Raw genomic sequence first — 225,971 nt, 5'->3', positions numbered from 1 at the left:
ACCCACCCCACCCCAAAACCAATCATTAAAATAATCTTAAAATATCACCAACCCCCCCCCCCCCCCCCGCCCCCGCCCCGCGCGGGGCCCCCCCCCCCCCCCCCCCCCCCCCCCCCCCCCCCCCCGCGCCGCGGCAAGCAGCGGCGCGCTGGCATTGTAGTCGAGATAGGCGCGTCTTCCGGCCATTTTCGTTTCGATCGGTCCCTTCAAGAGCCATTCCGCGAGGATAGCGCGTTATTTCCTTGAAATTGCAAGGCAAGCCGTCCTATTTACGCGACTTGCGGCGTGGATGGCCGAACCACGACGTTTTGGCCACCCAGTTTTGAACAATTCTAAACTAGCTTCTAAGAAGACGCTCGCCCTACGTCAAGGCCTGCGGAAGACTGGGGCCAGAGGAAGAGTTGTTCCGGGCGCCGCGCATTTATGCCATGTGGAGTATTTTATGCCTGAGGTCATTTTCACCGGTCCGGCCGGCCGCCTGGAGGGTCGCTACCAGCCTTCCAAGGAAAAGAGCGCGCCGATCGCCATCATCCTGCACCCGCACCCACAGTTCGGCGGCACGATGAACAACAAGATCGTCTACGACCTCTTCTACATGTTCCAGAAGCGGGATTTCACCACGCTGCGCTTCAATTTCCGCGGCATCGGCCGCAGCCAGGGCGAATTCGACCACGGCACCGGCGAATTGTCGGATGCGGCCGCGGCACTTGACTGGGTGCAGTCGCTGCATCCGGATTCCAAGAGCTGCTGGGTCGCCGGCTATTCGTTCGGCTCGTGGATCGGCATGCAGCTTCTGATGCGCCGGCCGGAGATCGAAGGCTTCATCTCGATCGCGCCGCAGCCCAACACCTATGATTTCTCGTTCCTGGCGCCCTGCCCGTCGTCCGGCCTCATCATCCATGGCGACGCCGACAAGGTCGCGCCGCCAAAGGACGTGCAGGGGCTGGTCGACAAGCTGCACACGCAAAAGGGCATCACCATCACCCAGAAGACCTTGCCCGGCGCCAACCATTTCTTCTCCAACGATGCGGACCTCTTGCTCCAGGAATGCGCGGACTATCTCGATCGCCGTCTGGCAGGCGAGTTGTCCGACCCGCGGCCGAAACGGTTGAGATAGGCCGAACAGCGAAGATATCTCCGGCATCTCGCGTCGGGCTCTGTCGCAGGATATGGCATTCGATTCGAAGCCGTGCGGCGCCGTTACAGCGGTCAGGTGGAAAAACCGGATTCCCCTTTTGCTGACCGCGCTTGGATGCTAAACGCCCGCGTTCACGCATGCCACGCCCGATCCGCTTCGGTTGGGCGCTTTCGGGAAAGAAAAAATGTCCGCCTTCAAATCCGATTTCCTGCGCGTAATGAGCGAGCGTGGTTTCATCCACCAGATTTCGGATGATGCCGGCCTCGACCAGCTTTTCGCCAGGGAAACGGTGACCGCCTATGTCGGCTACGATGCCACCGCGACCAGCCTGCATATCGGCAATCTGATTTCCGCAACCATGCTCTACTGGCTGCAGGAGACCGGCCACCGGCCGATCGCGCTCATGGGCGGCGGCACTTCGATGATCGGCGATCCTTCCTTCCGCGACGACCAGCGCAAGCTTTTGACGCCTGAGGCCATCGCCACCAACATCGAGGGCATCAAGCGCATCTTCGGCCGCATCCTGCGTTTCGGCGACGGTCCAAACGACGCGATCATGGTCAACAATGCCGACTGGCTGATGAAGCTCAACTATGTCGAGTTCCTGCGCGATGTCGGCCGGCATTTTTCGGTCAACCGCATGCTGACCTTCGACAGCGTCAAGCTGAGACTCGAGCGCGAGCAATCGCTCTCCTTCCTCGAATTCAACTACATGATCCTGCAAGGCTATGATTTCGTCGAGCTCAGCCGGCGCTATGGCTGCCGCCTGCAGATGGGCGGATCGGACCAGTGGGGCAATATCATCAACGGCGTCGATCTCGGACACCGCATGGGCACGCCGCAGCTTTATGCCCTGACCACACCGCTGCTGACGACGTCGTCAGGCGCCAAGATGGGCAAATCGGCCAACGGCGCGGTCTGGCTGAACGGCGACCTCTACTCGCCCTATGATTTCTGGCAGTACTGGCGCAACACCGAGGACGCCGACGTCACGCGCTTCCTCAAGATTTTCACCCGCCTGCCGCTCAGCGAGATCGCGCGGCTCGCCGCGCTTGGCGGCTCCGAGATCAACGAGGCCAAGAAGGTCCTGGCCACGGAAACGACGGCCATCGTGCACGGCCGCGAGGCGGCCGAGCAAGCCGAGGAAACCGCGCGCAAGACGTTTGAAGAAGGCGCGCTGGCCGAAACGCTGCCGACCGTCGAGGTCGGCAAGGCCGATCTGGAAAGCGGCGTCGGCATATTGTCGCTGTTCGTTGCCGCCGGGCTTGCCGCGTCCAACGGCGAGGCGCGGCGACACATCCAGGGCGGCGCGGTGCGCCTCAACGACCAGTCCGTGTCCGACGATCGCCGGTTGGTGACACTTGAGGATCTAGGTCCGGAACAAGTCGTAAAGCTGTCGCTCGGCAAGAAAAAACACGTTCTGGTGCGGCCGGTCTGACCAGCGCTTGATCGATCTCGATGGAATCGGGATGGGGCTTCATTAGTCCTTTCCCGAAACCGGTTTCACATCTTGCTGCGCCGACCTTCGGTTCGGGATCACGGCCCAGGTAAAACCTAATCAGGTAGGTACTGAGAAGGGCCGAGATGGGTGAATATTGCCATTCGTCTCATCAATCGGAGCGAGCAGGTAGCGCCATAAGCCGACACCTTGGATACCGTGATCCTCGACGACTTGTCTCACCTCGATAGCGGACGAGATCATTGTTGACGGCGGCGAGCCCGGATTACGACCGCGAAGCGGTCAGAAATCCAAATCCATATCGTTTTGATGATGCTCGTGACCGGGAAGCTCCGGCGGCGGCGGGCCAGGCACTTCGGCCACCATCGCCTCCGTCATGATGAGGAGGCCTGCCACCGAGGCTGCCCCCTGGAGCGCCGTTCGCACCACCTTGGCTGGGTCGATGATGCCCTTTGACACCAGATCCGCGTACACGCCCGATTGGGCATCGTAGCCATAGGCGTTGTCGTCGTTTTCGAGGATCCCGGCGATGACGACCGAGCCTTCCAGGCCGGCATTGATCGCGATTTGCCGAGCCGGCCAGGTGATCGCCTTCCTGACGATCGCGATGCCGACCTGCTGGTCCTCGTTGCTGCCCTTGAGCTTCTTGAGCGCCCTGCCGGCGCGCAGTAAGGCGACCCCACCGCCGGGGAGAATGCCCTCTGCAACCGCGGCTCTTGTCGCGTTCATCGCGTCATCGATGCGATCCTTCTTCTCCCTGACCTCGACTTCGGTTGCACCGCCGACCCGGATAACGGCGACGCCACCGGCGAGCCTGGCCAGCCGCTCCTGGAGGTTCTCGCGGTCGAAATCGGAGGTGGTTTCAGCAAGCTCGAGCTTGATCTCGGCGATGCGGGCCTCGATGCTTTCCCGCTCGCCGGCGCCGCCGACGATCGTGGTGTTTGCCTTGTCGATCATCACCTTCTTGGTGCGCCCGAGCATATCGAGGGAAGCATGTTCGAGCTTGATGCCCAAATCCTCGGAGATCACCGTTCCGCCGGTCATCAGCGCGAGATCCTGCAGCATCGCCTTGCGGCGGTTTCCGTAGGCCGGCGCCTTCACGGCTGCAACCTTGAGAGCGCCGCGCAACTTGTTGACCACCAGCGCCGCCATCACCTCACTCTCGACATCCTCGGCGATGATGAGCAGCGGCTTGCCGGCCTGCACCACCTTCTCCAGCAGCGGCAGTATTTCGCTCAGACTGGACAGTTTCTTCTCGCTGACGAGGACATAGGCATCCTGCATCTCGACCCGCATCTTTGCGCGATTGGTGATGAAATGGGGCGAGATATAGCCGCGGTCGAACTGCATGCCCTCGACGAATTCGAGTTCGGTTTCCAGCGACGTCCCATCCTCGACAGTGATCACGCCGTCATTGCCGACCCTCTTCATGGCGTCGGCGAGGCAGCGGCCGATCTCCCTGTCGCCGTTGGCCGAGATGGTCCCGACTTGCGCAATCTCGACGTTCGAGGTGACCTTCGTGGCGTTGTTTTTGAGTTCCGCGACGACGGCTTCGACCGCGAGATCGATGCCGCGTTTCAGGTCCATGGGATTCATGCCGGCCGCCACCGCCTTGGCGCCCTCCCGGGCGATCGCATGCGCGAGCACGACGGCGGTGGTCGTGCCGTCGCCGGCCTGATGGGAGGTTTTTGTTGCTATCTCGCGCACCATCTGGGCGCCCATGTTCTCGAACTTGTTGTCGAGTTCGATTTCCCTGGCGACGGTCACGCCGTCCTTCGTGACCCTTGGCGCGCCGTGCTCCCTGCCGATCGCGACGTTGCGCCCCCGCGGGCCAAGCGTGACGCTCACCGCATTCGCCAGGATGTCAATGCCGCGCAGCATTCTGTCGCGAGCTTCGAACGAGAACATGATTTCCTTGGCAGCCATTTCCTTGATCCTTAATACCAAATCTTCGGGGAACGGCGACGCCTCATTCGGCCGCTCAGGCGAGATTGTCCCGTGGCAGCCCGAGCCGATTCCAGACATCGAACAAAGCTGCCGCGAGCCGATCAATCATGATGTCCTCATGACAGGGTGTCGGCGTGATGCGCAGCCGCTCAGTTCCCTTCGCCACAGTCGGATAATTGATCGGCTGGATATAGATGTCGTGATCGCTCAGCAGCAGGTCGCTCGCCGCTTTGCAATGCGCCGGATCGCCGACTGCCACCGGAACGATATGGGTGTCGCTCAGGATGACCGGCAGCGCAGCGGCACCCAGCGCCGCCTTGACCCGCCGGACGCGATCCTGCTGGCGCTTGCGCTCCCAGTGCGAGGTTTTCAGATGCCGGATCGCCGCTGTGGCCGCGGCGCAGATCGCCGGCGGCAACGCGGTGGTGAAGATGAAACCCGGAGCATAGGAACGAACCGCATCGATCAGCACAGCACTTCCCGTGATATAGCCGCCGAGGCAGCCGAAGGCCTTGGCGAGCGTGCCTTCGATCACATCGATCCGGCTCATAGCGCCGTGGCGCGCGGCGATGCCGGCGCCGCGAGGGCCGTACATGCCCACAGCATGGACCTCGTCGAGATAGGTCATTGCGCCGTAACGATCGGCGATTTCGCAAATGCGATTGATTGGCGCGACGTCGCCGTCCATCGAATAGAGACTTTCGAAGACGATGAGTTTTGGCCGATCCGGACCCGCTGCCTTCAACAATTCCTCGAGATGATCGACGTCGTTGTGGCGGAAGATGCTCTTCTGCGTACCGGACTGACGGATGCCTTCGATCATCGAATTGTGGTTGAGCGCATCGGACAGGATCAGACAACCGGGGATCAGCTTGGCGATGGTCGAGATGCCAGTCTGGTTCGAAACATAGCCGGACGTAAAGACCAGTGCCGCCTCCTTGCCGTGGAGATCGGCAAGCTCGCTCTCGAGCTCTAGGAGCGGATGGCTGGTGCCGGAGATATTGCGCGTCCCGCCGGCCCCCGTTCCCAGGCGGGTAGCAGTCTCCACCATGGCGGCGACCACTTTTGGGTGTTGTCCCATCCCGAGATAGTCGTTGGAGCACCAGATCACGACGTCCTTCGGTCCATGCGGGGAATGCCACACGGCATTGGGAAAGCGTCCGGCGACGCGCTCAAGGTCCGCGAACACACGGTAGCGCCGTTCCTCCTGCAGACGCGCGATCGCATCTGCAAAGAAACCGTCATAACTCGTATTGCCTGGCACCAAGATACGGCCTTGCCCATCGGCCATATCGCCCGCATCTCCGGTCATCGGAGGTCCAAATCGCCGCGGCGCAAGGACGTTCTTTACGCCGCCAGGTTTGCCGGTGTGCAACGCTGTGGGTTCCGCCATCGCTCGATTCCCCTGCTTGCATACGAATTATGTCGAAGCGCGATGCGCGCCGATCCCGCTCGCATAGTTCCTCACGACCCGCGTTCAGGAAGGTCGAAATTGAGCTGCAACATTCGCGCGATGTTTATCAGAATTGTCTCGCAGACCTTATCTTGATTAGGATCCAGATATTTGACAGTCCAGTTTGCCCCGTTCTCCTTGGTTTCGAGCCGCTGAATCACAAAATCAGTGACGTGCTCGCATCCCGGCTCCTTATGAAGATCCGCGAGGATCAATGCCTTAAGCTCCGAAGCCTCCTTTGTATGTCTTTGCATGGTCGCTCTCCTTCCGGATGACAACTTTCTATGGATCGCTCAACTGCTTAATCGTGATGTCCGTCATCCCAGGGCTGGTGTCATCGCACCAGTTCACCCAACCTAGCGGCAATGCCGCTGCTTGGTGTGTCAGAGTCTAGCCCCTCCACGAATTGCCCCTGTGGGTTCATGATGTAGATGTGGGTGCCGTGATCCATTAGGTAGTCGTCACCGCCCGCCTCGCCCCGGCGCGCCACACCATAGGCGCCATATGCCTCCGAAACCGCAGCGATCTGTTGCGGGCTGCCGGTCAGTCCCACGATGCGCGGATCGAACGCTGCGGTAAAGCTTCCCATCACCTCAGGCGTGTCGCGTTCGGGATCGACAGTGATGAAGAGCGGTTGCAGTTTTGCGGCGTCGGGTCCGAGTTCCTCAATCGCCGCGGCGATTGATGACAGCGTCGTCGGACAGATGTCCGGACAAGAAGTATAGCCGAAGAAAACCAGCAGCCATTTGCCGCGATAAGTCTCATCGGTGACCGTCGTTCCGTCCGGCGCCGTAAGCGTGAATGGGCCACCGACCGTCACAGGCGCCGTGTCGGCCCGCACGAGCGGTTGGCAGATCGACAGGGCCGCTGCGAATATTATGCAGAAGAGGGTATGCGAACCGTAGGCCCAGGGGCTGAGGAGTCCATGCCGCCGCTTCATCAAGTACCTCCGGCACTTCGAGAATGACGCACCAACCCCCGCGTGTGTTTGTGATTAACAAACTCGCCTAAACTATCTCACTTTATCATGTTTTGTTGCTGAATGGCTAGACATGGTTCTGGTTTAGCTCTATTTTTAAAAGTTGCCCCTCATCTCGCTAGAAGGAGGAGGCTTTTATGACCATTCGCGAATTGATGAGCGGGCTGGCGGCGATCGCTTTCGTTGCGATGGTGTCCGCGCCTGCGCAAGCCTACGAAGTGGGTCCGGTCACGGGAGGCGGAACGATCGAGGGTACGATCGTCTACCGCGGCGACGTGCCGACAACAAAGATCATCCCCACCAAGGATATCGAGGTGTGCGGCGATCCCCGCGAGGAGCCGCTGATCGAAGTCGGCAGCGATCAGGCCGTGCTGAACGCGGCGGTGCAGCTGGTCGACGTGGCACAGGGAAAGGCCTGGCCGGAGCCCGGAAAGCCGCCTGAGCTCAACAACCTCAAATGTCGCTTTGAGCCCGCGGTTCAGATGATACCCGCCGGTTCGCTGGAGGTGGTCAACAGCGACCCAATGCTCCACAACACCCACGGGTATTATGGCAAGCGCACCGCCTTCAACCTGGCGCTGCCCAATAAGGGCCAGCGGATACCCGTCGAACTGAAGCGGGCCGGCACTGTCCGCGTCGACTGCGACGCGCATGGCTGGATGGAAGGCTGGGTCTATGTGGTAGACAATCCCTACTACGCTGTCACCGGCGCCGACGGCAAGTTCAGCATAACCGATGTTCCGCCTGGGGACTACAAGCTCGTGGCGATCCACCCCTTCACCGGGCCGATCGAGCAGACCGTAAAGGTAGAGGAGAATAAGGCCACCAGTCTGACGATTGAACTGAAAAAATAAGAAAATGGGCGACCCACTGATTCAATAGGGTCGCGCTCCTGCGAGAAGGCCGACGCTTTAAGAAACGGTCTGCACTGAGGAGGAACCCTGATGTCTGACGAGCTTGACCGCATTCGGCGCGAAATGCATGCGGTGCTGCAGCCGCCTGGAGTACGGCCCGACGACTCGCTCCAAATCACCCGCCGCACCTTCATTCACAGATCGCTGCTGTTCGGCGCTGCTTCCGTCGGCCAGACCTTCGCGTGGTGGCCGCTGCTCAACACCATCGACGTCGCTCACGCCGCCGAAGCGCCCTTCAAGTTTGCCTGGATTTCGGACACCCATCTCTATCCGCGATCGCTGAACACGCGCTTCGTCGACAAAGTGGTGCGCGCCGTGCGAGAGGTCCAGGCCATGGATCCGCCGGCCGACTTCCTGATCTTCGGCGGCGACCTGGCCCAGCTCGGAAAGATCGAGGAACTTGAGCTTGGCGTTGAGCTCCTCAAGGATCTGAAGATCAAGAAGTATTACATCCCGGGCGAGCATGACTGGTATCTGGATATGGGCAAGAAGTGGGGCGAGTTGTTCGGCCAACCCAACTGGACCTTCGATCACAAAGGCGTGCGCTTCATCGGGCTCGATACGGTCAGCCGGGGACCGGACTACTGGACAGCGAAGAAGATGACGCCAGAGGAGCGCATGGGCCACATGGCTACCCTTGACGGCACGGTTGCCGGCGCGTGGGCCGGCGTCGGCCGCGAGCAACTCGACTGGATGCAGAAGACACTCGCCGAGTGGGATAAGTCCAAGCCGATCGTCATCTTCAGCCACAATCCGCTGTACGAGTACTACCCGCCCTGGAATTTCTGGGTGCGCGACTGGCGCGAAGTGAATGACGTGCTGAAGCCTTATACCAAAGTCACCAACATCCACGGTCACGTGCACCAGGTGCTCTACAACGAGATCGGCAGCATGCGCTCGATCGGCATGCTGGCGACCTCCTGGCCGTGGCCGTATGCGCCGGAAGGCGTGCCCAAGCTGACCAAGCCGATGATCCGTGTCGATCCTGGCGATCCCTTCGACGGGGTCGGTTGGGAAACCGTGAGCGTCAACGCCGACGACAAGGTCGATGTCGAGTACATCATGTGGGGGCGCAAGGAGGTGCTCGTCCAGTCGCCGGAGGACCACGACAAGAGCATTGAGGAGGTCATACAGCCACGCATCGCCGACAGACAGTACCCGTGGGAAAATCCATAAAAGGGGGTGGCTATGATAAACACATCGACATTCCTCTGCATTCTGAGGCGTTCCACCGTCGCCGGAGCAGTCGTCGCAGCTGCCGTCGTCATCGGCCCGGCCAGTGCCAACAAGGACCCGGTGACGCCAAAGCAGCTGAAACTCTATCAAGAGGCGTTCATGGAGGAGGTCAGGAAGGGAGACCTCCTGTTCCACGGTGATGCGGCGATGGCGGAGCAGTTGGGCGTCAAGTTGTCGACCACCGGGTGGGCCTGCGCCATGTGCCATCCAATGGCCTCCGATACCCACCCGCATGCGTTCCCCAAGTTCCAGCAGTCGATGGCCAAATTCGCGACACTGCGCGACATGATCAACTGGTGCATCGAGAAACCGAACCAGGGTGAGAAGATTGATCCCGAATCGGAGGCGATGAAGGCGCTCGAGGCGTACATCACCTGGTCGAACACCGGTTCGGTGTTGGTGCCAGGCAAGTACTAGTCTCGTCGATAGCCGGGGCTCGGCTTCACGGGAGCGCGTCCGCCATCGGGGTGACACCTCGATGGCGGGGTTGGAGCAGTCGTGCGGCCCGGGAACCGCGCGGGGAGGTCTATGCGTTGGCAGAGACTGGGATGGAGCTGCGCGGCAAGTTCGCGAATGTGGACCTGGATGCGCTGGTCGACAACCGGGTCGTGCGGACCTGGCTTTATTTCGGCATGTTCTGGCTGATGGTGACGCCATCCGTCGGCGTCCTGATATCGAGCACCTTCAACTACCCCGACTATCTCGGATCGGGGAATCTCGAGCTCACCTTCGGCCGGCTGCGCCCGGTCCACGTCAACGGTGTCATCTTCGGCGCTTTCTCGACGCTTTTCATCGGCCTTTGCTACTATCTCGTGCCGCGTCTGTCGGGGGTGCGGGTAATATGGTCGGAGTGGTCGGTTCTTCTCGCATGGGTCTGGAACGTCGCAACGCTTGCCGGTTTGGTCGGCTTGCTGTTCGGCGACAGTGACGGTTTGGAAGCCGGAGAGTTTCCGCTCTATGCGAAGGTCGCATTCTTCATCGTAGTGGCTGTTGCTACCGCGCAATTCCTGATCACGATCAGTCGAAGGCTCGAGCCGGCGATCTATGTCGCGCTGTGGTACTTGATCGCCACTTTCGTGTGGACGACGATGAACTTCGTGCTTGGAAGCTTCATCCTGCCGTACACGATCTCGGGCATCAACAGCGCCGCCTTCCATGGCCTCTATCTCCACTACATCGTCGGGCTGTGGCTAACGCCCGCGGGCTACGTGATCATTTACTATTTCCTGCCGATCAGCGCGCGAAATCCGCTCTATGCCCATAAGCTCTCGCTGGTAGGCTTCTGGTCCCTGGCATTGTTCTACCCGTTCGTCGGCATCCACCATTACCTCTACAGCCCGATCGCGGACTGGGCCGAGACCTTGGCCGTCGTCACGTCGATGCTGCTGATCATTCCGGTGTGGACGGTGCTGGTGAACTTCTTCGGCACCATGATGGGCAAGTGGCATGAGTTCGGCAGGAACTTGCCGGCGAAGTTCCTGATCATGGGCTCGCTTATGTATCTCGTCGGCTGCTTCCAGGGCTCGACCGAGGCGCTGCGGCAGCTGCAGCAGCCGACCCATTTCACCGATTTCGTCATCTCGCATTCGCATCTCACCGTGTTCGGCACCTTCGTCGTCTGGGCGATGGGGGGCCTCGTCTATACTTGGCCGCGGCTGTTCGGGCGCGAACTCTGGTCCTTCAAGCTCGGCAACTGGTCGTTCTGGCTGATCACCGTCGGCATCACGACCATGGGCCTGGTTCTCACAGCGGGCGGGCTGCAGCAGGGTTATCAATGGATGAATGGTGTCGAATGGCTCGACTCGCTCGTCTGGGTGAAGCCCTACTGGCTGGCGCGGACCCTGGCAGGCATCAGCATGGATATCGGTATGTCGCTGCTGGTGGTGAATCTGATGCTGACCGCACTGACCAGCCCGGCGGCTGAGGCGCGACGCGTCCGCGCGCCGGTGGAGGCGCCTATCCCGGCCCCGGCGGGAGGGCCCGCGCAGTGAACGTTCGCTTCTTCGCGCTGTTCGCCGGCGTCTTTTGCATCACCCTTGCGGTGATCACGCAGGGCGTGCTGCCCTTCGTGGAGCCGTCCTCGCGAACTACGCGCGTGACCTCGGTGGTGCGCACGGATTTCGGCCAGCTGAAATGGACGGTTTCAGAGGCGACGGACTACACCGAGCAGCAGCGTCGCGGCCGCAACATTTACCTGCGCGAAGGCTGCTGGTACTGCCATTCGCAATTCGTGCGGCCGGTGACCGGCGAGATCCGCCGCTGGGGGCCGGTCAGCGAGGCAGGCGAATACGCCTATGACGTGCCGCACCTGTTAGGCACACGCCGGATCGGGCCGGACCTGACGCGCGTCGGCCTGAAATACAGCGACGAATGGCACCTGGCGCATTTCTACAATCCGCGGATGCTGGTGCCGGACTCGATAATGGCGCCGTATCGAGGCCTCTTCCACGAGCCCGATGCAGCCGTCCGTATCGTTGACGACGGCGCTGGCAGTCGGACCCTGGAAAGGACAGAGGTCACCGAAGGCCTTTTCGACTTTGACAGCCAGCAAGCGATCCAGCTGACGCCGAATGCGTACGGGTTGCTGTTCGTGCCGCTGAAGGCGCGCGAAAGAAAGCCGATCATCCTGACGCCGAACGAAGAATACACAGGAGAAACCGTCAGCATCGCGGCGGAGACGGAATCGCTGGCGGCGCTCGTTTCCTACGTCCAGAAGCTCGGCACGAACCGGGGTAAATGGCGCGATCTTTTCGAGCCGCAAAGCCTGGAGGTCATGGATGCGACCATGCCGCGCTCCGAGGAATGGATTGCCTATGGCAAGGAAGTCTATGAGCGCCGCTGCATCGGTTGCCACGGTGCCAAAGGCGACGGTAACGGGCCGGCCGCCACCTTTATGTTTAACCAGCGGCCCAGGGACTTCACGTCCGCAGTCTTCAAGTTCAGGTTGACAAAGGAGCCCCTGCCCACGGACGGCGACATGCTGCGCACCATTACTCGCGGTATCCGCGGCACGGCAATGCCCCCTTGGTACGAACTGCCGCTCAACGATCGGCTGGCGGTGATCCAATACATCAAATATGAGCTAGCGGTTGACCGTTCCGATCCCGCCAGTCCTTACGCTTTCTTCGTCGAGGAACCGCCTGGCCCACCGTTGTATATCGGGCGCCCGCCGACGCCGTCCCAGACGATGCTGGACCGAGGTAAGGAGGTTTGGCAGGTGGCGAAGTGCTGGGAGTGCCACGGCCAAGGCGGCAAGGGCGACGGCGAGAAGGCTGCCGGCCTCAAGGATGATCTCGGGTTCGCCACCGTGCCGGCCGACCTCACCAGCGGCCAGTTCAAGTCTGGCCCGGCTGTCGAAGACATCTTCCGAACGATAACTACCGGCCTCAGCGGCACGCCGATGCCGTCGTATCGGGATTCTTTTCCGGACGAGGACCGGTGGGCGCTTTCTTATTTCGTGGTGGCGCTTTCCGCCTATAAAGACCCGCTCTCGCTGCAGCCGCTGTCGATCAAGAAGGAGGCCCGCGCGGCGCTGAACGATCTGGAACTGGTCGCTGACAAGCCTGAGCGAGCCTATGTGCCCGATCCGTCGGTGCCGGCGTCCGGCCCGCCAGCGCCGCCTGGCGAGGAACAGGCACCCGTCGGAGGTTAGCGCATGCTCGGTTTTGAAGTCACCGGACCCTATGTCGGCGCCATGATGATGAGCCTGGCGGCCCTGTTCTTGTTCATCTGGGGCGTCCTATCCGGCGCGTTGAGCGGCACCGACAAAGCCGCCAACGGCTTTTTTGAAAGGGAGATGGAGAATGAGCGATCTGCAGAGCAGCGATCCGGAGAGCCCGAGGCACCCGGAACTGGATGTACGTCAAAGCTCGCACCCTGAACTAGAGGACTATGCCGGCGGCCTGATACAGGCGCGTGTGGGCTTCATTCCGCTATGGCTTCTCGTCGTCTACGTGCTGCTGTTCGCCTGGGGGCTGTATTACATGTATGTTTACTGGGGCGGGCTCGGCCCCGGCCGTCTGTTCTAAGAAGACTGTCGCAAGAGCTGGTAAGGCAGGAGTGATGGAGATGTTGGTAGCCAAAATTCTCCTTGGGGTCGCCGCATTGAACCTCCTTTTCCTGGCCTTCGAGGTGGCGGTAAACGTGCTTCGTCTTTATTTCGGCTGACATAGGAGCAGCGGATGCTACAGGACACGGTTTTCAAGCTCGCTGACGCCGGCTTGCCACAGATGCTCGGCTTCCTCATCTATGGCGGCTGCACCGTCGGCTTTATCATCTTTCTTGTCTATCTTGTGCGGCAATAGCGACGCGGACGCGGCGCTGCGAAAACGCCAATGATCTATTACCTTGTGATCTTCGCCGCTGGATTTGCAGGCAGCTTTCATTGCATCGGCATGTGCGGCGGCTTTGCCTGCGCGCTGGGCCGCGATCAGCGAGGCGGAGGCGCAACCATCCTTCGCCACCTGCTCTATAATACCGGCCGATTGACAACCTATTGCTTTCTGGGCGGGCTCGCGGGTGCGATCGGTCAGGTCATCTGCACCACGCAAGGTCTAACGGCGGCGCCGCTCTTGAACGGCTCCCTCGACACCGCCCAACGAATTCTCGCGATCGTCGCTGGCCTGCTCATGATTGCCATGGCGTTGCAGTTCTTCGGCTTGCTGCAGGTCTTCCATCGTCTTGCGATCGGATTTGGCGGCAGCACATTTGCATTGTCTCTGCGCGGTCTGTTGACCGCCCGGAGCAGCGCAGCACCGCTTGCCTTTGGCGTTTTCAACGGCTTCCTGCCATGTCCCCTGGTCTATGCCTTCGCCGCCCAGGCGGCGAGCACCGCCGGAGCGCTTCCCGGGCTTCTCGTCATGGCATGGTTCGGACTGGGAACCTTCCCCGCGATGTTGATGATGGGCGGCGTTGGCCGGATACTAGGGCCAGCCTGGCGGCGGCGCGGCGTGCGGCTGGCTGGCGGCTTTATTCTTTTGCTCGGTCTCATCACGCTCGGCCGTGGTCTCCTGCCTTCCGACGCGCATATCGGCCTTGCCTGGCTGGGCGGACATCCTGCATGACTGCGCATGGCGATATCCTCTGTAGCCATTGTTCGCTGCCCGTCGGCCTGCGCCCGATGGAGCGCAGGCTCAACGGTGAGGCTTGCGCATTCTGCTGCTACGGCTGTTGCATCGCCTTTCAGGTGAAGAGCGGCAGACACGAAGAGTGGGAAGCCGCCTGGCTTCTGATCCAGCTCGGCGTGGGAGGCTTTCTCTCCATGAATATCATGATGTTCAGCCTCCTCCTCTATTCGGACGCGTTCACCGGCGTCGATGCGGGCGTGCTGCCGTGGATCCACCTTTTGCTCTGGATCTTCGCGACGCCGGCGGTGGTGATTCTCGGCGGACCCTATCTGCGCGAAATGTGGCTCAATGGTATTCAGGGACGAGTGACGTCGTCGGCACTCATCGTGCTTGGCGTCGCTGCCGCTTACCTCTATTCGGCATTTGCCGTGTTCGAGGGCAGCACGCATGTCTATTTCGACACCGCCGTGATGGTGCTGATGCTGTTCACCGTTGGCCGCTATCTCGAGGCTGTTGGCCGCGCCAGGGCGGCGCGCGACCTCGAACCTCTTCTGGCCGCAGAAGGCGAGAGCGCGACCGTGATCGATGGCGCAGCAGAGATCCGCCGTCCGGTGCGGGAGGTGTCGGCCGGCATGCTGGTGCGGGTCCGGCCAGGCGAGCGCATTCCGGTTGACGGCGTGGTTGTCGAAGGGGAATCGAACACCGATGAAGCCGTGATTACCGGAGAAAGCCGGCAAGTGACCAAGGGCGCCGGCTCCAAGGTGATTGCCGGCAGTATCAATATCGACGGCCCGCTCCTGATCCAAAGCAGCGGTGACGGAACTGCAACCCGCTGGGCGCGGATTTGCCGGTCGGTGCGCGAAGCGCTGGGCCGTCGCAGTCCAACCCAGCGTCTTGCCGATCGCGTCGTTGGCGTGTCCGTGCCGCTCGTCCTCGCCCTCGGCGGGCTGACGATCGTTTACTGGGCGCAGTCATTGCCGTTCGATCGGGCGTTGCTGATTGGCCTCTCGGTACTGGTGGTTGCCTGTCCTTGTGCCGTCGGCCTCGCTGCTCCGATGGCGACATCACTCGGCATCGGCCGGTTGGCACGGCACGGCTGCCTTGTCCGCGACCCCGGCGTGCTTGAGACCCTCGCGCGTGTCCGGTTGCTCGCCTTCGACAAGACCGGCACTCTGACGGCGGGCAAAGCGCGTCTCGTCGGCGTCGACCGCCAGGAGGTCGGCATCGACGAAGTGCTGGCGCGCGCCGCCGGTCTGGAGCGACTTTCCGAGCATGGTCTGGCGCGGGCCATCGCGGCAGCCGCCGCTCAGCGCGGCATCACGCCGCTCGTCACCCGCGATGTCCGGACGGTTCCCGGCCGTGGCGTCCGCGGCAGCGCCGAAGGCCGGCCCGTAGCGGCAGGGAACGGCAGATTGATGAATGATCTGGGCTGGCCGCTTCCCCCGTCGCTGACTGAGCGTGCGCGGTCGCTGGAGGCGAGCGGTTATTCGGTGGTCTATGTCGGTTGGGGCGAGCAGGTTCACGCCGTGCTGTCGCTCGATGATTCGCCGCTCCCCGAGGCGCATGCCGCGATCGCGGCCCTGCGTGAGCGCGGGCTCGACGCCACGCTGTTGACCGGCGACTTGGCGCAAGCGGCGGAGCGGATCGCGGCTCTGGTCGGGATCAAGGACGTCCAAGCGGGCCTTTCGCCGGAGGCCAAACGGCTGGCCCTGGATCGGCTCCGCCATGACCACGGTTCGGTGGCGATGGTCGGCGATGGACTGAATGACGGGCCGGTCCTGGCCGCCGCAGATGTCGGTATTGCCGTCGGCTCCGCCACCGATCTCGCCCGAGAGACTGCAGCGCTCGTGCTGCCTGCGGACGGATTGTGGATGCTGCCCTGGATCGTCGACGTGGCCCGTGCGGTCCGCAGGACCATCTTGACCAACCTTATGTGGGCGTTCGGCTACAACCTCGTCGCCCTGACGTTCGCAACATTCGGACTTCTGCAGCCAATCCTTGCGGCGGCGGTCATGGCCGGCTCGAGCATTCTCGTGGTGGTGAATTCGCTGCGGCTGGAGCGGCTGCCCGATCCTGTTCCAGCGCTGATCCCGGAGCAACGATCCGGCACCAAGTCGCAGCGTACCCACGATGGCGCCGGCATTTCCGCAATGGCCGGCCCGGCCGTCGAGCGGAGTTGAGTTTCGTTTCAGCCAAACACGTCGTGCGTGAAGGCGTCATACCAGCCTTCCGCCGCGCGCGCAGCCTGCCGGCGGACCTCGGAGCTTTCCTCGACCTTGCTGACGAAGCTGATGACGCTCTTGAGCTTCCCGTCGACGGGCTTGAAGCTGATGGCGTTGCTGAACGCATCGTCGGGGGCGAGATAGGTGTAGCAGGTGTTGAACAAATGCGCCGGGAAACGCGCTGATCCAGTGAGATCGGCCGCGATGGCAAAGGCGCAGGCTTTGGCCTGGCTGTTGGCGCAGAAGGCGGATTTCGGCATATCCCCGCCGATGATCGCGTCACCGACCAGATGGACGCCGGGCTGCAGCGCCGATTCGAAGGTGACCGGATCGACCGGACACCAGCCCGACCGATTGGCGAGCCCCGCCTGCTGCGCCAAGCGCCCGGCCATTTGCGCCGGGATGACATTGGCCACCGCGGCCTTGAATGTAGCTCCCGCGGTGATCACCGACCGGGTCTTCGCGTCGATTGCCGTGACCCCGCCGGTGAACTGAGCCGGTAGCCATTCGATCATTCCCGGATAGTGGCGGTTCCAAGCGTCCTGGAACAGGTCCTGCGCGTTGAAGCTGTCTTTCGCATCGAGGATCAGAATTTTGGCCTTGGGTTTGCGGCGCTGGAAATAGGATGCGACGAGGGAAGCGCGCTCGTAGGGGGCGGGCGGGCAGCGAAACGGATTCGGCGGAGCAACGAGCACGAACAGCCCGCCGTCCTCCATGCTTTCCAGTTGCCGGCGCAGCAGCTTGCTTTGCGGTCCTGCATTCCAGGCGTGCGGCATGATCTCCATCGCCGCTTCGTCATAGCCCTTAAGCGCCCGATCCCTGAATGCGATGCCTGGCGCGACAACGAGACGGTCGTAGCTGAGCTTTGAACCGTTGTTGAGCGCAACGGTTTTCGCCGCCGGGTGAATCGCCGCGGCGGACTCATGAATGACGATGACACCATTTTGTTTTGCCAGCGCTTCATAACCATGGCTGAGCGATTCGAACGGGCGCAGCCCGGCGAGATAGAGATTGCTGAAGAAACAGGTCGCGTAGCTCTGCCGCGGTTCAACCAGTGTCACCTCGATAGCCGTGGCGCTGGCGGCGAGATATCTGGCGACCGTTGCGCCGCCGATGCCGCCGCCGATCACGACGACACGCGCCTTGGCCTGGCCCCGCGCCTTCGGCTGGTTGAGCGCCGTTAACAACGCTGCTCCGGTGAGGCGGCCGAACTCGCGACGAGTCCAGGATTTCATCGCGGGTTACTTCCCTGCGCTGCGACATAGCGCGCGACGCTCGCGATCTCCTCGTCGCTGAGCGACAGCGCGATAACGTGCATGATGTGATTTGGACTCTCGCTCGCCCGGTAGGCAAGCAGGGCGTTGGTAAGCCTCTCCTCACCAAGCCCGATGATGCTGGGAATGCCTGTGCCGCCGCCATCGAGACGATGGCAGGACGCACAGATTGCGGCGAGTTGAGCGCCTTGATCGGGCCCCGCCGCCGCGCCGGATTGGCTGAAGAGCAGCACGAGGCCCGTGGCAATCGCAGATCTCGCGACGGGGCGTATGCTGAATACCCTTCTGTTTCGCAGTTTTCCGGTCACGCTCCCACTCAACTTGTCACGCCGTAATTCGCGCAGCTCGATTGCGTCGATACCTCAACTGACCGTGAACTGGTGCGACAACATATAGACGCCACCCCCGTCTTCTTCCCAGACGAAATCGAGCCGACCGCTTTCCGTCGCGCACAAGGAAAATTCGAAAAACGGGTTGGCCGAAATCGCCTCGTGGAGATCGACACTGAACACCACGGTTTCGTTGTAGCGACAGACAAACTTGTTGATGATCTTGCGCGGGATTACATTGCCTTGATCATCATGGCGTAGCCCCGTTTCCATCTGATGGCTGATGATGGTCTTGACCTGAAAAATCTCCCCCTTCGCCGCAGCATTTGGCACGATCACGCGTGGTGTCGGGGTGGTCACTGTCTCTCTCCGATCTCAGGCACAGCCATCCGTAGCGACACGGACCCACGTCGTGGTCATCAGCATGATGCCGTCATTCATTTCAGCGACAGCGACGACGTGTTGCGGTTTGGCAAGCCGGATGCGCGTCGACACGCGGGGCAGACTGCGTTGCGGGACGAAGTGGAAACTGGCCACTTCGATGAGCGGGTTCCGCGGCGCGAACACGCGCATCTGCCTTACATGGTCGGCCTCGGTCATGGGGCTGTCGATGTAAAGACTCATGGGCACGGTGTAGCCGGTCGGGAAGTCCGTCGGCATTATCAGGTGAAGGCGATCCGACACCGTGGCCGTCCGTCCGGTGAGCTGCTCGATGAGATCCAACGCTTCATCGTTCGCACGCGCGCTCCGCGGCGAGAAGAGCGCGACCCCGGCAAACCCCACACTCCCGGCGATCAACACATCGCGGCGCGTCAAGCTCATCGTCCCGGTCTCCAAACCCTGCCACCTCTTTAGGCCACTCTAAGAACGCATCGGCGGCGGCAGGCGGCGCACTCGGACACATCAGTGCGGCAGCTTCTACCAAATTTAGCACCGACAACCGCTGGGAGCAATCTCGCGGAAGTGCCCATGGCCGCCCTTTAAACCAATGCATTCTGTTTTACCGGCCGTTGGGAGCACGCCGGCGGATTCTGCGACTACCCAACTTCGGTCGCCGGCCTGATCGCTGGAGGCGTTATTGCGGCACCGCCGTCGGGATAGATGGTCAAGGCATTGCGGGAAAGGACGCTCTTGGGTTGTCGGATCTCTGATCACACTCCTGGCCGGCTATCAGATGCTCGAATTAACTGGAGCGCTCGAACCGCGCCAGCGCAATGTCTGATTTACACGCCTGCGCGACATTCATGATAAGGCTGAAAAAGGACGGGTTAGGGTGGGAAGCGGTCGTTGGTCTCGTCCCAACGAGCAAGTAGCGCCCCTGAGCTGACCCATCCGGGCCGGACCCCGGGGCAGTCTCGCGTGCCGCCCGAGATAACTCGCGAGGCTAAGCCCAGAACGCATCCCAGGCGTAGAGGTCGTAGAAGTGCTCCCGGCCGTCAATCACCTTGCTATTCTTGATGTCGAAGACAATGCAACAGAGCACATCCAGCCGTTTGCCGTTGCGCTCCCCGGTATTGCGATGGACGCCGACCACGCGTCCGTCCTCGCTCGCCATCACGGGCTTGCCGCGTCCAACGGCGAGGCGCGGCGACACATCCAGGGCGGCGCCGTGCGGCTGAACGACCAGTCCGTGTCCGACGATCGCCGGTTGGTGACGCTTGAGGATCTAGGTCCGGAACGGGTCGTAAAGCTGTCGCTCGGCAAGAAAAAACACGTTCTGGTGCGGCCGGTCTGACCGGCCGGCTCGGACGCGCCATGTGTGGACGTTCCAGCGCGCGTATCGAACTCGCATCTTGCTACCGAAAGTTGCGCGGAACAAGCCCGCGCAACTTTGTTGCTTTCAGAATTCACACCGGCTGCGTCGCGACCGTGGGAGCAGCCTCCAATTCGTTAAACCGCCCGTGGACTTCGATATCATCAAGAAGTCCCATCCACAGCGACACACATAACCCAACCATCACGAGGAGGAACGGTGCGGCCGCGACAATGGATGCGGTCTGGAGTCCAGCCAAGCCACCCATCACCAGCAAGACACATGCAGAGGCTCCGGCCAAAATGCCCCACAGAACCACGATCCCGGACCTTGGGTGAAGAGTTCCGCGCGAAGAGAGCATTCCCATGACAACGGAAGCCGCGTCAGCTCCCGACACGAAGAATATTGCAACCAGGAACATCGCAAGGGTCGATGTCAGCGTGGTGGCCGGATATTGGGCGAGAAGCGCAAACAGCGATACTGGAGCGCCCTTTTCGTTGACGGCTTCGACAAGTCCGCCCAATCCCATCAGTTCCGAGTGAAGTGCAGTTCCGCCCATGACGGTGAACCAAAAGAAGGTAACAGCGCTGGGGATGAGCAGCACGCCAACGATAAACTCGCGGATCGTGCGGCCCCGAGAGATCCGAGCTATGAAGACGCCGACAAAGGGAGCCCAGGATATCCACCAGGCCCAATAGAAGATGGTCCAGCTGCCAAGCCACTTTCCGTCGCTGAATGCTGCCGTGCGGAACGACATCGAGACCAGGTCGCTGAGGTAGTAGCCAAGCGATTCGATTAGCGTGTCGAATATGAACACGGTCGGTCCAATGATCGCCAGAAAGAGCAGGAGCAGCAGAGCAATGACCATGTTCAGGTTGCTCAGGAATTGCACACCCTTGCCGACCCCGGAAACCGCCGACAGGATGAACAGAACGGTCAATGCCGCGATAATCGTCAGTGCAATCGTTGCGGACTCGCCGGTATTCCAGAGGAAATTCATCCCGCTGTTGATCTGCTGAGCGCCAAGTCCCAATGAAGTGGCCGTTCCAAACAGTGTCGCGATGATTGCGAGGATGTCGATCGCCCGGCCGATCGGGCCGTGGATGCGGTTACCGAGCAGAGGCTGGAAGGCACTCGACATCAAAGTCGGCAGGTTGCGCCTGTAGCTGAAGTACGCAAGCGCCAATCCAACAACCGCGTAGATCGCCCACGGGTGCAGCGCCCAATGGAAATAGGCGTATTGCATTGCCACGACCGCGGCCTCCCTTGACTGCGGCTCCGCCATTCCGTGCGGTGGCGCGCCAAAATGGAAGACCGGTTCGGCCACTCCCCAAAACATCAGGCCGATGCCCATCCCGACGCTGAACATCATGCAGACCCATGACACGGTCGAAAATTCAGGCTTTTCGTCATCTCGCCCGAGCTTGATCTTGCCGAACCTGCCAACCGCCAGGAAAACAGCGAACATCAGGAAGAACGCCGTCGAAACGACAAACATCCAGCCGAATGTCTTGATGATCGTATTCAAGGTCGCTGTCGCCACTGTGGCGAGACTGTCAGGAGCGAGGCCGCCCCAAAGCACAAAGCCGCCAGCTATGATGACAGCCGGCCAAAATACGCCGGAGTCTACACTCCGGGTGCCTGTTACGGACATCCGCTCACTCCCATTTTTTGCGTGGAACATCGTGCGCGGCCGGCTTTTCAAGCATTTTCTGGCTGGAACGACAGAGCGGTTCGCGTGGTAAAACTGATTGAATGACGCTGCGTTAGCTGGCTCAATCGCGACTTCGTTGCGACCCAGTTCCGACACATTCGAAAAGTTGTCAAAGGTGGTGCCGATGCGCGGGTCGCGCAGCACGCCATTGGCCCGCTTCAGATAGCCGGCGCCCTTGATCAGCCACATTCCCAAATTGCTGGATTTGGCAGCCCAGGAAGGATAGGCTTGGTTTTTGGTTCAGGCGATGGAACAGAGACTAGCCGCAATTCTGGCTGCCGATATGGCGGGCTACAGTCGGCTAATGGAGGCCGACGAATCCGGCACGCTCGCACGCCTTCGGACCCATCGCATAGAACTGGTCGATCCCGCCATCGCGAAGAACAAGGGCCGGATCATCAAGACCACCGGAGACGGCATGCTCGTTGAGTTCCAGAGCGTGACCGATGCCGTGAAATGCGCCGTGGAAATCCAACAGCGCATGAAACGGCGCAATTCGGATGTGCCGCAAGAACGGCGTATCGAATTCAGGATCGGCATAAATCTCGGCGACATCATTTTCGACGATGAGGACATTTTTGGCGACGGCGTCAATATTGCCTCGCGCATCGAGCAACTCGCCGACGTCGGCGGTATCTGCGTGACCGCAGCGGTGGCGACCCAAATTGCCGACCGTCTCGAAATTGCCATGGAGGATTTGGGCGAGAAGACGTTAAAGAACATCAGCCGCCCGGTTCGCCTCTATCGCGTTGGGTTTGACAGTCATGTCCTGCCAGAAGTCGAGGCAAAGCGATCCATCTCGAAACCTTCGATAGTGGTGCTGCCATTCAACAACATGAGCGGCGACCCCGAGCAGGAATTTTTCGCGGACGGACTGACCGAGGACATCATCACCGAACTGTCCCGCCATCATGAACTGTTCGTCATCTCGCGCAATTCCAGCTTCGTCTACAAGAACCGCGCCGTGAATGTGCGCGAGGTGGCCGAGAAACTCGACGTCCAATACCTGGTGGAGGGAAGCGTTCGCAAGATCGGCAACAGGGTGCGCGTGACGGTTCAGCTCATCGACACGGCGAATGACGCTCATATTTGGGCAGACAAATATGACCGGAAGCTGGACGACATATTCGCGATTCAGGATGAGGTAACCGCGGCGATCGCAGCCACGCTGCCCGGTCGTGTCGAGGCGGCTCAGCGGGACCAGCTCGCGCGGGCGAAACCTGCAAACATGGCCGCGTATGAATGTGTTCTTGCTGCCAAGGTGCTGCATCACCGAGGCACGATTGAGGATAATGAACGCGCGCAAACCTTGATAGGCAGGGCCGTCGCGCTCGACCCCGATTATGCCCATGCCCATGCCTGGCGGGCCTGCATTCTTGGCCAGGCCTGGGTCCATAACTGGTGCAAAGACCGGGATGCCGTCTGGAACGACATCATGGCAGCGCTGGACAGGGCGCTGGCGCTGGACGACAACGATGCCGATGTCCACCGCATCCTCGCCGCAGTGAACGTGAACAACAATGAGCTGACCACAGCGCGCTACCATCAAGAGCGCGCCCTCGCCCTCAATCCCAACTACGACCTCGTGGTGGTGCAGCAAGGCGAGTTGTTGACGTGGCTGGGAAGGCCGGAAGAGGGAATTGAATGGATCCGCAAGGCAATGCAGTTGAACCCGCACCACCCGGAGAGGTTCTGGAGCCATCTGGGAAAGGCGCATTTCGCCGCGCGCCAGTATGGCGAGGCGATCGAAGCTTTCATGCATCTGTCAACCATGGACTCGGTTCAGCACGCTTTCGCCGCTGCCTGCTACGGCTGGCTCGGCGACGAAATCGCGGCCGCGGCGCATCTGCGCAAGATCAAGACGCTCGATCCCCAGTTCGACCTCGATTCATTTATCGCCACCCTGCACTATGCCCAGAAGTCTGATGTGCAGCACGTCCGCGAGGGACTGCTGAAAGCCGGTATTGCCAACCTGTAGCCAGCCGGTGACTACGAACCGGATCCAATCGGGGACAGGCAAAAAGACCCCCCAACACCAGGGTCAAGATTCGGTCGCCCGAAGTGATTGGGTTTTGCCCTTACCGGTACTCGAAGATCGACCTGAAAATTCCGGGCGCGATCACCGACAGCGGATTGACGTCCAGTTTGGGCTTGTTGGCATTGCCCCTGAGCCGATAGGTCACGCCGATCAGGCCGCGATCGCGGCCATTGCCGAGCAGCGCGCCGAACAGCGGCAGTTCGCCAAAGATGCGGTTGATGCCGTAGACCGGCATGAAGGTGCCGGTCATGTCCATGTTGTTGTTCCGGTCATAGAGCGTGCCCTGGAAGGTGGTGCCGATGCGCGGGCCGCGCAGCACGCCATTAGCCAGCTTCAGATAGCCGGCGCCCTTTTCGATCTCGGAAAAGCCGCGCTCGAACTTCACTCTCGACGTGTCGATATTGGCTTTGACGGCTTCATTGAGGCTGCGGCTGTCACCGGCCGGCGTCGTCGATACGAGCGAGGCGAGTTTCGGCTCGTTGACCACGAAGAAATCATGCGAGTCGACCTGGCCCTTCATCGGCCCATCGCTTGCCCCGGCGAGCGCCAGGGTGATCGAGCCGCCCTCCATATGCTCATAGATGTTGAGGAACCGCAGGATGGCGCCGGCGTCGGCCGACCGCACGTTGAGGGCGCGCTTGCCGGCGCCGGTCGTATTGCTGATGCTGATGGCAGCACCCGAACTTGCCGTGGCGCTCACCTTGAGCCCATTCACCCTTGAGCCGGCGGCGCTGTAGTCGAGCTTCAGGTTCGACAGCGTCTCGTTGTGGAAGCCGGTCAGCGAATTGACGTCGGCGCTGACCGAAATCGCGTCGGAACCCGTGGCCTTGGTGGCGGTGTCGACATCCGACGTGAATTGCTTGATCAGCGAGCGCGCGTCCAGCGCGCTGCCGCTGATGTCGATCGCGTAGCCTTTGCCCGATCGTTTCACCGAAACGGCAACGTTGTCTCCCCGGTTCAACTTGACGTTGCTGAACCGCGCCGATGACAGGGCGCCGTTGACCAGCACCACGCCGCCATCGATCGAAAAAGTCTTTCCATTCAGGTCGAAGTCGGACAGCGTCGTGGTGTCGCCGGATTTGGCCATGGCAAATGTGACATTGGCTGGAATGCCGGGGCCCTTGCTCCAGCCTGCCCAGGGAATGTCCAGCCTGGCATTGGTCAGGTCCGCCGAGACAGTCTGGTTGCCCGTGCCGCTCTTGTCGATCTCAACCTTGACGGTTCCGGAAAGCAACTCCGACAGGCCAGGCATGGCGGCGGCGCGTATCTTGTCGTCGAGCGTCAGCGCCACTTTTCGGCTGCGTGGCGGTCCGCCATCCCTGAGCGGCTCAATCAGGTCGAGTTCGGCTGGAATGCCGTTGAGCAGCGCCTTGGCTGATATCACAGCCTTCTCGGGTTCGACCGTGATCGAACCGTCCGCGTCCGTCACCGTCTGGTCTTCGAACGGCTTGCCCAGCGACAGGTCTTTGTAATCGAGCGTCACCAGCCAATCGAGTTTCGAGCTGTCGACGCCGCGCTGCAGCGGAATATCCGCCTTGACGTGGCCGGTCACCGTGCCGGACAGGTCTTCCGGCAGCAGGCCGACACGGCGCATGCCGTTGATCGGTTCGTAGGAGGCGAGCTCGGCGATCGCGGACGCCTCCCCGGCAACATCGATATCGAGCGCGCCGATCACCGGCGGGCGGTTCGCCGCCTTGACCGTCATCGTGCCGTTGCTTGCCGCGACCGTGCGGCCGCTGGCCATATAGACGTTGCCCGAGGACAAGGCGATGTCGACGTCATTGGCGTGGAATTCGACGACGCCGACGGCATCGCGTATCGGCGGGATGTGACCGGCTGTATCGAAGCGCGATCCTTCGACCTGGAAACGGCCGAATACCTCATCTGAGGAAAGCGGGATACCGTTGCCAAGGCGCCCGGGCGCGACCTGGAACTGCAGGCTCGCGTCGACGACACGGCCGCCGAACAGGTTTTTCAGCACCCACAGGCGAGCGTTTCGCGCCGCAAACCAGGGCCACAACTGCTTGACATGCGAGACCGGCATGTCGTGGACGTTGAAGGCTACAGATATGCCCGGCACCTTTCCCCTGGCGAACTCGACCGAAGCCGTGCCCAGCGCCTCGCTGGCGGACCCGGATCTGATCCCGATCTGCTCGGCCACGAGCTTGCGGCTGCGGGTCTGGTAGATGCCGGCCACCCGGGCGATGAAATCGAGCGCAGGTTCGGAGGATTCCGAAGGCGCCAGCGTCGAGCCGTCGCTGGTCAGGTCGTAGCGATAGGACGGCTCCTCGCCCGCTGTTCCAGTCGCCGGCTTCGGCCCGATCGAACCGGCGAACTCGAATGTCGAGCGACCGGTCCTCACTTGCAGCCGGTCCACCTGGACCTTGTTGGCGCCGGCGACAAGCGTCGCTGCGAGATCGATGTCGGCTGGAAGCGAGCCACGCGTGCCAAGATCGAGCACGGCACCGGTGAACGACAGCGAGGCCGTCAGCCGCGACGCGTTCTCGCCGGATCCTTCCGATCCCGCCAGCTTCAAGGCAATCGCGCCAAGCGTCCCGCCCGGCGCTGCCGCAGCGTGGTCAAGCTGCGCTATCTCGACGCTGGCATCCAACGCCGTCACGCGCCGCGTCGTCGTATCACGGCTGGCTGAGGCGGCGATGGTGAGTGCCCTGCCGTCGACAGCCGCGTCGGATGAAAACTCCATGCCGCCCGGCCCCGACTGCGCAACGGTAGCATCCGCGATCCTGATCAGTTTGACCAACCCGGCCTCGGGCGGAACGAGGTCGACATTGCGCAGCTCGATCCGGCGCATCGAATCCTCGCGCACCGCATCGAGCGCGTGACCGATGCTGGCAAAGACCGTGCCGGCCAGCCTGTCCGGATCGATGAGGCCGTCGTCATTGCGCAGCGCCGCCGTCCAGTCGCCGCCCGACGGCAGCGCCGACATCACGATGCGCGCGTCGGAAATCCTGGCGCTGGTAAGCCGCACCTCGCCCGAAAGCAGCGGTATCAGCCTTACGCCGAAGCGGACACGCCCGGCATCGGCCATCGGTTTGCCGTCGGCGGTCTTGAGGCTGACGTCGCTGACCTGCAGCGCAATGAAGCTCGATCCGTCGAGCGTGAGACGGGTCGGCCCGACCGCAACGTCGAGGTCGACGCCGGCCAATTTCTCGATGGCCGTTTCCGCTTCGGCCCGCAGCCGCTCGGCGCCGAAGCCGGACATCCCGATCGCATAGACAGCGGCGGTGGCCAGCAGCACAAGGGCCAAAAAGCCGGCAAACAGCCGCGCAAGAATACCAACGCCGCGGACCTGGCCGAGCGGCGGTATGCGGCACGCGGACGGGAAGGCCCCCAGGTCGGTGATTTCATCACGCCTGAATCTGATCTTCTCGTGCTGCGGCTGCTCCTGATCCACACAATTTTCCGTTGAACGAACTCGACCGTGGACGACTCCCGGTGCGACAATATATCGATGAGGCCTCGCGCGTAACCACAAACAAGGGCACCGATATGGCTGATCTCGACGTCGGCGACGTTGCGCCGCAGTTCGACCTTCCCCGCGACGGCGGCGGATCGCTCAGCCTCGCGTCATTGCGGGGAAAGCCGGTCGTGCTTTACTTCTATCCGCAGGACGACACCACCGGCTGCACCAACGAGGCGATCGGCTTTTCGCAGTTGAAGCCGGAATTCGAAAAGCTCGGCGCTGTCGTGATCGGCGTTTCGCCGGACAGCGTCCGAAAACACGACAAATTCAAGTCGAAATACGATCTGACCGTCGACCTCGTCGCCGACGAGGAGCGCAAGGTGATCGAAGCCTATCATCTGTGGGTCGAGAAGCAGCTCTATGGCCGCCGCTATATCGGCGTCGAGCGCGCAACGTTCCTGATCGGCAGCGACGGACGGATCGCCCGGATCTGGCGAAACGTTCGCGTCAAAGGCCATGCCGAGGCGGTGCTGGAGGCCGTGCGCGCGCTTTGACATCAATTTCGGCTGTGGCCTGAACCCGTCTGAAGCACGGGGCGCCGAAGCAATCCGGCTTGCAACCCATGGGCTACAAGCTGGGCGCCAGCAACCGACCGTTAACCTTAATGATGTGTAATCGGGCTTGTCGTTGGTGTCGTAACGAAAGCTTGGTCCTGTGAACGTAGCCAGTCAGTCAACGGTCTTTGGCAGGCGCAATGAGCCCCACACGGTCATTATCGCCCGGGGCAACGAGATCAGGCATTTCACCATACGGCCATGGCTTGCCGCATTTTGCGGCTCGGCGCTGGCGGCGATGGCGATAGGCTATCTGCTGGCGACCTCCTATCTCGTGCTGCGCGACGACCTGATCGGCGCGACCACGGCACGGCAGGCGCGCATGCAGCAGGCCTATGAGGACCGCATCTCCGCATTGCGCGCCCAGGTCGACCGGATCACCAGCCGTCAGCTGCTCGACCAGCAGCTCATGGAAACCAAAGTTGGCGAGTTGCTGGAACGACAGACCCAGCTCAGCCTGCGCCATGGCCGCCTCGGCCCGCTCCTCGAACGCGCCGAGAGCGACGTCGGAACGCCGCCTGCCGCAGGCACTGCTGTGTCCGCAAAGTCGGGTAAACGCGCCGAGGTGACCGACGCCCAGCCGCCGGCCTATGCGGTTGCCAGCCTCGGCGCCAACCTTGGCGCTGGCGACACCAGGCCGTTCTCGCTATGGTCGACCCGCTCCGATCCGCTGCCGAGCGACACGGCGGCCGATCGTGCCGACAGGCTGTTCGTGTCGATCAATGCCGCGCTCAAGGCCATAGAGAGCCAGCAGCTCACCCGCATCGCCACGCTTGCCGACAATGCCTACAAAAACGCCGATGCGATTTCTCAGGCGCTCGAGGCGGCTGGCCTGCCGGTCGACGGCGATTTCGGCAAGAGCGATGCCGGCGGTCCGCTGATACCACTCGACAGTTCGATGACGTTCGACAGCAAGGTAAGGGAACTCGACGAGGCGCTGGACGCGCTCGACCGGCTGAAGACGGAGGCGCGACGGCTGCCGCTCGCCAATCCCGCGCCCGGTCGCTCGGTCACCAGCCCGTTCGGCGTGCGCACCGATCCGCTGCTCGGCACCGCCGCGCTGCATTCGGGGATGGATTTCAGGGCGCCGACCGGGATGCCTGCCAAGATCACGGCGCCCGGCGTTGTCGTCAAGGCCGGCTGGAACGGCGGCTACGGCCGCATGGTCGAGGTCGACCATGGCAATGGCTTTGCGACGCGCTATGGGCATCTCAGCAAAATCGACGTGACCGTCGGCAAGCGGCTCAACGCCGGCGACGTCATCGGCAAGACCGGCAGCAGCGGCCGCTCGACCGGCCCGCATCTGCATTACGAAATCCGCCACCATGGCGAGGCCATCGACCCGCTGCGCTTCCTGAGGGTCGGCAAGAAGGTCGCGCGGTATCTTTAGTCTCCGGCCTGCCGGCTGCGAGCTTCACGTCGGTGCAGGACGTTTGATGCTGGCGGGACAGCACCCCCCTCTGTCCTGCCGGACATCTCCCCCTCAAGGGGGGAGATTGGCAATTCAGGCGTTGCGGCTATTCCTGCAACAGTTGGTGGTTGGCGGAAAGCGGCAATGAGGGCCAATCTCCCCCCTTGAGGGGGAGATGTCCGGCAGGACAGAGGGGGGTGCTGTCCCGCCAGCCTGTCAACCAATAGCAGCCGCATTCTTGAATTGGCTTGGCATTCAGGCGGACTAACTCGAAAGTCGGCGATCCTTCCCCACCCCCTCTGGCCTGCCGGCCATCGGCGCGTTGCCCGCACTTCACACCAGTCATTTCTTTTTGAATTCCATTTGACTGAATAAATATTTGGTGCGAACCTCTTGTCTCCCAGGGATGCAAGACATGGGACTGCGGGGGACCAATCAGGAGTTTGGGCGGCCTTACAACAGGCGCATCGTCCTCGAATCCATCCGCCTTCACGGTCCGATCGCCCGCGGCGACATTGCCAAGCGGGTCGGGCTCACCGTTCAAACGGTCTCGACCATCGTTCGCGAGCTGGAAGAACACGGCTACGTCCTGTCGATGCGCGAAGAGCCGCGGGGGCGCGGGCTGCCTCCGGCGACCCTGCGGATCAACCCGGAGGGCGGCTATGCCGTCGGCATCCACGTCACTCCGCTGGGTATCAATGCCGCGCTGATCAATTTGAGCGGGGACGTGATCGAGAGCGCCTACCGCGAGGCCCCCAACGCGACGCCCGACCATGCCTTCGATCTGATCGGCGCGATGGTGCTTGAATTGACCGGACTGCGGCCGGGCGGTCGCGTTTTCGGCATCGGCATGGCGCTGCCCGGCCCTTTCGGCGTGGAGTCGATGAGCTTTGTCGGCCCGACGACGATGACCGGCTGGAAGGACGTGGCGCTTCGGGAACGGCTGGAGGCCTCGACCGGGCTGCCCGCGTTTTTCGAGACCGACATGGCGGCCGCGGCAATGGGCGAGCGCCTCTATGGCCTCGGGATCGGGTATTCCGAATACTACTATCTTTATTTCGGTGTCGGTCTTGGCGGCGTCATGGTCCATGACGGAAGCGCGCTACGCGGCGCCTGGGGAAATGCCGGCGAAATCGGACACATCCCTGTCGTGCCGGGTGGCGAGCCGTGCCCCTGCGGCAATCGCGGCTGTCTCGAAAGATACCTCTCGCTCGAGGCGCTGCAGCGCCGGAACATCAGCGACGCCAATTGGGTTGACGAAGTCGGGCCGATCTTCCGCAACGCCATCACCATCGTCGAAAACCTGTTCGATCCCGAAACCATCATCCTCGGCGGACTGGCGTCCACCGATCTGCTTGAGCGGCTGGCCGGTTCGGTTGCCAGGCTTGCCAACTCGATCTCGGCGCGAAGCGACCGCACGGCGCCGCGTGTCACCGTCGCACGCGGCGGCCAGCATGCGGTGCTGCGCGGGGCCGCCGCACTTGCCGTCTCAGGCGTGCTTTCGCCGCGCTTCGGCCAGATATTCACCGCCGAGCGCGAACGCGGGCGAGATATACTGCAAGGCAAGGGGATCGCGGCATGAGCGGAGCTCAGCCCGGCATGAGCGGAGCTCAGCCCGGCATGAGCGGAGCTCAGCCCGGCATGAGCGGAGCTCAGCCTGGCATGAGCCAACTCCTGCTGGTGCTCGACAATGTCACCAAGAATTTTGGCGCGATCGAAGCGCTCAAGGGCATCAGCTTCTCGATCGGCAAGGGTGAGGTGGTGGCGCTTCTGGGCGACAATGGCGCCGGCAAATCGACGCTGGTCAAGATCATCGCCGGCGGCCTGGAGCCGACCTCCGGCCGCATGCTGTTCGAGGGCAAGGAATTCCTCGCCAAATCTCCCGCCGAGGCCAAGGCGGCTGGGATCGAGACCGTCTACCAGGACCTCTCGCTTTGCACCAATGTCGACGTGGTGGCCAATTTCTTCATGGGCCGCGAGATCACCAGGAAATTCCTTGGCGTTCCCGTGCTCGACGAACCGGCCATGGAGCAGGTGGTCGAAAAGGCCTTGGCCAGCGCCGGCACCCGCATCCCTTCGCTCAGAACCAATGTCGAGCATCTCTCGGGCGGCCAGCGGCAGGCCATCGAACTCAATCGATTCGTGCATTTTGGCGGCAAGCTCGTGCTTCTCGACGAGCCGTTCGCAGCACTCGGTGTCGAGCAGACGCGGCGCGGCCTCGACATGATCCGCCAGGTGGCGAGGCAAGGCATCGGCGTCGTCATCATCACCCATATCATGCAGCAGGCCTTCCAGGTCGCCGACCGGATCGTGGTGATCCGGCAAGGCGTCGTGGCCGGCGATGTCGCGCGCAACAAGACAAGTCCCGACGCGGTGATCGACATGATCACCGGAGAGACGCTCGCCGGTGCCGGACCGGCAGGCTGAGGGACAAAATGAGGGGTCCGGCGCAAGAGGAGCGAACGACATGAAGAAAATACTTCTTTCCGTCTTCGGTATCCTGGCACTGGCCTTTGCCACGCTCACGCCGGCATTCGCCCAGTCCAAGGGCACCGTCTACTACCTGGTGCCGACATTGCTCGATGAATTCCAGACCGGCTCGGTGAGCGCTCTGGAGATGTTCCTGAAGCAGGTCGGCTACGAGATGAAGACGCTGAACGCCGACAACAAGACCGACGCTCAGCAATCGCAGATGAACGACGTGATTGCGCTCAAGCCGTCGGCGATCATTCTCGCCGCCGTCGATTTCAATGCGTTGAAGCCGTCTATCGAGGCCGCCCGCGCCGCCGGCATCCCGGTTGTCGAGTTCGATCGCCAGATCACCTCGACGCCATCCGATTTCACCTCGGTGGCGGGAACGGTCGAGATCGGCCAGATTGCCGCCGACCAGGCCGAAAAACTCTTGAAGGCGAAGCACGGATCGGTGAAAGGCAAGATCCTCCAGGTGCTCGGCGATCCTGGCGACCCCTACACGCTCGATATCCAGAAGGGTTTCGAGGAGAAGATGAAGGCGTTCCCAGACGTCAAGATCATCTCGGTGCCTGCCATGCAATGGGCGGCGGATGCAGCCGGAACCATCGTCAACGACCAGATGCTCGCCAACCCTGATATCGACCTGATCTTCAGCCACGCCGCCCATCTCTCGGTCGCTGCCGTCGCCTCGCTCGAGGCCGCCGGCAAGAAGCCGGGCGACGTCATGCTGATGAGCTCGAACGGTGCGCCGGTCGGCCTCGACCTGATCCGCAAGGGCTGGCTCAACGTCGAAGTCGAGCAGCCGCTCTACGCTCAGGCCGCCGCCGTCGCCATGTTCATGGACAAGGTCGTCAACAAGCAGGAGATCAAGCCGGGCGAGTACGATGTGCTCGGCCTGAAGTCGGCCGTGACGATTGAAGCCTGGGGACCGAACATCAAGATCCCCGGCGCTGCGATCACCAAGGAAAACGTCGACAACCCGGCCTTCTGGGGCAACATGAAGCCGCCCTCGGGCACCGTGAAGCCGGTCGAATAGCAAAGTCGCCCAAGGCTTCGGGCCGCGCTGGCCCGGAGCCCTGGGCGTTCGAACGGACGCGCAGAGCAAGCTGCAGCAATTTTTCCAATCCGCGCGTGATCCTTTCCGAGAATCGATGCGCCAGCCGGATCAGCACATGTCACCCCGCACGCGCCACGCCCTCGAATTCGTCCTCGACAACCTCGTCTGGTTCATGCTGGTCGTCGTGCTGGTGGTCTTCTCCATCTCCATTCCGAACTATTTCCAGCTCGGCATCTTCGCCAACATCATCGAGGCGTCGAGCGTGCTTGGCGTCATGTCGATCGGCCTGGCGCTGGTCATCATCACCGGTCACATGGACCTGTCGGTCGAATCCGTGGCGGCGCTCAGTGCCATGGCGGTCGGCATCCTGTTCTGCTCGGCAGGTATCGGCCTTGGCGTTCAATTGCACCCGGAATGGCTGATGGTCCCGGTTTCGCTGCTGATCGCCCTTGCTGTCGGCAGCATCATCGGCGCCATCAACGGCTACCTGGTCGTCAAGGTGAAGATGAGCGCCTTCATCATCACGCTGGCGTCCTACATCTGGGTGCGCGGCCTCGTGCTGGTCATTTCCGGCGGCCGCTCGGCACAAGACCTTGCGCCGGCAATCCGCTGGTTCGGCATTCAGCGCCTGCTTGGCCTGCCGCTCACCGCCTGGATCGCGATTGCGTGTTTCGTGGTCTTCTCGCTGATCATGGCCAAGACCCCCTTCGGCAGGCACCTGATCATGATCGGCGGCAACGAGACCGCAACCTTCCGCGCCGGCATCCGCGTCAACCGCAACCTCGTCATCGCCTTCGTTCTCGCCGGCGCCATCGCCGGCCTTGCCGGCTGGGTGCTGGCAATCCGCACCTCCGGCGCCACCGCCAACCTCGGCGTCGGCCTGCTGTTCAACGCCTTCGCCGCCGTCGTCATCGGCGGTGTCAGCCTGAAGGGCGGCGTCGGCACCCTGCCCGGCGTCTATGCCGGCGTGCTGTTGCTGTCGGCCATCAACACCGCAATCAACCTCATGGGCCTCCCGGCCAACTTCACCCAGGTGATCCACGGCCTGCTGGTGCTTGCCGCCGTGCTGCTCGACGCGTTCAAGCAAACCATCCGCCAAAGACTGGCATGAGAGGGGGCTGGCATGACCGGGCGTCCAGGGATCGGAAGACTTTCGGACAAGGTCGCGCTGATCGTCGGCGGCGCCCGCGGGATCGGCAAGGGCATCGCACAGCGCTTTGCCGAAGAAGGCGCCAAGCTGGTGCTGGCGGATACCGAGGTCGAGGCCGGGCAAGCGGCCGCGGACGAAGTCGGCGCTGCCTTCATCCGCACCGACATCTCGCAGATGGCCGAGGCCGATGCCGCCGTAGCACTGGCGCTCGACCATCACGGCCGTCTCGACATCATGGTCCAGAATGCCGGCGTCTATCCCTGGCAGTTGCTGGAAAACACCAGCCCGGAGGACTGGGACCGTGTCATGGCGGTCAATTTGCGCGGCAGCTTCAATGCCGCCCGTGCCGCGCTCGTTCCGATGAAGGCGCAGCACTCTGGCCGCATGCTGTTCACCTCCTCCATCACCGGTCCGCACGTCACCAGCCCGGGTCACGGCCACTATTCGGCGACCAAGGCCGGCATCAACGGCCTGATCCGTTCGGCCGCTCTCGAATTCTCGGGCTATGGCATCACCGTCAACGGCGTCGAGCCCGGCAACATCCTCACCGAAGCCATCCAGCTGCATCGCGGCGCCGCCTATATCAAGAACATGGAGGACTCCATCCCGCTCGGCCGCCTCGGCAGCCCGAGCGACGTGGCCAATGCCTTCCTGTTCCTGGCCTCGGACGACGCCAGCTACATCACCGGCACCACCATCATCGTCGATGGCGGGCAGCTGCTGCCCGAAGGCAAGGACTTCCGCCTGCTTCCGCCATGATCCGCGCCCGATAAACTCGATTCGCCGCCCAATACTTCAACATCGGTTTACCCGAAGCTGGTAACAGCAACGACGCTCGTTTTCATGATCAAGCAAAGGGTCTGCCTTGCCGCAGCGTTACAGCTCTCCTTTCGACCACCACCGGAGCGAGTGCAATTGTAGATTGCATAGCTGCGGGCAGTTGCCGTTCGCGGCGATGGCCAATGGGGAGCCGGGCCTTGCCATGGTCTGGAAACGCGGGGACTCCGGTGCCGGGAGCCGGGCTTGAGCGTCATTCGCGCCCTGGAAAGTGCCGATCTTCCGGCAGTCGCAGGCATGTTTCAACGCGTGCTGCGCAAGGAGCGGACCGAAGCGCCGGCCGCGCTCATCGACTATATGAGACGGTTTTATCTGGAGGCGCCCGGTTGCGGAGGCGATCTCCGCTCGCTTGTCCATGTCAACAACGCCGGCGACGTCTCCGGGTTCGTCGGCGTTCACGTGTTGCCGATGCAGTTCAACGGCCGGCAATTACGCGCCGCCATCTGCAGCTCGCTCATGGTCGAGGATCATGAGCGCGACCCGATGGCCGGCGCCCGCTTGTTGAAGGCTTATCTGGATGGCCCGCAGGATATCTCGTTCAGCGAGACCGCCAACGATATTTCCACAAAATTGTGGACCCGGTTGCGCGGCGTTGTCCTGCCGCAATACAGCCTCGACTGGGTGCGCGTGATGCGGCCGTCGAGCTTTGTGCTCAGCCTTTCCGCCAGTCGCATGAAATCTGTCCGAATGCTCAATCCGTTTGCGCATGCAATCGACCGGTTTTATTGCAGGCGAATGAAGTCCAGCGAACGACGCTGGTCCGGTGTGGCGGCGGACGGGGCAGGTCATGGGGCTTTTCGGACATCCCAAATCGACAGCGACGCATTTGCCAGGCTCGTCGAACCGTTGACCGCCCAGTTCGCCCTGCGCCCGGCGTGGGCGGAAGGCCAGCTTGCTCACATCCTGACCGATGCGGCACAAAGGCCGGATCTGGGCGAGCTTGTCTACGTTTCCGTGGCATCGCCGGTCGGCACCAGTGTCGGCGCATTCGCCTATCACGCGCGGGCGGGTGAAATCGGCCGCGTGCTGCAGATCCTCGCCCTCCCCGGCCAGGCGGGTTCCGTCATCGACTGCCTGATCGATGATGCCGCCGTACGCGGCGTCAGCGGCCTGCGCGGACGCATTCAACCCGCACTTCTGGAAGCAATGCTTGGGCGACGCATCGCTTTCCTGACCGTTGCCTCGACCGTGGTGCATTCACGCGATCCAGAGCTTCTGGATGCCATGAAGAACTCGCAAGCTTTCCTGAACGGGCTTGCGGGCGAGCAGTGGAGCCGGCTGGGTCACTTCACCTGACGCGCTTCGCGTGACCTGGATCGAGAGCCAGCTCAGGCACTGACTTCCTCGACCTCATCAACGAGTTGCGGGCGCAGGTGCAGGTAGCGCGTTGCCTTGCGTTTGGCGGCGATGTCGGCCCAGACGCGTTCCACCTGCGAGGCGTCCAGTCCTGCCGCCTGCCCCACCACTTCGGCCGCCACGCCGTTGTTGAGGCCGCAAAGGCAAAGATCCATGCGGTCATAGGAAAGCGAGAAGTAGAACTCCTCCTGCGTCTGCGCCAGCGAGTAGGTATCGGTGGTCGGCGGCCGATTGCGGATTTCCTCGGGCACGCCGAGATAGGCCGCGAGCGCATAGACCTGCGTTTTATAGAGGTGCGCGATCGGCTTGACGTCCGCCGCGCCGTCACCGTTCTTGACGAAGAAGCCCTGATCGTATTCCAGCCGGTTGGGCGTTCCGAGAACGGCGAAGTTCAGGCGGTCGGCATGAAAATATTCGATCTGCTTGCGGGTGCGCTGCTTCATGTTGGTGGCAGCGACGATGCCGAGATAGACCGGCAGCGGCATTCTCAGTTTGGTCTGCTTGCCCCCGGAGTCCTGCACCACCAGCGACGAAATATTGTAGCCGTCATGCTCGAGGGCGTTCGCAATCACGATCTTCGAGGCCCAGCCTTCGCCGTAGTCCGGGACCAATTCGCGGATGAAGGCGTCGCGACGCTGATAGCAGCCCATGGCGCGCAGGATCGGCCCGATATCCTCCACAATAGAATCGAGACCGAAAGTGCCGGCGACAAGCCGGCCGAGCCGCAGACTTTCCGGATCGGAATCGTTTTCCGGCATGAACAGGCACAGTACATTCTGAGGCCCGACGGCTCGCGCCGCCAACGCCACCGAAACGCTGGAATCGATCCCGCCGGAAAGACCGAGCACGAGGCCGCGCTTGCGAATGCCGCGCAACTGCTGGCGCAAGGCGGTCACGATCCTGTCCGTTTCGGCGCCGGGGTCGATCGCCAGGGCCTGCGCCAGAATGGTCGGCGCGTCATCGCCGGGGCGAACGCTCATTGCGCGGCCTCCATCATCTCCGACGCAAGCCGGCGGCTGACCTTGCCCGTATCCGTCTTCGGCAATTCCAGGCGGAACTCTATGATTTTGGGCACCATGAAATCCTCGAGATGACGGGCGCAGTGGCGCATGACATCCTTTTCGCTGAGCTTCGGGTCCGAGCGTATGACGAGCGCGCCGATCGCATGCCCGAGCAGCGGATCCGGCACACCGACGACAACGGCCTCGGCGATGCCCGGATGGCCGTGAAGCACGGCTTCCACTTCCTTCGGCGCCACCTTCTCTCCCCGCGTCTTTATGATGTCGTCCTTGCGGCCGACGAAATAGAGAAAGCCGTCCTCATCGGTCCTGAACAGGTCACCGGTGTAGAGAACCTTCTCCCAACGGTTCGGGCCCGGTCGCAGCGCTCGTTCGGTCGCAGCTTCGTTGCGCCAATAACCCTGCATGACGTGCGGTCCGCGAATGACCAGCTCACCCGCCACACCTGGTGGCACGCGTTGCCCGTTGTCGTCGACGACAAACACTTCGGTGTTCGGAATGGCTATGCCGACTGATCCCGGCCGGCGGTCGAGTTCCTCGGGCGGCAGATAGGTGCAGCGCTTGCATTCGGTCTGGCCATACATCGAATACAGCCTGACACCGGGGAAAAGGCAGCGCAGGCGTTCAATATGGGCCGGCGGCAAGGCCGCCGCCGTGTTGGAAATATAGCGAACGCTGGGCAGGAAGCCCGGCTCCAGGTCACGCATCTGCAGGATCATCGCTGCCATCGTCGGCACCAGCGGAAGACCGGTGACGCCCTCCTCGCGGATACGCTCAAAGATCGCCTGAGGAAAGGCGAAGGACTTTTCGAGCACGAGCGTGGCGCCGAGCCTGACGGCCATCAGCAACTGATAAAGGCCATAGTCGAAGGCGAGCGGAAGCACATTCAAAATGATGTCGTCGGACGTGTTGCGCAGATAGGTGGTGATGGAGTCCGAGGCCGCGTCGCAATTGCGGTGCGTTATCATCACGCCCTTGGGCCGGCCGGTCGAGCCCGACGTGTAGATCAACATCGCCAGATCGACGTCGATGCCGCGGTGGTCGATCTCTCCGGCTTCAAGCGTCAGGCAGTCGGCCAGGGATGTGGCCCCCACCGGGCATTGACCATCGGCACCGACGGTCGAAGCCACGAAGATGCCGGTGTTGCCGCCGCAGGCTTCAGTGACCACGGGCATCAGTTTTGCCTGGGTGAGGATCGCAGCAGCGTCGCAATCGGCAAGGATGTAGGCAAGCTTTTCGGCCTTGGTCGATGGGTTGACCGGGATGAAGGTCGCCCCTGCCTTGAGCACGGCGAAAATCGAAACCGCGATCTCCCAGCAATTGTCCATGAAAACGACGACCCGGTCGTTGCGCCTGACGCCGTTCGCGAAAAGCGCAGCGGCAAGGCGGCTCGAGAGATCGTAAAATTCTTCGTAGCTCAGCCTTTTATGCCCGGTGATCAATGCCGTCTTGGCAGGTTGGGCAGCGGCATTCGCGGCCAGAAAATGTTCGATCCGCACGGACGCTCCTCGCCGATCGCGCCTAGACTGCCGGCGCTTTCGCCTTGATGAAGGACGAAATACGGTCAATCGAATCCAGATTAGCCGGCACGATGTCGGAATCGACCATCGCAATGCCGAAGGTATCCTCGATGAACGCCACGAGTTCGACCACGGCGGTCGAGTCGATGATGTCGTTCTCGATCAGCGAGGCTGTATCTGCAAGTTCGTAAGACGTGTCGCCGAACAAGAAATTGTCGACGATAAAGGCTCTGACCTTGTCCTTGATTGTTATCATCATTTTTTCCCTTCCCTGGATTCCTCAAGCTGCTCTTGCTGCACTGGCTTCTTGGCCGGTGAAATTCTTCTGCCACAGCTGCGTCGACAGGATGCCGACGAAGGCAGCGTTGTCGCGGAATCCCGACGCTGGCTGCGTGCGGCATTTCTCATGAAGGCTGACCACCGCCTTGGCGTTGAACAGTCCGCCGGCAGCGATGTTCGCTTCACTTAAGCAATCACGCACATAGTCCAGTTCGCCGGCTCCAACGAAGGAGCGGGCTTCCGGCGCCCGGTAGGGCTGCTTGGCACGCTCCCCGATCGCGCTGGGAAGCAGATGCCCCGCCGCTTTGCGCAATATGTGCTTTTCGACCAGCCCCTTCAGCTTCATGTCAGGCGGAAGTCTTGCGGCAAACTCCACCAGGCGATGGTCGAGATAGGGAAACCGTCCTTCGATCCCATGCGCCATGGCCATCCGATCGCCTTGGCTGGACAGGATATAGCCCGGCAGCAGGAAGCGGCTTTCGAGATATTGCGCCTGATGCAGCGGGTGCCATAGCGAAAAAGCCTGGGGCAACCGGCTGACCAGTTCCTCGGCCGCATCATAGCCCTTCAACGTCGCGCGCAGGTCAGCGGAAAAGAAAATCTTCGCCGCCGCCGTGGTCTTGAAGCGCGGCCGATGCGAGAACAGCGGATCGTCGAGCGCAGCGTTGCCGGCGCCGAAGAACGCCGCCAAATACTCTACGGACTGCTGCTGCAGACCCGGCAGATAGGGATAAAGTTTGCGGAACAGCTGTGGCCTGATGCGCGATGCCGGCTGCCGTGCGCAGAACCGACGCACACGCGCTTCCCTAAAAATATCGTAGCCGGCAAAAACCTCGTCGGCGCCCTCGCCGGTCAGCACCACTTTCAGGCCAGCCTCGCGAACGAGGCCGGACAACTGGTAGAGCGGGGCTGGGGCGGTGCGGATGATCGGCCGCTCGGCAAAGCGGATGACTTCGGGGAAGACGCCGGCGATATCGCCGGCCTGGCAGGCAACGGTTCGATGCCGGGCGCCAAGGGCTGAAGCCATCTCGGTCTGGAAGGCGCTTTCGTCGTGCTCGGCGCTGTCGAACGTCACCGAAAATGTCTGCAGCTGGAGAGGAGTCATGCCGGCGGCAAGCGCCGAAACCAGGGATGAATCGAGCCCGCCCGAAAGATACGAACCGACCGGCACGTCGGCGCGCATGCGAAGCCTCACCGCATCGCTCAACAGCGCCTGCAGTTCCTCGGCCGCATCGTCCTCGTTGGTGAGCTTCGACGGCGCGTCCCGATGCGGATAGTCGAGGTGCCAATAGCGCTTGATCGTGACTTGCCCCGGTGTCGCGATCATCACGCTTGCCGGCTCCAGCTCGTGGATATTGCGGAAAGCCGTGCGGGGAGCAATCGGCGCCCACAGCGTAAAGACCTGGTCGAGTGCGATCGGATCGATCTCGGCCGAGACGCCAGGAACCTTCAGGAGCGCCTTGATCTCCGACGCGAAGTACAGCACGCCGTCCCTGTTCGTGTAGAACAGCGGCCGGACACCCATCCGGTCTCGGGCAAGCACCATGCGTCGGCGCCTGTTATCCCATATCGCGAAGGCGAAATCGCCGTTCAGAAGCGACAGGCAGTCTTCGCCCATCTCGTCATACAGGTGCAGGATGACCTCGGTGTCGCTCGACGTGCGAAAGCGCCGGCCCTTGGCGATCAGCCCTTCGCGCAGTTCCAGGTAGTTGAAAATCTCGCCGTTGAACGCAATCGTCAAATTGCCTGAGACGTCGGACATCGGCTGCTGGCCATCACCGATGCCGATCACCGACAGCCGCGCATGGCCTAGCCCAGCGTCGGCTGTCATAAATTTCCCTTGCTCATCCGGCCCACGATGGGCGATCGCAGCTGTCATCCGCGCAAGCAAAGCTTCCGCATCCCGGATCGAACCGAAATAGCCCCCGAATCCGCACATTGCTATGACTCATATATCGGTGAGGTATGGAACATAGCCTTGATAGCTGGCTCAAGCGTTAACCGGATAATTTCGGCCAACACATGGTTAACAACAATTAAAAGACAAGGTACTTTTTTGTTCTATTATCTCTTCCCGGATAGAGAAGTATATTTCAACGCTAAACGCAATTTTTGTTCGAGCAACGGCGGCGCGATAGCGTTGCCCCGCCTGACCGACTCGCGCAGCGACTCCAGTCCTCATCGGAGGTAGCTGATAGCACAGTAAAGGCCGATGACTGGAGAACAGGTGTGAGGCAGCCCAATGCGGCCTTCGCGATCAGTCTGGCCAAAGCTCCCGCTTGCGTTCTTCAAAGCCGAGCACGCGTTTGCTATCGGTCCACCGCGCGACCTCGCCCTCCATTCCATCCGGGTCCTTGAAGGTCACAAGACGGACAGCGCCGAAATCTGTAATGGTCCCATCCGAAGCGCCGGCCTTCACCAGACGTCGCCTGACTTCCTGCAAGCCCTCTTCATCGTGTACCTTCAGCGCAAGATGATCTATGTGACCTCTCTTGCCCATCTGCATCGACCCATCTTCATACCCCGTTGGTTCCGGCATTTGGAACGGATGAAGGGCAAAGCCACCTCCAAAGTCGATAAGTGAGTGACGAAGAGTGCCGCCACCGGGACCGGGTTCGGACAGATCGAACTTCGTTTCCGCGTCGAAGATTTCTTCATAAAAGCGAATGAAACGGTCCATGTCGTGTGTGAACAGCGTCAGATGGTGCGCACCAACCGTTACAGGCATGCCGAACCTCCCTTGCCGATAATATGACGAGCATACCATCTCGCGTTGAACCGGGCGACCTGGAGCGCGGTACATCACTGAACGCGAACGGGCCGATTCGGTCCGCAAAGCCTCTGTTCGATACGGGTTTCGTGGCGGCTGCTGAACCGGAAAACCTCAAACCCTTGAGAAAACATGGTGGGCGATGACGGGCTCGAACCGCCGACATCTTCGGTGTAAACAATGCTCCCGCCCTTGCAGACCAGCATAAGAGCCGGCTTTACAACGTTACAGACGGGGCCGTGACGGCAGTCGGGACTGCGGGCTACGCCAGCAATGGCGCTGGCATTACCGTTACAAGCATAGGTGCGTGTCCCGTCGTGGCTCGAAAAGCTTATAGGGTGGAACACCGTTGCCACCAGCACCTGAGGAACGGACGGTTTGGGTGCGGCGGCAGGCTATTCCGAGATTGAAATTTATACCCGCGTCGAATTTTGGCGAAGAGACTGACTGTAGGTCTCCTAGACAAGCTATTCCCGCCTCATCAGCATACAAAAGCCGGCAGATGTGCTGTTCGTCTCATTCCAATATTTCTTACGGTCCCAAACCGCTAGGATACTGGATGGCGAAAAGTCGTGCCTGATCTCTTTCATGTCCTCAAAAAGAAAGCGCATCCCGGAAGGGGTGGCCCGCCAATGGTCGCCAAAATACGGGCCTTCATGAACAGGGTAGAACCAGGGCATAGCGATGAAAAGGTGGCCGCCCGGCCGAACGAGGCCGGTTATGTTTGGAGCGGCAACCCACGGCCTGTCGATGTGTTCGATGACCGAGTTCGCGATTACCAAATCGTAGGTTCCGGCATCTGCCGGAAGATTCATTAAGTCCCCGTGGATATGGCGGGGGTCATCATGCGGGGCCAAGTCCAAGGTTCTGAAATCCGCGCCGGGGAAATAGTCTTCGTAAGCTCGGCCTTCCTTGTCTCTGTGGTTTGGCTTCGCGCCGACATTGAGAACCGTTTTTGCCCCCAGCGGTGAGCAAAAGTCCTTCAGGCACCGATTAACGTGCTTGCGCAATACTGTCGTCCGGCCACGTCCGAAAATCCAAATCCGATTAAGCATCTGGCTTCGATAGCACTCAACAATGTGAGCGCGCAAGCCAGCGTTATTCCTAGAATTCGGATTGGCGCATCGGGCTGTCTAGCCTTCGACAATACGGCAAAGGTTTACTGACATGCGCCGCTGGAAACTCTCGGCGGCTGCCGTTCTCTTTTCCATGTCGGCAGGCCTTGCGACCATCCACGCCGCCGGCCGCGACCCCTATGTCGGCGAGTACAGCATGGAGTGCCCGCAAGCCCAGTGCTGGCTTGAGATCGAGAAGGGGGAAAGGGAAGACCTACAACGTCCGCTTCATTACCGCCGACCGCGTGGATGCCTCCAAAGTCCTCTGTCGGGCGGATATCCCGATGGAAGGGGACCTTTGAGTTTCACCGCGACGGAACAGTATGAGGACGGTCTGTCCGGCTCTTAACGAAATGTCGCCAGCGCGCCGCCCATTGCCAGGAGGTATTCCGTACGCGTCAGGGAGGCCTGCCACTTGTGGTAGGCCTCTTTTTCAGCTTCTCCGTATGCCCTGTCTGCCCGCCAGCCCATGCCCAGTTACCTGTAGCGTCCCGGATGCAAGATCACGGCTAGCGGGTTGCCAGTCAAGTACGCTGGACCATCGCCACCATTTCAAGGCTTATATCGGTGGCGGTTGCCGAGGTCACCGGGAACTGGAAGCTGGTACCTATGTGAATTTCCTTAAGAAATTTGGTGGGCGATGACGGGCTCGAACCGCCGACATCTTCGGTGTAAACGAAGCGCTCTACCAACTGAGCTAATCGCCCGCTCCGGGGCGGACCTTTAAGCAGTTAGGACGGGGTTCGCAAGGCCAAATGAGCGCGCAACGGCCTCGCCGCTGGTCGTTTTCGGCGGCAAAATCCGGCTTGTCAAAAAACCTTCTGCTGTTTGCTGTTATGCTGTCGCGCTCCGCTTGACACCCGGTGGCTTACGCCTTATCCACCGCCCCAACGACGAACACGGCTGACCGTGCTCGTCTTGCGCGGGTGTAGCTCAGTTGGTTAGAGTGCCGGCCTGTCACGCCGGAGGTCGCGGGTTCGAGCCCCGTCACTCGCGCCATTTTCAATCACTTAGCTGATTGGAAATGAAAAAAACTCTGAATGCCGGACCGGCAATTCAGATATTCGGGTCGACCCTGGCACCCGATAAATCTAGCGTTTGGTCTGATTTTCAGAAACCTGTTCGATCTGGCTCATCACCGCTTGCGGATCGACGTTCTGAGCTATCGGGGCAGTTCGTCATCTGCCGGCGTCGGAACTTTCAAACGCTCCGTCAGGGCGGTTTCGACCAGCCGCGTGGTCTCATGCTCGTTGAGCAGGCTGATCTGCAGATCCAGCTCGGCGCGGCGCTCGCGGCTTTCATAAGAGCATTTTCTCAACGCTCCGTGAGCCGATGCTCGGCACGTTCGCCGACCAAGCTCGGACTGGCTTCCGTGCAGAATTCGGGGACTCCGGGCTTCGGTGATCGGGATCGCCTATTTTTGCCGCGGGTCTTCCAGGCCGATGCCGATCTGACGGAAACGGCCCGCCCGACGTTCGACGACGGCTTCGGCGAGCGAGCGGGCGGCGTTGCGAACTTCTTCCTGGATTGTCTCGTCGGCATCGAGTTCATCATGGCTTGTAGCGTACGGCTTCCAGTAACCGATGTAGCGATCGAGCTCGGCGCTGGGGCCGGCCGGCGACAACTTCATGAAGCGCAGCCAGTCGGCGATGGAATGCCGCACATTCTCCGCACCTTCGACATCGCCGTGCACGATCACAGAAAACAGCCTGCCTGCCAGATGACGCGGATAGTCCCACCCGGCCAGTTCGACCTGCTTTGCCTTTGCCGCATCCTTGCCTTGTGTCAGCGAGGGGTCTGGATTGCCACCGTCAGCGCAGACAAGCCTGTCCATCATCAGTTTGACAGGCGAGGAAACCTGATACCAATTCACCGGCGAGATGATCATGACGCCATGGGCGGCGACCCACATCGGGTAGATTTCGTTCATCCAGTCCTGAACTTGCCCAAGCGAATGGTTGGGATAGCAGGAACAGGGCCAATGGCAGAGCGGAGCGGCCGTCGAAAAGCACGCCTTGCACGGATGGATGTTCCTCCCGTATTCGGAAGCAAGCCGCGACAGATCGAGAATTTCGACTGCAAGTTTCGTTTCCTTGTCGATGGTCTCACGGGCGATTTCGGCGAGCCGGAAACTCTTCGACATCTCGCCGGGACAGGTGTGCTCGCTGCGCGACGACCCGTTGATGATCAACAGACGCGGCGGCACCGTTAGATCCTCGTACCGACGCTGCGCCTGCAGCACGGCTTCGTGCGCCGCAATCCAATCGACGGACAGATCGTAGTCGGGGTCGCTGAACGCAGGACCGGCTTTCCTCGTGATCGGGCTCTTGCGGGAATCCGCATAAGCCTGCCAGGCGATCGAAGCGATTTGCTCAATCGACTGGGCGAGCGGTTCGAATGCCGGGTCGACGAATTGCTGCTTGTATCTCGCCTTGAAGGCTTTCTCACTCAGTCTGGGACTAGCCATGCCCTTGCGAGGCGCCGGGGCTTTCCCGGCAAACTTGCCAACGAGACCAGCCATTTCCGAATTCCTTTCCCGAATTTCGTCCAAGGCATCCAAGCCAAACCCGCTGCTCCCCCGCATGGTTCCTGGCGGGTTTGCAGATCTTCGCTGCATGTTGGTCCCGACGAGCAAGGAGCGAAGCGACGCGGCGCAGACCCTGGGATCCATGCCGTTACCTCAGCCGAGGAATGCAGCGGCCGGGAACCGAACGCTACCACCCGGTTCCGCGAAAAAGCTCGAATCATTCTGGATTGGCCTTCTCGATCAGTTCGATCTTCCACTGGCGCGCGGCCAGCGCTTCAGCGACTTCTCGCGCTGGATGGCGTCGCGAATGTCGAAATGTTCTTCGTACCAGACCAGGCGCTGCACGCCGTAGCGGCTGGTGAAGCGCGAGCCTTCGCCAGATTTGTGCTCTGGCATGCGGCGGCCAAGATCATTGGTGACACCGATGTAGATCGTGCCGCGCTTCTGGCTCGCGGTCATTTAGGCATAGCCGGTCATGATAAAAGGGTAACTGCCACCGTTGCGGATGCAAGCGCCGTTCTGGGCCGTAGCATTCTTCGGTTGATGTAACGGCATGGATCCCAGGGTCTGCGCCGCGTCGCTTCGCTCCTGCTCCGCCCTGGGATGACGAAGGTGTGGTGGCCTGCGGCTAATCGCGGACGTTGGAGATTGCGCTGCTGGACCGTCGACAATCCCTTTCAGGCTCGGTCGAAGAACCAAGTCCTCTGTGCAGAGGAACTAGGTTCCTTAATTACAAAAAGTTTCGACGTCGGTTCCTGAGAGTTATCAACTTTTTGTACTCGGTGCGTCACAAGCTGGCCATATGCGTTTGAGCATTGGATTTTCCCAGGCCCGGTTCCCATTTTCGGGTCCGATGCTCTAACGGAGAACAAGCCTTGGATGCCCTGAAATCGCTCATCGAATCGCGCCGCTTCGACCTCGCGATCATGGTCCTGATCCTGATCAACGCCGTCACGCTCGGCCTCGAAACCTCGCCCGATGCGATTGCTGCTTTTGGCCCGCTTCTAACGGCCATCGACCGCGCGATCCTCGGCGTCTTCGTGGTCGAACTCGCGATCCGGCTGGTCGTCTACAGAACGCGTTTCTTACGCGATCCATGGCGCATCTTCGACCTCTTCGTCGTCGGTTTTGCGCTGATCCCCACGACCGGGTCGCTCTCGGTACTGCGGGCGCTGCGCATCCTGCGGGTGCTGCGCCTGATCAGCATCGTTCCGTCGCTGCGCCGTGTCGTCACCGGCTTCATCACCGCCTTGCCCGGCATGGGCTCGATCATGCTGCTGCTCGGGCTGGTGTTCTACGTCTTCGCGGTGATGGCGACGAAGCTCTACGGCTCGTCCTTTCCCGAACTGTTCGGCGGCATACCAAAATCGCTGTTCACGCTTTTCCAGGTCATGACGCTCGAAGGCTGGTCGGACGGCGTGGTGCGCCCGGTCATGGAGGTCTATCCGGCCGCCTGGCTGTTCTTCATCCCGTTCATCATCGCGACCTCGTTCACCGTGCTCAATCTGTTCATCGGCGTGATCGTTTCGGCGATGGAGGCCGAGCATGAAGCCGTAGAATCGGCCGACAGGGCGACGCTGCACAGCGATCAGGCCATGATCCTGGCGGAGCTACAGGCGCTGCGGGCGGAGGTTCGCGAATTGTCCGGCGTTCGCGGCTAGAACGCCTCCGCGAGCTTTGCAAACACGGCCGTTCCTATCCGGCTTCTGATGGAGTAGCGCCGTGAAAGAGCCCGCCGCTCCATTTGCGAAGCGACGGGGCAGACTACCCCCCGATTGCCAGGTCAAAATTGCCCCCCGGCATTGCTGACCGTGCAATTGCGGTGCCAGACCCTGTGACCCATTACGGGACACCAATGGCAAAGACGCAAGCCAGGTTTGCCGATTCATATTCACTGTGGCTAATATGTCACCGTGGTCGGAATGAACTAAGTCGGGAGCGCCGGCGCTGCGCGCTCACCCCTTGGCGAGCAACCCTCTTGCAGCGTCGGCACCGACGGCCCGGCCGCGTCAAATCACCGAAATGCCGCGCAGGCGAAGCGGACCGCCTGCAGCGGTTCCACCTGCGGATTTATTCACCCGTTTCGTCGGCACCTCCGTGGAAGAAGGATCGGATTTCCTCCCTGTCGACGCTGTCGTCGCCGTCCTCGTCGACGGCATTGAAGATCCGCTCGACAAAATCCTGAACCTCGATTTGAGAAAGCGCACCATCGCCGTCGGCGTCGACTATGGCGAACATCATTCGCATCCGTGCGCCATGCATCATCCCGCCTCCCATTCGGCGTCCGTCATGCCGTCGGAAATCGCGATGCCAACGGTCGCCACCTCGCCGCTCTGCTCGGGGGCGGCGATGCTCCGGCATTCTCTCCTCCAGCATCTCAGTCATCATCTCACGCATCGTTTGGCGCATGGACTCTTCGGTTGGCCCGCCTGGCGATGGCTGTGAACCTTGTGCAGGTGCGGCGGGCGCAGGTGGGCTCGTCTGGGATAGCGCCGGCGAGGCCAGCATAGCCAACGCCGCGGCAACTGCTGTGGTTTTGCTTGCTGATGTCATCGTATTCTCCTTCGGAGAGACCGAACATGTCGTCCAAGCCAAACCCGCTGCTCCCGACATGGTTCCTGGCGCGTTGGTGGATGATCGCAGCAGTTGGTCCCGGCCCAGAATAAGAGCGTTCCGTAGCGATCCTTCGCGCCCCCCTCTGTCCTGCCGGACATCTCCCCCACAAGGGGGGAGATCGGCCTTCATCACTGATTTCGCCAATCACCAGCCTTGCAAAAAGGACGCTGTCCGCGAAGCTGCCGATCTCCCCCCTCGTGGGGGAGATGTCCGGCAGGACAGATGGGGGCGCTGTCCCTCGGCGATCGAAGGTCCTGCACCGCAGCAGCGCTCCGAGGTAACGGCATGGATCCTAGGGTCTGCGCCGCGTCGCTTCGCTCCTTGCTTCGCCCTAGGATGACGAAGGCGTGGTGGGATTTGGCAAATCGCAGAGGTTGGAGTTTGGCAGCTGCAGGCCGGCCGGCAGCGCGACCGTCAGTCAAAGAACCAAACCCCTGTCTAGAGGAACTAGAGTCGTACCGCGATCCGTTTGACAGCGGGCCGGAGGCTTCAGCCCCTGGCAAGCAGCGCCTCGACCTCTTGCAGCGTCGGCATCGACGGCGCCGTGCCCGGCCGGGTGACCGAGATGCCGGCGACGGCGCAGGCGAAGCGGACTGCTTGCAGCGGTTCCACGCCTCTCGCAAGTGCTGCCGCCAGGCCGCCATTGAAGGCGTCACCTGCGCCGGTTGTCTCGACGACGGTGCCGGCATTGATCGCGCCGACATGGTCGGATCGGCTGGCCGTGTGCAGCAGCGCGCCCTGTTCGCCGAGCGTCACGATAATCGCGCCGGCGCCTTTTCCAAGCAAACGATCGGCGGCGCGGCGGGCGTCGTCGATGGACGACACCTTGATGCCGGTCAGTTCCTCGGCCTCGGTCTCGTTGGGCGTGACATAGTCGCAGAGCGTGTAGATGCGCTCGGGCAGGCTTGCCGCGGGCGCCGGGTTGAGGATGGTCGTCACCCCTGCCCCGCGCGCGATCTCCAGCGCCCGCATCGCCGCCTCGATCGGCTGCTCGAGCTGGGTGACGAAGACGCCGGCCGAGCGGATCAGGCCTGCGTTGGCCTCGATGTCGTCGGGCGAAATCAGCATGGCCGCACCCGGGCTGACGATGATGGCGTTGTTGCCGCTCGTCTCCTCGACGAAGATATAGGCCGCACCCGTATAACTCTCCGGCGTGTCGATGACGGCGCTCTTCACCCCGGCCTGCGTCCAGGTTTGCCTGGCCATCTCGGCAAAGGGATCGACGCCAAGGCGCGTCAAAAAAGTGATGTCGGCGCCGAGACGGCCGGCCGCGACCGCCTGGTTGGAGCCCTTGCCGCCCGGGCCGAGGGTGAAGGATGTTCCAAGGATCGTCTCGCCCATGCGCGGCTGGCGGGCGGCGCGGTAGGCGGTGTCGGCGACGAAGACGCCCAATATGACGACAGGCTTGATGACCACAGGCTTGCCTGGCATCCCGCTACTCCGCGTCCGGCGGAACGACGCCCTTGCGGAAGGCAAAACAGCCATAGAAGCGGCGCTCGCCGGTCTGGATGACGCAATAGGCCTTTTTGGCACGTTCGTAGAAGGCGTAGCGCTCGACCGAAATCATCGGCCAGGCCTTGCCCTCCGCAGCATCGATCTCGCTTTGCACTTCTTGCTGCACGGCGGGGATCTCGTCCGGCTTGCCGACGATCTCCATGCGGGCGGCGGCATCGTCGACGAAAGTGTCCAGCGGATAGAGCGACAGCACCGCCTTGATCACGTCAGCGGCCGGCGCATCGATGCGCAGCAGCCGACCGAGCACCGTCTGGCGCGCCACCGAATCGGAGGGGAAGTTGGTGTCGGCGATGATCAAATCGTCGCCATGGCCCATCGCCCGCAACGCCTGGAGCACGTCGGCATTGAGCAGCGGATTGATCCCTTTGAGCATAGTTCCCTCCCGAACGGGCTTTTTGATGCGAAGCCTGGCGCATGATCCCGAAGCGCTGTCGGTTTTCGGACAAGATCATGCGCAATTCAAAGTGTTTTAGAGACGATTGCCGGTCTCTGCGTCGAAGAGATGGACCTGGTCGAGCCACGGTTTCAGATGCAGCGTGTCGCCCGGCTTGAAGTCGTGGCGCTCGCGGAACAGCGCCACCATCTCGCCCTCGCCGAAACGCAGAAACACCAGCGTTTCGGAACCGGTCGGCTCGACGACGGAAATCTTCGCCGGCACGCCGTCGGGGTGGATTTCGAGATGCTCGGGCCGGACGCCGTAGACGACATTGCGCCCGTCCTCCACCTTGCTGCTCGCAGCCATCGGGAACGGCGTCCCTGCGATCTCCACGATGGGCTTGTCGCCCTTGCGCACCACGCCCTTGAGCAGGTTCATCGACGGCGAGCCGATGAAGCCGGCGACGAACAAATTGGCCGGCCGGTCGAACAGTTCCAGCGGCGCGCCGACCTGCTCGATGCGGCCGTCGCGCATCACGACGATCTTGTCGGCCATGGTCATGGCCTCGATCTGGTCGTGCGTGACATAGATGGTGGTGGTCTTCAGCCGCTGGTGCAGTTCCTTGATCTCGGTGCGCATCTGGACGCGCAGCTTGGCGTCGAGGTTAGACAGCGGCTCGTCGAACAAAAACACCTGCGGGTTGCGCACGATGGCGCGACCCATGGCGACGCGCTGGCGCTGGCCGCCCGAGAGCTGGCGCGGATAGCGCTTGAGATAGGGGTTGAGATCGAGGATATCGGCGGCGCGCTTGACCCGCTCGGCGACATCGGCCGGATCGGTCTTGCGCAGTTTTAGCGCAAAGGCCATGTTCTGCTCGACCGTCTTGTGCGGATAGAGCGCGTAGTTCTGGAACACCATGGCGATGTCGCGCTTGGCCGGCGGCAGATGGTTGACGACACGGTCGCCGATGGCGATCGTGCCGCCGGAAACGGTCTCCAGCCCCGCCACCATCCTGAGCAGCGTGGACTTGCCGCACCCCGAAGGGCCGACCAGCACCACGAACTGCCCGTCGGCGATATCGACGCTGACACCGTGCAGGACCTTGACGGTTCCGAACGCCTTGGCCACATTGCTGATCGCGACTTGAGCCATTGGCCCCCCTTTCGTTGCGGTGAAGCTAAACAACGCAAACAGCGAGGGCAAGTCAGTCTTTTATAGATAAAAAACTCTGTTCGCGTTTGACACGGCACCTGGTTGTGAGAATAGTGAAAGGGCTCGGGTTTTGACCCTGTTCCGGGCGCGCCGGCACGGTGGTCGGACCACGGAAGTCGAAGCGTTGCGGAGGAAAACTTGGGCCGCTATTTCTGGGAGCCGCTGTTGTTGGGGAACATTTCCAGCGCTCCAAACACCCGAACAATCACCATAGAGATTCTGGGAGGAACGAAATGAAAGTCAGCCTTTACAACCAATTCATGCGCGCGGGAGCCACGCGCCGCGATGTCCTCAAGGGCGCGGCCAGCATGGCCGCGGTCGCAGCGGCATCCGGCGCCGGGCTTGGCGCGCTGACGCGCCCGGCTTCCGCCGCAAGCGAATTGCGCGCGCAGATCCTGCAGATCCCCGGTGTCGGCAAGGGCCAGCCGACCGATGCCGACTTCCAGCAGGTCGGCGAGCTTTGCCTGGAGGCGACCAAGGCCAGCGTCAAGGAAGGCGAATTCGCCGGCGTCCAACTCACCTTCATGGGGCTCAACAACCAGAACCTGCACAATGTGCTGTTTCGCGGCTTCCTGAAGCCTTGGGAGACCTATACCGGCGCCAAGATCAACTGGATCGACCTGGCGCAGGCGGACTACAATGCCCGCCTGCAGCAGTCGATCGCCACCGGCACCGTCGATTTCGACATCATCGAGATGGGCGCGCCGTTCGAAGGCGACGTCTGCGGCAAGGGCCTCACGTCCGAAATGCCGGACTGGGTCAAGGACCAGATCGACATGAAGGACGTCGTGGCCTATCTGCAGCCACCGGTCGGCACCTGGGACGGCAAGCAGTACCGCGTGACCGTCGATGGCGACGCGCACAACTTCAACTACCGCACCGACGTGTTTGCCGATGCCGACCTCGCCAAGGCGTGGAAGGACGGCGGCGGTGGCGGTGAATGGGGCGTGCCGAAGACCTGGCAGCAGGTGCAGGCGGTGACAAAATTCCTCAAGGGCAAGCAGTTCCAGGGCCAGGACGTTTTTGGCTATCTCGACGCGCCCAAGGCGTGGGGCGGCTTCGGCTTCTATTTCCTCGGCAGCCGCGCCAGCGCCTATGCCAAGCATCCCGACGACAAGGCCTGGCTGTTCGATGCCGATACGATGAAGCCGCGCATCAACAATCCAGCCTGGGTGCGGGCCATCCAGGACGTGATCGACGCGCTGCCGTCGCAGCCTGCCGACCAGATCAACGCCGACCCGAACACCACCGCCTTCCAGCAGTTCCTGGCCGGCACCGGTTCGATGGTCACCTGGTGGGGCGACGTCGGCTCCAACGTCAAGACCAACGACAGTTCTGTCGTCGGCGACGTCACCGGCTTCTCGATCCTGCCGGGCTCGGACGACGTCTACAATTCCAAGACCGGCCAGTGGGACAAACTGGCCAGCGGCCCGAACCATGCGCCGAACTGCGCCTATCTCGGCTGGGGCGTCTACGTCATGGCTCGTGTCGATTCGGATGAAAAGAAGAAGAAGGCGGCATGGTCGGCCGCGGCCCATCTCGGCGGCAAGGACCTGTCGCTCTGGTGCGCGGCGTATCCGTCCGGCTTCCAGCCTTACCGCAACTCGCATTTCGACGTTCCGGAATGGGTGGCGGCCGGTTACGACGAGGCCTTCATCACCTCATATCTGAAGTCGGAGGCCGACAGTTACAACCATCCGAACGCCGCGATCGAGCCGCGTATCCCCGGCATCTTCCAATATTATAGCGCCGCCGAGGACATCCTGGCCAATACATTTGCCGGCAAGATGACGGCACAGGAAGGCGCCGACGCCATTGCAGCCGCCTGGGAGAAGCTGACCGACCAGATCGGCCGCGAAAACCAGATCAAGCTCTACAAGGCCTCGCTCGGCATGTAGGTTGAGATTTTAGGAACCGCGGTCCGGCGACGCAAAGCCGCCGGACCCCAGTTTGACCGGCCAGCCGGTCATAACAGCTTGACCGGCCAGCCGGTCATAACAGCTTGACCGGCCAGCCGGTCATAGCAGCCTTCAGTGAACGGACGGGACGCGTGGCTGACCAGACCTTGCCCACCAGTGCGTGGCCGGCAAACGCCGCTCCATCCGATCTGATATCGCCGGGCCGCAAGCGGCTCGGCCGGGCGTTGATGGCCACTGCGACGCTCGGCCTGCTGGCCGTGATCGCAGTCCAGATCCTTTACAAGTCAGAGGTCAACACGATCGGCTTCGAGACCTGGCGGCCGGTCGTCTATGCCTATGTGCTGTGGGGTGTTGCACTCGGCGTCGGCCAGGTGCTGACACGCGGCGAAGACGGCCAGCGCGCGCTGTTCCTGCTGCCGGCGCTGCTGTTCACCATCGCCATGGTGATCTTCCCGACGCTGTTCGGCTTCTACATTGCGCTGACCGACTGGAACCTCAGTTCCTTCTCCGGCCGCAAGTTCAACGGGCTCGACAATTTCTGGCAGATGCTGGCGGATCCCTATTACCGCAACGCGCTGTTCAATATGGTGCTCTATGTGCTGGCGGTGCTGGTCGAATACGTCATCGCATTTGGCCTCGCTTTGCTGCTAAACGCACAAATCCGCGCGCGCAAATTCTTCCGTGTCGTCTTCCTGATGCCGTTGATGCTGTCGCCGGTCGCGGTGTCGTGGATGATCGGCAAATCGCTGATGGAATACCGCTTCGGGCCGGCCGCGGCGCTGGCGCGCCAGCTCGGCTGGGAAAACCCCGCCTTCTTCTCAAACCCGATCACCGCCCGCATCTCGATCATGGTGCTGGATGCCTGGACGTTCATCCCGTTCATGATGATCATGCTGCTCGCCGGCCTTCAGGCGATGTCGCGCGAGGTGCTTGAGGCGGCCAGGGTCGACGGCGCCAATGCCTGGCAGACGTTCTGGCAGGTCACGTTTCCGCTGATGCTGCCGGTATCGGTGACGGCGATCATCCTGCGAATCATCTTCAAGCTGAAGCTGGCCGACATCATCATCACCGTCACCTCGGGCGGCCCGGGCGGCGCGACCGATTCCGTGTCGAGCTTCATCTACCGCGAGTATCGCGACCGCTCGAATGTCGGCTACGGCACCATGCTGGCGATGGCCTACCTCATCATCATCATCGTGTTCGTGACGTGGCTGTTGAAATTCGCCAATCGCTTCGTGCGCAACGTCAACTGACAGGCGGCCAGATGAGCGTTCAGACCACCGACTATGCCGCTTCCGAAATCCGCTCGCCGGCGAGCTTTTTCGCCAACCGCGTCTTCATCTATGGCGCGCTGGTGTTCTGGGCCTTCATCTGCCTGTTCCCGATCTACTGGACGATAACCACCTCGTTCAAGACCGCGGTCGACGTCACCCAGGGCCATCTCATCCCGTTCGTCGACTTCCAGCCGGACTGGAAGGGCTGGCGCTCGCTCGGCCTGTCGCCGGATGCGATCTTCCGGACCTCGACGGTGCGCGACGAGTTCATCAAGCGCTTCATGAATTCGGTCATCACCTCGGTCGGTGCATCGAGCCTCGCCATCGTCATCGGCAGCCTCGCCGCCTACGGCCTCACCCGCTTCCGCTATCACTTCGCCTGGTTCAAGAACGAGGACATCTCCTTCTTCTTCCTGTCGCAGTTGATCCTGCCGCCGGTGGTGCTCGCCCTGCCCTTTCTCGTGCTGTACCGGGAAGTCGGCATGCTCGACACGCGCATCGGGCTGATCCTGCTCTACACGCTGATGGTGCTGCCGATCGTCATCTGGATCATGCGCGACCAGTTCAATTCGATCCCGGTCGAACTGGAGGAAGCAGCCCTCGTCGACGGCCTGTCGATCTGGGGCGCCTTCTTCCGCATCGTCATGCCGATCGCGCTGCCGGGCATGGTCGCGGCCTTCATCCTGGCGATGGTGCTGTGCTGGAACGAGTATTTCTTCGCCGCACTGCTGACCTCGACCGACGCAAAAACCATTCCCGTCATGGTGGCGAGCCAGACCGGCTCGCAGGGCATCAACTGGTGGTCGATGGCCGCACTCGCCACCGCCGCGATAACGCCGCTCGCCGTCATCGGCATCGCGCTGGAGCGCTACCTGATCATGGGCATGACCGCAGGCGCGGTGAAGTAGGCCCTCGCCACTCCTTCGAGCGTTTGCAACTGTGGATGCTTTTGAACGCCGGCGGGACAGCGCCCCCCTCTGTCCTGCCGGACATCTCCCCCACTTGGGGGGAGATCGGCCGTCACGCCGGTTTTCGCTAATCTCCAACGACGCAGGAATGAGCGGGGCGGCTGAAACAGCGAATCTCCCCCCTTGTGGGGGAGATGTCCGGCAGACAGAGGGGGGCGCGAAGGATCGCTACGGTTTTCATCCTGCATCCTGCAACGCTCGAAATGGCGCATCCGTTAGCGTGACAATATCGCCCGCATATGCTCGAGGATCATCGCGACGCCCTTTTGCCCCAGTTCCGTCGAGGCCTCAGGGGCGGTCGCCGTATACCATCCCGTATTGTCGGCGAAGTGGCCGGCGTCCACCGCTTCTGGGCGCAGCGCCAGCATCAGCGACGTCTCGCCGATGCCGGCATGATCGAAGGGATACTGGCCGTCCGTCACCGTCGGCATCAGCGGATGCACTTGTATCCAGTTGAAGAAATTGCCGCCCTCGGCGTGCTCGGCATAGTAGCCGGCCATCGTCTCGGAGGCCCACCAGCCCTCGCCGCGCTCCTTCTCGAGAAAGCGGAAGATCGCCTGGCGGCCAGCGGTCTTGAAGGCGAGATCGGTCGGCATGCCGGCAACAAAGTTCTCGGTCTGGTGGTGGATGATGACGTGGATGTTGCGAAAACCGATGCGCAGCAGGCTGTAGAACAGTTCCTCCGCGAACGGCGCCAGCGCCCTGCCGCCGACCTGAACCGAGCCATTGCCCTCTGGCGGCGCCACCGCGTAGCTCGCCGCGCCATAGTAGAAGGCTGGCAGGATGGCGATGTTGGCTTCCTTTTCGAACAGCTCCAGCATCTTGACCACCGCCAGCGTATCCATGCCGACGGCCATGTGCTCACCATGGTATTCGAGCACGCCGAGCGGGAGCACGACCGGCCAGTTCTCGGCGATCGCCTTGCGGATCTGGTGCGGCAGCATCAGCTCGTAGCGCATGACGCCTACTCCATGTTGGTGTGGCGGGCGGCGTCGATACGGCTTTCGCCGATCCGAGCCAGCACCGTGCCAAGTTCGTCGAGTGCAATCCTGAACAGATCTGTGCCGGCATTCGTCATGACAGACCCACCAGCTTGCTGCCCTCAAAAACCCATCTGGATTGTTTGGTCACATCTTCCCCGAACAGCTTGTTTTTGCTCATGCTATCACCGTGAAAGTTCGTGTCCAACGGCTCGGAGTGCTTTTGCAGCGCCTCAGGCATGATAGTCTCGGGACATACGAAATAGGAAACGGCAGCATATGAAGACACGGCATTTCGACCGCATCGGCAATGGCGGCATCGCGTTCACGGAGCTTGGCTTCGGCACAGCGCCGCTCGGCAACCTCTATCGCGCTGTCTCCGATGAGGATGCCAACGCCACCCTGGAGGCTGCATGGCGGGTCGGCTGCCGCTACTACGACACCGCGCCGCTCTACGGGCTTGGCCTGTCGGAAACGCGGCTCAATCCGTTCCTGCGCTCGAAAAAGCGCGACGACTATGTGCTGTCGAGCAAGGTCGGCCGCATCATGCGCGCCTGCCCGCCGGACCAGCGCACCGGCATCGGCAAGTTCTTCGACACGCCGTCGCGCCGCGAGGTTTTTGACTACAGCTATGACGGCGTCATGCGCTCCTTCGAAGCCTCGCTGGAACGCCTCGGCGTCGACCGCATCGACATTCTTTTTGTGCATGACGTCGACGTCTTCACCCATGGCAGCAAGGAGGCCGCGGACCAGCGCATCGAGGAGTTCATGCGCTCGGGCTATTACGGGCTGCTGTCCCTGCGTGACCAGGGCATCATCAAGGCGTTCGGCAGCGGCATCAACGAATGGCAGGTTGCCCAGACACTTGCCGAGCGCGGCGACTTCGACCTGTTCCTGCTTGCCGGGCGCTATACGCTGCTGGAGCAGGAGGCGCTACAATCCTTCCTGCCGCTATGCCAGAAGCGCGGCATCGGCATCGTTCTCGGCGGGCCGTATAATTCCGGCATCCTGGCAACCGGACCGAAGCCCGGCGCCTATTACAATTATACCGAGGCGCCGCAGGACATCCTCGACCGCGTCACGCGCATCGAGGCCATCTGCAAACGCCACGGTGTGCGCCTGATCGAGGCGGCACTGCAATTTCCGCTGCTGCACCCTTCGGTCGTGTCGGTGATCCCCGGCGGCCAGCGGCCGAGCGAGGTCGAAAGCAATCGGTCGCTGCTCGACGCGAAGCTGCCATCAGCACTCTGGGCCGATCTCAAGCAGGAAGGGCTGATGCGCGCCGATGCACCGACGGCATAGAGCCGCCTGCTGTTATCTCGACAATAGAGCCCGCCAAAGTGGGCGCAAAGGAAAAGCCGGGCATGCCCGGCTTTTCTGGTCTCTGAAAAGGGTACGAAGGCGCTTAGTTGACTGCGTCCTTGAGGCCCTTGCCGGCTGAAAACTTCGGCACGGTGCGCGCCGGAATCTGCACCTCGGCGCCGGTCTGCGGATTGCGGCCGGTCGAGGCAGCGCGTTTTGACACGGTGAAATTTCCGAAGCCGACAAGCCGGACATCGCCGCCCTTCTTCAGTTCGCCGGTGATGACGGAGAACACCGCATCGACCGCCGACTGCGCGTCACCCTTCGAAATACTCGCGGCGTCGGCGACAGCGGACACCAGTTCGTTCTTGTTCATAAAAATTCCCTTCCATGAGAAACCGGAACGTACGACTCATCCGGCAGGAAACGGACTTTAGAAAGAAGCGCTTCCGCAACCAAGTCGAAAAGCGTCAAAAGAGTCGAAAAAACCCCGGAATTCCGGGGTTTTTCACATGAAAGAGCCGGGCTCTAGGCCCGGCTCTCCGTTGTGCATTGCAACTTTAGCACGTGCTAATGAGCTAGCGACTTGCTGGCGTCGTCTCCGGCATCCACCGCAGCCGGCGCATTGACCGGCTCGACCCACTCGATCGCCTCCGGCATACGCACCAGCGCATGGCGCAAGACTTCACCGACCCGCCCGACCGGAACGATCTCCATACCGTTCTTCACGTTGTCCGGAATCTCCGCCAGATCCTTGGCGTTGTCTTCCGGGATCAGCACCTTCTTGATGCCGCCGCGCAGTGCTGCAAGCAGCTTCTCCTTGAGCCCGCCGATCGGCAGCACTCTGCCGCGCAGCGTGATCTCGCCGGTCATCGCCACGTCGGCCCTGACCGGGATGCCGGTCAGCACCGAGACGATCGCCGTCGCCATCGCCACGCCCGCCGACGGTCCGTCCTTGGGCGTTGCGCCTTCGGGCACGTGGACGTGGATGTCGCGCTTGTCGAACAGCGGCGGCTCGACGCCGAAATCGAGAGCCCGCGAGCGGACATACGAGGCCGCCGCCGAGATCGATTCCTTCATCACGTCGCGCAGATTGCCGGTCACCGTCATGCGGCCCTTGCCGGGCATCATAACGCCTTCGATCGTCAGCAGCTCGCCGCCGACTTCCGTCCAGGCGAGCCCGGTGACGACGCCGACCTGATCGTCGGCCTCGACCTGGCCGAAGCGGAAGCGCGGAACACCAAGGTAATCGGCGAGATTGTCCGCCGTGATGTCGACCGTCTTCTTCTTCGTCTTCAGGATCTCGGTCACCGCCTTGCGGCCGAGCTTCATCAGCTCGCGCTCCAGGCTCCTGACGCCCGCTTCACGGGTGTAGGTCTGGATGATGCCGCGGATCGCGTCCTCGCCGACGGAGAACTCCTTCGGCTGCAGAGCGTGATCGCGGATCACCTTCGGCATCAGGTGGCGCTTGGCGATCTCGATCTTCTCGTCCTCGGTGTAGCCGGCGATACGAATGATCTCCATGCGGTCCATCAAGGGTGCCGGGATGTTCAACGTGTTCGCCGTGGTCACGAACATCACGCTCGACAGGTCGTATTCGACCTCGAGATAGTGGTCCATGAACGTCGAGTTCTGCTCGGGATCGAGCACCTCGAGCAACGCCGACGACGGATCGCCGCGGAAATCCTGGCCCATCTTGTCGATCTCGTCGAGCAGGAAGAGCGGGTTGGACTTCTTCGCCTTCTTCATCGACTGGATGACCTTGCCGGGCATCGAGCCGATATAGGTGCGCCGGTGACCGCGGATCTCGGCCTCGTCGCGCACGCCGCCCAGCGCCATGCGGATGAACTCGCGGCCGGTCGCCTTGGCGATCGACTTGCCGAGCGAGGTCTTGCCGACGCCGGGAGGTCCGACGAGGCACAGGATCGGCCCCTTCAGCTTCTTCTGGCGGCTCTGCACGGCGAGATATTCGACGATGCGGTCCTTGACCTTGTCGAGGCCGAAATGGTCGGTGTCGAGCACGTTCTGCGCGAAGGCCAGATCCTGCTTGACCTTGGAGTTCTTGCCCCACGGTATCGACAGGATCCAGTCGAGATAGTTGCGCACGACGGTCGATTCAGCCGACATCGGCGACATCGTCCGCAGCTTCTTCAGTTCGGCTTCCGCCTTTTCGCGGGCCTCTTTGGAGAGCTTGGTCTTCTTGATGCGCGCCTCGATCTCGGCGGCCTCGTCGCGGCCGTCCTCGCCCTCGCCGAGCTCCTTCTGGATCGCCTTCATCTGCTCGTTGAGGTAGTATTCGCGCTGCGTCTTCTCCATCTGGCGCTTGACGCGCGAGCGGATGCGCTTCTCGACCTGCAGGACGGAGATTTCGGCTTCCATGAAGCCCATCGCCTTTTCCAGCCGCTCCTTGACCGAAAGCGTGGCCAGCATCTCCTGCTTCTCGGGGATCTTGATGGCGAGATGCGAGGCGACCGTATCGGCGAGCTTGGAATAGTCGTCGATCTGGCTGGCGGCACCGACCACTTCGGGCGAGATCTTCTTGTTCAGCTTGACGTAGTTCTCGAAGTCGGTGACGACGGAACGGGCCAGCGCCTCGACCTCGACCTCTTCCTCATCCGGTTCGACCAGTGCTGCGGCGCGGGCCTCGTGGAAGTCGGGACGGTCGGTGAACGAAACGATTTTCGCGCGCGAGGCGCCTTCGACCAGCACCTTGACGGTGCCGTCCGGCAGCTTCAGCAACTGCAGCACATTGGCGAGCGTGCCGATGTCGAAGATCGCATCGGACTCGGGATCGTCATCGGCGGCATTCATCTGGGTCGCAAGCAGGATCTGCTTTTCCTGACCCATCACCTCTTCCAGCGCCTTGATCGACTTTTCACGCCCGACAAAGAGCGGAACGATCATGTGCGGGAACACCACGATGTCGCGCAGTGGGAGGACTGCGAAGACGCCGTCGCTGGGAGCCTTGGATATTTTGGCCATTGTCCAACCTTTCATGTCGCGACCGCCAATCGGCCAACCGCGATTCTCATATTAACGACCGGGGATGGTTCCGCCTACCACCGTTTGTGACGGGAGTTTTACAGCACAGAATTCGGCGCCACGGCCTTCTTCCGTTAGTTGGAGGCACGCGAGGCAAAGATCAAGGGTCGACACGAAACCGTTCATCCAATCCGTCATAATCCGTTCATCAAGTCTGGCCATTCATCACAAGTCGGGCCGTTCATCATAGCCTGCCCATCGCAAACGGCAAAACGGCGCCTTGCGGCGCCGTTTGAAGAACTCCACTACAGGACTGACGTCAGGCGCTGACGTTGCCCTTCTTTTCCTTCTGCTCGGAATAGATGTAGAGCGGCCTGGCGTTGCCGGACACCACCTCTTCCGAAATAACCACTTCGCGCACGCCTTCCAGCGCCGGCAGCTCGAACATCGTGTCGAGCAGGATCGCCTCCATGATCGAGCGCAGGCCGCGCGCGCCGGTCTTGCGCTCGATGGCGCGCTTGGCGATCGCCGACAGCGCGTTCTCGTGGAAGGTCAGGTCGACATTCTCCATCTCGAACAGCCGCTGGTACTGCTTGACCAGCGCGTTCTTCGGCTCGGTCAGGATCTGGATCAGCGCCGGCTCGTCGAGGTCCTCCAGCGTTGCCAGGACCGGGAGGCGGCCGACGAACTCGGGAATGAGGCCGAACTTCAACAGATCTTCCGGCTCGACCAGACGGAAAACGTCGCCGGTGCGGCGATCCTCGGGCGACGCGACGGTGGCGCCGAAGCCGATCGAGGTCTTGCGGCCGCGATCCGAGATGATCTTGTCCAGCCCGGCGAAGGCGCCACCGCAGATGAACAGGATGTTGGCGGTGTCGACCTGGAGGAATTCCTGCTGCGGATGCTTCCTGCCGCCCTGCGGCGGTACGGAAGCGACCGTGCCTTCCATGATCTTCAACAGCGCCTGCTGGACGCCCTCGCCCGACACGTCACGGGTGATCGAGGGATTGTCCGACTTGCGCGAAATCTTGTCGATCTCGTCGATGTAGACGATGCCGCGCTGGGCCCGCTCGACATTGTAGTCGGCCGACTGCAACAGCTTGAGGATGATGTTCTCGACATCCTCGCCGACATAGCCGGCCTCGGTCAGCGTCGTCGCATCGGCCATGGTGAACGGCACGTCGATGATGCGGGCCAGCGTCTGCGCAAGCAGCGTCTTGCCGCAGCCGGTCGGGCCGATCAGCAAGATATTGGACTTCGCCAGCTCGACGTCGTTGTTCTTGCCGGCATGCGCGAGGCGCTTGTAGTGGTTGTGGACGGCCACCGACAGCACGCGCTTGGCGTAGGGCTGGCCGATGACGTAGTCGTCGAGAACCTTGAGGATCTCCTGCGGGGTCGGCACGCCCTCGCGCGACTTCACCATCGAGGTCTTGTTCTCCTCGCGGATGATGTCCATGCAGAGCTCGACGCATTCGTCGCAGATGAACACCGTCGGGCCGGCGATCAGCTTGCGCACCTCGTGCTGGCTTTTGCCGCAAAACGAGCAATAAAGCGTGTTCTTGGAATCACCGCCGCTGTTGCCGACCTTGCTCATTTTCATGTCCTTTCATAGCCGCCCGCCGATGGTCTGGTTGAAAGGGCGCATAACTCAATCTATCGCGGGAAATCGCCGCCGCCAGTAGTCCGGCTCCCGCAACGCATTCCATACGAAACACATATCAGAAAACGTCGCAATGATTCGCATCAACCCCGCACAAAGCTAAGCCGTCGAAAATCAACATAGGCTTAACGTAGGCAATCGCTCCCGTCGAGGGAACAGCCAATTGTGGCCGAAATGCCGCAAGCGGCATCAAAAGCGTGTTTTCCCGCCATCCAGCTGCCACCGGGCTTATGTGGCAAGACCCTCGATCGGCTCACGCGACGAAATGACCTTGTCGATGAGGCCGAATTCCCTGGCCTCGTCGGAGGTCATGAAATGGTCGCGGTCGAGCGTCCTTTCAATCTCGTCGTAGCTCTTGCCGGTGTGCTTGACATAGACCTCGTTGAGGCGGCGCTTCAGCTTGATGATGTCCTGGGCGTGGCGCTCGATGTCGGAAGCCTGGCCCTGAAAACCACCGGAAGGCTGGTGGACCATGATGCGGGCGTTCGGCGTGGCGAAGCGCATGCCCTTTTCGCCGGCGGTGAGAAGCAGCGAGCCCATCGAGGCGGCCTGGCCGATGCACAGCGTCGCCACCGCCGGCTTGATGAACTGCATGGTGTCGTAGATCGCCATGCCCGAGGTGACGACGCCGCCGGGCGAATTGATGTAGAGGTTGATTTCCTTCTTCGGATTCTCCGCTTCGAGGAACAGGAGCTGCGCGCAGACCAGCGTCGCCATGCCGTCCTCGACCGGACCGGTGATGAAAATGATGCGCTCTTTCAGGAGCCGCGAGAAAATGTCGTAGGCCCGCTCGCCGCGATTGGTCTGCTCGACCACCATCGGAACGAGGTTCATGTAGGTTTCGACGGGGTTCTTCATGGACTATCCCTTATTGAAGACGGGATTCCGGCGCCGGAGATGAGCAAGTCGGGCAGAATCGGTTCTGGATCGTTATTCCTGTAAATAGGATGTCGGCTCACCCTAGCGCAAGGCCGCCCCTCCTAGCCATCCGGTTAAGTCGAATCAAGGTTTCTGCACAGAATTCGCCCAAAGCTGCGCCGGCTGCTGTTGAAGCGGCGCGGCGCCTCCGCCGTGTAACAGTTTCTTAACCGCGTCGCTTAACGAAATGTGCCGAAACTGCTTTCCCGGGACACGGCTTCCCCTACAATTCAACGTTGAGCTTGCGTGGAAAGTTCAAACTGGGGGGAGTGCAATGATCGGGAAAACTGCTTCCTCGGCCATCGCCAGCCTCGCCGTCCTCGGCATGGTGTCCGAAACGGCTGCCGGCGGGCGCCCCGTCGAGTGCTACGAGCAGGTCAACAGGCCGGCCATCTACGAGACCGTCTACGAAAACGTGCTCGTCAGCCCGGCCGGTCAGCAGGTGGAATCCGTTCCGGCGATCTACGGGACGCGTGAGCGGGTGGTGCAGATCGCACCGGCGCGTGTCAGCTACGAGATCGTGCCTGCCATTACCCGCACCATCTACCGCACGGTGAAGGTCGATGACGGCGGCTACTCCTGGGAATGGCGCGTCATCAACGGCCGCAAGGTGCTGTGCAAGATCAGGCACAAGGCGCGCTATCAACGGGTGGCCGAGACCGTGGTGGTGCAGCCTGAGCGCCAGCGGCGCGTCGTCAGTCCCGCCGAGTACGAGAGCATCGCCGAGGAGGTTCTGGTGCAGCCGGAGCAGCGGCGGATCGTCAATTTTCCCGCCACCTACCAGACAGTGGCGCGCCGGGTTCTGGTCCGCGAGGGCTCGTCGCGCTGGCGGCAGGTGCGTATTGCGCGGCACTGCCGGTTTTAGGTCAGACCGCCTCCGCCCGCAGCCACGCTTTCAAGCCGCCGACGTCGCCATTGCCGACGGTCGCTGCGACACGCCTGCCGACCGCCGCGCCGAACTTGTAGCCGTGGCCGGAGCAGGCCGAGACGACAAGGCATTTGCCCTTCTCATGCGCCAGGAACTTTTCGTCGACGGTGAAGGTGTAGGCGCAGGTGACGACCTCGGTGACCTTGTATTCTTCGACACGGGCGATCGGCGGCGAAAACAGGTCGCGGATCGCCTCGCCCTCGCCCGCCACCGGCTGGCGGTTCCAGTCGGCATCGCTGGTCGGCACCCTGTGCAGCCCTGAGCCGAATTTCATGCCGGCGCCGCCGGACGGCGGGATCACGTAGCCGTCGACGGCGCCGCCGACGTCGAGGATGACCGGGGCCGAATGCCATGCCGCTTTCAGATCCGCCGGCGGTTCGACATAGGCGAGCGCGGTGCGCCAGGTCTTCAGCTCGCCGCCCAGCTCCGGAAACAGTTTCAGCACCCAGGCGCCTGCGGCGACGACGATGCGGTCGGCCTGCATCGTCTCGCCGCTTTCAAGCACGAGGCGGCCAGCCTCGGCGTCGACCTCCACCACCTTGCTGTTTTCGTAGACATTGGCGCCGGTTCTCCGCAGCCATTCGGCGAGGCGGGAGGCAATATTGCGACAATGCAGCGCACCACCTTCCGGCGAAAAATACGCGTAGCGGAACGAGCCGGGCTGCAGGAAGCGCCAGCGCTTGGCCGCGGCGTCCGGCTCGAACAGTTCGATCGGGTAGTTCCCGGCTTCCATGCCCTCGCGGTATTCCTCGGCTTCGTCTCCCGGCTCGCGCGAAATGCAGATGAAGCCGCGCGGGTCGAGATGGTTCTCGCCGAGATCGGCCCACATCTCGTCCCAAGCCGCATAGGCTTCGGTGATCAGCCGGCCATAACCCGAGGCTGCGCCATAGGCGCGGCGGATGATGCGGTGATGGTCGCCCGAGGCGGCAAGCGGATTGGGAATCGGTCCCTGCTCGACAATCGAGACCCGGTGCCCGGCCTTGACCAGCGACCAGGCCGTCGACAGCCCTGCAATGCCTGCGCCAACCACGATCACATTCATAAAGTCAGTCTTTCCGCAGCCGCGCCGGCTGGCCAACACGAAGGATCACCGGGCGCCAACATACGGTCTGGCGTCAAGCTGGCAAGCCGCGCTAATGATCCACAATGACCGATTTGGTGCCACCGACTTACCTGGCCTTCAATCCGGCCACCCGCCATGTGCGGCTCGATCCGCACGAGGCGGCTTTCTTCCAGAACCCCTATGCGGCCTATGCCTTCATGCATGGCGCATCGAATGTCTTCTTCTGGGAAGAGTTCGGCTTCTGGTGCTTTGGCGGCTTCGACGACGTCAGCCGGCTGCTGCGCGACCGCCGCTTCGGCCGCCACAACCCGGCCGGCATCCCTGACAGAAGCGTCGGCCAGGACCGCACCCATCTCAGCAGCTTCGACGGCATCGAGGCCAATTCGATGCTGGAGCTGGAACCGCCCGTTCACACCAGGCTCAGAACGCTGGTCAACCGCGCCTTCGTCTCGCGCCAGGTCGAGCGGCTGAGGCCGCGCGTCGAGGCGCTGGCCAACGAGCTGATCGACCGTTTCGAGCCGGGCCAGGTCGACCTGCTGCCAGCCTTCGCATCGCCTTTGCCGATCACCATCATTGCCGAGATGCTCGGCGTGCCGGTCGAGATGGGGCCGCAACTCCTCGACTGGTCACATCGGATGGTCGCCATGTACATGCACGGCCGCACCCGCCAAACGGAAGAGACGGCCAATCGCGCAGCACATGATTTTTCGGATTTCCTGCGCGGCCATGTTGCCGAGCGGCGCAAAAAACCCGGCGACGATCTGCTGTCGCTGCTGATCTCGGCGCAAGACGATGGCCAAAGACTCTCTGAGGACGAGCTGGTGTCCTCGGCGATCCTGCTGCTCAATGCCGGCCACGAGGCGACCGTCCACCAGACCGGCAATGCGGTGCGCGCTATCCTCGCGCAAGGCGGCGACCCGCGCCGCTTCTTCACCTCGCCGCAAACGACCACCGCCACGGTCGAGGAATGCCTGCGCTTCGACGCGCCGCTGCACATGTTCACGCGTTATGCCTATGAAGAGATCGAGGTCGGTCCCGGTATCATCGTGCGGCCGGGCGAGACGATTGGCCTGCTGCTCGGCATGGCCAATCACGACCCGGCGGCCTTTGCCGAACCCCTCGCCTTCCGGCCGGATCGCGCCGACCAGAAGAACGTCTCGTTCGGCGCCGGCATTCATTTCTGCATCGGCGCGCCGCTCGCCCGGCTCGAATTGCAGGTATCGCTGAAAGCCTTGTTCGACCGGCTGCCGCGGCTGCATCTGGCCGAACAGCAGCGTTTTCGCGACACCTATCATTTCCACGGGCTGGAAAGACTCGTCGTGCACACCGGGCAATGATCAAAGCTTGATCACATACTCCTTGCGTGTCGTTTCAAGCACTTCCCAGCTTCCCTTAAAGCCTGGCCTGAGCACGAAACTGTCGCCGGCCCTGACGGTGCGCGCCTCGCCGCCCTCCTCTGAAATCACCGAAACGCCCGACAGGATGTGGCAAAACTCCCACTCGTCGTATTCGATGCGCCATTTGCCCGGGGTCGCCTCCCAGATGCCGGCATAGAGGCCACCGTCGCGTTCCTCGACATTCCAGGTGCGGAACTTTGGATCGCCTGAAATCAGGCGATCCGGCGCCGGCGCTCCAGGTTCCGGCTCGACGCTTTCAATATCGACGGAGAGGAACTTTGGCGCGGTCATGGAAAACTCCTTGCAGCAGGGGTCAGACCTTGGCGAGAGCCTGTTCCAGATCGGCGACGATGTCGTTGACATCCTCGATGCCGACCGACAGCCTGACCGTATCCGGCCCAGCGCCGGCCGCGACCTTCTGCTCGTCGGACAGTTGCCGATGCGTGGTCGATGCCGGATGGATAACCAGCGACTTGGTGTCGCCGACATTGGCGAGGTGCGAGAACAGTTCGAGCGCCTCGACGAATTTGATGCCCGCCGCATAGCCGCCCTTCAGGCCGAAGGTGAACACGGCACCGGCGCCAAGCGGCGAGTACTTCTTCTGCAGCGCATTGTTGTTGTCGCTGGGCAGGCCGGGATAGGACACCCAGGCGATTTTTGGGTGGTTGGACAGCCACGCGGCGACGGTGACCGCATTGTCGCAATGGCGCTGCATCCTGAGCGGCAGGGTTTCCAGGCCGGTCAGGATCAAGAACGCATTGAAGGGCGAGATCGCCGGGCCCATGTCGCGCAGGCCGAGCACGCGCGCGGCAATGGCGAAAGCGAAATTGCCAAATGTTTCGTGCAGGACGAGGCCGCCATATTCGGGGCGCGGCTCAGACAGCATCGGATATTTGCCGGATTTCGACCAGTCGAAGGTGCCGCCGTCGACAATGGCGCCGCCGATGGAATTGCCGTGGCCGCCGATGAACTTGGTCAGCGAATGCACGACAATGTCGGCGCCATGCTCGATCGGCCGCACCAGATAGGGCGAGGCCAGCGTGTTGTCGACGATCAGCGGCAGGCCATGCTTGCGGGCGATGTCGCCGATCTTTTCGATGTCGACGAAGACGCCGCCCGGATTGGCCAGGCTCTCGATGAAGATCGCCTTGGTCCTTTCGTCGATCTGGCTTTCGAAGGTCGAGATGTCGTTGGTGTCGGCCCAGCGCACCTGCCAGCCGAAATTCTTGAAGGCCTGGCCAAACTGGTTGATCGAGCCGCCGTAAAGCCTTGTCGCGGCGACGAAATTGTCGCCGGGCTGCATCAGGTTGTGGAACACAAGCACCTGCGCGGCATGGCCCGACGCGACGGCCAAACCCGCGGTGCCGCCTTCGAGTGCCGCGATACGCTCTTCCAGCACCGCCTGCGTCGGGTTCATGATCCGGGTATAGATGTTGCCGAAGGCTTTTAGCCCGAACAGCGAGGCGGCATGGTCGGCATCATCGAAGACAAAGGAGGTCGTCTGGTAGATCGGCGTGGCACGCGCGCCGGTCGCCGGATCGGGCTTGGCGCCGGCATGGACGGCGAGCGTGTTGAAACCGGGCGTGCGGGTCATGGATTACCTCCCCTGAATGCTGAATGCTGAATGCTGAATGCTGAGTGGTGAATGGTGAATGGTGAATGGTGAATGGTGAATGGTGAATGGTGAATGGTGAATGGTGAATGGTGAAGGCAAGGTCGGCCAGCCCCATCCTGATTGCAAGCGGCTCATATGCCGCTGTGGCCGCCTTCCCGAAAAATCCTTCTATTCACCATTCACTATTCACCATTCACCACCTACTTCCGGCGGACGCCAAAACTCTGGAATCCCGGCCGCATCAGCGGCTTCTTCGACGACAGCACGCCTGAGTTGACGCCGGTCCAGCCGATCTCGCCCGACAGCTTGCCATATTCGATCTTGGGGCAGCGGTTCATCACCACATTCATGCCGGCGGCCTCGGCGCGTGCGGCTGCCTCGTCATGGCGCACGCCAAGCTGCATCCAGATGACGTTCGGCAACGGATCGAGCCGCAAGACCTCGTCGACAACGCCCGGCACCGCCGCCGAGCCGCGAAAGACGTCGACCATGTCGATCGGCTCGGGAACATCGGCGAGCCTGACATAGGTCATCCGGCCAAGGATTTCCTTGCCGGCCTGGCCGGGATTGATCGGGAACACCGAAAAGCCCTTGCCCAGCAGGTATTTCAGCACGAAATAGCTCGGCCGCACATCGTTGGCGGACGCGCCGACCATGGCGATGGTCTTCACCGAATTGAGGATGCCGGCGATATAGGCATTGTCGTAGGCGTCATGGTTCATGCCTCTTCCTCATACAGAGCCTCGGCGAGAAAACCATCCGGATCGTTGCAGAAAACTGCGCATCATGCGGAAATGATCGGTATCGTCGAAAGCGGTGGGAAACGCGCTCAACCCGGCAGCGAGATGCTGCCGTCTTCCGCGATCGGAAAAGCCGGATTGTGCGCCACTTCCCAGACATGCCCTTCGGTGTCGGCGAAATAGCCATACCAGCCGCCCCAGAAGGCGCGGCCGGCCGGCTTGACGATGCGGCCGCCGGCCTTCTCGGCCATCGTCAGCACGTCATCGACCTCCGCGTCGGAGCGGGTGTTGTAGGCGAGGTAGATCGCCGACGGCGCCGTGCCGAAGGTGATGCCCGAATCCTCTTCGGCGCTTGCGCGCGGGAACAGGCCGAGAATGACGCCGCCCATCTGGAAGAAGGCGACGCCGTCGGTGATGCCGGCATGGCGGGTCAGGCCCATCGCCTCGTAGAAGCGTGTGGCGCGCTCGAGATCGTCGACGGCGATGGTGATGATGGAGATGCGGGCTTCCATATCTAGTCGTCCGTCCATTCGGGCTTGCGCTTGCCGATGAAGGCGCCGATGCCTTCTTCTGCGTCGCGCGCCAGCATGTTGTCGACCATGACGCGGCCGGTATAGGCGTAGGCCTCGGCCAGCCCCATCTCGGCCTGCGCGTAGAAGGCTTCCTTGCCGGTCTTGACCACCAAAGACGATTTGGCAGCAATGGTTTGCGCATATTTGGTGACAATCTGATTCAGATATTCGCGCGGCACCACGCGATTGATGAGACCGAATTCCTTGGCCGTCGCTGCATCGATGGTCTCGCCGGTCAAAAGCATCTCCATCGCATGCTTGCGCGAGACGTTGCGTGACAGCGCCACCATCGGCGTCGAGCAGAACAGGCCGATATTGACGCCCGGCGTGCAGAAGGTCGCCTCGTGCGAGGCAATGGCGAGATCGCAGCTCGCCACCAGTTGCGCCCCGGCCGCCGTTGCCAGACCGTCGACCTCGGCGATGACCGGCCTGGGATGGCGCACGATCGCCTGCATCAGTGCCGCGCAAGCGGAAAACGTCTCCTCGAAGAATGCCTTGCCACGATCGGCGTCGGCGCGGCGCGCGGTCATTTCCTTGAGGTCGTGTCCGGCGCAGAACATTTTTCCGGCGGCCGCCAGGACGATGACGCGGACGGATCTGTCTGATTTCGCGCGGTCGAGTTCCGCCATCAGCGCCGCCATGACCGCCAGCGACAGCGCATTGGCCGGCGGATTGGCGAGCGTCAGGCGCAGGATGCCCTCGTCCAGTCTCGCGATAACAGGACCTTCGGCAACAGCCGGCTTGATGGCGACGATTTCGGCCATGGTCTCCAACCTCTTCATCGGCCGGCGGCATCGGATTCGCCGGCCATGGAACAAAAGAACTAGCACGCTGCCGATTGAAGAACAGCCTTAGGACGTGTTTTCTCGGCGGCGCAGCCTCGGCCAAGCGCCCTCGCCTTGAAAACCGCCGGCTATGCCGACGCCACAAACAGGAAACCGCTTATGCCTGCCCAAAACAATCTCAAGCCGGTGCTGACAGCAGAGCAAGTCAACGCGCTGATGGAGACCGTCTACCCGCAGCTCAACGACCAGTTCACCATCTACGAGGCGATCGAGGTGTTTGCGGGCGGCTGCACGGTGCGCCTGAATGCCGACGAGCGGCATTTGCGCCCCGGGGGAACCGTTTCCGGCCCGTCGCTGTTCACTTTGGCCGACATTGGCGGCTATGTCTGCGTACTTTCGCATGCCGGGCCGGATGCGCTTTCGGTCACCACCAATCTCAATATCAATTTCGTCCGCAAAGCCGAGGCAGGCCCGATCGACGGCCATTGCCGCATCCTGAAGCTGGGTAAGAGCCTGATGGTGTTCGATATCGACATCATCGCTGGAGCGGACGGACACACGGTAGCGCACGCGACGGGAACCTATTCGATCCCGCCGAAGAAGAGCTTTCAATCGCAGGCCTGATTTGCAGGACGGATACGTGTTTCCGCTCGTTCCAACGGAACGAAATGTCGGACGACACGTTCGCAGGTCCAATCAGGTCTGCAAAAACATGCCCGAACTTCCCACTTATTTGGCATTCCTGGTCGCTGTGCTCGGTTACCAACTGTCCGGTCCGGGGCCGGACATGCTTCTGGTGATCAGCCGCGGTATCGGACAGGGTTGGCGGGCAGCACTGGCAACGGCGACCGGCTGCGTTTTCGCGGGCGTGATCCAGATTCCGCTGTTGGCAATGGGACTTGCATCGCTGGTCACGTCCTCGCCTGTCGCGTATGGCCTGCTGCAACTGCTCGGAGCGGCGTACTTGATCGCAATCGGGACGAAGTTCTTGCTCACGCGCAAGGGAGCCGAAACAACCAACATCGTCGCAGCCAAGGAGGGAGGTTTGGCAGGTGCCTTTCGGCAAGGCATGATCTGCAACCTGACCAACCCTACCGCACTGGTTTTCATGCTCGCAGTACTGCCGCAGTTCGTTCATTCCTCCACAGGATCGCCGGCGATGCAATTTATCGTGCTCGGGGCCACCATGAAGGCTACGGGCCTTCTGGTCCTGGGAGCTGTAGCCTTGGCCTCAGGCGCGGTCGGCCACAGGCTGGCACGCTACGCCGGTTTTCTTGTCTGGCAAGAACGCCTGGCTGGTACGATCATGATCGCTGTTGGGATCAAACTGCTGCTGGCTGCGATTATTCCGGGACGGCGCTAGTCAAATTGTCGGAGTCAAACGCGGTATAATAATACCTCAAAGCTAACCTCTTGATTTAGCAAGGCAATCCTTCAGAGGTGGCCAGATATGCAACTTGACTGGCTAATTCCCCTCGCCTATAAGCCCTCACGGAACAGCGGCCCGCCAAAGGCCGCCGTTTTGTTATTGGCGGCGGGCGAGCGCCCGGCGTCAATTCAAGCAACAAGAAACGCCTTCCCTTTTCGTTCGTGAATGGGGGAAGGTCCGAACCGAAAGCAACAAATCCATGACAACCTTTTCGCAGAAGCCTGCGGATGTGGTGAAGAAGTGGGTGCTGATCGACGCCGAGGGTCTCGTCGTCGGCCGTCTCGCCACTGTCATCGCCAATCATCTTCGCGGCAAACACAAGCCCACCTTCACCCCGCATGTCGACGACGGCGACAATGTCATCGTCATCAATGCCGACAAGGTGGTGTTCACCGGCAAGAAATTCACCGACAAGGTCTATTACTGGCACACTGGCCACCCCGGCGGCATCAAGGAGCGCACCGCGCGCCAGCTGCTCGAAGGCCGTTTCCCCGAGCGTGTTGTCGAGAAGGCCGTCGAACGCATGATCCCGCGTGGCCCGCTCGGCCGTCGCCAGATGAAGAATCTCCGCGTCTATGCAGGCACGGAACATCCGCATGTCGCCCAGCAGCCCGTCACGCTCGACGTGGCCAAGCTGAACGCCAAGAACAAGAAGGTTTCGTAAAATGGCTGAGCTTTCCTCGCTCGCAGAACTCGGAACTGCCACCGGCAACACCAACACGCAGCCGGCTGCACCCGTCCATGTCCAGAAGCTCGACAAGTCGGGCCGCGCCTATGCCACCGGCAAGCGCAAGAACGCCATCGCCCGTGTCTGGGTGAAGCCCGGCTCCGGCAAGATCGTCATCAACGACAAGGTGTTCGCCGAATATTTCGCGCGCCCGGTCCTGCAGATGATCCTCAACCAGCCGATCATCGCCGCCAACCGCGCCGGCCAGTACGATATCGTCGCCACCGTCATCGGCGGCGGCCTTTCCGGCCAGGCCGGTGCCGTGCGCCACGGCATCTCCAAGGCGCTGACCTATTACGAGCCGGCGCTGCGCGGCGTGCTCAAGAAGGGCGGCTTCCTGACCCGCGACAGCCGCGTCGTCGAGCGCAAGAAGTACGGCAAGGCGAAGGCCCGCCGCTCGTTCCAGTTCTCGAAGCGCTAAGCACCGCGCAGCTTCAGACATTCGAAAGGCCGCCTCCGGGCGGCCTTTTCTTTTGGTGAACCTGGCCCAAAATTAGGAACGATCGGCCGGTACCTTGATAAAATCGATAAACGCCCGCAACGGCGCCGGCACGAGACGCCGGCCGGGATAATAGAGGAACGGCCCGGGGAAGCTCTGCCACCAAGGTTCGAGGACGGGTTCGAGCGCACCGCTCTCAAAGTAAGGGCGAAGCCAATCCTCGAACAGGCTGACAATGCCGGTACCGGCGATGGCTGCATCGACGGCGAGATCGGCCGCTCCGCCCAGGGTCACGAGAAGCGGCCCCGTCGGATCGACCCGCACCACCTCGCCGTCGCGCTCGAATTCCCATGGCGGCATCGCCCCGCTGGCGAAGCGGCCGCGCAGGCAGGCGTGGCCGAGCAGATCGCGCGGGTGTTGCGGCCGGCCATGGCGATCAAGGTAGGCAGGGCTGGCGGCGGTGGCAAAGCACTGCAGGCGCGGTCCGATCGGCACCGCGATCATGTCCTGTTCCAGCCGCTCGTCGTAACGGATGCCGGCATCGCAACCTGCCGCCAGGACGTCGACAAAGCTCTCCTCGGCGATCACCTCCAGCCGGATGCCGGGATAGGCAGCGAGAAAACCCGGGACGATGCTGGGCAGCACCAGCCGCGCCGCGCTGACCGGCACGTTGAGGCGCAACGTACCTGCAGGCCTGTCGCGGAAGCCATTCACAACGTCGAGGGCCGATTCCACCTCGGTCAAGGCAGGGCCGAGCCGAGCCAGCAAGCTCGCGCCCGCTTCGGTCAGGACGACGCTGCGGGTCGTCCGGTTGAGCAGCCTGACACCGAGCTGCGTCTCGAGGCGGCGCACCGCCTCGCTCAAGCCCGACGCACTGCCGCCGTTGGCGCGGGCGGCATCGCGAAAACCCTTGGCCCGCGCTACGGCGACGAAGGCGTTGAGGTCTCCGAGGTCGATCTTCATTGTTCGACATTCCGTACAGCCCGTGCGGAATGTACCCAATTATCGTGAGATCGGACAGCGCCTATCTCAACCTGAACGGAGATAGACCATGTCCAGCATTGACCTTTCCGGCACGTTCACTCTCGGCGACCGCACTGTGAAGCGGCTCGGCTACGGCGCCATGCAGCTCGCAGGACCCGGCGCCTTTGGTCCGCCCAAGAACCATGGCGCGGCATTGGCCGTGCTGCGCGAAGCTGTTGCGCGCGGGGTCAATCACATAGACACCAGCGATTTCTACGGCCCGCACGTTACCAATCTGCTCATCCGCGAGGCGCTCGCGCCCTATCGCGACGACCTCGTCATTGTCACCAAGATCGGCGCCCGGCGCGGCGAAGACGGATCATGGCTCCCGGCCTTCTCGCCCGAAGCGCTGACGGAGGCGGTGCACGACAATCTGCGCAATCTCGGGCTCGACGTGCTGGACGTCGTCAATCTCAGGATCATGTTCGACGCGCATGGCCCGGCCGAAGGCTCGATCGAGGCGCCGCTCACTGTGCTGGCCGAGCTTCAGCGACAGGGCCTGGCGCGTCATATCGGGCTCAGCAATGTCACGCCGGCGCAGATCGAAGAGGCGCGACGGATCGCCAGGATCGTCTGCGTGCAGAACCAATACAATCTGGCGCACCGGGGCGACGATGCCTTGATCGACCAACTCGCCCGCGACGGTATCGCCTATGTGCCGTTCTTTCCGCTCGGCGGCTTCAACCCGCTGCAGTCGTCTACCCTGTCCGGCGTCGCTCAGCGCCTGGGCGCCACGCCGATGCAGGTCGCGCTCGCCTGGCTGCTCGGTCGCGCGCCCAATATCCTGCTCATCCCCGGCACGTCTTCCGTTGCGCATTTGCGGGAGAATCTTGCCGCGGCCGAACTTGAACTGCCGGAGGATGCCGCGAGGGAGTTGGACGGCGTGGCGATGGCGGTATGAGGATTGGCGAAAGCGGCAACGAGCCAATCTCGCCATGATCGACAGGCTGGCGGGACAGCGCCCCCCTCTGCCCTGCCGGGCACATCTCCCCCACAAGGGGGGAGATTGGCAGCTTCGCGGACAGCGCCCTTTTTGCAAGGTTGGTGGTTGGCGAAATCATTGATGAACGCCGATCTCCCCCCAAGTGGGGGAGATGTGCCCGGCAGGGCAGAGGGGGGCGCGAAGGATCGCTACAGAGCGCTTTTATTCTGAGCCGCTGCATTCTTCGGCGGATGTCACGGAATGGATCCCAGGGTCTGCAGCGCGTCGCTTCGCTCCTTGCTCCGCCCTGGGATGACGAAGGCATGGTGGCCTGTGGCTAATCCCCAGCGTCAGAGATGGCGGCTGCAGGCCGGCCGGCAGCGCGACCGCCGGTCAAAGAACCAAATCCACGGTGCAGAGGAACTAGTTGATGCTCGCCGTATTCGCCGGCTCCGCCGGGCGCGCCTCATCAGAATATGGCACGCGGTAGCCGTTTGCCGCCAGCCAGTCGATCGCCGCTTTCGGCTCGTCGGTCTGGATGATGGTGGCGCCGCGCTCGGCCCAGAAGCCGTAGGTCTCGCGCGGCAGGCTGGCGAACACCGCCAGTTCATCGCCGCGACCGCCGGCAAGGAAGCCGCCCGGCTTGTTGACGATGGCGTAGGTATTGGCCCAGATGTGCCAGTCGCCCCTTATCGCCGCGGCGCGCATGCGCGGGCTGAACAGCGGACCGCCGGTCTCGGTCAGCGTCTCGGCGCCGTCCCGCCAGTTGATCATCTCGACCGCGCGCGGCGAAAAGGCGCCGCTGACCTTCTCGGCAAAACCGGCGTCGCGAACCGCGTCGTCGGCAATGATCGGCATGAATTGGAAACCGCTGCCGATCGCGCCCATGGCTGCCTTGACAGTGGTGATCCTGGCCGGGTTCCACAGGTTCTCCTTGACGATCACCTGTTCGGCCATGCCAAGGTCACGCGCCACCGCGATCATGCCGGCCAGGCTGTCGACGTCGAGCTTGTTGTCGATGTTGACGAGGATTCTGTCCCTGGTCGCCATCAGCATCTCGCGCAGCGTAGAAACCGGCTCGTCGGTGACGGCGCCGGTGCCTTCGATCACCAGCCTGCAGGTTTTGAGTTCGGCCAGCGTGCGCTTGACCACCTCGCCCTTGCAGTTCGTCGTGCGGTCGAGCCAGCTGTCATGCATGACGACGAACTGGCCGTCCTGCGAGCGCCTGACATCGACCTCGACGATTTCGGCGCCAAGCGCGATCGATGCCTCGAGGGCGGCGATCGAGTTCTCCGCAAACAGCGTCTTGCGGGCCTGCAGGCTGCCGGCGCGGTGTGCCGCCACCATGACATGGTCGCGCCATTGGTTGGCGTGTTCGAAACGGTCAAGAATCTGCCTGGCGCGTGTTTCGCCAGCCAATGCCGAGCCAGTGAACAGCACCGAGGCGGCGGCAAGCACAAGTTTCAGCCAGGTCGTTCGCATGAGAATCGCTCCTACCGGATGCAAACCCGGATAAGCGACGCGCGTGACAGCCCAGTGAACGAAGCCGGCTTCGCAAATGCCGGAAAGTCAGGTCAATGCCGGCTGAAGCGGCTGTTCTTCAATTCGAACGACGCAATCAACTTGCCGAGATCAAGTACCGCCGTCCTGGCGGTCGGTGGCCGGCCTGGCGTGCTGAAATCTGCTGCGTTCCCCGGCTGAAAACCATCCCGCGCAAGGACGGCTGGCTACTGTCGGTTGTATTCATGCATAGCAAATTCCGGGTTGGCCATGCGGGCTCATCTGGCAAGCAAGAAGTTGTGACTGAGTTCGAACGGCCATGGCCCTCGGAAGGGGTCGCATTTCCTGGAATTATATCCAATAAGGTGGCGCTCGACGCACAGGAGACCGCTTCATGCCGAACACCAACATCGACCACGCCTTCACCGCCCGGGCCAGGACGGGTGCGTCCTTCGAGCCGACCTATGCCGGCGCGCTGTCGTTCATGCGACGCAAATACTCGAAGGACGTGAAGGGCGCGGACGCGGTGGTGTGGGGCATCCCCTTCGACGCCGCCGTCACCAACCGGCCGGGCGCGCGTTTCGGACCGCAGGCGATTCGCCGCGCCTCGACCATCCTCGACAACGACCCGCAATACCCGTTCTCGCGCGATCTGTTCGAACATCTCGCCGTGGTCGACTATGGCGATTGCCTGCTTGACAGCGGCAACCACCAGAAGACGCCGGGGACGATCGAGCGCGAGGCGGCAAAGATCCTGAAATCCGGCGCCTTCCTGCTATCGCTCGGCGGCGACCATTTCGTCACCTGGCCGCTACTCAAGGCGCATGCCGCCATCCACGGTCCGCTGGCCCTGGTGCAGTTCGACGCCCACCAGGACACTTGGCCGGACGACGGCAAGCGCATCGATCACGGCTCCTTCGTCGGCCGTGCGGTCAAGGAGGGGATTATCGATCCCGACCGTTCGATCCAGATCGGCATCCGCACCCATGCGCCCGACACCTTCGGCATCAAGATCCTGTACGGCCACGAAATCGAGGACATGCGCGCGTCCGATATCGCCTATGCCATCGTCGACCGCACCGGCGGCAAGAAGGCCTACGTCACCTTCGACATCGATTGCCTCGACCCGGCCTTCGCGCCCGGCACCGGCACACCGGTCGCCGGCGGGCCGTCCTCGGCAAAGATCCTGTCGGTGCTGCGCCAGATCAATCAGCTCGACATCGTCGGCGCCGATGTCGTGGAGGTTGCGCCGGCCTATGATCACGCCGATATAACGGCAATTGCCGGGTCGACGGTGGCCATGCACTATCTCGGGCTGCTGGCGGAACGAAAGGCCCGGCTCGAAGAGCTGAACAACGGCAATCACATTGTTGCCGGATTGAACCAGGCAAGTGGCATATAATTTCGAACTATCAGGGAATTCAGGCAGGCAAATGAAACCGAAAATCTTCATCGACGGCGAGCACGGCACGACCGGTCTCCAGATCAGGGCGCTGCTTGCCGAGCGCGGCGACCTGGAGATCATCTCGATTCCGACCGAGCGCCGCAAGGAACCGGCAGCCAGAGCCGAGTTCCTCAACGCCGCCGATGTCGCGATCCTGTGCCTGCCGGACGCAGCCGCGAAAGAAAGCGTCTCGCTGATCAGCAACGACACGACAAGGGTTATCGACGCCTCGACCGCGCATCGCGTGGCAGAGGGTTGGGAATATGGTTTTGCCGAAATGGACAAGGCTCAGGCGGGCAAGATCGCTTCGGCGAAGCGCGTCACCAATCCAGGCTGCTGGCCGCAAGGCCCGATCGCGACACTGAGGCCGCTGGTGGCGGCCGGGCTGTTGCCGGCGGATTTTCCGGTCACCGTCAACGGCATTACCGGCTATTCGGGCGGCGGCCGGCCGATGATCGAGGACTATGTCGCCAAGGGCGAGGATGCCTCGGAATTCCTGCCCTACGGGCTGACCCTGCAGCACAAGCATGTGCCGGAGCTCAGGACCTATGCGAAGCTGTCACATGACCCGATCATGCAGCCGGCGGTCGGCAATTTCGCGCAAGGCATGATCACCGTGGTGCCGCTGCAACTCGGCGGCCTCGACTATGTGCCGACCGGCGCCGAGCTTCATGCGGCGATCGCCGACCATTTCGCCGCCATCGATGGCGGCGTGGTCGAGGTGGCGCCCTATTCCCATCTGGAGCGCGTGCCGGATATCGATCCGGAAACCTACAATGGCACCAACCGGATGATGCTCCATGTCTTCGCCAACGACGACAGGGCCCAGGCGCTGCTGTTCGCCGTCTACGACAATCTCGGCAAGGGCGCCTCGGGTGCTGCCGTGCAGAACATGGATCTGATGCTCGGCCTCAAGCACTGAATGGACGCTCCGGCATTCCCAGGAAGCTGGAAGGTCAGCGCGCCAGAACTGATTGCCGAGACGTTCAGCAGCCGCATCTGGAAGGTTGTTCGCGAGGACGGCTCGCCGGCGATCGTCAAGGCCCTCAAAGCCTTCGACGACGTCGAAGACGAGTTGCGCGGCGCCCATTTCCTCGCCTGGCGGCGCGGCGAAGGCGCGGTGCGGCTGCTCGGCCGCGACGGCCACTGCATGCTGCTCGAATATGCCGGCAAAACCTTGCTGTCACAGGTTCTCGCCGAGCAGGGCGACAATGCCGCTACAGCAATCACGGCCGAAGTGATGGCAAGACTGTTCTCGCCATCCGACCACCCTGCCCCACCAGATCTTCAGCCGCTGCGGGTACGGTTTTCCAGCCTGTTCAACAAGGCGAGGATCGATCGCGACGCCGGCGAAAAGAGCCTCTACGTCGAAGCGGCTGCGACCACGGAACGGCTGTTGGCCAATCCTGTCGAGGTGCTGCCGCTGCATGGCGACCTGCATCACGACAACATCATGCTGGGAGCGCGCGGCTGGCTGGCGATCGACCCGAAGGGCGTTCTCGGCGATCCCGGCTTCGACGCGGCGAACATGTTCTACAATCCGCTCGACCGCGACGACCTTTGCCGTGATCCCCGGCGGATTGCCGACATGGCCGAGATTTTCGCCAGAACGCTCGGCCAGACGCCGCCAGCCATTCTGGATCACGCCATCGCCTATGGCTGCCTGTCGGCGTCATGGCATCACGAAGACGGCAATGCGGTCGAGGAAAGCCGCGAATTGTCCATTGCCACTGATATCAGGACGGTGCGGCTCAGCCTCTGACGGCGATCTGGTTGGGCATGGGATAAGCGCCCTTGGTGCCGCGCCAATGCGCTGCGGCAAAGCCCAGCAGAACAAGCGCGAAAGCCTGATGCATCAGCGCCATGTGCAGCGGCACCTGCATCAGCAGCGTGCCGATGCCGATCAGGGCCTGCAGCAGCACCAGCACAAACAGCAGCGTCGCGCGGCGCGCATGGGTGGTGCCGGGCTGGCGCCGGTGCGTCGCGATCATGTGCCAAAGTGCTGCGACGAAAATAGCGTAGGCGCCGAGCCGGTGGATGAACTGGACCGTCTTCGGGCTCTCGAAGAAATTGCGCCAGGCCGGCTCGAGGATCAACAGGTCGCCTGGGATGAGTTTGCCGTCCATCAGCGGCCAGGTGTTGTAGCTCAGGCCGGCATCGAGCCCGGCGACCAGCCCGCCGAGATAGATCTGGATCAGCGCCAGCAGCACCAGAAAGCCGGCCAGACGCTGCGTCGAACGGCCAGCGGCGGGCTCGGAATGCGGCGCCAACCCACGCGCGACCACCATGGTCGCGGTGAAGATCAGTGCGGCCAGCGTCAGATGCGTCGCCAGCCGGTACTGGCTGACGGAGACGCGGTCGACCAGCCCGGACGCCACCATCCACCAGCCGATCGCGCCCTGCAGGCCGCCGAGAAGAAGAATGCCCAATAATTTCGGACCAAGACCGCGTTCGATGCGGCGCGTCGCCCAGAAAAACACCAGCGGCACGGCAAAAACCAAGCCGACACCGCGCGCCAGCATCCTGTGCAGCCATTCCCACCAGAAGATCGACTTGAACGCTTCGATGCTCATGCCCTTGTTGAGTTCGGCATATTGCGGGATCTGCTGGTATCGCTGGAATTCCTCCTGCCATTCGGCGTCGTTGAGCGGCGGGATGATGCCGTGGATCGGCTTCCATACGGTGATCGAAAGCCCGGATTCGGTGAGCCTGGTGGCGCCGCCGACCAGCACCAGCACAAACAGCACCAGGAGCACGACGTAGAGCCAGCCGCGCACCAGCGCCCGGTTGCGCAGGTCGCGGTCACGGGCCGCGAAAGGCGCGGCAGCTGATATGGCAGCCATGGTCTTGTCCCGGCGTGTTGCAGTCGCGGATTGGTGAACCATCGCAATCCAACTGGCAAGACCGGACAGCGCGGCACGCCGTCGCGCCACTTCTTGGCTGTTGCGTGCCTCTTCCGTTGGGCCTAAGCGATAGGGATCAACCGGATCGCGAAATGCCCATTCGCCTGAAAAAGCTGATCGGAACAATCCTGCTGGTGGCGCTGGTCATCGTCTATGCGCTGGTCGCATCGATCGTGGCGGTTGCGCAACTGGCGGAATCGGGACCGTGGGCGCATTTCCTGTTCTTCCTGCTCAGCGGCATGCTCTGGGTGCTGCCGGCCATGGGCATCATCAAATGGCTGATCCTGGAGCCGCCGCGGCCGAAGAACTGAGGCTCGCTCGCCGCCGCGGTGAAAGCCTGACGCCCGAGGAAACTCAGGGTGGTTTTCTGCCTTCCGCGTCGCCAATCGGAACGCGCCGGCGGCTCCGGTCATTGCCGAACCGCTACTCAGACGTCCCGTTTGGGCCCCAAGCGGTCGGCCTGCTGTTCGCGATTTGACGCGAGGATCAGACATAGCGAGACTGAGGGCATGGGCACCTTTCTTCCCGGCGACCCGAGCCTCCGCGAGCGCGTACACCCCAGCTTCGCGAGACAGAGACTGGTGAATACGCTCAGAGCGACCATCATCAGCGTATCTCAATGGCGCGAATGAAAGGAAGCAGCCTGAACATCAACGAGCACAAGCAGTGCTGCGTCCCGTCCGGGGCAAACTGACCCTTTTGGACAGCAAGGTCAGCGACGAGAGCCGAGGGTTGGTCGGAACGTTCCAGTCCGGCGACATGGATGACAAAATTGCTTTTTAAGCAGTGGTCTAACTTCGATGTAAACTACAACCGCTACGTAGATGTCTCAATTGGTCGACGGTGAATTATGGTTACGTTCGAAAGGGCGCGGTTTCGATCAGAGCCGGCGATGTCGCCGTTGGAAAAAAATGCGCGAAAGCTGTCAGAGTTGGAAGACGACTGGGCCGAGCTAGGGTCATTAAGACAGATTGATTTCTCGTTTAGGTTTTATAATAGCAGTTATGCGGATCCTCCTGCGGATCCTCCTGCGGATATTACTGCGTTAGCGGAGATGTTCGCCGCTACTGCTCAGCGCGAAGGCTTCGAAACTCATATTAGCAGGGGGGCAGACGACGATTGGTGGGTTACGGCCTCGAGGAAGATGGAGCCGACAGCCGCAACCGTAACCATGTGGCAAGAGCGCCTACAATCTTTTGCGCAAGTGCATGACGGACACTTTGGCGGTTGGAGTTACCCAAGTAAGAAAGTGATAGCGTTCTGGCCGAAGGCCCAGCTTCAAAACAAACTTGCGGCAGAGGAGTGGGCCACCGTACTCTTTGGCTCCGAGTTGGTCACGGACCCACTTACGCAAAGCACCTCGTTGTTCGGCGGCCCCCCAGCAGAATCACCACCTGCATTCAAGCTTGTGCCATCGGAATTCCTTAGTCGAGCGAGATCGATGCCGCCGGTCGCGCCCCAGCCAACCGCGTCCGCGTTTGCGCAGTGGATCTACTCCCTTTATAGCGCAGCTAATGGAAGCGACGAAGATCGTGAACACGGGAAAGCGATAGAAGAGGAGGTTTGGGAACGGAGGAGGATCACAACAAGTTGTATCGACAACAATTTTTTGCGCAGCATCAGGTCAGATTGGACGTTGTTGTACAATGGCCTGCACCTACGGGACCGAGAGCAGCCCAACCATCTTGAAATAGCTCAACTGCACGTGAATGGCCATTCACTAAGAGCCTCTCCAGACTTACTATACATCAACAATCGCAAGTCCGAAGTTATCATCGTTGAAATTAAGAATTCTAGGCTACCAATTACGAGAAATCTCTGGCCGAACGTATGGGCGCAACTCTGGTGCTATTCGCAACTCGACGTCGCGAGAAACGCTCAAAGACTAACAGTCGTTGGCGAAGTATGGGGTGAGAGATGTACGAAAGGGTACGGACAGGGACGCCGACGCGTTGATGGACAGAAGTTACTCTGCTTACGAGCGTCGGTGCGGCGCGACCCGCGTAATCCGGCTTACGATCGCTTTTTTCGGAAGCTCTTCAGCATTTATTGTGGGGAAGAGTGATCAGTAATGCAGAAGATAGCGTCCCCTGATAGCCCACAAAATTCGGTCAGCGGGGCTGCCGGCGGCTTCATCGCCCCAATCGCCGCCTTCAACCGTCTCGTCTTCGTTCGGCACATCGAGGATCGTTGCGGCCTACTTGCCCATCCAGCCCTTTGCACGACGAGCAAGCGCGGTGATTGGCAGAGATAGCGCGAAACGCTCAGCCGGGGAATACCGGGTGTATATATCGCAAGGAGGACGCAGTGGCTGGCAAGGGGGCAACGCTTACCGTCCAAGAGAAGCGCGTAGCGAAAGCGCTCCTCCACAAAGGATGGGCAAACCAGGACGTACAAGCCTCGATCAACGGGAACCGTAAGAAGTCGGTCAACTTCGCCCGCATATCTGCGGTGAAGCAGGACCCCAACCAACAAGCCGCCACGGAAGCAGAGGTGGACTTCTTCATGCTTCACAAGAAGGCGTTCGATCCGCAGACCGGTCTCAACCGGTACGATGACGAACGGCTCATTCGAGCTCGTGAGGCGATGGTCCTCGCGGTCCAGATATTCAACAGCGCAGCACTCAAGTTCAAAGCCGAAGTGTTCTGCGTCCTCTCAAACATTGCGTGGACCTACCTTCTCCACGAGCACTACGATCGGCAGGACGTTGCGATCGTGGCTGGCGACGGAAACTCGCTGCTACTCAGCCAGATGTTCGAACGTCAGGACTGCCCGCTGTCAGATGGGATGCGGGACAACCTTCGTGTTATGAAGAAGCTGCGTGACAAGGTTGAGCACCACCTGCTCGGGAAGGCCGATCTTCTGTGGATGCCCCTATTCCAAGCAAACTGCCTAAACTTCGACAAGGCCATGTGCGACCTCTTCGGGGCGCAACTGACGCTCGCACACGATCTGTCGTTTGCGCTGCAGTTCGCCCGCCTCAACATCGAGCAGGCGTCGTTCCTTAATCAGTACGAGATCCCGGAGGGTATTGCAGCGGTCGACGCTCACCTGATGGAGGGCCTCACGGCTGAGAAAATGGCCAACATCGAGTTTCAATTCCGGGTGATTTATACGCTCGACAATGCGGCCAAGAGCAAAACGCACTTCCAGTTCTTCAAGCCCGATTCGGCCGAGGGAAAGGAAATCCACAATGTGCTCGGATACCTCAAGGCGGCCGACGAGATGTACCCCTTCAAGGCAGGGAAAGTCTTTCCGCTGGTGGCCGAGATGTCTGGAGTGCCTTTCACTAACAATGACCATGCGAAAGCTTGGCGGCACTACAAGGCGCGTCCGATGACGAACGCGAAGAACCCAGAGAACACGAACAAGGACTACTGCCTCTATCATGCGGCACATGGCGACTATACCTACTCCCAGGCGTGGGTGGATAAGCTCGCTGAGGACATTTCCGATCCGGTCAAACTTGCCGCGATCCGCGCGGTGAAGATTTGGTGACCACCAAGACGCGATGGGGGCGCGCGGAGGCAATTGAGAGTGGATACTGCGCGTGACGAAGCCGTAGAAAATGTCCGTCGCGCGACTGCTTTCAGCAATCCGTTTGCGCAATTCGATTGGCCGACATAGGCGCATTGCCGGCCGCCAGCCATGGGCAATCGGTCGGTAGTGTCTCTGATCGCATTTCTGCTAAAGCTGGGAAGCAAATCGCCCGCGATGTCACCAAGTTCCGGAGGCGGCGCAATGGGCTGATGGGCCTCCTCGCTCATCATGCCTCTTGTCTTGAAGGAGGAGCGCCAGGATGAGCACCGACCGGGATACCGTGCGGGCCTATGATACGGTCGCGGCGGAGTACGCTGCCGAGGCCGCGGCGATGCCCGAATGGGTCGCGACCGAGATCGATGCGTTCGTGACCGAGCTGGGTGGCTCTGGCAGGGTGCTGGAGATCGGAAGCGGTGGCGGGCGAGATGCACTTGAGCTTGAGAAGCGGGGGATTAGCGTCCGGCGCACCGACATTTCGAAGGGTTTCGTCGAACTGCTTCGCGAGAGTGGCTTCGAGGCCGACCTGTTGGACCCGCTGATCGAAGACTTGGCCGACCCGCAGCGTCCCGGCACGCCGTACGACGGGATCTGGGCCTGTGCCTGCCTGATTCACGTCGCGCGCGAGGATTTCGGCACGGTGCTTGGACGGCTTGCCGAGGCGACCCGGCCCGGTGGCCGACTGCACGCCTCGGTTAGAGAGGGCGATGGCGAGGATGTGTCCACACACGGCAGCGCTGCAGCGCCTCGGCGCTACGTCGAGACGTACTGGCGCGAGTCTGCCCTGCGGTCCGCCCTCACAGACGCCGGCTGGATCGTCAGCGAGGTACGTCGGTGCATCGGAAAGCCCGATGACCGGTGGCTGAGCGTTCGGGCGAGGCGCGCGTGACGCACACAGCCTTTGCGGAGAAGGTCAGCATTCGGAATGCCTCCATGTTGTGCTACATCGAGACTCGCCGCCGGCGGCGACAGCGACAACGGGTGGCAAGGCATGCTGGACATCGAGAAGGACACTGCGAAGAGGATCATCGACGCGCTGGCGGTCGCCATCGACGGCAACCCCTCTTCGGCGAAGAGTTTCAACCAATTCCCCTACGAGGACCTCGCCGACTACGGCAACTGGGGTCAAGACAACAATGATTCGAAGAGGGACACGCCGCGTACGCGGGCGCTGTTCATGGCTTACCTCGTCTTCTCCGGCGGACGCATCCCGCTGCGCGGCATCGAGATGCACGGGACCTATTTCCGGCCGGACGTCTGGGTCGCGGGTGCGCTCGTCAAGAAGGGCTACCTGACGGTCGACGAGAGCGCGCAGGAATTCGTGGTCACGCAGGACGGCTGGAGCTTCGTCGCTGACACGCTGGAAGCCCTCGGGAAATAGCCGCCATGCACTACGCCCTGGTCGATAAGGAACGGCGCAAGTCCTTTCCGGGAGCACAGGCGGTGCCAAGAGTTGCCGTTCGCTTGCTGCCGACGGAACGACTGCTTTCCACCGTTGCGGTCACTTCATGCCGTCGTTCGGTCCGCCCGCGAGTCGGGCTGCGTTCGTCCCTAACTTGACCGGCCAAGCCACCGGACAATTTCGTAAGCCAGCATAGGGCGGCGAAACCCCTTCAGCGTCAGTTCGCCAACTGGAACGGATTCGACCAATGATTCGACGGCACCAAGAACCCGTTGGCTGACGAGAATCTGGCGAGACCTGGCCCCCTCGCACAATCGGGCCGCGTGGTTCGACACAGTGCCGATCACCGCATAGTCCGCGCGCTGATCGAAACCGATCCGCCCGATGGTGGCGTGGCCCCGGGCGATGCCGATTCCGAAGCCTAGCAAGTAGTCCCGTTTGCGCCATCGCTCCGAATGCTCGTCAATTGCGTCACGCATCGCCGCGGCCATTGAGACAGCCCTCTCGGTGTGATCGGCACAGGGTAGCGGATCATTGAAAACCACAACGATGCCGTCGCCCACGAACCGCTCCAAAGTCCCGTCGTGACGGACGATTTGTTCGCCAAGACAGGAATGATACTCGCCAAGCACCGTCATTACCTCCTCGGGCTCGGCAGTCTCGGCGAAGGCTGTAAAGCCGCGCAGATCGCAGAAAACGACGGTCACCTCGCGACGGTGGCTTTGAAGAAGCGCGTCGCCATTCCCCGCTGCAACAATAAGGTCGGCGACCTGCGCGGGCAGAAACCGTCGGAGCCGGCCCATCCGCTCGATCTCCGCAACCTGCTCCGCCACTGTTTGCTCCAGGGAGCGATTCCATGCAGCCAATTGCGCTGCCTGGTCTTCGAGGAGTCGCGTCTGGCTCTCTACGGTATCGTAAAGCGCCTTCTGGCGCAGCATCGACCGCACCCGCGCCACCAGGGCCCTGTGGTCGAACGGCTTAGTTAGATAGTCGTCGCCACCGGCATCCAATCCCTCGACTACATCCCGCGTATCGGCCTTTGCGGTGACCAGGATAACCGGGATCGAGCGCAGCGAAACGTCTGCCTTGAGCATCCGCACGACGCTTATCCCGTCGAGCTTCGGCATCATGATGTCGAGGAGGATGAGGTCCGGCCTGAGGCTGCGCACCTTCGCAAGCCCCTCTTCACCGTCCGCAGCTGTCACCACTTCGTAGCCGTTCGCCTCGAGGCGCATACGCAGGATTTCGAGATTTTCCGGGGTGTCGTCGACGGCGAGAATGCGAGGCGGATCGTGCAATGCCCTGTCTCCTTAGGAAAGCAGCTCGCGTATCTTGGCAAGCAGCTGGCGCGGACTGAACGGCTTGGCAATGTAGCCATCACACCCTGCCGCGAGGGCTTTCGCCTCATCGCCCGACAATGCGTAGGAGGTGACGGCGATTATCGGAATGTGCCGTAGCGCCGGGTCAGCTTTTATGCGGCGAGCAGCTTCGTACCCGTCGATCACCGGAAGCTGAATATCCATGAGGATCAAGTCGGGTTTCTGCGCTGCCGCGGCAGCGACACCGGCTGCACCGTCCGCGGCCTCGATCAGCTCGTATTCGGTGGTGGCGATGAGATCGCGTATGATCTGCCGGTTGTCCTCGGTGTCTTCCACCATCAGGAGTCGCTTGCTCATGCTGCCTTCACATCCTCTCCCACTCGGATCGGTATTTTGATGCGGAATGTCGCGCCTGTACCCGGCACGGACTCGACGCCTATGGTTCCACCATGCATTTCCACGATACGCTTCGAGATCGCCAGGCCGAGACCCGTGCCACCCTTCTGCCTGGTGCTGCTGCTATCGACCTGCTGGAATTCATCGAAGATGAGCCCCTGGTCTGTGGGTGCAATGCCGGGGCCGGTGTCGCGCACTGTGATCTCGAAGTGCCCGTCGACCGCGTCGGCGAGAATGTCGATCGCGCCCGTCTCGGTGAACTTGACGGCATTGCCGGCAAGATTGAGCAGGACCTGGGTCAGGCGGCGTTCGTCCCCGCGGCCCAGCGGAAGATTTTCGCCGACGGTCGCAGCGAGCGAAAGCCCTTTTGAACGCGCCAGCGGCTCCACAGCTGTAATGGTCGATCGAACAATTTGCCCAACGGAATAATCCTCCAGCGCCAGCGTGAGCTGGCCCGCTTCGATCTTTGAGAGATCGAGCACATCGTTGATGAGCCCCAGGAGATGACGGCCGTTTGCCTGCACGCGCGCAACCGTCGTTTTTGCCCTGTCCGGGAGCTCGCCGTAAATGCCGTCGACCAGCAATTCGGTGAAGCCCAGAACTGAATTGAGCGGCGTCCTGAGTTCGTGGCTCATATTCGCGAGGAATTGGGACTTATGGCGGCTGGCTGCCTCCAGCTCCCGGCCTTTTTCCTCTATCTCGCGGAACAGCTTGGCATTCTGGATTGCGAGCACCGATTGCGCTGCGAACGTCTCCAGCAGATGAACGATTTGCTGGTCGAATTCACCTGACTTGCGGCGCCTGACGACGAGCGCGCCGACGAGCTTGTTCGGCCTGAGCAGCGGAACCACCAGGACGCTGCGATATCCGGCGTCGAGGACGATCTTCTGAGCGGGAGAGGGCGTTCCTTCGCTGAGATCGGGTACCTGGACAGGTGCGCGGCGCCGTGCGGCGTCGCCAATCCCCGGATCGTTCCGCCCGATGGCCTGGTCGGAAATTGCGGCAATGAGCTCGTCGCTCATCCCATAAGTCGCGCGCGGGCGGAATTGTTGCCTGGTGCTGCTGAACACATAGATAGCGCCCGCATCCGTGTCCGAGAGTTGAACCGCCTTCGCCACGATCGTCTGCAGCACCGTGTCGAGATCGAGCGTCGAATTGACCGCCTTGCTGACTTCCCCGAGTGCCTCCAGTTCGTCGACCGATCGCGCAAGCTCTGCCGTGCGCGCCTGCACCTCCTGGTAAAGCCGCCCCAGCTGCTCGGAGGTCTGGTTGACATTGCCGGCAAGCACTCCAAGCTCGTCTCGATTGGCGACGGCAACCTGTTGAGCAAAATCGCCGGCCGCGATCTGGCGCAATCGCGTCTCGATCTTTTTGACCGGCTCGATCAATGACCAGGAAATGATGTAGCCAAGCCCCAGCGCCAGCAGAATACTGCCCACCGCAAAAGAGACCACGATCAGTCGGGAAGTTCCGTACGCCCCCTCGGTCGTTTCGATTGCCGCCACCATGTCGGCTTCGGCCGTGTTGACCAGTTGGTTGGTCAGCCGCTCGAGGCGGTCGGCTGAGGGCATGATCTCAGCCTGCTGAACCGTACGCGCCTCCTCCGTACGGCCGGCACGGAAGAGCTCCACGACATGCGTCACGTCGGCCGTAAATTGGTCGTACTCTTGCCGGACCTGGCCGAGCACTTGCACCTCACTTTCGGCGACGAACTCCATGCGGTCGAGGTCGTAGCCAAACTGGTTGAGCTGGCGCAGCGCTGCATCCAGCATCCGGTCGTCCTGAAGCAAAAGTGCAGTCGAGATGCTGTAGAGTTGGTTCGTCGTGTCGTGCTGAACCTGGCGGTAGGCTGCGATCCGGCGCTGCAGCTTGATCAACTCGTTCGTTTGATCGTTGACCCCGCTCAACACCTGCAACCCGACGGCCCCGAGCACGATCAGCAGGCCGACTATCGACAGAAACGCGATCAGCAGCTTGGTCTGGACGCGGGCCGGCAGCCGCGCAACGCAGCCCACCAGCCGGTTTGTGATGTTATTTGGATTCATCCAAGAGGCTGAGAAGGTCACCCCGGAACTCCTCCAAGTCGAACCGGACGCCGAGATATTGTACGCGCAAGGTGCCAATCGGGTCTATGAGCGACGTCAGGAATGTGTGATCGACGTTTCCCTCCGCCACCTTCCTCGCGAACATGCCGTACTTGCGTCCGACCTCTCGGATGATCGTCGGATCGCCGGTAAGAAACTCCCAACCGTCCAGATCAGCGCCGAAGTCCTGTGCATACTGCTTCAGCACTTCGGGCGTATCGTGCTCCGGATCGACGGTGATCGAAACGAAGGCAACCCTGGGCCCGAACGCAAAACCTAGCTTGTCCTGCACGTTCGTCATGTTGGCGGTGAGCATCGGGCAGATGTCAGTGCAGGAAGCATAGATGAAAGTGACCGCGACCACCTTGCCGCGAAAGTCGCGAAGCGACACGCGCGCGCCGTCCTGCGATATCAGGTTAAAATCCGGCGCCGGCCCGATCACCGGCAGGCGCTGATCCTGCGGCGCGTCGTGCGCCTGCACTGGCCAGGAAAATAGCGCCGCCAGCAACAGAATACGTGCCCGCCCCCCGCTCACGTCTTCAACTCGCGCTTCAACTCGTTGAGGAAGCGCCAGTCCGTTCCGTTGGCGATAATCTGGTGGGGGCTCGTCTTGATCATGCCGGCCTCATGCAGGCGCAAGGCGTAAAACCGTACGGTGTCCTCGGGCTCGTATTCGCGCCACTTGCCATAAGGCACTTCATTCATCGTCTGCAGGGCATAGTCATAGTTGGCGGTGAACCCGTTATCGACGATCTGTCGCGCGACGCGCTGCGGCTCTGCGACGCAGAGGTCAGCCGCCTTGAGAATGGCGCGCAAGACGCGCTTGCTGGCGACAGGGTTGTTCCGAACGAACTCCGCATTGCCCGCTAGCATGCAGCAGAAGTACTGCGACCAGGGACGATCGACAGTGCTGTTTACGACCACATGGCCGATGCTGCGGGCGCGCAGCTCCTGAGGCTCCGGCGGAAAGCCGAGGAACGCATCGACCTTTCCTTTGACGAAAAGCTCCATGGGCCTGACGGATGGACTGGTGATCCAGCGGATGTCCTTTTGTGGGTCAAGCCCGACATAGGCGGCCATGCTGGTGACGAATATGTACGGCGTTGAACCAAGGCCCTGCACGCCGACGGTCTTGCCCTTCAGGTCCGTGATGCCGCGAATGCTTTCGTTTCCGAACAGTTCGAAGCAGCCGGGGTGCACGCCCGCCAGCATCGTGATCGGGTCACCGGCATCGATCGCAAGAACGAGCGGCGCAGCGAAATTCAGACTGAAATCCACTTCGCCACGCGCCATCTTCTGCGACTGACCGTAGCCTGGTTCCGCGGCCACATAGCGGACGTCGGTGAATCCCTCCAAGTGCAGCAGCTCCTCTGCAACATATTGGGGTGCAAGGCAGATGCCCCTGTTCTTTACCAGCCGGATGGTGGTTGTTTCTAACGGTGCCTCGGCCGCGGACGATTCCGGTGTGGCGACCAGACCCGCGGCGGCTGCCAACGTGGCGCTTGCCAGGAAGCGGCGTCGGCTTAGCATGATCTGCATGGTGCTCTCCTCCTTGGAAAAAGCACTGAGTGCGCTGCGGCTCGCTTAGATCTGCAGCTCGCGGTTCAAATCGTCGAGAGGAGTCGCGAGTTCAGGCCTCCCCAATAACGTGCGGCGATTTTGAACGATCTGCATCGAACGCTCGCTCTCCGAACCGCAAATAATGATCGCGGTCGGAATCTGGTAAAAGATCCCGGTAAAGGCGGACATTCTCAGAAGCGCGCCGAACAACTGCTATTTGGAGCGCGCCCTGTCTCAAGGCGGGAGTATTACGCTCTCAGTTGCTGGCTCGTCGCTAAGCCCCGACCAGCGATCAGTAACCATACGCCCTATCTGCGCTCGTGGCGAGGGCAAAGCTTTCAGCCAGCCCCGACCTTAGGCGGAAATCCTCGCAGTTTCCAAAAGCGGACGACCTAATTGATTTGATGACCGCCAAATGGCGGCTTTCGGATACTGTTCGAGACGTTCGATCTCGCCTCATCGGGCGACTTGACTAGGTCACGACGTTCCCTTGACCTCCCATCAGGGATGGTGCGCAAAGGGTTTGCCGTCCACCGGAGTGTCAGACCACTAGATGGTGACGAGCATCTTGCCGGCGTTGGCCAGCGGCGTCGTCACGCCCGACAGCATCGTGCGGATATGGGCAACGCTCTGATAGCGACCGTTGACCGAAATACGCGGCAGCGCGTGCAGGAAGCCGGCATGTTTGGCGCGCAACACGCCGTGGCGTGTCGTCACCGCCGAGACATAGCCGGCGTCGCGGGCAAAGCCGACTTCGCGGTCGCCAACGGCACTGGCATAGCCATAGGGATAGGCGAAATGGCGCGGCGCCTCGCCGAGTTCGGCCTGCAATATGCGCCTGACGCCGTCGACCTCGTGCCGCGCATCGGCTTCGGAAAGCCGCTTCAGATTGCGATGATTGACGGTGTGCGCGCCGATCGTCACCAGCGGATGCCCTGCCATGGCGCGGATCTCGTCCCAGTTCATCAACAGGCTCTGGCGCGCGCCCAACTCGATACCGTTCGACCGCGCCAATTCGCGCAGCACCGCGCGCTGGTCCTCCTCGCGGACCTCCAGCGTCAGATAATCGTGCAGGCGCGCAAAGGCCTGGATTTTCTTGCCCGGGGTCGAGCAGTCGATCGTCACCGGACCGTTCGGTGTCGTCAAAACCAGCCGGTTGCGCGCGCTGACGATGTCCTCGACCACCTCCCACCATAGATCGGCGGCGCCGTTTATCAGCCCCGGCGCGACATAGATGGTGATCGGCGCGCCGTGCTTTTCCAGCACCGGCAGCGCCTCGGTCATGTTGTCGCGATAGGCGTCGTCGGCGGTGATCGCCGCGAACTGGCCAACCTTGCCGCCGGCCTTGATGCGCTCGATCGCCTCGTCCAGGGTGACGAATGCATAGCCGTGCGCCTTCATGTCGGCGATGACAGCGTCAAGGAACTCAGGCGCGATGTTGAGATGCCGGTTGACGCTATCAGGCTTTTCCGGCGTGGCGGTGACCCGGTGCAGCATCAGGATGGCTCCGATGCCGCCGACGAACGGCTTGGCCAGCGGGGCAAGACCGGTATAGCGCACGACGTTGAGCGCCAGTTTCCGGATTGCCTCGCCCCCGTCGATCATTCATTCACCTTTTGCGCCTAGGCTCATCCAAGCACGGAATGCGCCTATGCGCGCCCCCAATCGCGGTGAATACGCCCTAAAGGATTGAGGTATGGTTGACGCCACCGCGTCATTTGACGGCAATCGGCTCGAGGCCATGCAGGCGGCGCCGCGCGCGGTGCCTGCGGATCATGGCGGCCTGTCGGTGTCGGTCGCCGACGGTGCGGCACTTGTGGCCTATGCCGAGTTCTGCGGTTCGGCGCTGTTCGCGCCGGCGCAGAGCCCGGCCTGGATCCTGAACTGGGCCAGACATGCCGAAGCGGATACCGTCTTGGCGACGCTGAGCGCTGCCGGCCGGCCGGTTTTTTGGTTGGCGCTGGAAGTCACCAGCCGCGGTCCGTTACGCGTCGCCCGTTTCATGGGCGGCCGCCATGCCAACGGCAATTTCGCCGCCGCCGACCCGTTCTGGCTGACCAGGGCGGATGGCGCGGCGATCCGCTCGATGCTGGCGGCGATCGCCAGGGCGCGGCCGGATATCGACCTCGTTTCGCTGGAACGGCTGCTGCCCGATCTCGACCGCGTTGCCAATCCGCTTCTGTCCCTCCCGCATTTTCCCAGCCCCAACCTGTCGCTGGCCGTCGACCTGGCGGGAGGTTTTGATGCCCTGCTCTCCCGCGCCAGCGGCAAGCGCAGGCGCAAGAGGCACCGCTCGCAGGCGCGCAAGTTTGGGGCCGTCGGCAGCCACCGCCGCATCGAGGCCCGGACGGTGGACGAGGTGAACAGGCTGCTCGATGGGTTTTTCGAGATGAAGGAGTTCCGCTTCCGCAAGATGGGCATCGCCAACGTCTTCGGCGAGCCACAGGTTCGTGCTTTCTTCCGCGCCTTGTTCGTCGAAGCGCTCTGCGACGACACGCCGTCCTTCGTGCTGCATGGGCTCGAAGTCGCCGGCAAGCTTCGCGCTGTCACCGGATCGAGCCGCTCGGGAAAACGCCTGATCTGCGAATTCGGAGCGATCGCCGACGACGACCTCGCCCATGCCAGCCCCGGCGACTTCCTGTTCTTCGACAACATCGAGGAAGCCTGCGAGAAGGGGTTCGATGTCTATGATTTCTCGGTCGGCGACGAACCCTACAAGCGGCTGTGGTGCGATATCGAAACCCGGCATTTCGAGGTCCTGGTTCCGCTGACGGCAAAAGGCCGCGCGCTGGTGTTTGTCCTGCGGCAAGGCGCGCGCCTGAAAGCCTTCGTCAAGAACAGCCCGACGATCTGGAAGCTGACCAAGATGCTGCGCCGCAAGACGGCCGGACAGGCTGTGCCAGCAGAGGACGACAGCTGAACGCTGAGCCCGCGATGCAGCTGGCACCACTTGAGATTAACTGTCGATGTCGGCGCCGCCCCTCATCTGCCTGCCGGCATCTTCTCCCCGTGAACGGGGAGAAGGGGCTGGCCCCACCCTCGGCGCGTTTTTTGCAGCGCCGGATATTGGCGAAATCCTTTGCGCAGGCGCCCTTCTCCCCGTCCCTATACGGGGAGAAGATGCCGGCAGGCAGATGAGGGGCGGCGCCAACCTGCGCGAATGCCTCACAAGGGGAGAAGGCAAGAGCACGCTATTGCCGCCACGGCTGCAAACTCTGGTCGACAACGTTCAAGAGAATTATCGAACTGTCTCAGGCGGCGGAGCGCCGTCCGGGCAGCGGCGTCCCTGGCGTCTGATGGCCGACCGGCGTCACCAGCGTCAGGTCGGGATAGCCGCTCTCGATCAGCTCGACCGCGGCCTGCGCCACCTCGTCGTTCGGCTCCAGCAGCGACAGGAAGACTTCTGTGCCCTCGCCGACAAGGCGGCCGATGCCTTGCGCGTCGGTGGGTCCGCATTCGACCACGACCAGATCGTAGGCGGTGGTCAGCGACTGCATGATGATCGGCAGCCGGTCGGCGGCGCGCATGGCGCGAACCGGATCGGCGTTGCCGACGGGAATGACGTGGCAGTCCGAATAGAGATCGGCGTGGATCACGTCGCTGAACTGCGCTTCGGAGGCGAGCAGATCGGTGATGCCCGGGAAAAGCCTGCTGTCCAGCGTCGGCCGCGAAGCGGCGCCCGAAGCGGTGAGATCGAGCAGGAGCACGCGCAGGCCGGTGTCGGAAACCTCACGCGCCACCAGCACCGCCGAGGCGGCCGCCTCGTCGCCTTCCGGCGATACGAATATGGCGCGTGCCGCGCCGCTTGTGATCAGTTTCTCCACCGCCTTGTCGATTTCGACCTCGCCAAGGCTGCGGCGCGCCGGCCCGACGTCGTCACCAGTTGCCGGGCCAGTTGCTGGCGCCGCGGCAGCCGCTTGCGGCTCTGCCTGGACTTCCGCCGTCCGATCCCCAAGGTCTTCGATATCGGCCGGTTCCTGATTGGGTGGCTCGTGATCGGGCGGTTCGTGATCGGACGGTTCGTGATTGGGCGGTTCGTGGGCAACCGGCATCGCGACCTGTTCGATCCGCTCGAAGCGGGCGCCGGCGGCCGGCCGCATGGCGCGACCCGAAAACAGCTCTTGCAGAAGCGTCACGATCGCCATGACCAGCAGCGAGCCGACGAAGGCCGCACCGATGATCGGCAGGATTTTTGGATAATAGGGTTGGGACGGCGCCACCGCGCGGGAAAAGACACGGGCGTCGACCGGCGGATAGTTGCTGTCCTTGCGCGAGGACGCCTCACGATAACGGGTCAGATAGGTTTCGAGCAGCTGGCGCTGGGCGGTCGCTTCGCGCTGCAGCGCGTCCAGTTCGACCTGCTGGTCGCCGGCGCGCGCCGATGCGGCCTTCAGCGTGTTGACGTCGGCGACAAGCTGGTTTTCGCGGGCCTGGGCGGTCTGCGCCTGCGTCATCAGCCCTGTCATGATCTTTTCCGCCTCGTTGCGGATCTGGCGGTCGAGATCGGCAAGCTGCGACCTCAGCGCCCGGATGCGCGGATGATTGTCGAGCAAGGAGGTGGAAAGGTCGGCGATGTTGGTCTTGAGCTCGACCTGCCGCTCGCGCAGCCGCTGGATCAGTCCGGACGACAGCACCTCCGGCACCGCATCAAGCGAGCCGCCATTCTGCAGCGCCCTGCGCACGCTGTCGGCAGTCGCTGCCGCCGAGGCGCGATTGGCCCGCACCCGCGACAATTCGCTGGACAGTTCGGAAAGCTGTTGCGTGGCGAGCACCGAATTGTTGCCGCCCATCAAAAGATCGGACTGGGCGCGGTAGCTTGCCACCTTGGCCTCGGCATCCTTCACCCGCTTCGACAGGTCGGCGATCTCCGGCGCCAGCCAGTCGGTTGCGGCAGAATTCGATTCGATATTGGCATTGCCCTGGACGGAGATGTAGGCGTCGGCGATGGCGTTCGGGATTGCGGCGGCGAGCCGGGGATCCTCCGAGGAGAATTCGATGACGATAACGCGAGATTTTTCAACGCGATAGACGTTGAGCTTCTCACGCATCTTCGTCAGCACGCGTTCTTCCGGCGGAATCTCGTTGGGGTCGCTTTTCAGGCCGGCGACGACAAGCAGACGGCTCAACGCCGGCATATCTGCCGTCTCGTCGAACTCGGGCAGCCGCGACAAATCAAGCTTCTGCGCCACCTGCTTGAGGATGTCGGTCGAGGAAATGACCTCGACCTGGCTGGTCACGCCTTCCTCGTCGAGTATAGGCTTGTCGTTGTCATTGGTGCCGTCGGGGCGCGTGTAGACCGATTCGCGCGTTTCGATCAAAAGCCGGGTTTCGGCCCGGTAATGCGGCGTGGCGAGCCAGGTGAGCGCGAACGCCAGGCCGGTTACGACAAGCGCGACGACAAGAATGCGCAGCCAATTCCTCGCAAGGCTGGCGAAGAGCTGCCTGAGATCGACGTCGACATCTGCGGCCGCGGATTGAACGGACATGCATCCTGCTCCGGTATTTTAGTTAGTATACACCGTAAACAAATATGGTAACTCAGCCGTTAATATTGCGGTAAGCACCTGTCAGGTTTTACGCGCACGCGGGCAGCTAAAGCACCGGAACCGGCCGCCTGTTGTCGGTTGCCGTCGCTTCGGCCGCCCGCCTTTACCGGCCATTAACCCTAACCGGATGATAACGGGCCTCGATCTCCAGCGTTTGCCGCGGTGCAGCGGCGGCCAGTCGAAGGTACATGTCCGGTCATGAAAAGCACTGCTTCCCTGTTCCGTGCACTGCTCGCCGTGTCATTGCTTGCCGGTTGCTCCAGCTACCGGCCGGCGCCGGCGGCCTTTCATAAAATGCTCGATCAGCCTTATCGCCTCGGCGCCGGCGACCGGGTCCGCGTCACCGTGTTCGAGCAGGAAGGTTTGACCAACGTCTACAATGTCGACCAATCCGGCTATCTGTCCATCCCGCTGGTCGGCGCCGTGCCGGCGCGCGGCCACACCGCCCAGCAACTCGAAGGCGAGATCGCCGACAAACTACGCCAGGGTTATCTCCGTGATCCGGACGTTTCGGTCGAGATCGACCGCTACCGGCCGATCTTCATCATGGGCGAAGTCGGTGCTGCGGGCCAGTACTCCTATGTTCCCGGCCTGACCGTGCAAAAGGCGATTGCCATCGCCGGCGGTTTCAGCCCGCGCGCCAACCAGGGAAGCGTCGACATCACCCGCGACATCAACGGCAAGGTCATGACCGGTCGCGTTGCCACCTCCGACCCGCTTCTGCCCGGCGACACGGTCTATGTTCGCGAACGCCTGTTCTAGACCACGTGGCGGACACACTCAGGATCGTCCACTGCTTTCGCTCACCTGTCGGGGGGATTTTTCGTCACGTGCGCGACCTGACCGAGGCGCAGGTCGCCGCCGGGCATGCCGTCGGCATCGTCTGCGATTCGACGACGGGCGGCGACTTCGAGGAACATCTGTTCGAACAGATGAAGGGCATAATGGCGCTCGGCATCCATCGCACGCCGATGCAGCGGCATGTCGGACCCGGCGACCTCGCCTCGGCCTGGCGCACATTTGGGATCATCAAGGAATTGCGGCCGGACGTGCTCCACGGGCACGGCGCCAAGGGTGGCGCCTATGCCCGCCTGTTCGGCTCATTGTTGCGGGTATCAAGGTTTCGCGTAGCCCGCCTTTATTCGCCGCACGGCGGCTCTCTTCACTATGACGAGACCACCGCCACGGGGAAGCTGTTCTTCGCGCTCGAGCGGTTCATGGCGCGCTTCACCGACTATCTTCTGTTTGTCTCCGACTATGAAAGGCGGACCTATCGCAGGAAGGTCGGCGAACCGCCGATCCCGAACAACCTTGTCTACAATGGACTGAGCGCCGCCGAGTTCGAGCCGGTGCGAACCGAACCGAATGCGGCCGATGCCCTCTATATCGGCATGATGCGCGACCTCAAGGGACCGGACATCTTCATCGATGCGCTGGTTCTTGCCGGAACGCGGCTCGGCCGCCCGGTGAATGCGGTGATGGTCGGCGACGGCGACGACCTGCCGCGCTACCATGCGCAAGTGAAGCGGCTCGGGCTCGAAGGCCATATGCGCTTCCTGCCGCCGATGCCGGCGCGCAAGGCCTTCGAGTTGGCCGAACTGGTTGTCGTGCCCTCGCGCGCGGAAGCCATGCCCTACATCGTGCTGGAGACGCTCGCCGCCGGCAAATCGATGATCGCCACCGGCGTCGGCGGCATCCCGGAAATTCTTGGCGCCGGCTCCCCTGCCCTGATCCGGCCCGATCCGCGCGAGCTCGCCGACAAGATGAGCGCGGCGCTGGCCGACCCCGATGCCTATGGCAGGCTGATGCCCGATACCGCCGACCTCAAGGCGCGATTCGGCGCCGACGTGATGGCCGCCGCGATCGAGACGGCCTATTTCGCGGCGCTCAAGCGCTAACCCGAAATGGGCGCTAACCCCAAAACGGCGCTGACCTCAAAGCATCTCCAAAACCTATTTGTTGTTTCAAGGGTTTCTTAGCTCTATTTCGCTATTCACTTGCGTGAAGCTTTGCGGATGCATCATGAGCGACTTCGATCCCAAACGCCGCTTTTCGAAAAACGCGGTGCGCAATTTCAACGGCCCGGCCGGCGACGATAGCCCCGGCGGCATGAACGACGTCGCCCGTCAGGTCGCGTCGCAATACCGGCGCGACACCATGTCGCCGATCATGGTCAGCGGCGTCTTGCGGATGGTCGAATTCGCACTGCTGTTCCTGTCAGGCCTGTGCATCTATTTTTACTATGTCGGCTTCTTCAACCATCTCGCCTGGCAATATCCGCTGGCGATCGCCGCCGCTTCGTCCCTCGCCGTGGTGCTGCTCGACGTCACCGACTGCTACCAGATCGTCTCGTTCATGCGGCCGCTCGCCAATTTCGGCCGTCTGCTGATGGCCTGGGCCGGCACCTTCGCCTTGATGGCGCTGACGGCATTCGCCATGAAGATGTCGCAAGACTATTCGCGCCTGGTTTTCGGCACCTGGTTCGTCGTCGGCTTCATGCTGATCTTCGACCTGAGACTGCTGATGTCGAAGCTGATCCGGCGCTGGGCGCGCGACGGGCGCATGGAGCGTCGCGCCGTAATCGTCGGCGGCGGCACGGCGGCGGAAGTCCTGATCCGCTCCGTCGAAAAGCAGCCCTACAACGACATCCGCATCTGCGGCATCTTTGACGACCGCGGCGACAAGCGCTCGCCGCCCATCGTCGCCGGCTACCCAAAGCTCGGCACCGTTTCCGAGCTCATCGAGTTCGCCCGCATCGCCCGCATCGACATGCTGATCGTGTCGCTGCCGCTGACCGCCGAATCGCGCGTCCTGCAGCTTTTGAAGAAGCTGTGGGTGCTGCCTGTCGACATCCGGCTCTCGGCGCATTCGAACGCGCTGCGATTCCGGCCGCGCGCCTATTCCTACATCGGCTCGGTGCCGATGCTCGACATCTTCGACAGGCCGATCAACGACTGGGATTCGGTCGCCAAGCGCGCCTTCGACATCGTCTTCTCGATCATCGGCATCATCGTGTTCTCGCCGGTCATGCTGGCGACCGCGATTGCCATCAAGCTCGACAGCAAGGGACCGGTGCTGTTCCACCAGAAGCGGCATGGCTTCAACAACGAGATCATCGAGGTCTACAAGTTCCGCTCGATGTATACCGACAAGGCCGACCCGACCGCCAAGCAGACGGTGACCAGGAACGACCCGCGCGTCACCCGCGTCGGCCGCTTCATCCGCAAGACCTCGATCGACGAGTTGCCGCAGTTCTTCAATTCGCTTTTCGGTTCGCTGTCGCTGGTCGGCCCGCGCCCGCACGCCATTGCCGCCCAGTCGCACAACCTTCTCTACAATGAGGTGGTCGACGGCTATTTCGCACGCCACAAGGTTAAGCCCGGCGTCACCGGCTGGGCGCAGATCAATGGCTGGCGCGGCGAGATGGATACCAACGAGAAGATCCGCATGCGGACGGAATACGACCTCTATTATATCGAGAACTGGTCGCTGCTGTTCGATCTGAGGATCCTGTTCCTGACACCGATCCGGCTGCTCAATACGGAAAATGCCTATTGAGCGCAGTCGCGCATGAACTGTCGCCGGCCGCGGTCAACGCCAAGCTGATCGCGCTGATTGCGTCGAGCGCGGTTTTTCTCGGCGTCTTCCTGTCCGGCTTCGTCATCGCCGAGCCGGCGCCATACGACCTTTATATGGTCGCGCTGATGGCAGTGTGGGCCCTGTTCGGCCTGCGCATATCGCGCGCGGCGGCGCCGCTGCTGGTGCTGCTGGTGGTCATGAACATCGGCGGCATGATCGCGATGACCCAGATGTCGGATATTGCCGGCACACCGCTCTACCTCGCCGTGTCGCTGTTCCTGGCGTTCACCGCGGTGTTCTTCGCCTCGGTGACATCGGTCCAGCCAAATCTCTACCGGGTGATCTTCCGGGCCTATGTGATGTCGGCGGTGCTGACCTCGCTGCTCGGGATATCAGGCTATTTCCATGCCTTCCCGGGGGCGGAGATCTTCACCAGATACGACCGCGCCACCGGCGCCTTCCAGGATCCGAACGTGTTCGGGCCGTTCCTGGTGCTGCCCGGCATCTACCTGCTCCATCTCCTGCTGACCGGCCCCGTCTCACGCATGCCGTTGCTGGCGATGCCGCTGCTGATCATCACCGCCGGGATTTTCTTCTCGTTCTCGCGCGGCGCCTGGGGCATGTTCGGCGTTTCGGCGATCCTGCTCACCGGCGCCCTGTTCCTGCAGAGCGCCAGCGGAAAATTCCGGCTGCGTGTCGTCGTCATGACCATCGCCGCCATTTCGCTGCTGGTCATCGCGATGCTCGTCATCCTGCAGCTGCCGGGCGTCTCGGAAATGTTCTCCAGCCGCGCCCAGCTGGAACAGAGCTACGATACCGCCCGCCTCGGTCGTTTCGCCCGCTATATCTTCGGTTTCCAGATGGCGCTGGAGCATCCGCTCGGCATCGGCCCGCTCGTCTTCGGCACGATTTTCGGCGAAGACACACACAACATCTGGCTGAAAATGCTGCTGGACTATGGCTGGCTCGGCTTCGTCTCGTTCCTGACGCTGACCTGCTGGACGATGGCAGCCGGCTTCCGCATTCTCCTGCGCGACAGGCCGTGGCAGCCCTACCTTCTGTGCGCCTATGTCGCCTTCATCGGCAATATCGCGCTGGCCACCTTCATCGACATCGATCACTGGCGCCACGTCTATCTGCTGCTCGGGCTGATCTGGGGTGCGATCGCGCTGGAATATCGCCATCAGCGGCAGTTACGGCAGGCGGCGCTGTGTTCGCCGGCGGCTAAGGCATGATGGATTTCTGGGGCAAGTCTAAGTCCCTTGAAAATGGTCGGAGTCCAGCACGTGGGCGTAGCGAGTGGTGGTCTTAGCCATTGCCGTCGAACATGGCGGGAACTCGCTGAAGGGCTGGTGATGGGTATAGGCATAGCCGTCGGCATGGCGCTGGCCGGATGAACTTAGGCGAGCGTTGCGCAATCTAACGTATAGGCGGCAACGCCATCACTACGACCGCGGCAACGGCCGTATCCGGGGGCGAAACGTTGATCGTCATCTAAGCACCCCACCAAACGATGGCTGCACACAGCAAAAACACGAGCATGGCACACGCGATGAACATACCCCTTCGCGTTCGCCACCTTGGCGGCTCAGCCGGCACAAGCCTGAAACGCTGGGCATGCTCCGTTGCGATTTTCAGTAGGGCTGCAGCCGTTTCGCGCGGCGTCCAACCCTTCGCTTCCGAGGCTGTCACCAAGGCTGCAAATGCGGCTTCCAAGGCGACTTCACAGTTGACGTCCCGATCTGGGCTACCCTTTGGCAATATGGGTGGTTGCACGGCTTGGGACATGCACACAAAGCGGCTCGCGGATGAAAGGTTCCCGCGTTTCGAGCCCTTCACTTTCGAAGGTCCGCTTCCAGGTGCGGTGCCGCTCTCGCTGCTGGCTTTTGTCGTCGGGAATGAACGTGAAGAACACCGGGCGGCGGTCGCGGCCTTCGGCCTTGCATTTTGAGCAGCCAAACAGCCCGACCAGATCCTGATGCATCGATCCGCGATCTGATCCGAGCCTGTCGATCAGCGCTTGGCCGCCGATCGTCGACCCGTTCACGGCGCGATTCGGGCGACATGGCCCCAGACTGGCACGGCCCAGAAAAGGAAAGGGCCCAGAAAGGCCCCGATTTCTCGTTTTCGCGGCTCAGCCAGTTTCCCCGGATTTCAAATAAGCCTTAGGGTTCTAAGGGCTTATTTGGTCGGAGCGGCCGGATTCGAACCGACGACCCCTTGACCCCCAGTCAAGTGCGCTACCGGGCTGCGCTACACTCCGGACCGGTCGCGATGTATCGTGATAACGCGGTTCGGGTCAACCGAATTCGGCGGCCGTCGCGCCGATGCCCGGCATGGTGGATTTGAAGTTCCTGCTCTGGTGGATGTCGTCAGCATTCAGGAACTTCAAATCCAGTACACAGCTCGCTTGTCTGGCTTGATCCTCTGGCGTCGCTGCTATGAGACGGGTCTTGGATTTTCCACGGATTGTGTCAGCGCGGCTGTATCGATCAGCGCGCTTTCCGGAAGCCGGAGCGCAGAGGCTATTCGCTTGAGCTTCGACACATCGGCATTCCTGCCGTTCTCGATGTCCGCGATCTCATCGACCGACAGTCCGCACGTCAGGGACAGCTCTTCCATGCTGTATCCCCTGGTTTCTCGGATGGCCTTGAGGGCGCTGTGGTCGGGCGCAGCTTCGGTCGCCGACAGTTCGGAAAAAGCTTCGCTTGTTGCTATTTGGGGCATTTGGCAACTCCGTGGATTTAAAGAGTTTGATCAAATCAAGAAGTTGCCTGAGACGGCGCAGAGAATGCCCTCTCGATGGTGATTTGCCAAGCGCCAAAAACGCCGTCACGGCATCGTGATTCCGATCGGCGCAGCCCGGACCAGGCCTCGGCGCCACCGGCACGGGACCGTCATCTCGATCGGGGTCTTTGACTGGCCGATCGCCGAATTGTTCGACGGTTCTGAGCCGCTCCCTTGTCAAGCGGCTGTAGGATCGAATCTCAGCAGCGGGAGCCGGAGCACGCAGAACGCGTCAGGGGCTGCGAATTTTCTTGAACCGACGCGTGAACCTTTTCTCTCCGGGCCGCACCAACACGGCATGGACGCCACAAAGGCGGTCCCAACCGGAAGGACGCGCTGACGGCGATCCTCGATCAAGAGAAGGAAATGCTCAAGTGACCAACATCTCGAACTTCAAGCGCCTGTCGCTCGCCGCTGCCATCGTCGTCTCGGCCTTCGGCTCGATTTCACTGCCGGGCTCGGCCTTCGCCAACGGCACGCATCCGAGCGGCGGCGGCGCGGTTTGCAAGGGCGCGGGTCACTGCCTGGTGCTGCAGCTCGACTGCAAGGGTACTTATACGGACGCCACCGACTCCAACGGCACCGTCTACGGCAAATGCAGCCAGACCGCGCAGGTCAGCCCGAAGAACAAGCTCAAGCTCGCGCGCTGATCGACCTTTTGGTCAACGAAAATGGCGGCCGTCCGCGCCGCCATTTTCTTGTCTCAACGTGCCGATCTCGATCTCGTTCGCGACGTTTTCTGCTGGCGGCTGAGGAACAGACTGGCGACGAGCCCGACCACAACCAGACCGACTGCGGCCGCTGTCGCGGGATGATCGCGGGCCGTCTTCTCTATCACCCTGCCATGCCTCCTGATCGCAGGCAGAGCGTCACTAAAACGCTCGGCGAGGTCCGAGTAATAGTCCGACGCGGTGTCACGCCCGTCCTCGTAATAGGCGCTGCCGCGCCTGGAAACGGCTTTCCTCAACGCCGCCAGTTCCCTGGAGAGAGCCGCGACCTGTTTTTCAAGATCGATGTCGGAGAGGGTCGAAAATGATACCATGACAGGCTTCCTTCTTTTGCGAAGGAACGCACGATCGCAAAACCGGTTCCGGTTTTTGCCGCGACCGATCCCTAGAGCGCGTCGCGTCAGAAGGGATTCATGCGACCCGCGTGAAGTTCTATGCAGTCGCTATCCCAACATGCACTACAGCGCGGCGCGTCCTATCGGAGGCGCAAGGTGTCTGCAGCATTTTTTTGCGCATTTTTCGGGGCCATGCTAGCGCACCTGATCGAGCAGGCGCTTGCATTCCAGAAGGTCGAACAGCGCCTCCTGCAGCAAAGCGCGATTGTCGCGCGAGAGTTTCGACGTGCCCGGCTGTACCGGGCCTTCTTCCTCGGTCTTGCCCAGGCCGAAAAAGCGCCGGCTGGGTTTCACCTTGGGCTCGCCGACCAGCATCTCGTCATCGGCGCCGCGCGGCTGGGCCGCCGGTGTCAACGGCACCGCATCGGCCTGCCGGCGCTGCGAGATCGCCTCGACGGCCGCCATGTCGCCATTGCCGATGGCGACCAGGAAATGATTGCCGTTCTCGCGCAACAGCTTCTGCACACCCTTGATCGTGTATCCCTGATCGTAGAGCATGTGGCGGATGCCCTTGATCAATTCGACATCCTGCGGCCGGTAGTAGCGGCGGCCACCGCCGCGCTTCATCGGCTTGATCTGGTTGAAGCGCGTTTCCCAAAAACGCAGCACATGCTGCGGCAGGTCGAGGTCTTCTGCGACCTCGCTGATGGTGCGGAAAGCGTCGGGGCTCTTGTCCATGGGCGAAATCCTCACGCTGGAGCATGGTCCCGAAAAGTGGGAAACGGTTTTCGGCCAGGATCATGCTCAACAAAGAGTCATTCCGATCCGGCTTGTCCTGCCGAATCGAGCCTTATTTCAGCGGTTTATGAAACAATATTCAAGCCCGGCGTCAAAGCAGGCGACCGTTTTCAACCGGGCTTTGAAGCGCAGGCGCTATTTGCTGCCCTTGGCCTTGCTGATCTGGTGCGCGCGCAGGATGCGGTTCTTAAGCACATTCGACGATTTGAAGGTCATCACGCGGCGCGGCAGGATCGGCACTTCCTCGCCGGTTTTGGGGTTGCGCCCGATGCGCTCGTTCTTGGAGCGGACATGGAAGGTTGCGAACGACGACAATTTTACCGTCTCGCCGCGAACGATCGCCTCACAGATCTCGTCCAGAACCGCTTCGACGAGCTCGGCCGATTCAGTACGCGACAGGCCAACCTTGCGATAAACGGCTTCAGCAAGATCGGCGCGCGTAAGTGTCTTTCCCCCCATGCGAACCGTCCCCATCAGCTCAAAAAACATAACTCTATATAAGCAAACATAGAGCCTAAGTAATTGATCCGGCAAGGTCAAGGACCGAACCGGTCCGTTCGGCACTTACCAGCGAAGCAGGACCGCGCCCCAGGTGAAGCCGCCGCCCATCGCCTCGATCAGCACCAGATCACCCTTCTTGATGCGGCCGTCGGCGACCGCCACCGACAGCGCCAGCGGCACCGAAGCAGCCGAGGTGTTACCGTGCAAATCGACGGTAACCACCACCTTTTGTTCCGCTATCCCGAGCTTCCTGGCGGAAGCGTCGATAATCCGCTTGTTGGCCTGATGCGGCACGAACCAGTCGAGATCTTCAGCGGTGATCCCGGCAGCTGAGAACGTCGCTTCGATGACGTCGGTGATCATGCCGACCGCGTGCTTGAACACTTCGCGGCCTTCCATCCTGAGATGGCCCACCGTTCCGGTGGTCGACGCTCCACCGTCGACGAACAGCTTGTCCTTGTGAGCCCCGTCGGAGCGCAGGCTGGCCGCCAGCACGCCGTGGTCGGCAATGCCGCCCGCCCCCTCGCCTGCTTCCAGCACCATCGCGCCGGCGCCGTCGCCAAACAGCACGCAGGTCGAGCGATCGCTCCAGTCGAGGATGCGCGAAAAGGTTTCGGAGCCGATCACCAGCACGCGTTTGGCGAGGCCGCCGCGGATATAGAGGTCGGCCGTCGTCACCGCGTAGACGAAGCCCGAGCACACCGCCTGCATGTCGAAGGCGAAGCCGTGATGCATGCCGAGCCGGTTCTGGATGTCGACGGCGGTCGCCGGAAAGGTGTTGTTGGGAGTCGAGGTCGCCAGCACGATCAGGTCGATATCGGCCGGCGTCAGGCCGGCATTGTCGAGGGCTGCGCGCGCCGCCGCCTCGCCGAGCGAAGCCGTCGTCTCGTCGTCGGCCGCGATATGGCGCTGGCGGATGCCGGTGCGCTGGGCAATCCATGCGTCTGACGTCTCGACCATGCCTTCGAAATCGGCATTCTTCATGATGCGGCGGGGCAGCGCGGAGCCTGTGCCGCGCACGACTGATCTGATCAAGGCTCTTTCCTATTCCTCTGCGTCGGCAACGACGTCGGATTTCCTGGATGTCTGGGCATGCGGATTGCGCGCATGGAACAGATCAAGATCGGCTTCGATGCGATCGAGCAGATTGTTGCGCACCATGTCGTAGCCAAGCTCGATCGCCGCCGCGAAGCCGTCCGAATCGGCGCCGCCATGGCTTTTCACCACGACGCCGTTCAGACCCAGGAAAACCCCGCCGTTGGAGCGGCCGACATCCATCTTTTCGCGCAGGCGATCGAAGGCGCCCTTGGCGAATACATAGCCGATCCTGGCCATCAGCGTGCGGTCCATCGCGGCGCGCAGGTAACCGGCGATCTGCCGTACCGTGCCTTCCGCCGTTTTCAGCGCGATGTTGCCGGCAAATCCTTCGGTGACGACCACGTCGACCGTGCCCTTGCCGATGTCGTCGCCCTCGACGAAACCATGGTAGTTCATCGAGGCCATGTTGGCCTCTCGCAACATGCGGCCCGCCTCCTTGACCTCTTCCTGGCCCTTGATCTCCTCGACGCCGACATTGAGCAGACCGACGCTCGGCCGTTCGATGCCGAAAACCGAGCGCGCCATGCCAGTGCCCAGAATGGCAAAATCAACCAGTTGATGCGCATCCGCGCCGATGGTGGCGCCGACGTCCAGCACCACGCTTTCGCCACGCAATGTCGGCCACAGCGCCGCGATCGCCGGACGGTCGATGGTCGCCATGGTGCGCAGGCAGAATCTCGACATCGCCATCAGCGCGCCGGTGTTGCCGGCCGAGATGCAGGCGTCGGCAGTGCCTGCCTTGACCGCCTCGACCGCTTTCCACATCGACGACTTCCAGCGGCCATGGCGCAGCGCCTGGCTCGGCTTGTCGTCCATCCGGACTGCTATCTCGCAGTGGATGAACTCGCTCACTTCCGCCAGCTTGGGCAGCTTTGCGAGTTCGGGGCGCACTGCCTCCTCGCGACCATAGATGACGAAGCGGATGTCGGGACGCCGGGTCGCGACCGTCATGAGCGCCGGGATGACCACGCTTGGTCCGTGATCGCCGCCCATGGCATCGATGGAAATCCTGATCACGCGGTGTTCATCTCACAGTTTGCTTGAGCGAGCGCCTGGCGCTGGCAACGGGTTTGGGGCTCGCGAAGGTTCGGCGAAAATAGCGTTTTTGGGCTGCCGCACAACCGGCTTTCTCCGATTGGGTCGGGTTTTCAGGATTTCCCCAGCAGGGAACGCAGCTTTTGCTGAAATTCGCTTTCCGCAGTCCCGGCATCGTCGGCAGCCTCCATCGAAACGCCTTGCTTGCGCGGATAGGGATCGATCGCCAGTCCAAAGAACTGTTCGGCGAGCGCCCCGACATCGATTGAATTGCCGGAAAATGTTTCCGGGCTGTCCGGCCCTTCGGCATCGAGCATTATCTCGCCACCGCCCTCGAAACCCTGCCGCCCGAGCTTCGACTGCTCCGGCAGGAACAGTGCGTCGACCGCCTCGTCGATATGCGCCTCGATCGGGTCCAGGGTGACGATGCAGGCCTGGGTGATATCGGCCTCGACGCGGCCGCTGACCTTGACGCCGTTGCGCTTCCATGGCGCCACCAGCAGTTCGGCGCGATAGTTCTCGACCGACAGCAACTCGTGCTCGCCTGCCAGCGCGGCGCGTTGCGCGGCGTCGGCCTCGATCAGCACCGGCAGTCCCTTTTGCGGCAGCCGGGCGACGTTGGCCACGAAGGACACGGGGCTTTGGCGATCGGGGCTCTGGGAATCGGCGTGTTTCATATTTTCCTTTAAATAGGCTTGTTTTCTTAAATAGGTTTGGCCGCGGGGAATGCCACAGTGCCGGAAACAATCGATTCGGTCGGCTGTTCCGCGAGTCGCCTGGAGACATCGGCGACGTAGCCGGCCAGATGCGTCGCCTGCGGCCAGGTGCCGGCATCGGGCCTGACATTGCGGGCAAGCGCCGCGACGAGTGCGTCATGGTCGTTTCGTTCCAGCGCATCGTCATAGGCGGCGGTGCGGCCATAAAACATCTTCGCCAGTTTCTTCATGCGCTTCGGCACGCCGACGTCGCCGATGCCGAGTTCGCGCAGCGAATGCTCGACATCCATGAAGAACTCGTCGATCAGCACCTGCGCGACCTCCCCGGCAACACCACCCTCGCCGCGCAGCCGGTGCTGGAACAGGAACATGTGCAGCGACAGCATCTCGAAGCGGCCAAGCGGCGTGTCCGGGACATCCCAGTCGGAATAAAACACGGTTTGCCGCGCCGCTGCCACGATTTGTGCGTAAAGCGCCTCGGTGATAGCGCGGTTGGCGTGACGTTCGCGACCAAAAAGGCGCTGGAACATTGAGGGTGGTCTCCCGGGGACCGTTTGTTGAATTGGCCTTGTTGCATCGGCGAGCAAGCTGGTTTACCGGTTTTGCGGCCCAGCGCAAGTTGCGGCCAGCTAATGGAGTTGTAGTTGCGCGCGCTGAAAATCAAGTCGACTTTTCTGCCCAGGTCCGCTTTTCCGAGATCCGCCGGCGCGATCTCGCTGCTGGTGGCAGCTTCGGCGCTTTGCGGCTGCAACTCGTCGAAGATGATCGGTGATCTCAATCCGAGCGAGACGCTGACGCAGGGCTACGTCATCGACCAGCAGGCGATCGACCTGGTGCCGGTCGGCTCGAGCCGCGAACAGGTGCTTCTGGCGCTCGGCACCCCGTCGACCAAGGCGACTTTCGACAACGAGGCCTTCTACTACATCTCACAGACGCGCAAGCGTTACGTCGCCTTCGACAAGCCGAGGCTGGTCGACCAGAAGGTGCTGGCCGTCTATTTCGGCGAGGACGGGCGCGTTACCCAGATCGCCAATTACGGCCTGAAGGACGGCAAGGTGTTCGACTTCATCTCGCGGACCACGCCGACCGGCGGCAAGGACCAGAGCTTCCTCAGCCAGATCATGGGCGGCGCCAGCAAGCTGGCGCCCGGCCTCCCCGGCGGCGGCGGCGCCTCGCCGGGCACCTGATCCTCCTTTTCTTTTGCTTCCCTTCTTTTGCTTCGGGGGGAAGCAGCAACATCTCAGGCGACCGAAAACCCGCGGGAGCGATCCCGCGGGTTTTTGTTTTCCTCAGACCATTTCAACGCGAGCTTGGACCCGTCACCGGCGTCAATTCCCTGATGCTGGACGTCCAATATAGACGAACCCGCGGGATCGCTCCTGCGGGTTCGGTTGTGGATCTCGGCCTCGGAAGGCCAAGCCGCCTCAGCCGTGCGCGAGCACGGCCAGCAGCAGCAGGGCGACGATGTTGGTGATCTTGATCGCCGGGTTGACTGCCGGACCGGCGGTGTCCTTGTAGGGATCGCCGACCGTGTCGCCGGTCACCGAGGCCTTGTGCGCCTCGGAGCCCTTGAGATGCTTGACGCCGTCCTTGTCGGTAAAGCCGTCCTCGAACGATTTTTTCGCGTTGTCCCAGGCGCCGCCGCCAGAGGTCATCGAGATGGCGACGAACAGGCCGTTGACGATGACGCCGAGCAGCGAGGCGCCAAGGGCTGCAAAGGCGGACGCCTTCGAGCCCGAGATCAGCAGCACGCCGAAATAGACGACCAGCGGCGCAAGCACCGGCAGCAGCGACGGAATGATCATTTCCCGGATCGCCGCCTTGGTCAGAAGATCGACCGCACGCGCATAGTTCGGCTTCGAGGTGCCGGCCATGATGCCCGGATCCTCGCGGAACTGCTTGCGCACCTCCTCGACGATGGCGCCCGCCGCTCGGCCGACAGCCGTCATGGCGATGCCGCCGAACAGATACGGAATCAGACCGCCGAAGATCAGACCGGCGACGACATAAGGGTTGGAGAGATCGAAAGAGACGTCGCCCATGCCCTGGAAGTAAGGGTATTTGTCGCCATTGGCGGCGAAGAACTTCAGGTCGTTGGAGTAGGCCGCAAACAGCACCAGCGCGCCGAGACCGGCCGAACCGATGGCGTAGCCCTTTGTCACCGCCTTGGTGGTGTTGCCGACGGCATCGAGCGCATCGGTCGACTGGCGCACTTCCTTAGGCAGGCCGGCCATTTCGGCGATGCCGCCGGCATTGTCGGTGACCGGGCCGAAGGCGTCGAGCGCAACGATCATGCCGGCAAGACCGAGCATCGTGGTGACTGCGATCGCCGTGCCGTAGAGGCCGGCGAGCTGGTAGGTCGATATGATGCCGCCGACGATGACGATCGCTGGAAGTGCCGTCGATTCCAGCGAGACCGCAAGGCCCTGGATGACGTTGGTGCCGTGACCGGTGACCGAAGCCTGGGCGATGGAGTTCACCGGGCGCTTGTCGGTGCCGGTATAATATTCGGTGATCACCACGATGAGACCGGTCACCAAAAGGCCGATCAGGCCGCAGATGAACAGGTTGGCGCCGGTGATGGCCATGCCGGCGACCGTGCCGATCTCGCCCCAGCCCAGCGTTGCCGAGGTGGCGATGCCGAGGCCGACGATCGACAGCAGGCCGGTGACGATCAGGCCCTTGTAGAGCGCACCCATGATCGAGCCGTTGGAGCCGAGCTTGACGAAGAAGGTGCCGACGATGGAGGTCAGGATGCAGGCGCCGCAGATGGCCAGCGGATAGAGCATCGTGGCGCTGAGAACGGCGGTGCCGCCGAAGAAGATGGCGGCGAGGACCATGGTGGCGACCACGGTCACCGCATAGGTCTCGAACAGGTCGGCGGCCATACCGGCGCAGTCGCCGACATTGTCGCCGACATTGTCGGCGATGGTGGCCGGGTTGCGCGGATCGTCTTCGGGAATGCCGGCTTCGACCTTGCCGACGAGATCGCCGCCGACGTCGGCGCCCTTGGTGAAGATGCCGCCGCCGAGACGGGCGAAGATCGAGATCAGCGAGGCACCGAAGCCGAGCGAAACCAGCGAGTCGATGACGACGCGGTCGTTGGGCTGGAGGCCGATGAATTGGGTGAGGATCAGGTAATAGATCGAGACGCCGAGCAGGGCCAGGCCAGCGACCAGCATCCCGGTGATGGCGCCCGACTTGAAGGCGATCTCGAGGCCGGCTGCGAGGCTGTTGGAAGCCGCTTGCGCGGTGCGCACATTGGCGCGCACCGAGACGTGCATGCCGATGAAGCCGGCGGCGCCCGACAGAACGGCGCCGATCAGGAAGCCGATGGCGGCGGTGATTGAAAGCAGCCACCAGGCGAGCAGCAGGACCACGACGCCGACGATGGCGATGGTGGTGTACTGGCGCGCCAGATAGGCCTGCGCGCCTTCGCGGATGGCCGCGGAAATTTCCTGCATGCGTGCATTGCCCTGATCGGCCGCGAGGACCGATTTTGTCGCCCAGATGGCGTAAAGGACTGAAAGCAGACCGCAGGCGATGACAGCTAAAATTATGGTCATTGCCGGATTTTCCTCGATTGATGACCCAAAAGAACCCCTCCCTGGGCCGTTGAGACGGGGAGCGGATTCCGCGCGCCGAATCCGCTCCCCTCGCATCGGCTTATGCGAAACAGGGCTGCGAACGTCAAGATATTGTTCGGTTTTTGCCCGGCTTTCGCCCAAAAGGCCCGGCTTTCGCCCAAAAGCCCCGACCTTCGCCCAAAAGCAATGGGGCGGCAACACGCTCGCAAGTGCCGCCACCCGATCAGATCGATTGAAATCGGCTGGCGGTTGTCAGCCTTTGCGCAGGTCGCAGTCCAGCCTGACGGCGAAGATCAGCACCGCCCGCATGGTCATGTAGAACATGAAAGCCTTCTGCTGGCCGTTGCAGACGTTGGACTGCCACACCCGTCGAGAGCCTGATCAGGCAGGCAGAACTTGCAGATAGACAGCGCTCATGCAGCTCTGCAAATATCGGCGGGCCAGCCTATCTTCAGGGTGGAGTTGGAGATGACCGATGAAGTTCAAGGCGATCATTCACGAAGCCGAAGAAGGTGGCTACTGGCCGAAGTGCCGGCAATTCCCGGCTGCGCGACCCAGGGTGAAACCTTGGACGAACTTGTCGAGAACTTGCGTGAAGCAATCGAAGGCTGCCTCTCGGTAGAGCCGCTATCTTTCACTTCAAAACCCGGCCGGGTCATGGAAATCGCTGTTTGAAGTCCATTTCCGGCAAGGAGCTTGCGCGTGCCATCGAGCGGCAAGGACGAAGGCTTTTGCGTGTTGCCGGCAGTCATCACATCTACGGCAAGGAAGGCAGCATCGTGCGCCTTTCGATCCCGATTCACGGCAACAGGCCGCTCAAAACAGGACTCTTGCGACATCTCTTGGCGCTGGCCGAGATGAGCGAAGGCGATATCTGAATTTTGCTAATTACGCCGTCTCCTGCCCCATGCGGCGTGCGGTGTAGCGCTCGATCGCCGACAGCCCGTCATAGATCAGCACGGCAAGCGCGGCGACGATCAGCCCGCCCTGCAGCACGAAGGCGAGATTGTTGGACAACAGACCGGCGATGATCACCTCGCCGAGCGTCCTGGCCGCCACGGTCGAGCCGATCGTCGCAGTGGCGAGGCTGATGACCACCGAAAGCCGGATACCGCCGAGAATGATCGGCGCGCTGAGCGGCAGCTCGACCTTGACCAGCCTTTGCCAGCCGGTCATGCCGGCGCCGCGCGCCGCCTCGACCACATTGGCCGGCATCGTCGTCAACCCGGTCAGCGCGTTCTCGAAGATCGGCAGCAGGCCATAGAGAAACAGCGCGATCAGTGTCGGCTTCTCGCCAAAGCCGACGGCCGGCACGGCCAGCGCCAGCACCGCCACCGGCGGAAAGGTCTGGCCGATATTGACCAGGCTGCGCGACAGCGGCAGGAATTCGACGCCGGCCGGCCGGGTGACCAGGATGGCGAGCGCCACGGCAACGATGGTTGCCGCCACCGTCGCGATCAGCACGGTCCTCAGATGCAGCAGCGTCAGGGTCAACAGGCTGCCCTGGTTGTAGATTGCCGGCGCGTTGCTCTCGGTCAGCGGCTTCAGCAGCGGCTCGAACCAACCCGGATTGGTCACGAACGCAATGAGCAGCACCACAAGGGCAAGCCTGAGCAGTGACGGAAGCCAGGCTTTTACACCGGCCTCTTTCATGCCGGCCTCGCCGCGCGTTTCACCAGCCCATCCACAGTCACGCGGCCGAGCGGCTTGCCATCCGCGCCTGTCACCGGCAACGCCGGGCGTCCCGACCACAACAGTTCGGCCAGCGCATCGCGCTGGCTGACGTCGGCGGGGATCGCCTCGCCTTCGGCGGTGCCCGTCTCCACGGCGTCGCGCACCCGGCCGAGCGACAGCAGCCTGAACGGTTTTTCGCTGGCGCCGACCAGGGTCTCGACGAAGGCGCTGGCCGGCTTCGCCAGGATCTCGGCGGGCCTGGCATATTGCACCAGCTTGCCGGCATCCATCACCGCGATCTTGTCGCCCATACGCACCGCCTCCTCCATGTCATGGGTGACGAGGATGATGGTGGTGCCGAAGCGCTTCTGGATCGCCCGAAGGTCCTCCTGCGCCTTGTTGCGGATGATCGGGTCGAGCGCGCCGAACGGCTCGTCCATCAACAGCACGTTCGGCTCCGCGGCAAGTGCCCTGGCGACGCCGACGCGCTGCTGCTGGCCGCCGGAGAGCTCGTGCGGATAGCGTGGCCCGAACGCCTGGGGATCGAGCTGGTAGAGCGTCATCAACTCGTCGACACGGCGCTTGGTGCGGGCCGCGTCCCAGCCGAGCAGCACCGGCACGGTGGCGATGTTCTGCGCCACGGTGCGATGCGGAAACAGCCCATGGCCCTGGATGGCGTAGCCGATGCTGCGGCGCAGTTCGTAGCCGGGCAGCGAGCGGTTGTCGGCGCCGTCGAGCCTGATCACGCCGGCGGTCGGCTCGACCAGCCGGTTGATCATGCGCAGCAGCGTCGTCTTGCCGGAGCCGGAGGTGCCGACGATGACGGCGATGGTGCGCGGCTCGATCACCATCGACACGTCGTCGACGACGGTCGTCGCGTCATAGCGCTTGGTAATGCCTTCGATCTCGATCATGCCGGTTGTGCCTCGCGTCGCCTGGTGGAGGTCATTTCGATCAATGCGTCGAGGATGATGGCGGCAGTAAAGGCCATAGCCACCGTCGGAACGGCGCCGAGCAGCACCAGGTCCATCGCCGTCTGGCCAACGCCCTGGAACACGAACACGCCGAAACCGCCGCCGCCGATCAGCGCGGCAATGGTGGCAAGGCCGATGTTCTGGACCAGCACGATACGGATGCCGGTGAGGATCACCGGGAAGGCCAGTGGAAATTCGACGCCGAACAGGCGCTGGCGCTCGGTCATGCCCATGCCGCGTGCGGCATCGTTGGCGGCGCGCGGCACGCCGGCAAGACCGACCACGGTGTTGGCCACCACCGGCAGCAGCGAGTAGAGGAACAGGGCGACGAAGGCAGGCGCGGTGCCGATGCCGCGAATGCCGAGGGAGGCCGCGCCGGGCACATGCGTGGCGACCCAGCCGAGCGGCGCGATCAACAGGCCGAACAGCGCGATCGACGGAATGGTCTGGATGATGTTCAGCGCGTTGAGCACGCCGGCCCGCAATTTTTCGACGCGGTGGCAGAGGATGCCGAGCGGCAGGCCGACTAACACCGCTGCTGCCAGCGAGCCCAACGCCAGCGTCACATGCTTGGAGCCTTCGGCCCAAAAACTGTCGGCACGGTTGGCATATTCCTTGAGGATCGACAGACTGTTCCAACTGCCCGAGACCAGCAGCAGGCCGATCGCCGCTGCCGCGACGACGAGCACGCCGATCCGCGCCGATGGCGACAGGTTCAGCCTCGTCAGCCCATCGGCGAGCAACAGCGTAAAGACGAAGATGAGCAGCCAGAAACCCGAAGCCGGCGAGATGCGGGCAAAGCTGTTGCCCTCAGGCGTCAGGAAGCTGCCGGCGACGCCGATCAGCAGCGCCAGTGCGGCAAGCGCGACCACGCTGGCGGCCAGGCGCAGGGCCAGCGGCGTTTTCAGCAAGGCGACGACCGCCGCAACGACGACGACTGCAAGCAGCAGCGGCCCCAGCGTCGGCGGCAGCGCTTCAAGAATCGAGCGCGCCTCGCCTGGCACGATGCGGTTGGCGCGCAAGGTGGCGAAGGGCGCCGCGAAGGCGGCGTAGGCAACGATCGCGGCGATGATCACACCGAGCTTGTCGAAGCGGGTGGTCATGGCGCGCCTCGCACCGGCGTCATTTTCAAAACGTGCTGACTACTTCAAAAACCCGTTCTTCTTCAAAAAGTCTTCGGCGACGCCTTTGACCGGCTCGCCGCCGACCTGAACGCGGCCGTTCAGTTCCTGCAGGGTGACGAGGTCGAGCTTGGCGAAGACCGGCTTCAGCAGCGTCTCGATTTCGGGATGCTCCTTCAGCACCGCCTCGCGGATGATCGGCGCCGGCTGGTAGACCGGCTGCACGCCCTTGTCGTCTTCGAGCACGACCAGGCCGGACGGCGCGATGCCGCCGTCGGTGCCGTAGACCATGGCGGCGTTGGCGCCGTTGGTTTGGTTCGCCGCGGCGGCGATGGTCGCCGCCGTATCGCCGCCGGAGAGCGTGATCAGCTGGTCCGGCTTAAGCGTGAAGCCATAGGTGGTCTGGAAAGCCGGCAGCGCGGCAGCCGAATTGACGAATTCGGCCGAGGCCGCCAGCACCACCTGACCGCCGCCGGAGACATATTTGCCGAAGTCGGACAGCGTCGCCAGCTTGTTGGTCTCGGCGACATCCTTGCGCAGCGCAATCGCCCAGGTGTTGTTGGCCGGCGACGGCGACAGCCAGACGATCTTGTTGGCGTCGTAGTCGAGCTTCTTGGCCGTTTCATAGCCCTTGGCGGCATCCTTCCACACCGGATCGTCGGCCTTTTCGAAGAAGAAGGCGGCATTGCCGGTGTATTCCGGATAGATGTCGATCTCGCCGGCGGTGATCGCCTTGCGCACCACAGGGGTGCCGCCGAGTTGGATGCGGTCGGTGGTCTGGATATTGTTGGCGTTCAGCACCAGCTGGATGATGTTGCCGAGCACGCCGCCTTCGGTGTCTATCTTCGACGACACGACCACCTGAGCGCTCGCCGAGGCTGCGGTGATGCCGAGCGCCAGTGCCGCGCCGGCCAGAACCTTGACTGAAAACATTTCACAAATCCCTTGCTGAGAACCGGACTGCGGCTGCCGCATATGAGCATGACTTTCAATGCCCCGTCGGGGCACACGGTTTCATAAGAAGGGGGATGGGGGCAATAATTTTGTTCGGATGCGGGTGAATCCGCTGCTGTCTGATCCCGACAGCGTCATGTCACTACAGCGCGTCGCGTCCGTTTGGACGCGCAAAGGACGCTGTAGCACTATTGATTTGCGCATGGTCCTTTCCGAACCTTCGGATCGGGGTCATGAGCTGGTCGGCCGCGCGGTCATCTTCAGCACGCCCAGCGCCACGAAGCACAGCACCGTCACCGGGAAGATGATCCAGTTCAGCATCTCCCAGCCCCAGGCGTTGTAGACCGCGCCCGACATCAGCGAGGCGAAGGCGACGGAGCCGAACAGGACGAAGTCGTGAAAACCCTGGACCTTGGCCTTTTCCGATGGCCGGTAGCTGTCGGCGACCATGGCGGTGGCGCCGATGAAGCCGAAATTCCAGCCAAGGCCGAGCAGGATCAGCGCCGTCCAGAACTGCCACAGTGCCAAGCCCGACAGCGCTACCACGGCGCAGCCGATCAGCAGCACGAGGCCGGTTGCGACAATCCGTTCGGCGCCGAAGCGATAGATCAGCGAGCCGGTGAAGAAGCTCGGCGCGAACATCGCCATGACATGCCAGGAAATGCCGAGCGTGGCGTCGTCCGTCGACAGGCCGCAGCCGACCATGGCGAGCGGCGCGCCAGTCATGACGAAGCTCATCAGCGCATAGCTGCCAACGGCGCAAAACAGCGCCGCAACGAAACGCGGCCTGGTGACGATCTCGGCGAGCGGCCGCGCGTCGCTGTCGGCGATTTCCGCTTTGCCCGTCGCCTTGGCCGGGATGCGCAGCAACGACAGGATGGCGGCGCCGACCGCCGCCAGCACCAGGATGGAGGCAAACGAGCCGGCAAACATCACAGGAGCAAACAATTCGCGGGTGAAGATGACGATCTGAGGCCCAAGGATGGCGGTGACGATGCCGCCGGCCAGCACGAAGGAGATGGCGCGGGCCTTGAATTCAGGCGGCGCGTTGTCGGCGGCGGCGAAGCGGAATTGCTGGACGAAGGCGCCGCCGATGCCGATCACCAGCAGGCCGAAGGCGAACAGCCAGAAGCTGGCGTAAAATAGCGCCAGCGTGGCGACCAGACCGCCGAGCGCGGTGACGATCGTCCCGGTCATGAAGCCGTCACGCTGGCCGAGCCGGCGGATGATGGCTGCTGCCGGCAGGGCGCCGAGCGCCACGCCGACGTTGAAGCCGGTGATCGGCGCCGTCGCCAGCGACTTGTCGGACCCGAGCAGATAGTGCCCGGCCAACCCACCCACGGAAATGGCGATGGGTGCGGCCGAGCCGATGATCGCCTGCGAAGCGGCAAGGATGAGCGCCGTGCGGCGCGCTTCCCTGCCGGCCTCGGCGATAGCGACGGCCGTCATGAAGCGTCCTTGCCACGCCCTTCGCCGCGCACCCGGCGCGACACGCGATCGAGCACCGCGTTGACCAGCTTCGGCTCGTCTTCTTCGTAAAACGCCTTGGCGATATCGACATATTCCGAGACGATGACAGCCACCGGCACGTCCTCGCGCTTCATCAGTTCGTAGACGCCGGCGCGCAATATGGCGCGCAGCGTCGAATCGAGCCTGGACAACGGCCAGTCCTCGGTCAGCGCCTGGCGGATGATCGGGTCGATGGTCTTCTGGTTCTCGACGACGCCGGCGAGGATGGCGCGAAACCATTGCGCGTCGGCCTCGCGATAGAGCGCGCCGTCGACTTCCTTGCCGAGCCTGAACGCCTCGTATTCGGCGGTGATCTCGAAGACGCCGCTGCCGGCCACATCCATCTGGTAGAGCGCCTGCACGGCGGCCAGACGGGCTGCACCGCGCTTGTTGGCGTGGCGCACCGCGGGCTGGCCGGGCGATGCGGGCTCGCTCACGACCGCTCTCCCAACTGTTGCTTGAGGGCTATCATGGTCAGCGCTGCACGCGCGGCAAAGCCACCCTTGTCGCCTTCCGAACGCCTGGCCCGCGTCCAGGCCTGCTCGTCATTTTCGGTGGTCAGGATGCCGTTGCCGATGCAGACCGCTTCCTGCACGGACAGATCCATCAGGGCACGGCTCGATTCATTGGCGACGATGTCGAAATGATAGGTGTCGCCGCGCACGATGGTGCCGAGGGCGACAAAGCCGTCATAGCTCGGCCCGCCTTCGGCGGCGCCGTCGAGGGCGAAGGAAATCACCGCGGGAATTTCGAGCGAGCCCGGAACGGTGACGACGTCGTATGTCGCGCCCGCTTCCTCGAGCGCGCTTGTCGCGCCTTCGAGCAGCGCGTCGGCAAGGTCGTCGTGGAAGCGTGCCTCGATGACAAGAAGGTGGGCCTTCTTCTTCGGGCGAATGAACGCTTTGCCGTGTTGGGATGTGCCAGCCATAGATGTCTCCGGGATCGCCGGTGACTTAGGCCGAAGCCGGTTTGATCGCAAGCAGAAGATTGGTGGAGATGCGAACGTGCCTGATTATTGGTTTCCTCCGAAGCCGGCGCTTCCCCTCGTTGCCCTGCCGGGCATTTCTCCCCGTAAACGGAGCGAAAGACGCTGGCCGCATCGCCGGCGCCCTTCTTGCAACGCTGGTGATTGGCGAAACTATCGATGAAATCGCCCCTCGCCCCGTTTACGGGGAGAGGTCGCCGGCAGGCGGGTGAGGGGCAGCGCCAAACCGAACAAGGCGCTAATCAGATCCGAGGTGCTCGTCCTGTTCGGACAACCGCATGAATCCACGCCGCTCTCCGGCAGGACCATCAAAGCCCCTCTTTCGCGGCCTCCGCCAGGCGGGCCGCGTAGCGGGCCATGGTGTCGATCTCCAGATTGACGCGGTCGCCGACCTGGCGTTCGCCCCAGGTGGTCACGGTCAGCGAGTGATGGATCAAGAGCACGTCGAAGCGGGTGCCGTCGACCTTGTTGACGGTGAGCGAGGTGCCGTCGAGCGCGACGGAACCCTTGGGTGCGATGAATTTGGCCAGATCGCGCGGCGCTTCCAGCGTAAAGCGCACGGCATCGCCCTCCTCCTTGCGCGCAACGATCTCGGCCATGCCGTCGACATGGCCTGAAACGATGTGGCCACCGAGTTCGTCGCCGATCTTCAGCGGCCGCTCCAGATTGATCCTGGTGCCGGATTTCCAGCCCATCGCCGTCGTCAGCCTGAGTGCCTCTTCCCAGGCCTCGACCTCGAACCAGCGCGCGTTGGCGCCGCTTTCCGGCAGCGCCGTCACCGTCAGGCAGACGCCGCCGCAGGAAATCGAAGCCCCAATGGCGATCGTCTGCGGGTCATAGGCGGTGTCGATGCGCAAGCCGACGCCCTCTCTCAGCGGCTTGACGGCAGCGACGGTGCCGACATCGGTGACAATCCCGGTAAACATCAGACTCTGGCTTCTTGGTTGGCCATGATCTTTTCCGAAAACCGGTTCCCACGTTTCGGGATCATGTCTTTCAGTTTGACCATGTTCTTGTCCAAAAATCGGCTCCACTTTTCAGGATCATGGTCTTATCCACTCGGCGTAGCTGTCTTCGCCGAAACGCATGTCGCGCAATTTGCGAAATCCTGCCGGGATATGGTCGGCGTCGATGGGCGATACAATGCCGCTCCTGCCGATCGGCTCCTGCCCCTGGAACAGCACGATGCGGTCGACCAGCCCTTCGGCGAGGAAGGCCTTGGCCACCTTGGCGCCGCCCTCGACCAGAACGCTCGCCATGCCGAGTGCGGCAAGATCCTCAAGCAGTTCCGGCAGCGCAATATCGCCTTCATACGTCTCGGTGCCGATGAAGCGCACGCCGGCGCGTTCGAGCGCGGCGCGCCGGTGCGGATCGGCTTCGGCACAGGCGGCGACATAGAGCGGAACCCGGTCGAGGCCGGCGACCAGTTTCGACGTCTCCGGCAGCCTGATCTGGCGGTCGAGCACGATGCGCGCCGGCGAGCGGTTCTCCAGCCCCGGCAACCGCACCGTCAGCGCCGGATCATCCTCCAGCGCCGTGCCGATGCCGATCAGTACGCCGTCGGCTTCGGCGCGCATCAGATAGACTTCGCGCCGGGCGATGTCGCCGGTGATCGAGACCTGCCCCGCGCCTCCCATGCCGATCTTGCCGTCGCTGGAAAGCGCAAGTTTCAGGATTACTTCCGGACGTTTTTTCAGGGATCGAATGAGATAGCCGGCCATCTGCTCGGCGGCTTCTGCCACCAGCACCTTTTCGACCACTTCGACACCGGCGGCACGCAGGATCGCATAGCCGTTGCCGGACACGCGTGGATCGGGGTCGCTCGCAGCGCCAACCAGCCGCGCGACGCCGGCATTGACCAGTGCGCTGGCGCAAGGCGGGGTGCGGCCATGGTGGGCGCAGGGCTCCAGTGTGACATAGGCGGTGGCGCCGCGTGCGAGTTCGCCGGCCTCGGCCAGCGCCTCGGTCTCGGCATGCGGCCGGCCGCCGACAGCGGTGACGCCGGTGCCGACGATCATCGGCCCGGTGCCGTCGTCGCGCACGATCAGCGTGCCGACGGAAGGGTTGGTCGAGGTCCGTCCGGCGTTTTTCCGCGACAGCCTCAGTGCCGCCGCCATGAAGCGGCGATCAAGAACCTCTTGCTCGGCTTGGCTGCGCCTTGCCATGCTCAGCCGGCGTCCTCTTCCTTGAGCTCGTCACCTTTCAGTTCACCCAGCACGTCGTGAAAATCCTTGGCCTCGCGGAAATTGCGATAGACCGAGGCGAAGCGCACATAGGCGACGTCGTCGAGCGACTTCAGTGCCTCCATCACCAGGCGGCCGACCTCGCCCGAGGCGACCTCGGTCTCGCCGGAGCTTTCGAGCTGGCGCACGATGCCGGTCACCGCGCGGTCGATGCGCTCGGGATCGACATTGCGCTTGCGCACGGCGATCTCGACCGAGCGCAGCAGCTTGTCGCGGTCGAACGGCACCTTGCGTCCGGACTTCTTCACCACAACGAGGTCGCGCAACTGCACCCGTTCGAAGGTGGTGAAGCGGCCGCCGCAATCGGGGCAGACGCGCCGCCTGCGGATCGCCGCGCCGTCTTCGGCGGGGCGCGAATCCTTCACCTGCGTATCTTCGGACTGGCAGTAGGGACAGCGCATGGGCAGCCTTGTGTTCGCGAATCTCGTGGAGCGAAGGCTTAGAGGTTTTTGCCGCGATGGCAAAGTATCGGTTCGCGCCTCAGAGATAGCGAGGCGCGGGGAAAATTGCCAGCATCAACGGCAATACCGGCCGATTACGGCGCGACGTCAGCAGTCGGGAACCCACATGACACGCCGAGGCTGCGATAGGCCTTGGTGAAGCCGTCCATCGATACGGTCGCGACCGGCGTGTCGGCGAATATGACGTCGAGCGCGCTGGCGCGGCGCATGGCACGCAGCAGCGCCAGGCTGATCTCGGGCTTGTTGTTCAACATCCATTTTCCGCTGGCACCGGCCATGGCATCGACGGTCGCCTTGACCTTGCCGTTGCCATCTCCGAACACCGCCGGAATGTTCTCGCCAGTCGGCAAGTCCTTATTCTTCATGGCGATGACGAGGGTCGGATAGCCATTGGGCGGCAGTGCATCACCGTTCGAGATGGCAAGCGTGAGCGTGCCGCTGGTACCGCTCGCGTCGAGAAAGGCGGTCGAGGCGACGCACGTCTTGCGCAGATCCTCACCGGTATCGATCTCGTCCACAGTGGTGGACCAGTTGCCGAAGGTTTCGGTCTTCGGTGCGGCTGGGGTGGGCGCAGACTGTGCCAGGGCGGCGGACGGCAAGCTGGTCAATGTGACCAGCACGCCAAGCGCGCCCAAGCCAGCGACACTGAAAATCTGCATCATCGTCAACGCTCCTGTCCGGACTCCGTCCCACCTGAAAAAGTGCTTCTCGTCCGCCGATAAAGGACGACACTTTGCGTGAGCTCAACCGAGATAGGGATAGAGCGGAAAACGATCCGTCAACGCGGCCACCTTCACCTTCACCGCTGCTTCGACGGCTGCATTGCCCTCATCGGAATTCGCGGCCTTGAGCCCGTCCAGCACCTCGGCGATCAGCTTGCCGATCTCGCGGAACTCGGCCTGGCCGAAACCGCGCGTGGTGCCAGCCGGCGTGCCGAGGCGCACGCCCGAGGTGACGAACGGCTTTTCGGGATCGAAAGGGATGCCGTTCTTGTTGCAGGTGATGTTGGCACGGCCAAGCGCTGCCTCGGCACGCTTGCCGGTGGCGTTCTTCGGCCTGAGGTCAACGAGCATAAGATGGTTGTCGGTGCCGCCGGAGACGATGTCGAGGCCGGTTTCCTGCAGGCTGGAGGCCAGCGCCTTGGCGTTGGCGGCAACGCTCTCGGCATAGATCTTGAAGCTTGGCTTCAGCGCTTCGCCCAGGGCCACCGCCTTGGCGGCGATGACATGCATCAGCGGACCACCCTGCAGGCCTGGAAACACCGCCGAGTTCATCTTCTTGGCGATGTCCTCGTCATTGCACAGGATCATGCCGCCGCGCGGCCCACGCAGCGACTTGTGCGTGGTGGTGGTGACCACATGGGCGTATGGCAGCGGCGACGGATGCACGCCGCCGGCGACCAGGCCGGCGATGTGGGCCATGTCGACCATCAGATAGGCGCCGATCGAATCGGCGATCTCGCGAAAACGCTTCCAGTCCCAGACGCGCGAATAGGCAGTGCCGCCGGCCAGGATCAGCTTCGGCCTGGTCTCGTGGGCGGTCTTCTCGATCGCGTCCATGTCGAGCAGGTGATCGTCCCTGCGGACGCCGTAGGAAACGACCTTGAACCATTTGCCGCTCATGTTGACCGGCGAACCGTGCGTCAGGTGGCCACCAGAATTCAGGTCGAGCCCCATGAAGGTGTCGCCGGGCTGCAGCAGCGCCAAAAAGACCGCCTGGTTCATCTGGCTGCCGGAATTCGGCTGAACGTTGGCGAAGTTGCAGCCGAACAGTTTTTTGGCGCGCTCGATGGCCAGGTCCTCGGCCACGTCGACGAACTGGCAGCCGCCATAGTAGCGCTTGCCCGGATAGCCCTCGGCGTATTTGTTGGTCATGACCGACCCCTGCGCTTCCAGAACGGCGCGGGAGACGATGTTTTCCGAAGCGATCAGCTCGATCTCGTGGCGCTGGCGGCCGAGTTCGTTGCGGATCGCGCCGAAAATCTCCGGATCGGCATCGGCAAGCGTGGTTTCGAAGAAGGATTCGAATTTGTTCGACACTGCCGCTGCTGTTGCCATGCTTGAGATCCTTGTCGTCCGGGGGGTCTGCCGCGCCATTAACACAGTTGCTTTCGCCCCGCCACGTTTGCGGCGCGAAATTTGCTGGTCGGATTGCGGCAGCGAGGCGAAGAGCCACCTATTTCCTCGCCTGCCGGCCGTTCAGCCGGCTACCACCCCGGCCAAACGGTGCTTGCGCACCACACGCGATACCTGGCGCACCGTCAAAAAAGGCCGCCCTCAGAGGCGGCCTTTTCAGCTAAAAAATCAGTGGCTTAGAGCGCAGAGGTGATCTGCAGCTCGTTGGCTCCGTCGAGCCCGTAGATGTCGTCGCGGAACTGCACGACGCCAGGCCCCGTCGACCAGGCCGAGATGTAGAGGAAAAAGACCGGCACCGGATTGGTGACCTGCACCGGGATGTTCTCGCCGCTCTTGATCGACGCCTCGAAATGCTGGCGGCTCCAGCCCGGCGTGTCGCGCAGGATCCAGGTGACGAGGTCGCGCACGTTCTGGACGCGCACGCAGCCCGAGGAATCGAAGCGCATCATCTTGCCGAACAGGCTCTGCTGCGGCGTGTCGTGCATGTAGACGCCGTCCGGGCTCGGGAAATTGATCTTGACCGAGGCCATCGCATTGCCGGCGCCCGGATCCTGGCGAAAGCGGTATTTCTCCGCGTCGTCGGTCGACCAGTCGACGGTCAGTGGATCGACCTCGCTGCCATCCGGTGCGAACAGCCGGATCTTGCTGTCCTTGAGATAGTTGGGGTCCTTCCGCATCAGCGGAATGATGTCCTTGCGCACGATCGAGACCGGCGCGTTCCAGTACGGATTGACGATGATCTCGTTGATCTTGGAATCGACGATCGGCGTCTGGCGATCGATCTTGCCGACGACGGCAGTGTGGCGCAGCACGACGCGGTCGTTTTCGACCGCTTCGATCTGGGCGCCGGGAATATCGACCAATACATAGCGGTTGCCCAGCGTACCGGCGCGTTCGTTCAGCCGCTGCAGGTTGGTCTGCAGCTGGCCAAGCCGGACCTGCGCCGAGACATTCATCGCCGCATAGCTATATTGGCCCAGGGTGCCGTCGGAAGGCAGGCCATGACGCGCCTGGAAGCGCTTGACCGCCGCATCGACATAGGAATCGAAGGCCTCTGAAAGGCCGGCGCTCTGCGCCAGGTCACCCGAAATCATCAAGCGCCTGCGCAACGGCACCACGTCGGGATCGATGACGCCGAGTTGCAACTTCTTGGTGTCCGGGACCCGCTCCCAGCCGCCCTGCGCGACAATGTTCTGATACTGCGCGATCGCCTGCTCGGTGTACGCAACGGTCTGCAGGCTGACGATCGGCAGCGTCGAGGCCACCTTGCCGCCCTCGCTGGCGCGGGCGTCGAACTGGTCGTTCCAGTTGCCGCGGCCCGAGGATTTCAGGATGTCCGCGATCACGTCCTGCGCGCTGGCGCCACCGGCAACCATCGTCGCGGCCAACGCGGAGGCTCCGGAAAGGAAGAAACGGCGACTGGTTCTCATGTACGCTCCAGATAGTCCTGTAACAGTTTTTTCACCGGGCGATCCGCCCGCATGCTAGGCTCGGCCCACTCTAAGGTTGGCGCCCTTAACAATTAGCCAACCATGCCCCAATCGCTTCTGTGCGAGAACGCGCCGGGCGCGATGCGCCTTCACTGAGGCGGTTGGCGGGGAGACGGATTGGCTCGCGCCGCAACATCACCCGCGTTCTCGCTTCCACCGGGAATATGGCGGCAACGTGACCCTGACCGCGATTTGGATCGGCTGGCCTCACGAAACGCAAAGACCGATGCTTTTCGGCACCGGTCTTTTGGATCGCTCCCCCGACCGCCCCCGTGGCGCGGTTGCATGCGATGGACATGCTTTACATGCGATAGGCGATAGTGTCGTTCCAGAAGCGGTCGAGGCGCTGCAAGGCGCGGTTCATCTGCTTGAATTCTTCCGTGTTGATGCCGCCGACCTGCTCGATCGAGCCGACATGGCGCTCGTAGAGGCCGGCGACGACTTCCGCCACCTCACTGCCCTTCGGCGTCAGCGAGACCCGCACCGAACGGCGGTCGATGCGCGAGCGCTGGTGGTTGATGAAGCCGAGATCGACCAGCTTCTTCAGATTGTAGGAGACGTTCGAGCCGAGATAATAGCCGCGCGAGCGCAACTCGCCGGCGGTCAGCTCCGAATTGCCGATGTTGAAGAGCAGCAGCGCCTGGATGGCGTTGATATCGGAACGGCCGTTGCGGTCGAACTCGTCCTTGATCACGTCAAGCAGGCGGCGGTGCAGCCGTTCCACCAGCTGCAGCGATTCCATGTACAGCGAACGGATCGCCTCGCGGCGGTCATCGGATACGTTGGCGGTCTTCGCCGCCGGACGGGAATTGATCATTGTCTTTGCCTCTCGTTTGTCGCCTGGTGATTTTTTGTTTTTCACCTTGATCGCGACACTATCGAATACTCATAAAATTCGACTTAAACGCTAGGGCTAACAAGAGCTTACCGGTAATAGGTTTCGAAAGAGGCTTAACGAAGGGTCACCCCAACAAGGATGATTAACCTAAAGATTTAGCCAATGATTGCGGACGGTAATTTGCCCCGTCCAACCGCAGGCGTGGGCTATTCTTGTAGAGCATCGGTCAGATGCTCTATTGCCGGCTCCGGCGCTTCTGCATCCAGATCACCACGCGAAAGACGATGTAGAGCAGCGCCACCGCCGCATGCGAGGCGAGGATCAGCGGCCGGTGACCGAAGAGTTCGGGAAAGCCGGCATGCATGACGGTCTCGGTCGCCGCGCAGATGAACCAGATCACCGGCCCCCAGGAGGCCAGCATCCACAGACCGGCGGCGGCGAAGGGAAAGAAGACGGCGAGCGTCACCGCCGCCACCTGCCAATGCACCGGCATCAGGTCGAAGCGCCACAACGAGCCGGGATAGAAGCCGATCAGCCGGATCCAGTACAAAATCCCGAACAACAGACAGTAGGCTGAGATGACGCGCTGAAACCAGGCGAAGATGACCTCGACCGTCGAGGGCTGGAGCACGACGCGTCTCGACGTGACCTCGCTCACAGCTTGAGTTCCCGTTCGCCGAGCGGAGCGAAATAGGCATCGACGTCGGCAGCACTGACGTCGTCGATGCCTGGCGGCCGCCATTGCGGCGACGAGCCCTTGTCGATGATGGCGGCGCGGATGCCTTCGTAGAAATCGTGGCCGGCAAGCATGCGGTTGAGGATACGGAACTCCATCCGCATGCACTCGTCCATCGACAGCGTCAGCCCGGCGCTGATCTCGCGCCAGGCAACATGCAGGCTGGTCGGCGAGCGGGTGCGGATCGTCGCCAGCGTCCTTGCCGCGAACGCGTCTGCGGGTGCGGCGCGCTCCAGGCTGCCAATGATGTCGCTCAGCGACGGCTGCGCGAAATGGCGAGCGATGGCTTCCAGTGTCGGACTGTCCGTTTCGCGCCGGGCCGGGACGGAAAAGCCGCGCAGCGCCGCTTCAGGGTCGCCTGTCGCAACCAGCCGGTCGAGAAAGCCGGCCTGGTCCTGCGCCTTGATCGTGTGCGTCGCCAGGCCCGACCACAAAGCGTCGCCATAGCGGATGCGGATTCCGGTCAGGGCCAGATACATGCCGAAGCTGCCACCGAGGCCCGGCAACAGATGACTGGCGCCGACATCCGGGAAAAAGCCGATGCCGACTTCCGGCATGGCGAACTGGGCGTTCTCGGTCAGCAGCCGATGCGAGCCGTGGAACGAGACGCCGACGCCGCCGCCCATGACGATGCCGTCGATCAGCGCGACATAGGGTTTTTCGAACCGCGCGATGCGGGCGTTCAGCCGGTATTCGTCGGCGAAGAAATCGACCGGCGGCTTTCCCACCCGGCCGGCCTCGTAGATGTGGAGGATGTCGCCGCCGGCCGAAAACGCCCTGCCCTCGGCCTTGACGATGACAACATCGACGTCGTCGTCGCGCTCCCAGGCGCGCAGCGCCTTGTCGAGCGCCTTGACCATGCGATGGGTGACGGCATTGAGCGCCTGCGGCCGCGTCAGCGTGACGACGCCGACGCTGCCCAGTCGTTCGAAGCGGATCTCGTTGCCGCCGCCAAAATCCATCGCCTAAAGAATCCCTCGCCCAATGCCGCCGGGACTGAAGTGCTAAAGCGTGGCGCATGGCTGCGTCAATGCCAAGCCGCAATCCTGTCCGGCAACAACGGTCAGGAACTCGTATACCGGTATCCAGCTTGTGCCTGGCACTATCGTGCCGCATTGGTCAGCGGCGGAGGCTCGTGTTAAAAGCCGCCAATCCGGAGTTTTGGCGATGAACAAATTCACCCCAGCAAAGCCTGCCGGCGCGCGCAGCGTCGACGAGATCACCGGCAGTCGCCGTTTGCGCCGCATGCGCAAGGCCGACTGGTCGCGCCGCCTCGTGCAGGAGAACCGGCTCTCCGTCGACGATCTGATCTGGCCGATCTTCGTCGTCGATGGGAAAAATATCCGCGAACCGATCGCCGCAATGCCTGGTGTCTTCCGCCTGTCGCTCGACCTTGCCGTCAAGGAGGCCGAGCGCGCGGCAAAACTCGGCATTCCGGCGATCGCCACCTTCCCCAATGTCGAGCTCGGCCTACGCGACCAGACCGGCTCGCACATCCTCGATCCGGAAAACGTCATCAACCGTGCCACGCGCGCCATCAAGCGCGCAGTGCCCGAGATCGGCATCATCACCGATGCAGCGCTCGATCCCTTCACCTCGCACGGCCACGACGGCATCTTGCGTGACGGCATCATCGTCAACGACCAGACCGTGGAGCAGGTGACGGCGGCTGCCGTCATCCAGGCTTCTGCCGGCGCCGATATCATTGCCCCTTCCGACATGATGGACGGCCGCATCGGCGCCATCCGCGATGCGCTCGACGCCAATGGTTTTCAGGATGTGGCGATCATGTCCTACGCGACGAAATTCGCCTCCGCCTTCTACGGACCCTATCGCGAGGCGGTCGGCACCGCCGGCCTGCTCAAGGGCGATAAGAAGACCTACTATCTCGACCATGCCAATTCCGACGAGGCCGTGCGCGAGGCCGAGCAGGACCTCGCCGAGGGCGCCGACATGCTGATGGTCAAGCCCGGCCTGCCCTATCTCGACATCATCCGCAGGCTGAAGGACGAATTCCGGATGCCGACCTTCGCCTATCAGGTGTCGGGCGAATATTCGATGATCAAGGCGGCCGCCGCCAATGGCTGGATCGACGGCGACAAGGCGATGCTGGAATCGCTGCTCGCCTTCAAGCGCGCCGGCTGCGACGGCATTCTCACCTATTTCGCGCCTGAAGTGGCGGCGATGCTGAAGGGGTAAGCATCGTTTTGGGATTCTGCTGCAATCCGCTAGAATGGACCCATGAGCAGGAACGAGGTCATCGAACGGTTGCAGAGAAACGCAGATGCCATCAAAGGCATGGGCGCGACTTCGCTGTATCTGTTCGGGTCGGCAGCGCGGGACGATGCCCAGCCGGACAGCGATCTTGATCTGTTCATCGACTATGACCCGGCGCGGCGCTTTTCTCTGATCGACCTGGTCGGGATCAAGCAATTTCTGGAAGAGAAGATGTCAACGGAAATCGACATCACCACGCGTGACAGCCTTCATCCCATGTTGAAGGCCGAGATCGAACGATCGGCCGTGCGCGTATTCTGATGGCCGTCCGCCGGATCGAGCCTATCCTGGCCGAGATCATGGCGGCTTTGGATGGCATCCGCACTGCCACCGCCGGCAAGACTCTGGACGACTTTCGTGACGACTGGCTGCTTCGTCATGGCGTGGAGCGCGGCATCGAGATTATCTCCGAAGCCACCCGGCACATCCCGGACGATTTGCTCGCTCTTGCTCCAGAAATTCCCTGGAAACAGATTCGTGGAATTGGGAACGTTTTGCGTCACGAATACCACAAGACTTCCGACGCCATCGTCTGGACCGTAGTGACAGACAGTCTGTCGCCGCTCCGCCTAGCTGTCGAGCGCATACTCGAGGCGTCGCGGCGCAAGTAGCTGCTGCAACTACCCCTTCTTTGCGAGCCAAACGAGCCGCTTTCTGCTCGGCAGCGAAATACCGCTTGCAAAACGCAATCGGTCTAGATAGAAACAACTGCTTGCATTTCACAACTGGATTAGAGGGAGGTCCTCATGTCAAAGCTTCGCGTCAACGCTTTCACCGTATCTATCGACGGCTTCGGCGCCGGTCCCGACCAGGACCTGAAAGAGCCGCTGGGCGTCGGCGGGGAAGCCCTGCACACATGGATGTTCGGCACCCGAAGCTTCCGCAACATGTCCGGCGAAGATGACGGGACCACGGATACCGACGACGCGTTCGTAACGCGCAGCTTCGAAAACATCGGCGCGTGGATCATGGGCCGCAACATGTTCGGACCGATCCGCGGCGCTTGGCCCGATGACACCTGGAAGGGCTGGTGGGGAGACAATCCGCCCTACCATGTGCCGGTTTTCGTGCTCACCCACCATCCGCGGGAACCTATCGTCATGGAGGGCGGCACGACCTTCCATTTCGTGACCGACGGCATTCACTCGGCGCTGGAAAAGGCGAAAGCCGCGGCTGACGGCAAGGATGTCCGGCTCGGCGGCGGCGTCGCCACGATCCGGCAATATCTGAGGGAAAAGCTCATCGACGACATGCATCTGGCGATATCGCCGATGCTGCTCGGCTCAGGCGAGAACCTTTTTGCCGGCATCGACATGGTCAAACTCGGCTACCGCTGCAGCGAGCAGGTGGGCACGCCGAATGCCATGCATGTCACCATCGAGCGGGCGTGAGCCTGGTTAAGTTCCCCCTTCTCCCCTTGTGGGAGATGGTGGCCGAGCGAAGCTCGGTCGGATGAGGGTGTTCCAGCTTGGCGCACACCTACGTTCAAATCGGGCGCACAGCGCCAGGATCACCAGCGCCTCATTTCTTCCAACACCCCTCTTCCGTCTCGGCGCTGCGCGCCGATCCACCTTCTCCCACAAGGGGAGAAGGAAGAGGCGCGCTCCTCAATACTTCTCCGGAACATACAGCTCGCGCGGCAGCACCTGGCGCTCGTATTCTGGATTGAAGACGCGATCGGGCAGCGTGATCTCTTCGTGCGGCACTTCCTCATAAGGCATCTGCTTGAGGAGATGATCGATGCAGTTCAGCCGCGCCCGCTTCTTGTCGTTGCCTTCGACGATGAACCAGGGGGCTTCGGGAATGTTGGTGCGGGCGAAGGTCTCTTCCTTGGCCTTGGTATACTGTTCCCAGCGCACGCGCGACTGCAGGTCCATCGGCGACAGCTTCCACTGCTTCATCGGATCATGGATGCGCATCTGAAAGCGCATCTGCTGCTCCTCGTCGGTGATGGAGAACCAGTATTTGACCAGGGTGATGCCGGAGCGGACCAGCATGCGCTCGAACTCCGGCACGTCGCGAAAAAACTCCTCGACCTGGTCCGGCTCGGCGAAGCCCATCACACGTTCGACGCCGGAGCGGTTATACCAGGAGCGGTCGAACAGCACGATCTCGCCGCCTGCCGGCAGATGCGGCACGTAGCGCTGAAAATACCATTGCGATTTCTCGCGCTCGGTCGGCGCCGGAAGTGCGACGACGCGGCAGATGCGCGGATTGAGCCGCTGGGTGATGCGCTTGATGACGCCCCCCTTGCCGGCCGAATCGCGGCCCTCGAAAACCACCACCAGCTTCTTCCTGGTGTAAGCCACCCAGGACTGCAGCTTGATCAATTCGGATTGCAGCGTGATCAGGTCGCGAAAATATTGCAGGCGATCCATCGAGGGCGGATGCGCGTTCTTGTAGATCCTGGCGATTTCCAGCGACAGCGCCGGTTCCGACATCTCCAGCTCGTAGTCCTCGTCGAGCGTGTCGGCGAGTTCCGCTTCCAGCCAGTCCCTGGCGGGAGAATTCTGTTTTGCTTCGGTCATTTATGCTGCTCCGCGTGCACGCCCGCGTCGGCCTCGGCCTGCCGGCCGAGATCGGACACATTGAGCCGACTTGCATATAGGCCGGCAATGACGGTTTTATTGCAGCCGGCCCGCACGCCGGTCGCCCAACTCCGCGAGATGTGATCGATCAGCCTGCCTGGCACGCACGACAAGCGGCTCGAATTGTCCTACAAATGCCAGGTTTCCCCGGGCAACCTTCAAAGCACCCTTTTCAACGCAATCGCGAGGATCTGACATGGAATACCGCACACTCGGCCGTTCCGGGCTGAAGGTTTCGACGCTGACCATGGGCACCATGACTTTTGGCGGCGCTGGCGCATTTTCGGCGGTCGGCAAGACCGATCTCGACGAGGCACGCCGGATGATCGACCTCTGCATCGATGCCGGCATCAATCTCATCGACACCGCCAATGTCTATTCGAACGGGCTTTCGGAAGAGATCATCGGCGAAGCGCTCGGCGGCAAACGCAAGGGCGATGTGCTGATCGCCTCCAAGGCGCGCATGCGGATCGGCGACGGTCCCAACGATGAGGGCCTGTCGCGCTATCATCTGATCCGCGAGTGCGAGAAGAGCCTGAAGCGCCTCAGGACCGACGTCATCGACATCTATTTCCTGCACGAATGGGACGGCACGACGCCGCTCGAAGAGACCATCGCCGCGCTCGACACGCTCGTCAGCCAGGGCAAGATCCGCTATGTCGGCTGCTCCAACTATTCCGGCTGGCAAGTGATGAAGGCGCTGGGGATCAGCGACCGCCAGCACCAGCCGCGCTTCGTCACCCAGCAGATCCACTACACGCTGGAAGCGCGCGAAGCCGAATACGAACTGCTGCCGATCTCGGTCGACCAGGGGCTTGGCGTGCTGGTATGGAGCCCGCTCGCCGGTGGACTGCTGTCCGGCAAATACCACCGCGACCAGGCCACCGCCCGCCAGATCAGCGGCTGGACCGAACCGCCGATCCGCGACGAGGACCGGCTGTGGCGGATCGTCGACGTGCTTTCCCATATTGGCGAGAACCATGGCGTTTCGGCGGCGCAGGTGGCGCTTGCCTGGCTGCTCGGCCGGCCCGCGGTCAGTTCGCTGGTGATCGGCGGACGGACCGAAGCGCAGTTCAAGGACAATATCGCCGCAGCCGGCCTGGTGCTGACCAGCGATGAGCGCGCACGCCTCGACGCTGTGAGCCGCCCGCCCGTTCTCTACCCCTATTGGCACCAGCAATTCACGGCAAAAGACCGGTTTGGTCCGGCCGATCTGGTTCTTGACCGGGAGGACATCTGACAACGATCCGGATCAGGTCGAAGTCGCCGCGGGCTTAGCCTGAAATAAAACGCCAGACCTCGGGATCAGGCTCGATCTGGCCGCGGAGCACGAAATATTTGTAGAGCACGAGCAAGCAGATCGCCTGCTCGGCCCGCTCGTCGGCGAACTTGCGGCAATAGGCGTTGGCGGCGGCAACGATGCGTTCGGCCTCAGTCGGATGCCGTTCGAGATATTGCACCCGCTCGGCAAGATCCGTGAAATCGGGTTCGAGCGGCACATAGTGAACACCAGCCACGAGTTCGCTTTCGGCGAACCATGTCTCATATGTCGGCGGTGGCATCAGGCACAGCGAATTCGAACTCATGACCCATTTCAAGTTGATCGCCACATCGTTGCCTTCGAGCGAAATGATGTAGCGACAGCGCCGCTGCTGGTCGATGCTCGGATAAGATTTGCGATATTCCGGCGCTGCCGTCGGTTTGGGCGTTCCGACATCGCAAAAGGGCAGATCGCGCGCAACCTCCAGAAGCAAGGTCCTTATCGGGTTGTTGAGCTCGCCGCGCCACACCGCAACCGGAAGCTTGTCCGCGAAGGCTACATAGTCGGCGGGCATGTGGAAGTGGCGGAACTTGTTGAGCTTGAACAGCACCCCGTTGCTGTTGTCGCCGGCGATCGGCCGATCCTTGACGATTGACGGCATCGCAGGCACGTCGACGACGTCGCCGAATTCGAGATCGATGCGCAAATCGGGATCGAAGTAGCGGGTAAATTCCTTCAGATCGTAGTAATACATGCTCCGGCCTCTCGGTAGCCGGCTGACCGGCACGGCCCCGCCGCTCGGCGCGAAAGCGTCCTGCAATCTGTTGTAGCAGTTAAGACGCGCGCGGACCGATCCGTCCGAAAGCCTGGCCTGATCGAGCAACCCGGCGAGCCTGCGGCGGAACAGCGCCTGCGGTGCGATATCGCGCACGGCATTGCGCGCATAGTAGAATAGCTTCTATGCGTTTCTTTGAAGGGTGGCCATCGGTCACTTGGTGAAAAATCGGCTTGTGATTTGCCCCCCGGTCCCTCCTACGCCATTGTGCCGGCTATCTTGCAAGCCACGGAACCGTGTTCAGCCGGCCTGCCTGGCTGTCCATGGAGCCGATCGCTCTTTGCGGTGTTGTGTTTGTAGCCCAATGCTCCTAGGCAGGGCTAAGAACCTTTGGGATTGTGAAAGGAAGAGATATGGCGCGAGCACCGAATTACGGCCAGGAACGCAAGGAACGCGACCGGCAGAAGGCTGCCAAGAAGGCGGAAAAGCAAGCGGCCAAGGTTGCAGCCAAGGAACGTTCGAAGCCGGAAGACGAGACCACGTCCGAGACCGAAACGGAAACCGCAGAGTAAACTGCAGGGCAATCGCTTCATAGTGACGGCGAGAAGGGAACTGACTGCAACTTTGGCGCGCTTTCTGCAACGCCGGAGATTGGCGAAACCCTTGGTGCAGGCCGCTTTCTCCCGTCCGGTGAGAAATGCCCGGTCCACCCTTCGCAGCTGCTGCGGAGGACGGCAGGGCAAGAGGGCAGCGCAAGCTGAAGCGATTGCCCCTTAGTAAAAGCGCACCCGGCCCGCGAGGCGGATCAGATCAGATTTCGCTGCGTCTTCAGACCGGCGCCTTGTCGCTGACGAAAACGTTCACTTCGCGGGCGGCGGCGATGAAGGCACGCCTTGCGATCATTGCCGGTTTGTCGCCGGCCAGCGCATCATGGCAGGCCTGCAGCGCTTCGCGATGCTTTGGACTGCGCTTGCCGGGCCAGTTGTTGAGGAGGTAGTCGGAAGCCTCGCGGGCCGTGCGCAAGAGCTGAGTGGTTCCCGCCGCGCCCTTGACGGTCACGGGTGTTTCAAATCGGTTGTTTTCCATCGCCGCTCTTACGCCATCGCCGCTCGCGAAGCGAGCGCGAAAGTGGTTGCCACCGCAATCACGCCGCGAAGCTGCTAATCCCCTGGCAGGCAGGCCGCGCCAGTTCTTGTGCAATGATGCCGTCGAGAGGCTGCAGGACAGGACAGACATGCCGCAAGACCCTGCCACCCAAGGCGCCCACAATATCCATTGGCGCCGCAATCTCGCCGTGTGCTTTGCCGGCTCGTTCAGCACGCTTGTCGCCATGACTCTGCTGTTGCCCTTCCTGCCGCTTTACGTCGAGCAGCTGGGCGCCGAGGGCCACGCGGCTGTTGTGCAGTGGTCCGGCATCGCCTATGGCGCGACCTTCTTCGCCGCCGCGCTGGTCGCGCCGCTGTGGGGACGGCTTGGCGACCGCTACGGCCGCAAGCTGATGCTGGTGCGCGCCAGTTTCGGCATGGCCGTCTGCATGTCGCTCACCGGCATGGTGGAGACCGTCTGGCAATTGGTGCTGCTACGCCTGCTGATTGGTTTCGCCGGTGGCTATTCCTCGGGCTCGACCATTCTCGTCGCCATGCATACGCCGAAGGAACGGTCGGGCTGGGCGCTCGGCGTGCTGTCGGCCGGCATCACCGGCGGCAGCCTCGTCGGTCCCTTGCTCGGCGGCGCGCTGCCGCCCTTGATCGGCATCCGCGCCACCTTCCTGCTCGCCGGCGGCGTCATTTTCCTGGCGTTCCTGGCAACTACTTTTCTCATCAAGGAGGACCCTCGCCCGGAAACCGACAAATCGGCATCGACCGAGAAGCCGAAAGGCGGCTGGTCGCAAATCCCGGACAAGCGCCCGGTCGTCGCGATGCTGGTGACCGGCATGCTGCTGAGCTTCGCCACCATGTCGATCGAGCCGATCATCGCGGTCTATGTGCAGCAGATCATCGAGGACCAAAGCCGGGTCACGCTGATGTCCGGCGTGGTCATGTCGGCGGCGGCACTTGGCGCCATCCTGTCGGCCTCGCGTCTCGGCAAGCTCGCCGACCGCGTTGGCCACTGGAACGTCATCATCGCGGCGCTTGCCGTCTCGGCGCTGCTGCTGATCCCGCAGGCTTTCGTCACCCAGGGCTGGCAGCTCGTCGGCCTGCGTTTCCTGATGGGACTCGCGCTTGGCGGCCTCTTGCCCTGCATCACCAGTGTCATCCGCCATAGTGTTCCGGACGGCGTCGGCGGCAATGTGCTCGGTCTGTCGATCTCGGCGCAGTATGTCGGACAGGTTGCCGGCCCGCTGCTCGGCGGCTTCGTCGGCGGTCATTTCGGCATGCGCGCGGTGTTTCTCGGCACATCCGTGCTGATGGCGGGCGGAGCGGCGTATAATTGGCTGGTCCAGTCGCGCCGCGCACGCGACATGCTGGTGCAGGCGGGCAAATCCTGACACCGTTTGCGGGCCACTTCACGGAGTCCAAGCCATGAGCACAGCCGACCACCCAGCAAGCGGCATCGGCCGCATCCTCGTTTTCGCCGGCGGCCTGTGCGGCGCGGCCGGTGTAGCGCTTTCTGCCGCGGCGGCACATCTGGGCGGCGCTTTCGTCGGCACGGTCGCGACCTTCCTGCTCATGCATGCACCGGTCTTCCTTGCCGTCGGCCTCGTTGGCGCAAACCGGATCATGCGAACCGCAAGCCTTATTCTTCTCGTCGGGCTTGTCTTGTTCTGCGGCGATCTGCTTGCCCGCGACTTCCTCGGCTCGCGGCTTTTTTCGATGTCGGCGCCGATCGGCGGCACCTTGCTCATCGCCGGCTGGCTGGCGGTTGCGGCCTCGGCGCTGAAGCGCCCGCGCACCTGAGGCGGCCGGATTCGGTTTCCGCCAAACGACGGTCAGTCAGACGATGGCCACTTTTGCCGGCGCTTTGGCCGGACCGGCAGGTCGCGATTGCGTGCCGCCGGCTTGGCCAGTCGCCGCCGCTCCGGCCTGTCGATGGCCGGCGAGATGCCCCAATAGTTGCGATAGATCTCTTCGAACAGATGATTGATCGGGTGCATGGCTTGGTTTCCTTTTCGATTTGAGATTTGAATCGATCCAATCGACAGGCATGAAAAAGTGCTGCCGATCAGCTCCGCCTGCGCTCCACGAGAAAGCGAAGATCGCGGATCCACGGGCCGGCGCTGCCGCGGCGTGTCCGGGTCGCCGGCTTCGAAATTATGCTCCAGTCGTTGCGATAGACGTCTTCGAACAGATAGTTGACGGGGTGCATGGCTCGCTCCTTCCTGAATCGATCCAATGACGACACTTAAATTGGATCGATTCAAAACTAGGCTTGGATCACGCTGATGTCAAGCAAAATTTGAATCGATCCAACAAAGATGCTAGATAGCAGGCTGGAGGCAGAAAATGGCATCATCCAGCGAAAGCAATACAAGGCCAATCCGGCTGGCAGACATCGCCAAGGCCGCCGGGGTTTCGCACGGCACCGCCTCCAACGTCTTCAGCCGTCCCGAGATCGTGCGCGAGGAAGTCCGCGAACGGGTCAAAGCGGCGGCCGAGGCGATGGGCTATGCCGGTCCCGACCCGAAGGGTCGGCTGCTGCGCGCCGGCAAGGTCAACGCGATCGGCGTCGCCACGACCGAGCCGCTGTCCTATTTCTTCGATGATCCCTTTGCCCGCGCGATGATGGCCGGCATTTCCGAGGCCTGTGACGCCACCGGCGCGGGAATAGCGCTGGTATCGGCCGGCAACCAGGAAAAACTTGCCTGGAACATCCAGAGCGCGCTGGTCGACGGCTTCATCCTGTTCTGCATCGAGGGCGGCTCACGGCTTGTCGAACTGACGCGCGAACGCAAACTCCCCTTTGTCGCGCTTGAGCTCGGCTTCGACGACGACACTGTTTCGGCAATCGGCGTCGACAATGTCGCCGGCGCCCGCCTGGCAGCGCAGCATCTCGCCGAGCTTGGCCATCGGCGCTTTGCCGTGCTGGCGCTGCCTTTCGCCGACGGCAGTACCGGCCTTGTCTCGCCGGAGAAGGTCCGGACGGCCCTCTACACCGGCACGCGCGATCGCCTCGTCGGCTATTTCGAGGCGTTTTCCCGGTATGGCGTCGATACCGCCGGGATACCGGTATACGAGACCGAAAACGACGAAGCCAGCACAAGGGCCGGCCTCAAAACGATCTTCGCCTCGGCAGCGCAGCCGACCGCCATCCTGGCGATGTCGGACCGGATCGCAATGGTCGCGATCGAATGGTTGGCCGAGCGTGGCATTGCGGTTCCCGGCGACGTCTCCGTCGTCGGCTTCGACGGCGTGCCTGACGCCGCACTTTGCGATCCTCCGCTGACCACGGTCGCGCAGCCAATCGTCGAGATCGGCCGCCGGGCGGCGCGAACGATCCTCGATTTCGATGGCACGGTGCGGCGCGAGACGCTTGGCGTCGAGCTTGTCGTCAGGGCATCTTCGGGACCGCCGCCCAAGGCAGCCTGAGCCCGGTCGTCAAATTAATTTAATACGTGGCGCGGTTTCCTGCGCCTCGCCAGTGTTCTTGCCCCGCCCGCAGGGAACGCAGGTCCGATTTGGCGGCGACCGCCCGTCCAAAATCTACGGCAATGCCAAGCGAAACAACAAGCGGAACGGCCAGAAGGCCCGACATGACCGCGATGTTGCCGCCCCTGCTCCTGAGGAATTCCTGTACTAGACCCATTTTATACGCCCCGATGCGCATTCTCATCTTGTCTATATCGCATCGGGATTTCAAAAATTCTACATGGATCGAGCAAAATTTACATTCTTGATTACTATCCGGACTAGGGCGGGATGCGTTCGAATTGAACTTGGGATCCCGCTCTATCTATTTGTTTTAGCCGCATTTCTGCGACGCCAAGTGATTCCACTCGGCTGCAAAAATCTCTAGGGGTTGCTAGTCGCCATGGTCCCCACGCCGAAGGACGCATGGGCCGGCGGCGCCGCGTTGCGGACCGACTTGCTGTTGCCGCCAATAGAAGACAGCCATTCGAGATAATAGGCGAGCGCGAACTGCATGGCGATGCCGGCGGCGATCAGCAGGCCGTCATAGGCAAATCCGCCCGGGTTGATCAGCTTCATCACCTGCGCCGCCATGGCGATCACCGTGCCGGTGATGAAAACCGGCAGCGATCGCTTGCCCAATAGGGCGAGCGGATGATCGCGGCTGGTGCGGAACAGGTTGGAGACAGAAGGAAACGCCACGATCAGATAGCTCACCGCCAGGATGTGCAGCAGCCTCGGCAGCGACAGGAAGGTCTTGTCGAAGCCGGTCAGCACCACCGGCAGGTTCAGCCACGACACGTGCCCCCATAGCGGGCTGTGCACCCAGACCAACGCCATCGCGACATAGACCGCCGACGCGCCGACCAGCCAGCGATTGACCGGAATGGCGCCGCCGCGCCTGATGTGCAGCATGCTCGCCAGGCCGATGTTGAAGAGGAACTGCCACGACAGCGGATTGAGGAACCAGAAGCCGGGCTCAGGGTAATTCGGCGGGGCGATCTGGTAGATCCCGGCAACCAGCCACAGAGTTCCGGACAGGGTGAGCGCCGTGAAAGGCCGGTAGCTGATGAACAGCAGGAAGGTTGGCGCCATCAGCAGCAGCACCGCATAGACCGGCAGGATATTGTTGTAGCCAAGCTGATGGCCAAGCATGACGATGCCGACCAGCACATGTTGCGGGTCCCTGATCAATGGCTCGATGTTGATCAGCGTCAGCATGTCCGGCCGCTTCGCGAACATCGCCGCCCCGCAGAAGATGGCCAGCACCGCCATCGTCGTGACGATGTGGGCGACATAGAGCACTCCGGCGCGGCGCCACAATTTCAGTGTCGCCAGGAGCCGGTCTCCGGACTGGAATTTTGCGCCGTAGGCGAGCGTGACGGACGTGCCGGAGATCAGCACGAAGGCCTCGGCGGCATCCGAAAAGCCGAAATTCTTGTAGGTCAGGGTTTCGAAAACCGTGCCCGGGACATGATCGACGAATATGATCAGCAGAGCGAGAGCGCGGAACACATCGATGCGCGTATCGCGTTCCGCGGCACGCGTGCCGCGCTCCGGGATACGCGGCCCGCGATCCGGTGAAATTGGCATGGTCATCGATAAAAGGCCTCAAAGCTGGTTGTTCATGCCGCGATCGATGCGACCGCCGGACGCACCGCTTCGATTCCTCCCGCAGGAGCATATCGGCAAACAAACGGACTGAAATGCGCCCGGTTCAATCAACTTTGAAGGAGCTCGAAAATATTCCGTTTTGAAGCCGGCAAATGAATAAAAACCACACGAAATCAAAAGGATGCAATATGGCCGAAAAACCTCCGGAAGACGGCTTTTTGCGGCGCGAGCTGCCGTTTTTCTACCGACTTTACCGGCCCGTGGATGCAAGCGGCGAATGCCTTTTCCTGCTGCACGGATCCGGCGTCGACGAGACGACGCTGGTGGCGCTGGCGCGGCAAACCGCACCGCATGCGGTGTTGGTGACGGTGCGTGGCCGTATCGCCCAGGAGGACGGTTTCCGCTGGTTCGCGCGGATCACGCCGACGCGCTTCGAACAGGAGAGCATCCGCACCGAGGCCGACGCTTTCGCCGGCTTCATCACCGCGGCCGCGAAGCGCCACGGTCTCGATCTCGCCCGGACGAGTTTCCTCGGCTATTCAAACGGCGCCAATCTGGTTTCGAGCGTGATGCTGCTGCATTCCGGCCGCATCGAACGGGCAGCGTTGCTGCGCCCGATGCCGGTGCTCGACGACGTGCCCCCGGCCGATCTGTCCAAAGCGCGCGTGCTGATCATCGCCGGCGCAGATGACCTGACCTACGCGCCCTTCGCGCCGGCGTTGGTCGCATCGCTCGAATCGCATGGCGCCGCGGTCGAGGCCCACACCATCGGCTCCGGCCATGAAATCGGCGACCGGGATGCTGAAATCGTCAGGCAGTGGCTGGCGGGCCCCGCAGCCGCCATCGCGCAGGCGAATTGATGAGCCCGTCGCCCTATGCCCGCCCCATCCGGTTCCAGGCATCCAGCCCGGCGATCTTGTAGGCTTCGGCCAGCGTCGGATAGTTGAAGGTGTTGTTGACGAAGAAATCGACGGTGCCACCGAGATTGATCACCGCCTGGCCGATATGGATCAGTTCGGTTGCGCCCTCGCCGACGATATGCGCGCCGAGCAGCCGGCGCGTTTCGATCGAGAACAGAAGCTTCAGGAAGCCGGTGTTGACGCCCATAATATGGCCGCGCGAGGTTTCGCGGAAGCGCGCCACGCCGACCTCATAGGCGCCGCCGCCCTCGCGCACCTGCTCCTCGGACTGGCCGACGGTCGAGATTTCCGGCACGGCGTAGATTCCGTAGGGAAAGGTTTCCGGCGGCGGTGGCAACGGCACGCCGAAGGCATGGCAGGCGGCCACCCTGCCCTGCTCCATCGAGGTCGAGGCGAGGCTCGGAAAGCCGATGACGTCACCGGCGGCATAGATGTTCGGCGCACTGGTCCGGAAGCTCTGCGGGTCGACCTTGATGCGGCCCCGGGAGTCGGCCTCGATGCCGACCACATCGAGGCCGAGCGCGCCGACATTGCCGGTGCGCCCCGCCGCATAAAGCACCATCTCCGAGCGTATGCTGCGGCCGTCGGCAAGCGTCACCTCGGCATAGTCTGGTTTCGAGGCGATCTCCCTGATCGCACTGCCGAGCCGGATCGTCATGCCGCGGTCGCGCATCTGATGGATGAAATCGTCGACGATCTCACGGTCGACGAAATCGAGGATGCTGTCGCGCGGCTCGACCAGCGTCACCGGCACGTCAAGCGCCGAAAAGATCGTCGCGTATTCGACGCCGATGACGCCGGCGCCGATCACCGTCAGCGTCCGCGGCAGGCGCTCGAGTTCCAGCATTTCGTCGCTGTCGAAGACACGGATCTTGTCGAAGGGCACGTCGCGCGGCCGGTGCGGGCGGGTGCCGACCGCGATCAGCGCATGCGCAAAACCGACCTCGCTGTAGTCACCGGTATCCGTCGTCAGGCTGGCTCTGTTGGGACCGAGAAACTTGACTGTGGCGCGCACGCTCTTGACCGTGTTGCGCATGAACTGGTGCTGCAGCACCTCGACCTCGTGATCGAGCGTTTTGTGCAGGCGTTCGATCAGATCACCGACCGATATATCCTGCTTGACCCGGTAGCCGCGCCCGTAGAAGCCGCGCTCGCGCCAGCCCGAGAGGTTTAGCACGGTTTCCCGCAAGGTCTTCGACGGGATGGTGCCGGTATGCACGGACACGCCGCCAAGGCGCCGGCCCCTGTCGGCCACCAGCACGGATTTGCCGAGCTTGGCCGACTGCACCGCGGCGCGGCGCCCTGAGGGCCCGCTGCCGATGACCAGCATGTCGTAGTCCATATTGGCCCTGTCCCTCGCCCCTTGGGCGCATTTGCCGTATTTGTTGCGCTGCAGCAAACTAACGTCATCCGTGCTGCAAATTCAACCGATCCAGTCTACATTCGGCGTTGCCTCCGGTAGCAGGGCCGAAAAAAGGCTCGATCTTGATTCCGCCGCAGGACTTCACCATTTCAACACCAGGCGGTCCGCACCCTATGCCGGGCCTGATTGCGAGGAAATGACATGAACGCGCGCGTTCTCGACGGCGAAATCAGCAGGCTCGATGATGTCAGGGCCTATGATGGCGTGCGCACGCGGCGTGTCCTCGCCTTCATCATCGATTATTGCATCGTCGCGCTGCTCACCATTCCGTTCGCGATCCTGGTGTTCTTCCTCGGGATTTTGACGCTTGGCCTTGGCTGGATGCTGTTTTCCATCCTCGTGCCGGCCGTCGCCATCCTTTACATCTGGAACACGCTCGGCAGCGCCGACCAGGCCACGACGGGCATGAAGATGATGGGGATCCGGCTCGACCGTCTGGACGGCACCCGCATCGACGGGCTGACGGCGGTGGTGCATTCGGTTCTGTTCTGGGCCGGCAACGTCATCCTGACGCCGCTGGTCCTTCTGGTGTCGCTGTTTGCCGACCGCAAGCGCACGCTGCACGACCTGCTGCTCGGCACGGTGGTCAGCCGCAGTGACCGCTGAAACAGCTTTTCACCAGTCCCAGCGAGCATTTATGTGCAAAGTGAAGGCGTCCGGTAGCCACGCTTTCACAATCCTGTTGAATTTTTCGCCGTGCGCGCCAAAGGTATAATGATTCGCAGGAGTGTTTCCAAGGGTCGATGACGCAGCATCCAACCCAGTCGCCGCAGTTCTTCCTGACCGCGCCGTCGCCATGCCCGTATCTTGAGGGCCAGTTCGAGCGCAAGGTGTTCACGCATCTGGTCGGCGACAAGGCATCGGAGATGAACGACCTGTTGACGCAAGGCGGCTTCCGGCGATCGCAGAACATCGCTTACCGGCCGGCCTGCGAGACTTGCCGCGCCTGCGTTTCGGTGCGCATCCTGGCGCAGGAATTCACTGCCAGCCGCAATATGAAGCGGGTGATACAGCACAATTCAGACCTCATCGGCGCGATGCACGACGCGCAACCGTCGACCGAGCAGTATTCGCTGTTCCGCAGCTATCTCGATGCCCGCCATCGCCGCGGCGGCATGTCCGACATGACGGTGCTCGACTACGCCATGATGGTCGAGGACACGCATGTCGACACCAAGGTCATCGAATACCGGCGCCGCGGCCCCGACAGCTTTATCACCGGCAAGGGCCAGGGCGAGCTGATCGCAGTCGCCCTCACCGACAAGATGGCCGATGGCCTGTCGATGGTCTATTCCTACTTCAACCCTGACTTCGAGGACCGCTCGCTCGGCACCTTCATGATCCTCGACCACATCGCTCGCGCCAGGGCGATGGGCTTGCCCCATGTCTATCTTGGCTACTGGGTCAACGGCTCGCGCAAGATGAACTATAAGATGCGCTTCATGCCGCAGGAGCATCTCGGCCCGAAAGGCTGGGAACGCTACGACCACGAAGCGGTTTCGCGCTGATCCGCTCTTTCGCCAACCATCCTTAAACTGCTTCAAGGAGGATGCTTCTGGTTTTCGGCTGCCTGGCTGAAACGCCAGACGCTGGGCCAATTTTGCGCCTGCCTCCAAATTCATTGCGGGAACTGCCATGTCGTCCCACAACGATCATCAAAAAGGCCTTCTCATCACCGCCATCGGCGGGCTGACGCTGACCATCGACATTCCATTGATCCGGCTCGCCGACGGCGGCGCATGGACGATCCTCCTGCTGCGCACCGGCACCACCCTGGTCGCGGCGCTGATCATCTGGGCTGTGTGGCGCTCGCTGAGCCGTAACGCGCCCCAGCTCATCCCCGGCTGGTCAGGGCTCGTCGTCGCCCTGTGCTACGGCCTGACCTCGGTTACCTTCGTCATCAGTATCTATCACACCACGACCGCCAATCTGGTCTTCATCCTGGCCTTCAACGCCGTGTTCGCGGCGCTGCTGTCCTGGCTGTTCCTGAAGGAGCAGCCGCGACTGGTCACCGTGATGGCGATGCTGGTCATGATCGTCGGCGTCGCGATCATCGTCGGCGATTCGATCGGCACCGGCCACCTGTTCGGTGATCTCATGGCGCTGTGCTCGGCTTTCTTCATTGCGCTGGCCATCACCATCTCGCGCGCCAGCGGCAAGGACATGGGGTTCGCTTCGCTGATCGGCGTGATCCTGCCCCTGGCCGTCGCGGCGTTCATGGTTTCGGGCGAAGGGTTTCAGGTAAACGCGCCATGGTGGATCATCTTCAACGGCGCCGTCATCATGCCGATCTCGTTCTTCTGCCTCGCCAACGGACCGAAATATATTTCGGGACCGGAAGTGGCGATGTTCTATCTGCTCGAAACCGTGCTGGCGCCGGTCTGGATGTGGATGATCTTTGCCGAGACGCCGTCGCGCAACAGCCTGATCGGCGGCGCGATCCTGATCGTCACGCTGGTTGTGCATTCGCTATGGCAGCTGCTTGAGGGGCGAAAACGCCGCGCCAGCCTTGCAGTCCGTCACCCGGCCTGAGACTTCTTCTCGGCAACGATTTCGATTTGCGGCGGCGCCCCTTCGAGTTCCGCCGGCGCTGCGGGGGCAAGCTCGTCGGCCAATTCCACCTCGCGCAGCCATTCGCGCCAGATCGCGACCAGCAACGCCATCAGCACCGGACCGATGAACAGGCCAAGAAAGCCCATCGTCTTGACGCCGCCGACCAGGCCGAAAAAGGTCGGCAGGAACGGCAGCTTTATCGGGCCGCCGACCAGCTTCGGCCGCAATGTCTTGTCGACGATGAACAGTTCGACGCTTCCCCAGATGAACAGCGCCAAACCGGCCATCGGCGAGCCGCTGGCGGCGAGATAGATCGAAACAAGCGTGAAGGACAGCGGTGCGCCGCCGGGGATCAGCGCCATGATGCCGGTCAGGGCGCCCAGCGTCACCGGCGACGGCACGCCGGCCAGCCAGTAGGCCACGCCCAGCACCACCCCCTCGCCGATGGCGATAATGGTCATGCCGGTCACCGTCGAGGAAATCGTCGCCGGCACGACGCGTGAAATCCGCTCCCACCTGGTCGGCAGGATGCGTTCGCCGAGACGGTCGACCTGGCCGGCGAAATGCTCGCCGTCGCGATAGGCAAAGAACAGCGCGATCATCATGAACAGCAGCGCCAGCAGAAGGCCGAAGGCGCTGCCGCCGGCGGCCAGCACGCCGCGGTAGATGCTGCCGATGTTGGCGCCGCTGATCAGCTGGATCAGTTCGCCGATGCCGCCGGGATGGCCGAGATTGCGCGTCCACTGCTCGTTCAGCCAGTCGCCGACCACCGGCAGCGTGGCGATCCAGTGCGGGGTCACCGCACCATGGCGGTTGGTCTCGATCGCCCAGCCAACCCATTCGCGGACTTCGTTGCTGGCGTAGGCGCCGGCGAGCGCGATCGGCACCACCAGGAAGGTCAGGATGAACAGGATCGCCAATGTCGCGGCGACCGTGCGGTTGCCGCCGACGGCAGCAAGCAACCGCCGATAGAGCGGCCAGCTGGCAAAGGCGATGACCAGAGCAGCCAGCACCGGGACCAGGAAACCATGAAAGAAATAGACCCCGGCGGCAACGATCAGCACCAGCAGCCACCGCGCCGCCGACAGCGGCGGAATGACCGCGGATCTGACCGGCGTCGACAGGCCGAACAGGCGTTGCTGCCCTTCCGGTTTCCGAACCCTCGTTTCCTTCAAGTGCCCATTTCTCCCAAACGCGTGTGTCCGCGCTCTATGTAGCGATGCTTATGCACCATGATAGTGCAGCAATCGTGACGACATTCCAAATGCTGCTAATCTCCCCCCTCTAGCGGGAGACGTCGCCGAAGGCGACAGAGGGGATCGGAACGTTCAGACGCGACCCCTTACCATGAACCAAGGAGGCTGGCGCTTCATGCGCAGGGACCCCCTCTGGCCTGCCGGCCATCTCCCCCTCAAGGGGGGAGATTACCTACCCGAATTTCCCCGTCCTCGGGAATCCCTTCGGCACCATGCGTCCAGCCGAGGCTCGGGCGCCGATCCATTCGACCAGCTCTTCACGTGATTTGATGAAGGTGCGGTCGGCAGAATCCTGCCAGGATAGACCGCTTGCGAGCGTGAAGGTCTTGAGGTCGAGGACGCCGCCATCCTTGTATTTCTGCAGGCGAACGCCCTTGCCGCGCCCCATCTCGGGGATTTCGGCGAGCGGGAAGACCAGCATCTTGCGGTTCTCGCCGACGATGGCGAGATGGTCGCCGGCGACCGGCATGCAGCGCTGGGCCTCGTCGGGCGCCTTGACGTTCATCACCTGCTTGCCCTTGCGGGTGTTGGCGACGACTTCCTCTTCCGGCACGATGAAGCCGTTACCGTCGTGCGACACCAGCAGCAGCTTGCGCTTGGGATCATGGACAAAGGCAGTGACGATATCCTGGTCGTTGTCCATGTCGACGATGATGCGGATCGGTTCGCCATGGCCGCGCCCGCCCGGCAGCCGGTCGGCGCCGATCGTGTAGAACTTGCCGCCGGTGGTGAAGACCAGCACCTTGTCGGTGGTCTGGGCGTGAAAGGCGAGCTTGAGGCTGTCGCCCTCCTTGAAGGTCAGCAACGAATGATCGGTCAGGTGACCTTTCATCGCCCTGAGCCAGCCCTTTTCCGAAACGACCACGGTGACCGGCTCGCGCTCGATCATGGCATGGGCTATGTCGGTCAGGTCATGTTCGGGGGCGTCGGCGAACTGGGTGCGGCGCTTGCCGAGCGCGGTTTCCGGTCCGAATTTCTCGCGGATGCTGGAGACTTCCCACTTGATCGTCGCCCACTGCCTGGCATCGGACGCAAGCAGCGCCTCGATCTGCTTCTTCTCGGTGGTGAGACCGTCGAATTCCTTGCGGATCTCGAATTCCTCGAGCTTGCGCAGGGCACGCAGCCGCATGTTGAGGACGGCTTCGGCCTGGTTGTCGGTGAGCGACCAGCGAGCCATCATCACTTGCTTGGGCTCGTCCTCCTCGCGGATGATCCTGATCACCTCGTCGATGTTGAGATAGGCGATCAGATAGCCGGCGAGGATCTCCAGCCGCCTTTCGATCTCGCCGAGGCGATGCCTGGAGCGGCGGATCAGCACCTCGCGGCGGTGCTCCAGCCATTCCTTGAGTACGCCTTTCAGCGACAGCACGTTGGGTATCTTGCCGCGCGACAGGACGTTCATGTTGAGCGGAAAGCGGCTTTCGAGCTCGGTCAGCTTGAATAGCGATTCCATCAGGATGCCGGGATCGACCGAACGGCTCTTCGGCACCAGCACGACGCGGACGTCTTCGGCACTCTCGTCGCGGATGTCCTCGAGCAGCGGCAATTTGCGCGCCATCAGCAGCTCGGCGATCTTTTCGATCAGCCGCGCCTTCTGGACGCTATAGGGGATTTCGGTGACGACGATGCTCCAGGTGCCCCTGCCCTGGTCCTCCTGGCTCCATTTCGCCCTGACGCGGAAACCACCGCGACCGGTCTCATAGGCTTCGAGGATCGAAGCGCGGCTGTCGACGATGATGCCGCCGGTCGGGAAATCCGGGCCTTGGACGAAATCCATCAACGCCGTCACCGGCGCATCGGGTTGCTCGATCAGGTGCAGGGCGGCGTCGCAGAGCTCGGCGGCATTGTGCGGCGGGATCGAGGTCGCCATACCGACGGCGATGCCGGACGAGCCGTTGGCGAGCAGGTTGGGGAAGGCGCCGGGCAGCACGACCGGCTCCTCGTCCTCCTCATTGTAAGTCGGCCGGTAGTCGACCGCATTCTCGGTGATGCCGGAAAGCAGCTCGGTCGCCACGTCGGTCATGCGCGCTTCGGTGTAGCGCATGGCGGCAGCGTTATCGCCATCGATATTGCCGAAATTGCCCTGGCCGTCGACCAGGGGATAGCGCATCGAAAAATCCTGCGCCAGCCGCACAAGCGCGTCGTAGATCGACTGGTCGCCATGCGGATGGAACTTGCCCATCACCTCGCCGACGATGCGGGCGCATTTGGCGAAGCCCTGGTCGGGGTTGAGCCTGAGCAACCGCATGGCATGCATGATGCGGCGATGGACCGGCTTCAGCCCGTCGCGCACATCCGGCAGCGCCCGGTGCATGATGGTCGACAGCGCATAGGCGAGATAGCGCTCTTCCAGCGCTTTCTTCAGATCGACCGGCTCGATGTTGTCGCCACCGCCATCGCCAGGCGGCAAAAGCCTTTTTCCCATAGGTTGGGACTAGCCGAGCGGGTGATTCGCGGCAAGAGGCGCCTGAATGGGGCAGCCTCTTGCGCAATGCGAACTGGATGCCAGCAACATCACTCGGTTACATCCCGCTTCTATGGCAATGGATCGGATTTGCCTTTCGCCGTGGTTTTCGACCATTGTGCGGCGGAACGCCTTTTTCCCGTCCAGTTCGTCACGGAAGGGTGACGGCGCAACAAATTGAAAAATCTTCAGCACACTCTCAGGGAACCGCGATGACGATCAGACGCTCGACACTCAACAAACTCGCTTTTTCGACCTTGCTGCTGACGCTGCCGCTGAATGCGGCCCTCGCGCAAGATGCGGCGGTCGCCGACCGGCTGAAGGCGGCTCTCGCCGCGCAGGGCGTCGACATCTCCTGGACCGGGGTGACGGGCGATGCCTCCAGCATGGTGCTGCAGGGCGTGGCCCTCAAACCGGCGGCCGAAAAGGAAGCGCTCAAGATCGGCGACATCAAGCTCGAAGGCGTGACCGAAGCCAATGGCGGTTATGAAATCGAAACCGTCTCGACTTCGGCATTCCAGCACAGCGAAAACGGCGTCACGCTCGACCTCAGCCCCTTCATCATCCACGACATGACGGTTCCGGCCGACGGCGCCACAGGCCCGCTCGGTTCAATGATGATGTATGAATCGGCCGAGCTCGACAACATGACGGTCAAGGTCGCCGACAAGACCGCCTTCTCGATGGACGGGCTCGCCATCGAAATCACCCCGCCAGCCGACGGCAAGGCGATGGCGTTTTCCGGCACCACGGAAAAGTTCAATGCCGACCTGACGCTGGTCGAGGACCCGAAATCCAAGGAGGTGATCAACGCGCTTGGTTACCAGAACATCACCGGAAACCTTGCGATGGAGGGCACCTGGCAGCCTGCGGACGGCAAGATGGAGCTGTCGAAGTACGACATCTCCGTCGACAATGCCGGAACGCTCGGCATGACCTTCGGTTTCGGCGGCTACACGCTTGACGTCATCAAGTCGCTGCAGGAGATGCAGAAGAAGATGGCGGCGCAGCCCGAAGGCGCCGACAATTCGGCGCAAGGCATGGCCATGCTTGGCGTCTTGCAGCAGCTTTCGTTCAACAGCGCTTCGATCCGCTTCGACGACGATTCGCTGACCAACAAGGTGCTGGACTATGTCGGCAAGCAGCAAGGCATGTCCGGCAAGGACATCGCCAACCAGGCCAAGGCGGTCGTGCCTTTCGGCATGGCGCAGCTCAACAATCCGGAATTGACGGCGCAGGTGTCGGCTGCGGTCGGCAAATATCTCGACGATCCGCAGAGCATTGAGATCCTGGCCGAGCCACCGGCAGCGGTGCCGTTCGCGCTGATCATGGCAGGCGCCATGTCCAACCCGGCGGACCTGACGAGGACGCTTGGCGTGACGGTCAAGGCGAACGAAGACTGATTGGGGCGGGGCGTCAGCGCCGCCCCTCATCCGCCTGCCGGCACCTTCTCCCCGTATAGTGACGGGGAGAAGGGAGACGCCCGCGACGTTGGCGCCCATCTTGCAACGCTGGCAGTTGGCGAAATCATTCGTGACAGTGTCTTTCTCCCCGTCACCATACGGGGAGAAATGCCCTGCAAGGCAATGAGGGGCAGCGCAAAACGACAGCGTTTAGAGTCGGTTGCGGGAGGTTTTTAACCCTCTTTCTTGGTCACTGCGACGCGCAGCGACAATTCGCGAAGCTGCTGCGGGCTGGCTTCCGACGGCGCGCTCATCAACAGATCATAGGCCTGCTGGTTCATCGGGAACATCGTCACTTCACGAAGGTTCCTGGCACCGACCAGCAGCATGACGACGCGGTCGATGCCGGCCGCCATGCCGCCATGCGGCGGTGCGCCGTACTGGAAGGCGCGGTAGAGGCCGCCGAAGCGCTCCTCGACCGTCTCGCGGTTGAGCCCGACAGTCTCGAATGCCTTGACCATGGTTTCCGGCAGATGGTTGCGGATGCCTCCGCTAGCGATCTCGAAACCATTGCAGACCATGTCATACTGGAACGCTTTGATGCCGAGCAAATCCTCGCCGTTGAGCGCATCGATGCCGCCCTGCGGCATCGAGAACGGGTTGTGCGCGAAATCGATCTTTTTCTCATCCTCGTTCCATTCGAAGAAGGGAAAGTCGACGATCCAGCACAGTTCGAAACGGTCGCGATCGACCAGGTTCAGCTCCTCGCCGGCGCGGGTGCGTGCCGCGCCCGCGAACGAGACGAACTTTTTCGGGTCGCCGGCGACGAAGAAGGCGGCGTCGCCATCGGCAAGCCCGAGTTGGAGGCGGATTGCCTCGGTGCGCTCCTCGCCGATGTTCTTGGCGAGCGGACCGGCGCCTTCGAGCTTCTCGCCCTCCTTGCGCCAGAAGATATAGCCGAGGCCCGGCTGGCCCTCGCCTTGCGCCCAGGAATTCATGCGGTCGCAGAAAGCGCGGGAACCACCGGTCCTGGCCGGAATGGCCCAGACCTCGGCCTTCGGGTCGTTTGCAAGGATGTTGGCGAACACCTTGAAGCCGGACTCGCGGAAATGTTCGGAGACTGCCTGCATCTCGATCGGGTTGCGCAGGTCCGGCTTGTCAGTGCCGTATTTGCGCATGGCGACGTCATAGGCGATGCGCGGAAACTCCTGCGTCACCGGCTTGCCGGCGGCAAAGGTCTCGAACACGCCCCGCATCACCGGCTCCATTGTCGCCAGAACGTCGTCCTGCTCGACGAAGCTCATCTCCAGGTCGAGCTGGTAGAATTCACCCGGCAGCCGGTCGGCGCGCGGGTCCTCGTCGCGGAAGCAAGGCGCTATCTGGAAGTAACGGTCGAAGCCCGACACCATGATCAATTGCTTGTATATTTGCGGCGCCTGCGGCAGCGCGTAGAAGGTGCCGGGATGGATACGTGACGGCACCAGGAAATCACGCGCCCCTTCGGGCGACGAAGCGGTCAGGATCGGCGTCGAGAATTCGGTGAAGCCGACCTCGCCCATGCGCTTGCGCATCTCGGCGATGATCTTCGTGCGCGCCACGATGTTCTTGTGCAGCGTGTCGCGGCGCAAATCGAGGAAGCGGTATTTGAGACGGATGTCCTCGGGATAGTCCGGCTCGCCGAACACCGGCAGCGGCAGTTCCTTGGCCGCCGACAGCACTTCGATCTCGCGCGCGAAAACCTCGATTTCGCCGGTCGGCAAATTGGCGTTCGCGGTCTCGGCCAGACGGGCCTTGACCTCGCCGTCGACGCGGACGACCCATTCGCCGCGCACCGTCTCGGCAATCCTGAAAGCCGGCGAATCCGGGTCGGCGACGATCTGCGTCAGGCCATAGTGGTCGCGCAAATCGATGAACAGCAGGCCGCCATGATCGCGTACGCGATGCACCCAGCCCGAAAGGCGAACGGAAGAGCCGACGTCGCTTTTCCTCAACTGGGCACAGGTATGGCTGCGGTAACGATGCATTGTCATGGGTCAGTCCGGATGTCTGATTGCGGCCAAGGCATGATGGCCCGGCCCGAAAATTTGCGCGAAAAGCACATGAGAGGCCGCCTTTGTCAAGGCAGGCGTCGCCCGGGCAGCATCTTGATTCGAACTTCCGCATTCGTCCGTGGCTGTGTGAAAACTCCGCACCACAGTCAAAGTGTAGAATTTCCTCCGCCTGATCGTGATCAGCGTGGCCGAGCCGTGTACAATGGCGTCACATTGGCGGGAGGACTACCATGCGCATTCGCACATTGACTGTCCTGGTGATGCTGCTTGTCGGCACCTGCGCATTTGCACACGCACAGACAAAGCCGATGTCCATCGAGGTGTTTCCTTTCGAATTGGAAGACAAGAGCGCTGGCGCAGGCATAATTCCGCCGGATGAACATGATAGGCGCTATCTGTCCGAGTCGGCACAGATGGCGAAGGACATGCTCTCCCAGTCAGGGCGCTTTACAGTGATTGATGTGCCAGCCGGGGATGAGCAGGCGGTGGCGCCGCACGGATTGCGCAATTGCGGCGGCTGTGAAAGCAAGATCGCCAAAGAGCACGGCGCGTCTTTTGCCTTGCTGGGCGTCGTAACGCGCGTCAGCCGAACAGAGCATACGATGTTCATTCGCATCCTCGACGCTGATACCGGGCAACCTGTTTCGCAGGGTTTTACCGATCTGCGGATGGGTGCGAATTACGCGTGGCCCCGCTCCGTCAAATGGCTGATGACAAACAGAATTCTTCGGTAGGGCGGCAAGCCACCCGAGTGCGCCATCGGCAGCGCGAAGGATTCCCAGCTAAAATCAAACTGATACGTTGATAGCCGGCGCTGGCCTGCTAACCGCCGGCAATTGCCGCTGGCATTGGCGTGGGCGATGGTTCAAGAAGGATCAACGACAGGCCCTCCTTCATGTCCTCCATGCGCCCGCTGATCCCGCTCCTTATTGCCGCCGGCATCCTGCTCGGCGGCAACGGCCTGCAGAGCACCTTGATCGCATTGCGCGGGGCGCAGGAGGGGTTTTCGGCCTCGACCATCGGCCTGATGGGAACGTTCTATTTCGCCGGCTTCCTGCTCGGCTGCCTCGCCGTCACCCACATCATGAAGGCCGTCGGCCATGTCCGCGCGTTTTCCGCGCTGGCGGCGATCGCTTCGGCCGGGACATTGCTTTTGGTGCTGGTCGTCGACCCGGTCATGTGGTGCGCGTTGCGTCTCGCCGGCGGCTTCTGCTTCGCCGGCCTGTTCACCATCATGGAAGCCTGGCTCAATTCCGGGGCCGCCAACAAGGACCGCGCGCGGGTGCTGGCCATCTACCGGATGGTCGACATCGGTTCGGTCACCGGCGCACAGTTCCTGATCCCGATCGTCGGCGCCGGCGGTTTCGCCATCTTCGCCGTCATGTCGATCATGATCACGCTCTCGCTGGTGCCGGTGTCGCTCGGCGATCGCTCCAACCCGACCCCGCCCGAAGACGTCAAGCTCGACCTGGCGCGCGTCTGGCGGATCTCGCCGCTCGGCTGCTTCGGCTGCATTGCCGTCGGCGTCACCAACAGCGCTTTTCGCACCTTGTCGCCGGTCTATGCCGAACAGATCGGCATGTCGGTCACCGACGTCGTCACCTTCGTCAGCGTCGGCATATTCGGCGGCGCCATCATCCAGTATCCGCTCGGCTATCTGTCCGACCGCTGGGACCGGCGTTCGGTGCTGCTGATAACGACGTGCTGCGCGCTGCTGGCGTCGCTGGCGCTGGTGTTCTGGGCGCGCAGCGATCCGTCCCTCAACTTCGTGATCGTCTTCATCTTCGGCTGCTTCGCCATGCCGCTCTATTCGCTGTCGGCGGCGCACTCCAACGACCGCGCCGACAAGGGCGAGTTCGTGCTGATCAACGCGGCGCTGATGCTGTTCTATTCCTTCGGCGCCATTGGCGGGCCGTTCGCCGCCTCGACGGCGATGCAGCATTTCGGGCCAAGCGCGCTGTTCGTGTTCACCGCCACCGTCTACGCCATCTTCGTCGTGGTCATCCTGTACCGGATGCAGGTGCGATCGGGCGTGCCGGCCGGCCATCGCAGCCGTTTCATCGGCCTTTTGCGCACATCGACGGTGTTCGCCCGGCTGGCCAAGCGCAACGATGATTCCGACGGGCCCGCCAGGCAATGATGACGGCCCGCCAGGTCTTGAAACCCGGACAGCGGCTTGACGAAAGCCCGCGCGGCTGAAATTGAAGGAGACCGTACACTTTGCCAAAAGCGATTTGATGCACGTCATCACTACCCAAAAAGAACTCGAGACCGCTCTCGCCGCGTTCGAAAAGTCGGATTTCGTCACCGTCGACACCGAATTCATTCGCGAGACGACCTTTTGGCCGATTCTCTGCCTGATCCAGATGGCAGCACCCGGGGTGACAGCGCTGATCGATCCGCTGTCACCCGATATCGACCTGAAGCCGTTCTTCAGGCTGATGGCCAACGAGGCGATCGTCAAGGTCTTCCATGCGGCACGCCAGGACATCGAAATCATCGTTCATCTCGGCGATCTGGTGCCGCATCCGGTGTTCGACACCCAGGTGGCAGCGATGGTTTGCGGCTTCGGCGACAGCGTCTCCTATGACCAACTCGTCCAGAAGGTCACCGGCGCCCGGCTCGACAAGTCCTCACGTTTCACCGACTGGCGCCACCGGCCGCTTTCCGAAAAACAGCTCGACTACGCGCTTGCCGACGTCACCCATCTGATCGAGGTCTACCAGCACCTCAGCGCCGAGTTGGTGCGGGAAAACCGCGCCCACTGGCTGAACGAGGAGATGGACGTGCTGACCGCCCGCGAAACCTACGATCCGCATCCGGAGGACGCCTGGAAGCGGCTGAAGATGCGGCTGCGCAAGCCGCAGGAGCTGGCGATCGTGCAAGCGGTGGCGGCGTGGCGCGAGCGTGAGGCGCGCGAACGCGACGTGCCGCGCGGCCGGGTGCTCAAGGACGACGCCATCTACGAGGTGGCGCAGCAGGCGCCGCGCGATGCGGCAGCACTCGGCAAGCTGCGCACCACGCCGAAAGGCTGGGAACGCTCGGCGACGGCAACGGCGCTGCTTGGCGCGGTCAACGGCGCGCTTGCCTTGCCCAGGGAAGAGATGCCGAAGCTGCCGAAGAGTTTTCAGCCGCCCGAAGGCTCCAATGCCGCCGCTGAATTGCTGAAAGTGCTGTTGCGGATCGTCGCCGAAAAGGAGGGCGTCGCTTCGAAGGTGCTGGCCTCAAGCGACGACATCGACCGCATCGCCGCCGAGGGCGAGGACGCCGACGTGCCGGCCTTGCAAGGCTGGCGACGCGCCGTGTTCGGCGAGGCGGCGCTCAAACTGGTGCGCGGCGAGCTCGCCATCAAGTTCGACAAGCGCAAGATCGCGCTGTTCGATTTGTAGCATTCGCCAGACTTTCTCCCCTTGTGGGAGAAGGGGCAGTCAGCGCTGTTTCTGAGCGGCCAGGTGGAAAACCGCGATGACGATCACCGGTATCGCCAGAAGCGCGAATTTGATGACGATCAGCGCCGAGGCGAAGGACAGCGAGTCCGGATTGGAGCATGCGGGCCACCGCGATGTTCTGCGCATAATCGGCAAGCGTGTAGGGCAGCACCAGGACGAGCGCGAACAGCGACTGGAACTGGGCGGACAGAGCCCGGAAGTTCTTCAGCCGTCGCCCGGCGGCAAGGATCAGGCTGACCAATGTCAGCGACAGCAGCGCCGGGAACAGCAGGTCGAAGGTCAGGTAGTGCCAGACCAGGATGATCTCGCTGCCGCGCCGGCCGAGCGCCGTCAGCCAGGCCATGCCCTCGTCCGGGGTGAACCCGGCAAAGCGCAAATCGAGTGACGGCAGGCCGCCGCTCAGCTGGCGGAAATAGAGGAACTCCATCGCCGTCATGGCGACGAAAACCGCCACGCAGACAAAGCAAAGCGCGGCAGCGTGGCGCGACAGCCGCAGCATCATTGCCGCAAGGCTTCGTGCGAACTGGTTAGGCTCCGCCGGGGTAATTCGGGCTTTCGCGGGTGATCGTGACGTCATGGGCGTGGCTTTCACGAAGTCCGGCGTTGGATATGCGTACAAAGGTGGCGCGGTCGCGGAAATCGGCAAGGTCGCGCCCGCCGACATAACCCATAGCGGCTTTCAGGCCGCCGGCAAGCTGGTGCAGCACGCCGGACACAGGTCCTTTGTAAGGCACCTGCCCTTCGATGCCTTCCGGCACCAGTTTCAGCGTGTCGCGAACCTCGGCCTGGAAATAGCGGTCGGCGGAGCCACGCGCCATGGCGCCGACCGAGCCCATCCCGCGATAGGCTTTGAACGAGCGGCCCTGGTGCAGATAGACTTCGCCCGGGCTCTCGTCGGTGCCGGCCAGCAGCGACCCGATCATGGCGGCACTGGCGCCGGCGGCGAGCGCCTTGGCGAGATCGCCGGAATATTTTATGCCGCCATCGGCGATGACCGAGACGCCCGATTTCTGCGCCGTCTCGACCGCCGACATGATTGCCGAAAGCTGCGGCATGCCGACGCCGGCGACAATGCGGGTGGTGCAGATGGAACCCGGCCCGATGCCGACCTTGACGGCATCGGCGCCGGCATCGATCAGCGCCAGCGTGCCTTCCGATGTGGCGACGTTACCGGCCAGGATGCGGACCGAATTGGACAGTTTCTTGGCCCGCGTCACCGCATCGAGCACGCGTTGCGAGTGACCATGCGCGGTGTCGATCACCAAAAGGTCGACGCCGGCATCGATGAGCCGCTCGGCGCGCTCAAAACCGTCATCGCCGACGCTGGTGGCGGCCGCCGCGCGCAGGCGCCCCTGCACGTCCTTGGTGGCGTGCGGGTTGAGCTGCGACTTCTCGATGTCCTTGACGGTGATCAATCCGACGCAATTGCCGCCGCTATCGACCACGACCAGCTTCTCGATGCGGTGCTGGTGCAGGAGCCGCTTGGCCTCGTCCTGATCGACGTTCTCCTTGACCGTGATCAGGTTCTCACGGGTCATCAGCTCGTAGACTTTCTGGCCCGGGTCGGAGGCGAAGCGCACGTCGCGGTTGGTCAGGATGCCGACCAGCCGGCCGACCGTGTGCCCGCCAGCGCCGCCATTCTCGACCACCGGAATGCCCGAGATGCTGTAGGTGCGCATCAGCCCCAGGGCGTCGGCGAGCGTCGCATCGGGGCCAATGGTGACGGGGTTCACCACCATGCCGGATTCGAATTTCTTGACTTGCCGCACCTGCTCGGCCTGCTCGGCCGGCGAGAAATTGCGGTGGATGACGCCGATGCCGCCGGCCTGGGCCATGGCGATGGCGAGACGCGCCTCGGTGACGGTATCCATGGCGGCGGACAGGATCGGCACGTTGAGGTCGATGTCGCCGGCAATGCGGGTGCGGATATCGGTTTCGCCGGGCATGACCTCGGAATGACCCGGCTGCAGCAGCACGTCGTCAAAAGTCAGCGCCAATGCGCCCGTGGACGTTTCGATAATCTTTGCCATGGCCAGCCCTCGGAATGCATGAAAAGCGCTGGACCGGGTGGACAGCGCCGACTCGTCTTCTTCCCTTTCAGGATTGGCGCTGGCTCGTAACACGTCCCGTCGCCGTTGAAAAGCCGATTGCTTGTGCACGACAGCGCTGCAAACTCAGCTTAATGCCTTTCGCGGTGACGGATGGCGACCGGCATTCACCGCTGGTGATTGGCGAAAGCCGAAGCGGCCGCCTCGCCGACGGCGCTGCTCCGGAGTTTTGTTGGGCATGCCCGGTGCCAGGTCGCACAAATGTGACAGCAAGTTAAGGCGACATCCAACGCAACCCGTGGTAACCGCCCTGCCTGTCGGCTTGCCCCGGTCGGCAACAATCGAATCCGGACGCGCTCCATGAACCGCAACATTCCGCTTATCCTGGCGGTCGCCCTTTTCATGGAAAACATGGATTCGACCGTTATCGCAACGTCGCTGCCGGCGATCGCCGTCGACCTCCAGACCAGCCCGGTGGCGCTCAAGCTGGCGCTGACCGCCTATCTGGTATCGCTGGCGGTGTTCATTCCGATCAGCGGCTGGATGGCCGACCATTTTGGCGCCAAGACCGTGTTTCGCGCCGCGATTGCCGTGTTCATCGTCGGATCGGTCGCTTGCGCGGTGTCGAATTCGCTGCCGGCCTTCGTCGTCTCGCGCTTCCTGCAAGGCATTGGCGGCGCCATGATGACGCCGGTGGGACGGCTTGTGCTGGTGCGCGCCACGCCGAAGAGCGAACTCGTCGCCGCGATGTCGTGGCTGACCGTTCCGGCATTGCTCGGGCCGCTCGTCGGGCCGCCGGTCGGCGGTTTCATCACCACCTATTTCAGCTGGCACTGGATCTTCCTGATCAATGTGCCGATCGGGCTGATCGGCATCTGGCTGGCCACCCGCTTCCTGCCGGAGACCGAAGCGGCGCCGACGCCGCCGCTCGATTTCATCGGCTTAGTGCTGAGCGGCCTGGCGGCATCGGGCATCGTTTTCGGCCTGTCGGTGGTCAGCCTGCCGGCATTGCCGCCGATTGCCGGCTTCCTCACCGTGGCTGTCGGGCTGGTTTCAGCCGTGCTTTACCTCCTGCATGCGCGCCGCTCCAAAAATCCGCTGCTGGCGCTCGAACTGTTCCGCAACCAGGTGTTCCGCGCCTCGGTCCTCGGCGGCGGGCTGTTCCGCATCGGCATCGGCGCCGTACCCTTCCTTTTGCCGCTGATGTTCCAGATCGGCTTCGGGCTGACGCCGTTCCAGTCGGGAATGATCACCTTCGTGGCGGCGATCGGCGCCATCGGCATGAAATTCGTCACCGCGCTGATCTTCCGGGTCGCCGGCTTCCGCCGGGTGCTGATCTTCGGCTCGCTGATCGCGGCGGCGTCGATTGCCATCAACGGCCTGCTGACGCCCGAGACGCCCTATCTGATGATCCTCGCCATCTTGCTCGCCGGCGGCTTCATCCGCTCGATGTTCTTCACCGGCATCAACGCGCTTGCCTATGCCGAGATTTCGACCGCCGACACCAGCAGGGCAACGCCGATCGCCGCAGTGTTCCAGCAACTGTCGATCGCGCTCGGCGTGGCGCTGGCCGGCGGCATTCTGGAAGTGTCGACGACAATCCATGGCGGGGCGCTGACGCTGAGCGACTTCCACATCGCGTTCTTCATTGTCGCGGCGGTGTCGGCCGCCGCATCGCTGTCGTTCATGCGGCTGGCACCCGATGCCGGCAACGCCGTATCGGGACATGGCGGGCTGACGGCGCCCAAGACGCTGGGGGTGTCTGGTCCGCAGGGCGGTTGAGGAGTGGCGTCCTCCAGCGCTGGCGGGACAGCACCCCCCTCTGGCCTGCCGGCCATCTCCCCCTCAAGGAGGGAGATTGGCAGCTTCGCCGCTCCGCGTACTCTTGCACCGTTGAAGGTTTGCGAAGACCGCGATGACGTCCGATCTCCCCCCTTGAGGGGGAGATGTCCGGCAGGACAGAGGGGGGTGCTGTCCCGCCAGCGTTAAAAAGCTAAGGCAGCTTAACCCTTGAAATCTTTCGCCAGCAGATAAAGCTCCACCGACTCATCGCGCGAGGCCGGCGGTTTGACGTGGTGGACCGAGCGGAAATTCTGCTTGAGCCTGGCGAGCAATTCGTTCTCGGCGCCGCCCTGGAAAGTCTTGGCGAGGAAATGGCCGCCCGGCTTCAGCACCGACAGGGCGAAATCGGCGGCCACCTCGCACAGATACATGGTGCGGATGTGATCGGTCCGGCGATGGCCGGTGGTGGGTGCGGCCATGTCGGACAAAACGATGTCCGGCTGGCCGCCAAGCGTTTCAGCGAGCTTTTCCGGCGCCTGCGGGTCGAGAAAATCCATCAACAGCACCGGCGCGCCGGGCACCGCGTCCATCTCCAGATAGTCGATGCCGACGACATGCGGGTGTTCGGCCGTCGATTTCGTGCGCGCGGCGGCGACCTGGCACCAGCCGCCGGGTGCCGCGCCAAGGTCGATGACTTTCATGCCGGGCTTGAGCAGATGGTGCTTGTCGTCGATCTCGATCAGCTTGTAGGCCGCGCGCGAGCGGTAGCCGTCGGCCTTGGAGCGCTGGACATAGGGATCGTTGATGTGGCGCTGCAGCCAGCGGCGCGACGATTCCTTCAGGCCGCTTTTCTTCTTGATCCGCGTCTTCAGCACGCGAATGCCGGCAGAGCCTGGTTTTTCCGGTTTCCTGGTCATTGCCTGATTTCTTGTTTGAGCATGATCTTTTCCGAAAACCGGTTGCCACTTTTCGGGATCATGCTCTGCCCCGCCCATTGTTGCGCCAGACACCGTCGTCGGCCATCAATTCGCTCAATATGCCCTCGCGCAGGCCGCGGTCGGCGACGCGCAGCCGCTCCGACGGCCACACCGCGCGGATCGCTTCCAGAATGGCGCAGCCGGCCAGCACCAGATCGGCGCGATCGGCGCCGATGCAAGGATTGGCGACGCGCTGCTGAAAATCCCAGCCGACCAGTTTTTCGACCATGCGGTCGACGCTGTCGCGGTCCATCCACAGCCCGTCGACGCGGCGGCGGTCGTAGCGGTCCAGGTCGAGGTGGACGCCGGCCAGCGTCGTCACCGTGCCCGAGGTGCCGAGCAAGTGGAATTTCGGGCTGGCGAACACATGGCTCAGCCGGTCGCGCCCGTCGAAGGCGTGCAGGCGCACAGCCACATCCTCGACCATGGCGGCAAAGATCTCACGGGTGACGGCGCGGCCGCCGAAGCGCTCGGCCAGCGAGACGACGCCGACCGGCAGCGACGTCCAGGAGACGATGTGGTTGGCGAGCCTCGGCGAGCGGTGGCCGGTGAGATCGATCAGCGCGATTTCCGAGGAGCCGCCGCCGATGTCGAACAGGACGACGCCTTGCGTGTCGCGGTCGATCAGCGAGCCGCAGCCCGACACCGCCAGCCGCGCCTCGGTCTGGCGGTCGATGATCTCGAGTTTCAACCCCGCCTCGCGCTCGACGCGGTCGAGGAACTCGGCGCCGTTGGCGGCCGTGCGGCAGGCTTCGGTGGCGATCAGCCGGGCCTTCCTGATCTTGCGGTTGCGCAATTTGTCACCGCAGATCTTCAGCGCCTCGACCGCACGGTCCATCGCCGGCTGCCCGAGCCGGCCACTGGCGGTGAGGCCCTCGCCCAGCCTGACGATGCGCGAGAAAGCGTCGATGACGCGGAACTGGCCGTGGCGCGTCGGCACCGCCACCAGCAGCCGGCAATTGTTGGTGCCGAGATCGAGTGCCGCAAACACCGGCAGTTCCTGCAGCGGCGGGCGGCGAGCAGCCGGCTCCGGCCGGCCTGGCGCAACCAAAGGCAAGGGCGCGACGATCGCCGCGGGCGGGCGGCTGGCTGGAGCGCTGACAGCAGCCGCCACTCCGGCCGCAGCGAGGCGAGCGTCGTCGCGCGCGAAAACCTTGCGGCCGCGCCGGCGTTTGCGCCGCTTCCTGGTCTTGGCCTTCTGGCCATTCTGATGCTGGGACGCGTCGCCTGCCTGTCCGTGACCGGACCAAGGCTGCACCGGGCGGCCATTGTGCCGGCCGGCGGATGGGCTTGCCTGGCCCGAAGGCGGCGGCGAAGCCCTGGACACGCCCACTTCCGGCGCGCCGGCGCCGGTGTCGTGGTCTTCCACTTCAGTTCCTTCCGGCGCCGCGCGAACCGGAGACCGGACGCAGCAGGCGCTTTCATGTGTTCCAAGTTGCCACCAGACTAGCAGCGCCGGGCCGGATCACCAAGAGCGCAGGGGTCGAATTTTGTCGCTGGCATTGTCTCGCCGCTCCGCTCGTCCCGATGATGGCGGGACAGAGGGGGGCGCGAAGGATCGCCAGCCTTTCCTTCTCCCGCAGCAGCGCCTTGCCGGTTGAATAGCCGGCTTCGATAAGGCATTTCTGAAATGGCGGGTATGAAACATTCGAAATCGCGGGCAGTTTTCCTGACGCGAACCGAAAGGGCAACGGGGCTGCAACGCATGATCGTCACGCCATGAACTGGAGGCGTTATTTCTGGCCGGTCGTCGGCGTTGCGGCGGTCGTCTTCTCGCTATGGCTGCTGCTGCACGAACTGCGCGGCATCTCGCTCGACGACGTCTGGGATGGCATCGTCGCCATCCCTGCCCGCGGCTGGGTGCTGGCCGCGTTGAGCTCGGTCATCGCCTATGCGTCGCTGGCCGGCTACGATCACATCGCGCTCCTGCATATCGGCAAGAAAGTGTCGTGGCTGTTCGTCACCCTGTGCTCCTTCACCACCTACGCGCTGTCGCACAATATCGGCGGCTCGGTATTTTCAGGCGCGGTGATCCGCTACCGCGCTTACGGAACCAGGGGGCTGACCGGACAGGACGTCGGCATTTTGGTGGCGATCTGCTGGATTACTTTCGTGCTGTCGACGATCCTCGTCTCCGGCCTCGTGCTGGTCTTCGAGCCTAAAATCATCGACCGGTTCTCCGGCATACCGCACCATGGCCTGACCATGGCCGCGGGCGGCGCAATGCTGCTCGTGGTGGCGGCCTATGTCTTCGGCAGCTGGCTGCATCTCAGGCCATTGAAGATCGGAAGCTTCCAGGTCCATTATCCGGCGCTGCCGATTGTCGCGCGGCAATTGCTGATCGGCCCGATCGAGCTCCTGGCGGCGGCGGCGATCATCTTCTTCGCCCTGCCCGAAGCTGGCAATCCCGGATACTTCGTCGTGCTCGGCGTCTTCCTGGTGTCGTTCTCGGTCGCCCAGATCTCGCATGCGCCGGGCGGGCTCGGCGTGTTCGAGGTCGTCTTCCTGGCCGGCCTGTCGCATATGGACCCGGTCGGTGTGCTGGCAGCACTGCTGGTGTTCCGGCTGTTCTACCTGATCATCCCGCTGGTGATGGCGCTCGGCGTCGTGCTGTATTTCGAGCACTCGCAGCTCGGGCGGAGGGAGAATTGAGGGGCGGCTTTGAACCACGCCCTTATGAAACGTGGTGATTGAAGAGCTGCGCAGGCTTGACTATTTTCCGGCGGCGGCTACAAGGCACGCGCGGCGCCATCGTCGCCCTGCCCGCGCGGTTTTCTTCAATCGCGCCTGCTGGGGAATAGGTTAACGGTAGACCCACGGACTCTGACTCCGTTAGTCCTGGTTCGAATCCAGGTTCCCCAGCCAATTGCTTTAAGAGATCAACAGCTTACGTGCACAGTAAGGACTGTGCCATTTTCACGCCGTTTCCGTAGCGACTCGTGTCCCTTGCTGCCTTCCCCATTGCCAAATGCGGCGCCAGGAACGCGCAAGAGCAGGCTACACTCCAGCGCGGGAGCTATTGTTCGTCGCAGGTGGCGCAGGCGGAGGAACAATCGCCTTGCTGCTTTCGCCAGGCGCGTCAGTTGGAACCAACGTTATGAGTGCAGGATTTGGAGAATGATCGAGCGTCGCACCCGTCATTGCATCCACGCCCACTCCTATCAGTCCCCCGACCAAGATGTTGCCTGCTAGACCTGCGGCGCCTTTTCCGCTCATGTTCGTGCCAATATAAAGGCTGCCCGGTTTGTATCCTTCCTTCTCAGCAAAAGCCGTGAACCCCTCCTTCCGGCTTACTTCGACCGTGCAAGGTGAAGCCGGGCACGAATGACCAAGCGAGGTTCTGATCGTGGAATCTGGTGGTTCGGAGTTGATGGAGACTTTGTCGGTCGTGCCACGCACCACCGATGCGCAACCCGTCATAGCAACCGTTGCCGCCAAGGCAGCACAAAGATGGATTTTCATTTGATTCCCCCCAAAGTGCAGTAGTGGCGCAACGCCGAGATCTGCGCAAGCAGAGTTACTGCAAGGGTTTGGGCGGCTAGCAAAATAAGGCAACGCTGGTTGCACAGCGGTTGCGCCTGACATGCGTGTCAGCACAAATCCTAAGACTCAAAGCGTAACGCTACTCTGTCACGTGAGGCTTATGCGCTTATACTCTACCCAACCGGAGCGGTTCATCCAAAACCCGTTCCGTGCGCAGACGCCGAGATCGAACAAATGCCTTTAGTCCGTCGGCATCCAATGCATGCCCGAAGGCATAACCCTGCAGTATGTCGCAGCCCAAGCTCTTGAGTGTCTGTGCGTGCTCCATCGTCTCGACACCCTCGGCTACGACCTCGATACCCAGGGATTTGCCGATTTCAATGATCGATGAGACGACCTGCCTTCGTTGCGGCGATTTGACAATAGGAATGACCAATTGGCGATCTATCTTCAACCGGCGAGGCTGCAGCTTGAGCAAGCTGACTATAGAGGCGTAGCCCGTGCCAAAATCGTCTATTTCTATGTCAATGCCGAGCTCTTTTATCTGCTCAAGATTCCAGGTAACAAAATCATCATTTTCGTCAAGGAAAATTGACTCAACAAGCTCGAAGGCAACTGTTCCCTTCTTGATATTTAGTTCCCTAAGACTCTTTATGAGTTCCTCATCCTGAAGGCGGCGTGCCGAAACATTGACTGACACCCGCGGAATATGGAGATTCGCAGCAGACCACCCTTCGAGATCCAAAAGCGATTGCTCTAATATGTTTCGATCGATGATCGAGACGACATTCAATTCTTCCGCAATCCTTAGGAAGACGTCGGGCGCCAAAATGCCCTTCTGCGGATGCCGCCATCGCGCCAGCGCCTCAACCCCAACAATTTCAAGCGTTTTTGCGTCAAATTGCGGCTGGTAGAAGGGGATGAACTCGTTGCGCTCAAGGCCGCCGAGAATTTCGTCGGCAATCCGTTTTGTCTCGACGATCTCGCTTTGCATCGCCTCGGTGAAGAACTCGTATCGATTGCGCCCACGACTCTTTGCCCGGTAAAGCGCGATGTCAGCGTTGACCAGCAGGTGTTTGGCTTCGACATCTTTTCCGTTATCGACTGCAATTCCCACGCTCACGCCAAAACGGCATCGATGGCCCTGATAGTAGACCGGTTCCCGCATCTGGCTGATGACGCGGTCAGCGAGCAGCGCCAGTTGCTCGATATCGTCATGCACCGCGCACAGGACGATGAATTCGTCTCCTCCGATCCGAGCGACGAATCCCTCGCCATCGACCTTGGATCGGAGCACGGTCGAGGCGTGAACAAGCATTGCGTCGCCTGCGGCGTGGCCAAGCGTATCGTTGATGTGCTTGAACCGATCGAGATCAATGTGGAGCAGTGCCGCATACCCGCCGGTCCGCCTGGCGTTTGCCGCGTAATCTTCCAGCACCTGGTCGAGGTAACGCCGGTTGGGCAAACCGGTCAGCGAATCGTGGAGCGCAATGTGCTCTATGCGCGCCTTGGCCGACTCGAGTTCTGCATTTTTCGACTCGGAAAGCTGTTTTGCGCGAACCAGGTCCTTGTTCAACAGGACATCGGCTGTCACATCCCATTCGGCGCCAATCATTTTTGGGGTGTCGTTTGCGTGCCGGTAAATTATCGCCTTGGATCGGACATGGCGAATCTCGCCATCCGGCCGAATAATCCGGTACTCCGACAAATATGGCCCGCCGCCGGCCGTCGCGCGGTCGAAATCGGCGTTGGCGCCAGCCAAATCATCCGGGTGGATTGCTCCCGCCCAGTCCAGGTAGCCGCGGCCCTCCCCGGCTGGTTTGCCGTATATTTCATTGACGCGGTCGTCCCACGTCAGTTCGTTGGTCGCGAGATCGTGTTCCCAAACGCCAATAGCCGACGCTTCCAGAGCGAGTTCCAGGCGTCTCGACAATCGACTCAGTTCCGCATAATTGCGCTGTCTCTCGCCAATCAGGCGACCGGTCACCAGGAATGGAATCACAACCAACGCCCCGGCCACCGCCATGATGGAGCGCAAGAACCACGCGTTGTCGGGCGTCGAAGGCCAGCCGTTTTTGGGAATGGCTGCGATCCGCCACGAACCGGACGGAAGCAGGACGTCGGCTGTCACCGGATTGCTCTTGGCGACGCGCTCATTGCCGAAGAATTGCTCTCCGGTTGGACCGAGAGCGTCCTTACCAATCAGCGCTATGTCAATCCCGAGATCATCGTCAAGCAGGCCGCTCGCCTTATAAAGGCGCTGAACGTCGACAACGGCCGAAATGATGCCCCAGAACCTTTCGGTGTTGCCCGCACTGCGTACAAAGACCGGAATACGGCCGACGAAGCCTTGCCCTCCCTGCCTCAAGTCGACGGGACCGGCAAGAATTAACTCGCGCTTGTCTCGCGCCCTCAGCGCGGCCAGACGCTGCCGCTCGTCCTTGCGGTAATCAAGGCCTATGGCCTTGTCGTTGCCATTCATCGGGTACATCAGAGAAATGACCAGATCGGGCGCGCCGGCAATATTCTTCAATTGCGAGCCCCTGCCAAACAGGTTGCTCGCCAGCGAGGCGAAGCGTTGCTGTCCCATATAGGGCTCAGTCACGACCGCCGCGACCAGTCCCTGCACCAGTTGAAGGTTTCCGTTGATGTTGCCTTCAAGCTTGGCGCGGATAAGATTGACCTTGGCCAGGACATCCGCTCGGGCGGCTTGATCCGAGACGACTTTGTTCTGGTGGTCCGCGAACGCTGCGCCAATGGCAATAACGATCACCGCCATTGCCGCCGGTATATTTGCCGACGAGAAAACGGCCTTCTTGATACCGCCGAACCTAGCGCGGAAAGGAGCCAATAGGCGATTCCTCAGATACTATTCAGGTTCTGGGCCAACCCGACCAAGGTATATTAGCTATCAATGTTTAATTTTGACCTTCACGGGTCCTAAAAATTTTGCACCCTCCAACCGCCAGAGGTGGCCGGAGTGGCTGACACGGACCTGCGGCTCCGGCTGACGACTTAAAGCGCGTCGCGGCTGAATGGATTGGTGCGACGCGCTTCAGGTTTTATTTGATGCATGTCGTTATCGCAAAACCGCTGCACACCCTCGTTCAAGCCCGAGGGCATGCTTTTGCGCGACATGCATTAGTGGCCCTCAATCGCCTTGGCGGTAACCAGGTAGGGTATCTTGCCGACGCTACGTTTCGTCGCGCCAATGGAATAGGCCATTGGGATCTTGGGAGAGTTCTCTGGCAGGCCGTACATATCCTTGCCGGCCCTCACGGCAAATGAAAAGTGCTGCCACGAAACCGTGTCATGCTCATTGAGAAAATCCAGCGTCAGCCCAGCTGAAATCAGCGCGTTCACCACGTCGCTGACCGGATGAATCCACTCATAGTAGCGCGGATGTTTCAAGATGCGGTCGTCGCCGGTATAGGTGAGTTCTTCGTTCCATGCGAGTGGTCGGGCTATTGGCGTTCGCCAGTCATGCTTGAACTCCAGCGCCGCAGCCTTGCGGTCACACTGGAACATCAACGGATGGCCCTCGGCGAGATAGAGCCGGCCGCCGGGCCGCAGCAGATCGGCAACCACCCGCGCCCAGCGGAACACGTCGTCAAGCCAGTTTACCGAACCCCAGGTAACGTAAGCGATGTCAAAGGTCCGGCCAAGCGCTTCGACTGCCTCGAACAGTGGCGCCTCCACGAAGCGCACGTCAGTGCCTGCCTTTGCAGCGAAATCCCGCGCCGCTGCGATCGCCGTCGGTGAAAAGTCGAGGCCGGTCACGCTGCCCGCGCCCAGATTCTTCAAGCTGATCGTGTCGAGCCCGATATGGCATTGCAGATGGACGATATCCTTGCCGACAATGTCACCGACCTCGCGCGTTTCCAGCTCATAGAGATTGGATCCGCCAGCCAGTACATTTTCTATGTGGTAGCTGCCCGTTGTGTCGGTCGAATGCAGCTCGGCTCGATCATCCCAATTAAGGCGGTTCGCGCCAAGAAACGGTTCCAAATTGCCCCCTCAAGTCCCTGCCGAGACCAATATGTATGGTAAACAGAACGTTAATATACCTTGCAGCTAAAGTGTCGCGCGTCAATCCGTGGCGGTACGGTGCACCACCGGCCCCGATCGATTGGTCAGCGAATTCGGCAAGCCTCTTGGCGAGGTCGGTCGACGGGCAGCGCCGGAAGAAATTTGTTGTCGTGCGAAACGTCCGCGGAGCTACGACTGAAACTCCGGCTGTGCCTGCATTGTCCGGAGATCGATCGGCATGGATATGTGTTCGTGCGTGATCATCCAGCGGTCGCTCATCTTCTGCAAACCCGACGTCACCCGCACCCAATAGTCGGCCTTCTCGCCGTTGGTTCTTTTGCTTCTGACGTGGCACAGACCATAGCAGAACGCCACGTCATCTCTGACTGTGACGAGCAGTTCGTGCACCTCATAATCAATCGGGCCGTCAACCGAGGCAAACCACGCCTCGAAATTCTTTCGGTAGGCATCGGCGCTCTCGATCCGCAGCGGCGGCCTGATGTCGAATACGACAGTAGCCGCGGCATAGTGTGCCATCAGGGCTTCTATGTCCTTGGCCCGCAATGCCTGCACCAGGTCATCCAGGCCTTTGCGGATTTCCACTTCTTCTGCAGTCGGGGTCTGCATAGGGCTCTCCTTTCATCGCATGATGAGCGGGCCAGGCCGGTGCTCTCGAAGCGATGCACCTGGTCATCGACCGCGATGCCAGGTCAAAGCTTCTGCCTTACTGCGCGGCTTCGGCGAAGGGGGTCGGCACATAGTTGAGTATAGGGCCGAGCCAGCGCTCGACCTCGGCGAGCGGCATGGCCTTGCGGCGCGCATAGTCCTCGACCTGGTCGCGCTCGACCTTGGCCACGCCGAAATAATAGCTTTCGGGATGCGACAGGTAGATGCCGGACACGGAGGAGCCCGGCCACATCGCAAAGCTTTCGGTCAGGCTGACGCCGGCGTTGCGCTCGCCGTCGAGCAGGCGGAACAGCGTCGCTTTCTCGGTGTGGTCGGGTTGCGCCGGATAGCCGGGCGCCGGGCGAATACCGCGATAGGGTTCGCCGATCAGCTCGTCCGGCGCCAGATCCTCATCCGGCGCATAGGCCCAGAACTCCTTGCGCACCTTCTCGTGCAGGCGTTCGGCGAAGGCTTCGGCGAAACGGTCGGCCAGCGCCTTGACCATGATCGACGAGTAGTCGTCATTGGCACGTTCGAAGCGCTCGGCGATCGCCGCTTCCTCGATGCCGGCGGTGACGATGAAGCCGCCGAGATAGTCGGCCTTGCCGCTGTCCAAAGGCGCAACGAAATCCGACAGCGCGACGTTCGCCTTGCCGTCGCGCTTGGTCAGCTGCTGGCGCAGCGTGAAGAAGGTCGCCAGTTCCTGCGACCTGGCATCATCGGTGAACAGCCTGATATCGTCGCCGACGGTATTCGCCGGCCAGAAGCCGATGACGCCCTTCGGCGCGAGCCATTTTTCCGCGATGATCTTTTTCAGCATCGCCTGGGCGTCCTCGAAGAGCTGGCGTGCCGCCGGCCCTTGCGCCTCGTCATCGAGGATTTTCGGGTAACGGCCCTTCAGCTCCCAGGTCTGGAAGAACGGCGTCCAGTCGATATAGCGCGCGAGCTCGGCCAGGTCCCAGCCTTCGAAGACTTTCAGGCCGAGGAAGGACGGCTTCGGCGGCGCGTAGGCCGACCAGTCGATCCGGTGGGCGTTGGCACGCGCCTTGGACAGCGGCAGGCGCTGCTTGTCGGCTTCGCTGCGCGCATGCGCATCGGCGACCTTCTTGTATTCGGCGCGAACGTTGTCGACATAACCGCCCCTGGTCTCGTTCGACAAAAGTGCCGACACCACGCCGACCGCGCGGCTGGCATCGGCGACATAGACGGTCTGGCCACTGATATAGCGCGGATGGATCTTTACTGCGGTATGCACGCGGCTGGTCGTAGCACCGCCGATCAACAGCGGAATGTCAAAACCTTCGCGCTCCATCTCGGCGGCCATGTGCGCCATCTCGTCGAGCGAGGGCGTGATCAGGCCGGACAGGCCGATGATGTCGACCTTTAGCTCGCGCGCCGTCTGCAGGATCTTTGCCGCCGGCACCATGACGCCGAGGTCGATGATCTCGTAATTGTTGCAGGCCAGAACCACGCCGACGATGTTCTTGCCGATGTCGTGGACATCGCCCTTCACCGTCGCCATCAGGATCTTGCCGGCGGTCTGGCGCTCGCCGGTGTCGACGCCTTTGGCGGCATTCGCCAGCTTCTCCGCCTCCATGTGCGGCAGCAGGCCGGCGACGGCCTGTTTCATGACGCGGGCGGATTTCACCACTTGCGGCAGGAACATCTTTCCCGCGCCGAACAGGTCGCCGACGATATTCATGCCTGCCATCAGCGGACCTTCGATGACGTGCAGCGGACGCTCGGCGGCGCGCCGCGCCTCGTCCGTGTCCTGGTCGATGAATTCGGTGATGCCGTTGACCAGTGCGTGCGAAATGCGCTGCTCGACCGGCCAGTCGCGCCAGGCGAGATCGCGTTCCTGCGCTTCCTTGCCCGCCGTGCCCCTAAAACGTTCGGCGAGTTGCAGCAGGCGTTCGGTCGCGCTGCCGCCGCCCTTCGGCTGGCGGTTGTTGACGACGTCCTCGCAGGCTTCGCGCAGTTCCGGATCGATGGTGTCATAGACGGCAAGCTGTCCGGCGTTGACGATGCCCATGTCCATGCCGGCCTGGATGGCATGGTAGAGGAACACGGCATGCATGGCCTCGCGCACCGGCTCGTTGCCGCGAAACGAGAAGGAGAGGTTCGACACGCCGCCCGATATGTGGACATGGGGGAGCGTCGCGGTGATCTGCCTGGCGGCTTCGATGAAGTCGACGCCGTAATTGTTGTGCTCATCGATGCCGGTGGCGATGGCAAAGATGTTCGGGTCGAAAACGATGTCCTCGGGCGGGAATCCGGCCTGCTCGGTCAACAGTCTGTAGGCGCGGGTGCAGATTTCGACCTTGCGCGCCTGGGTGTCGGCCTGGCCGTCCTCATCGAAGGCCATGACGACCACCGCCGCGCCATACGCGCGGACGAGCTTCGCATGGTGCAGAAAAGCCTCCTCGCCCTCCTTCATCGAGATGGAATTGACCAGCGGCTTGCCCTGCACGCATTTCAGGCCGGCTTCGATGATCTCCCATTTGGAGCTGTCGATCATCACGGGTACGCGGGCGATGTCCGGCTCGGCGGCGATCAGGTTGAGATAACAGACCATTGCCTCCTTCGAATCGATCAGGCCTTCGTCCATGTTGATGTCGATGATCTGCGCGCCGTTGGCGACCTGGTCGCGGGCGATTTCGAGCGCAGCGGCATAGTCGCCCGCGGTGATCAGCTTCCTGAATTTCGCCGAGCCGGTGACATTGGTGCGCTCGCCGACATTGACGAACGGAATCTCGTCGGTCAGCGTGAACGGCTCGAGCCCCGAAAGGCGCATCTGCGGCTCGATGTCGGGAACAGCGCGCGGCGGATATTTCTTCACGGCCTGTGCGATGGCGCGGATGTGGTCGGGCGTCGAGCCGCAGCAGCCACCGACGATATTGACCAGGCCGTCGCGGGCGAAATCCTCGATCTGCGCGGCCATGAACTCCGGGCTTTCGTCATATTGGCCGAATTCGTTGGGCAGACCGGCATTCGGATAGGCGCACACAAAGATGTCGGCGACGCCGGATATTTCGTCCAGATGCGCGCGCATGGCTTTGGCGCCCAGCGCGCAATTGAGGCCTATGGTGAACGGGTTGGCGTGGCGGACCGAATGCCAGAAAGCCGTCGGCGTCTGGCCCGACAGCGTGCGGCCCGACAGGTCGGTGATCGTGCCGGAAATCATCACCGGCAGATGCACGCCCTTCTCGATGAAGATCTCGTTGCAGGCGAAGATTGCCGCCTTGGCATTCAGCGTATCAAAAATGGTCTCTATCAGAATGATGTCGGCACCGCCGTCAATGAGACCGCGCAGCTGCTCGCCATAGGCAAGGCGCAATTCGTCGAATGTCACGGCGCGGTAGCCGGGATTGTTGACGTCGGGCGACATCGAGGCGGTGCGGTTGGTCGGCCCCAGCGCACCGGCGACGAAACGACGCTTGCCGTCCTCCTGCTCGGCCCTTGCCGCTGCCCTGCGCACCAGCCGTGCACCGTCGCGGTTCAGAGCGTAGACCGCGTCCTCCATGCCATAATCCGCCTGGGCGATGGAGGTCGAGGAGAAGGTGTTGGTTTCAAGAATGTCCGCCCCGGCGATGGCGTATTGATAGTGAATCTCCTCGATCGCCTTGGGCTGCGTCAGGATCAGCAGGTCGTTGTTGCCCTGCTGATGGCAGGCGCACTCGGCGAATTTGTCGCCACGGAAATGGTTCTCGTCGAAACCCAGGCCCTGGATCTGCGTGCCCATGGCGCCATCGAGGATGAGGATGCGTTCGCGCGCCGCCGCCGTCAGTGCAGCAAGCACTTCCGAACCGTCGGGCTTGGCCGCGACGGGGCCGAACAGGTCGTCCAGCGATGTTGGGTTTTGCGACATATTTCGTCCTCAGGGCGACGGTCGCGCTTAGGCGACATAAAGACATCTTTATGTGAGTATACGGGATTTGTCTGCCGCTGTCACCCTGGGGCGGGAAGGCTCAGGGGTGGCTCGACGTTTGCGCTGCCGGCCGGCGCTACGACGCCACCTGCGCAGTCTTCGCAGCCGCCGCTCTCAACAGCATCCCGAACAGGTCGCGCGGCTCGTCTGGGTCGGCCAGCATGTCGAGTTGCTGGTAGAGGCCGGTCGACGGCAACTGGTCCCTGATATAGCGCAGCGCCGAAAAATCCTCGATGGCGAAGCCGACGGAATCGAACAGCGTGATCTGGCTGGCATCGCGGCGGCCTTCAGCCAAGCCGGTGATGACCCGCCACAGCTCGGTCACCGGATGATCGGGTGCAAGCTGCTGGACCTCGCCCTCGATGCGGGTCTGCGGCGGATATTCGACGAAGATATCGGAGCGCAGCAGGATGTCGCGATGCAGTTCGGTTTTGCCAGGACAATCGCCGCCGACGGCGTTGATGTGGACGCCCGAGCCGACCATGTTGTCGGTGAGGATGGTGGCATACTGCTTGTCGGCGGTGACGGTGGTGATGGTCCCGGCTCCCTCGACGGCCTCTTCGGTAGAGCGGCAGGCGACCATGTCGAAGCCCAGCCCGGCGAGATTGCGGATGCATTTTTCCGTCGCCGTGCGGTCGATGTCGTAGAAGCGCAATTCGCGCACACCGAGCAAGGCCTTGAAGGCCAGCGCCTGGAATTCGGCCTGGGCGCCGTTGCCGATCAGCGCCATGCAGTTCGCACCGGCCGGCGCCAGATGTTTGGCCGCCAGCGCCGACATCGCCGCGGTGCGCAGCGCGGTCAGGATCGTCATTTCCGACAAAAGCACCGGGTAGCCGTTGTGGACATCGGCGAGCATGCCGAAGGCGGTCACCGTCTGGCGGCCTTCGCGCATGTTCTTCGGATGGCCATTGACATATTTGAAGCCATAGACCTCGCCGTCGCTGGTCGGCATCAGCTCGATGACGCCCTCGGCGCTGTGCGAGGCGAGGCGCGGCGACTTGTCGAAGGCCTCCCAGCGGCGGAAATCGTCCTCGATGTAGAAGGCGAGCTCGGTGAGGAAACGCTCGACGCCGATCCTCAGCACCAGCTTCATCATGTGGTCGACGCTGACGAAGGGGACGATGTTGAGATTGGGGATCATTTTGTCCTTGCCCGCATTGCTGCAACGGTCAGTCCTTGCGATGCGCGTTGTGCATCTTCATCATCGTCGGCCAGCGCCGGATCGCTTTCCTCAAGCCTGCCAATCGCGGCATTGGTATCGTAGAGCCGTTCGTCCTGGCCCATCTTGAACTTGGCCTCGAGCCGTTCGATCGGCAGGTCGAAACCCAGAATATGCGGGATGCGCCGCTGCATGCCGCCCGGCCCGAGTTCGCGCATGCGCCAGCGATCGTCGCGGTCCTTTTCCAGCACGTCGACGAGTTGCAGCAAATGGCGGATGGTGGCGAGATCGTCGAGCTGAACCGGCCGGCCGTGGCAATGGACGACGGCGAAATTCCAGGTCGGCGCGCTGTCGCGCACCGGATTGCGCGGATACCAGGAGGGCGAGATATAGCCATGCGGTCCGTGGAAGATTGCCATCGTTTCCCTGCCCTCGGCGATCAGCGCGATGTGCGGGTTCTGCCGGGCCAGATGCGACACCAGCGTGCCGTTCGCTCCCCGCTCGCGATCGAGCACGAAAGGCAGATGCGAGGCGACGAGCCCCTGTGGTCCGGTTGTCACCACCGTGGCGAAGGCCGCCGCCTCAATCAGGCCGAACACCTCGTCCAGCGACAGCGGTGCGAATTCGGGTTTCGTGTACATCGTACCTTCTTGTTGTTGCATGATCCGTTCCGAAAACCGGGCCCCACTTTTCAGGATCATGCTCTAGCTTCTCTGCACGCGAACCGCCGGGATCAGGCCTTGCGGCCGCACCAGCAGCACGGCGATGACGCCCGACAGCACGATGGCGTCGCGGTAGGGTGCGACCGCCGCCGGCAGCGTCGCCTGCAGCAACACTTCGATGATGCCGAGCAGGAAGCCGCCAGCGACGGCACCGGGCAGGCTGCCCAGCCCGCCGACGACGGCGGCGATGAACGCCTTCAGCACTGGGGTAAAACCCATCAGCGGGTCGACGGAAGCGCGCTGCGCCACCCACAGCATCGCCGCCAGCCCGGCGAGCAGGCCGGAAAGCAAAAAGGCGGTGGCGATGATGCGGCTGGCCGGGATGCCCATCAGGCGGACGACGTTGAAATCCTCGGCCGCGGCGCGCATGGCGGTGCCAGTCACCGTGCGGCGCAGGAAGAGTTCCAGCGCAATCAAGGCCAGGGCCGAGACAACGATGGAGATGCTCGGGCTGACGCCGATGGTGAAGTCGCCGAACGAGAAGGCGCCGGTCATCCATCCGGGCATGGCGACCGGCTGCGGCCGAGCCGAGATGCCGTTCTGGAAGACGACCTTCAGCAGGCTCGAAACGGCGAAGCTGGTCAGAAGCAGGCTGGTGACGCTGGCGCCGCGCATCGGGCGAAAGGCAACACGCTCCATGGCAACGGCTGCGAGCGCACCGCAGGAGACGGCGACGAGCACCGCCGCTGGAAACGGCAGACCGAAAACCAGCGCGGCAAGCAAGGCATAGCCCGACAATGTCATCAGCTCGCCATGGGCGAAATTGATCAGTCCGACGATGGAAAAGACGATCGCGAGCCCCAATGCCAGCAGCGCATAGACGCCGCCGAGGCTCACCGCATTGATGATCTGCTGCGCGATCATGGCTCAGGCTCCGAGATAGGCTTGGCGGACGAGGTCCGAGGTGGCGAGTTCCTTGGCGGTGCCCGATAGCACCACCTCGCCATTGGCAAGCACGATGGCGCGGTCGGCGACCTCCAGCGCCAGCGCCACGTTCTGCTCGACGAGAAGGATGGTCAGCCCGCTGCGGCGCAGTTCGGCGATCAGGTCGAAGACCGTGTCGATCAATTGCGGGGCAAGACCGAGCGACGGTTCGTCGAGCAGCACCATGCGCGGCTTGCCCATCAATGCGCGAGCGATCGCCAGCATCTGCTGCTCGCCGCCGGAGAGATTGCCGCCCTTGACGCGGTGGTAGCGCCGCAGGATCGGAAACAGCTCCAGCATCTCCTCTTCGCGCACCCTCGCCTCCACCGCCGGCAGGTGCATCGCACCGCCGAGACGCAGATTGTCGGCCACGGTCAGGCCGGCGAAAATGCGCCGGCCTTCCGGCACCAGCGACACCCCCTTGCGGGCGATCGCCTCAGGCGCCAGGCCGGTGATGTCGACGCCGTCGAAGACCACTTTCCCCGAGACGGCCGGCACCAGCCCGGCAATGGCGCCAAGCGTCGAGCTCTTGCCGGCGCCATTGGCGCCGACCAGCGCGATGATCTCGCCGCTGTCGACGGCGAGATCGACGCGGCGCACCGCCTCGACCTCGCCGTAGCGGATCCTCAGGGCTTCGACGCTCAGCATGATGTCACGGCGCCGGAACGTCGGCGGCGTCGGGAATCATGGTCTGGATATGCTTGCCCTCGCCGCCTTCATAACGCATCAGCGCCACCGGCCGCAGCGGCATGCGGTCGGTGCCGGCATAGGTGATCTTGCCGGTGATGCCATCAAAGTCCTTGAGGCCGGCAATGGCGTCGCGGATCGCCTTCGGATCGTCCGAGCCGGCCGTCTTGACCGCCTGGTCGAGGATCAGCCCGATCTCGTAGCCGTTCACCTCATAGGTCGATTCCGGCGCGCGGCCGGCATATTTGGCGAAGGCGGTGTTGAAAGCCTCCAGCTTGCTGCCCGGCTCGGCATAGCCGGCTGCCGTATAGACGACGCCGTCGACCAGCTTGCCCAACCCCTTGACGGTCGGCGTGCCGATGGCGTCGGCGCCATAGACCGGAACGGTGACGCCGGCACCGCGCAATTGCTGGATGAAGGCCGGAAAATCAGGCTCATAGGCGGCGGTCATGATCAGGTCCGGCTGGTCGGCAAGGCTCTTGATGTTGGTGATCTCGGCGGAAAAGTCCGGCTGGCCCATGGTGAAAGTACCGCGGCCAACGACGGCGCCGCCTTTCTTCTCAAACACCTTGCCGAAATACTCGGGCAGGTTGGCGGTGTAGGTGGAGTCCGGCGAGGTCAGGAGATAGACCTTCTTCTTGCCTTCGGCGATGGCGAAGTTGGCGACCGCGGTCGCCTGCACATTGTCGGCTGGATAGGTGCCGAACATGACGTCGCCGACCGCGGCGGTGAGCACCGGGGCGGAGCCGCAAAGCGTCAATGTCGGAATACCGAGCGGCTGGGTGAGCTGGCCGGCCGAGATCGAGGGATCGGCGTCGCAAGGCGTGATCATGATCTTGGCGCCGGCGTCGATCAATTCCTGGGCGACGGTGGCGGTCTGCGCCGTATCGGATCGGGTGTCCTTGATGATCAGCCTGGCGGTGTATTTGCCGCCAAGCCCACCCTTGGCGTTGAGTTCGTCGAGCGCCATGCGCAGGCCGGCGAGTGCCGGCTGGTCGTAGGGAGCAAGACCACCGGTCTGCGCCGTCGCGGCGCCAATGATGATCTCCTCGGCTGAAGCCTTGGAAACGAGGGCGAGGGTCATGCCGAACACCGCCGCATAGAGGGCGGCGCGGTGGAGGCGATAGAGCTTTGGCATGTCGGTTCTCCTTCTGGATTTGTTGTCGTTGGCTACACGGTTCATGCGGTTTCACTTGCGGGCGTTTCGCTGGCGGGCGTCTCTTGTCCTGTCTTGGCGCGGGCGGTGCGGCTGCCGAGATAGGCGGCGACGACGGCAGGGTTGTTCTGCACTTCGGCCGGCGTGCCGTCGGCGATGACGCGGCCATGGTCGATGACGACGATGCGTTCGCACAGGTTCATCACCAACCGCATGTCGTGCTCGATCAGGACGACGCCGATGCGGCGCTCGGCGCGGACGGCCGAGAGGATGGAAACCAGCTCGGCGGTCTCGACCGCGTTCATGCCGGCGGCGGGCTCGTCGAGCAGCAGGAAGCGCGGCTTCAGCGCCAGCGCCCGTGCCACCTCCAGCCGGCGGCGCTGGCCATAGGCGAGCCTGGCGGCGGGCTGATCGGCAAATTTCTCCAGCCCCATGCGCGAAAGCTCGCGCATCGCCGCCGCCTCGGCATTGGCAAGATCGGGCTCGACCGAGCGGGCGGCGACCACGACATTTTCCAGCACGGTCATTTGCGCGAAGACGCGGATGTTCTGGAAAGTGCGGGCAACGCCGGAGCGGGCGAAGCGAAAGGCCGAGGCCTGCCTCACCAAACCGCCGATAGACACCATGCCGGCGCTCGGCTCGACGTCGCCGGCCAGCATGTTGAGCAGTGTGGTCTTGCCGGCGCCGTTCGGGCCGATGATGCCGGTGATGCTGTCGGTGTCGAAGGCGAGCGTGACGTCGTCGACGGCGATGACACCGGCATAGCGCCGCGACAGATGGTCGGCCGCCAGCCGGTCGCGCTCGGCATGAACCAGCGGCGCAGCAGGAACCGTGGCGGCCTTGCGGCCGGGCCGGCGCAAAAGGTTCAGCTCGCGCTCGCCGAACAGGCCGGTTGGCCGCCGCCAGATGACCAGGATCATGGCAATGGCAAGCACACCCTGGGTCAGGCCGAACAGCACCGGCAGATGCAGGCCGAACACCTCGCCGCCGCCTTCGAAACGACGCACCACCTCGATCACCACGATGGTGACGACGACGCCGGCAAAGGCGCCGAGCGAGGAGTTCATGCCGCCGACGATGAGCATGGCCAACAAGGTGAAGCCGAGGTCGAAATAGAAATCGCGCGGCGAAAACGCGCCGAGGAACTGCGCCATCATGGCGCCGGCGGCCATCGCGGCGACCGCGCCCACCACCCAGGCGGCGAGCCGCGAGGTGCGCTGGTCGACGCCGACGGCAGCCGCACCACGCTCGTCGTTGGCGGCGGCGCGGGTGGCAAGGCCGAAGGTGGTTTCCCGAAAGAGCCTCGCCACCACCAGCGCCACCGAAGCGACGCCGATAGCGGTCCACAGACCGACCTCGCGCGGCACGCCGTAAAAGGGTTGGCTGCCGCGGGTGATCTCGCGCCCGGCAACCAGCAGCGTGTAGACGATGATCAACATGGCGAGCGTGGCGATAGATGCGCTCGATCCGGACAACCTGAGCAGCGGCGTACCGGTCAGCAGGCCGATGACGACCGCAAGGATCAGCACGACGGCCAGCGCCGCGAAGAAAGAGAGTTCATAACCAGCGAGGAACTGCGGCAGGTCGCGCAACGCAGTGCGCTGCAGCGCCGCCGGCATGGTCAAGATGCCGGTGGCATAGGCGCCGAGGCCGACAAAGGCGGCGTGGCCGAAGGAGACGATGCCGCTGTTGCCGGAAAAGATCTGCAGGCCGAGCACCGCCGTCAGCATGATCGCGGCATAGGTGACGACGCGCTGCATGGCGGCGCCACCGAAGAAGAAGACAATAAACGCCGCCAGCAGCAGCACCGTCACCATGCAAAGCGCATCGGCGCTGGCGTTGCGGAACGCGGCCGGCATGAACGACCGCGCGCTTGTCTCGGCCATCGCCGCCGACGCCATCAGGCGACCTTGAAGCGGCTGGGCGAAAACGGCGCCAGCGTCGGCTGGGCGCCTTCGGTGACCAGTCTGGCCACCGCTTCGCCGACCGCCGGACCGGTCTTGAAACCATGGCCGGAGGAGCCGGCAGAGACGAACAGACCATCGACGCCGGGCATGGCTCCGATTACCGGCAGGTCGTCGGGGCTCATGTCGTATAGCCCGGCATAGCCGGGACGGATGCCCAACTCGGCCATCGCCGGCACGCGCGCCGCGAAGGTCTCGAGGATCTCGACCGATTCTGATTCCTCGACGCCTTCCATGTAGTCGTCGGGATTGTCGACGAAACGCGGACGACCGGCCTGTTCGTGGCGCACGCCGGTGCCGCCGCCGGCCCAGCTGCCGGCAAGGATGACACCGTCACCGTCGGGCCGCGCATAATTGCAGGAGATGTCGTCACACCAGGCAAAAGGCATGACCTGGCGCGCCTTTCCGGCTGCGTCGAGCACGGCCATCGGATGACGCTCGATATGCAGCGGCAGGTCGAGGCCGACCGTCGCCAGCAGGCGGCGTGTCCACGGCCCGGCGGCGAGCACCACGGCGTCGGCCTTCAGCACCGTTCCATCGGCGAGCACGACGCCGCTGATGCGGTCGCCCTCTTTCACAAGCCGTTCGACGAGGGTGTCCTGCATGATCCTGGCACCACGTGCCTTGGCGGCGCGGGCAATTGCATTGGTTGCGCCGAAGGCGTCGGCATAGCCGTATTCGGGCTCCCATAGCGCCAGCGCGACATTAGCCAGTGCAAAGCCCGGCGCGGCGTTGGCGAAGGCTTGCGGCGACAGCGTCTCGATCAATGCGCCCTCGCCGCGAATCCGTTCGGCGGCGGCCTTCCAGCTCGCTTCATTGTCGTTGCCGCAGACCCACATCATGCCGATTTCGGTGACGAAAGGGCCCTCGCCCGATATCTCCGGCAATGATACGAGGATCTCGCGGCCACGAATGGCAAGCTGTGACAGTTCCGGCAGGAGATAGAAGGCGTGCAGCAGGGCCGAGGACTTGCCGGACGGCCCACCGGCGGGATGCGTCTGCTCGACAAGCGTCACCGTCACGCCGGACGCAGCCAGGTAATAGGTCGCGCTCGATCCAACGATACCCGCGCCGACGACAATGACGTCGCTTCCAGTCCGCATGGGCTGTTCCCCACAGTCTCTTGGCTGCTTTATGACAAAGCTAAGACCAGTCGTCCGGCTATGTCAATATCTCTTCATTGTTGACCGAAATTAAAATCTCTGTAATAAACTCGACACAACGAGGCAGAGCAAAGCCCAGCGCGGATTTGGGGAGGCCAATGGCGATACGCGATGTTCTGATGCGCGGGGACCTTGCGCTGACGCCGTCGGAGGAAAAGATCGTTCGGCTGCTTCTGACCGACTATCCGACCTCTGGCCTCGGCACCGCTTCGTCACTCGCCCGGCGCGCGGGCGTCAGTGACCCAACCGTGGTCAGGCTGGTGGTGAAGCTCGGCTATGACGGCTTTCCGGACTTCCAGGCCAAACTTCTGGCCGAAGTCGAGGCCAGACTGCATTCGCCGCTGCTGATGATGGAGGCCAAGCGGCCGACAGGCGCGGAAGACAGCGCCATCCTCGCCTATCTCGGCTCCGTCGGTTCTGCGCTCGAGAAATCCGTTAGCCTGACCCCGCTGCAGAGCTATGAGCGCGCCGCTCGTTTGCTGATGGAGACCAAGGGCGAGGTGGTCATGCTTGGCGGCCGTTTCAGCCGCCACATCGCCGGCATGCTCGCCGGCTACATGCTGCAATTCAGGCCGGGTGTGCGCGACCTCGGCGCGCTGGCGGCACAGGCCTTCGACACGCTGGCCGATCTTGGCCGACGCGACGTGCTCGTCGTTTTCGATTATCGCCGCTACCAGTTCGACGTCATTGACTACACCAGGCAGGCGGCGGCGCGCGACGTGCGTATCGTGCTGTTCACCGACCAATGGCTGTCGCCGATCGCCGATCTCGCCGAAGTCACCATCGTCAGCCCGCTGGAAGTCGCCTCCCCCTATGACACGCTGGCGCCGGCGATGGCGCAGATGGAGGCGCTGGTCGCGCAGATCGTCGCCACGCTGAGCGATGGCGCCCGCGAACGCATCGAAAAATTGGAGGAGGTGCGGCATGCCAATGCCGTGACCCTCGACAGTGCCGGCCCCGAAGAAAACGCGGCGCGCAGGATGCCCGGGCCCAAATCAGCCCAACCCAGATCACCCAAATCAGTGAGGCAGGACCAGAAAGCATGACGCAGGCATTGCCAAAACGAAACGAGCCGTTCCGGGCCGGCGAAACCGCGCTGCTGCTGGTCGACATGCAACGTGTCTGGCTGGAGCCCGGCGCCGATCCGGCGCATCCGGAGCGTGGCCCCGACCACTATTTCTACCGGCAGACGGCGTCGCAGACGATCCCCAACCAGGAGCGGCTGCTGGCGGCTGCCCGTGCCAATGGCGTCGAGGTGATCCACACCATCATACAGAGCCTGACCGAAGACGGCCGCGATCGCTCGCTCGACCACAAGCTGACGCCGATCCATATCGCGCCCAGCTGGCCGGCAGGCCTGCCGGTGCCATCGCTGGCGCCGGTCGGCGACGAGATCATGCTGCCGAAGACCTCGTCGGGCGTCTTCAACTCGACCAACATCGATTATGTCCTGAAAAACCTCGGCGTGCGTTATCTCATCGTTGCCGGCATCATGACCGACCAGTGCGTCGACATGGCGGTGCGCGACGCCGCCGATCGCGGCTATCTCGTCACCTGCGTGTCGGATGCTTGTGCCGCCGCCACGCAAGAGCGCCATGACGGTGCGCTGAAAGCCTTCGGCGGCTATTGCTGGATCACCGACACCGCTACCGTCGCCGCCCGCTTCGAAGCCTTGGGAAAAGCCGCATGACATCGACCGTCGAACCGCTCGTTGCCGTCGTCACCACCGATCTCTCAGCGATCACGCGCGGCCGCTCCGTCGTCGAAAGCAGGCTGCAGAAGATCGCTGCCACCGGCGTCGGCTGGCTGCAGGCCAATTTGTCGCTGACCCCGTTCAATTCCATCGTCGATCCCAATCCCTGGGGTTCGTCCGGCGATGTGCGACTGGTGCCTGACCTCAACGCACGTTTTCGCACGGCGCTGACCGGGTCGGTGACGCCGTTCGACATGGTCGCGGGAAACATTGTCGAACTCGACGGCAGCCCCTGGGTCGGCTGCACGCGAACCATGCTCAGCGATGCGCTGGCGGAGTTGAAGGCGGCAACCGGGCTTTCCGTCATCGCCGCCTTCGAACATGAATTCCACATCGCCGATGCCGGCTTCGTGCCGGGTCATTCACTGTCGTTCGCCGCATTGCGCCGCGCCGATCCCTTTGCGCCAAATCTGATGGCGGCGCTGGAGGAAGCGGGCGTCGCGCCCGAAGTGGTCATCGCCGAGTTCGGCAACGAGCAGTTCGAGGTGACGCACGAGCCAACCAATGCGCTTGCCGCAGCCGACCGCGCCGTCGCTATCCGCGAGATCACCCGCGAAGTCGCGCGCAATGCCGGGTGGCGCGCCAGCTTCACACCCAAACCCGCGCCCGATGCTGTCGGCAACGGCGTCCACATCCATTTCAGCTTCGCCGACGAGGCCGGCAAGCCGGTGACCTACGATCCGGCGCGACCGGGCGGTCTTTCCAGCCCGGCCGGCGCCTTCTGCGCCGGCGTGCTGCGCCATCTGCCTGGGATCACCGCCATGACGGCGGCGAGCGTGTCGTCCTATTACCGGCTGAAGCCGCATAGCTGGAGTTCGTCCTACACCTGGCTTGCCGATCGCGACCGCGAGGCTAGCCTGCGCATCTGCCCGACGGTGACGATCGGCGGGCGCGATCCGGCGCCGCAATACAACATCGAATATCGGGCCGCCGACGCCACCGGCAATCCCTATCTGTCGCTGGCCGCAATCGTGCGCGCGGGGCTGGAAGGGCTGAAGGCCAAGCTGCCGACGCCGCCGCTGGTCACCGGCGACCCGACGCTGATGAGCCAGGCGGAGCGCAAGAAGCTCGGTCTGGTGCGCCTGCCGGAAACCCTGCCGGCGGCGCTCGACGCGCTCACCGCCGATAGCACCGTCACCGGGTGGTTCGCGCCGGTGTTCGTCGAGACCTTCGTCGGGCTCAAGCGACACGAGACCGAGCGCCTTGCCGGCCTCGATCCGGTGGCTGTTTGCGACCTCTACCGGACGCTTTATTGATGGCTGCGAAGCTTGCGAATGAGTGGCCGGCTGCCGTCGACGTGCTCAACGAAAATGGACGCTCTGACATCGTGCTGTTGTGCGAGCATGCGTCCAACCACATTCCGGCGGAGTATGCAAAGCTGGGGCTCGATATCAGCCATCTGCAACGTCACATCGCCTGGGATATCGGCGCCGCCGAAGTGACGCGCCGTCTGTCGGTGCTGCTCGATGCACCTGCCTTCCTCGGCGGCTATTCGCGGCTGCTGATCGACCTCAACCGGCCGCTGGGCACGAGCGGCAGCATTCCTGACCTGTCCGAAGACACCGGTATTCCCGGCAATATCGGCCTCGATCCATCCGAGCGGGCACGGCGCGCCGAAATCATGTTCGCGCCTTTCCATGACCGGGTGGCCGCCCATCTCGACCGCCGGGCGAAGGACGGCAGGCCGACACGGATCGCGACGATCCACAGTTTTACGCCGGTCTTCCTCGGGGTTCCCAGGCCCTGGCATGCCGGCGTGCTTTACGATCGCGCCGGCGATTTCGGTGAAACGATCCTTGCCGGCCTGCGCCACGACGAAGCGCTCAATGTCGCGGCGAACGTGCCTTACGTGATCAGCCGCGACGCCGACTACGCCGTGCCCATCCACGGCGACGACCGCGGCATTGCCGCCGTCCTCATCGAGATCCGGCAGGATCTGTTGTCGAGCCGCTCCGGCATCGAGGCATGGGCGAACCGCCTGGCCGCCGTCTTGCCCGCGCAGCAGAAGGAGAAGGCGTCATGAGCAATCTGCGCGAGCGCGATGCAATAACCATCGCCCAGATCGGCAAGCTGCGTTTCTCGCCGCTGAGCGTCGTCGGCGGCCGGGGCAACCGGCTGATCGAGGAAGGCGGCCGCTCGCTGCTCGACCTGTCCGGCTCAGCCGGTCCGGCAATCCTCGGTTACGGCCATCCGGCCCTCGTTGCGGCGGTCGAGGCGGCGATCCGCGACATGGCCGGCGCCAGCCTCTTGCTCTACCCCAACGAACCAGCGGTTTCGCTGGCCGAGCGGCTGCTGGCGATCACGCCGGGCGACGGTGAGCGGCGTGTCTGGTTCGGCCATTCCGGATCGGACGCCAATGACTGCGCGGTGCGTGTGCTGCAGGCCGCCACAGGCCGCTCGCGCTTCATCTCCTTCATCGGCTCCTATCACGGCAATCTCTCCGGCTCGATGGGCATCAGCGGCCATACCGCCATGACCCACACGCTGCCAAGGCCGGGCGTGCTGCTGCTCCCCTACCCCGATCCGTTCCGGCCGCAGTTCAGTGCCGAGGCCGTACTTGCGCTGCTCGACTACCAGTTCGAGACCACCTGCCCGCCGCATCAGGTCGCGGCAGTGTTCATCGAGCCGCTGATGTCGGATGGCGGGCTGATCGTGCCGCCGCCCGGCTTCCTCAAGGCGTTGCAGGAACGTTGCCGCAGGCATGGCATCAAGATTGTCGTCGACGAGGTCAAGGTCGGGCTGGCCCGCAGCGGCATGATGCACTGTTTCCAGCACGAAGGATTGACGCCCGATCTCGTCGTCTTCGGTAAAGGTATCGGCGGCGGCCTGCCGCTTTCGGCCGTTGTCGGCCCAAAGGAGATCATGGACCACGCGCCGGCCTTCGCGCTGCAGACGACCGCCGGCAACCCGGTTGCGACGGCTGCCGGCAACGCCGTGCTGAAGACGATCGAGGCGGACGGACTGGTCGCACGCTCGGCGCGCGTCGGCACGCTGTTTTCAGACGCACTGCGGGCGCTCGCCGCAAAACATGAGATCATCGGCGACGTGCGCGGGCGTGGCCTAGCCGTCGGCGTCGACCTGGTCACGGACCGCAAGACACGCGAGCCGGTCGCGGCAACGACGACGGCCAAGACCATCTATCGCGGCTACGAACTGGGTGCTGCCTTCACCTATGTCGGACTGAAGGCCAATGTGCTCGAATTCATGCCGCCGCTGACGCTGACCGAGGACGAGGTTGCCGAGGGCGCGGCAATCGTCGACCAGGCGATCGCCGACGTGGCCGCGGGCAAGGTCTCCGACGCGGACGTCGCTTCGTTCATGATGTGGTAGGCGACCTCTCGCATCAGGAGAAGATCTCCGCCAGTTCGTCGACGCCGGTGCCTTCCTTGACTTGCCGCAGTTCGAGGTAGCTGACCGCGATGGCAACCGACATCAAAGTAGACACGACTGTCGAAACAAGCGCGCTTCCGATTGCGCCGACAACAAGGCCAACGGTCGAGAGGCTGCCGGTAATGGCGAAAGTAAATCCAAACAACAATGCAAACGCCATTTGGATGGCAATCGCCGCCAAGAACAGAACCAGCAAAAGACCGAATAATGACCAGCGGCTGCCCTTCGTCAGAGCACGGCTGCGCGACATCGAACCAAACACGCCAAGCCGCTCCTGGATCAGCACGGGCACGGAAACCGATATACCGAGGAACAACATGATGCCTGGAACCACCAACGCGATGAACGCGATGAACACAATGATGTTTCCAAAAACGGGGATAAGCATGCCAGCCACGAACATCGTCACCACTAACGCGAGGATCATGGTGAGGAAGACAACCAGGCCCATCCCGAGCGTCGGGAACATGCAACGCAAGGCGATCTGGATGCAGTCACCGATTGCCGGGCGCTTGCCGTTCAAGTCTTCTATCGTCGCCCTTACCAGGGACGACTGAAACAACAAAGCCAGCACAAAATAGATCAAGCCAAAAGCCATCGATATTAGCGAGTTGCCTAGAATCGCCGAGGGATCGGCAACCGCCATGCTTTCGGGATCGGCAAAATCGAGGTTGGCAAGATTTCTGTAATTCCAAAGGTTGAGCACCAGTGCCGGAAGGGCGGAAAAAAGAGCCGCCAGTCCGACCAACAGACCCGGATTGCGGCCGATGACCGCAAAACTATTGCTGAAAACCCTGCCGATGCGAAACTTGTCCGGTCGTTCCAGTGTCGTTGAAACCATGACGTCGATCCTGATGCGGCTTTGCCGTTATGAGAAGATCTCCGCCAGTTCGTCGACGCTGGTGCCTTCCTTGACCTGCCGCAACTCGACATAGCTGACCGCCGGCGCAACCGAGGTCACCACGGATACGACGGATGTCACCAGAGCATCCAGAATGAGAGCCGTTGTCACGCCAAAGACCATGACGACTTGGCTCAAGACAAGCTGGATGACGATCACCGCTATGATCAGGACAATCCAGAATCCGAACAGCGCCCAGCGGCTCCCTTTGGTCAGCTCGCGGCTGCGCTTCATGCTGCCGAACACCCCCCGCCGTTCCTGAACCAGAACCGGCACGGCGACCGACCAGCGGAGCCATAAGATGATGCCGGGGACGATGAGCAGCATGAAGCCCAATCCCGCGCCAAGAGAGACCAGTACTGCGATGCCTATCACCGGCAGCAGGAGGGAGATTGCCATCTTGAGGCTGTCGCCCATTGATGGCCGCTTGCCGTTCAGATCCTCGATGGCCGCGCGCACCAGCGTCGCCTGCAAGATCGCTGCCAACACCATGGAAGCCAGCACGACAAGGATTGTAACGATAACGCGTTGGGCCGAGAACTCCGGAGTGCCTGTCTCGGTGCCGCTTGCCCATTTCCAGAGCCAAAGCTGGTAGAGCAACGTTGGCAAGCCTGAAAACAGCACTGCCAGCCCGAGGCAAAGCACGATATTGCGGCTGATGACAGCAAAGCTGTCGTTGAAAACCCTGCCGATGCGAAACTTGTCCGGTCGTTCCAGTGTCGTTGAAACCATGATGCGTCCCCTCGCTCAATCGCCGCATATCGGCTGGTGATCCCCGCATCAAATGTGCCAACATTGGAGATCGACGTCTAGCCCACTTGCAATTGCCGCTGTGCATTGCCAGTGTCGACTGGGGACCACAGGTTGCAGGGGACGGTTGGCAGTGGCACAGCCAGGCACAGCGGAAGCCGAATGGCTGGCAAAAGCGCATCAGCAGTTGATCTCGGATAAGTCGATCCAGTTCGGCCTGCCGGCCTATGTGCCGCCGCAGCCGCCTGACTGGCTGAAGCCGCTGCTGGACCTGTTGTCGTCGCTCGGTCCCTACATGATCTATCTGTTCTGGGGGGCGGTGATATCAGGTGCCGCGATCATCCTGCTCCTGGTCTTTCTCGAGATGAAAGGTATCGCCTGGCGCCTGCCATGGCAGCGCGCGCGGCGCGAAACCGAGGCGGAGGAAGCATGGCGTCCCGACGCCGGCGACGCGCAGATCCTGCTGTCGGAAGCCGACTCGCTGGCCGCGCGAGGCGACTATGACGAAGCGGTTCATCTCCTGCTTCGGCGCAGCGTCGCCGATATTGCCGGCCGGCTGCCGGATTTTTTGCGCCCGTCGCTCACGGCGCGCGACATCGCCGCGGCTGCTTCGGTTCCCGCCAAGGCCCGCGCGGCGTTTACCGAGATCGCACGCATCGTCGAAGCCGCATTGTTCGCGCGCAGGCCGGTCGGGGCCGAAGGCTGGCGGCAAGCACGCGGCGCCTATGAGCGGTTCGTCTTCCGGGATGCCTGGATATGAGCGCTGCGACGGTCGAACCAGCGGCGCAGCAGCCGTTCAATCGAAGAACGCTGTTTTGGGGCATTTTCGCCAGCCTGCTTGCGGCAGCGGGTTTCTTCCTGCTGTCCACCTATGCGCCCGACTTCCGGCAACCCGGCAATGGCGGCGCCACGCCGCTGTCGAAAAGCGGCGTTGGCTATGCCGGCCTGGCCGAATGGTTGCGGCTCACCGGCAGGCCGACTTACATGGCTCGGACTGAAGATGATCTCGGCACCTATCTCTTGCTGATCGTCACCATTTCCCCCGACAGCGACCCGGAAGCGCTCGACCATATTCTTGAGCTTCGGCGGGACAGGGATACCCTCTTCGTCCTGCCCAAATGGCAGAGCCTTCCGCTGGAGGAGCACGAAGGATGGAAGATGAAATTCGGGCGATTGCCCGATCCCGTGGTGAACCAATGGCTCGGCCGGATCGCCGAGGAAAAGATCGGTGTTGGGAAAAGCACGATCGAGCAACTCGACATCGAGGGCCGGCTCATTGATGCCCCTGATGAATTGCAATGGGTAGCGGATGACCACCCATTGATAGTGGCGGGCACCAGCCGCGCCGTCCTCACCAAACTCGACGACAAGCCTTTTTATATCCTGATCGACCCCGACCTGATCAACAACGCCGCGCTTGCGGATTCCGCCAAGGCGGCAGCTGCGCTCGACCTGATTGCATTGCTGCAACCCGAGAAGGGCAAGGTCATGTTCGATCTCACGCTCCATGGCGCGGGGCGAAAATACGACCTTGCCAAGCTCCTGGTCGAACCGCCGTTTCTGGCGCTGACGCTGACGATCCTGGCCGCGGCGGCGCTGGCTTTCCTGCACGGCCTCGGCCGGTTCGGCCCACCGCGCGCCGAGCAGCGCGCCATTGCCTTCGGCAAGCGTGCGCTGGTGGATACGACGGCAATGCTGCTGCGACGCGCCGGGCGGCTCGAAGAACTTGGAGGCCGCTATGCGGCCTTGATGCGGGTGCGCGCCGGCGCACTGCTGGGAGCGCCGCAGGGGCTGCATGGCGAAGCGCTCGACCGCTGGCTCGATTCTCGCGATAAGGACGAAGTCAGCGGATTCACCGCGCGGGCGCAAGCCGCCGGCGAGGCGAAAAACCTGACGCAAATGCACGAGGCAGCCGAGCGGCTGCACGATTGGACGGCAAGGAGGCTCGGTGAACGTCGATAATGTGAAGGCCCTGGCGACACGGATCAGGGAAGAAGTGGCCAAGGCGATCACCGGACAGCACGACACGGTCGACCTGATGCTGACCGCCCTGTTCGCCGGCGGGCATATCCTGCTGGAAGGCCCTCCGGGCACGGCCAAGACAATGACCGCGCGCTGCTTCGCGCAGGCTCTGGGTGTCGCCTATGGGCGCATCCAGTTCACGCCGGACCTGATGCCTGGCGATATCGTCGGATCGAACATCTACAATTTCCAGACTGGACAGTTCACGCTGACGCGCGGCCCGATCTTCTGCGATCTTTTGCTTGCCGACGAGATCAACCGCACGCCGCCCAAGACACAGGCAGCACTTCTGGAGGCGATGCAGGAGCATGCGGTCACTTTCGACGGCACCACGCATTCGCTGGGCCGCAACTTCATGGTGGTCGCGACCCAGAACCCGATCGAGCATCAGGGTGTCTATCCCCTGCCCGAAGCACAGCTCGACCGCTTCCTGTTCAAGCATCGGGTCAGCTATCCCGGTCCCGAGGAGGAACGGGCCATCATCATCCATCACGGCGGCGGCTCCGCCTCGCACGACATCGCGCAATACGGCATCAAGGCCCAGACGGATCGCAAGACGCTGGAGAAGGCACTCGAAACCGTCGGCTCCGTCACCCTCGTCGACGACGTCGTCGGCTACATCGCGGCGCTGGTGCGCGCCACACGCGACACCGCCGATTTGGAGGTTGGCGCCAGTCCACGCGCGGGCGCCATGCTGGCCAGGGCGGCGCGGGCGCGGGCAGCGCTCGACGGCCGCGCCTATGTGATCCCAGACGACGTCAAGGCGCTGGCGGTGCCGGCGCTGCGCCATCGCGTCATCCTGTCGCCGGCCGCGCAGATCGACGGCCGGCTGGTTGAGCAGATCGTCTCCGACCTGGTCGACCAGACGGAAGCGCCGCGTTGATCTATCCCAGCGGCCGAGCGGTGTGGGCGGCAGCGGCGGGCGCGGTGCCGGCCTTCCTGGTCGCACTGGCGCTGCCGTCATTGTGGTATCTCGGATTGCTGTGGATCTGCCTGGTGCTCGCCTTCCTGGCGGTGGACACCGCGGCCGGACGCGGGCGGAAATCGCTGGCCGCCAGCCTCCACGCGCCGCCGCAGGTCGGCGTCGGCGGCCAGTTCACCGTCCACGTCGCCGCCCGTTTTTCAGGCCGGATGCCAACCCTGGAGGCGCGCGTCGGTCATGATGAGCGCCTGGCGCCGATCGGCGGTACCGGCGGTCCCCTGGCTGCCACCGGGGATGGCGGATCGCTCGACCTGCGGTTCCAGGCGCTGCGGCGCGGCATCGCCAGCTTCGATCGTCTGTGGCTGCGCTGGCGCGGGCCGTTCGGATTGGTCTGGAACCAGGTCGTCCTGCCGATGCAAAGCAAGGTGGCAGTATTGCCCGACGTCCGCAGCGCCCGCGACCAGGCGATCACGCTGCTGCAGCGCAACGCCCTGCCCGACGGGCATGCGCAGCGCCGGGCCGGCCAGGGTCGGGAATTCGAGGCGCTCAAGGATTATCAGCCCGGCATGGGCCGGCGGATGATCGACTGGAAGCGCAGCGCCCGCCACGGCAGGCTTCTGGCGCGCGAGTTCCGTATCGAGGAGAACAACAACATCGTGCTGGCCATCGACAGCGGACGCCTGATGTGCGAGCCGGTCGACGGCCTGCCGAAGGTGGACCGGGCGGTGGCGGCAGCCTTGCTGTCTGCGTTCATTGCGCTCAAGGGCGGCGACATGGTCAGCCTGTTCAGCTTCGATGCGCGGCCGCGCGTCGCCAGCGGCGCGGTGCGCGGCTCGGCCAGCTTTGCAATGATCCAGAAGCGGGCGGTTGAGATCGACTATTCCAACGAGGAGACCAATTTCACCCTGGCGCTGACCACGCTTGCGGCACGGCTCGACCGGCGCTCTCTGGTGATCATCTTCACCGACTTCGTCGATCCGATCAGCGCGGAATTGATGCTGCGCACCGTCGGCCGGCTCACCGAACGGCATCTGGTGCTGTTCATGATGATCAGGGATGTCGAATTGGAGAGCTTGGCCGACATGCCACCTTCATCAGGCGAGGATGTCGCCCGCGCCGTCGTCGCCGGCGGGCTTTTGCGCGAAAGGCAGGTCGTCATCGGCCGGTTGCGGCTGCTCGGCGCGCATGTGATCGAAGCCGACCATCAAAGGCTGGGGCCGGCGCTGGTCGAGCGCTACCTGCAGTTCAAGCGCGAGGATTTGTTGTGACTGCGCCAGTGCCCGGCGATGCTCGACGCGGCGATGCCGTACGCCAGTCGCTGGCCAGCTTCCGTCGGGAGCGCGAGGCCGACTGGCAGGCGTTCGAGGCGCTACTCGCCCGCGTCGAGAAACGCGCGCCGCGGACGCTGTCGGAAGAAGAGCTGCTGTCGCTGCCGCTGCTCTACCGGTCGGCATTGTCTTCGCTTTCGGTGGCGCGAGCGACATCCCTCGACAGCGCACTGATCGCCTATCTCGAATCCCTGTCGCTGCGGGGATATTTTTATCTCTATGGGGCACGCCGCGGACTACCGCAGCGTGTTGGCGATTTCTTCCTGCATGACTGGCCCGGTGCCATCCGCGATTTGTGGCGCGAGACGCTGGTGTCGGTGGCGCTGATGTTTATCGGCATCGGCGCCGGCGCCTGGCTGGTAGCGTCCGACAAGGGCTGGTTCGACGCGATCATCCCGTCGGGCCTGGCTGCCGGCCGTGGTCCCGACGCTTCGGCCGAGATGCTGCGCAGCATGCTTTATGATGGCGACAATGGCTTTCTCTCAGGCTTTGCCGCTTATCTTTTCACCCACAACGTCCAGGTCGCAATCCTCGCCTTCGCGCTTGGATTTGCTTTCGCGGTGCCGACGGTGCTGCTGATGCTGTTCAACGGCTGCATGCTGGGTGCGCTGTTCCAGGTCTATTGGGCAAAGGGGCTCGGCATGGAACTTGGCGGCTGGCTGGCCATTCACGGCACCACCGAATTGTTCGCCATAGCACTGGCCGGCGCTGCCGGCATGCGGATCGGCACGCGCATCGCCTTTCCCGGCGAGTTGACCCGCATGACGGCAGCCGCCCATGCCGGACGCATCGCAGCGACCGCGATGGTCGGCGTTTCGGTCATGCTGCTGTTTGCCGGACTGCTCGAGGGCATCGGCAGGCAGACGATCACCAGCGATGTCATCCGCTATGCCATTGGCAGCGGCATGCTCGCACTGTGGATCGGCTACTTCTACCTGTTCCAGGTGGTGCGCAATGGCGACCGCTAGACGCGCTGCGCTGGCGACAATGCGCTCGCTGATCACGCCTGAAGGTGTCGACCTTCAGATAAAGCTGGCCGACGCCGGCACACGGGCTGCCGCTTTCCTGCTCGATGTCGTGTTTATCGCCACGGCTGCAATCGCCGTCACGATTGTTGCGATCTTTGGAGTAACCGGTTTCGGCACTGATAAATTGCAGCCGCTTTTCATCGTCTGGATCATCGCGATCTTTTTTCTGCGAAACGTCTATTTCATCGCCTTCGAGGCGGGCCGGCGCGCGTCGACCCCCGGCAAGCGGATCATCGGCATCAGGGTGGCGTCACGCAACGGAGCCGGCCTGTCGGTCGATCAGGTCATCGCCCGCAATCTGATGCGCGAGATCGAGGTCTTTCTGCCGCTGTCGATTATCGCCGGACGCAGTGGGATGGGCGTCGCCGATACGCTGACGACAGTTTTTGGGCTGGTATGGGCGCTGCTGTTCGCCTTGTTCCCGCTTTTCAATCGTGACCGGTTGCGGATCGGCGACCTCCTGGCGGGAACATGGGTCGTCGAGGCGCCTAAGCGCACGCTGATGGAGGATTTGTCGGCACGAAAAGATCCGGTCGCCAGGACTTTTCAGTTCAGCCACGCGCAGCTCGATGCCTATGGCATCGCCGAACTGCACAAGCTGGAAGAAGTGCTGCGCCGCGACGACTATTTCGCGCTGCGGGCGGTGGCTGAGACGATCGGACGCAAGATCGGTTCAACGCCGCAGGCGCATGATGCCCGCCCGTTCCTGACCGCGTATTACGGCGACCTGCGGGCCCATCTCGAGCGAAAGCTGCTGCTGGGCAAGCGAAAGGAAGACAAGCATCAGCGTTAGGAACGAAAGGCCGTCTTACCCCACCCACTTCTCATAGTCCGACACCAGGAGGTGCAGCGGCGCGACGTCCTCGTCGATGTCCGCGAAGCGGCCGATCGGCTCGCGGAAGACATTGTCGGTGAGATCGTCGTTGACGGTCGAAACCTCGCCGATCAGCACGTCCTTGCCCTCGGCCCAGAACGCGTGCCAGACGCCCGGCAGCAGCGTCACGCTCTCGCCCGGATCGAGCTTCAAGAGTCCGCCCGCCGGCAGCCGGTGGATGGTCCCGTCGACCGGCACCGATACTTCCGCCTTCGGATCGATGCCGCCATCGCGATCGTGCATGAACAGCTCCAGCACCAGCTTGCCGCCGCCGCGGTTGATGATGTCCTCGGCCTTGATGTTATGGCGATGCATCGGCGACAGCTGATTCTTGCGCGAGATCATGATCTTCTCGGCATAGAGCATGCCCATGCCCTTCTTCATGTCCTCGTAGCGACCGTTGCGAACGGTGAACAGGAAGAGGCCGAGCTCGTCGAACTTGCCCTGGCCGTAATCGGTGATGTCCCAGCCGAGCCGCGAGGAGAAGATGGCCGACGAATCCTGCCGGCGCGCCTTCATCTGTTCCGGGGTCCAATAGGCGAAGGGCGGCATGATGTAGCCGAACGAACGGATGAAGGCATCGGCGTCGCGGATGATGTCATTGATAGCGGAGCGTTTCATGGTTGTGGTTCCTTCCCATTGGCCTGGGTGACCTCCAAACCGAATAGCCGAACACCGATCCGGTGTCGACGTAAACCGCGTGCTGGCCTCATGACATCCGGGCCGATCAAGGCCATAAGTCCAGGCAAATCCCAGGGTGAAAATCCATGCTGAGCATAGACGACCTCGACACGCCGGCGATCCTGATCGATGTCGACCGCGCCGAAGCCAACATCGCGCGTGCGCAGGCCCACGCCGACCGCCACGGGCTGAAGCTCAGGCCGCACATCAAGACCCACAAACTGCCCTACTGGGCCAAGAAGCAGATCGCATGCGGTGCAGTCGGCATCACCTGCCAGAAGATCGGTGAAGCCGAGGTGATGGCCGATGCCGGCCTCACCGACATTTTTCTGCCTTACAACATTGTTGGCCGCGCCAAGCTGGAGCGTCTCAAGGCGCTGCACGGCCGGGTGACACTGTCGGTGACATCAGACAGCATGGAGACGCTTGCGGGTCTCGGCGCCACCTTCACCGATCCAGGCCGGCCGCTACAGGTGCTGGTGGAGTGCGATACCGGTATGGGCCGCTGCGGCGTCCAGTCGGCCAGCGAGGCTGTCGCGCTGGCCAGGGAGATCGACAAGGCCAGGGGGCTCGCCTTCGGCGGGCTGATGACCTATCCGGCGGCAGGCCGCGCCGCCGAGGCCGAGGCGTGGCTCGCCGATGCGCGCCAGGCGCTCGCCGCATCCGGCCTCGCCTGCCAACGCATCTCCAGCGGCGGCACGCCGGATATGTGGCGCGCAGGCGAGGCTTCCGTCGTCACCGAGTACCGCCCCGGCACCTACATCTACCTCGACCGCTACCAGGTCGCCAAGGGCGTCGGAAGCCTCGACGATTGCGCGCTGACGGTGCTGTCGACGGTGGTCAGCCATCCGACGCCGACACGGGCCATCCTTGATGCCGGCAGCAAGGCCTTGTCCAGCGACACGCTGGGGCTGCCCGATTTCGGCGAATTGCTGGGTATTCCGGGCGCCACCGTCACCAGCCTCAGCGAGGAGCACGGCAACGTCACGCTTTCCGGCGACGCCAGGCTGCGTATCGGCGAGCGCGTGCGCATCGTGCCCGACCATTGCTGCGTCGTCACCAATCTATTCGACGAAGTTCACTTGATCGCCGGAGAACGGGTGCTGGAGACGCTGCCGGTGGCGGCGCGCGGCCGCATGGGGTGAGAAGCGGTCCGCGGAGCGGACGGAAAGCCAATTGCTTGGCTTTCGAGCTTTGACCCCCTGAGCCTGCGAGGGGGCAAAGCTGAACGGAGTCAGGCTGATTGCCGTTCGGCCTGCCGTGCCGCGACGCGGCGCATGGCAATGACCCGGCGACGCAGGATTTCCGTGCGCATCGCCATCAGATGCAGCGCGAAGAACAGCACGGTAAAGCCCAGAGCCATCACCAGCAACGGCCGCAACAGGCTGGGATCGATGGTCGGCCCGCCGAGCCGGATCACCGAAGCCGGCTGATGCAGCGTGTTCCACCAGTCGACCGAGAATTTGATGATCGGGATGTTGATGAAGCCGACCAGGGTGATGACTGCAGCGGCCCAGGCAGCGCGCGCTGCATCGTCGAGGGCCCGCGTCAGCGCAATGATACCGAGATACATCAGGAACAGCACGAACACCGAGGTCAGCCGCGCATCCCACACCCACCAGGTGCCCCACATCGGCTTGCCCCAGATCGAACCGGTGATCAGCGCGAGCGCTGTAAAGACGGCGCCGATGGGTGCCGCCGATTTCAGCGCGACGTCAGCCAGCGGATGGCGCCACACCAGCGTGCCCAATGCGGAAACCGCCATCAGCGTGAAACACATCATGGCCAGCCAGGCGAACGGCACATGGATGTACATGATACGTACGGTGATGCCTTGCTGGAAATCCTCCGGCGCCGTGAAGCTCATGTAGAGCCCGGCGGCCAGGAGGAGTGTGGCGATGGTTGCCAGCCACGGCACCACCTTGTCGGCCAACCCGACAAACCGCGTCGGGTTGGCGAAATCCATCCAGCCGCTGAGGCGTGAAGTCAGGTCACTCATGCGGCTTTACATAAACCGGCGACAGGCTGGGGGCAACTACAGCAGGCGCGGTCTTGCCTTCTCCCCTTGTGGGAGAAGGTGGATCGGCGCGCGCAGCGCCGAGACGGATGAGGGGTGTTGGACGGAGTGAGGCGCTAACGAACCTGATCTGCCGTGCGCCTGACTCTCGATTCTGGATGGAGGGTTTGCGCCAAGCTGGAACACCCCTCATCCGGCCGCTTCGCGGCCACCTTCTCCCACAGGGGGAGAAGGAGGCGCTAGTTCAGGCGGCCGCGTCCGTGATGGTTCGGCTGAGGCGGCGGACTTCCTCGTCGTTGAGCAGGCCGCCGGCGCGCAGCAGGCTGGCGAAGCGGCCATTGCGCATCGACAATTCGGCAAAGCCACCCATTTCGACCACCTTGCCCTTGTCCATGAAGACGACCAGATCGGCATCGCGAACAGTGGTCAGGCGGTGCGCGATGATGAAGGTGGTGCGGCCGCGCCGCAATTCGTCGATCGCTTCCTTGACGCGGTCTTCCGTCTCGACGTCAAGCGCGCTGGTCGCTTCGTCGAGCACCAGGATGGGTGAATCCTTCAGCACGGCGCGCGCGATTGCGATGCGCTGGCGCTCGCCGCCCGAAAGTTGTCCACCGCGTTCGCCGACGACCGTATCGTAGCCGTTGCTCTTCGACAGGATGAAATCCTGCGCGGCAGCGGCATTGGCGGCGGCGTGGACCTCATCATAGGTCGCCTCGGCGCGCCCGACACGGATATTGTCCTCGATCGAGCGGTTGAGCAGGCCCGCATCCTGGAACACGGTGGCGATCGAGTGGCGCAGCGACTTGCGGGTCACCGTGCGGGTATCGATGCCATCGATCAGGATACGGCCGCTGGACGGCGAAAAGACCCGCTGCAGGAGATTGATCAGCGTGGTCTTGCCTGCGCCGGTCGGGCCGACGATGGCCACGGTCTGGCCGGCATGGACCTCGAACGACACGTCGTTCACGCCCTGCCCCGAATTGGCGAATTCGAAGTTGACGTTTTCGAAACGCACGTGACCAGTGACGTTGACCAGGTCACGCAACCCGTCCGGCTCGGCGGCCTCGGCCGCGGAGTCCTCAAGGCGATAAAATTCCTCGAGCTTGGCCCTGGCTTCCGAAATCTGGTTGGCGAAGGCCGACATCTGGTCGAGCCGGGCGATCAGCAGCGTGGCAAAGCCGGTAAACGCGATGACGTCACCGATACGCAATTGGCCATGCATGACCAGATAGGAGCCGATCAACAGCACGACCATCATCGAAATGGTCGACGACAGACGGTGCAGGGCGTTGGCCAACGCCCACCAGTCGAGCACCGGATACTGGGCATCAAGCAGATTCTTGACATAGCGCTTCAAGGCGTCGGTCTCGTGGCCGATGCGATTGTAGCTCTGCAGCACGGCGACATTGCTGACCGAGTCGCTCACATGCGCGAACACCTGGTGAAAATGCCGCTCCACGGACGCCTGGCCTTCCCTGGTGCGACGCATCACCAGCCGGCCAATTCCGACGTAGAGCGCGCCCAGCGCCAGCAGGACCATCGACATGCGAATGTCCATGCTGAGCGCCGTCGGCACCAGCAGAACCAGCGCGACAACCGTGGACAAATGCTGCCTCATGAACTCGAGCCAGAGGCTGAACAAGGTCTCGACCGCGCGCAGCAGCGTATGCAGGGAATTGGAGGTGCCGCGCTGATGATGCCAGGCAAGCGGCATGGTGATCACGCGCTCGAATGATTGGCAAAGAACCTCGCTGCGCCGCGCATGGGCAAAACGGTCCGCGCCGCGCGCCACCAGAACGAAGGCGATGACGTTGAAGACGCCGATACCGGCCCATAGGCCGAGCGTCGAAAAGACCGAGCCGCTATCCGAAATGGCATCGATCACCCGTCCGAACATGATCGGCTCAAGGATGGCGATAATCGCAAGCGCGACATTCGCCCCACAGATAAACGCGACGCGTTTTCTGTCGGCAGCGAGATAACCGAGCGCTCTCCAGTAGATTTGCAGAAGGGACACTTCAGCTACTCCGGCAAATTGTTATTGTGCACTGCATCATTTTCTGACTCGTACTCGTTGACGTGTCGCGAAACAATGCCCTCGTACCCCTTCAGTTCCCAATTCGCGAACAAAAGATGGCGACGCTGCGAAATCTGTCGTGATCACCTAACGGTTTGAGAAGAAAGGTAAAATGTCAGCCTTGCGGCAAAATCGTGGCAGGCCGGAAGCACTGCCGAAATTTTAATCAGCAACTTGGCATGTACGAATCCCAAAAGCCTGCATCGGCTTTTGGGATATCTCATGCGCAATAGAATTGCTCGAGCAACTTTAAATAACGCACATCCTCAAGATGTACAAAGACGCTCCAAATCCTTGAAGCTACGCCGGTATCCTGACGACCAGATCGGCCTTGTCGCCGGCTTTCGGTTCGAAAGACGAAGCCTTCGTCTTTTTACCATTTACCTCGAGCGAGACGGCTTTGGCCTTCTTGTCGCGGACAACCTGAACCCTGAGCTCGGCCCCCAGCACCTTGAGCGTTGCCGCATAGCCATCCCAATGGCTGGGCAGTTTCGGCCTGAACTGGATGCGCTCGCCCCTGCGCTCGATGCCGAGGATGCCTTCGACCGCTGCGCGATAAAGCCAGCCGGCCGAGCCGGTATACCAGGTCCAGCCGCCGCGGCCGCCCTTGCCTTGCCCTGCGTAGACGTCTGCCGCGACGACATAAGGCTCGACGCGGTAGTGCTCGGCAGCGGCTTCGTCGGGTGCATGGTTGACCGGGTTGAGCATCGAGAAGCAGCGGTAGGCGTCGTCGACGCGCCCCATTTCGGCGAGCGCAATGACGAACCATGTCGCCGCGTGGGTGTACTGGCCGCCGTTTTCACGGACACCCGGCGGGTAGCTCTTGATGTAGCCTGGGTTCTGTTCCGTCCTGGAGAAGGGCGGCGTGAAAAGCTTGACGATGTTGAGCTCGTCGTCGACGAGCATTTTCATCGCCTGCTGCATCGCCGTCGTCGATCGCGCCGGATCGCCCTCGCCCGACAGCACGCTCCACGACTGGGCAATCGAGTCGATCTTGCATTCCTGCGAGCTGCGCGACCCCAGCGGCGTGCCGTCGTCGAAGCTGCCGCGACGGTACCATTCACCGTCCCAGGCCGTGCTTTCCAGCGCCCGCTTCAGCACGCCCGCGTGTTTTGTCCAGGCTTGCGCGCGCTTGGCGTCGCCTTCCGCCTTGGCGACAGCTGCAAAGTCGCCCAGCGTCTTCAGCAGGAACCAACCCAGCCAGACGCTCTCGCCCTTACCTTGCTCGCCGACACGGTTCATGCCGTCATTCCAGTCACCGCCGAGGATCAGCGGCAGTCCGGCGGAGCTGCTGCGCTTGATGGCAAGGTCAAGTGCGCGCGCACAATGATCATAGAGTGAAGCGGTCTTCTTCGATATCTCCGGCGTGAAAAAGGCGTCGTGCTCGCCTTCTTCCAGCGACGGCCCTTCGATGAAGGGCAATTGTTCCCTGAGGATCGCGGTATCGCCGGTCACCAGCAAGTAGTGTGCCGTGGCGTGGGCGAGCCAGACCACGTCGTCGGAAATCATGGTGCGGACGCCTGCCTCGGTTCGCGGCAGCCACCAATGCTGCACGTCGCCTTCGGGGAATTGCCGCCGCGCCGCGTTGAGGATCTGGTCGCGCGCCAGTTTCGGATCATGGAGAAGCAGGGCCAGCGTGTCCTGCAACTGGTCGCGGAAGCCAAAGGCGCCGCTCGCCTGGTAAAACGCCGAGCGGGCGCGGATGCGGCAGGCAAGGCTCTGATAGGGCAGCCAGTGGTTGACCATCGCGTTGAGCGCCCTGTCCGGCGTCTCGACCTGGATGGTGTCGAGAAACCCTCGCCAGGTGCGTTCATTGTCAGTCAGCCGCTGATCGAAATCCTTGCTGCAGTGATGCTGTACCAGCGCGCTGGCTTCCTCGGCAGAGGTTGCATCGCCGAGCAGCCAGAGCAGCGTCACGTCGCCGCCGGCAGGAATGTCGACGTCGCGTGCAATTGCCGCACAAGGATCGTCGCCCGCCTCGACGCGGCCCGACAGGCTTGCGCCGCTGAGCACGGCTTGCGGGAGTTCGCTGGTGCCGTGGCGGCCAATGAACTCGCCGCGGTCGGCCGTCACCGAGTGTGGAGCGCCGTCGGCGGCCAGGAAGGCGACCCGCTCGCTGAAATCGAGCCCGTAGGGATTTTGCGCCAGCAACGCGCCCGTCGCGGCATCCCTGGACGGAACGATGGTCGCCGCCGTGCGCGAACGATGGCTGCCAAGAACCCATTCCGCATAGGCATAGACGCGCAGGCGCGCCGGCGCCGAACCGGAATTCTGGATGCGCAACCGGGAGATTTTCACCGGATCGACGGAATCCACCACATGGGTAAGGTCCATCGACAGCGGCCCGCGCTTCGAACGGAAGGTCGAAAACCCCTGCCCGTGCCATGTTTCGTAGGTCATGGCGGGATCGCGGAAGACGGCGGCCAGCGGCGAGAATGCCCGGCCGCTGGCATGATCGTAGATATAGATGCCCTCGCCTGGCCGGTTGGTGACCGGGTCGTTCGCCCACGGCGTCAGTTGATAGTCGCGGCTGTTTCGGCTCCAGCTGAAGGCGGCGCCTTCAGCCGAAACGTGGAAACCGAACGAGGCGTTGGAGACGACATTGATCCAGGGCTGCGGCGTCGTGCGGCGGCCAGCAAGGCGCACGACATAGTGGCGTCCGTCGCCCTCGAAACCGCCAAAACCGTTCCACTGGTTGAGCCCGCTGCCGTCGGCACTGCCGTCGAACGAGGCTTGGGCCCACGTCTGTGGCGCCGGCGGAGACGGTTCACGAAGCGCTGCTGCACCCGCCGGCTGCAAGGCGTCCCGCGCTTGCAGCGCAGCGGCCTCGGCGCGCTCGATCTGATCGAAGATGGTGCCGTTGCGCGTGTGCAGAACGACGCGAGCAGTGGCCAGCAGCGTCCTGTAGGTCGCCTCGTCCATGAGGTCGCGGCGCACCGCAAAGATGTGCTGGCGGGGTCCTAGCTCCTTGCCGCGCAGGCGGCTGTTTTCGCACAGCGTCTCGACCGCCCGTTGCAGGTCCTGCACGTAGGACGAAGCCTGCTCGTTGATGACGACAAAGTCGATCATCATGCCTCGGGCGCGCATGTATTCCTGGAAGCGGAGCGCCTGGGCAACGATTTCGAGATCGGCGACATCGCCGATCCTGACCAGGAAAATCGGAAAGTCGCCGGATATGCTGGTCGGCCATAGGCCCGATTGCCTACCGAGCCCGGAAGCGATCGATTCGGCCGGAAGCCGCAGGAACGGATCCGGATAGATCAGGTAGCGCGCCAGATTCTGCACATTGGCGGCATCGGCAAGGCTGAGACCGAGATGCCGGGTCTGCACCTGTGAGCGGGTCCAGGCGAGCATCGCCTGGCGCGCGAAGGCTTCCGGATGATCAAGCCGCGCAATGGCTTCTTCGAGTTCGGCACGGTTGGCGCCGACGGCAGTCCAGAAGGTCAGCGCTATCTTCTTGTTGGCCGGCACGCGCACCTGTCGGCGAAGTGCCGCGACCGGATCCAGCGTGAAGCCGGAATGGCCGCCAAGCTTGGCGCCGGGATCGAAGGCGGCGGCCTCGGTAATGGTGCGGCCGCGGCCTATGAAGGCGCGCCGGTCGGTTTCGGCCTCGGCGTCGCGCGTCGACCCAGACGGGTCGGTGACGAAATGCACCATGGCGACATCAGGCTCGTCCGTTTCCCGCTTTCGTCTGGTGGCGAAGATCGCTGCGTTATTCGCAGCGATTTCGGTTTCCACGAACATTTTCGAGAACGCCGGATGCGCGTTGTCGGATGCTTCGGAGCCCAGCACCAGTTCAGCGAACGAGGTCACTTCGATATGCCGGTCGACCGGGCCGTCATTGTAGAGCGTCACCCGCCGGCCTTCGCCATTTCCTTCCGAAATGACGATGCATTCGACCTCCGAACGCAGTGATCCCACTGACTTGACGAAGCTCGCCTTGTCGTCGGAGAACAGCGTCCGCACCTCTTCGTGGGTGGCACGCTTCGGCTCGGCGGTGGCCGACCACCAGTCGCCGGTGCCGGAGTCGCGCAGGAAGATGTAGGAGCCAAGCCGATCCTCGGTCGGGTCCGGCTGCCAGCGCGTGACGGCAAGCTCGCCCCAGCGACTATAGCCGGAGCCGGTCGCGGTAACCATGACCGAGTAGCGGCCATTGGACATGACGCTGGTCGAACGCAGCGCCTTGAGCGGGTTGAGCACGATGCGCGTATCGGGGCTCTCGGCTTCCGTTTCGTCCTTCGACCGTTCGTCGGCCTCGGTCCTGACGGTGGCGGTCGGGATGTCGCGCGGCGCTCTTTCCTGCAGCAGCAACTCGGCCGACTCGATCACCGGATCGCTGTGGAAGCGGTCGCGCAGGCGTCCTTCGAAGATGGCGTCGGCGACGGCGGCGATCGACATGCCGGAATGGTGGGCCATGTAGTTCAGCACGACGACATGGTCGGTGCCCTCCGGCACGCGTTGCGGCGTGAAATCGACCGCATCGTAGAAGCCGTGCCGGCCAAGGGCGCCGAGCCGCCGCAGCCTAGCCAGGTTCTGCACCGATTCACGCGGGGTGAACTGCGCCGCCAGCACGGTCGCATAGGGGGCAATCACCGTGTTCTGGCCAAGACCTCGCTTCAGGCCCAGCCCAGGCACGCCGAAATTGGTGTACTGGTAGGTCAGTTCGCGATCGCGGGCGTTGTAGGCCGCTTCCGAAATCCCCCAGGGCACGTCCTTCGAGCGGCCGTACTGGATCTGGCGCTTGATGATGAGCTTGCTGGTCTGGTTGAGGATGCTGCCTTGCGGCTCCTTCATCACCAGCGGCGGCATCAAATACTCGAACATCGAGCCGGACCAGGACATCAGCGCGCCCTTGAACCCGATCTCGACGATCGGCCGGCCGAGGTGGAACCAGTGCTCTGTCGGCAGATCGCCCTTGGCTATGGCGAACAGGCTGGTCAGCCGCGCCTCGGAAGCCAAGAGGTCGTAGCAGCTCTCGTCGAGCTGATGCTCCTCGACCCGGTAGCCGATCGACAGAAGCTTGCGTTCCTTGCGCATGAGGAAGGAGAAATCCATCTCGAAGGCAAAGCGGCGCGTGCGCTCGCGCAACGACAGAAGCTTGGCCCGCAGCGCCTCGACGGCAGTGTCGTCGCTATGCGCGTCATGGACATGCGCTTCGCAGGTGGCTTCCAGTCTCGCCGCCCAGTCGGCGATGGTGTCGCTCTGCGTCGATGCGGCCTCAGTATGGATGGCGATGGCGAGCTTGCGGATCTCGCCGGCCAGAACGGCCAGGTTGATGGTGCGGATCGACGCCATCTCGGGCTGTGCCTTGATCGATTCGACCGCGCGTCGCATGCCATCGAGGCGATCGGCAAGTCGCTGGCGCAACGGCCGCAACTGACGGCGGTCGTCAGGCAACTCGGCCAGGCTTTCGTCGAGGATCGTCACCGTATCGAGGATACCCTCGAAGTCGCCCTGAAGGTGGACTGCAGGCGCTTCCGCCCATTCGGCACAGGCTGCCGCCACCGCGACCAGATGGCCGGCGAGATTGCCGCTATCGACGGCGGAAATGTACAGCGGATAGAGCGGCTTCAGCGTCGTCGTGTCATACCAGTTGAAGAGATGGCCGCGCTCACGCGGCATGCTCTCGATAGTCGACATCGTCGCGTCGATGCGGGTGGTGGCGTCGGACAGGCTGATCCAGCCGAAATCGCGCGCCGAAACAACTGACAGGAGATAGACGCCGATATTGGTCGGCGAGGTGCGGGGGGCCACGACAGGCGCCGGGCTTTCCTGGAAATTGTCGGGTGGCAGATTGTGATGCTCGGCCGTCACGAAGGTCTCGAAATAATGCCATGTGCGCCGCGCAATCGTGCGCAGCACATGGATGTCCGCCGCCGATATGCGCAAACGGTCTTCGGTTTCGGCCGAGCGGCTGATAAAGAAGGCGAAGGCCGGCGAGCCGATCCAGAACAGCGCGAAGAAGAAGGCGACGAAAGCTCCGGTGGAATCGGCCACAACAGGGATGGCGAGGCCGACGACGCCGACGATCACCGCGCCGTACATCATGCCGTAATAGGAGCCGAGATCGTTGTCGCCAATCTTGTGAGCCTGCGAGGCAGTGCGCCATTCGAGCATGTTCTTCCGGCTGACGAACAGGCGGTAGAGCGTGCGAATGATGGCATCGCCCATCATCCAGGCGAGATGCGCCATCAGCACGATCTTCAGAGCCACCAGGGCGGTGCCGAAGACGACGTCGCGCGCCAGCGCCGAGAAATGACCGCGCGGCGTCTGGTCGCCGCTTTTCGGCAGGATGGCGTGGACGATGTCGAACGTGGGCGCCATGAAAAGTGTGAGGATCAGCAGCGCCTGCCATTGCGCGGCCTGGGTGAAGGGCAGCAGCGTCCAGCCGGCGATCGCGGCCATCACCCAGAAGATCGGCGTCAGCGACCGGCGCAGATTGTCGACCATCTTCCAGCGCGACAGCGCCGGCACGCCGGAACGCGGATTGAGAATGAAGCCCAGAAGCTGCCAGTCGCCGCGCGCCCAGCGATGGTGGCGCGACGCGTCGACCGAATAGCGGGTCGGATAGTCCTCGACCAGTTCGACGTCGGTGACCAGTGCCGCGCGCGCCAACGCGCCTTCGAGCAGATCGTGGCTGAGGACGGTGTTTTCTTCGATGCGGCCCTTCAGCGCCGCCTCGAAGGAGTCGACGTGATAGAGCCCCTTGCCGGTGAAGGAGCCGTCGCCGAAGACGTCCTGGTAGATGTCCGAGACGGCAAATACGTAGGGATCGAGGCCGCGATTGGCAGAAAAGACCCGCTGGAAGAAGGATGCGTCGTCGCCGCTGGTCAGCGACGCGGTGATGCGCGGCTGCAGGATGGTATAGCCGGCGGTGACGACGCGCTTTGCCGCATCGTAATGCGGACGGTTGAGCGGATGGCAAAGCTTTCCAGCCAAACTGGCGACGGCATCGCGGGTGGTGCGCGTATCGGCATCCAGCGTCATCACATGGATGACGTTTTCCGGCAACGGCACGTCCAGCGGCAGAAAGGTGGTGTCGCTGTCGCCACGCAGCAGAAGATTCAGTTCGTGGAGCTTGCCGCGCTTGCGCTCCCAGCCCATCCAGGCGCCCTGGGATTCATTGTAGAGCCGCCGGCGGTGCAGGACGTAGAAACGCGGCGCGCCTTCGCTGGGATAGCGGGCGTTCAGCCGCGCGATCTCGTCGCGAGCATATTGGAGGATCTCGATATCCGCCGCATCGATTTCGGTTTTGCTGTCCGGCCAGTCCGAAAGCAGAGCGAAATGGATTTCGTCCGCCGTGTTGGCCAGGTGGTGCACTTCGATGTTGCGGATGTTCTCCTCGACGTCGTCGCGCGAGCCGATCAGCGACGGCACCACCACCAGCGTGCGCGCCTCGGGCGGCATGCCGCGTTTATAGTCGTAGCCGACGAGGCGCGTCGGCTTCAGGAACAACGTTACAACGGTGTTGAAGAAGGCAAGCGCGCCTTCGCTGGCCGGCACGGCAAACAGCGCCAGCATCAGGACGATCGACGGTATGGACAGGCCGAGACTGGCAAGGGCGTTGCCGGAGAGGACAAGAAGCAGGACCGTCAGCGCGAACACCGGCACGACAATGCCCAGCCATCCGGTCTTGCAGAACGCCCGTTTGATCGTGACGCTGACCGTCGGCCGATAGCCGATCGCCTTTTCCAGTTCCAGCCGGCGCGGGCCGACCAGAAAGAACCCGACGTCGGTGTGAGCGTTCGGACCGGTGACGGTGGTATCGGCGATGGCGGCATGGCCGGCGAGTTCGATCGCCTTTTCAGCAACACGGAATTCGGAACGATCGGAGCGGCGCGCCATTTCCTCGATCGCGGTCCGGTACTGGTCGCGCGAGAAGAAATCGAGTGCGGCGAAATCGGTGCGCTCGCGCAGCAAGGTGTCGATGCGGCTGACATCTTCGAACCAAACCGTCCAGTCGATATCGTTGATGAGCCTGAGGCCGCGGATGATGTTGCCGGTGGTTACGTTGCCGCTGGACAACGTGCGATGCTCGCTGATGATGATTTCCTCGGCGTCGGAGCCGGACCTTTCAAGCTCGCCCTCCAGCCATTCCAGCGCCCTGCCGGCATTTTGCGACCCGTCGCGCAGACGGTAGAGCAATTGAGTGGCAAAGGTGGTGTCTTGTGCATGGGCGACGTAGTTCGACAGGATCGCCTGACGGTCGGCGGTTTCATCGAGTGCCAGCACGCGGTCTGCGACCTCGTTGGCAATCTGGCGCATCTGCCGGGTACGACTGACCCGAACCGCGATCCGGCGAAGATTTTCGATCAGAACGAAGCGCAGCAGCGATGGCAGCGCCCAGAGCTCGCCGATCTTCAGCGGCTCGACGGCCTGAAAGCCTTCGACGATCGCCTTGAACATGGTCGCCGAGACCGAACTGTCCGAATGGGCGACATAGGTCCAGGCCAGCGCAAGGGCCCGCGGCACGCTGGCGCCGTCGGACAGTTTCAGGGTCGGCAACTGACGATAGAAGCGGCGTGGCAGGTCGCGCTTGACCTGGAAGATGGTTTCCTCGACCAGATAATTGTTGTCGAGCAGCCATTGCGCCGCCGGCGTGATCGTCTCGCCTCTCGCCTGCGCGGCATTGGTCGAACGGTAGACTTCGAGGATCTTGCTGGCGCTGTCGCGGACGCGTGGCTGGAAATCGAACGGCTCCAGCCCGAACAGATCCTTGACGTCACCCTTGGCGAGGCTTGCACCCAGTGTGCGCAGGCGCTCTTCCGGCAGGAAATTGGAGCGTATCGGCTCTTCCGTGATGGCCGGAAAGCTCGCGCTCGTCTTTTCCATTTGGGTGGGGTCTGTCTGTATATTCATTGAAAATTCCGCATGGGGGACGCGTTAGCGGCGTCACCGCCACGGCAATGTCCTAGAACCGGTTGAAATGGAATTGGTTGCATCGAAACAAGGGCCGAAATATTTTCGCACCAAGACCTGCAGACGAACCACCTCCCTCCCGCCGGGAGTTGATCGACGGAAGGATTCAGGCTTTTTCGTGATCTGGGCTTGATCTTACGGCATATTTTGCCGGTGTTGTGATCATGTTTCGAAACAGGCGTTAATCGTTTGCTGCAACGCGATCGATGCGGATCACGAACAGCGTCGCTGGTCGCGCAGGCTCCAGGCGCTGTGACAGAGCGCCCGGTCCGAGCAACAGCGTGTCGCGCGGTCCGATGCGGACAGGCGTCGCGCCGGCCATCGTGATCTCGCCGTCAAAACACAGGATGAGGGTCGCATCAGCGGCCGACTGGATGTCCGTCGGGGCTGAAATCACCAGGCGTTCGACGGCATGGGTCATCCGTCCACGCCGTGTCATGACGTTGAGATCGGTGATCGGACCGGCGATCAGCGCCGCTTGCGTCGGCACATCGGCCGCAAACGAAAGCGGGGCGGATGTTTTGGTCAGCGTAGTCGTCGGGCCGCCGGCGATATCGAGGACAATCCCCTCACCTTCCAATACGGCCAAGCTTCGGTCCACTCCGGCAAAGTCGGAGAATGGCCCGCCGCTTTCGACGCGCGCCATGGAGACGCGCCAGTCGAAATCGTCGAGCGCAGCACGTGTAGGCGAGACGGCGATTTCCGTCGTCATTCCGCCGCCGTTCTTCCACGGCATGGACCGGTATTCGGCTGCCCGCAGGATGCGCAAGGCGCGGTTCAGCCGAGGATGCCTGGCAGGTTGAGCTGGTGCTCCCTGGCGCAGTCGATGGCGAGGTCATAGCCGGCATCGGCGTGGCGCATGACGCCGGTTGCGGGGTCATTCCATAGCACCCGCTCCAGGCGTTTGGCCGCTTCGCGTGTGCCGTCGGCAACGATGACCATGCCGGCATGTTGCGAAAACCCCATGCCGACGCCACCGCCATGATGCAGCGATACCCAGGTTGCGCCGGAGGCGGTGTTGAGCAGCGCATTGAGCAGCGGCCAGTCGGACACGGCGTCCGAGCCGTCCTTCATCGATTCCGTCTCGCGGTTCGGCGAGGCAACCGAGCCTGAATCGAGATGATCGCGGCCGATGACCACCGGCGCCTTGAGCTCGCCTTTCGCCACCATCTCGTTGAAGGCGAGGCCGAGCCGGTGGCGGTCGCCGAGACCGACCCAGCAGATGCGCGCCGGCAGACCCTGGAAGGCGATGCGGTCACGCGCCATGTCGAGCCAGTTGTGCAGGTGGGTGTTGCCTGGCGTCAGCTCGCGCACCTTGGCGTCGGTCTTGTAGATGTCCTCGGCATCGCCGGAGAGGGCTGCCCAGCGAAACGGACCGATGCCGCGACAAAACAGTGGCCGGATATAGGCCGGCACGAAACCCGGGAAGGCAAAGGCATTGTCGAGCCCTTCCTCCTTCGCCACCTGGCGGATGTTGTTGCCATAGTCGAGCGTCGGCACGCCGGCGTTCCAGAACGCCACCATCGCCTCGACATGTTCGCGCATCGACGCGCGCGCCGCCTTTTCGACCGCCTTCGGGTCGCTGGTGCGCTTCTCGCGCCATTCGGCGAGCGACCAGCCCTTGGGGAGATAGCCGTTGAGCGGATCATGCGCCGACGTCTGGTCGGTGACCAGGTCGGGACGCACGCCACGCCGCACCAGTTCCGGCACGATGTCTGCGGTGTTGCCAACCAGGCCGACCGATTTCGCCTCGCCGGCCCTGGTCCAGCGCTCGATCTTTTCCAGTGCCTCGTCGAGCGTGTCGGCGCGTTCGTCGACATAGCGGGTGCGCAGCCGGAAATCGATGCGGTCGGGATCGCATTCGATCGCCAGGCAGCAGGCGCCGGCCATGACCGCGGCCAACGGCTGGGCGCCGCCCATGCCGCCGAGGCCGCCGGTCAGGAGCCATTTGCCCCTGAGGTTGCCGTCGTAATGCTGGCGGCCAGCCTCGACGAAGGTCTCGTAGGTGCCCTGCACGATGCCTTGGGTGCCGATGTAGATCCACGAGCCGGCCGTCATCTGGCCGTACATCATCAGGCCCTTCTTATCGAGCTCGTTGAATTTCTCCCATGTCGCCCAGTGCGGCACGAGGTTGGAATTGGCGATCAGCACGCGCGGCGCATCGGTGTGGGTACGAAACACGCCGACCGGCTTGCCCGACTGCACCAGCAGCGTCTCGTCGTCTCCAAGCGTCTTCAGAGAGGCGACGATGCGATCAAAGTCGTTCCAGGTGCGCGCCGCGCGGCCGATGCCGCCATAGACGACCAGTTCGTTGGGATTTTCAGCGACGTCGGGATCGAGATTGTTCATCAGCATGCGCAACGGCGCTTCAGTCAGCCATGTGCGGGCATTGAGCTCGCTGCCGCGCGGGCTGCGGACTTCGCGGATGTTGTGGCGAGGATCGGTCATGGCGTCACTTTTCCTTTCGAATGAGCTGCGCGGCGATGCGTCAGCGCCCGGTCCAGGCAATCGCGCTTTCCAGGATCCGCTTCAGCGTGGCGCGGATCGGCGCGGCGAATGCCGGGTCGTAAGGCACCGGCCAATTGTCGGGCGTACCTTTGCCCTCGGGCTCGCGCATATAGCCGCGGTTGGACAGTTCCATCTGCAGCGCATGGACGTTGTTGTGCGGCTGGCCGAAATGGCGCGTGATCCAGCCGCCTTTGAAGCGGCCGTTGACGACAAAACTCTCGCCGGTCTCGGCGAGGATCTGGCCAACCATTGCCTGCAAGCCCGGGTCGGCGCTTTTGCCGTCATTGGTGCCGAGGTTGAACACCGGCAGCGTGCCTTCGAACAGCCGCGGCAGCATCGAGCGGATCGAATGGCAGTCATAGAGGACGATCTTCCGGTGCACGGCGCGCAGCCTGTCGATCTCGGCCTGCATGGCGGCATGGTAAGGCCCAAAGTACTTTTCGCGGCGCTCGTCGACCTCCGAGGCATCAGGCTCTTCCCCGACACGATATAGCGGATCGCCGTCGAAGGTCTCGGTCGGGCACAGGCCGGTGGTTGCCTGGCCGGGATAGAGCGAGACTCCAGACGGATCGCGATTGACGTCGATGACGGTGCGCGAGATCGCGGTATGCACCACCGTCGCGCCGAGGTCTTCGGCAAAGTCATACAGCTTGTCGATCCACCAGTCGGCGTCGCGGCGGCCGAGCCAAGGCGACACCAGCCGGTTCTCAAGGCCGACGAGATCGATGCCGGTGTGCGGGATCGAGACCAGCAGCGGGGCGGTGCCGGGCGTTACAGTGAGCCAGGAGGGTAAAGTCATGAATGGTCTCCCTGCGCCGGCGCTCTACGGCGCGAAGGATCGCGACCTATCGAGGTGTGCGCCCTCACGACGCGATTCCCGGCAGCGCCACCGCGCCCGCTGCCTTCACGGCAGCGCCGCTGCGCACCATGGCGATGGCCTTTTCCATGTCCGGGTGGAAATGCCGGTCATTGTCGAGATGCGGCACTTCGGCCCTGACCAGCCTGCGTACCGCTTCGAGCGGCGCACTCGATGCCAGCGGCGCATGGAAATCGCAGCCCTGCGTGGCGGCCAACAATTCGATGCCGATGACGGCCGTCGCATTCTCGGTCATGCCGATCAGCCGGCGCGCGCCATGTGCCGCCATCGAGACGTGGTCTTCCTGATTGGCCGAGGTCGGGATCGAATCGACACTGGCCGGATAGGCCTTTTGCTTGTTTTCCGAGACGAGTGCCGCCGCCGTCACTTGCGGGATCATGAAGCCGGAATTCAAGCCTGGCTTCGGGGTCAGGAAGGCCGGCATGCCCGACAGCGCCGGATCGACCAGCATGGCGATGCGCCGTTCCGACAGCGAGCCGATCTCGCAGACGGCGAGCGCGATCATGTCGGCGGCGAAGGCGACTGGCTCGGCGTGGAAATTGCCACCGGAAAGTGCTGTGTCGTCCTCGGCGAAGATCAGCGGATTGTCGGTGACGCCGTTGGCCTCGGTGCCCAGCGTGCCGGCGGCCTGGCGCAGCACGCTGAGCGCTGCACCCATCACCTGCGGCTGGCAGCGCAAGCAGTACGGGTCCTGCACGCGTTCGTCTCCGACCCGGTGCGATTCACGGATGGCACTGCCGGCCATCAGGTTGCGCAGCGCCTCTGCCGTCTCGATCTGGCCAGGATGCCTCCTGAGCAGGTGGATGCGCGGATCGAAGGGGGCGTCGGAACCCTTGGCGGCATCGGTCGAAAGCGCACCGGCGACCAGCGCCGACTGGTAGAGCACTTCGGCGTCGAACAAGGCGGCCAACGCATAGGCGGTCGAAAACTGTGTGCCGTTGAGCAGCGCCAACCCTTCCTTGGCGCCAAGCGTGACCGGCTCCAGCCCGTGAGAGACAAAGGCGACCTTGGCCGGGAACCGACCATGCGGGGTAAAACATTCGCCGACGCCGATCATCGCCGCTGTCATGTGCGACAGTGGCGCAAGGTCGCCGGATGCGCCGACCGAGCCTTGCGCCGGCACCACCGGAATGACGTCGTTGGCGAGCATCGCTTCGAGCAGCTCAATGGTCTGCGGCCGCACGCCGGAGGCGCCCTGCGCCAAGCTGGCCAGCTTCAGTGCCATCATCAGCCGGCAAACAGCGACCGGCATCGGTTCGCCGACACCGGCGGCATGCGACAGCACGATGTTGCGTTGCAGCGTCTCGAGATCGGCGGCGGGGATACGGACGCTGGCCAATTTGCCGAAACCGGTGTTGATGCCATAGACTGGCTCACCCTTGGCGACGATGCGGGCAACGGCCTCGGCGCTGGCCTTGATCTTTGGCCAGCAGGCCGCGTCCAGCTTCGGCATGGCGCCACGATAGATTTCGCGCCAGTCGGCCAGCGTCGTGTTGCCCGGCTTGAGTTTGAGTTTACTCATTGTCCCCTCCAGATGCGGGCATGCAGCGGGTTGAAGCCCATGCGGTAGACGAGCTCGGCAGGGCGCTCGATGTCCCAGATCGCCAGGTCGGCCGATTTTCCAGCCTCCAGCGTGCCGGTTCGTCCGAGCAGTCCGAGCGCGCGGGCGGCCTCGCGGGTGACACCGGCAAGGCATTCGTCAACAGTCAGACCAAACAAAGTCGCCGCCATGTTCATGGTCAGCAGCAGCGAGGTCAGCGGCGAGGTGCCGGGATTGCAGTCGGTGGCGACCGCCATTTTGACGCCGTGCTGGCGAAACAGGCCGATCGGCGGCTTCTTGGTCTCACGGATGAAATAGTAGGCGCCGGGCAGGATCGTCGCCACGGTCCCGGCCCTCGCCATCGCCGCCGCACCCGCCTCGTCAGTGTATTCGAGATGGTCGGCCGACAGGGCGCCATAGCGCGCTGCAAGTTCTGCGCCGTGCAGGTTGGACAATTGGTCAGCGTGGAGTTTTACCGGCAGGCCCGCTGCTTTCGCCGCGTCGAACACGCGAGAAATCTGCTCGGGCGAAAAGGCGAGGCCCTCGCAAAAACCATCGACCGCGTCGGCCAGGCCCTCGGCGGTGACGGCCGGCAAAATCTCGTTTGCGACCAGATCGATAAACGCGTCCTTGTCGCCTTTCGCTTCAGGCGGCAGGGCATGCGCGCCGAGGAAGCTCGTTGTTACCGTTACTGGACGGTTTTCGCCCAAGAGCCGCGCGGAGCGCAGCGATTTCTTCTCGTTTTCGAGATCGAGCCCGTAGCCCGACTTGACCTCGATGGTGGTGAGGCCTTCAGCGATCAGCGCGTCGAGGCGCGGCAGCGACTGCGCAACCAATTCCTGCTGGCTGGCAGCGCGCAGCGCCTTGACCGACGAGACGATGCCGCCGCCGGCCCTGGTGACCTCTTCATAGGTGGCGCCGGCCAGCCGCATCTCGAATTCGTTGGCGCGATTGCCGGCGTGGATCAGATGAGTATGGCAGTCGATCAGGCCGGGTGTGATCCAGCGGCCTTCGCAATCGACATTCTCGGCGTTCTGGCTGAACGCTGCCGGCATGTCGGCTTCCGGGCCGGCATAGACGATCAGGCCATCGCGCGCGGCGATCGCGCCGTCTTCGACGATACCCAGTCCGGCGGCGCTGTCGGCCATGGTCGCCAGACGCGCATTGCGCCAGAGGCGGATCTCCCCTGCCCGGCTTTTGCTCTCTCCAGCCATCATCTTTTCCGTTTCAATCGGCGGTGGTTATGTATATACATATTGAAACGCACTGCAAGTGGTATCATTGCACGGGACAAAGGGAATCGGAGAGAAAAACGTGACTGCGATCTTTGCGGAACAGGCGCTTCTGCCCGACGGCTGGCATTCCAATGCCCGGATCGTCGTCAGTGATGGCCACATCGCCACGGTCGAGCCGAACACCGCATCCCAGCCCGGCGACGAACGCCATGCCATTCTGCTGCCAGGCATGCCGAACCTGCACAGCCACGCCTTCCAGCGCGGCATGGCCGGTCTAGCCGAGCTGCGCGGCCCTTCAGCCGACAGTTTCTGGAGCTGGCGCGAGGTGATGTATCGCTTCGCGCTGTCGATGACGCCGGATCAGGTCGAGGCGGTCGCCGCGCAGCTCTATGTCGAGATGCTGGAGGCTGGGTTCTCACGCGTCGGCGAGTTTCACTATCTGCATCACGACCGCGACGGCCAGCCCTACGCCAACGTCGCCGAAATGGCCGACCGCATCACCGCCGCGGCTGCCGACACCGGCATCGGGCTGACGCTGCTGCCGGTCTTCTATGCACATTCCTCTTTCGGCGGCGCAGCGCCGAATGAAGGCCAGCGGCGATTCATCAACGATATTAATCGGTTCTCGCGGCTTGTTGAGAAATGTCACGAAACCGTTCCCACCTTGAATCACGCTGTCGTCGGCATCGCCCCGCACAGTCTGCGCGCCGTGACACCGGAGCAGTTGGAAAACATCGCGACAATGGCACCCGGCGGACCGATCCACATCCACATCGCCGAGCAAGTGAAGGAGGTCGAGGACTGCCTTGCCTGGTCCGGGGCGCGGCCGGTCGAATGGCTGCTCGCCAATGCCAGGGTCGATAGTCGCTGGTGCCTGATCCACGCCACCCACATGACCGAGACCGAGACGGCGGCCATGGCGAAAAGCGGAGCAATCGCCGGCCTCTGCCCGATCACCGAGGCCAATCTCGGCGACGGCACCTTTGCAGCACCTTTGTTCAAACAGCATGGCGGCCGCTTCGGCGTCGGCTCCGACTCCAACGTGCTGATCGGCCTGCCGGACGAATTGCGGCAGCTCGAATATTCGCAGCGCCTCGCCCACCGTGCCCGCAACCTGCTGGCGGTCGCCGGCGGTTCGACCGGGCGCGCACTGTTCGATGCCGCGCTCGACGGCGGCAGCGCGGCGCTCGGCGCAAGCCCCTCGCGGATCGCCGCTGGCGCCCCAGCTGATTTCATCTCGCTCGATGGCAAGCACCCGTCGCTTGCCGGCAAGACGGGCGATGCAGTGCTCGACACCTGGATCTTCGCCAACGGTTCCAAGGTCGATTGTGTCTGGGTGCATGGCAAGAAACTGGTCAGCAGTGGCAGGCATGCAAGGCGCGATTTTATTGCCGAGCGTTTTCGCAAGGTGATGACGGCGCTTTCGCCATGAGCATGATCCAGACAATGGATGCGGACGGCGGCGAGCCCCTCTCGCTGCATCAACGCATCCTGTCCGACATCAGCGAACGAATCCTGTCCGGCGCCTGGGCGCCCGGCCACCGCATCCCGTTCGAGCACGAGCTGACGGCCGAGTACAAATGTTCGCGCATGACGGTGAACAAGGCGCTGTCGCAGCTTGCCAAGGCGGGGCTGATAGAGCGCCGCCGCCGCTCTGGCAGCTTTGTCCGGCGGCCGCAGTCGCAAGCCGCGGTGTTGGAAATCCATGACATCAGGATCGAGGTCGAGGCGCTCGGCCTGCCCTATCGCTACGAGCGTGTGGCGCGACATAAAAGGCGCAGCAGCGCCGAGGATCGCGCCTTGCTGGAACTCGACTCCAACGGGCCGGTGCTGGCGCTGGAATGCCGGCATTTTGCCGGCAAGCGGCCGTTCGCCCACGAACAGCGGCTGATCAACCTGGCCGCTGTGGCCGAGGCTGCCAACGAGGAATTTTTTGCCGTCGCGCCTGGGCCGTGGCTGATCGCCCGCGTGCCATGGAGTGCCGCCGAGCACCGCATCCGCGCCGTCGCCGCCGACAGACACATTGCGACCGCACTCGAAATCGAGTCCGGCGCCCCCTGCCTGGTGGTCGAGCGACGGACATGGAGCGCCGAGCACCCGGTCACCCATGTCCGTTTCACCTATGCGGCCGACAGCCACACGCTGGTCGCGCGGTTCACGCCGTCGCAGGGGTAATTTTTGCGATATTGAAGATTGGCGAAACCCAGCGTGACATCCAATCTCCCCCTCGTGGACCCTCGTGGGGGAGATCGGCAGCTTCACCGCATCTCAAATCGCTGCAGTAATAATAATCTCGACCAGATATTCCGGCCCGGCAAGCTTGGCCTCGCCGGTGGCGCGGGCCGGGGTATGGCTCTGTGGCACCCACTTGTCCCATTCCGCGTTCATCTCGGCAAAGGTGCTCATGTCGGCCAGCCAGATGATCGCCTGCAGGATCTTGGTCTTGTCGGTGCCGGCCTTGGCCAGCAATTCGTCGATGGCCGCCAGGATGTCCCTGGTCTGGGTGCCGACGTTTCCGCCCGGTTCGCCGACCTGACCAGCCAGATAGACGGTGTTGCCGTGGATGACGATCTGGCTCATGCGTGGGCCAACATCGATGCGACGAATGCTCATTGGACGTTTCCTTCCTTTGTGGGTCGCGCCTCTTTAGAGTCGCGGTTCGCTGGGGGCAAGGTTGCATGAGCCAATCCTCTTGAGCCAGCAGGCGTGGGGCGAAAATAGGCACACGCAAATTGCTCCGGTCGCCGCAATTCCGCCGGATTGACTTGTTGACTAATGTAATAACATCACATATCCACCGCCGCTGCCGTATTAGTCGTGTCCCACGGATCGTCACATGACCAAAACCTGCCTGACATTCCGCGACCTGACGCTGGGCTACAACAGCCATCCGGCGATCCATCATCTCGATGGCACGATCCGCCGCGGGTCGCTGACTGCCGTCGTCGGCGCCAATGGCTCGGGCAAGTCGACCCTGATGAAGGGTATCGTCGGCGTGTTGAAGCCGATGGCCGGCACGGTTGTCCGGGCGCCCGGCGTGCGCGCTGCTTATCTGCCGCAACAGTCGGAGCTCGACCGCTCCTTTCCCGCTCGGGTCGTTGATCTGGTTTCGCTCGGCCTGTGGCCACGGCGCGGGCTGCTCGGCCGCTACACCAGGGAAGATCGCGATTCGGTCAGCCAGGCGCTGATGGCCGTCGGCCTCGGCGGCTTCGAGAAGCGCCCGATCGACACGCTGTCGGGCGGCCAGCTGCAGCGCACGCTGTTCGCCCGCGTGCTGCTGCAGGACGCCGATCTCATTCTGCTCGACGAACCGTTCAACGCCGTCGATACCAAGACCGTCGGCGACCTGATCGCACTGATCAAGCGCTGGCATGGCGAGGAACGCACGATCCTGGTTGTCGTCCACGATCTGGAACTGGTACGCCAGAACTTCCCCGAGACGCTGCTGCTGGCGCGCCAGCCAATCGCCTGGGGCGAAACCAGGGAAACACTGCGGCCGGAAAACCTGTTGCGCGCGCGCCGCTTCCACGAAGCCTGGGAGGAGAACGCGCCCTGGTGCGAGCCCGACAAGCACGGTGATCACGGTCACGGCCCCGGGCACAACCATGCGCACGACCATCATCACGGCTCCGGGCCGCGGGCCGCATGATGGACACGCTCTACGGTCTTCTCGTTGCTCCGTTCGCCGAATTCGCCTTCATGCAGCGGGCGCTTGCCGGCTCGCTGATGCTGTCGCTCGGCGCCTGCCCGGTCGGCGTGTTCCTGATGTTGCGGCGCATGAGCCTTTCCGGCGACGCCATGGCCCACGCCATCCTGCCAGGTGCTGCCGCCGGTTTCCTGTTTTATGGGCTGGAAATCCTGCCGATGACCATCGGCGGGCTGATTGCCGGCATCATCGTCGCGCTCGGCGCAGGCGCCGTCTCGCGCTTCACCATCCAGCGCGAGGACGCTTCGATGGCGGCCTTCTACCTGATTTCGCTGGCGATCGGCGTGCTGATGGTGTCGATCCGCGGCTCCAGCGTCGATCTCATGCATGTGCTGTTCGGCACCGTGCTTGCGCTCAACAATGAAGCGCTGACACTGATCGGCGGCATCGTGCTGGTCACGCTGGTCAGCCTCGCCATCTTCTGGCGGGCGCTCGTCGCCGAATGTCTCGACCCGCTGTTCCTGCGTTCGGTCAGCCGGCTGGGCAGCCCGGTGCATTTCATCTTCCTCGGCCTCGTTGTGCTCAACCTGGTCGGCGGCTTCCAGGCGCTCGGCACGCTGCTATCCGTCGGGCTGATGATGCTGCCTGCGGCTGCCGCCCGCTTCTGGACCATGCGCGTCGAGCCGATGTGCGTGCTGGCGGTGCTGATCGGCTTTGCCTCTTGCGTCGCCGGGCTGCTTTTGTCCTACCACGTGTCGCTGCCTTCTGGCCCGGCCATCATCCTGTCGGCCGGCGTTGTCTATTTTGCCTCGATCCTGTTCGGCACGCGCGGCATCCTGCGCGCCCGCATTATCCATCACCGCCACAGAACCGCCTGATCCCAAAGGAGTGCTGTCCATGCTGAAATCGATCCGCGCCGCCTTGGCAGTGGGCGTTATGACATTGTCAGCCTTTGGCGCGTCGTCGGCCCTCGCGGAGCCGTTGAAAGTGGTCGCCAGCTTCACGATCATTGCCGATTTCGCCAAAAATGTCGGCGGCGACCGGATCAATCTGACCACCATCGTCGGGCCGGATGGCGATGCCCATGTCTACGAACCGAGCCCGGCTGACGCGGTGGCGATGGCGGGTGCGGATGTGGTGCTGGTCAACGGCCTGCATTTCGAAGGCTTTTTGCAGCGCCTGGTCGACGCCAGTGCCACCAAGGCGACGATCGCCGTTTTGACCAAGGGCGTCACGCCGATCAACTTCAAACCCGAATTCGCCGATGCCGACGCCGCTGAAGGCGAAGATACCGATCCACATGCCTTCCAGTCGATCGCCAACGCCAAGATCTATGTGAAGAACATCGCCGACGCCTTCTGCACCGCCGACGCTGGGGGTTGCGACGGCTACAAGGCCAATGCCGCCGCCTATACTGAGAAACTCGACGCGCTTGAGGGCGAAGTGCAGACGGCGATCCAGTCGATCCCGGAAGAGAAACGCGTCGTCATCACCTCGCATGACGCCTTCGGCTATTTCGAGAAGGCCTATGGCCTCACCTTCCTGGCGCCCGAAGGGGTATCGACCGAGGCGGAGCCGTCCGCTGCCGACGTCGCCAAGCTGGTCGGCCAGGTGAAGCAGGACAAGGCGGCGGCTGTCTTCATCGAGAACATCAGCAACGCCCGGCTGATCGAGCAGATCGCCAGCGAGACCGGCACCAAGGTTGGCGGCACGCTTTATTCGGATGCGCTGTCGCAACCCGACGGCCCGGCCTCGACCTATATCGACCTGATGCACAACAACATCGCCCAGATCAAAGGCGCGATCCTCGGAAGCTGATGCCTTCCTAGCCAGCCGGGCCGCGTCGGCTCGGTTGGATTCTCCGTCGAGAATAACTATCTGCGCAGTGGGATTTCATTCTGCGCGGATTGCCGATCTCGTCGGGGAGTCTTAAGACTGCGGTCAAACCAGTTTTGCGAGGAAACATGGAATATCGTCAGATCACCGAGGACTATTCGGTCTCCGGCCAGATCCAGCCCGAAGAAGTCGCCGCCATCAAGGCCGCGGGCTTCAAGAGCGTCATCTGCAACCGGCCTGATGACGAGCAGCCCGGCCAGCCTTCGGCGGACACGGTCAAAGCGGCAGTCGAAGCCGCCGGGCTTACCTTCCGCTACATCCCGGTCATCAGCGGCCAGATCACGGCCCAAAATGTCGAGGACCAGGCTGAGGCGCTCGATGAGCTCGAAGGCCCGGTGTTCGCCTATTGCCGTTCCGGCGCACGCTGCACCAACCTTTTTGGGCTGATCCAGCAGTCGAAGGGCTAAATCGGCAGCGCGCCGGTTTCCTTCAGCGTTTCCAGCACGATCGCCGTCTTCACATGCTGCACGGATTCGTGCGGCAGAAGCACGCCGTTGACGAATTCCGACAGCGATTTCAGGTCGGGCGTCACCACTTTCAGGATGTAATCCATCTCGCCGGTCAGCGCGTGCGCCTCCTGCACCTCCGGCAGCCGCGCCACCAACTCGCCGAAGCGCCGCGCATTGTCGCGGTTGTGGGTGGCGAGCGTCACCGAGATGACGTTGACCAGTGAGAAGCCGAGCTTGTCGCGGTCGAGCACCGCGCGATAGCCCCTGATATAGCCGTCCTCCTCCAGCCTCTGGCGGCGACGCGAACATTGCGACGCCGACAGGTTCACCCGTTCCGACAAATCGTTGTTGGTCAGCCGTGCGTCGCCCTGCAAGAGAGCCATTATCTTGCGGTCAAACTGGTCTATGCGCGCCTCATCCATGATTTTTTCATCCACCATGCACAATTCCCGCATGATCTATTCGTTTAAAGCGTTTGAATGCAAGCACCATGCACCTGCTCCGCGCTATAGTAGCGTCAAAATGGCCCTTTGCGGCCAAGCAGCTTTAGGAGGACAACACCATGGGTCCCTTCCCGCACGATGCACCGCCCGCAACGATCAGCAAGGCCAATCCCGCCGGCACCGACGGCTTCGAATTCGTCGAGTTCGCGCATCCCGAACCGGAAAAGCTCGCCGACCTTTTTACCCGCATGGGCTATGTACCGGTAGCCAAGCACCGCACCAAGAACATCACCGTCTGGCGGCAGGGCGACATCAACTATGTCGTCAATGCCGAACCCGGCTCGCATGCGATGAAATTCGTCGACAAGCACGGCCCCTGCGCTTCCTCGATGGCCTGGCGGGTGGTCGATGCCAAGCACGCGTTCGACCATGCTGTCGCCAAGGGCGCCACACCCTATGAAGGCGTCGACAAGGCGCTCGATGTGCCGGCGATATCAGGCATTGGCGGCTCGCTGCTTTATTTCATCGAGGTCTACGGCGACAAAGGCTCGGCCTACGAAGCCGAATTCGACTGGCTGGGCGAGCCCGACCCGAAGCCGGAAGGCGTCGGCTTCTATTATCTCGACCACCTCACCCACAATGTCTATCGCGGCAATATGGACAAATGGTGGGATTTCTATCGTGACCTGTTCGGCTTCAAGCAGATCCATTTCTTCGACATCGACGGCAAGATCACCGGCCTGGTCAGCCGCGCCATCACCTCGCCCTGCGGCAAGATCCGCATCCCGCTCAACGAGTCCAAGGACGACACCAGCCAGATCGCCGAATATCTGAAGAAGTACAATGGCGAAGGCATCCAGCACATCGCCGTCGGCACGGACGAGATCTACGGCGCCACCGACAGGCTGGCAGCCAACGGGCTGAAGTTCATGCCCGGCCCGCCGGAAACCTATTATGAGATGTCTCATGCCCGCGTGCACGGCCATGACGAGCCGATCGAGCGGATGAAAAAGCACGGCATCCTGATCGACGGCGAAGGCGTGGTTGACGGCGGCACGACCAAGATCCTGCTGCAGATCTTCTCGAAAACCGTAATCGGCCCGATCTTCTTCGAATTCATCCAGAGGAAGGGCGACGAGGGTTTTGGCGAGGGCAATTTCCGCGCGCTGTTCGAATCGATCGAGCAGGACCAGATCAAGCGCGGGGTGCTGAAGGTACAGGCGGCGGAGTAGGCGACGCCTATTTGGCCAAGCCGGCGGCCTTGCGCAGAATGTCGTTGATCCGGCTCTGCCAGCCGGGACCGCCGGCGCGAAAGCGAGCGACCACATCGCTGTCGAGGCGCAGCGTCACCTGTTTCTTCGGATTGTCGAGCGCCGGCCGCCCGCGCGAACGGCGAATGCTTTCGGCGAGGTCCGGAAATACTTCAGCGAAGGGACGAGCGTTTCGAAAATCCTCCTCTGTCCATTCCGGATTGTCCGAAACGGCATCCCAATCTTCCTTGCTGTAGCCGCGCCCCGGTTCGAATTTTGTCTGCAGCTTAGGTTTTGTCATTGTACAATCTTCTTTCAGCCGGGGTGACGTAAGGAAAAATTCCTCATCCAGCGTGGCAAAATCCAACCCGTGCTTTTCGATGTTGGCCAACCGTTTCGGTTCGTCCCAGACGATCTTCATCGAAATTTATGTACCTACAATAATTAAGTCACGAATTTTCGTAACTACAATTAATTGCCGCCATCAATCGCCAACCGCTCGACCTCCGCTCTCCTCAGCTTCAGATCATAGTCGAGGAAGAATTCGTCGAGCTGCGGCGGCTTTACCGAGGTGCCGGACAGCATGGCGTGCACCTGGCCGCGATGATGGATGTCGTGGATGAAGAGGTGGGCAAGCAGGTCGCCGATGCGCTCCGGTATTTTTCCGTCCTCGCGCCGGTCGGTGATGACACGGCGGTCGAGATCGGCCGCCGACAAATGATCGCAAAAGGCGATCAATCGCCGGTCGGATGCGCCTTGGGCGTCAAACAGCGCTTGTGGTTCATCGAACGGCACGAAATCGTCATGGGCCGCGGCGCCAACGCCGCCCTCTTCGAGAAAATCGAGATAGAGATGATCGACCGCGAGGATATGGTTGAGCGTCGCCTTGATCGACGGAAAGAAGCTGGTTCGCTCGGCCTCGAATTCACCCGACTCAAGCTGCAGCACAGCGCTATACAGCCGGTCGTTCGACCAGAGGTTGTTGCGCGCCATGCGGCGCAGATGGTCGAGCAGGTCCACGTCACACACCGGTCCAGGCAATCAAATTCACGGCGATACCGATAGCCCCTATGGCTAGCAGACGAGCGATCATACCACGGCGTAGCGCTTGCGTTTCAACATCGCTCGCAACGTCCCGATTTATAGCGACGTTAACAAGCTTCGGCAGACGCGCCACGCTACTGAAGTTACGCAGTCTTTCAGATCGATCCTCGATCTGACGGCAGAGCCGGATCGCCGAAATCAAAAGCCAGGCGGTGGCGATGCTACAAATTCCCACGAACCAAAGGTAAGTAGCGGTGTAAGGCATCTTGGGTCCCCCCGCGTTTGGAGCGATTAAGCTAGATCACTCCGCTGACTGGACCAAGGACACGCCCGCCCAGAGAAGTGCGAATCCGGCGAGAACGATCAGCAGCAGCCGGTTCATGCGCCGGCGCATGGCTTGCGTCTCCTCGTCCCGCGCGACGTTCGTGTTGGTCACCGTGTGGAAAATCATCGCGTTGCGCGGAAAGCCGCTGCGGTTGGTAAGCCCGGGCGAGCGCGCCTCGATGCGATAGCTCAGCCGGACCGCCTGGATGAAGATCGCCAGCATGAGAAGAGCCCAGACACCGCAAAGAAGATAGACAGTCTCGCCTGTCATTCTCCGTATTTCTCGACCTTCTGCTCGATCGCACCAAAAATCGAATGTCCGATCCTGTCCTTCATCTCGATGCGCACAATGTCGCCAAGGCCCAGGAACGGGGTTGTCGGTTCGCCGGCCTCGATGGTCTCGATCATGCGCAACTCGGCTATGCAGGAATAGCCGGCGCCGCCCGCCGAGACAGGCTTGCCAGGCCCGCCGTCAAGCTTGTTTGAAACCGTGCCCGAACCGATGATGGTGCCGGCGGCCAGCGGCCGGGTTTTCGCGGCATGCACAATCAGCGCCGGAAAATCGAAGGTCATGTCCACGCCGGCGTTGGCGCGGCCGAACGGCTTGCCGTTGAGATCGACCAGCAGCGGCAGGTTGACCTTGCCGCCATCCCAGGCCTCGCCAAGTTCGTCAGGCGTCACCGCGACGGGCGAAAACGCCGAGGACGGCTTTGATTGGAAGAAGCCGAAGCCCTTGGCAAGCTCTGGCGCGGTGAGGGAGCGCAGCGTGACGTCATTGACCAGCATGACCAGCCGGATCGCGGCTCTTGCCGCATCGAGGCTTGCGCCTATCGGCACATCGTCGACGACGACAGCGACTTCCCCTTCCATGTCGACGCCAAGAGCCTCGTCGAGCGTGCGGATCGGATCACGCGGCGCGATGAAACTGTCCGAACCACCCTGGTAGATCAGCGGATCGGTCCAGAAGCTTGCCGGCATCTCGGCGCCGCGCGCCTTCCGCACCAGTTCGACATGATTCACATAGGCAGAGCCATCGGCCCACTGGTAGGCGCGCGGCAACGGCGAATGGGCATCATGCTCGTGAAAGCGCGCTGACGGCACCGCATTGTTCTCCAGCGATTCCGCTATTGTCGCCAGATGCGGCGCGATCCGATTCCAGTCGTCGAGCGCCGACTGCAGCGTCGGCACCAGAAACGAGGCATCGGTGAACCGCGTCAGGTCGCGCGAGACGACGACCAGCTTTCCGTCGCGCGTCCCGTCCTTCAATGTGGCAAGCTTCATGCGGTTTCCTCTCCTGATGCGGCTTTGGTGCCGCTTTGAATTTTGTTCTTATGATCTCTTCCGAAAACCGGTTCTCACTTTTCGCTAATGCGGTCCTTCGGTTCGGGATCATGCTCCAGTCCCACAACAAGGCCGTCGCGGGCAATCGTCAAGTCTCCGGCCCATGTTTTCCTGACGGCGGCGATCCAGTCGGCCTCGCCGATCTCGGGATCATCGGCCGGGATGAGGTGGTTGAGCACCAGTCTTTTGGCTCCTGCGTCACTGGCGATGCGCCCCGCCTCCTCAGCAAAACTATGGCTGGCGAGCAGATGCTCCCTCAGCCGCGCGCCATTGCCGGTTTTCGCGACGAGCCGCTCGATGCCGTCTTCCAGCATGGCTTCATGGACGAGAATGTCGGCGCCTTTGGCGAAATCCGCCAATGGCGGAAAGAACGCCGTATCGGCGGAAAACACCACGCTCTGTCCGGCATGCTCGAAGCGCAGCGCAAAGCAGTCGTTCACCGGCGGATGGTCGACGCGTAGCGCCAAAACCTTCAGGCCGCGCTCCTCCATCACCCGGCCTTCGCCGAACTCGATGATCGAAACCAAATCTGCGATATCAGGCCGGCCTTCGTCGACTATGCGTATCTCGATGTCGAATTCCATCGCCTGGCAAAAGCGCTGCCAGTAATGGCCGGTGCCGGGCGGGCCGAACACGGTGACCGGTGTCGCCAGACCCGCCGTCCAGGCGGTGTGGATCAGCGGACCGAGTTCCAGTACATGGTCGGAATGCAGATGCGTGATGAAGGCCAGGTCGAGCGACTTCAGGCTGATGCCGGTCTCGGCCAGCCCGTGCGTCACGCCAAGCCCGCAATCCACGACGATGGTACGTCCGCCGAATTTCAGCAGCGACGAACTCGGCCACGGACCGCCCGGCCGGAGCGCCGGGCCGCCCTTCGAGCCCAGCAGCACCAGCCGATCCCGCATTGGATCAGCGCTCAAGACCAGTCGCCCTCGGGCGTGCCGTTGAAGCGCTTCTTCAGATCGGTCCAGCAGTCGATGTAATTGTCCTGCCGGGTTTCAACCTCGGCGGCGTAGCGGGTCAGCATCTGCGGGAATCGCGTCTCGAACATGAAGGCCATGGTGTTGTCGAGCTTGACCGGTTTCAGATCCGCGTGGAAGGCTTTTTCAAAACCTGTTGCGTCAGGCCCGTGGGCCAGCATCAGATTGTGCAGGCTGATGCCACCGGGAACGAAACCCTCTTCCTTGGCGTCGTACTGGCCGTGGATCAGGCCCATGAACTCGCTCATGATGTTGCGGTGATACCAGGGCGGGCGAAACGTGTTTTCGGCCACCAGCCAGCGCGGCGGGAAGATGACGAAGTCGATGTTGGCGGTGCCTTCTTCGCCACTCGGCGCGGTCAGCACCGTGAAGATCGACGGATCGGGATGGTCGAACAGGATGGCGCCGACCGGCGAAAACGTTGCAAGATCATATTTGTAAGGCGAGTAGTTGCCGTGCCAGGCCACCACATCCAGCGGCGAATGATCGAGTTTGGTGACATGAAACTGGCCGCACCATTTCACGATCAGCCGGCACGGCGTCTCCTTGTCCTCGAACCAGGCGCAAGGTGTCTTGAAATCGCGCGAATTGGCCAGGCAATTGGCGCCGATCGGGCCACGATCCGGCAGCGTCAGCTTGGCGCCGTAGTTCTCGCAGACATAGCCGCGCACTGTTTCATCGACCAGTTCGACCTTGAACACGAGGCCGCGCGGCAGCACGGCGATCTCGCCCGGTCGCAATTCGATGACGCCCATCTCGGTGACGAAGCGCAGCGCCCCCACTTGCGGCACGATAAGCAACTCGCCGTCGGCGTTGAAGAAATGGTCGTCGGCCATCGAGCGGTTGGCGACATAGACATGGGCGGCCATGCCGGTCTGGCCGAGCACGTCGCCGGCGGTGGTGATCGAGCGCATGCCGGCAATGAAGTCGGTCGGTTCCTTCGGCATCGGCACCGGGTTCCAGCGGTACTGGCCAAGCGCCAGTTCGTGATCGCCGACATTCGGCGCGCTTTTCCACAGCGGATAATTCGCCGCCTTGAAGCGGCCGGTGTGCCTGACGCTCGGCCTGATGCGATAAAGCCAGGAACGCTCGTTGGTGCCACGCGGCGCGGTGAAGGGCGAGCCCGAAAGCTGCTCGGCATAAAGGCCGTAGGCCGGCCGCTGCGGCGAATTCCGCCCTTGCGGCAGCGAACCGGGCAAAGTCTCGGTTTCGAAGTCGTTGCCGAACCCCGGCATGTAGGAAAAGGCCATGGCATCCTCCCTGGATTGACCAAATTGGTTTCATTTGTAACCATCGAAAATGTAACTATCAATCGTGATGGAGCAGACCATGGAGGCTGACACCCTCGAACTTGAAAGCTTCCTGCCCTACCGGCTCTATCGCCTTGCCGATGCTGTCAGCCGCGAATTTTCCAGGGTTTACAAGGACCGCCACGGCCTGACGCGGCCCGAATGGCGCACGCTGGCCGGTCTCGGCCAGCACGGCACGATGACGGCAACAGCGCTCGGCGAACAGTCGGCTATGCACAAGACCAAGGTTTCGCGCGCCGTCGCCGAACTCGAACAACGCCGCTGGCTGACGCGAAAACCTGATGAAAAAGACCGCCGTGTCGAGCACCTGATGCTGACCAACGCGGGCCTAACCGCCTATCGCGAGATGGTGCCGCTGGCAAAAGCGTTCGAGCGGGACTTGCTGGGAAGGCTGACCGCGAGCGAGCGAGCGGCGGTCACGGAAGGGGTGGCGGCACTTAAGGGGGCATTGGATAGATCAACGACGCAGCTATGAAACTGCTACGCAGCGATCATTCCCACCCCTCCAACGTTTCCGGAACGGCACCCGGCCAACATCTCACCAGTCCATCACCACCTTGCCGGAATTGCCGCTCTTCATCGCCTCGAAGCCGGAAATGTAGTCGTCCACGCCGATGCGGTGGGTGATCAGCCCAGTGACGTCGAGCGGCCCCTGCACCAGCGCGATCATCTTGTACCAGGTCTCGAACATTTCGCGGCCATAGATGCCCTTGAGATGCAGCATCTTGAAGATGACCTTGTTCCAGTCGATCTCGAAGCCGGTCGGCGC

Annotated in this window: 208 protein-coding genes, 4 tRNA genes and 4 pseudogenes; 93 read left to right on the top strand and 123 right to left on the bottom strand. The window is 62.6% G+C overall.

Annotated features, from left to right (window positions below):
- Positions 1-442: 442 nt before the first annotated feature.
- Positions 443-1,117 carry an alpha/beta hydrolase gene (locus AC0L2B_RS22210; protein WP_027154148.1) on the top strand — a complete coding sequence of 225 codons (675 nt, stop codon included), beginning with the start codon at positions 443-445 and terminating at the stop codon, positions 1,115-1,117.
- Between the two features lie 205 nt (positions 1,118-1,322).
- Complete coding sequence (gene tyrS, locus AC0L2B_RS22205; RefSeq protein ID WP_473746821.1) at positions 1,323-2,576, top strand: tyrosine--tRNA ligase; 1,254 nt, start codon at positions 1,323-1,325, stop codon at positions 2,574-2,576.
- Positions 2,577-2,879: 303 nt separating this feature from the next.
- Here tyrS and groL read toward each other — a convergent pair whose 3' ends face one another.
- From groL to AC0L2B_RS22185, 4 genes are all read right to left on the bottom strand, one after another.
- Positions 2,880-4,523 carry a chaperonin GroEL gene (gene groL / locus AC0L2B_RS22200; protein WP_473746820.1) on the bottom strand — a complete coding sequence of 548 codons (1,644 nt, stop codon included), beginning with the start codon at positions 4,521-4,523 and terminating at the stop codon, positions 2,880-2,882.
- Positions 4,524-4,578: 55 nt separating this feature from the next.
- Positions 4,579-5,835, bottom strand: a complete 1,257-nt coding sequence (hemA, locus tag AC0L2B_RS22195) for a 5-aminolevulinate synthase (RefSeq protein ID WP_473746950.1) — start codon at positions 5,833-5,835, stop codon at positions 4,579-4,581.
- A gap of 173 nt (positions 5,836-6,008) precedes the next feature.
- Positions 6,009-6,251, bottom strand: coding sequence for a hypothetical protein (locus AC0L2B_RS22190; RefSeq protein ID WP_027154144.1), 243 nt, complete (start codon positions 6,249-6,251; stop codon positions 6,009-6,011).
- A gap of 80 nt (positions 6,252-6,331) precedes the next feature.
- Positions 6,332-6,937, bottom strand: a complete 606-nt coding sequence (locus AC0L2B_RS22185) for an SCO family protein (protein WP_473534560.1) — start codon at positions 6,935-6,937, stop codon at positions 6,332-6,334.
- 194 nt (positions 6,938-7,131) lie between these two features.
- Between AC0L2B_RS22185 and AC0L2B_RS22180 the strand changes: the two genes are divergently transcribed.
- The 9 genes from AC0L2B_RS22180 (at position 7,132) to AC0L2B_RS22140 (ending at position 16,372) form a co-directional block, all read left to right on the top strand.
- The gene (locus tag AC0L2B_RS22180; RefSeq protein WP_413468442.1) at positions 7,132-7,830 is read left to right on the top strand and encodes a carboxypeptidase regulatory-like domain-containing protein; all 699 of its coding nucleotides are present in this window, start codon (positions 7,132-7,134) and stop codon (positions 7,828-7,830) included.
- A gap of 90 nt (positions 7,831-7,920) precedes the next feature.
- Positions 7,921-9,066, top strand: a complete 1,146-nt coding sequence (locus AC0L2B_RS22175) for a metallophosphoesterase family protein (RefSeq protein WP_473746819.1) — start codon at positions 7,921-7,923, stop codon at positions 9,064-9,066.
- A 12-nt stretch (positions 9,067-9,078) separates the two neighbouring features.
- Positions 9,079-9,543 (top strand): c-type cytochrome, encoded by a 465-nt coding sequence (locus AC0L2B_RS22170; RefSeq protein WP_128168433.1) that lies wholly within the window; start codon positions 9,079-9,081, stop codon positions 9,541-9,543.
- 131 nt (positions 9,544-9,674) lie between these two features.
- Positions 9,675-11,117 carry a cbb3-type cytochrome c oxidase subunit I gene (locus AC0L2B_RS22165; protein WP_473746949.1) on the top strand — a complete coding sequence of 481 codons (1,443 nt, stop codon included), beginning with the start codon at positions 9,675-9,677 and terminating at the stop codon, positions 11,115-11,117.
- Complete coding sequence (locus AC0L2B_RS22160; protein WP_473746818.1) at positions 11,114-12,778, top strand: cbb3-type cytochrome c oxidase subunit II; 1,665 nt, start codon at positions 11,114-11,116, stop codon at positions 12,776-12,778. The genes AC0L2B_RS22165 and AC0L2B_RS22160 overlap by 4 nt, the downstream gene beginning before the upstream one ends.
- Before the next feature lie 151 nt (positions 12,779-12,929).
- Complete coding sequence (locus tag AC0L2B_RS22155) at positions 12,930-13,154, top strand: hypothetical protein (RefSeq protein WP_014766281.1); 225 nt, start codon at positions 12,930-12,932, stop codon at positions 13,152-13,154.
- A 153-nt stretch (positions 13,155-13,307) separates the two neighbouring features.
- A complete protein-coding gene (locus AC0L2B_RS22150) occupies positions 13,308-13,430 on the top strand; it encodes a hypothetical protein (RefSeq protein ID WP_023798301.1) in 123 nt (40 codons plus the stop codon).
- Between the two features lie 30 nt (positions 13,431-13,460).
- A complete protein-coding gene (locus tag AC0L2B_RS22145) occupies positions 13,461-14,189 on the top strand; it encodes a sulfite exporter TauE/SafE family protein (protein WP_473746817.1) in 729 nt (242 codons plus the stop codon).
- A 56-nt stretch (positions 14,190-14,245) separates the two neighbouring features.
- On the top strand, positions 14,246-16,372 hold the full coding sequence (locus AC0L2B_RS22140) for a heavy metal translocating P-type ATPase (RefSeq protein ID WP_473746948.1): 2,127 nt from the start codon (positions 14,246-14,248) through the stop codon (positions 16,370-16,372).
- An 8-nt stretch (positions 16,373-16,380) separates the two neighbouring features.
- Here the strand turns inward: AC0L2B_RS22140 and AC0L2B_RS22135 are convergent, their stop codons facing one another.
- The 4 genes from AC0L2B_RS22135 to AC0L2B_RS22120 are packed head-to-tail and all read right to left on the bottom strand — an operon-like array spanning position 16,381 to position 18,839.
- The gene (locus AC0L2B_RS22135; protein WP_473746816.1) at positions 16,381-17,649 is read right to left on the bottom strand and encodes an NAD(P)/FAD-dependent oxidoreductase; all 1,269 of its coding nucleotides are present in this window, start codon (positions 17,647-17,649) and stop codon (positions 16,381-16,383) included.
- Positions 17,646-17,996 (bottom strand): c-type cytochrome, encoded by a 351-nt coding sequence (locus AC0L2B_RS22130; RefSeq protein WP_473746815.1) that lies wholly within the window; start codon positions 17,994-17,996, stop codon positions 17,646-17,648. The genes AC0L2B_RS22135 and AC0L2B_RS22130 overlap by 4 nt, the downstream gene beginning before the upstream one ends.
- Before the next feature lie 54 nt (positions 17,997-18,050).
- Positions 18,051-18,377: a thiosulfate oxidation carrier complex protein SoxZ gene (gene soxZ, locus AC0L2B_RS22125; protein ID WP_473746814.1), complete on the bottom strand. Its 327-nt coding sequence runs from the start codon at positions 18,375-18,377 to the stop codon at positions 18,051-18,053.
- Between the two features lie 15 nt (positions 18,378-18,392).
- The gene (locus AC0L2B_RS22120) at positions 18,393-18,839 is read right to left on the bottom strand and encodes a thiosulfate oxidation carrier protein SoxY (RefSeq protein WP_473746813.1); all 447 of its coding nucleotides are present in this window, start codon (positions 18,837-18,839) and stop codon (positions 18,393-18,395) included.
- A gap of 168 nt (positions 18,840-19,007) precedes the next feature.
- Here AC0L2B_RS22120 and AC0L2B_RS22115 point away from each other — a divergent pair.
- A pseudogene (locus AC0L2B_RS22115) lies at positions 19,008-19,239 on the top strand (sulfite exporter TauE/SafE family protein); the annotation flags it as partial.
- A gap of 162 nt (positions 19,240-19,401) precedes the next feature.
- Here the strand turns inward: AC0L2B_RS22115 and AC0L2B_RS22110 are convergent.
- Entirely contained in the window at positions 19,402-19,551 is a 150-nt protein-coding gene (locus tag AC0L2B_RS22110) for a nuclear transport factor 2-like protein (protein WP_473746956.1), read from the bottom strand.
- Between AC0L2B_RS22110 and AC0L2B_RS22105 the strand changes: the two genes are divergently transcribed.
- Positions 19,501-19,752, top strand: coding sequence for a hypothetical protein (locus AC0L2B_RS22105; RefSeq protein WP_473746947.1), 252 nt, complete (start codon positions 19,501-19,503; stop codon positions 19,750-19,752). The genes AC0L2B_RS22110 and AC0L2B_RS22105 overlap by 51 nt on opposite strands.
- Before the next feature lie 112 nt (positions 19,753-19,864).
- Here the strand turns inward: AC0L2B_RS22105 and AC0L2B_RS22100 are convergent, their stop codons facing one another.
- Positions 19,865-21,424, bottom strand: a complete 1,560-nt coding sequence (locus AC0L2B_RS22100) for a BCCT family transporter (protein WP_473746946.1) — start codon at positions 21,422-21,424, stop codon at positions 19,865-19,867.
- A gap of 307 nt (positions 21,425-21,731) precedes the next feature.
- Here AC0L2B_RS22100 and AC0L2B_RS22095 point away from each other — a divergent pair, with 307 nt between their 5' ends.
- A complete protein-coding gene (locus AC0L2B_RS22095; protein ID WP_287055044.1) occupies positions 21,732-23,462 on the top strand; it encodes an adenylate/guanylate cyclase domain-containing protein in 1,731 nt (576 codons plus the stop codon).
- 100 nt (positions 23,463-23,562) lie between these two features.
- On the opposite strand, the gene AC0L2B_RS22090 is transcribed toward AC0L2B_RS22095, so the two are convergent.
- Complete coding sequence (locus AC0L2B_RS22090) at positions 23,563-26,937, bottom strand: hypothetical protein (RefSeq protein WP_473746811.1); 3,375 nt, start codon at positions 26,935-26,937, stop codon at positions 23,563-23,565.
- A gap of 95 nt (positions 26,938-27,032) precedes the next feature.
- Between AC0L2B_RS22090 and AC0L2B_RS22085 the strand changes: the two genes are divergently transcribed.
- The 8 genes from AC0L2B_RS22085 to AC0L2B_RS22050 all read left to right on the top strand — a co-directional run bounded on the left by AC0L2B_RS22085 (position 27,033) and on the right by AC0L2B_RS22050 (position 35,783).
- On the top strand, positions 27,033-27,500 hold the full coding sequence (locus AC0L2B_RS22085) for a peroxiredoxin (RefSeq protein WP_473746810.1): 468 nt from the start codon (positions 27,033-27,035) through the stop codon (positions 27,498-27,500).
- Positions 27,501-27,660: 160 nt separating this feature from the next.
- Positions 27,661-28,950, top strand: a complete 1,290-nt coding sequence (locus AC0L2B_RS22080; protein WP_473746809.1) for a M23 family metallopeptidase — start codon at positions 27,661-27,663, stop codon at positions 28,948-28,950.
- Positions 28,951-29,386: 436 nt separating this feature from the next.
- On the top strand, positions 29,387-30,553 hold the full coding sequence (locus AC0L2B_RS22075) for an ROK family transcriptional regulator (RefSeq protein ID WP_473746808.1): 1,167 nt from the start codon (positions 29,387-29,389) through the stop codon (positions 30,551-30,553).
- A gap of 80 nt (positions 30,554-30,633) precedes the next feature.
- The gene (locus AC0L2B_RS22070) at positions 30,634-31,398 is read left to right on the top strand and encodes an ATP-binding cassette domain-containing protein (protein ID WP_473516294.1); all 765 of its coding nucleotides are present in this window, start codon (positions 30,634-30,636) and stop codon (positions 31,396-31,398) included.
- A 40-nt stretch (positions 31,399-31,438) separates the two neighbouring features.
- Positions 31,439-32,479: a sugar ABC transporter substrate-binding protein gene (locus tag AC0L2B_RS22065; protein ID WP_023798316.1), complete on the top strand. Its 1,041-nt coding sequence runs from the start codon at positions 31,439-31,441 to the stop codon at positions 32,477-32,479.
- Between the two features lie 136 nt (positions 32,480-32,615).
- A complete protein-coding gene (locus AC0L2B_RS22060) occupies positions 32,616-33,611 on the top strand; it encodes an ABC transporter permease (protein WP_473746806.1) in 996 nt (331 codons plus the stop codon).
- A gap of 12 nt (positions 33,612-33,623) precedes the next feature.
- A complete protein-coding gene (locus AC0L2B_RS22055) occupies positions 33,624-34,409 on the top strand; it encodes an SDR family NAD(P)-dependent oxidoreductase (RefSeq protein ID WP_473746805.1) in 786 nt (261 codons plus the stop codon).
- Between the two features lie 264 nt (positions 34,410-34,673).
- The gene (locus AC0L2B_RS22050; RefSeq protein ID WP_473746804.1) at positions 34,674-35,783 is read left to right on the top strand and encodes a hypothetical protein; all 1,110 of its coding nucleotides are present in this window, start codon (positions 34,674-34,676) and stop codon (positions 35,781-35,783) included.
- 32 nt (positions 35,784-35,815) lie between these two features.
- Here AC0L2B_RS22050 and nadE read toward each other — a convergent pair whose 3' ends face one another.
- The 7 genes from nadE to AC0L2B_RS22015 form a co-directional block, all read right to left on the bottom strand.
- The gene (gene nadE, locus AC0L2B_RS22045) at positions 35,816-36,823 is read right to left on the bottom strand and encodes an NAD(+) synthase (protein WP_473746803.1); all 1,008 of its coding nucleotides are present in this window, start codon (positions 36,821-36,823) and stop codon (positions 35,816-35,818) included.
- Complete coding sequence (locus tag AC0L2B_RS22040) at positions 36,820-38,361, bottom strand: class I adenylate-forming enzyme family protein (RefSeq protein WP_473746802.1); 1,542 nt, start codon at positions 38,359-38,361, stop codon at positions 36,820-36,822. Before AC0L2B_RS22040 ends, nadE begins: the two co-directional genes overlap by 4 nt.
- A gap of 22 nt (positions 38,362-38,383) precedes the next feature.
- The gene (locus tag AC0L2B_RS22035; protein ID WP_091591461.1) at positions 38,384-38,641 is read right to left on the bottom strand and encodes an acyl carrier protein; all 258 of its coding nucleotides are present in this window, start codon (positions 38,639-38,641) and stop codon (positions 38,384-38,386) included.
- A gap of 21 nt (positions 38,642-38,662) precedes the next feature.
- Positions 38,663-40,600 carry an asparagine synthase (glutamine-hydrolyzing) gene (gene asnB / locus AC0L2B_RS22030; RefSeq protein ID WP_473746801.1) on the bottom strand — a complete coding sequence of 646 codons (1,938 nt, stop codon included), beginning with the start codon at positions 40,598-40,600 and terminating at the stop codon, positions 38,663-38,665.
- Between the two features lie 318 nt (positions 40,601-40,918).
- Positions 40,919-41,389: a VOC family protein gene (locus tag AC0L2B_RS22025; RefSeq protein WP_473746800.1), complete on the bottom strand. Its 471-nt coding sequence runs from the start codon at positions 41,387-41,389 to the stop codon at positions 40,919-40,921.
- A gap of 509 nt (positions 41,390-41,898) precedes the next feature.
- Positions 41,899-42,522, bottom strand: a complete 624-nt coding sequence (locus AC0L2B_RS22020) for a class I SAM-dependent methyltransferase (RefSeq protein WP_473746799.1) — start codon at positions 42,520-42,522, stop codon at positions 41,899-41,901.
- Positions 42,523-43,177: 655 nt separating this feature from the next.
- Positions 43,178-43,253 (bottom strand) — tRNA-Val (locus tag AC0L2B_RS22015).
- Positions 43,254-43,468: 215 nt separating this feature from the next.
- On the opposite strand from AC0L2B_RS22015, the gene AC0L2B_RS22010 reads away from it, so the two are divergent.
- Positions 43,469-43,545, top strand: a tRNA-Asp gene (locus tag AC0L2B_RS22010).
- Between the two features lie 163 nt (positions 43,546-43,708).
- On the opposite strand, the gene AC0L2B_RS22005 is transcribed toward AC0L2B_RS22010, so the two are convergent.
- The 3 genes and pseudogenes from AC0L2B_RS22005 to AC0L2B_RS21995 all read right to left on the bottom strand — a co-directional run bounded on the left by AC0L2B_RS22005 (position 43,709) and on the right by AC0L2B_RS21995 (position 45,532).
- Positions 43,709-43,864 carry a hypothetical protein gene (locus AC0L2B_RS22005; protein ID WP_473746797.1) on the bottom strand — a complete coding sequence of 52 codons (156 nt, stop codon included), beginning with the start codon at positions 43,862-43,864 and terminating at the stop codon, positions 43,709-43,711.
- A 96-nt stretch (positions 43,865-43,960) separates the two neighbouring features.
- A complete protein-coding gene (locus tag AC0L2B_RS22000; protein WP_287075822.1) occupies positions 43,961-45,067 on the bottom strand; it encodes a flavodoxin family protein in 1,107 nt (368 codons plus the stop codon).
- Between the two features lie 223 nt (positions 45,068-45,290).
- Positions 45,291-45,532 (bottom strand): annotated as a pseudogene (locus tag AC0L2B_RS21995) (GIY-YIG nuclease family protein).
- 416 nt (positions 45,533-45,948) lie between these two features.
- Between AC0L2B_RS21995 and AC0L2B_RS21990 the strand changes: the two are divergent.
- On the top strand, positions 45,949-46,734 hold the full coding sequence (locus AC0L2B_RS21990; protein ID WP_473746796.1) for an ion transporter: 786 nt from the start codon (positions 45,949-45,951) through the stop codon (positions 46,732-46,734).
- A 409-nt stretch (positions 46,735-47,143) separates the two neighbouring features.
- Here the strand turns inward: AC0L2B_RS21990 and AC0L2B_RS21985 are convergent, their stop codons facing one another.
- From AC0L2B_RS21985 to AC0L2B_RS21970, 4 genes are all read right to left on the bottom strand, one after another.
- Positions 47,144-47,626: an EF-hand domain-containing protein gene (locus AC0L2B_RS21985; protein WP_473746795.1), complete on the bottom strand. Its 483-nt coding sequence runs from the start codon at positions 47,624-47,626 to the stop codon at positions 47,144-47,146.
- Between the two features lie 552 nt (positions 47,627-48,178).
- A complete protein-coding gene (gene rbsK, locus AC0L2B_RS21980; RefSeq protein ID WP_473746794.1) occupies positions 48,179-49,120 on the bottom strand; it encodes a ribokinase in 942 nt (313 codons plus the stop codon).
- 4 nt (positions 49,121-49,124) lie between these two features.
- On the bottom strand, positions 49,125-49,577 hold the full coding sequence (locus tag AC0L2B_RS21975) for an RbsD/FucU family protein (protein ID WP_473746793.1): 453 nt from the start codon (positions 49,575-49,577) through the stop codon (positions 49,125-49,127).
- Positions 49,578-49,673: 96 nt separating this feature from the next.
- Entirely contained in the window at positions 49,674-50,732 is a 1,059-nt protein-coding gene (locus AC0L2B_RS21970) for an ABC transporter ATP-binding protein (protein WP_473746792.1), read from the bottom strand.
- Positions 50,733-51,025: 293 nt separating this feature from the next.
- Between AC0L2B_RS21970 and AC0L2B_RS21965 the strand changes: the two genes are divergently transcribed.
- From AC0L2B_RS21965 to AC0L2B_RS21955, 3 genes are all read left to right on the top strand, one after another.
- Positions 51,026-52,690 (top strand): ABC transporter substrate-binding protein, encoded by a 1,665-nt coding sequence (locus tag AC0L2B_RS21965; RefSeq protein ID WP_473746791.1) that lies wholly within the window; start codon positions 51,026-51,028, stop codon positions 52,688-52,690.
- Positions 52,691-52,842: 152 nt separating this feature from the next.
- Positions 52,843-53,964: a carbohydrate ABC transporter permease gene (locus AC0L2B_RS21960; RefSeq protein WP_473746790.1), complete on the top strand. Its 1,122-nt coding sequence runs from the start codon at positions 52,843-52,845 to the stop codon at positions 53,962-53,964.
- Between the two features lie 11 nt (positions 53,965-53,975).
- Entirely contained in the window at positions 53,976-54,893 is a 918-nt protein-coding gene (locus tag AC0L2B_RS21955) for a carbohydrate ABC transporter permease (protein WP_027155318.1), read from the top strand.
- 275 nt (positions 54,894-55,168) lie between these two features.
- Here AC0L2B_RS21955 and AC0L2B_RS21950 read toward each other — a convergent pair whose 3' ends face one another.
- Positions 55,169-55,912 carry a creatininase family protein gene (locus AC0L2B_RS21950; RefSeq protein ID WP_473746789.1) on the bottom strand — a complete coding sequence of 248 codons (744 nt, stop codon included), beginning with the start codon at positions 55,910-55,912 and terminating at the stop codon, positions 55,169-55,171.
- A gap of 115 nt (positions 55,913-56,027) precedes the next feature.
- A complete protein-coding gene (locus AC0L2B_RS21945; RefSeq protein WP_287175391.1) occupies positions 56,028-56,174 on the bottom strand; it encodes a hypothetical protein in 147 nt (48 codons plus the stop codon).
- A gap of 38 nt (positions 56,175-56,212) precedes the next feature.
- Here AC0L2B_RS21945 and AC0L2B_RS21940 point away from each other — a divergent pair, with 38 nt between their 5' ends.
- Positions 56,213-57,235: an aldo/keto reductase gene (locus tag AC0L2B_RS21940; protein ID WP_473746788.1), complete on the top strand. Its 1,023-nt coding sequence runs from the start codon at positions 56,213-56,215 to the stop codon at positions 57,233-57,235.
- A gap of 103 nt (positions 57,236-57,338) precedes the next feature.
- On the opposite strand, the gene AC0L2B_RS21935 is transcribed toward AC0L2B_RS21940, so the two are convergent.
- From AC0L2B_RS21935 to clpP, 4 genes are all read right to left on the bottom strand, one after another.
- Positions 57,339-57,611, bottom strand: a complete 273-nt coding sequence (locus AC0L2B_RS21935) for an HU family DNA-binding protein (RefSeq protein ID WP_023798342.1) — start codon at positions 57,609-57,611, stop codon at positions 57,339-57,341.
- Positions 57,612-57,805: 194 nt separating this feature from the next.
- Complete coding sequence (gene lon, locus AC0L2B_RS21930) at positions 57,806-60,217, bottom strand: endopeptidase La (protein ID WP_128182053.1); 2,412 nt, start codon at positions 60,215-60,217, stop codon at positions 57,806-57,808.
- 319 nt (positions 60,218-60,536) lie between these two features.
- The gene (gene clpX, locus AC0L2B_RS21925; protein ID WP_027155315.1) at positions 60,537-61,811 is read right to left on the bottom strand and encodes an ATP-dependent Clp protease ATP-binding subunit ClpX; all 1,275 of its coding nucleotides are present in this window, start codon (positions 61,809-61,811) and stop codon (positions 60,537-60,539) included.
- A gap of 294 nt (positions 61,812-62,105) precedes the next feature.
- Positions 62,106-62,735 carry an ATP-dependent Clp endopeptidase proteolytic subunit ClpP gene (clpP, locus tag AC0L2B_RS21920; protein WP_128170025.1) on the bottom strand — a complete coding sequence of 210 codons (630 nt, stop codon included), beginning with the start codon at positions 62,733-62,735 and terminating at the stop codon, positions 62,106-62,108.
- Positions 62,736-63,069: 334 nt separating this feature from the next.
- Between clpP and AC0L2B_RS21915 the strand changes: the two genes are divergently transcribed.
- Complete coding sequence (locus AC0L2B_RS21915) at positions 63,070-63,660, top strand: hypothetical protein (protein ID WP_473746787.1); 591 nt, start codon at positions 63,070-63,072, stop codon at positions 63,658-63,660.
- A 1-nt stretch (position 63,661) separates the two neighbouring features.
- On the opposite strand, the gene AC0L2B_RS21910 is transcribed toward AC0L2B_RS21915, so the two are convergent.
- Positions 63,662-64,765, bottom strand: a complete 1,104-nt coding sequence (locus AC0L2B_RS21910) for an NAD(P)/FAD-dependent oxidoreductase (RefSeq protein WP_473746786.1) — start codon at positions 64,763-64,765, stop codon at positions 63,662-63,664.
- Positions 64,766-64,869: 104 nt separating this feature from the next.
- Here AC0L2B_RS21910 and AC0L2B_RS21905 point away from each other — a divergent pair, with 104 nt between their 5' ends.
- Positions 64,870-66,123, top strand: a complete 1,254-nt coding sequence (locus AC0L2B_RS21905) for a cytochrome P450 (protein WP_473746785.1) — start codon at positions 64,870-64,872, stop codon at positions 66,121-66,123.
- On the opposite strand, the gene AC0L2B_RS21900 is transcribed toward AC0L2B_RS21905, so the two are convergent.
- The 5 genes from AC0L2B_RS21900 to AC0L2B_RS21880 all read right to left on the bottom strand — a co-directional run bounded on the left by AC0L2B_RS21900 (position 66,124) and on the right by AC0L2B_RS21880 (position 69,874).
- The gene (locus tag AC0L2B_RS21900; protein ID WP_091591484.1) at positions 66,124-66,474 is read right to left on the bottom strand and encodes a cupin domain-containing protein; all 351 of its coding nucleotides are present in this window, start codon (positions 66,472-66,474) and stop codon (positions 66,124-66,126) included.
- 22 nt (positions 66,475-66,496) lie between these two features.
- Positions 66,497-67,777 carry an O-acetylhomoserine aminocarboxypropyltransferase gene (locus AC0L2B_RS21895; protein WP_473746784.1) on the bottom strand — a complete coding sequence of 427 codons (1,281 nt, stop codon included), beginning with the start codon at positions 67,775-67,777 and terminating at the stop codon, positions 66,497-66,499.
- Between the two features lie 221 nt (positions 67,778-67,998).
- The gene (locus tag AC0L2B_RS21890; protein ID WP_473746783.1) at positions 67,999-68,520 is read right to left on the bottom strand and encodes a CoA-binding protein; all 522 of its coding nucleotides are present in this window, start codon (positions 68,518-68,520) and stop codon (positions 67,999-68,001) included.
- Positions 68,521-68,627: 107 nt separating this feature from the next.
- Positions 68,628-69,050 carry a VOC family protein gene (locus AC0L2B_RS21885; RefSeq protein ID WP_287054895.1) on the bottom strand — a complete coding sequence of 141 codons (423 nt, stop codon included), beginning with the start codon at positions 69,048-69,050 and terminating at the stop codon, positions 68,628-68,630.
- 2 nt (positions 69,051-69,052) lie between these two features.
- Positions 69,053-69,874, bottom strand: coding sequence for an enoyl-CoA hydratase (locus tag AC0L2B_RS21880; protein ID WP_473746782.1), 822 nt, complete (start codon positions 69,872-69,874; stop codon positions 69,053-69,055).
- Between the two features lie 180 nt (positions 69,875-70,054).
- Between AC0L2B_RS21880 and AC0L2B_RS21875 the strand changes: the two genes are divergently transcribed.
- The 4 genes from AC0L2B_RS21875 (at position 70,055) to rpsI (ending at position 72,472) form a co-directional block, all read left to right on the top strand.
- Positions 70,055-70,519, top strand: a complete 465-nt coding sequence (locus AC0L2B_RS21875; protein WP_473507420.1) for a PaaI family thioesterase — start codon at positions 70,055-70,057, stop codon at positions 70,517-70,519.
- Positions 70,520-70,607: 88 nt separating this feature from the next.
- Positions 70,608-71,258 (top strand): LysE family translocator, encoded by a 651-nt coding sequence (locus tag AC0L2B_RS21870; protein WP_473746781.1) that lies wholly within the window; start codon positions 70,608-70,610, stop codon positions 71,256-71,258.
- 265 nt (positions 71,259-71,523) lie between these two features.
- Positions 71,524-71,988, top strand: a complete 465-nt coding sequence (gene rplM / locus AC0L2B_RS21865; RefSeq protein ID WP_091591498.1) for a 50S ribosomal protein L13 — start codon at positions 71,524-71,526, stop codon at positions 71,986-71,988.
- A gap of 1 nt (position 71,989) precedes the next feature.
- Complete coding sequence (gene rpsI, locus AC0L2B_RS21860; RefSeq protein ID WP_287363272.1) at positions 71,990-72,472, top strand: 30S ribosomal protein S9; 483 nt, start codon at positions 71,990-71,992, stop codon at positions 72,470-72,472.
- Between the two features lie 72 nt (positions 72,473-72,544).
- On the opposite strand, the gene AC0L2B_RS21855 is transcribed toward rpsI, so the two are convergent.
- Positions 72,545-73,453 carry a LysR family transcriptional regulator gene (locus AC0L2B_RS21855; RefSeq protein ID WP_473746780.1) on the bottom strand — a complete coding sequence of 303 codons (909 nt, stop codon included), beginning with the start codon at positions 73,451-73,453 and terminating at the stop codon, positions 72,545-72,547.
- Between the two features lie 88 nt (positions 73,454-73,541).
- Between AC0L2B_RS21855 and AC0L2B_RS21850 the strand changes: the two genes are divergently transcribed.
- Positions 73,542-74,414: an aldo/keto reductase family oxidoreductase gene (locus AC0L2B_RS21850; protein WP_473746779.1), complete on the top strand. Its 873-nt coding sequence runs from the start codon at positions 73,542-73,544 to the stop codon at positions 74,412-74,414.
- Between the two features lie 444 nt (positions 74,415-74,858).
- On the opposite strand, the gene AC0L2B_RS21845 is transcribed toward AC0L2B_RS21850, so the two are convergent.
- The gene (locus AC0L2B_RS21845; RefSeq protein WP_473746778.1) at positions 74,859-75,917 is read right to left on the bottom strand and encodes a glycerophosphodiester phosphodiesterase family protein; all 1,059 of its coding nucleotides are present in this window, start codon (positions 75,915-75,917) and stop codon (positions 74,859-74,861) included.
- A 412-nt stretch (positions 75,918-76,329) separates the two neighbouring features.
- On the opposite strand from AC0L2B_RS21845, the gene speB reads away from it, so the two are divergent.
- From speB to AC0L2B_RS21830, 3 genes are read left to right on the top strand one after another with little or no spacing between them, the layout of a single operon-like run.
- Positions 76,330-77,337: an agmatinase gene (gene speB, locus AC0L2B_RS21840; protein ID WP_236378085.1), complete on the top strand. Its 1,008-nt coding sequence runs from the start codon at positions 76,330-76,332 to the stop codon at positions 77,335-77,337.
- Between the two features lie 31 nt (positions 77,338-77,368).
- Positions 77,369-78,301, top strand: a complete 933-nt coding sequence (gene argC / locus AC0L2B_RS21835; RefSeq protein WP_287054916.1) for an N-acetyl-gamma-glutamyl-phosphate reductase — start codon at positions 77,369-77,371, stop codon at positions 78,299-78,301.
- The gene (locus AC0L2B_RS21830) at positions 78,302-79,141 is read left to right on the top strand and encodes an aminoglycoside phosphotransferase family protein (protein ID WP_473746777.1); all 840 of its coding nucleotides are present in this window, start codon (positions 78,302-78,304) and stop codon (positions 79,139-79,141) included. It abuts the gene before it with no gap.
- Here AC0L2B_RS21830 and AC0L2B_RS21825 read toward each other — a convergent pair.
- The gene (locus tag AC0L2B_RS21825; protein WP_473746776.1) at positions 79,131-80,222 is read right to left on the bottom strand and encodes a COX15/CtaA family protein; all 1,092 of its coding nucleotides are present in this window, start codon (positions 80,220-80,222) and stop codon (positions 79,131-79,133) included. The genes AC0L2B_RS21830 and AC0L2B_RS21825 overlap by 11 nt on opposite strands.
- Before the next feature lie 152 nt (positions 80,223-80,374).
- Here AC0L2B_RS21825 and AC0L2B_RS21820 point away from each other — a divergent pair, with 152 nt between their 5' ends.
- The 5 genes from AC0L2B_RS21820 (at position 80,375) to AC0L2B_RS21800 (ending at position 85,200) form a co-directional block, all read left to right on the top strand.
- On the top strand, positions 80,375-80,593 hold the full coding sequence (locus tag AC0L2B_RS21820) for a DUF2842 domain-containing protein (RefSeq protein ID WP_023798362.1): 219 nt from the start codon (positions 80,375-80,377) through the stop codon (positions 80,591-80,593).
- A 539-nt stretch (positions 80,594-81,132) separates the two neighbouring features.
- On the top strand, positions 81,133-82,347 hold the full coding sequence (locus tag AC0L2B_RS21815; RefSeq protein WP_473746775.1) for a ribonuclease E inhibitor RraB: 1,215 nt from the start codon (positions 81,133-81,135) through the stop codon (positions 82,345-82,347).
- A gap of 242 nt (positions 82,348-82,589) precedes the next feature.
- Positions 82,590-83,780, top strand: a complete 1,191-nt coding sequence (locus AC0L2B_RS21810; RefSeq protein WP_473746774.1) for a DUF3644 domain-containing protein — start codon at positions 82,590-82,592, stop codon at positions 83,778-83,780.
- A gap of 301 nt (positions 83,781-84,081) precedes the next feature.
- Positions 84,082-84,708, top strand: a complete 627-nt coding sequence (locus AC0L2B_RS21805; protein ID WP_473746773.1) for a class I SAM-dependent methyltransferase — start codon at positions 84,082-84,084, stop codon at positions 84,706-84,708.
- 102 nt (positions 84,709-84,810) lie between these two features.
- The gene (locus tag AC0L2B_RS21800) at positions 84,811-85,200 is read left to right on the top strand and encodes a hypothetical protein (protein ID WP_473746772.1); all 390 of its coding nucleotides are present in this window, start codon (positions 84,811-84,813) and stop codon (positions 85,198-85,200) included.
- Positions 85,201-85,370: 170 nt separating this feature from the next.
- On the opposite strand, the gene AC0L2B_RS21795 is transcribed toward AC0L2B_RS21800, so the two are convergent.
- The 7 genes from AC0L2B_RS21795 to AC0L2B_RS21765 all read right to left on the bottom strand — a co-directional run bounded on the left by AC0L2B_RS21795 (position 85,371) and on the right by AC0L2B_RS21765 (position 92,185).
- Positions 85,371-86,519, bottom strand: coding sequence for an adenylate/guanylate cyclase domain-containing protein (locus tag AC0L2B_RS21795; RefSeq protein ID WP_473746771.1), 1,149 nt, complete (start codon positions 86,517-86,519; stop codon positions 85,371-85,373).
- Positions 86,520-86,531: 12 nt separating this feature from the next.
- On the bottom strand, positions 86,532-86,897 hold the full coding sequence (locus AC0L2B_RS21790; RefSeq protein ID WP_027155295.1) for a response regulator: 366 nt from the start codon (positions 86,895-86,897) through the stop codon (positions 86,532-86,534).
- The gene (locus tag AC0L2B_RS21785) at positions 86,894-89,002 is read right to left on the bottom strand and encodes a sensor histidine kinase (protein WP_473746770.1); all 2,109 of its coding nucleotides are present in this window, start codon (positions 89,000-89,002) and stop codon (positions 86,894-86,896) included. The genes AC0L2B_RS21790 and AC0L2B_RS21785 overlap by 4 nt, the downstream gene beginning before the upstream one ends.
- Entirely contained in the window at positions 88,968-89,528 is a 561-nt protein-coding gene (locus AC0L2B_RS21780; RefSeq protein WP_473746769.1) for an SCO family protein, read from the bottom strand. Before AC0L2B_RS21780 ends, AC0L2B_RS21785 begins: the two co-directional genes overlap by 35 nt.
- Positions 89,529-89,551: 23 nt before the next feature.
- Positions 89,552-90,559, bottom strand: coding sequence for an ABC transporter substrate-binding protein (locus AC0L2B_RS21775; protein WP_473746768.1), 1,008 nt, complete (start codon positions 90,557-90,559; stop codon positions 89,552-89,554).
- A gap of 45 nt (positions 90,560-90,604) precedes the next feature.
- Complete coding sequence (locus AC0L2B_RS21770; RefSeq protein WP_473746767.1) at positions 90,605-90,769, bottom strand: hypothetical protein; 165 nt, start codon at positions 90,767-90,769, stop codon at positions 90,605-90,607.
- 360 nt (positions 90,770-91,129) lie between these two features.
- A complete protein-coding gene (locus tag AC0L2B_RS21765) occupies positions 91,130-92,185 on the bottom strand; it encodes a polysaccharide deacetylase family protein (protein ID WP_473746766.1) in 1,056 nt (351 codons plus the stop codon).
- 91 nt (positions 92,186-92,276) lie between these two features.
- On the opposite strand from AC0L2B_RS21765, the gene AC0L2B_RS21760 reads away from it, so the two are divergent.
- On the top strand, positions 92,277-93,500 hold the full coding sequence (locus AC0L2B_RS21760) for a GNAT family N-acetyltransferase (RefSeq protein ID WP_473746765.1): 1,224 nt from the start codon (positions 92,277-92,279) through the stop codon (positions 93,498-93,500).
- A gap of 331 nt (positions 93,501-93,831) precedes the next feature.
- Here the strand turns inward: AC0L2B_RS21760 and AC0L2B_RS21755 are convergent, their stop codons facing one another.
- Complete coding sequence (locus AC0L2B_RS21755; RefSeq protein WP_473746764.1) at positions 93,832-96,066, bottom strand: GumC family protein; 2,235 nt, start codon at positions 96,064-96,066, stop codon at positions 93,832-93,834.
- Between the two features lie 258 nt (positions 96,067-96,324).
- On the opposite strand from AC0L2B_RS21755, the gene AC0L2B_RS21750 reads away from it, so the two are divergent.
- The 4 genes from AC0L2B_RS21750 (at position 96,325) to AC0L2B_RS21735 (ending at position 100,940) form a co-directional block, all read left to right on the top strand.
- A complete protein-coding gene (locus AC0L2B_RS21750) occupies positions 96,325-96,888 on the top strand; it encodes a polysaccharide biosynthesis/export family protein (RefSeq protein WP_473746763.1) in 564 nt (187 codons plus the stop codon).
- 5 nt (positions 96,889-96,893) lie between these two features.
- Positions 96,894-98,024 carry a glycosyltransferase family 4 protein gene (locus AC0L2B_RS21745; protein ID WP_128246696.1) on the top strand — a complete coding sequence of 377 codons (1,131 nt, stop codon included), beginning with the start codon at positions 96,894-96,896 and terminating at the stop codon, positions 98,022-98,024.
- A gap of 124 nt (positions 98,025-98,148) precedes the next feature.
- On the top strand, positions 98,149-99,684 hold the full coding sequence (locus AC0L2B_RS21740; protein WP_473746762.1) for an undecaprenyl-phosphate glucose phosphotransferase: 1,536 nt from the start codon (positions 98,149-98,151) through the stop codon (positions 99,682-99,684).
- Positions 99,681-100,940 carry an O-antigen ligase family protein gene (locus AC0L2B_RS21735; RefSeq protein WP_473746761.1) on the top strand — a complete coding sequence of 420 codons (1,260 nt, stop codon included), beginning with the start codon at positions 99,681-99,683 and terminating at the stop codon, positions 100,938-100,940. The genes AC0L2B_RS21740 and AC0L2B_RS21735 overlap by 4 nt, the downstream gene beginning before the upstream one ends.
- A gap of 512 nt (positions 100,941-101,452) precedes the next feature.
- On the opposite strand, the gene AC0L2B_RS21730 is transcribed toward AC0L2B_RS21735, so the two are convergent.
- Entirely contained in the window at positions 101,453-101,752 is a 300-nt protein-coding gene (locus AC0L2B_RS21730) for a hypothetical protein (protein WP_473746760.1), read from the bottom strand.
- A 139-nt stretch (positions 101,753-101,891) separates the two neighbouring features.
- Positions 101,892-101,968, bottom strand: a tRNA-Pro gene (locus AC0L2B_RS21725).
- 18 nt (positions 101,969-101,986) lie between these two features.
- Between AC0L2B_RS21725 and AC0L2B_RS21720 the strand changes: the two genes are divergently transcribed.
- Complete coding sequence (locus AC0L2B_RS21720) at positions 101,987-102,514, top strand: hypothetical protein (RefSeq protein ID WP_473746759.1); 528 nt, start codon at positions 101,987-101,989, stop codon at positions 102,512-102,514.
- A 352-nt stretch (positions 102,515-102,866) separates the two neighbouring features.
- Positions 102,867-103,142: a hypothetical protein gene (locus AC0L2B_RS21715; RefSeq protein ID WP_023798384.1), complete on the top strand. Its 276-nt coding sequence runs from the start codon at positions 102,867-102,869 to the stop codon at positions 103,140-103,142.
- Positions 103,143-103,195: 53 nt separating this feature from the next.
- Here AC0L2B_RS21715 and AC0L2B_RS21710 read toward each other — a convergent pair whose 3' ends face one another.
- The 7 genes from AC0L2B_RS21710 to AC0L2B_RS21680 all read right to left on the bottom strand — a co-directional run bounded on the left by AC0L2B_RS21710 (position 103,196) and on the right by AC0L2B_RS21680 (position 108,233).
- Positions 103,196-103,534: a hypothetical protein gene (locus AC0L2B_RS21710; protein WP_023798385.1), complete on the bottom strand. Its 339-nt coding sequence runs from the start codon at positions 103,532-103,534 to the stop codon at positions 103,196-103,198.
- Positions 103,535-103,750: 216 nt separating this feature from the next.
- On the bottom strand, positions 103,751-104,293 hold the full coding sequence (locus tag AC0L2B_RS21705; protein ID WP_023798386.1) for a MerR family transcriptional regulator: 543 nt from the start codon (positions 104,291-104,293) through the stop codon (positions 103,751-103,753).
- Positions 104,294-104,488: 195 nt separating this feature from the next.
- Complete coding sequence (locus tag AC0L2B_RS21700; RefSeq protein ID WP_023798387.1) at positions 104,489-104,812, bottom strand: integration host factor subunit alpha; 324 nt, start codon at positions 104,810-104,812, stop codon at positions 104,489-104,491.
- A 105-nt stretch (positions 104,813-104,917) separates the two neighbouring features.
- Positions 104,918-105,889, bottom strand: a complete 972-nt coding sequence (locus AC0L2B_RS21695) for a beta-ketoacyl-ACP synthase III (protein WP_091591554.1) — start codon at positions 105,887-105,889, stop codon at positions 104,918-104,920.
- A gap of 9 nt (positions 105,890-105,898) precedes the next feature.
- Positions 105,899-106,969 (bottom strand): phosphate acyltransferase PlsX, encoded by a 1,071-nt coding sequence (gene plsX, locus AC0L2B_RS21690; RefSeq protein WP_023798389.1) that lies wholly within the window; start codon positions 106,967-106,969, stop codon positions 105,899-105,901.
- A 131-nt stretch (positions 106,970-107,100) separates the two neighbouring features.
- A complete protein-coding gene (locus tag AC0L2B_RS21685; RefSeq protein ID WP_023798390.1) occupies positions 107,101-107,664 on the bottom strand; it encodes a YceD family protein in 564 nt (187 codons plus the stop codon).
- A gap of 26 nt (positions 107,665-107,690) precedes the next feature.
- Positions 107,691-108,233 carry a ubiquinol-cytochrome C chaperone family protein gene (locus AC0L2B_RS21680; RefSeq protein WP_027154625.1) on the bottom strand — a complete coding sequence of 181 codons (543 nt, stop codon included), beginning with the start codon at positions 108,231-108,233 and terminating at the stop codon, positions 107,691-107,693.
- A gap of 114 nt (positions 108,234-108,347) precedes the next feature.
- Between AC0L2B_RS21680 and AC0L2B_RS21675 the strand changes: the two genes are divergently transcribed.
- Positions 108,348-108,890, top strand: coding sequence for an outer membrane protein assembly factor BamE (locus AC0L2B_RS21675; RefSeq protein ID WP_091591558.1), 543 nt, complete (start codon positions 108,348-108,350; stop codon positions 108,888-108,890).
- Between the two features lie 237 nt (positions 108,891-109,127).
- Here the strand turns inward: AC0L2B_RS21675 and AC0L2B_RS21670 are convergent, their stop codons facing one another.
- Positions 109,128-111,269 carry a sodium-translocating pyrophosphatase gene (locus AC0L2B_RS21670; protein ID WP_473746758.1) on the bottom strand — a complete coding sequence of 714 codons (2,142 nt, stop codon included), beginning with the start codon at positions 111,267-111,269 and terminating at the stop codon, positions 109,128-109,130.
- Positions 111,270-111,542: 273 nt separating this feature from the next.
- Positions 111,543-111,656, bottom strand: coding sequence for a DUF2165 family protein (locus tag AC0L2B_RS21665; RefSeq protein ID WP_139172543.1), 114 nt, complete (start codon positions 111,654-111,656; stop codon positions 111,543-111,545).
- 102 nt (positions 111,657-111,758) lie between these two features.
- On the opposite strand from AC0L2B_RS21665, the gene AC0L2B_RS21660 reads away from it, so the two are divergent.
- Together AC0L2B_RS21660 and AC0L2B_RS21655 are read left to right on the top strand one after the other, a co-directional pair.
- Positions 111,759-111,965: a type II toxin-antitoxin system HicB family antitoxin gene (locus AC0L2B_RS21660; RefSeq protein ID WP_473746757.1), complete on the top strand. Its 207-nt coding sequence runs from the start codon at positions 111,759-111,761 to the stop codon at positions 111,963-111,965.
- Positions 111,962-112,168, top strand: a complete 207-nt coding sequence (locus tag AC0L2B_RS21655) for a type II toxin-antitoxin system HicA family toxin (protein WP_027154628.1) — start codon at positions 111,962-111,964, stop codon at positions 112,166-112,168. The genes AC0L2B_RS21660 and AC0L2B_RS21655 overlap by 4 nt, the downstream gene beginning before the upstream one ends.
- 10 nt (positions 112,169-112,178) lie before the next feature.
- Here the strand turns inward: AC0L2B_RS21655 and AC0L2B_RS21650 are convergent, their stop codons facing one another.
- The 16 genes from AC0L2B_RS21650 to AC0L2B_RS21575 all read right to left on the bottom strand — a co-directional run bounded on the left by AC0L2B_RS21650 (position 112,179) and on the right by AC0L2B_RS21575 (position 127,372).
- Positions 112,179-112,943: an ABC transporter permease gene (locus AC0L2B_RS21650; protein ID WP_091591561.1), complete on the bottom strand. Its 765-nt coding sequence runs from the start codon at positions 112,941-112,943 to the stop codon at positions 112,179-112,181.
- Entirely contained in the window at positions 112,940-113,878 is a 939-nt protein-coding gene (locus tag AC0L2B_RS21645; protein WP_473746756.1) for an ABC transporter ATP-binding protein, read from the bottom strand. Before AC0L2B_RS21645 ends, AC0L2B_RS21650 begins: the two co-directional genes overlap by 4 nt.
- Positions 113,875-115,041, bottom strand: a complete 1,167-nt coding sequence (locus AC0L2B_RS21640; protein WP_473746755.1) for an ABC transporter permease — start codon at positions 115,039-115,041, stop codon at positions 113,875-113,877. Before AC0L2B_RS21640 ends, AC0L2B_RS21645 begins: the two co-directional genes overlap by 4 nt.
- A 39-nt stretch (positions 115,042-115,080) precedes the next feature.
- Positions 115,081-115,992: a glycine betaine ABC transporter substrate-binding protein OsmF gene (osmF, locus tag AC0L2B_RS21635; protein WP_023798400.1), complete on the bottom strand. Its 912-nt coding sequence runs from the start codon at positions 115,990-115,992 to the stop codon at positions 115,081-115,083.
- 252 nt (positions 115,993-116,244) lie between these two features.
- On the bottom strand, positions 116,245-117,462 hold the full coding sequence (locus AC0L2B_RS21630) for an MFS transporter (RefSeq protein WP_091591566.1): 1,218 nt from the start codon (positions 117,460-117,462) through the stop codon (positions 116,245-116,247).
- The gene (gene nusB / locus AC0L2B_RS21625; RefSeq protein ID WP_023798402.1) at positions 117,459-117,959 is read right to left on the bottom strand and encodes a transcription antitermination factor NusB; all 501 of its coding nucleotides are present in this window, start codon (positions 117,957-117,959) and stop codon (positions 117,459-117,461) included. Before nusB ends, AC0L2B_RS21630 begins: the two co-directional genes overlap by 4 nt.
- Positions 117,956-118,450, bottom strand: coding sequence for a 6,7-dimethyl-8-ribityllumazine synthase (gene ribH / locus AC0L2B_RS21620; RefSeq protein ID WP_091591567.1), 495 nt, complete (start codon positions 118,448-118,450; stop codon positions 117,956-117,958). Before ribH ends, nusB begins: the two co-directional genes overlap by 4 nt.
- Positions 118,451-118,815: 365 nt before the next feature.
- Positions 118,816-119,433 (bottom strand): riboflavin synthase, encoded by a 618-nt coding sequence (locus tag AC0L2B_RS21615; protein ID WP_091591568.1) that lies wholly within the window; start codon positions 119,431-119,433, stop codon positions 118,816-118,818.
- Positions 119,434-119,550: 117 nt separating this feature from the next.
- The gene (ribD, locus tag AC0L2B_RS21610) at positions 119,551-120,672 is read right to left on the bottom strand and encodes a bifunctional diaminohydroxyphosphoribosylaminopyrimidine deaminase/5-amino-6-(5-phosphoribosylamino)uracil reductase RibD (RefSeq protein ID WP_473746754.1); all 1,122 of its coding nucleotides are present in this window, start codon (positions 120,670-120,672) and stop codon (positions 119,551-119,553) included.
- A gap of 2 nt (positions 120,673-120,674) precedes the next feature.
- The gene (nrdR, locus tag AC0L2B_RS21605) at positions 120,675-121,151 is read right to left on the bottom strand and encodes a transcriptional regulator NrdR (RefSeq protein WP_023798407.1); all 477 of its coding nucleotides are present in this window, start codon (positions 121,149-121,151) and stop codon (positions 120,675-120,677) included.
- A 134-nt stretch (positions 121,152-121,285) separates the two neighbouring features.
- Positions 121,286-121,873 (bottom strand): invasion associated locus B family protein, encoded by a 588-nt coding sequence (locus tag AC0L2B_RS21600; protein ID WP_473746753.1) that lies wholly within the window; start codon positions 121,871-121,873, stop codon positions 121,286-121,288.
- An 81-nt stretch (positions 121,874-121,954) separates the two neighbouring features.
- Positions 121,955-123,268, bottom strand: coding sequence for a serine hydroxymethyltransferase (gene glyA / locus AC0L2B_RS21595; RefSeq protein ID WP_473746752.1), 1,314 nt, complete (start codon positions 123,266-123,268; stop codon positions 121,955-121,957).
- 254 nt (positions 123,269-123,522) lie between these two features.
- Entirely contained in the window at positions 123,523-124,776 is a 1,254-nt protein-coding gene (locus tag AC0L2B_RS21590; protein ID WP_091591574.1) for a L,D-transpeptidase family protein, read from the bottom strand.
- A gap of 361 nt (positions 124,777-125,137) precedes the next feature.
- Positions 125,138-125,653, bottom strand: a complete 516-nt coding sequence (gene ldtR, locus AC0L2B_RS21585) for a transcriptional regulator LdtR (RefSeq protein WP_027154640.1) — start codon at positions 125,651-125,653, stop codon at positions 125,138-125,140.
- 256 nt (positions 125,654-125,909) lie between these two features.
- Complete coding sequence (locus AC0L2B_RS21580) at positions 125,910-126,332, bottom strand: DUF6163 family protein (RefSeq protein ID WP_128175993.1); 423 nt, start codon at positions 126,330-126,332, stop codon at positions 125,910-125,912.
- Positions 126,329-127,372, bottom strand: a complete 1,044-nt coding sequence (locus AC0L2B_RS21575; protein ID WP_473746751.1) for an enoyl-CoA hydratase/isomerase family protein — start codon at positions 127,370-127,372, stop codon at positions 126,329-126,331. Before AC0L2B_RS21575 ends, AC0L2B_RS21580 begins: the two co-directional genes overlap by 4 nt.
- A 205-nt stretch (positions 127,373-127,577) precedes the next feature.
- On the opposite strand from AC0L2B_RS21575, the gene hemB reads away from it, so the two are divergent.
- The 4 genes from hemB (at position 127,578) to AC0L2B_RS21555 (ending at position 130,078) form a co-directional block, all read left to right on the top strand.
- Positions 127,578-128,609 (top strand): porphobilinogen synthase, encoded by a 1,032-nt coding sequence (gene hemB / locus AC0L2B_RS21570; protein ID WP_287054999.1) that lies wholly within the window; start codon positions 127,578-127,580, stop codon positions 128,607-128,609.
- Positions 128,610-128,651: 42 nt separating this feature from the next.
- A complete protein-coding gene (locus tag AC0L2B_RS21565; protein WP_091591582.1) occupies positions 128,652-128,948 on the top strand; it encodes a nucleotidyltransferase family protein in 297 nt (98 codons plus the stop codon).
- Positions 128,948-129,298 carry a HepT-like ribonuclease domain-containing protein gene (locus tag AC0L2B_RS21560; protein WP_473746750.1) on the top strand — a complete coding sequence of 117 codons (351 nt, stop codon included), beginning with the start codon at positions 128,948-128,950 and terminating at the stop codon, positions 129,296-129,298. Before AC0L2B_RS21565 ends, AC0L2B_RS21560 begins: the two co-directional genes overlap by 1 nt.
- A gap of 135 nt (positions 129,299-129,433) precedes the next feature.
- Positions 129,434-130,078 carry a dihydrofolate reductase family protein gene (locus tag AC0L2B_RS21555; RefSeq protein ID WP_473746749.1) on the top strand — a complete coding sequence of 215 codons (645 nt, stop codon included), beginning with the start codon at positions 129,434-129,436 and terminating at the stop codon, positions 130,076-130,078.
- A gap of 216 nt (positions 130,079-130,294) precedes the next feature.
- On the opposite strand, the gene ppk2 is transcribed toward AC0L2B_RS21555, so the two are convergent.
- Positions 130,295-131,215: a polyphosphate kinase 2 gene (gene ppk2, locus AC0L2B_RS21550; RefSeq protein WP_236389674.1), complete on the bottom strand. Its 921-nt coding sequence runs from the start codon at positions 131,213-131,215 to the stop codon at positions 130,295-130,297.
- A 256-nt stretch (positions 131,216-131,471) separates the two neighbouring features.
- Here ppk2 and AC0L2B_RS21545 point away from each other — a divergent pair, with 256 nt between their 5' ends.
- Positions 131,472-132,515, top strand: a complete 1,044-nt coding sequence (locus tag AC0L2B_RS21545) for an aldo/keto reductase (RefSeq protein ID WP_473519494.1) — start codon at positions 131,472-131,474, stop codon at positions 132,513-132,515.
- Between the two features lie 34 nt (positions 132,516-132,549).
- Here AC0L2B_RS21545 and AC0L2B_RS21540 read toward each other — a convergent pair whose 3' ends face one another.
- Entirely contained in the window at positions 132,550-133,467 is a 918-nt protein-coding gene (locus AC0L2B_RS21540) for a glycosyl transferase family 90 (RefSeq protein ID WP_473746748.1), read from the bottom strand.
- A 257-nt stretch (positions 133,468-133,724) separates the two neighbouring features.
- On the opposite strand from AC0L2B_RS21540, the gene AC0L2B_RS21535 reads away from it, so the two are divergent.
- Positions 133,725-133,883 (top strand): hypothetical protein, encoded by a 159-nt coding sequence (locus tag AC0L2B_RS21535; RefSeq protein ID WP_023798419.1) that lies wholly within the window; start codon positions 133,725-133,727, stop codon positions 133,881-133,883.
- Positions 133,884-134,139: 256 nt separating this feature from the next.
- Here the strand turns inward: AC0L2B_RS21535 and AC0L2B_RS21530 are convergent, their stop codons facing one another.
- On the bottom strand, positions 134,140-134,397 hold the full coding sequence (locus tag AC0L2B_RS21530) for a DUF982 domain-containing protein (protein WP_023798420.1): 258 nt from the start codon (positions 134,395-134,397) through the stop codon (positions 134,140-134,142).
- Positions 134,398-134,545: 148 nt separating this feature from the next.
- Here AC0L2B_RS21530 and AC0L2B_RS21525 point away from each other — a divergent pair, with 148 nt between their 5' ends.
- Positions 134,546-135,799 (top strand): multidrug efflux MFS transporter, encoded by a 1,254-nt coding sequence (locus AC0L2B_RS21525; RefSeq protein WP_473746747.1) that lies wholly within the window; start codon positions 134,546-134,548, stop codon positions 135,797-135,799.
- 34 nt (positions 135,800-135,833) lie between these two features.
- Positions 135,834-136,208 (top strand): DUF423 domain-containing protein, encoded by a 375-nt coding sequence (locus tag AC0L2B_RS21520; protein ID WP_473507377.1) that lies wholly within the window; start codon positions 135,834-135,836, stop codon positions 136,206-136,208.
- A 32-nt stretch (positions 136,209-136,240) separates the two neighbouring features.
- Here AC0L2B_RS21520 and AC0L2B_RS21515 read toward each other — a convergent pair whose 3' ends face one another.
- Both AC0L2B_RS21515 and AC0L2B_RS21510 read right to left on the bottom strand, forming a co-directional pair.
- Positions 136,241-136,405, bottom strand: a complete 165-nt coding sequence (locus AC0L2B_RS21515; protein ID WP_473493544.1) for a hypothetical protein — start codon at positions 136,403-136,405, stop codon at positions 136,241-136,243.
- 68 nt (positions 136,406-136,473) lie between these two features.
- Positions 136,474-136,617 carry a hypothetical protein gene (locus tag AC0L2B_RS21510; protein WP_473746746.1) on the bottom strand — a complete coding sequence of 48 codons (144 nt, stop codon included), beginning with the start codon at positions 136,615-136,617 and terminating at the stop codon, positions 136,474-136,476.
- Between the two features lie 137 nt (positions 136,618-136,754).
- On the opposite strand from AC0L2B_RS21510, the gene AC0L2B_RS21505 reads away from it, so the two are divergent.
- Positions 136,755-137,837, top strand: coding sequence for a LacI family DNA-binding transcriptional regulator (locus AC0L2B_RS21505; RefSeq protein ID WP_473746745.1), 1,083 nt, complete (start codon positions 136,755-136,757; stop codon positions 137,835-137,837).
- A 19-nt stretch (positions 137,838-137,856) separates the two neighbouring features.
- Here AC0L2B_RS21505 and AC0L2B_RS21500 read toward each other — a convergent pair whose 3' ends face one another.
- Positions 137,857-138,054, bottom strand: a complete 198-nt coding sequence (locus AC0L2B_RS21500; RefSeq protein WP_473746945.1) for a TadE/TadG family type IV pilus assembly protein — start codon at positions 138,052-138,054, stop codon at positions 137,857-137,859.
- A gap of 206 nt (positions 138,055-138,260) precedes the next feature.
- Entirely contained in the window at positions 138,261-139,475 is a 1,215-nt protein-coding gene (locus tag AC0L2B_RS21495) for an OpgC family protein (protein WP_473746744.1), read from the bottom strand.
- A gap of 203 nt (positions 139,476-139,678) precedes the next feature.
- Here AC0L2B_RS21495 and AC0L2B_RS21490 point away from each other — a divergent pair, with 203 nt between their 5' ends.
- Positions 139,679-140,350, top strand: a complete 672-nt coding sequence (locus tag AC0L2B_RS21490; RefSeq protein ID WP_473746743.1) for an alpha/beta hydrolase — start codon at positions 139,679-139,681, stop codon at positions 140,348-140,350.
- Between the two features lie 13 nt (positions 140,351-140,363).
- Here the strand turns inward: AC0L2B_RS21490 and sthA are convergent, their stop codons facing one another.
- Entirely contained in the window at positions 140,364-141,752 is a 1,389-nt protein-coding gene (gene sthA / locus AC0L2B_RS21485; RefSeq protein WP_473746944.1) for a Si-specific NAD(P)(+) transhydrogenase, read from the bottom strand.
- 222 nt (positions 141,753-141,974) lie between these two features.
- Here sthA and AC0L2B_RS21480 point away from each other — a divergent pair, with 222 nt between their 5' ends.
- From AC0L2B_RS21480 to AC0L2B_RS21470, 3 genes are all read left to right on the top strand, one after another.
- Positions 141,975-142,439: an RDD family protein gene (locus AC0L2B_RS21480; protein WP_023798430.1), complete on the top strand. Its 465-nt coding sequence runs from the start codon at positions 141,975-141,977 to the stop codon at positions 142,437-142,439.
- Between the two features lie 137 nt (positions 142,440-142,576).
- Positions 142,577-143,341, top strand: coding sequence for an arginyltransferase (locus AC0L2B_RS21475; protein WP_027154654.1), 765 nt, complete (start codon positions 142,577-142,579; stop codon positions 143,339-143,341).
- Positions 143,342-143,468: 127 nt separating this feature from the next.
- A complete protein-coding gene (locus tag AC0L2B_RS21470) occupies positions 143,469-144,365 on the top strand; it encodes a DMT family transporter (RefSeq protein ID WP_473746742.1) in 897 nt (298 codons plus the stop codon).
- Here the strand turns inward: AC0L2B_RS21470 and AC0L2B_RS21465 are convergent.
- Together AC0L2B_RS21465 and parC are read right to left on the bottom strand one after the other, a co-directional pair.
- Positions 144,353-145,561 carry an AI-2E family transporter gene (locus tag AC0L2B_RS21465; RefSeq protein ID WP_473493537.1) on the bottom strand — a complete coding sequence of 403 codons (1,209 nt, stop codon included), beginning with the start codon at positions 145,559-145,561 and terminating at the stop codon, positions 144,353-144,355. The genes AC0L2B_RS21470 and AC0L2B_RS21465 overlap by 13 nt on opposite strands.
- Before the next feature lie 253 nt (positions 145,562-145,814).
- Positions 145,815-148,067: a DNA topoisomerase IV subunit A gene (gene parC, locus AC0L2B_RS21460; RefSeq protein WP_473746741.1), complete on the bottom strand. Its 2,253-nt coding sequence runs from the start codon at positions 148,065-148,067 to the stop codon at positions 145,815-145,817.
- A 251-nt stretch (positions 148,068-148,318) separates the two neighbouring features.
- Here parC and AC0L2B_RS21455 point away from each other — a divergent pair, with 251 nt between their 5' ends.
- The gene (locus tag AC0L2B_RS21455) at positions 148,319-149,509 is read left to right on the top strand and encodes a hypothetical protein (protein WP_473746740.1); all 1,191 of its coding nucleotides are present in this window, start codon (positions 148,319-148,321) and stop codon (positions 149,507-149,509) included.
- 233 nt (positions 149,510-149,742) lie between these two features.
- On the opposite strand, the gene aspS is transcribed toward AC0L2B_RS21455, so the two are convergent.
- Positions 149,743-151,533 carry an aspartate--tRNA ligase gene (aspS, locus tag AC0L2B_RS21450; RefSeq protein ID WP_167366367.1) on the bottom strand — a complete coding sequence of 597 codons (1,791 nt, stop codon included), beginning with the start codon at positions 151,531-151,533 and terminating at the stop codon, positions 149,743-149,745.
- A gap of 257 nt (positions 151,534-151,790) precedes the next feature.
- On the opposite strand from aspS, the gene AC0L2B_RS21445 reads away from it, so the two are divergent.
- The 3 genes from AC0L2B_RS21445 to rnd all read left to right on the top strand — a co-directional run bounded on the left by AC0L2B_RS21445 (position 151,791) and on the right by rnd (position 154,949).
- On the top strand, positions 151,791-152,294 hold the full coding sequence (locus tag AC0L2B_RS21445) for a DUF3280 domain-containing protein (protein WP_473746739.1): 504 nt from the start codon (positions 151,791-151,793) through the stop codon (positions 152,292-152,294).
- A 161-nt stretch (positions 152,295-152,455) separates the two neighbouring features.
- On the top strand, positions 152,456-153,700 hold the full coding sequence (locus tag AC0L2B_RS21440; RefSeq protein ID WP_473746738.1) for an MFS transporter: 1,245 nt from the start codon (positions 152,456-152,458) through the stop codon (positions 153,698-153,700).
- A gap of 97 nt (positions 153,701-153,797) precedes the next feature.
- Entirely contained in the window at positions 153,798-154,949 is a 1,152-nt protein-coding gene (gene rnd, locus AC0L2B_RS21435; protein WP_473746737.1) for a ribonuclease D, read from the top strand.
- 39 nt (positions 154,950-154,988) lie between these two features.
- Here rnd and AC0L2B_RS21430 read toward each other — a convergent pair.
- Both AC0L2B_RS21430 and guaB read right to left on the bottom strand, forming a co-directional pair.
- A pseudogene (locus tag AC0L2B_RS21430) lies at positions 154,989-155,511 on the bottom strand (hypothetical protein).
- 25 nt (positions 155,512-155,536) lie between these two features.
- Positions 155,537-157,039: an IMP dehydrogenase gene (gene guaB / locus AC0L2B_RS21425; RefSeq protein ID WP_091591620.1), complete on the bottom strand. Its 1,503-nt coding sequence runs from the start codon at positions 157,037-157,039 to the stop codon at positions 155,537-155,539.
- A 378-nt stretch (positions 157,040-157,417) separates the two neighbouring features.
- Here guaB and AC0L2B_RS21420 point away from each other — a divergent pair, with 378 nt between their 5' ends.
- On the top strand, positions 157,418-158,839 hold the full coding sequence (locus tag AC0L2B_RS21420) for an MFS transporter (protein WP_473746736.1): 1,422 nt from the start codon (positions 157,418-157,420) through the stop codon (positions 158,837-158,839).
- A 221-nt stretch (positions 158,840-159,060) separates the two neighbouring features.
- On the opposite strand, the gene AC0L2B_RS21415 is transcribed toward AC0L2B_RS21420, so the two are convergent.
- A complete protein-coding gene (locus AC0L2B_RS21415) occupies positions 159,061-159,756 on the bottom strand; it encodes an RlmE family RNA methyltransferase (RefSeq protein WP_236389620.1) in 696 nt (231 codons plus the stop codon).
- A 58-nt stretch (positions 159,757-159,814) separates the two neighbouring features.
- A complete protein-coding gene (locus AC0L2B_RS21410) occupies positions 159,815-161,185 on the bottom strand; it encodes a Ppx/GppA phosphatase family protein (protein WP_473746735.1) in 1,371 nt (456 codons plus the stop codon).
- A 350-nt stretch (positions 161,186-161,535) separates the two neighbouring features.
- Here AC0L2B_RS21410 and AC0L2B_RS21405 point away from each other — a divergent pair, with 350 nt between their 5' ends.
- Positions 161,536-162,468 carry a lysylphosphatidylglycerol synthase domain-containing protein gene (locus tag AC0L2B_RS21405; RefSeq protein ID WP_473746734.1) on the top strand — a complete coding sequence of 311 codons (933 nt, stop codon included), beginning with the start codon at positions 161,536-161,538 and terminating at the stop codon, positions 162,466-162,468.
- Between the two features lie 139 nt (positions 162,469-162,607).
- Positions 162,608-162,681 (top strand) — tRNA-Gln (locus tag AC0L2B_RS21400).
- Positions 162,682-162,813: 132 nt separating this feature from the next.
- Here the strand turns inward: AC0L2B_RS21400 and AC0L2B_RS21395 are convergent.
- From AC0L2B_RS21395 to AC0L2B_RS21340, 12 genes are all read right to left on the bottom strand, one after another.
- On the bottom strand, positions 162,814-163,278 hold the full coding sequence (locus AC0L2B_RS21395) for a translation initiation factor 2 (protein ID WP_473746733.1): 465 nt from the start codon (positions 163,276-163,278) through the stop codon (positions 162,814-162,816).
- A gap of 187 nt (positions 163,279-163,465) precedes the next feature.
- Complete coding sequence (locus AC0L2B_RS21390; protein WP_473746942.1) at positions 163,466-166,078, bottom strand: bifunctional diguanylate cyclase/phosphodiesterase; 2,613 nt, start codon at positions 166,076-166,078, stop codon at positions 163,466-163,468.
- Between the two features lie 362 nt (positions 166,079-166,440).
- The gene (locus AC0L2B_RS21385; protein ID WP_023803186.1) at positions 166,441-167,307 is read right to left on the bottom strand and encodes a class I SAM-dependent methyltransferase; all 867 of its coding nucleotides are present in this window, start codon (positions 167,305-167,307) and stop codon (positions 166,441-166,443) included.
- 210 nt (positions 167,308-167,517) lie between these two features.
- Complete coding sequence (locus AC0L2B_RS21380; RefSeq protein WP_473746731.1) at positions 167,518-167,955, bottom strand: YybH family protein; 438 nt, start codon at positions 167,953-167,955, stop codon at positions 167,518-167,520.
- Positions 167,956-168,052: 97 nt separating this feature from the next.
- Positions 168,053-171,862, bottom strand: a complete 3,810-nt coding sequence (gene metH, locus AC0L2B_RS21375; protein WP_473746730.1) for a methionine synthase — start codon at positions 171,860-171,862, stop codon at positions 168,053-168,055.
- Positions 171,863-171,998: 136 nt separating this feature from the next.
- Complete coding sequence (locus tag AC0L2B_RS21370; protein ID WP_473746729.1) at positions 171,999-173,063, bottom strand: ornithine cyclodeaminase; 1,065 nt, start codon at positions 173,061-173,063, stop codon at positions 171,999-172,001.
- A complete protein-coding gene (locus AC0L2B_RS21365) occupies positions 173,060-173,743 on the bottom strand; it encodes an FMN-binding negative transcriptional regulator (RefSeq protein WP_473746728.1) in 684 nt (227 codons plus the stop codon). Before AC0L2B_RS21365 ends, AC0L2B_RS21370 begins: the two co-directional genes overlap by 4 nt.
- A gap of 42 nt (positions 173,744-173,785) precedes the next feature.
- Positions 173,786-174,667 (bottom strand): branched-chain amino acid ABC transporter permease, encoded by an 882-nt coding sequence (locus AC0L2B_RS21360; protein ID WP_473612561.1) that lies wholly within the window; start codon positions 174,665-174,667, stop codon positions 173,786-173,788.
- 3 nt (positions 174,668-174,670) lie between these two features.
- Positions 174,671-175,375 carry an ABC transporter ATP-binding protein gene (locus AC0L2B_RS21355; RefSeq protein WP_473519452.1) on the bottom strand — a complete coding sequence of 235 codons (705 nt, stop codon included), beginning with the start codon at positions 175,373-175,375 and terminating at the stop codon, positions 174,671-174,673.
- Positions 175,376-175,379: 4 nt separating this feature from the next.
- On the bottom strand, positions 175,380-176,552 hold the full coding sequence (locus tag AC0L2B_RS21350; protein WP_473746727.1) for an ABC transporter substrate-binding protein: 1,173 nt from the start codon (positions 176,550-176,552) through the stop codon (positions 175,380-175,382).
- Positions 176,553-176,593: 41 nt separating this feature from the next.
- Positions 176,594-178,456 carry a branched-chain amino acid ABC transporter ATP-binding protein/permease gene (locus AC0L2B_RS21345; protein WP_473746726.1) on the bottom strand — a complete coding sequence of 621 codons (1,863 nt, stop codon included), beginning with the start codon at positions 178,454-178,456 and terminating at the stop codon, positions 176,594-176,596.
- A gap of 14 nt (positions 178,457-178,470) precedes the next feature.
- A complete protein-coding gene (locus AC0L2B_RS21340; RefSeq protein ID WP_473746725.1) occupies positions 178,471-179,637 on the bottom strand; it encodes an NAD(P)/FAD-dependent oxidoreductase in 1,167 nt (388 codons plus the stop codon).
- Positions 179,638-179,795: 158 nt separating this feature from the next.
- On the opposite strand from AC0L2B_RS21340, the gene AC0L2B_RS21335 reads away from it, so the two are divergent.
- The 5 genes from AC0L2B_RS21335 to AC0L2B_RS21315 are packed head-to-tail and all read left to right on the top strand — an operon-like array spanning position 179,796 to position 184,780.
- Positions 179,796-180,743: a MurR/RpiR family transcriptional regulator gene (locus AC0L2B_RS21335; RefSeq protein ID WP_473746724.1), complete on the top strand. Its 948-nt coding sequence runs from the start codon at positions 179,796-179,798 to the stop codon at positions 180,741-180,743.
- The gene (locus AC0L2B_RS21330; protein WP_473746723.1) at positions 180,740-181,387 is read left to right on the top strand and encodes a cysteine hydrolase family protein; all 648 of its coding nucleotides are present in this window, start codon (positions 180,740-180,742) and stop codon (positions 181,385-181,387) included. Before AC0L2B_RS21335 ends, AC0L2B_RS21330 begins: the two co-directional genes overlap by 4 nt.
- Positions 181,384-182,706 carry a type I glutamate--ammonia ligase gene (locus tag AC0L2B_RS21325; protein ID WP_473746722.1) on the top strand — a complete coding sequence of 441 codons (1,323 nt, stop codon included), beginning with the start codon at positions 181,384-181,386 and terminating at the stop codon, positions 182,704-182,706. The genes AC0L2B_RS21330 and AC0L2B_RS21325 overlap by 4 nt, the downstream gene beginning before the upstream one ends.
- The gene (locus AC0L2B_RS21320) at positions 182,706-183,473 is read left to right on the top strand and encodes an N-formylglutamate amidohydrolase (RefSeq protein ID WP_473746721.1); all 768 of its coding nucleotides are present in this window, start codon (positions 182,706-182,708) and stop codon (positions 183,471-183,473) included. The genes AC0L2B_RS21325 and AC0L2B_RS21320 overlap by 1 nt, the downstream gene beginning before the upstream one ends.
- Positions 183,470-184,780, top strand: coding sequence for an aspartate aminotransferase family protein (locus AC0L2B_RS21315; RefSeq protein WP_473746720.1), 1,311 nt, complete (start codon positions 183,470-183,472; stop codon positions 184,778-184,780). The genes AC0L2B_RS21320 and AC0L2B_RS21315 overlap by 4 nt, the downstream gene beginning before the upstream one ends.
- A 13-nt stretch (positions 184,781-184,793) precedes the next feature.
- On the opposite strand, the gene AC0L2B_RS21310 is transcribed toward AC0L2B_RS21315, so the two are convergent.
- Together AC0L2B_RS21310 and AC0L2B_RS21305 are read right to left on the bottom strand one after the other, a co-directional pair.
- Positions 184,794-185,681 (bottom strand): DUF7847 domain-containing protein, encoded by an 888-nt coding sequence (locus AC0L2B_RS21310; protein ID WP_473746719.1) that lies wholly within the window; start codon positions 185,679-185,681, stop codon positions 184,794-184,796.
- A gap of 27 nt (positions 185,682-185,708) precedes the next feature.
- Positions 185,709-186,473, bottom strand: a complete 765-nt coding sequence (locus AC0L2B_RS21305) for a glycerophosphoryl diester phosphodiesterase membrane domain-containing protein (RefSeq protein ID WP_473507317.1) — start codon at positions 186,471-186,473, stop codon at positions 185,709-185,711.
- A 151-nt stretch (positions 186,474-186,624) separates the two neighbouring features.
- Between AC0L2B_RS21305 and AC0L2B_RS21300 the strand changes: the two genes are divergently transcribed.
- The 6 genes from AC0L2B_RS21300 (at position 186,625) to AC0L2B_RS21275 (ending at position 192,584) form a co-directional block, all read left to right on the top strand.
- Entirely contained in the window at positions 186,625-187,251 is a 627-nt protein-coding gene (locus AC0L2B_RS21300; RefSeq protein ID WP_473746718.1) for a DUF4129 domain-containing protein, read from the top strand.
- Between the two features lie 260 nt (positions 187,252-187,511).
- Positions 187,512-188,453, top strand: a complete 942-nt coding sequence (locus AC0L2B_RS21295; RefSeq protein WP_473746717.1) for a DUF4350 domain-containing protein — start codon at positions 187,512-187,514, stop codon at positions 188,451-188,453.
- Positions 188,440-189,396 carry an AAA family ATPase gene (locus tag AC0L2B_RS21290; RefSeq protein WP_473746716.1) on the top strand — a complete coding sequence of 319 codons (957 nt, stop codon included), beginning with the start codon at positions 188,440-188,442 and terminating at the stop codon, positions 189,394-189,396. The genes AC0L2B_RS21295 and AC0L2B_RS21290 overlap by 14 nt, the downstream gene beginning before the upstream one ends.
- Entirely contained in the window at positions 189,393-190,703 is a 1,311-nt protein-coding gene (locus tag AC0L2B_RS21285) for a DUF58 domain-containing protein (protein ID WP_473746715.1), read from the top strand. The genes AC0L2B_RS21290 and AC0L2B_RS21285 overlap by 4 nt, the downstream gene beginning before the upstream one ends.
- Entirely contained in the window at positions 190,700-191,731 is a 1,032-nt protein-coding gene (locus AC0L2B_RS21280; protein WP_473746714.1) for a stage II sporulation protein M, read from the top strand. Before AC0L2B_RS21285 ends, AC0L2B_RS21280 begins: the two co-directional genes overlap by 4 nt.
- Positions 191,718-192,584 (top strand): RDD family protein, encoded by an 867-nt coding sequence (locus tag AC0L2B_RS21275; RefSeq protein WP_473516365.1) that lies wholly within the window; start codon positions 191,718-191,720, stop codon positions 192,582-192,584. The genes AC0L2B_RS21280 and AC0L2B_RS21275 overlap by 14 nt, the downstream gene beginning before the upstream one ends.
- 15 nt (positions 192,585-192,599) lie before the next feature.
- Here AC0L2B_RS21275 and AC0L2B_RS21270 read toward each other — a convergent pair whose 3' ends face one another.
- A complete protein-coding gene (locus AC0L2B_RS21270) occupies positions 192,600-193,286 on the bottom strand; it encodes a D-lyxose/D-mannose family sugar isomerase (RefSeq protein ID WP_473746713.1) in 687 nt (228 codons plus the stop codon).
- Positions 193,287-193,432: 146 nt separating this feature from the next.
- Between AC0L2B_RS21270 and AC0L2B_RS21265 the strand changes: the two genes are divergently transcribed.
- A complete protein-coding gene (locus tag AC0L2B_RS21265; protein WP_473746712.1) occupies positions 193,433-194,491 on the top strand; it encodes a D-TA family PLP-dependent enzyme in 1,059 nt (352 codons plus the stop codon).
- Positions 194,492-194,580: 89 nt separating this feature from the next.
- Here the strand turns inward: AC0L2B_RS21265 and AC0L2B_RS21260 are convergent, their stop codons facing one another.
- From AC0L2B_RS21260 to hutI, 8 genes are all read right to left on the bottom strand, one after another.
- On the bottom strand, positions 194,581-195,345 hold the full coding sequence (locus tag AC0L2B_RS21260; RefSeq protein ID WP_027153912.1) for a heme ABC transporter permease: 765 nt from the start codon (positions 195,343-195,345) through the stop codon (positions 194,581-194,583).
- A 262-nt stretch (positions 195,346-195,607) separates the two neighbouring features.
- Positions 195,608-197,380, bottom strand: a complete 1,773-nt coding sequence (locus AC0L2B_RS21255; RefSeq protein WP_128170259.1) for a glucan ABC transporter ATP-binding protein/ permease — start codon at positions 197,378-197,380, stop codon at positions 195,608-195,610.
- A 360-nt stretch (positions 197,381-197,740) separates the two neighbouring features.
- Positions 197,741-206,299 (bottom strand): glycoside hydrolase family 94 protein, encoded by an 8,559-nt coding sequence (locus tag AC0L2B_RS21250; RefSeq protein WP_473746711.1) that lies wholly within the window; start codon positions 206,297-206,299, stop codon positions 197,741-197,743.
- A gap of 241 nt (positions 206,300-206,540) precedes the next feature.
- Complete coding sequence (locus AC0L2B_RS21245; protein ID WP_473746710.1) at positions 206,541-207,128, bottom strand: HutD/Ves family protein; 588 nt, start codon at positions 207,126-207,128, stop codon at positions 206,541-206,543.
- Positions 207,129-207,136: 8 nt separating this feature from the next.
- Positions 207,137-208,807: a urocanate hydratase gene (gene hutU, locus AC0L2B_RS21240; protein ID WP_473746709.1), complete on the bottom strand. Its 1,671-nt coding sequence runs from the start codon at positions 208,805-208,807 to the stop codon at positions 207,137-207,139.
- A gap of 40 nt (positions 208,808-208,847) precedes the next feature.
- The gene (hutG, locus tag AC0L2B_RS21235) at positions 208,848-209,666 is read right to left on the bottom strand and encodes an N-formylglutamate deformylase (RefSeq protein ID WP_473746708.1); all 819 of its coding nucleotides are present in this window, start codon (positions 209,664-209,666) and stop codon (positions 208,848-208,850) included.
- A 64-nt stretch (positions 209,667-209,730) separates the two neighbouring features.
- Complete coding sequence (gene hutH, locus AC0L2B_RS21230) at positions 209,731-211,266, bottom strand: histidine ammonia-lyase (protein WP_473746707.1); 1,536 nt, start codon at positions 211,264-211,266, stop codon at positions 209,731-209,733.
- Entirely contained in the window at positions 211,263-212,498 is a 1,236-nt protein-coding gene (gene hutI, locus AC0L2B_RS21225) for an imidazolonepropionase (protein WP_473746706.1), read from the bottom strand. Before hutI ends, hutH begins: the two co-directional genes overlap by 4 nt.
- A gap of 100 nt (positions 212,499-212,598) precedes the next feature.
- On the opposite strand from hutI, the gene AC0L2B_RS21220 reads away from it, so the two are divergent.
- Both AC0L2B_RS21220 and hutC read left to right on the top strand, forming a co-directional pair.
- Positions 212,599-213,951, top strand: a complete 1,353-nt coding sequence (locus AC0L2B_RS21220; RefSeq protein WP_473746705.1) for a formimidoylglutamate deiminase — start codon at positions 212,599-212,601, stop codon at positions 213,949-213,951.
- Positions 213,952-213,953: 2 nt separating this feature from the next.
- Entirely contained in the window at positions 213,954-214,694 is a 741-nt protein-coding gene (gene hutC, locus AC0L2B_RS21215; protein WP_473746940.1) for a histidine utilization repressor, read from the top strand.
- 93 nt (positions 214,695-214,787) lie between these two features.
- On the opposite strand, the gene AC0L2B_RS21210 is transcribed toward hutC, so the two are convergent.
- Positions 214,788-215,132: a RidA family protein gene (locus AC0L2B_RS21210; RefSeq protein WP_473746704.1), complete on the bottom strand. Its 345-nt coding sequence runs from the start codon at positions 215,130-215,132 to the stop codon at positions 214,788-214,790.
- Between the two features lie 223 nt (positions 215,133-215,355).
- Here AC0L2B_RS21210 and aztA point away from each other — a divergent pair, with 223 nt between their 5' ends.
- The 4 genes from aztA (at position 215,356) to AC0L2B_RS21190 (ending at position 218,468) form a co-directional block, all read left to right on the top strand.
- Positions 215,356-216,168 (top strand): zinc ABC transporter ATP-binding protein AztA, encoded by an 813-nt coding sequence (aztA, locus tag AC0L2B_RS21205; protein WP_473519440.1) that lies wholly within the window; start codon positions 215,356-215,358, stop codon positions 216,166-216,168.
- On the top strand, positions 216,168-217,043 hold the full coding sequence (gene aztB / locus AC0L2B_RS21200; RefSeq protein ID WP_023803212.1) for a zinc ABC transporter permease AztB: 876 nt from the start codon (positions 216,168-216,170) through the stop codon (positions 217,041-217,043). Before aztA ends, aztB begins: the two co-directional genes overlap by 1 nt.
- Positions 217,044-217,062: 19 nt before the next feature.
- The gene (gene aztC / locus AC0L2B_RS21195) at positions 217,063-217,983 is read left to right on the top strand and encodes a zinc ABC transporter substrate-binding protein AztC (RefSeq protein ID WP_473746703.1); all 921 of its coding nucleotides are present in this window, start codon (positions 217,063-217,065) and stop codon (positions 217,981-217,983) included.
- Between the two features lie 146 nt (positions 217,984-218,129).
- The gene (locus tag AC0L2B_RS21190; protein ID WP_128176911.1) at positions 218,130-218,468 is read left to right on the top strand and encodes a protein tyrosine phosphatase family protein; all 339 of its coding nucleotides are present in this window, start codon (positions 218,130-218,132) and stop codon (positions 218,466-218,468) included.
- Here AC0L2B_RS21190 and AC0L2B_RS21185 read toward each other — a convergent pair.
- Complete coding sequence (locus tag AC0L2B_RS21185; protein ID WP_027153898.1) at positions 218,465-218,932, bottom strand: Lrp/AsnC family transcriptional regulator; 468 nt, start codon at positions 218,930-218,932, stop codon at positions 218,465-218,467. The two genes, AC0L2B_RS21190 and AC0L2B_RS21185, sit on opposite strands and share 4 nt — an antisense overlap.
- Before the next feature lie 140 nt (positions 218,933-219,072).
- Here AC0L2B_RS21185 and hppD point away from each other — a divergent pair, with 140 nt between their 5' ends.
- Positions 219,073-220,185, top strand: a complete 1,113-nt coding sequence (hppD, locus tag AC0L2B_RS21180; RefSeq protein ID WP_287181411.1) for a 4-hydroxyphenylpyruvate dioxygenase — start codon at positions 219,073-219,075, stop codon at positions 220,183-220,185.
- Positions 220,186-220,192: 7 nt separating this feature from the next.
- Here hppD and AC0L2B_RS21175 read toward each other — a convergent pair whose 3' ends face one another.
- The 7 genes from AC0L2B_RS21175 to hmgA form a co-directional block, all read right to left on the bottom strand.
- Positions 220,193-220,504: a BrnA antitoxin family protein gene (locus AC0L2B_RS21175; RefSeq protein WP_023803217.1), complete on the bottom strand. Its 312-nt coding sequence runs from the start codon at positions 220,502-220,504 to the stop codon at positions 220,193-220,195.
- A 170-nt stretch (positions 220,505-220,674) separates the two neighbouring features.
- Entirely contained in the window at positions 220,675-221,223 is a 549-nt protein-coding gene (locus AC0L2B_RS21170) for a DinB family protein (protein WP_473746702.1), read from the bottom strand.
- A gap of 1 nt (position 221,224) precedes the next feature.
- The gene (locus AC0L2B_RS21165) at positions 221,225-221,512 is read right to left on the bottom strand and encodes a hypothetical protein (protein ID WP_031256732.1); all 288 of its coding nucleotides are present in this window, start codon (positions 221,510-221,512) and stop codon (positions 221,225-221,227) included.
- Positions 221,513-221,548: 36 nt separating this feature from the next.
- Positions 221,549-221,794 carry a hypothetical protein gene (locus AC0L2B_RS21160; protein ID WP_287173242.1) on the bottom strand — a complete coding sequence of 82 codons (246 nt, stop codon included), beginning with the start codon at positions 221,792-221,794 and terminating at the stop codon, positions 221,549-221,551.
- Positions 221,795-221,838: 44 nt separating this feature from the next.
- Positions 221,839-222,852, bottom strand: coding sequence for a fumarylacetoacetate hydrolase family protein (locus tag AC0L2B_RS21155; protein ID WP_473746701.1), 1,014 nt, complete (start codon positions 222,850-222,852; stop codon positions 221,839-221,841).
- A 74-nt stretch (positions 222,853-222,926) separates the two neighbouring features.
- Positions 222,927-223,817, bottom strand: a complete 891-nt coding sequence (locus AC0L2B_RS21150) for an MBL fold metallo-hydrolase (protein WP_473746937.1) — start codon at positions 223,815-223,817, stop codon at positions 222,927-222,929.
- 11 nt (positions 223,818-223,828) lie between these two features.
- Positions 223,829-225,142, bottom strand: coding sequence for a homogentisate 1,2-dioxygenase (gene hmgA / locus AC0L2B_RS21145; RefSeq protein WP_473746700.1), 1,314 nt, complete (start codon positions 225,140-225,142; stop codon positions 223,829-223,831).
- Positions 225,143-225,221: 79 nt separating this feature from the next.
- Between hmgA and AC0L2B_RS21140 the strand changes: the two genes are divergently transcribed.
- Complete coding sequence (locus tag AC0L2B_RS21140; RefSeq protein ID WP_473746699.1) at positions 225,222-225,677, top strand: MarR family winged helix-turn-helix transcriptional regulator; 456 nt, start codon at positions 225,222-225,224, stop codon at positions 225,675-225,677.
- A 63-nt stretch (positions 225,678-225,740) separates the two neighbouring features.
- Here AC0L2B_RS21140 and tdh read toward each other — a convergent pair.
- Positions 225,741-225,971, bottom strand: a pseudogene (tdh, locus tag AC0L2B_RS21135) (L-threonine 3-dehydrogenase); the annotation flags it as partial.

This window comes from Mesorhizobium sp. WSM4815, from assembly GCF_055811575.1.
Note: the sequence above shows the minus strand (reverse complement) of the source record. Positions and strands in the feature narration are given on the sequence as shown.

What these genes read in the sequence shown, in the direction of transcription:
- AC0L2B_RS21160 (WP_287173242.1), bottom strand. Translation starts at nt 221,794, where the DNA reads ATGCTGGCGATCTTCATCCAGGCGGTCCGGCTGAGCTATCGCATCGAG.
- AC0L2B_RS21755 (WP_473746764.1), bottom strand. Translation starts at nt 96,066, where the DNA reads ATGTCCGTTCAATCCGCGGCCGCAGATGTCGACGTCGATCTCAGGCAG.
- AC0L2B_RS21440 (WP_473746738.1), top strand. Translation starts at nt 152,456, where the DNA reads ATGTCCTCCATGCGCCCGCTGATCCCGCTCCTTATTGCCGCCGGCATC.
- AC0L2B_RS22055 (WP_473746805.1), top strand. Translation starts at nt 33,624, where the DNA reads ATGACCGGGCGTCCAGGGATCGGAAGACTTTCGGACAAGGTCGCGCTG.
- AC0L2B_RS21495 (WP_473746744.1), bottom strand. Translation starts at nt 139,475, where the DNA reads ATGACCATGCCAATTTCACCGGATCGCGGGCCGCGTATCCCGGAGCGC.
- AC0L2B_RS21870 (WP_473746781.1), top strand. Translation starts at nt 70,608, where the DNA reads ATGCCCGAACTTCCCACTTATTTGGCATTCCTGGTCGCTGTGCTCGGT.
- AC0L2B_RS21740 (WP_473746762.1), top strand. Translation starts at nt 98,149, where the DNA reads ATGAGCGACTTCGATCCCAAACGCCGCTTTTCGAAAAACGCGGTGCGC.
- AC0L2B_RS21880 (WP_473746782.1), bottom strand. Translation starts at nt 69,874, where the DNA reads ATGGCCGAAATCGTCGCCATCAAGCCGGCTGTTGCCGAAGGTCCTGTT.
- AC0L2B_RS22085 (WP_473746810.1), top strand. Translation starts at nt 27,033, where the DNA reads ATGGCTGATCTCGACGTCGGCGACGTTGCGCCGCAGTTCGACCTTCCC.
- AC0L2B_RS21815 (WP_473746775.1), top strand. Translation starts at nt 81,133, where the DNA reads ATGGTTACGTTCGAAAGGGCGCGGTTTCGATCAGAGCCGGCGATGTCG.
- AC0L2B_RS21355 (WP_473519452.1), bottom strand. Translation starts at nt 175,375, where the DNA reads ATGCTGAGCGTCGAAGCCCTGAGGATCCGCTACGGCGAGGTCGAGGCG.
- hutU (WP_473746709.1), bottom strand. Translation starts at nt 208,807, where the DNA reads ATGACCGATCCTCGCCACAACATCCGCGAAGTCCGCAGCCCGCGCGGC.
- AC0L2B_RS22025 (WP_473746800.1), bottom strand. Translation starts at nt 41,389, where the DNA reads ATGCCTGTAACGGTTGGTGCGCACCATCTGACGCTGTTCACACACGAC.
- argC (WP_287054916.1), top strand. Translation starts at nt 77,369, where the DNA reads ATGAAACCGAAAATCTTCATCGACGGCGAGCACGGCACGACCGGTCTC.
- AC0L2B_RS21270 (WP_473746713.1), bottom strand. Translation starts at nt 193,286, where the DNA reads ATGAAACGCTCCGCTATCAATGACATCATCCGCGACGCCGATGCCTTC.
- rnd (WP_473746737.1), top strand. Translation starts at nt 153,798, where the DNA reads ATGCACGTCATCACTACCCAAAAAGAACTCGAGACCGCTCTCGCCGCG.
- AC0L2B_RS21560 (WP_473746750.1), top strand. Translation starts at nt 128,948, where the DNA reads ATGGCCGTCCGCCGGATCGAGCCTATCCTGGCCGAGATCATGGCGGCT.
- AC0L2B_RS21455 (WP_473746740.1), top strand. Translation starts at nt 148,319, where the DNA reads ATGACGATCAGACGCTCGACACTCAACAAACTCGCTTTTTCGACCTTG.
- AC0L2B_RS21600 (WP_473746753.1), bottom strand. Translation starts at nt 121,873, where the DNA reads ATGATGCAGATTTTCAGTGTCGCTGGCTTGGGCGCGCTTGGCGTGCTG.
- AC0L2B_RS21475 (WP_027154654.1), top strand. Translation starts at nt 142,577, where the DNA reads ATGACGCAGCATCCAACCCAGTCGCCGCAGTTCTTCCTGACCGCGCCG.
- AC0L2B_RS21950 (WP_473746789.1), bottom strand. Translation starts at nt 55,912, where the DNA reads ATGCGCTACGAGCTGATGCTGCCGCACCAGATCCGCAAGGCGATCGCC.
- asnB (WP_473746801.1), bottom strand. Translation starts at nt 40,600, where the DNA reads ATGTGCGGATTCGGGGGCTATTTCGGTTCGATCCGGGATGCGGAAGCT.
- AC0L2B_RS21875 (WP_473507420.1), top strand. Translation starts at nt 70,055, where the DNA reads ATGCCTGCCCAAAACAATCTCAAGCCGGTGCTGACAGCAGAGCAAGTC.
- AC0L2B_RS21590 (WP_091591574.1), bottom strand. Translation starts at nt 124,776, where the DNA reads ATGAGAACCAGTCGCCGTTTCTTCCTTTCCGGAGCCTCCGCGTTGGCC.
- AC0L2B_RS21615 (WP_091591568.1), bottom strand. Translation starts at nt 119,433, where the DNA reads ATGTTTACCGGGATTGTCACCGATGTCGGCACCGTCGCTGCCGTCAAG.
- AC0L2B_RS21305 (WP_473507317.1), bottom strand. Translation starts at nt 186,473, where the DNA reads ATGGTTTCAACGACACTGGAACGACCGGACAAGTTTCGCATCGGCAGG.
- nrdR (WP_023798407.1), bottom strand. Translation starts at nt 121,151, where the DNA reads ATGCGCTGTCCCTACTGCCAGTCCGAAGATACGCAGGTGAAGGATTCG.
- AC0L2B_RS22095 (WP_287055044.1), top strand. Translation starts at nt 21,732, where the DNA reads ATGGAACAGAGACTAGCCGCAATTCTGGCTGCCGATATGGCGGGCTAC.
- AC0L2B_RS21850 (WP_473746779.1), top strand. Translation starts at nt 73,542, where the DNA reads ATGTCCAGCATTGACCTTTCCGGCACGTTCACTCTCGGCGACCGCACT.
- AC0L2B_RS21670 (WP_473746758.1), bottom strand. Translation starts at nt 111,269, where the DNA reads ATGACCATAATTTTAGCTGTCATCGCCTGCGGTCTGCTTTCAGTCCTT.
- AC0L2B_RS22135 (WP_473746816.1), bottom strand. Translation starts at nt 17,649, where the DNA reads ATGAAATCCTGGACTCGTCGCGAGTTCGGCCGCCTCACCGGAGCAGCG.
- AC0L2B_RS22075 (WP_473746808.1), top strand. Translation starts at nt 29,387, where the DNA reads ATGGGACTGCGGGGGACCAATCAGGAGTTTGGGCGGCCTTACAACAGG.
- AC0L2B_RS21885 (WP_287054895.1), bottom strand. Translation starts at nt 69,050, where the DNA reads ATGGAAGCCCGCATCTCCATCATCACCATCGCCGTCGACGATCTCGAG.
- AC0L2B_RS21565 (WP_091591582.1), top strand. Translation starts at nt 128,652, where the DNA reads ATGAGCAGGAACGAGGTCATCGAACGGTTGCAGAGAAACGCAGATGCC.
- osmF (WP_023798400.1), bottom strand. Translation starts at nt 115,992, where the DNA reads ATGTTTTCAGTCAAGGTTCTGGCCGGCGCGGCACTGGCGCTCGGCATC.
- AC0L2B_RS22155 (WP_014766281.1), top strand. Translation starts at nt 12,930, where the DNA reads ATGAGCGATCTGCAGAGCAGCGATCCGGAGAGCCCGAGGCACCCGGAA.
- AC0L2B_RS21250 (WP_473746711.1), bottom strand. Translation starts at nt 206,299, where the DNA reads ATGAATATACAGACAGACCCCACCCAAATGGAAAAGACGAGCGCGAGC.
- AC0L2B_RS21985 (WP_473746795.1), bottom strand. Translation starts at nt 47,626, where the DNA reads ATGACATCAGCAAGCAAAACCACAGCAGTTGCCGCGGCGTTGGCTATG.
- AC0L2B_RS21935 (WP_023798342.1), bottom strand. Translation starts at nt 57,611, where the DNA reads ATGAACAAGAACGAACTGGTGTCCGCTGTCGCCGACGCCGCGAGTATT.
- AC0L2B_RS22190 (WP_027154144.1), bottom strand. Translation starts at nt 6,251, where the DNA reads ATGCAAAGACATACAAAGGAGGCTTCGGAGCTTAAGGCATTGATCCTC.
- AC0L2B_RS22170 (WP_128168433.1), top strand. Translation starts at nt 9,079, where the DNA reads ATGATAAACACATCGACATTCCTCTGCATTCTGAGGCGTTCCACCGTC.
- AC0L2B_RS21275 (WP_473516365.1), top strand. Translation starts at nt 191,718, where the DNA reads ATGGCGACCGCTAGACGCGCTGCGCTGGCGACAATGCGCTCGCTGATC.
- hutG (WP_473746708.1), bottom strand. Translation starts at nt 209,666, where the DNA reads ATGACTTTACCCTCCTGGCTCACTGTAACGCCCGGCACCGCCCCGCTG.
- AC0L2B_RS21830 (WP_473746777.1), top strand. Translation starts at nt 78,302, where the DNA reads ATGGACGCTCCGGCATTCCCAGGAAGCTGGAAGGTCAGCGCGCCAGAA.
- AC0L2B_RS21370 (WP_473746729.1), bottom strand. Translation starts at nt 173,063, where the DNA reads ATGATCCCCAATCTCAACATCGTCCCCTTCGTCAGCGTCGACCACATG.
- AC0L2B_RS21965 (WP_473746791.1), top strand. Translation starts at nt 51,026, where the DNA reads ATGAAAGTCAGCCTTTACAACCAATTCATGCGCGCGGGAGCCACGCGC.
- AC0L2B_RS21390 (WP_473746942.1), bottom strand. Translation starts at nt 166,078, where the DNA reads ATGGCGGTGATCGTTATTGCCATTGGCGCAGCGTTCGCGGACCACCAG.
- AC0L2B_RS22070 (WP_473516294.1), top strand. Translation starts at nt 30,634, where the DNA reads ATGAGCCAACTCCTGCTGGTGCTCGACAATGTCACCAAGAATTTTGGC.
- ribD (WP_473746754.1), bottom strand. Translation starts at nt 120,672, where the DNA reads ATGGCAAGGCGCAGCCAAGCCGAGCAAGAGGTTCTTGATCGCCGCTTC.
- AC0L2B_RS21545 (WP_473519494.1), top strand. Translation starts at nt 131,472, where the DNA reads ATGGAATACCGCACACTCGGCCGTTCCGGGCTGAAGGTTTCGACGCTG.
- AC0L2B_RS21480 (WP_023798430.1), top strand. Translation starts at nt 141,975, where the DNA reads ATGAACGCGCGCGTTCTCGACGGCGAAATCAGCAGGCTCGATGATGTC.
- AC0L2B_RS21380 (WP_473746731.1), bottom strand. Translation starts at nt 167,955, where the DNA reads ATGCAGACCCCGACTGCAGAAGAAGTGGAAATCCGCAAAGGCCTGGAT.
- AC0L2B_RS22035 (WP_091591461.1), bottom strand. Translation starts at nt 38,641, where the DNA reads ATGATGATAACAATCAAGGACAAGGTCAGAGCCTTTATCGTCGACAAT.
- AC0L2B_RS21510 (WP_473746746.1), bottom strand. Translation starts at nt 136,617, where the DNA reads ATGCACCCCGTCAACTATCTGTTCGAAGACGTCTATCGCAACGACTGG.
- AC0L2B_RS21905 (WP_473746785.1), top strand. Translation starts at nt 64,870, where the DNA reads ATGACCGATTTGGTGCCACCGACTTACCTGGCCTTCAATCCGGCCACC.
- AC0L2B_RS21445 (WP_473746739.1), top strand. Translation starts at nt 151,791, where the DNA reads ATGCGCATTCGCACATTGACTGTCCTGGTGATGCTGCTTGTCGGCACC.
- ppk2 (WP_236389674.1), bottom strand. Translation starts at nt 131,215, where the DNA reads ATGACCGAAGCAAAACAGAATTCTCCCGCCAGGGACTGGCTGGAAGCG.
- AC0L2B_RS21910 (WP_473746786.1), bottom strand. Translation starts at nt 64,765, where the DNA reads ATGAATGTGATCGTGGTTGGCGCAGGCATTGCAGGGCTGTCGACGGCC.
- rplM (WP_091591498.1), top strand. Translation starts at nt 71,524, where the DNA reads ATGACAACCTTTTCGCAGAAGCCTGCGGATGTGGTGAAGAAGTGGGTG.
- aztA (WP_473519440.1), top strand. Translation starts at nt 215,356, where the DNA reads ATGACCAAAACCTGCCTGACATTCCGCGACCTGACGCTGGGCTACAAC.
- AC0L2B_RS21165 (WP_031256732.1), bottom strand. Translation starts at nt 221,512, where the DNA reads ATGCCTTACACCGCTACTTACCTTTGGTTCGTGGGAATTTGTAGCATC.
- AC0L2B_RS21340 (WP_473746725.1), bottom strand. Translation starts at nt 179,637, where the DNA reads ATGCGGACTGGAAGCGACGTCATTGTCGTCGGCGCGGGTATCGTTGGA.
- AC0L2B_RS21940 (WP_473746788.1), top strand. Translation starts at nt 56,213, where the DNA reads ATGAAGACACGGCATTTCGACCGCATCGGCAATGGCGGCATCGCGTTC.
- AC0L2B_RS21470 (WP_473746742.1), top strand. Translation starts at nt 143,469, where the DNA reads ATGTCGTCCCACAACGATCATCAAAAAGGCCTTCTCATCACCGCCATC.
- AC0L2B_RS21415 (WP_236389620.1), bottom strand. Translation starts at nt 159,756, where the DNA reads ATGACCAGGAAACCGGAAAAACCAGGCTCTGCCGGCATTCGCGTGCTG.
- AC0L2B_RS21805 (WP_473746773.1), top strand. Translation starts at nt 84,082, where the DNA reads ATGAGCACCGACCGGGATACCGTGCGGGCCTATGATACGGTCGCGGCG.
- AC0L2B_RS22150 (WP_023798301.1), top strand. Translation starts at nt 13,308, where the DNA reads ATGCTACAGGACACGGTTTTCAAGCTCGCTGACGCCGGCTTGCCACAG.
- AC0L2B_RS21765 (WP_473746766.1), bottom strand. Translation starts at nt 92,185, where the DNA reads ATGATCGACGGGGGCGAGGCAATCCGGAAACTGGCGCTCAACGTCGTG.
- AC0L2B_RS22000 (WP_287075822.1), bottom strand. Translation starts at nt 45,067, where the DNA reads ATGGCTGGTCTCGTTGGCAAGTTTGCCGGGAAAGCCCCGGCGCCTCGC.
- AC0L2B_RS21555 (WP_473746749.1), top strand. Translation starts at nt 129,434, where the DNA reads ATGTCAAAGCTTCGCGTCAACGCTTTCACCGTATCTATCGACGGCTTC.
- AC0L2B_RS21845 (WP_473746778.1), bottom strand. Translation starts at nt 75,917, where the DNA reads ATGCGAACGACCTGGCTGAAACTTGTGCTTGCCGCCGCCTCGGTGCTG.
- AC0L2B_RS21705 (WP_023798386.1), bottom strand. Translation starts at nt 104,293, where the DNA reads ATGGACAAGAGCCCCGACGCTTTCCGCACCATCAGCGAGGTCGCAGAA.
- groL (WP_473746820.1), bottom strand. Translation starts at nt 4,523, where the DNA reads ATGGCTGCCAAGGAAATCATGTTCTCGTTCGAAGCTCGCGACAGAATG.
- hppD (WP_287181411.1), top strand. Translation starts at nt 219,073, where the DNA reads ATGGGTCCCTTCCCGCACGATGCACCGCCCGCAACGATCAGCAAGGCC.
- AC0L2B_RS21345 (WP_473746726.1), bottom strand. Translation starts at nt 178,456, where the DNA reads ATGGCCGAGACAAGCGCGCGGTCGTTCATGCCGGCCGCGTTCCGCAAC.
- AC0L2B_RS21685 (WP_023798390.1), bottom strand. Translation starts at nt 107,664, where the DNA reads ATGAAACACGCCGATTCCCAGAGCCCCGATCGCCAAAGCCCCGTGTCC.
- AC0L2B_RS21325 (WP_473746722.1), top strand. Translation starts at nt 181,384, where the DNA reads ATGACATCGACCGTCGAACCGCTCGTTGCCGTCGTCACCACCGATCTC.
- metH (WP_473746730.1), bottom strand. Translation starts at nt 171,862, where the DNA reads ATGTCGCAAAACCCAACATCGCTGGACGACCTGTTCGGCCCCGTCGCG.
- speB (WP_236378085.1), top strand. Translation starts at nt 76,330, where the DNA reads ATGCCGAACACCAACATCGACCACGCCTTCACCGCCCGGGCCAGGACG.
- guaB (WP_091591620.1), bottom strand. Translation starts at nt 157,039, where the DNA reads ATGGCAAAGATTATCGAAACGTCCACGGGCGCATTGGCGCTGACTTTT.
- AC0L2B_RS21710 (WP_023798385.1), bottom strand. Translation starts at nt 103,534, where the DNA reads ATGGTATCATTTTCGACCCTCTCCGACATCGATCTTGAAAAACAGGTC.
- AC0L2B_RS21365 (WP_473746728.1), bottom strand. Translation starts at nt 173,743, where the DNA reads ATGCAACAACAAGAAGGTACGATGTACACGAAACCCGAATTCGCACCG.
- AC0L2B_RS21155 (WP_473746701.1), bottom strand. Translation starts at nt 222,852, where the DNA reads ATGAAGCTTGCCACATTGAAGGACGGGACGCGCGACGGAAAGCTGGTC.
- AC0L2B_RS22185 (WP_473534560.1), bottom strand. Translation starts at nt 6,937, where the DNA reads ATGAAGCGGCGGCATGGACTCCTCAGCCCCTGGGCCTACGGTTCGCAT.
- clpP (WP_128170025.1), bottom strand. Translation starts at nt 62,735, where the DNA reads ATGAAGAACCCCGTCGAAACCTACATGAACCTCGTTCCGATGGTGGTC.
- AC0L2B_RS21650 (WP_091591561.1), bottom strand. Translation starts at nt 112,943, where the DNA reads ATGAAAGAGGCCGGTGTAAAAGCCTGGCTTCCGTCACTGCTCAGGCTT.
- glyA (WP_473746752.1), bottom strand. Translation starts at nt 123,268, where the DNA reads ATGGCAACAGCAGCGGCAGTGTCGAACAAATTCGAATCCTTCTTCGAA.
- AC0L2B_RS21185 (WP_027153898.1), bottom strand. Translation starts at nt 218,932, where the DNA reads ATGGATGAGGCGCGCATAGACCAGTTTGACCGCAAGATAATGGCTCTC.
- AC0L2B_RS21360 (WP_473612561.1), bottom strand. Translation starts at nt 174,667, where the DNA reads ATGATCGCGCAGCAGATCATCAATGCGGTGAGCCTCGGCGGCGTCTAT.
- AC0L2B_RS21520 (WP_473507377.1), top strand. Translation starts at nt 135,834, where the DNA reads ATGAGCACAGCCGACCACCCAGCAAGCGGCATCGGCCGCATCCTCGTT.
- AC0L2B_RS21660 (WP_473746757.1), top strand. Translation starts at nt 111,759, where the DNA reads ATGACCGATGAAGTTCAAGGCGATCATTCACGAAGCCGAAGAAGGTGG.
- lon (WP_128182053.1), bottom strand. Translation starts at nt 60,217, where the DNA reads ATGGCCAAAATATCCAAGGCTCCCAGCGACGGCGTCTTCGCAGTCCTC.
- hutH (WP_473746707.1), bottom strand. Translation starts at nt 211,266, where the DNA reads ATGAGTAAACTCAAACTCAAGCCGGGCAACACGACGCTGGCCGACTGG.
- aztB (WP_023803212.1), top strand. Translation starts at nt 216,168, where the DNA reads ATGGACACGCTCTACGGTCTTCTCGTTGCTCCGTTCGCCGAATTCGCC.
- AC0L2B_RS21630 (WP_091591566.1), bottom strand. Translation starts at nt 117,462, where the DNA reads ATGACGGCCGTCGCTATCGCCGAGGCCGGCAGGGAAGCGCGCCGCACG.
- AC0L2B_RS21335 (WP_473746724.1), top strand. Translation starts at nt 179,796, where the DNA reads ATGGCGATACGCGATGTTCTGATGCGCGGGGACCTTGCGCTGACGCCG.
- AC0L2B_RS21575 (WP_473746751.1), bottom strand. Translation starts at nt 127,372, where the DNA reads ATGGATTTTGGCGGCGGCAACGAGATCCGCTTCGAACGACTGGGCAGC.
- AC0L2B_RS21945 (WP_287175391.1), bottom strand. Translation starts at nt 56,174, where the DNA reads ATGCCTGAGGCGCTGCAAAAGCACTCCGAGCCGTTGGACACGAACTTT.
- AC0L2B_RS21895 (WP_473746784.1), bottom strand. Translation starts at nt 67,777, where the DNA reads ATGACCCGCACGCCCGGTTTCAACACGCTCGCCGTCCATGCCGGCGCC.
- AC0L2B_RS22060 (WP_473746806.1), top strand. Translation starts at nt 32,616, where the DNA reads ATGTCACCCCGCACGCGCCACGCCCTCGAATTCGTCCTCGACAACCTC.
- AC0L2B_RS21505 (WP_473746745.1), top strand. Translation starts at nt 136,755, where the DNA reads ATGGCATCATCCAGCGAAAGCAATACAAGGCCAATCCGGCTGGCAGAC.
- AC0L2B_RS21645 (WP_473746756.1), bottom strand. Translation starts at nt 113,878, where the DNA reads ATGATCGAGATCGAAGGCATTACCAAGCGCTATGACGCGACGACCGTC.
- AC0L2B_RS22145 (WP_473746817.1), top strand. Translation starts at nt 13,461, where the DNA reads ATGATCTATTACCTTGTGATCTTCGCCGCTGGATTTGCAGGCAGCTTT.
- AC0L2B_RS21975 (WP_473746793.1), bottom strand. Translation starts at nt 49,577, where the DNA reads ATGCTCAAAGGGATCAATCCGCTGCTCAATGCCGACGTGCTCCAGGCG.
- AC0L2B_RS22210 (WP_027154148.1), top strand. Translation starts at nt 443, where the DNA reads ATGCCTGAGGTCATTTTCACCGGTCCGGCCGGCCGCCTGGAGGGTCGC.
- AC0L2B_RS21760 (WP_473746765.1), top strand. Translation starts at nt 92,277, where the DNA reads ATGGTTGACGCCACCGCGTCATTTGACGGCAATCGGCTCGAGGCCATG.
- AC0L2B_RS21970 (WP_473746792.1), bottom strand. Translation starts at nt 50,732, where the DNA reads ATGGCTCAAGTCGCGATCAGCAATGTGGCCAAGGCGTTCGGAACCGTC.
- AC0L2B_RS21890 (WP_473746783.1), bottom strand. Translation starts at nt 68,520, where the DNA reads ATGAACCATGACGCCTACGACAATGCCTATATCGCCGGCATCCTCAAT.
- hemA (WP_473746950.1), bottom strand. Translation starts at nt 5,835, where the DNA reads ATGGCCGATGGGCAAGGCCGTATCTTGGTGCCAGGCAATACGAGTTAT.
- AC0L2B_RS21350 (WP_473746727.1), bottom strand. Translation starts at nt 176,552, where the DNA reads ATGCCAAAGCTCTATCGCCTCCACCGCGCCGCCCTCTATGCGGCGGTG.
- AC0L2B_RS21825 (WP_473746776.1), bottom strand. Translation starts at nt 80,222, where the DNA reads ATGGCTGCCATATCAGCTGCCGCGCCTTTCGCGGCCCGTGACCGCGAC.
- AC0L2B_RS21530 (WP_023798420.1), bottom strand. Translation starts at nt 134,397, where the DNA reads ATGGAAAACAACCGATTTGAAACACCCGTGACCGTCAAGGGCGCGGCG.
- ribH (WP_091591567.1), bottom strand. Translation starts at nt 118,450, where the DNA reads ATGGCTGGCACATCCCAACACGGCAAAGCGTTCATTCGCCCGAAGAAG.
- hemB (WP_287054999.1), top strand. Translation starts at nt 127,578, where the DNA reads ATGAACAAATTCACCCCAGCAAAGCCTGCCGGCGCGCGCAGCGTCGAC.
- ldtR (WP_027154640.1), bottom strand. Translation starts at nt 125,653, where the DNA reads ATGATCAATTCCCGTCCGGCGGCGAAGACCGCCAACGTATCCGATGAC.
- AC0L2B_RS22175 (WP_473746819.1), top strand. Translation starts at nt 7,921, where the DNA reads ATGTCTGACGAGCTTGACCGCATTCGGCGCGAAATGCATGCGGTGCTG.
- rbsK (WP_473746794.1), bottom strand. Translation starts at nt 49,120, where the DNA reads ATGCCAGGCAAGCCTGTGGTCATCAAGCCTGTCGTCATATTGGGCGTC.
- AC0L2B_RS21770 (WP_473746767.1), bottom strand. Translation starts at nt 90,769, where the DNA reads ATGTCCGCCTTTACCGGGATCTTTTACCAGATTCCGACCGCGATCATT.
- AC0L2B_RS21140 (WP_473746699.1), top strand. Translation starts at nt 225,222, where the DNA reads ATGGAGGCTGACACCCTCGAACTTGAAAGCTTCCTGCCCTACCGGCTC.
- nadE (WP_473746803.1), bottom strand. Translation starts at nt 36,823, where the DNA reads ATGAGCGTTCGCCCCGGCGATGACGCGCCGACCATTCTGGCGCAGGCC.
- AC0L2B_RS21490 (WP_473746743.1), top strand. Translation starts at nt 139,679, where the DNA reads ATGGCCGAAAAACCTCCGGAAGACGGCTTTTTGCGGCGCGAGCTGCCG.
- AC0L2B_RS21790 (WP_027155295.1), bottom strand. Translation starts at nt 86,897, where the DNA reads ATGAGCAAGCGACTCCTGATGGTGGAAGACACCGAGGACAACCGGCAG.
- AC0L2B_RS21265 (WP_473746712.1), top strand. Translation starts at nt 193,433, where the DNA reads ATGCTGAGCATAGACGACCTCGACACGCCGGCGATCCTGATCGATGTC.
- hutC (WP_473746940.1), top strand. Translation starts at nt 213,954, where the DNA reads ATGATCCAGACAATGGATGCGGACGGCGGCGAGCCCCTCTCGCTGCAT.
- AC0L2B_RS21190 (WP_128176911.1), top strand. Translation starts at nt 218,130, where the DNA reads ATGGAATATCGTCAGATCACCGAGGACTATTCGGTCTCCGGCCAGATC.
- AC0L2B_RS22165 (WP_473746949.1), top strand. Translation starts at nt 9,675, where the DNA reads ATGGAGCTGCGCGGCAAGTTCGCGAATGTGGACCTGGATGCGCTGGTC.
- AC0L2B_RS22120 (WP_473746813.1), bottom strand. Translation starts at nt 18,839, where the DNA reads ATGAGCTTGACGCGCCGCGATGTGTTGATCGCCGGGAGTGTGGGGTTT.
- AC0L2B_RS21640 (WP_473746755.1), bottom strand. Translation starts at nt 115,041, where the DNA reads ATGACCACCCGCTTCGACAAGCTCGGTGTGATCATCGCCGCGATCGTT.
- AC0L2B_RS22140 (WP_473746948.1), top strand. Translation starts at nt 14,246, where the DNA reads ATGGAGCGCAGGCTCAACGGTGAGGCTTGCGCATTCTGCTGCTACGGC.
- AC0L2B_RS21855 (WP_473746780.1), bottom strand. Translation starts at nt 73,453, where the DNA reads ATGAAGATCGACCTCGGAGACCTCAACGCCTTCGTCGCCGTAGCGCGG.
- AC0L2B_RS21420 (WP_473746736.1), top strand. Translation starts at nt 157,418, where the DNA reads ATGAACCGCAACATTCCGCTTATCCTGGCGGTCGCCCTTTTCATGGAA.
- AC0L2B_RS21175 (WP_023803217.1), bottom strand. Translation starts at nt 220,504, where the DNA reads ATGACAAAACCTAAGCTGCAGACAAAATTCGAACCGGGGCGCGGCTAC.
- AC0L2B_RS21150 (WP_473746937.1), bottom strand. Translation starts at nt 223,817, where the DNA reads ATGCGGGATCGGCTGGTGCTGCTGGGCTCGAAGGGCGGCCCGGCGCTC.
- aspS (WP_167366367.1), bottom strand. Translation starts at nt 151,533, where the DNA reads ATGCATCGTTACCGCAGCCATACCTGTGCCCAGTTGAGGAAAAGCGAC.
- AC0L2B_RS21775 (WP_473746768.1), bottom strand. Translation starts at nt 90,559, where the DNA reads ATGCAGATCATGCTAAGCCGACGCCGCTTCCTGGCAAGCGCCACGTTG.
- AC0L2B_RS21310 (WP_473746719.1), bottom strand. Translation starts at nt 185,681, where the DNA reads ATGGTTTCAACGACACTGGAACGACCGGACAAGTTTCGCATCGGCAGG.
- AC0L2B_RS21820 (WP_023798362.1), top strand. Translation starts at nt 80,375, where the DNA reads ATGCCCATTCGCCTGAAAAAGCTGATCGGAACAATCCTGCTGGTGGCG.
- AC0L2B_RS21315 (WP_473746720.1), top strand. Translation starts at nt 183,470, where the DNA reads ATGAGCAATCTGCGCGAGCGCGATGCAATAACCATCGCCCAGATCGGC.
- AC0L2B_RS22180 (WP_413468442.1), top strand. Translation starts at nt 7,132, where the DNA reads ATGAGCGGGCTGGCGGCGATCGCTTTCGTTGCGATGGTGTCCGCGCCT.
- AC0L2B_RS21750 (WP_473746763.1), top strand. Translation starts at nt 96,325, where the DNA reads ATGAAAAGCACTGCTTCCCTGTTCCGTGCACTGCTCGCCGTGTCATTG.
- hmgA (WP_473746700.1), bottom strand. Translation starts at nt 225,142, where the DNA reads ATGGCCTTTTCCTACATGCCGGGGTTCGGCAACGACTTCGAAACCGAG.
- AC0L2B_RS21320 (WP_473746721.1), top strand. Translation starts at nt 182,706, where the DNA reads ATGGCTGCGAAGCTTGCGAATGAGTGGCCGGCTGCCGTCGACGTGCTC.
- AC0L2B_RS21405 (WP_473746734.1), top strand. Translation starts at nt 161,536, where the DNA reads ATGAACTGGAGGCGTTATTTCTGGCCGGTCGTCGGCGTTGCGGCGGTC.
- AC0L2B_RS22065 (WP_023798316.1), top strand. Translation starts at nt 31,439, where the DNA reads ATGAAGAAAATACTTCTTTCCGTCTTCGGTATCCTGGCACTGGCCTTT.
- AC0L2B_RS21800 (WP_473746772.1), top strand. Translation starts at nt 84,811, where the DNA reads ATGCTGGACATCGAGAAGGACACTGCGAAGAGGATCATCGACGCGCTG.
- AC0L2B_RS21535 (WP_023798419.1), top strand. Translation starts at nt 133,725, where the DNA reads ATGGCGCGAGCACCGAATTACGGCCAGGAACGCAAGGAACGCGACCGG.
- sthA (WP_473746944.1), bottom strand. Translation starts at nt 141,752, where the DNA reads ATGGACTACGACATGCTGGTCATCGGCAGCGGGCCCTCAGGGCGCCGC.
- hutI (WP_473746706.1), bottom strand. Translation starts at nt 212,498, where the DNA reads ATGGCTGGAGAGAGCAAAAGCCGGGCAGGGGAGATCCGCCTCTGGCGC.
- AC0L2B_RS21395 (WP_473746733.1), bottom strand. Translation starts at nt 163,278, where the DNA reads ATGAAAATCCATCTTTGTGCTGCCTTGGCGGCAACGGTTGCTATGACG.
- AC0L2B_RS21210 (WP_473746704.1), bottom strand. Translation starts at nt 215,132, where the DNA reads ATGAGCATTCGTCGCATCGATGTTGGCCCACGCATGAGCCAGATCGTC.
- parC (WP_473746741.1), bottom strand. Translation starts at nt 148,067, where the DNA reads ATGGGAAAAAGGCTTTTGCCGCCTGGCGATGGCGGTGGCGACAACATC.
- AC0L2B_RS21525 (WP_473746747.1), top strand. Translation starts at nt 134,546, where the DNA reads ATGCCGCAAGACCCTGCCACCCAAGGCGCCCACAATATCCATTGGCGC.
- AC0L2B_RS21900 (WP_091591484.1), bottom strand. Translation starts at nt 66,474, where the DNA reads ATGACCGCGCCAAAGTTCCTCTCCGTCGATATTGAAAGCGTCGAGCCG.
- AC0L2B_RS21330 (WP_473746723.1), top strand. Translation starts at nt 180,740, where the DNA reads ATGACGCAGGCATTGCCAAAACGAAACGAGCCGTTCCGGGCCGGCGAA.
- AC0L2B_RS21515 (WP_473493544.1), bottom strand. Translation starts at nt 136,405, where the DNA reads ATGCACCCGATCAATCATCTGTTCGAAGAGATCTATCGCAACTATTGG.
- rpsI (WP_287363272.1), top strand. Translation starts at nt 71,990, where the DNA reads ATGGCTGAGCTTTCCTCGCTCGCAGAACTCGGAACTGCCACCGGCAAC.
- AC0L2B_RS21700 (WP_023798387.1), bottom strand. Translation starts at nt 104,812, where the DNA reads ATGGGGGGAAAGACACTTACGCGCGCCGATCTTGCTGAAGCCGTTTAT.
- clpX (WP_027155315.1), bottom strand. Translation starts at nt 61,811, where the DNA reads ATGAGCAAGGTCGGCAACAGCGGCGGTGATTCCAAGAACACGCTTTAT.
- AC0L2B_RS21915 (WP_473746787.1), top strand. Translation starts at nt 63,070, where the DNA reads ATGATCGGGAAAACTGCTTCCTCGGCCATCGCCAGCCTCGCCGTCCTC.
- aztC (WP_473746703.1), top strand. Translation starts at nt 217,063, where the DNA reads ATGCTGAAATCGATCCGCGCCGCCTTGGCAGTGGGCGTTATGACATTG.
- tyrS (WP_473746821.1), top strand. Translation starts at nt 1,323, where the DNA reads ATGTCCGCCTTCAAATCCGATTTCCTGCGCGTAATGAGCGAGCGTGGT.
- AC0L2B_RS21955 (WP_027155318.1), top strand. Translation starts at nt 53,976, where the DNA reads ATGAGCGTTCAGACCACCGACTATGCCGCTTCCGAAATCCGCTCGCCG.
- AC0L2B_RS21500 (WP_473746945.1), bottom strand. Translation starts at nt 138,054, where the DNA reads ATGGGTCTAGTACAGGAATTCCTCAGGAGCAGGGGCGGCAACATCGCG.
- AC0L2B_RS22100 (WP_473746946.1), bottom strand. Translation starts at nt 21,424, where the DNA reads ATGTCCGTAACAGGCACCCGGAGTGTAGACTCCGGCGTATTTTGGCCG.
- AC0L2B_RS21260 (WP_027153912.1), bottom strand. Translation starts at nt 195,345, where the DNA reads ATGAGTGACCTGACTTCACGCCTCAGCGGCTGGATGGATTTCGCCAAC.
- AC0L2B_RS21680 (WP_027154625.1), bottom strand. Translation starts at nt 108,233, where the DNA reads ATGTTCCAGCGCCTTTTTGGTCGCGAACGTCACGCCAACCGCGCTATC.